We start from the raw sequence: 230686 nt of genomic DNA, 5'->3' as shown, positions 1-230686 counted from the left end.
GGTCCAGGGCCGGCACTGCCTGATCGTGGTCCGCGGCTACGACTACAAGGACGACCTGGACGTGCTGCGCCCGTACATCCGGGAGTTCAAGCCGGTGCTGATCGGCGTGGACGGCGGGGCGGACGCGCTGGTCGAGGCGGGGTACACCCCCGACATGATCATCGGCGACATGGACTCGGTCACCGACGACGTGCTGCGCTGCGGCGCCGAAGTGATCGTGCACGCCTACCCGGACGGGCGGGCGCCCGGCCTGGCCCGGGTCAACGGGCTCGGCGTGCCGGCGATCACCTTCCCCGCCGCCGCCACCAGCGAGGACCTCGCGATGCTGCTGGCCGACGAGAAGGGTGCCTCGCTGCTGGTCGCCGTCGGCACCCATGCCACGCTGGTGGAGTTCCTGGACAAGGGCCGCGGCGGCATGGCCTCGACCTTCCTCACCCGGCTCAAGGTCGGCGGCAAGCTGGTCGACGCCAAGGGCGTGAGCCGGCTCTACCGGCAGAGCATCTCGGGCTCGTCGCTGCTGCTGCTGGTCCTCTCGGCGGTCGCCGCGATGGCTTCCGCGGTGGCGGTCTCCACCGTCGGGAAGGCGTATTTGGGCGTGGTCTCGGAGTGGTGGGACAATTTCGTGTTCCAGCTCGGCCAGCTCTTCTAGCTCCCCGACCGATCAAGAGGCTGCAAGCGTGATCAACTTCCGGTACCACGTGGTGTCCCTGACCGCGGTCTTCCTGGCGTTGGCCATCGGCCTGGTGGTCGGCACGGCCGCCCTGAACGGCCCCGTGGCGGACTCGCTCAAGGAGAACGTCAACGCGCTGCGCAAGGACAACCAGCAGATGCGTCAATCGGTCAACAACATGCAGAAGGAGCTGGAGCTCGAGGAGGACTTCGCCGCCCAACTGGCGCAGGTCGTCCTGCCGGGCAAGCTCACCGGCAAGCGGGTGCTGGTGCTGAGCCTGCCCACCGGCCGGGACCACACCGAGGGCGTGCTGAAGATGCTCGAACTCGCCGGGGCCGACGTGACCGGCCGGGTGGACCTGCAGGACAAGTTCATCAACCCGGACAACAACACCAACCTGATGGAGCTGGCGGTGACCGCCGCGCGGCCCACCGCGCCCGCCTCCGCGCTGCCCGGCAACGGCAACGGGGTGGAGACGTCCAGCGCCCTGCTGGCCAGCGTGCTGCTCGACCGGGCCCAGGGCACCGCCGCCGTGACCGACGCCGACCGGCGGGCGGTGTTGAACTCGTACTCCAACGCCGGCTACCTGACCACGGAGCAGAAGGTCACCGGGTCGGCCGAGGCCGTGGTGCTGGTCAGCGGGCAGCCGTACGTGGACAAGGACTCCGCCAAGAAGGACGAGTCGGTGGTGAAGGTCGCCGAGCAGTTCGACCGGACCGGCTCGATCGTGGTCGGCGGCAACGGCTCGGCCGGCGGCAACCTGGTCGCGATCGTCCGGGGCGACCCGGTGCTCGCCCAGACCATCTCCACCGTCGACAACGCCAACACCGTGCAGGGTCAGCTGGTCACCAGCCTCGCGCTGGTGCAGCAGCTCACCGAAAAGAAGGCCGGCCAGTACGGCGTCGGCGACAACGCCGCGTCCCTGCTGCCTAGACTGCCCCAGTGAGCGAACGACGTACCCCGGTGACCGGAGTCCACCCGACCGTCGCATCCGGCAGGGCCGCGTGAACGGGCTGGGGCGGCTGCTGGCCGCCGCCGTCGGCGCCGCCACCGTCCGGTACGCGCTGCGCGAGATCCGTACCGCCCCGCCCGGCCCGGCGCTGGAGCGGACCAACTTCCGCGGCCGTACCGTCACCCTGGCGGCCGGCCCGGCCCTCGCGGTCGGCGCGGCGGGGGCCGGCGCGTTCGGCGCCACCAGCATCCCCGCCGGCGCGGCGGCCCTGGTGGCCGGCCTCGGCGCGGGCGCGGTCGGGCTCTACGACGACGTGGTGGGCGGGCGGCCCGAGCAGAAGACCGCGAAGGGCTTCGCCGGCCACCTGGCCGCGTTGCGCGAGGGTCGGGTCACCGCCGGCACGGTCAAGGTGCTCGGGGTGGGCGCCGCCGGGTTCGGCGCGGCCGTCCTGCTCGCCGCCGACCCCCGCGTCGCCGCCCGGCGCGCGGGCCAGCGCCCCCTCGCCCGCGCGGTCGACCTGCTCCTCGGCGCCGGGGTGGTGGCCGGCACCGCCAACCTGCTCAACCTGCTCGACCTGCGTCCCGGCCGGGCCCTCAAGTCCGGCCTGCTGCTCGGCGCCCCGCTGACCGGGGGCCCGCACGGTGGTATCGCCGCCGGCGCGGTCGGCGCCGCCGGTGGGCTGCTCGGCGAGGACCTCGACGAGCGGGTGATGGTCGGCGACAGCGGCGCCAACGCCCTCGGCGCGGTGCTCGGCGTGGCGCTGGCCGCCCGGACCGGGCCGGTCGGCCGGGCCGGGATCCTGGCCGTGCTCGCCGGGCTCACCGCGGCCAGCGAGAAGGTCAGCTTCACGGCTGTCATCCAGCGCACCCCCGGCCTGCGCGAACTCGACGCCCTGGGTCGGCGATCCGGCTGACGTGACCAGACCGGCACCCCTCGCCGGCGCCGGCCGTGTGGCCGGGGCGGCCGCCCTCATCGCCGTCCTCACCGTGGTCAGCCGCCTGGCCGGCTTCGGTCGTACCGCCGTGTTCACCTGGACGCTGGCCCCGACCGACCTCGGCGGCGCGTACGTGGTGGCCAACGCCGTACCCAACTTCATCTTCGAGATCGTCGCCGGTGGGGCGCTGGCCAGCCTGGTCGTACCGCTGCTGGCCGGCGCGGTCGCGGCCGGCGACCGGCGGGCGGTGGCCGCCACCACCGGCGCGCTGCTCACCTGGACGGTCACTCTGCTGGTGCCCCTCGCGGTGCTGGTGGCGCTGGCCGCCGGGCCGATCGTCGGACTGCTCGGCGACGGTCTGAGCGTCGCCCAGCAGCACAGCGGCGAGCGGATGCTGCGGTTGTTCGCGCCGCAGCTGCCGCTCTACGGCATCGGCATCGTGTTGACCGGCGTGCTCCAGGCGCACCGGCGGTTCGCCTGGCCGGTGATCGCTCCGCTGCTCAGCAGCGTCACCGTGATCACGGTCTACCTCGCGTTCACCGCCGTCGAGGGGCGGCTGGCCACCGTCGCCGAGGTCAGTAGCGCGGGGGAGCTGATCCTGGCCGGTGGCACCACCGCCGGGGTGGTGGTGCTGTCGCTGTCGCTGCTGGTCCCGCTGCGCCGCCTCGACCTGCGGCTGCGCCCCGGGTACGGCTTCCCGGCCGACGCCCGGGCCCGGGTCGGTGGGCTGGCGGTGGCCGGCGCGGTGACCGTCACCACCCAGCAGATCGCGCTGATCGTCAGCCTCAACCAGGTCACCTACGGCGCGGCGACCAACCCCGGCGTGTACAACCTCGCCCAGACCGTCTACCTGCTGCCCTGGGCGGTGCTCGCGGTGCCGCTGGCGGTCGCCGCGTACCCGACGCTGGCCGCGGCCCGGGCCGCCGCCGACGAGGACGCCTACCGGCGGACCCTCGCCCCCGCCGTGCGGGGCGTGCTGATCTTCAGCAGCCTCGGCGCCGCCGCCCTGGTCGGCGTGGCGACGCCCATCGGGTACTTCTTCTTCCCGGCGCAGACCGCGCCGGCCGCCGCCGCCGCGATCGCCGGGTTCGCCCCCGGGCTGCTCGGCTACGGCCTCTTCGCGGTGCTCACCCGCGCCCTCTACGCCCGGGGCGAGACCCGGACTGCGACCTGGGCCACCGCACTCGGCTGGCTGTCGGTGCCGGCCGCCGCGCTGCTGCTGGGGGCGGCGCTGCCGCTGCGCGACCGGGTGCTGGCCGTGACCCTGGCCAACTCGCTGGGAATGCTGCTCCTCGGCGGCCTGCTGCTGGCCGCGGTGGCCCGCTCGGCCGGCCGGGCGGCCCTGACCGGCGCGGGTCGCGCCGCCACCGCCGGCGTGCTCGCCGCCGCGCTCGCCGCGCCCGCCGGCGCGCTCACCGCCCGGTGGCTCGCCGACCTCGCCGACGGCACCCCGACGACACCGGAGGCACTCGTTCAGGGCATGCTGTCCGGGGCCGTGGTGGGCGTGGTGTTCCTCGGCGTCGCCTACCTGGCCGACCGGCCGGACGTCCGGCCGCTGCTCGGCGGCGTGGCCCGCCGGCTCCGCCCGCGACGGCGCGGCTCGGGGCCGCCCGGCCCGGCGCAGGAGGGCGGCCGGCCGGAACGGGATGACGGGAAGGAGACGGTGTCCCGGTGAGCGCGAGGAGTGAGCCGGGCCTGCGAGCCCCGCAGTCGCGAACGGAAGATGTCGCGGTGAGCGCGAGGAGTGAGCCGGGCCTGCGAGCCCCGCAGTCGCGAACGGAAGTCGTCGCGGTGAGCGCGAGGAGTGAGCCGGGCCTGCGAGCCCCGCAGTCGCGAACGGAAGGTGAGCACCGATGACCGACGCTTCCTCGGCGCCGCGCTGGCAGGGCACGGTCGTCCTGCTGCTCGCCTCCAGCACCGGCGGGGTCGGGCAGCACGTCCGCTCGGTGGCCCGCGGCCTCACCGAGGTCGGCGTCTCCGTGCTGGTGTGCGGGCCCGCCGCCACCCAGGACCAGTTCGACTTCACCGCCGTCGGGGCGCGCTTCGCCCCGGTGGAGATCCCGGCCAGCCCCACCCCGGCCGACGCGCGGGCCGTGTCCGCGCTGCGCCGGACCCTGGCCGCCGAGACGGTACGCGTCGTGCACGCCCACGGGCTGCGCGCCGGTCTGGTCGCCACGCTCGCCCGGCCGGCCGCGCCGGTCGTGGTCACCTGGCACAACGCGGTGCTCGCCGGCGGGGTGCGCGGGCAGCTCTCGCGGCTGGCCGAGCGGGCCGTGGCCCGCTCCGGCCGGGTCGCGCTCGGCGCCTCGGCCGACCTGGTCGAGCGGGCCGCCGCGCTGGGCGCCGCCGACGCCCGGCTCGCCCCGGTCGCCGCACCCACCCTGCCCGCCCCGCGTCGCCGGCGCGCCGCCGTGCGCGCCGAGTTCGGCGTCGTACCGGGCCAGTCGCTGGTGCTCTCCGTCGGCCGGCTGCACCCGCAGAAGCGGTACGACGTGCTGGTCGACGCCGCGGCCCGCTGGCGTACCCGGACCCCACCGCCGGCCGTCGTGATCGCCGGCAGCGGACCGGCGTACCTGCAACTGGCCGCCCGGATCTCCGCCGCCCGGGCGCCGGTGACCCTGCTCGGCCACCGCACCGACGTGGCGGACCTGCTCGCCGGCTGTGACCTGGCGGTGGTCACCAGCGACTGGGAGGCCCGGCAGCTGTTCGCGCAGGAGGCGCTGCGGGCCGGCGTACCGCTGGTGGCGACCGCCGTGGGCGGCCTGCCGGAGCTGGTCGGCGACGCCGCGGTGCTGGTGCCGGCGGGGGACGTCGACGCGGTCGACGCGGCGGTGCGCGCGCTGCTGGACGACGAGAGCCTCCGCGCCGACCTGGCCCGGCGCGGCGCCGCCCGCGCGGCGACCTGGCCGACCGAGGAGGACACCGTGGCCGCGCTGCTCGACCTCTACGCCGAGCTCGGTCCGGACGCCGCCGGGCCGGCCGCGCCCGGCGCGGACACCGGATCGACGGGACGCCGCTGATGCTGCGCAGACTCACCCCGGTCCTGCTCACCCTGCTCGTGGTGGTGCTCGGCGTGACCGCCCTGGCGGCCCGCCCGGAGACCGGCGCGCCCCGGCGCACCGCCGATTTCGTGGTGCTCGCCGGCGTGGCCGGGCTGCGCTGGGACGACGTCGACCCGCAGACCACCCCGACGCTGTGGCGGATGGCCCAGCAGGGCTCGATCGGCTCGCTCTCCACCCGCTCCGCGCACCGCCCCACCTGCCCGGTGGACGGTTGGCTCACCCTGGGCGCGGGCAGCTACGCGGCCTGGAACGGCAGCCGGCAGCAGGATGCCTGCCCGCCGGTCGGCGTGACCATCGAGCAGCCGGACCGGATCGGCGCGAACCTGCCCGACCAGGAAAGCGTCGTCCTGCACAACCAGGAACGGCTGCCCTGGGGGGCGGTGCCCGGCTCGCTGTCGGAGTCGGTGCGCTGCTCGGTGGCGATCGGTCCCGGCGCCGCCGTCGCCGCCGCCCGCCCCTTCGGCCGGGTCGACCGGTACGCGCCGAAGCTCCCCGACGACCCCGCCGGCCTGCTCGGCTCCTGCGTGCTGAGCATCGTCGACCTGGGCACGGTGGCCGGCGACGACCCGGCGACCCGGGCCGCCGAGGCCCGCCGGGTCGACGCGGCGCTGGCCAGGGTGCTCGCCGCCCGGCCGCCCCGCTCGCTGGTGATGGTGGCCGGGGTCTCCGACACCGAGACGCCGTCCCGGCTGCACGTGGCCGTGGCCGACGGCCCGGGCTGGGAGGGCGGCCTGCTCACCTCCGCCAGCACCGGCCGGGAGGGCTACCTGCAACTGGTCGACCTGGCCCCGACCGCGCTCGCCGCGCTCGGCCGGCCGATACCCGAGCGGCTCTTCCTCGGCCGCCCGGCGATCCGCGTCGACGGCCGGCCGGACGACCTGGCTGCCGCGATCGCCGCCCCGGCGGACGCCGACCGGGAGGCCGGCGTCCAGCGGAGGGTGGCCGGCTGGTTCTTCGCCCTGCTCGCCCTGGCGCAGGTGGCGCTCTACGTGACGGTGCTGCCGCTGCTGCGCCGGGCTCGCCGGCTCGCCGGCCCGCACAGCCCGCCGCCGATCTCCCGCCGGGTGGTGGCGACCGTGGAACTGCTGCTCATCGCCGCCGCGCTGGCGGTGCCGGCCGCGCTGCTCGCCGACGCGGTGCCCTGGTGGCGGGTGGACCACGCCGGCTGGTGGTTCGCCCTGGTGACCGTGGCCCTGATCGTCGCGGCCACCGCCCTGGTGCGCTTCACACCCGGCTACGACCGCACCCTCGGCCCGCTCGGCGCGGTCGCCGGGCTGGCCACCCTCGTGGTCGGCGCGGACGTGCTCAGCGGAGCCCGGTTGCAGCTCAACGGCGTGGTCGGCTACTCGGCGCTGGAGGGCGGCCGGTTCTCCGGGCTGGGCACGGTGGGCCTCGGGGTGTTCCTCGCCGGCGCGCTGCTCAGCGCCGGTTGGCTCGCCCAGCGGTTCCGCCGGGCGTGGCGGCCGATGGTGGTGGTGACGGTCGGTGGGACGGCCGCGGTGGTGGTCGGCAGCCCGTACCTCGGCTCCGACCCGATCGGCGCGGTCGCGCTGACCGCCGGGGTGGCGGTCGCCGCGGCGATCTCCACCGGCGGCTGGCTCACCGTCAGCCGGCTGGTCTGGGCCACCATGGCGGGCCTGGCGCTGACCATCGGGTACGCCGTGGTGGACCTGCGCCGGCCGGCGGAGGAGCGGGGCAGCGTCGGGCGGTTCCTCGCCGCCCTCGGCGACGGCACGGGCGGGTTGACGGTGCACCGCTCCAGCACCGCCAACTTCGAGACCCTGGTGAACAGCCCGCTGACCCTGCTCGCCGTGGTCGGCGCCCTGCTGGTCTGGTTCGCCCTGCTCCAGCCCTGGGGCGGGCTGATGCGGCTGTTCGGCATCTACCCGGCGATCCGGGCGGCGATGGCCGGCACCGCCGTGGCGGCGGTGATCGGCGGGCTGCTCGGCGGCTCGGCCCTGGACGTGGCCGGGGCGGCCGCCGCGCTGGTGGTGCCGATGGCGGCGCTGGCCTCGCTGCGGGTGCTCGACCACTCCACCGACCGTACCCAGCCGGGCACCGGCCGGCAGCGCGGCGACGGACCGGCCGGTCCGCCCGCCGGGGACGCGCCGGACGGCGGACCGGGCGGGGGCAGCACCACCGCGGCCGACGAGCACCCGCGCGCCAACCGCCCGCCGCCCGACGGCGCGGGTACCCAGGACGCGGCCCCGGCCGAGGACGCGGCCCCGGCCGGCGTCGAGGGCGGCCCCGGCGACCGGAGTGCGGCGCCCGGCGACACCGCCGGCACCGCCGACAGCGCGGCCGGTGACGGCGGCGACACCGCCGACAGCGAGGACGGTGACGGGGACGACGGCGACGACCGCGACGGCGGTGGTGTGCGGAACGCGGGCGAGCGGGCGGCGGGAGCGGGCGGTGCCCGCGGTGCCGGCGTGCCCGCCGCGCGGGCCCCGGAGTCGGCCACCCCGACATCGACCGAGGTCACGTCGGGTTGACCCGCTGCGGACTCCGACGCCGGCCGGGGTGGGTGCGACGCCCGCCCCGGGCCGGAGAGGTGTTACCGTGGAATCCCGTGGATCGCGTGATCACTTTGCTGATCGGCACGGCGGTTCGCACGACCGCTACGGACGACACGGGAGCAGGCCTTGGCCCCTTCAGCACGGACGACCAGGCACATTTTCGTCACCGGGGGCGTCGCCTCCTCGCTGGGTAAGGGCCTCACCGCCTCCAGCCTCGGCAATCTGCTCACCGCGCGCGGGCTGCGCGTGGTGATGCAGAAGCTCGACCCGTACCTCAACGTCGACCCGGGGACGATGAACCCGTTCCAGCACGGTGAGGTCTTCATCACCGAGGACGGCGCCGAGACCGACCTCGACGTCGGGCACTACGAGCGCTTCCTCGACCGGGACCTGTCCGGCAAGGCGAACGTCACCACCGGCCAGATCTACTCCGACGTGATCGCCAAGGAGCGGCGCGGCGAGTACCTGGGCGACACCGTCCAGGTGATCCCGCACATCACCAACGAGATCAAGTCCCGGATCCTCGGCATGGCCGACCCGAACGGCGACGGCCAGATCCCGGACGTGGTGATCACCGAGGTCGGCGGCACCGTGGGCGACATCGAGTCGCTGCCGTTCCTGGAGGCGATCCGCCAGGTCCGCCACGACCTGGGCCGGGACAACTGCTTCTACCTGCACGTCTCGCTGGTGCCGTACCTGGCGCCCTCGGGCGAGCTGAAGACGAAGCCGACCCAGCACTCGGTGGCCCAGCTGCGCAGCATCGGCATCCAGCCCGACGCGATCGTGCTGCGCTGCGACCGGGAGATCCCGGAGAAGCTCAAGGAGAAGCTCTCGCTCTACTGCGACGTGGACCGGGAGGCGGTCGTCGCCGCCCCGGACGCGCCGAGCATCTACGACATCCCGAAGGTGCTGCACCGCGAGGGCCTCGACGCGTACGTGGTGCGCCGGCTCGGCCTCTCCTTCCGCGACGTCGACTGGACCAGCTGGGACGACCTGCTGGACCGGGTGCACCAGCCGCGCCACACGGTGACCGTCGCGGTGGTCGGCAAGTACGTCGACCTGCCCGACGCGTACCTGTCGGTGAGCGAGGCGATCCGGGCCGCCGGGTTCGGCCACAAGGCCCGGGTACAGCTGCGCTGGGTGCCCAGCGACGACTGCGTCACCCCGGCCGGCGCCGCGGCGGCCCTGGCCGGCGCGGACGGCATCGTCATCCCGGGCGGCTTCGGCGTGCGCGGCATCGAGGGCAAGATCGGCACCGCCCGGTACGCCCGCGAGAACGGCATCCCGCTGCTCGGCCTCTGCCTCGGCCTGCAGTGCATGACCATCGAGGTGGCCCGGCACCTGGCCGGCCTGGACGGCGCCAACTCGCTGGAGTTCGACGAGGAGGCCACGCACCCGGTCATCGCCACCATGGCCGACCAGGAGGACATCGTCGCCGGCAAGGGCGACCTGGGCGGCACCATGCGGCTCGGGGCGTACCCGGCGACGCTGGCCGAGGGCTCGCTCGTCGCCGAGGCGTACGGCAGCACCGAGGTCAGCGAGCGGCACCGACACCGCTACGAGGTGAACAACGCCTACCGCGACCAGCTCACCAAGGCCGGCCTGCACATCTCCGGCACCTCGCCGGACGGCCGGCTGGTCGAGTTCATCGAGCTGGACCGCGGCCTGCACCCGTTCTTCGTGGCCACCCAGGCGCACCCCGAGGTGAAGAGCCGCCCGACCCGCCCGCACCCGCTGTTCGCGGCGTTCGTGAAGGCGGCCGTGGCGTACTCGGAGGCCGACCAGCTGCCGGTGGACCTGGACGCGGTGGCGGAGGCCCCGTCGGCGAAGAAGGCCTCCCGCAACGGCGCGACGGCGAAGGCGGCGTCCGCCTCGTGAGCGCCGTCGAGCACCGCTACGAGCTGCGGGACCGCCAGGAGCGCTTCCAGGGCCGGATCTTCTCGGTGGTCACCGACGAGGTGACCATGCCCGGCGGCGGCACCGCGAAGCGGGACTACGTCCGGCACGTCGGCGCGGTCGCCGTGGTGGCCCTCGACGACGCCGGCCAGGTGGTGCTCGTCCGGCAGTACCGGCAGCCGGTGGGGCGGCACCTCTGGGAGTTGCCCGCCGGGCTGATGGACGTCGACGGCGAGCCGCTGCCCGCGGCCGCCGCCCGCGAGCTGGCCGAGGAGGCCGACCTGACCGCCGGCACGCTCGACCTGCTGGTCGACGTGCACACCTCGCCGGGCTTCTCCGACGAGGTGGTCCGGGTCTTCCTCGCCCGCGACCTCGCCGACGTGCCGGCCGAGGCGCGGCACGAGCGCCGCGACGAGGAGGCCGACATCCAGATCGTCCGGCTCGACCTGGACGAGGCGGTCGGCATGGTGCTGGCCGGGGAGATCACCAACGGTCCGTGCGTGGCCGGGCTGCTCGCCGCTGCCCGGGCCCGCGACGCCGGCTGGTCGGTGCTGCGCCGGGCCGACGCCCCGCTGCCCCGCTGACGGCTACGCCCTCGAAGGGCCGCGCGGTTCGCCGCGCGGCCCTTCCGCGTCTCTGCCCCTCCTGCCGCTCTCCATCACGTCGCGCACCGGGTGCCTGCGTCGGGCCGTGGTGGCAGTCGGTCGGCCCCTCGGATCGTCGGCGTCCGGTTCCGGGGGTGACCGCTGTGACGGGCACCGGGGCGCAGGCCGGCGGGCACCGAGCGCGGCGGCGTGGACACCGGGCGTGTCGCCTGCGGGTTCCGCCCGGCGGTACCCGTCGCACGGTGCGACGATGAGGGCGAACGCCGAGCGGGGGAGCGGGCCCGCACGCCTGACACATCGTCAGGCGGATCGGGCACCGGATGTCACTGTGCTGGGCCCCGGAGGGTGCTCCCGCGCCTAGACTGCCGCCGGCGGGACCGGTCGACCGCGCCGGCAATGGGGCCGTCGCGGGGCCGAGCAGTCGGGGGTGAGCTGCCCCGAAGAGAGGTGTCTGCATCGTGAAGGTCGGAATCCCACGCGAGGTCAAGAACCACGAGTACCGCGTGGCGATCACGCCGGCGGGCGTCAACGAGTTCACCCGCCACGGTCACGAGGTCTTCGTCGAGTCCGGCGCCGGTGTCGGGTCGACCATCAGCGACGACGAGTTCGCCGCGGCCGGCGCCAAGATCCTGGGCACCGCCGACGAGGTGTGGGACACCGCGGATCTGGTGCTCAAGGTCAAGGAGCCGGTCGCGGAGGAGTACCACCGCATGCGCGAGGGGCAGGTGCTCTTCACCTACCTGCACCTGGCCGCCTCCAAGGAGTGCACCGACGCGCTGGTCGACCGGAAGGTCACCGGCATCGCGTACGAGACCGTCGAGATGCCCGACCGGTCGCTGCCGCTGCTCGCCCCGATGTCCGAGGTGGCCGGCCGGCTCGCCCCGCAGGTGGGCGCCTTCTACATGATGCGCACCGGCGGTGGCCGGGGCGTGCTTCCCGGCGGCGTCTCCGGCGTGTACGCGGCCAAGACCGTGGTCATCGGCGCCGGTGTCTCCGGCCTGAACGCCGCGGCGATCGCCCTGGGCCTGCAGTCCGAGGTGCTGCTGCTGGACAAGAACGTCGCCCGGCTGCGCCAGGCCGACGCCATCTACCGGGGCCACCTGCAGACCGTCGCCTCCAACGCGTACGAGATCGAGCGGGCCGTGGTCGACGCGGACCTGGTCATCGGCGCGGTCCTCGTCCCGGGCGCGAAGGCCCCGAAGCTGATCTCCAACGAGCTGGTCTCCCGGATGAAGCCGGGCAGCGTGCTCGTCGACATCGCCATCGACCAGGGCGGCTGCTTCGAGGACTCGCGTCCCACCACGCACGCCGACCCGGTCTACAAGGTGCACGAGTCGATCTTCTACTGCGTGGCGAACATGCCCGGCGCGGTGCCGAACACCAGCACCTACGCGCTGACCAACGTCACCCTGCCGTACGCGCTGGAGCTGGCCAACCAGGGCTGGCGCGAGGCGCTGCGCCGCGACCCGGCCCTGGCGCTGGGCCTGAACACCCACGACGGCCAGGTCGTCTACGGCCCGGTCGCCGAGGCGCACGGCATGGCGACCCTGCCGCTGGCCGAGGTGCTGGCCTGACCGCTGCACCGAACACCGCCGGCGCGGGCGTCACGCCCGCGCCGGCCCTGCGCCGTGCCGTCCGCGGCTACCTCGACCACCTGACCGTCGAACGTGGCCTGTCGGCGAACACGTTCGCCTCGTACCGTCGGGACCTGGAGCGGTACCTCGACACCCTGGCGGCCGCCGGCGTGACCGACCTGGCCGCCGTCGGCCCGGGGCAGGTCGAGGCGCACCTGGCCCGGCTGCGGGCCGGGGACGACGGCCACCCGCCGCTGGCGGTCTCCTCGGCGGCCCGGGCGGCCTCCGCCGTGCGCGGGCTGCACCGCTTCGCGCTGCGCGAGGGGTTGGCCGGCGCCGACCCCAGCCGGGACGTCCGGCCGCCCACGCCGCCCCGCCGGCTGCCCCGGGCGCTGCCGGTCGACGACGTGGTCCGGCTGCTGGAGACCGCCGGCGCGGTGACCGCCGCCGGCGACGGCGCGGCCCTCGCGCTGCGCGACCGGGCGCTGCTGGAGTTCCTCTACGGCACCGGCGCGCGGATCTCCGAGGCGGTCGGCGCGGCCGTGGACGACCTCGACGTCGACGAGGGCACCGCGCTGCTGCGCGGCAAGGGCGGGCGCACCCGGCTGGTCCCGATCGGCGGGTACGCCGTCGAGGCGCTGCGCGCCTGGCTGGTGCGGGCCCGGCCCGCGCTGGTCGCGGCCGGGCGGGGCACCCCGGCGGTCTTCGTCAACGCCCGCGGCGGCACGCTGACCCGGCAGGGCGCCTGGACGATTCTGCGCCGCGCTGCCGAGCGCGCCGCGCTGCCGGTGCACGGGCCGAACGCGGTGTCCCCGCACACCCTGCGCCACTCGTACGCCACCCACCTGCTCGACGGCGGCGCCGACGTGCGGGTGGTGCAGGAACTGCTCGGCCACGCCTCGGTGACGACCACCCAGGTGTACACGTTGGTCACCGTGGAGCGGCTGCGCGAGGTGTACGCCACCGCGCATCCCCGCGCCCGCGGCTGACCCGGGCCCCACGGGTCGGTCGGGCGGGACGCCGACACGCCGGACCGGTACCGAACGCGCTGCTGGTGAGTGGCGTACAGTCGGCATCGGCGCGGACCTCCTGGGGCGACATCCGGGGTGCGCAGCGGCGCCGCGCAGGACGTCGGACGGCTCCGACGCCGGGTGGTCGTCGGGAGGGGGCAACGAGGACATGGCTGGCAACGGTGACCGTGCCGACGCCTGGACGTCGGAGCTCCGCGAGCAGCAGGCGTCGCTCGGCGCGGGCCTGGGTCCGGCGGACCCGGCCGCCTACACGATGCGCAAGCCGATCCCGGAGCCGATGCCCACGGACCGGCACGGGCCGGCGCGGATCATCGCGATGGCCAACCAGAAGGGTGGCGTCGGGAAGACCACGACGACCATCAACCTGGGTGCCGCGCTCGCCGAGTACGGCCGCAAGGTGCTGCTGGTCGACTTCGACCCGCAGGGCGCGCTCTCGGTCGGGCTGGGGGTCAACCCGCACAACCTCGACCTGTCGGTCTACAACCTGCTGATGCAGGACGACGTCGCCGCCGAGGACGTCCTGATCAAGACCGACGTCGCCGGGCTGCACATCCTGCCCGCCAACATCGACCTCTCCGCCGCGGAGATCCAGCTGGTCAACGAGGTAGCCCGGGAGATGGCCCTGGCCCGGGTGCTGCGCAACGTGCGCAAGGAGTACGACTACATCCTGATCGACTGCCAGCCCTCGCTGGGCCTGCTGGCGATCAACGCGCTCACCGTGGCGCACGGCGTGCTCATCCCGCTGGAGTGCGAGTTCTTCAGCCTGCGCGGGGTGGCGCTGCTGCTGGACACCATCGACAAGGTGCGCGAGCGGCTCAACTTCGACCTGGAGCTCGAAGGCATCCTCGCCACCATGTACGACAGCCGCACCACCCACTGCCGGCAGGTGCTCCAGCGGGTGGTCGAGGCGTTCGGCGACAAGGTCTACCAGACGGTCATCACCAAGACGGTGAAGTTCCCGGAGTCCACGGTGGCCGGTGCGCCGATCACCACCCTCGACCCGGCCTCCTCCGGAGCGCGCAACTACCGGCAGCTGGCCCGTGAGGTGATCGCCGCCCAGGCCGACCGGTAGGTCGAGGTGCACCTTGCCGCCGGTGCACCCGAGGCGTGGACTACGGTCGTCCGGTGACCGCGCCGCCCCTGGACCCGCCGACGACCCCGGAGCAGCCGCCCGTGCTGGCCGCCGAGGCCGCCGCGGAGGTGGCCACGGACCCGGCCGGCGTGCCGCAGGCCGCGGAGAGCGCCGGCTTCACCGTCCGGCTGGCGAACTTCACCGGACCGTTCGACCTGCTGCTGCAACTGATCGGCAAGCACAAGCTCGACGTCACCGAGGTGGCGCTGCACAAGGTCACCGACGAGTTCATCGCGTACATCCGGGCGATGGGCGACCAGTGGGACCTGGACGAGGCGAGCGAGTTCCTGCTCATCGCGGCCACCCTGCTCGACCTGAAGGCGGCCCGGCTGCTGCCCGCCGCCGAGGTCGAGGACGAGGAGGACCTGGCCCTGCTGGAGGCGCGGGACCTGCTCTTCGCCCGGCTGTTGCAGTACAAGGCGTACAAGGAGGCGGCGGCGCACATCGCCGAGCTGGAGGCGGTGGGCGGCCGGCGCTATCCCCGCGCGGTCACCCTGGAGCCCCGGTACGCCGAGGCGCTGCCCGACCTGGTCCTCGGCATCGGCCCGGAGCGGCTGCTCAAGCTCGCGATCCGGGCGATGACTCCGAAGCCCACGCCCGAGGTCTCCATCGCGCACGTGCACATGGTGCGGGTCAGCGTCCGGGAGCACGCGGCGATCCTCACCGAGCGGCTGCGCCGCGCCGGAACCGCCACCTTCTCGCTGCTCTGCGCCGACTGCGAGATCACCCTGGAGGTGGTGGCCCGGTTCCTGGCGCTGCTGGAGCTGTACCGGGAGGGGCTGGTCTCCTTCGTGCAGGACCAGGCGCTGGAGGAGTTGACGGTGCGGTGGACCGGCCCCGCCGACGGCGACACCGAACTGCACATCGACGAGTACGCCGGCTCGGCGGAAGCGGCGGAACCCGACGGCGCCGCGCCGGAAGCGCCGGCCGAGCCGGCGGACGCGGACACCACGGGTACGACGGAGGAGTGAGCGGGATGAGCGACGAGGAGCGCCGGGACTCCCTGGCCGACCAGGCGGCGGCCTGGGTCCCACCCTGGGAGCGCCCCACCCCGCCGCGCCCCACCCCGCCGGCCGAGCCGTCGGAGCCGTCCGACGAGCCGGCCGCGCCGACCGCCGTCGCCGACGATGACGGGACCCGGTCGCCGGGGAAGCCGGACCTTCCCGAACCCCACGGCGAGGAGAACGCCGCGACGTCCGGCGCGGAGCCGACGGGACAGTCGCACCCGGCCGAGGAGACTGCTTCCACGGCCGACCCCGCGCCGACCGGCGGCACCGACGAGCCGGCGGGGGAGGGCGCGGCTGCCCGCGTACCCGGGAAACAGCCGGGACCCCGGCGGCGGGCGACGCCCGCGCCGGAGCCGGCGCCGGTGTTGGACGACGCGGAGCTGCGGGGCGCGCTGGAGGCCATCCTGCTGGTGGTGGACGAGCCGGTCAGCGAGTTGACCCTGGCCCAGGTGCTGGAGCAGCCCGCCGAGCGGGTCGGGCCGATGCTGGACGAGATCGCCGCCGGCTACACCGCGGCCGGGCACGGTTTCGAGCTGCGCCGGGCGGCCGGTGGCTGGCGTCTCTACACCCGGCCGGAATACGCCACCTACGTGGAACGGTTCGTACTTGACGGGCAGTCGGTACGGCTGACCCAGGCCGCGCTGGAGACGCTCGCGGTGATCGCCTACAAGCAGCCGGTCACCCGTTCGCGGATCTCGGCCATCCGGGGTGTGAACTGCGACGGGGTCATCCGTACGCTGGTCTCCCGCGGGCTGGTCGAGGAGTGCGGCACCGAACCGGACAGCGGGGCGTTCCTCTACCGGACCACCACGATGTTCCTGGAGAAACTGGGGCTGAACTCGGTGGACGACCTCCCGCCGCTCGCCCCGTTCCTCCCCGACGACGTAGAAGAGCTTGCCGATGCGACGCGATGACCGTGCCCCGAAGACCGACGCCCCCGTGTACGAGGGGGCCGAGCGCCTGCAGAAGGTGCTCGCCGCCGCCGGCGTGGGCTCCCGACGTGCCTGCGAGGACCTGATCTTCCGGCGCCGGGTGACCGTGAACGGCCGGGTCGCCCAGCTCGGCGACAAGGTCGACCCCGCCACCGCCGTGATCCACGTCGACGGCGAGCGCCTCCAGGCCAACAACCGCCTGGTCTACGTGGCGATGAACAAGCCGCGCGGGGTGGTTACCACCATGGCGGACGAGAAGGGACGCAACGAGCTCGCCGACTTCATCGGTAACCGGCTGGAGCAGCGGGTCTACCACGTCGGGCGGCTCGATGCCGACAGCGAGGGGCTGCTGCTGCTCACCAACGACGGCACCCTCGCCCACAAGCTCATGCACCCGTCGTACGAGGTGCTCAAGACCTACCTCGCCGAGGTGGCCGGGCCGATCCCGCGCAACCTGGGCAAGCGGCTGATGGCCGGGGTGGAGCTGGAGGACGGGCCGGTCAAGGTCGACTCGTTCAAGGTGGTGGACACCCTGGGCAAGACCGCCCAGGTGGAGCTCTCCCTGCACGAGGGGCGCAAGCACATCGTGCGGCGGTTGCTGGCCGAGGTGGGGCACCCGGTGTCCCGGCTGGTGCGTACCGCGATCGGGCCGATCCGGCTGGGGGACCTGCGTACCGGGCGGATCCGGCGGTTGACCAACGCCGAAGTCGCCGCCCTGTTCAAGGCCGTGGGTGACTGACCCGGCGAACCGGGTATCGGTGCCGGTAGGCTTCGTCGCGGCCGATGGGCCGGCGGGTGGCGCGGGTCGCCCCCGCCGGTGGCGCGCGCGGCCACCCGCGAGGCGCGGGCATGATTGACGATGGACAACCGCTCAACGGCGCCGGAGACACCGGCGACCCGCGAGGTACGGGCTATAGGAGGACAACGGTGGAGGAAAACGTACGGGCCGGGCGCTGCGTGGTCGCTGTGGACGGGCCGTCCGGTTCGGGTAAGTCCACCGTCTCGCGGCGGCTCGCCGCCGGCCTCGGTGCCCGCTACCTCGACACGGGGGCCATGTACCGGGCGATCACCTGGGCGGTGCTGCGCTCCGGGATCGACCTGACCGACGTCGAGTCGGTGGCCAAGGTCGCCGGCGAGGTCGACCTGCGCATCGGCACCGACCCCCAGGGGTACGGCGTGACCGCCGACGGCGTGAACGTCGACAAGGAGATCCGTGGCCCCGAGGTGACCGCTGCGGTCTCCGCCGTGGCCGCCGTGCCGGCGGTGCGGGAACTGCTCGTCGCCCGGCAGCGCCAGATGATCACCAACGCCGGCCGGATCGTGGTCGAGGGCCGCGACATCGGCTCGGTGGTGGCCCCCGACGCCGACCTGAAGGTCTACCTGACCGCCTCCGAGGCGGCCCGCGCCCACCGGCGCAGCGCCGAGGACGCGGTCGACGTCGCGGCGACCGCCGCCGACCTGGCCCGCCGGGACCAGCTCGACTCGACCCGCAAGGTCAACCCGCTGCAGCAGGCCCCGGACGCGGTGGTGCTGGACACCACCGAGCTGGGCATCGACGAGGTCGTCGCCCGGCTGCGCGACCTCCTCACCGAACGGGGGGTCGCATGAGCGAGGACAACGGCGGCTGGGTGGAGCTGCGCGAACCGGACCTCGACATCGAGGAGCCGTCGGGTCCGCAGCCGGTGGTGGCCGTGGTCGGCCGCCCCAACGTGGGCAAGTCGACGCTGGTCAACCGGATCATCGGCCGCCGCCAGGCGGTCGTGGAGGACGTCCCCGGGGTCACCCGGGACCGGGTGCCCTACGACGCGCAGTGGACCGGCCGGGCGTTCACCGTGGTGGACACCGGCGGCTGGGAGCCGGACGCCAAGGACCGGGCCGCGGCGATCGCCGCGCAGGCCGAGACGGCCGTGGCCACCGCCGACGTGGTGGTCTTCGTGGTCGACGCGATGGTCGGCTCGACCGATGTGGACGAGGCCGCGGTGAAGATGCTGCGGCGCAGCGCCAAGCCGGTCATCCTGGTGGCGAACAAGACCGACAACACCGCCATCGAGATGGAGGCGACCTCACTCTGGTCGCTCGGCCTCGGTGAGCCCTACCCGGTCTCCGCGCTGCACGGTCGGGGTTCCGGTGAGCTGCTCGACGCCATCATGGAGGCCCTGCCCGAGGCGCCGAAGATCATCGAGAACCGGCCCCGCGGCCCGCGCCGCGTGGCGCTCGTCGGCCGTCCCAACGTCGGCAAGTCCAGCCTGCTCAACCGGTTCTCCGGCGAGGAGCGGGCGGTGGTCGACGCGGTCGCCGGCACCACCGTCGACCCGGTCGACAGCCTGGTCGAGATCGGCGGCGACGTCTGGCAACTGGTGGACACCGCGGGCCTGCGCAAGCGGGTCGGCAAGGCCAGCGGCACCGAGTACTACGCCAGCCTGCGGACCGCCTCGGCCATCGAGGCGGCCGAGGTGGCGGTGGTGCTGCTCGACGCCAGCGAGCCGATCAGCGAGCAGGACCAGCGGATCCTGTCCATGGTCACCGAGGCCGGGCGGGCCCTGGTCATCGCCTTCAACAAGTGGGACCTGGTCGACGCCGACCGCCGGTACTACCTGGACAAGGAGATCGACCGGGAGCTGCGCCGCATCCCCTGGGCGATCCGGCTGAACCTGTCCGCCCAGACCGGCCGCGCGGTGGACAAGCTCGCGCCGGCGCTGCGCAAGGCGCTGGCGAGCTGGGAGACCCGGGTCCCGACCGCGCAGCTCAACCAGTGGCTGACCGCGCTGGTCCAGGCCACCCCGCACCCGGTGCGCGGTGGTCGGGCACCGAAGATCCTCTTCGCCACCCAGGCAGGCGTGGCGCCGCCGCGCTTCGTGCTCTTCACCACCGCGCCGCTGGACGCCGGCTACCAGCGCTTCGTCGAGCGCAAGCTGCGCGAGGAGTTCGGCTTCGAGGGCAGCCCGGTGGAGATCTCGGTACGCCCGCGCAAGAAGCTCGGCCCCGGCGGCCGCGGCAAGGCGCACGGCTGACCCGTACCGTCCCGATCGCCGGGTGGAGCCTCGCTGCTCCACCCGGCGTTCTCTTTCCTAGGACGCTCTAGGGGGAGTGGCGTGGGACGCCGCGACGCGGGAGGGGCCTGTGCGCGTGGTGCGAAGATCCTGCGCTAAGCTGTACCGGCTGCCGCGGGGGAGACCGCGCGGGGGCATCGGGACGTGGCGCAGCTTGGTAGCGCACTTGACTGGGGGTCAAGGGGTCGTCGGTTCGAATCCGGCCGTCCCGACAGTAAAACAGCAGGTCGGGGCCTTGATTCACTTCGGTGGGTCGAGGCCTTCTTGCTGTTCCGTCTCACAATTCATCACGTACGCGCGTACTGCTGAAATCTGGGCGTCAGAAGTCACCCGAACAGCCCTGATTCGAGGTGCTCGGCCGCCACCTTGAGGTGGCTGCTGTCCGGGTGGACGTAGACCCGCTTGGCGAGCGTGCCACCGTCTGCGTGACCGGCCCAAGCCGCCAGCACGACGTCGGGCACCCCGGCGCCGGCGAGGTAGGTGAGGCAGGCATGCCGCGCGTCGTAGGGCCGGACCTTGCGAACTCCTACCTTGGCCATGAGGTCGTACACCCGGCGGCGGAACCAGTCGGTACGCTGCGGCTGGCCGAGTTCGTTGACCAGGACGTAGCCGCTGTCGACGTAGGCATCGCCGGCCTTCAGGCGTTCCTTCTTCTGCAGCGTCTGGAATGCCTTCAGGGCCTTCGTGACTGTCGTGGGCATCGGTAGGCCGCGTTTGCCGGCCGCCGACTTGGCCTCCTTCTCCTCGATCTCACCGTCGACGAGCGTCCGGGTGTTGTCTCCGGCCGCGATCGTGCCGGCCTCGAAGTCGACATCGGACCAGCGCAGCCCACACACCTCGGCCGGCCGCAGGCCCATCAGCGACAGCAGGCAGGGTGCGTAGAGGCGCTCGCGCGTGATTCCCGTCAGGAAGGTCTTCACCTCCTCCTGTGTCCAGGGTTTGCGGTCCGCCCGCGCGTCTGCGGCGGCCTTCGCCGCCGCCCTGGGGATAGTCACGAACGCGGCGACGTTGCGGACCACGAGCTGACGCCGAACCGCGACGTTCAGCGCGGTCCGGAGCCGGCCGAGCGTCAGGCGCACCGATCGGACACCCAGCCCTGTTCCCGGCTTGCCGCCGCGTCGCCGGCCCTCCGTCAGCATCCAGTCGATCAGAGCCTCGATGTCGGCCTCGGTGACGTCCTGGAGTGGCTTGCTGCCAAGGCGGGCGCGGACCGGCAGCAGCGCATCGCGGTAGTTGGCGGCGGTGGCCTTCTCGACATCGCGGGTGGCGGACGTCAACCACTCGTCGAGGAACTCGTCAACGGTGATCTTGCCGGGTTTGACGTACTTGCCTCGGTCGCTCTCATGCTTGATCCGGGCGTACTCCGCCTTCGCTTCCTTCCTTGTGTCGAAGGTGTAGGTCCGCTGGTCCCGACGCCCGTCCGGCTTACGCCCGACGTCGATGACGAACCGGTAGCGGGTCTTGCCACTGCGAAGAGTGACCTTCTTGATCGGGTCCGAGGTGCTCACGTCGGTCCTGTTCCTTTCACGGAGGGATGGGCTAACGCCGTGGCTCCAGTGCCTGAAGCGGCGGTGAGCTTGATGCAATGGTACCTAAAATTGGTACCAAATTGCGGGCCCGAGGTAGCGCGTGCGTTGGCGGTTGGTGATAGGCGATGTGGAATGTGGGAACCTCAACTCGTCATCCAGCCGTTCGAGAGCTCGCCGAGGAGTTGAGGCATGCCGCGACAGCGTCCTGTCGCCGAGAACCTGCCGCCGTTGCCGGCGCGCGAGAAGCGGGATCAGCAGGTCAAGATCCGGCTCACACCTTCGGAGATGGAGAGGCTGGCGGTGATGCGGCCTGACCTCACGCCGTCCGGGATTGTCGCGTTGCTCGTCGACGACGTGCTCGCCGGGCGGTACCGTCCGGCGTGGGCGGCCGCTGCGCCCGACGAGGCCGGCGGTCAGCGAGAGGTGTAGTCACGTATCCGTCCGGGCTGGAGGGTCCTCGCTGCCGGGCTGCTGCCGTTCGATGCCGACGAGCCTGAGCAGGTCCGCCGTGCGTACGCGGTAGGTGGTTCCGATCCGAAGCACCGGGCAAGGGAAGGCGCCGCTCTTCGCCAGTTCATAAGCCTTCGTGCGGCCAACGCCGAGAGCGCGAGCGGCGGTCGCGAGATCGACCATCGCGGGTAGTTGGAGTAGCTCGTCCCGGTTGAGAGTGCTGACGGGCATCACCCTGCTCCTTAGGTCGAGGGGACCGGACGCCTGGGCGTCCGGCTGGATAGGCACGTTCTGGCATGCCTCGACACGACCATCCGGCCTGAGCGTTGCTTGTGGCGCTACCTGACCTTGGCTGCGTGACCGAGAGCGTTGGTAGCGCCTCGTTCATCTGGCACCGGCCGCCGCTGAAGGCGTTGACGGCAACGCAACCGACAGGACCGCAGATTCGCGGAGTGGGAGTGCGGCAGCTTGATCACGCGAGGTAGGTGAACCCGTGGCCGGTGAGGGTCACCGAGACTCTCTCGATCATGGGAGAGACCGTGCTGCTCGGCGAGGTGACGTGCCCGTCAGGAGAGCTCGTCCTGATGGATGGCGGTTACCTGGAGTTGTGGTCGGGAGACCGGTCGCCGGACGAGATTGACGGCGTCAAGGACATGCCGGCCTCCGACTTCGAGATCGTCGGCCCCGACGCGGATGCCGCGGCGAGGTCGTTCGATCGCCAGTCCGGCCGGATGCTGTACGACATTCCGCAGCACGGCACCGACGGGTTCTCGAGGCTGTTCGCCCAGCATTGCCGCGAGCACGCCAATGCCGCTTCGCTGCGCCCGTTCCCCCAGCGGATCTCGCATCGGGACAGAGTTCGACGGGCAATCACCGAGGGGGATCCCGACTTCTTGATCACGGCTGTGCCGGTCGTCCCCGTCGGAGGTGTGCCAACAGGCCGGCCGTTGCCGGTGACCGCGGTGCCGGGGGGCGTGGGGCCGGTCGCAGCTTCGGATCGGGTTGCGCGAGGACACTGCCGTCGCTACCCGCCGGCTCGGCAGTATCGGGGTGGACTACTTCTGGGAGCCGAGGTGACCGCACGGCCACTTCGCTCCGCGATCCTCCTGGTGGCCAACGATCGCGTCTTCGCGCTAGAATCCGTACTGCGGCAGCTGCGCTTGCCCGTGTCGATGTACCGGTCGCCCACGTCGAACGGTACGCCGAGACCAAGGTTCCCACCCGAATCGCGCACGATCCCGACGCACGGTCATCACGCTGACGGGACGGACGTGGGGCGTCTCGGCACAGGAGACCCGGTGACCAAGAACCGTCGCATCAAGGCCCGATTCCGGCTGCAGCAAGCCGCGACCGGTACCAACTACCTCGAAGCCCGCAGGCAGGTTGTCGTCCCCGCCCCGGCCGCTGCCGAGGTGATCGTTCAACCCCCGCTCGCCGACTGGCAGCGCGCCAACCACTGCTCCCTTTGGGAGAAGCTGCAGGACGAACACGGTCCACTGATCGCCCTGCGGATCAGTGGACAGCAACGGTGGTGGGAACTCGACGACCTGGCCCGCGCGGCGGCCGGCGCGCAGCAGAACCGCCGGCCGGAACGGCGCGGCCTGTGGCTCTCCGTCGAGGCGCGATACACCGTGACCCGCCGCGAGTACCTTTCCGGCATCGCCGCGAACCTGGATCGTGCCGGGGCCCTCGACCGGCTGGAGGTCCGCGAGATCCCCGCCGGTTGCAGCCACGCCACCTGCCGCCGCCGGCGCGGGCTCCCGGCGCTGCCACGCGCCGCCGCATCCCGGACACCGGCCTTCGAACCGCTGCCGCTACGGGCGCCGCTGCTCGGCTTCGCCCAGGTGATCGACCAGTACCCTGCGCTCAACGGCAACGGCTTTGGCTACGACTACGGCTACCTGCACCGCGACGAGCGGCGCCGACGGTTCGAAGAGCACCGCCAGCACCTGATCTCGCGGGAGGAGATCGTGGAGCAGGTCCACGACTGGCTGGTGGTCAACATCGCCCCGATCAAGACCCCCAACACGGGCAGCTACGGGCTCAAGCACCTCGCCGAGGACCTGCTCGGGTACTACATCGCCAACGGCGAGTTGATCACGGCGGCCCTGATGGCCGGCTACCCGATGCGCCGCGAGGACGGCCCCAACGCACTGTTCGCGATGAGCAGCCGCGATGTGAACCGCCTCCGCAAACAACGCGAGCAATCCCGCTAAGGGGCTTCGGCGCGCTGAGACGTCCGCCCAGATGAGCTGTACCCCCGCCTTGCCTCGCCGGGCGGGGGTACGCCATCGGGCTGAACCGGCCGGCTTCGCAGCGACAGCACGCTCATCACCCCGTGGCCGGGCGCTAGCTAAGGGATGTCTCGTAACCCCGGTGTCTGTCTGCTGAGGACGATCGGTCAGGATGCCTGGGTGCAGGTGATCACCGCGACCCACTCTGAGTGGATCTTCCCGTTCACGGGGCTGCAGCCCGCCCAGTTCCGCAGGCTGGTCCGCCTGGTCGCCGAGCGTGGCGGTGACGCCATCGCAGACGGCCGGCCGGGCCGGCAGTGGGCCCTCGACCTGCCGGATCGGGTGCTGCTGGTGGCCACCTATTGGCGCACGAACCTGACCATGCGGCAGATCGGCCCGCTGTTCGGTGTGTCCCACTCCGCAGCGCACCGGGTCATCGACACCCTCGGCCCGCTGCTCGCCCTCGCGCCGGTGCGCCGGCGGCCGGTCGACCAGATCGCCATCGTCGACGGCACTCTGATCCCCACCCGCGATCACCGCCTGGCCGCCAAGAGCAAGAACTACCGCTACTCGACCAACCTGCAGGTCGCCATCGACGCCAGCACCCGCCTGGTCATCGCCGTCGGCGACCCGCAGCCCGGCAACCGCAACGACACGATCGTCTACCGCACCAGCGGCATCGAGGAGAAGCTGGACGGGCGGCCCGTGATGGCCGACGGCGGCTACCGCGGCAACCCCGAGGTGATCATCCCGTACCGCAAGCCCGCCGACGGCAGCGCCCTGCCCGCCTGGAAAGAAGAGATGAACACCCACCACCGCACCGTCCGCGCCGGAGTCGAACACGCCCTGGCCAGGATGAAGTGCTTCAAGATCCTGCGCGACTACCGCCGCGCCGCCCACACATTGACCGACGCCGCTTCCGGCATCGCCAACCTCCACAACATCATCCTGGCCGGCTGACCGCCGGGCCGGCGCTGGACAACGCCTTCACCCAGTTACGAGACGTCCCTTAGGTACGAGCGAAGGTAAGTGTCCCGTCCGGCTTGAAGTGGCACCTGGTGGTGAGCGCTGGGCTGCGGTCGTTCCATGTGCGCCCGGACAAGATCGAGGTTAGTCGTCCGGATCTAAGTGGCACTTTCGGCGATGAGCGTGGCTGCCGTTGCTCGACCTGATCCCGGCCCGGCTGGATCAGAGGCGAATACGTAGGTAGGCACGGTCATCGAAGCTCACCTGTCCGGGCAAGATCCCCTTGGTGCCAGCAAGCTCCGCCACGCACCAGGGGTCTTTCTTCAGGAGCAAGGCAAGCTCTGACTCGGACGCGGCCAATGTCTCGCCGATGACCGGATAGCCATCGCTGGCAATCATCAGTTCGTCGATGCCATCGGGTACCGGATGCACTACCACCAACGACGGAGGAACGGGCCGCCCATCGATTGCGGCATATCCATATGGCCCGATGCTGTTGCGCATGGCACCCTGCCGCCCGGTCAGAGCTCGCGCCGCGAGTCGCCCTGGGTCCGCCTGCACCACTCGATCCATGCTGATCTTCCCGGCAGCGGCCTCCGCAGCGAGAACCGCAGCCCGGAACGACGCAGCGACGCGGTCGACCAGTTTGCGTGGCTGCCCGACCGACGCGGGGAGTCCTTGATACGCGAATCCGACGTCACCGATTTGCCAGATCTCCCGGCGCGCTCTCGAATAGACGGTAACCGCCGCGCTCGGCCGCTCGGATGCTGTCAACCCAGAGTCGAGGCGGGCCGCCAGTTCCGAGGTCATTGCCGCAACCGCCCGATGCGGGTCAACGCCGTGCGGCAGTTGCTGCACGGCGTCCCGACAAGCCGCCATAGCCCACCATCCACCCGCCGCGCTCCCGTAGCGCCGGCCACTCACATCCGTAGCGCCGTCGATGACGGCCGCATGCTCGGCGGTCACCACGATTGAGTCCTCGCACACCTGCGGATCTCCGGACTTACCCAGTACGAACTGCTCCACGATCTCCACAGATCTGATACTCGCCTACGACACTGGACCGCCTCGAGCCGGACGGTGCCAACTCGGTCAGGACGGCGCCACCTCACTCTGGAGGGGGCAGTCTCCCTTCCGCGACGAGGGGCGGCACGTCATCGCCTCTGATCGAACAGCCAGTGGTTGAAGCAAGATATGGCCATTGCTTATCGATCTGCGACCGGGCGCGGTCGCAGATCGGCAATGGGGGCGAGGCCGTGCCGCCGCGTCGGCCCGTGTCGGCGTACGGGTGAACGTGACCAGGTAGGTACGGATGAACGGGGCCAGCCTCCTACCCACCGCCAGACTCAGCCTGGCGTACGTCGTTGGCGTGAAGGCAGCCGAACTACCCCTACTACCGCACCGCTTCCGCTCCTCGCCGCTGCGCGGCTGCGGTGCGGGTCGGCTTGGTCTCGAATCACTACCGCAGCGCTCGCCGAGAATCGCATCGACGCCGGCGGGTCGGGCGAGCGCTAGCTTGGCCTCCCCGAGCCACGGCGGCAGGCCCCGCCTCGACTGATCCATGTCGAGGTCTTCCTGATCCTGTGAGGCGTGGGCGGGTACGGCGGACTGGGCACGCTGAGTCGTCCGCGGTTGGGCATGCGAACCCGTACGCCGACAGCTCTGCCCGGCACTGGTAGCCCCGGATGCTCACGTCGCCGGCAACGCCCGGGGCGCACAGTGGCGCCGATGGACAGCGATCATCCGGCCCGGCCCAGCAAGGTGCGACACCGTGCCCACCACCGGCCGGCCCGCCCGCATGCGGTGCTGCTCCGGCTCTCCGATGAGGAGAAGGCCGCGATCGAGGCTGCGGCCGCGGCCGCACAGCTGACTCCAACGGGCTACGCGGCGAAGGCCGCCGTCGCCGCCGCGTTTGCTGGCCACGCGCCCAGTGGCGTGAACGGTGACCTGCGCGAGCTGCAGCACGAGCTGTTCGCCGCCCGCCGCGCCGTGGCGATGTTCGGCAACAACGTCAACCAGGCTGCTGCGGCGTTCAATGCCACCGGCCAGCTGCCCGACTGGGCCGCCGACGCCGTCCGGCTGTGCGCGACGGCCGTGGCCCGGCTCGACGAGGTGATCTCGCGCATCGACAGGAAACTGCGGTGATCACCCGGGTGCACCGGCGCGGCTCGCGGGTCGGCGGGCTGCTGCGCTACCTCTGGGGCCCAGGCAAGGCGGAGGAACACACGAACCCCCGCCTGGTGGCTGCCTGGGACGGCGCGGGACCCCTAACGGACCTGGAGCCGAAGGTCACCGCCAGCGGCAAGCGGGACTTTCGCGCGCTGACGGCATTGCTGGAGCAACTGGTCCGCGCGGGATACCGGCCGCCGAACAAGTTCGTCTGGCACGCCAGCATGCGGCTCGCGCCCGAGGACCGGCGCCGCACCATCAGCGACTCGACCTGGGCGAACATGGCGGTGCAGATGCTCACCGAGGTCGGAGTCGCCACCACCGCCACCGACCCGGGTCTGCGGTGGATCGCCATGCGGCACGCCGACGACCATGTGCACATCGTCGCCACGCTGGTGCGCGAGGACGGACGCACGAACTGGTTGCGCAACGACTACCCGCGCTGCGTCAAGGCCACCTACAACGTCGCCCGCCGCTACAACCTGCACCGCCGTGTACCGCCGGCTGACCGGACCGCCCACCGCCGCCCCCACCCGGTCGAGGTCAGCAAGGCTCGCCGCACCGGCCGCGCCCAGACGCCCCGTGACGAGCTGCGCCGCCGCGTACGCGCGGCCGTCGCCGCGGCTGCCTCCGAGGAGGAGTTCTTCGCCCGGCTACGCGAGGCAGGGGTGCTGGTCCGACTCCGGCGCAGCAGCACCGATCCTCGCAACGTCACCGGGTACGCGGTGGCGCTTCCTGGCGCGCGCACCGCTGGCGGGCAGCCGGTGTATTTCGGCGGGGGTCGGTTGGCGCCCGACATGACCCTGCCGAAGCTGCGGCTGCGGTGGGGCACCCCGACGTCGCTGCCGACAGCGCCGACCGTAGGCCGGGCCGAGCGGGTCGAGGCGATGCACCAGGCCGCCAAGGTAGTTACGGCGGCCGCCAACGACATCCGTCGCGACGCCCGTACCGTGCCTGGGCGGGCGCAGGCCACCGCGGTCGCCGCGGCTGATCTGCTGACCAGCCTGGCCTACTCCGTCGAGGGTGACCGGCGCGGGCCACTGCACCGGGCAGCGGAAGCGTTCGACCGGGCGGCCCGGGACCTGTACGGGCGTGTCTCTCGCTCCACCAGCCGTTCCCAGGAGATGCGCGCCATGTCGCGGCTGGTAGCGCTCATGGGTCGCATCTCCGGCGACGACGACGCGATGGCCGCCCTTGCGCTGGTGATGGACCTGGCCCGGCTCGCCGACACTCTCGAGCAGCTGCGGCAGGCCCAGCAGCGCCTCCACCAGGCCGAGGCGGCCCGGGCCGCAGCCGCCGCGCTGCGGCTGGTAGCGGGTGGCCGGCAACCGGCGGTAGCGCTGCCGCTAACTGCCATGCCAACACCCGAACCGACAGTGGGAGGCGGCCGGCGTGCTGCGCGCGGCCGCTAATCAGGCAAGGGAGGTGCACGTGCCGCACCCGCAGCAACACGAGGACCCGATGGCCGAGACCCGCCAGCAGTTCCTGCAAGGGCTGGCGACGATGGCGACCGTCGGCGAGGCCGGCGCCCGCTGGGCCGCCGTCGGCATCCAGAACAAGGCCGCCGAACGGGAACGCCAGGCCCACCGTGACCAGGCCGCCGCGACGGCCCGCCGCGAAGCCGACCGACTGGCAGCCAAGGTACGCGCGGAGCGCGAACGGATGGCGGGGTCGCTCGACGGCGGCTGGCTGGTCAACAAGGCCACCTTCGCCGAGGCCGCTGCCGTCTGGCGTACCGCGACGATCCACGCCAGCAGCGACCCGGTAGCTCGGCGGGCTGCGGAGTTCGCCGAGCAACGATTGCGCCAGTTCCGCCCGGACCTGATGGCCGCCTATGAGCGCCACAGGCAGGCCGGAACTCCGATCGCTGAGGCCATGCGCGCGGCAGCCCGGGAGGTGTGGGAGCGCGATGCCCGCGCCGGCCGCCGCCAGCACGGCGCTCGCGCTCACGGCGGCACGCCTGACCGGCCGGGGATCACCCAGGATGGGCCAGCCGCGCTGCCACCGGGTGGCCGTACGTTGGTCGACGACTTCGACGCCGCTGTCCGGCAGGAGGCAATGAAACTGGCTGAGCACGTACGGCCCGAAGCCCTCGACGAGTTGCAGCGCCAGTGGCGCGCCACGGGCAGGCTTCCCGCAGGCGATCCGGTACAGCTACTTCGCGACCTCGCCGCGGAGATGAACCAGGCCATCAGGACCGGCGAAGGCGACGGGCGGCCGGTTGAAGCGATCCGTCTCGCGCAGGGTCACGTGGAGGAGGCCTTGGCCCGCGACCTGCAAAGCCGAGCGGCTGCCGAGCGCGGCGAGGGAGTCAGCGACAGTGGGGCAGTCGACAACCCCCGCACCCTGGTCGACGAGCACGCGGCCGGGCAGTCGGCGAGCGTGCTCCACGACGACAACGCTGATCACGTCGTCGCAACCGCAGCTGCGCTCGATCATGCTGACGCGCTCGCGACGCCGGCTTGGGCGCAGGCCTTCCCGAAGCTTCGCGTAGCCCGGATCAACCCCGCGGTCTCCGGGAAGCAACCCGTGGCAGCGGTCACCGCGGTGCCAATGCGAGGCAGAACACGATGACGGCCACCACGCCTCAGCGGACCCGCACTGACGCGGCTACCCAGCTCGACGAGCTCGCTGCCGAGGTGGCGAGACTGGCGGCGCAGGTAGCCGACCTGCAGCAGGCACAAGCTGAACGCGCCCACGCTGGCGACGGGGATGATCAGCCGCCGCTGTACTCGACGGTCGAGGAGTGGGTGACCAAATACCTGCTGCCGACCTTCCCACGCCCGGTCGGCGAGGTCGGGCTGACCCGATGGCATTGGTGCGAGCAGTGGTGGCGCCACGACGAAGCCGTGACCCGGCTGACGGCCCTGTGGTACGGCTGGGAACAGGCCCGCCTGCAGATGACCGGCATGCTGCCCTGGCTGAGGGAGCTCGACCACCAGCTGCCCATCCTGTACGGCGACGACGGCCCGTTCCGCAACTGCGCTGCGGGCGGCGACCTCGGAGAGACGCGACACCACTCGTCGCCGGAGATGCCAGCCGAGCCCGCGCCAGAGAACTGGTGGAGTTGGTGGGACTGACACCGGGCCGGCGATGCCGGCGTGCGTGCCCACGGACAGGGTGACGCTTCTCCGCCGATTGTCCCCACAGGTCGGACCGACGCCAGAGTTGCGGCGAGATGAGGGCACCGGCACCGACGTGCTGCGGCATCGTGGGCGTCGGTCCGTTGCGTGGCCGGTTGATCGACATGACTAGCATCCCCTCATGATCGAGGAGTTGATCAAGAAGGTGGCCGCCGAGGACGACGACGCCATCGAGGAGCTGTGCGTGATCGCGGACACCGATCCGGGGAGGCTGACTCCGCACCTCGGATCCCTGCTCGATCTCGACGTGCTGTGGCCAGCGAAGTTGTACCGGGCGGCGGACGCCGGCGTGGTCCGCCGGGTCATCGAGCGGATCGACGGCGGCCGGACGCCGGACCGTCTCAATCACCTGCTCCTGGTCTTGGCGCACAGTGCTAACCCGCTCGCCGAGAGCGCCATGCGTCGCTGGTCGACGCAACCGCCGGCCGGCGCGGACAAGCTGCACATCAGTGTGCTGAGCTACGCGCGTGAGGGTGACTGGACGGTCGGCTTGGACGGCAGCCGACGGGACTTGTGCGGCAGCACCGCGTACCGGTGGGTGATGCGCGAAACACCGCGACGCGCGGACGGCCCCACCTGTCCGTGGTGCGCGTCGCCGCTGTGGACTGCCGCGGACCTCGACACCACGGAACCTGCCGTCGGCGCCGCGATGTCACACACCGGCTGGTCCGGCCGGCTGGTCATCGAGACCTGCCACTTCTGCGCCTGCTATACGACGCTGTACAGCCAGGTCACGCCGGCCGGCGCCACCACCTGGTGGACCGGCAACACCGGCCCGAGCTACCTCCCGGATACCGCTGAACCGGAGGACCCGCCAGCGCTGACGCCGGTCCTCGGCCCGGCCCGGCCGAGCCCCTACCAGGCCAGCGCCTGGAATCGGGGCGGCTCGACCCTGGGCGGCCGGCCCGACTGGATCCAGGACGCTGAGCACGCCGACTGCCCCGGTTGCGGCCAACCGATGGACTATGTGGGTCTGATCGGCGGCGCGGACCTGGACGACTACGGCGAGGGCGCCTACTACCTGCACCTGCACCAGCCTTGCGGGTTCGCCGCGGTGAACTACCAGCAGAGCTGACCGCCGTAAGCGCTCCGCCGCGGGCCGTTGTGCACCGCTCGCGCGCACACCACGGCACTGCCGCGTTCGAGTCAGATCCACGCCCATGGGCGGATCGCGGTCCACACCCGTCGGCGCCACCGTGCGCGCCGCGGGTGGAGAAAGATCTGGATGTCCTCCAGCGCGTCGTCAGCGGTGCCGCTGGTGTGTGGCAGCGCCCGAGCTCGGCGCAGGGCGGCGACTACCCGACGTTCGTCCAGTCGGCGGTAGACCCTCGCGAGATGCCCCAGGCACGTTGCCGCGAGGGCGCTGACTTGGTGATCCTCGTGTTCGAGCAACCGAAGATGCAGTTCCTGCAGTTCTTTGAAGTCTCCGTCGCCGTACAGTGCGGTGCCGACCATGGCATCCAGCGCGGCAGACAGATCGCCGCGGTCGAGCGCGGCGTGTACCTGCGCCGGTGTCGACGACGGAGGGTTGTGAAAGACGTGATGCTCATGGCGCACCGTCACGTCCTCCGTCATCCGCCCGGAGGCAAGTGGCCCGAGTCGTCGCGCTCTGTCGGCGTTATGTCCGTGTACCCAATCGAGCGGTCCAGCCGACGGTCAGGCACTCGATCAGCGGCAGGTTCGGCCGTTCTTGTCGGCCCGTTCAGGCTGCGGGGTGGAAGTCGTTGAGGCTTGCGCGGTACCACGAGCCGTCGATGACGGCATGCAGTTCGGGGCCACGGCAGGTCCAGCGCGCGTTTCGTATCTCCATGCCGTCGGGCAGAACCAGACGGGACTGCGGGCCGGCCGCCTGAACACCCTGAGCGTCGATGCTGAGGGGTGTGGCCAGATCGTAGTCGGCGCCATAGCCTCCGATCAGCACCGCACGCTCGCCGTCGACGAGCACGGCAGCGGCTCCGCCGTGTGGTGTCTTGCCGTGGTCAACGCCGTGCGAACCGCGGACGCTGATGAGGTGCTGGGCGTTGTACACCGAGGCGTAGGCGGCTTCCTCATGGACGTTCAGCGCTTCGCAGTCATCGATGCGGGGCAGGTCGGCGTTGAAGGGGTAACGCCACCGAGGCTGCAGGTCGGCGCCGAAGCGAACCAGGCCGTGCCCGCCGAGACCGCGGCCCGATGCTGCGGCCTCGTCGAAGTAGCCGACCCAGAAGTCACCGCTCGGCGTGGCCAGGACATGCTCGACAGCATCACCGCAGTGCCCGCTACGCACCCAGGTGCCCGCGGCGTCCCATACCTCGGCGCTCTCGGCCGTGCCTCGGGTGCGGGCGTCAACGAGCAGCACCTGACCGTCCGGGAGGGGCTGAATGAAATTCGCCGGACGTGCGCCACCCAGAATGACCACGGCCCGGTCCTCAGCGCCTGCCCCATGGTGGGTCAGTAGACGCGCATGGGCGGCATGGTGATCCCATAATGCGACGGCTCGATCACCGACGCCGATCCCAACCGCACGCGGCTCGCGACGCCAACAATGTTCTGTCGACGGTGGATTCAGGTACGCATGGTGGCGGAGCGCGACCATGGGCAGCCCGATCACCGACCGACGGCGATGCAACTGCTCGAGGTGCCACTGGCGCTGTCGCTCGTCCACGGTCCCATGATCGCTTACTGTCCGATCGACCCGCTGACCGAATGCCATTCACCGCATCCACTCATCGGCAAAGTCGCGCGACCCTCGGCATGTGCGTGAGTCGCGGACGTCGCACTGGCGGGCGCCTCGACGCTCGGCTTCGCCGCACCCTGTCGGTGCAATGGACTTCGAAGCGGAGTTCGAGGGCGCCGAGGAGGATCCGGAACCTGACCTAAGGTTGTCGGACCCTTCTGGCAGGCTGAGCGCGTGGACCTTGAGGACCGTCGCGTGCTCGGTGCGAGCCTGGCGCAGCCGGGTGCGCTTGTCCCCGCCGATGCGAGCCGCGAGATCCCTCACCCGTGGCGGCTCCGGCCCGACCTGATGCACGCCCCTAGCGAGCCGCAGCTGGTGGCGGTGCTCGACACTAACGCCATCGCGACGGCGTGCTGCATGGAGGCGGGCTCCGGCCATCAGTCGCTGGCTACCCGGCTTGTGCTCACGGGCCGGGTGCCGTGCTTCATCGCGGAGCACGTGCCCGGCGAGATCGATGAGCACCTGGACCGCATCGCCCGGAAGATGGGCGTCGACATGGAGGCGGCGACGGCAGTCTGGAGAGAACGCGTTGCACCGATGTTCCGGATCGTCGATCTGCCCATCGGGGAGTATCTACGACCGGAGATCGAGGGCATCCGCCAGCCGGAGCCAGCAGGTGACCCGGATGACTGGCCGAGCTTGGCCGTGGCCGCCTTCCTCGGACCAGCCGCCATCATCACGCGGGACCGCGTGTTCTACCGGCTCGGGTACGCCAATAAGGCCAGAGACTGGACGGACACCGCTAAGGCACTCCGGCGGGCGGCGGCTCTGGAAGGCGAGCAGATCGACCGGGCAGCCTTCGCGATCATGAGCACCCAGCTGGCGAGTGCCGGCGTCGGAGGGCTCGTGAGGCTCGGGCGGCGCTTCCCGTGGACCGTGCCCGTCGCCATGATGGTTACTGCGCTGGTGGGGCGACGGCTTTGGCGGGCGCGTGCGGATCTGCGCGCTGGAGCGACCCAGATGCTCGACCGTGCCCGCCCGTACGTCAGTCAGATCTTGACTGACATGGCCGAGTACGCGGAGCTGCGCGCTGAGCTCGTGACGGTGCATGACCCGTCCTGGCGACACGAGTCGCCTACGGAGCGCTGCGCCCGTACGCTGGCCCGCAGCGGGGATGCTATGACGCCCGGCGAGCTGCGCGACGTCATGAACATGACCGGCGGCGAGCGAGCCACGGCGGCGGGGCTCAAGCGGATCATGCGGGAGCACCCGTCGTTCGTTCGGCTGCCCGGCGACCGGTATCAGCTCGGACGGCCGGTACCGGTCGGGCAGGGCGACGACATTGTCAGCTTCAAGCACTCATGAGAGCACGATCTTGATGCAAGGAACTTCGGTCCAACTTAAGAGGCTGTGGAAAATCGGGGAACGCCTCGGGGGCGGCGGCTTCGGCCAGGTGTATGCCGCCACTTGCGACGGCGAGGACGGGGCGATCAAGTTCGTCCGCAAGCTTCCCGGAGCGCAGCGCGAGCTGCTGTTTGTTGACCTGGGGGCCGCCCGCAACATCGTGCCCGTGATCGACCAGGGCGAGACCGACGACGCCTGGGTCATCGTCATGCCACGCGCGGAGAAGTCGCTCCGGGATCTGCTGGATGAGGCTGGCGGCGGAGGTATCGGGACAGGCGCGGGGGTGGGCGTGCTGACGGACATTGCCCAGGCGCTCGGCGACCTGTCGGGGCGCGTGGTGCACCGTGACCTCAAGCCAGAGAACGTGCTCCTGGTGGACGGCCGGTGGTGCCTCGCCGATTTCGGGATCTCCCGGTTCGCCGACGCCACCACGGCGCCGGATACCCGCAAGTTCGCCAAGACCCCGTCGTACGCCGCGCCTGAGCAGTGGCGTGATGAACGGGCCACGAGCGCCACCGACGCCTACGCCTTCGGGGTCATCGCATACGAACTGGTGACGGGACGGCGCCCCTTCGCCGGCCCCGACATCCCCGATCTGCGCGAGCAGCACCTTCACCAGACACCGGCTCTCCTGCAGAACCTGCCGGTCACCCTGGCGGCCATGATCATGGAGTGCCTGTACAAGCAGGCTGAGGCGCGCCCGGCCGGCACGGACCTTGAACGGCGCCTGGCGGGCGTCCTGGTCCCGGCGCCCACACCCGGGCTGTCCCGGCTGCAAGCGGCTCATCATCAGCACGTGGGCAAGCGGGCCGAGGACGAGCGCTCTGCCTCACAGGCGGTAAGTGAGTCGGAGCGACGAGCGCGGCTGCTCAATGCGGCCCGGCAGAACTACACGGGGATCTTCGGCTCAATCCGAGCAGCGTTGTCGGAGGCTGCGCCGTCCGCAGCCGTTCCCCCGACGGTGGCTTCCCGGGACGGCCAGTGGACGATGCGACTGGGTGAGGCAACCGTCCGGATGATCTCGCCGACGGCTACGTCCGCCGACCCGTGGGGCCGACCGGGTCATCCGCCCTTCGACGTGATCGCGGTGGCCGACATTAGCCTGCGGATCCCATGCAATCGCTACGGCTACGAGGGCCGGAGCCATGCTCTCTGGTACTGCGACGCCCTAGAAGAGGGACGGTTCGGTTGGTACGAGCTCGCGTTCATGCAGCACCCCCTGACGGCAAGAACGTCATCGTTGGCTCCGTTCGCACTCGGGCCGGGACCGGAGTCCGCCGGTGCGCTGTCGTCCGGCATGGATGTGCTGCAAGTGGCATGGCCGTTCACGAGGCTGACCGGTGAGGACCTGGATGAGGTCATTAGCCGGTGGGCGGGATGGCTGGCCGACGCGTCGTCGCCGGGCTGGAGTCAACCCGGCGTGATGCCGGAGGTCGAGGTCCCGCAGGTGTGGCGGCGATGAGGAAGCCCAGACCGTGACAGCGCAACCACCGCAGAACCAGGTATCTCCGGAGGCCACGGGCGGCGCCGGCACCGTCGAGGAGTACAGCCTTGGCGCCGTAGCGCTGGCTCGGCTGCTGACCGGTGATCTGCTTCCAGGGCTGAGCGCACCGCCAACGACCGTGGCTCTTCAGCGCCGCGTCGCCGGGAACGCGCTCGACGATCTCGTGCTGCGGTCGCGCACCGACACGGCTGAGACCGGCATCGACTTCCAGATCAAGCGAACGGCCTCGCCCAGCGCTTCTGACACCGCCTTCGTCGATGCGTTGGGCCAGTGCCTGGATACCATGCTGCAGCAGCGCGAAGCGCTCGCCGATGGGCGCTTGCAGCTTGGGTTCGCAGCCTCGGGCCCGCGGGGGCCGCTAGACCAACTTAAGCGACTAGTAGATCTGGCCCGATCCCACGCCACCGCTGAGACATTCCTTGGCGTACTGGTCCCCGGCGCCACAGGCAAGGAAGTGCGAACGCGGTACGGGCATGTCAAGGACGCGATGACCAATGTCCTGAGGGCGCGCGGCGGAAGCCTGGACGGCGCGGAGATCGACGAGCTGACCTACAAGCTGCTCAAGTACCTGCGGGTATGGATCTTCGAGGTGAGTGACGACGGCCGCGACGTGCTGGAAGCCCAGAGCCGATTGGCGACGATCCTGCCGTCTGGCGGGCAGGGGGCCCACGCCGTCTTCTCCGAGCTAAGAACGCTGGCGGAAACCTGGGGGCCGAGCGCAGGGGTCATTGAGGCCCCTATGGTCCGGGCGGCGCTCTTCACCCGTGGCATACCGCTGACGGCGGATCCGCGCCACCAGGTGGAGCTTGGACGCATCCTTGACGCCTCCCGCCAGGAACTTGCCCAGACCGTGGACCAGATGGGGGGGACTCTGCGGCTGGAGCGAGCGACGGCGGCCGAAGCGCTCGCCGAGGCCATTGGCGGTGGCATTGTGCTCGTGTCCGGAGCGGCCGGTGTCGGCAAGTCGGTCTTGGCCCGCCACGCAGTCCAAGGACTTCGTGACGACGCGACGGTCGTGGCCATCAACTTGACGACACGCAGTGGGGACACGCTGGCCACGGTCCAGCAGGAACTTGGGGTGTCCCATCTCGGTACGGTGCTTGCCTCTGCGCCCACGACTGGCCCCCGGGTACTGCTCATCGACGGGGCCGAGCACGCGCTGACCGATTCGGGACGGCTGCTGGAGTCACTGCTCGGAGCGGCGCCAACGGACGGGGTGACCTCGCCGCCGTGGACGGTTGTAATCACGAGCCGGGCCGACGCGACTGCGCCCCTCACCGAGCGGCTCGGGGATCGGCTGAAGACCCACATCAAGCTCGATGAGCTTTCGGACCTTGAAGTCGACGAGGTCAGCGTCGCTTTCCCCGCCCTGGCACCACTGCTGCGCCATCCTCGGAGCAAGCGGCTCCTACGCCGGCCATACCTGGTCGATCTCATGGTCCGTTCTCAGGCTTCGCCTGAGGAGGGTGAAGCGTTCGGGGAAGAGGACGTCATCGCCCTCGTGCACGAGAAGGTCGTACGACGGAGCGAGGGACTGGTGCCCGGGCAGGGTTCGGCGCATGACCGTGACGTCGCGTGGAGCACGCTGGCGGAAGCGGTCATCGCGGGCACGGGAACCAGCCGCCTGTCTGGGGTGGACGGCACCGCCGTGAGTGGACTTGTCAGCGACGACATCCTCAGGCGCAAGAGTTCCACGTACCGTTTCGCCCACGACGTCCTGGCGGACTACGCCGCAGCCATGCGGCTCGGCGATGACGACGCTTCCACCCTCTTGGCGGCGGCCAGCACCCCGCGGTCGCTCATTCGGGCGGTGAGACTGGCGATCCAGCGAAAACTCGCCGAGACCGAGGTGGGCGACGCCGCTGAGATCCGCCGGGTGTGGGCGGAGATCCTCGATCTCCGCCGAGACCTCTCCGCCCGGGACGGGAGCCGTTGGGATGAGGTCCCGTTTGAAGCGCTTGTCTCCATAGGGAGCCCGGGCGGCCTGCTGGCGGCGCTGGCACCTGAGCTGCTGGCAGGCGATGGCGCGGGCCTGAACAAGCTCGTCGACGTGACCGGCCGCTACGCCACCACGTCACGCCACGAGCCGGACGGCACGGGACTTCTGATTGATGACGTGCTTGCTGCACCAGTGGTGGCGCTCCTCGGCCTGCTGTCTGACCGCCTACCCGAGCGGCTGACGGTTGCCGCGACCCATCTGATTCAACGCTGGCTCGTGAGTGTTGAGGTCAACGAGCGCCGTGCGGCCACCTTCATCCCTGATCCCACGGTGTTGAGCGCAGCCGTCGCCACGTGGGCGCGCGAGGACTCGTACGGCGACCGATACGAGTCGGCTCTGGCGGTGGTGGGACTGCTCGGGGGGTATCTCTCTGCGGAAGGCCGCGCGCTGCTGGACCGCGCACGAGGGGACGACCTGGACGTGGTGGCCGAGGACCCGGAGGTGGCGTCAGCGCTGGCACGGGACAACCCCGACCTCCTGCTCGAGGTCGCCGGAACCTACTACCTTGATCTTCCCCTCACGCTCGATCCTGATGTCCCCGGGTGCCGGCCGGCGCGCCCACGCCCTAGGGCTAGACGGCGACGCTTGGAGCTGTCGGGGTACGAGGACGAGGAGGGCGTACGCGGCCATTCCCATCGCACGTCGTTCCGCTTGGGCTTCGGGCTGGCTGGGCCGAACTGGGGACCGTTTGCGGCGCTCTTGGCCAACTCGCCCAAGCACGGGCTGCTGCTGATCGGGGCGGTCGTCGATGCAGCCGCAGCCGCCCGCATCCGGGTTGAGGAATCATTTGACAGCCCGCCGAGTGTCATCCACCTGCAGCTGAAGCTGCCGCACTGGGACGAGGCCGTTACCTACGACGGGCCTGCAACCGCGTGGGCCTGGTACCGGCGGTCTGGGAACGGCGCCTACGTCGCGATGTCGGCTCTCTTGGCGCTGCGCGCGTGGGCGAAGGCGCAGATCCAGAGTCAACCCCTGGCCGACGTCCTCGACGACGTGCTGGAAGCTGGCACGAGCGTGGCCTTCCCCGCGGTGGCTTATTCCCTGCTTGTCTCGGACCTGGCGGCGGCCGGCGACATCATCGACGCGTTCCTCGAACACCCCGACGTGTGGGACCTGGAGATCGGCCGGGTCGTCGGCGAGAGCGGGCTCAGCCAGGCGGCTGACGACCAAGCGGCCCTACGGGTAACTCCGGACCGAATCGCTACATGGCTCGTGCTGACTGGTGACGCCGAGCGCAAGGCGGCGCTGAAGGCTCTGGGGGAACGGCTCTTGGCCAAATCGCGCGAAGCCTTAGGCAACCCACCGGGCGACGACCCTCGGCTGTCAGTTCCACGCCGTCGAGCACTCACCCTCGACGCTGAGGCGTACCGGACCACCCCATCCACCGAGCAGCCCGGCACAGTCGAGATATCGCTCGACGTACCAGCTGACGTGCAGGAGCAACTGGAACACGGCGGTGGCCGAGCAGCGACGCTAAGCCTCACCTTGAGCAACTACATGTTCGCTGCCATGAAGATTCGCGACGGGCAGGCAAGCGAGCCACGGGCCGCGCAGCTGTATACCCAGGTCCAGGAGACCCTGCAGTCGATTGCCGACACGCCTGGCGCCAGCCCGCTCTACACCATCGATGACGCGCAGGCGATCGTCGCCGCAGCGGTCGTGGTGCAGGCCGCTGCTGACGAGAACGATGAGCGAGTACTGCTTCCCGAGGCCGTCGGGGTGCTCACCCATGTCGCGACTGGCACCACTCCGGAACCAGAAAGCTACCGGTCTGGTCGCGACATGAGCTGGGATATGGGCGCCGACCGCTCAGCCGCCACCGCGCTGCCCATGATCCTCCTCAACGACGACCTGCTGGCTGCGAGCAGTGCCACGCGCGCAGAGGTAGCCACGGCAGTCGAACGGCTGGCGAGGACCACGTCACGGCAGGTGCGAAACCGTCTAACGCGGGGCCTTCAGGCCATGTGGACGGATACCTGCCGGGAGGACGAGGCGCGGCAGGCGAACCACGCCGCAGGCATGGCGGTGTACCACGAGATGCTCCTGGACGCTGGAACTGGGCCGTGGAATGGCTTCGAGCGGCCCCGCTTGCGGCTGACGGAACCGCTCGAAGCTGCACTTCAGCAGCCGGACGTCACGCTCGCTCTCGTCGAGGCGGCTGACGCTCTACCCGGCATGAAGGCTGCAGCCGCACGTGACTGCGAACATGGGAGAGCGGCTCGAGTCGCGCTGACCACGCTCGTGGGACACGACCTGAGGGCATGGCCGACAGAGTGGGTTCGCCACCAATACCACGGTTCCAGCGTCTGGCGCCGCGAGATGGACGCCTGGGTCGCGGGCAACGTCCTGGCAGGCGACGACGCGCTACTTGATCGATACCTGGACGGGTTCACTACTGTGCCGGAGCAGCTGACCGGGCTGGTGGCCGCCCTTGCAGAACAAGCCGTCTCGCCGGAGCAGGGCCAGCGGCTGTTCGCCGTCTGGCCCACGATCCTGGACTGTCTTCTTCCCGGAGCCCGGCACGTCCCAGGACCAGGTGAGGACCGGTCGTACCGGCGCGACGAGGCGGACCTCGACAAGGCGCTTCTACCCAAGCGGCCCGATGCGGCCCTTTGGCCAGGCCGGAAGTGGGCACACGCCCTGAGGCGGTGGATGGACGCGTACGCCCCACACCCCAGCCTCTGCGACCGACTCATCATCTGTCTGGGCTCCATGGGGCTGACTTTCACTCCCGCCGGGGTGCAGCTGATCATGCGGATACTCGGCGACGACGCGGCCCGGATCCTGCACGACAGTCGATACATCGCTGCCTGGCTGCGTGTCGCCGTCCTGGAACAGCACGAGAACCTGGAGGCCCAGCGGCTGATTCTCCGGCAGCTTGTTGACAACCTGGCGGCGCAGGGGTCAACCGAGGCGACCCAGATTCAGCGCGAACTGGAGGCGTAGCGCCCGCAAAGCTGAAGTCGTACCAGCCTCCGCGAGTCTTTGAGCGCTACCCGCTGAAGTCGAAAGCTTGGTCTGCGCGACGTCGTCAATAACGTCATCGAGATCGTCAAGCACGGCAGGCACTGCCTCGTCTGCGACCGTCCCCTGCTCGTACCAGGCTACGCAGCGGGCTCGGTACGCTGGCGGGGGCCGTGTAGCGCGTCTTCCAGGTGCGCGAGTGCAGCAATCGCGACTGTGTCGACCCCCGCCCCTGTGCCAGCGACAATGCGTTGGGCCACCCGGATCGCCTCGTCCGGACTCACCGCCTCAAATACCAGCGGCACCAGGACGCGTACCGCGGCACACCTGCCGTCGATGTCCTCCAATAATCGGGGGTGCCGCTCGATGAGCCGGGCGAGGCGGTGGTCAACCACCGCGTCGAGCATGGGCCGTTCCCGCCACTGCAGGGCGGCCCGCAGCTGAGCCCTGCCGTTCGGCCGGTGCAGCAGGTCCGCCGGGTCAGCGCCAGCACTGAACTCAGCCGCCAGCAACGGGCCGGGCAAGCGTTGCTGCCGGAGCAGTTGCCAGGCCCGGTCCACTGCGCCACGGCCGGCCGGGTCCGCATCGAATGCCGCCACAATGCCCCGCGCGGCACCAGGCAGGTCCCGCAGGATCGCGGCCTGGCCGTCGGTCAGCATGTTGCCGCACGGCGCGAGAGCCACCGCTCCTGCCCGGCGCGACCGGGAGTAGGACAGCCACACAGCGAGGACATCGGCCGGCCCTTCGACCAGGACCGGCGTCCACCGTTCGTTGAGGCGGTCCTGCTGCTCCGCAACACCGAACAACAGCCGTCCCTTGTCGTAGATCGCAGTCTCAGGGCTGTTGATGTATTTCGGCACACCATCCCCGGGACCAGGGCCGGCGCGGCCGAGGAACGCCACCGCATGACCGGCTGGGTCGCGCACGGGGAACATGATCCGGTCCCGGAACACGTCAAGCAGCCGGTCCGCGTCGCCTCGGGCGCGGGTCGCCAGGCCTGCGCCGACCAACTCCTCCGCCGTGAAGCCGGCAGCGCGCAGGTGGCGCGTCAGCGAACTCCAACCGGGTTGGGCATACCCGACCCGCCACGGCCACTCCCGCTGCACAACGACACCGAGACCGCGATCGACGAGATAGGCGCGAGGGCCGTCAGCGTATGCAAGCTGATTGCGGTAGTACGTTACCGCGGCCTCGACGGCCGCGAGTAGCCGCTGGGGATCGACCCCGAGACCGCGTATCGAGGGCGTCGGATGACTGAGTCGAGGTGCGCCCATGGCCTACCTCCGATATCCAAGCTAGCTTTGGCCCGCCCGTCCCCGCCAGGAGCGCTGCGCCATGCGGTCCCGACGCGCGGCGCGGGTGCGTTGCGCCCGACGGGTCATCTCAGCGGTGGAGGCGGCGACCGCGGCGGTCAGCCGCTCGGCGCTGGGCTCGTCGTACCAGGGGAGCAGGTTGAGCATGGCCACCTTGACGCCGGTGGCGAACAACAGCGCCGAGCCCTTCGGCAGCGCCCGGATCTGCGCGGGGTCGAGGATCCGCTGCCGGCGTACCGATGTCTGGTACGACGTACGGCCCTGACCGTCACGGGTGCGCGAGGCGACGGTGACGTCGTGTTCGCCGACGAGCCGGGACAGGTCTTCGGCGAACCGGGCGTCGTCGATGCCCGCGCCGACCAGCTTGATCGTGGCGGCGGACCAGAGCGCGTCCATGCCCTGCTCGCCCCAGACCCTGGTGCCTTGCCGGTAGGACTGCAGGATGGTCAGCGGGATGATGCCCCGGCTGCCGAAGTGGCTGTAAAGCTCCGGTAGGTCCGCGATCTTGCAGATGTTCGCGGCTTCGTCCAGGCAGGCGACCAGCGGCGGGTCGAGCCGGCCGCCGTGCGCTTCGGCGACGGTGACCGCTGCGCGGAGCACCTGGTCGGTCAGGCCGGCGACGAGCGGTGCGGCCGCACCCGCGCCGTCCTTGGACAGCAGGTACAGCGTGTCGGCGCTCTCGACTAACGCCTCGATATCCAGCGCCGGCAACGGTAGGTCCGGTGGGGTAACCCAGGACATGATGGTCGGGTTGGCCAAGCACGCCGCGGCGGTGCGGGCGGTCTCGTAGAGCCCTTCGCGGGTTTCCGGTGCGCCGGCCTGGCGGCCGGACATGGCTCGGGCGGAGGCTCCGAAGCCGTGGCTCTTGAGGATCGTGGCCGGCTCGCGGGAGGTGGAGTCCGACAGCCACGCCTGCACTGAGGTGAGCGTGCGGCCCTCGATCGCCGCAGCGAGGATCAGGGAGGTGAGCAGGTCCAGCGCGCCCTGGATCCAGAAGTCGTCGCTGCCCTGGGAGTTGCGGACCTGCTGGACGAAGTGGTTGGCCAACCGGTGGGCGTCCTCGACGTCCTCCACGGCGGCCAGTGGGTTCCACCACCAGCCTTGCGGCACGTGGGCGATGGACTGCGGGTCGAACACCCACACGGTGCCGTGCTCCGCCCGGGCGGCCGCCGTGGTGGCCCACAGGTCGGGCTTGTTGCTGGTTGCGAGGGCCGCCCCCGGTGCATTGAGAATCGACTGCACCGCCAGCGCGGTTGTCTTGCCTGCGCGGGGCGCCATCACCGCCAGTACGACGTCCTCCCAGGAGGAGTAGACGCGGGGACCCGAGCCACGCCGCCGCCGGTGCGCGCCGAGGACGACGCCGGCCGACTCGGCCGAGATCTCCTTCACCGGCACGTCTGCCAGGACCCGGCGCAGGCGTCGGGCCTTAGCGGCCATGGCGGGCAGCGTCATCGCCCGTACCTCGGCCGGGCCGGCCAGCGACGGCAGCGGGTCCTCGGCGTCGGGTTTGCGCTCCTGCCACCACACCGCCGCGAGGGTGCCCAGGCCGACCAGGACCAGAAGCAGCACGGCGTAGGCGACGCCCACCGCGGTGGGGGAGATCCCGGGCCACAGCGCGGCCCAGTCGGTATGCAGCAGGTGTTCCAGGTACGCGGACCCGAAGCCGGGTCCAGTGGCGGGATGCCTGGTCACAGTGGCGGCGATTCGTCCGGCTAGCCAGGACAGCCACATCAGGGCGATCACCGCCCACACCAGCCCGAGCATCACGAACGGGGTGAGCGGTCCGCCGGCGCTGCCGCGCGGCTCGACGGGCCTCGTGTTCATGGCTGCACCTGCCGGATCGCGGCGTCGGTGTCGTAGAGCTCCCATTCCTCGCCGACCAGGGTCAGCGACACCGGCAGTCCGTTGCGTTCGCCGGTCTTGATGAGGTACTTGCCCCGGCCGGGATGCACGGAGCCGGCGAACCAAGCTTCCGGCGCGGCCCAGGACGCCACCAGCTCCCGCTCGGGTCCCGACAGCTTGATCACCTCGTTGACCCGGTTCAGCTCGCGCGGCGGTAGCCCGGCGAGGATCTTGATGGCGGATCGTTCGATGAAGCCCTGCGCCTTGGCTCGGTCCTCAGGCGTGGGCAGGGCGTCGAGGTCGGCTAGGGAGTGGGTGACCATCACGCTGGCCATGCCTCGCTGCCGGTTGAGTCGAGTCAGCGCGTCGGCGTGCTCGACGAGCCCCGATGCGCCGCGCAGGGCCCGCCACAGCTCGTCCATCACGCCGAGATATTGCCGGCGCGGAGCCAGGCCCTGGTCGGCCAGCACGGATGCGGCGTCGACCATGCCGAAGCCGTACGCCCAGGTGCACAGCATCGCGGCGGCTACCAGTTGTTCGCCGGCGGCGGCGACCTGGGAGATGTCGACGCTGACGGCTGGGGCGTCCAGGTCCAGGGGCTTGGTCGTGGGGCCGTCGAACACCCCGTGCAGGCTGCCCTCGCACAGCAGCGCCAGGGTGGGCACGAGCTGGTCGACGCGGCGGCGGTACTCGCCGTCGGTCCGCGCCCGGGCCGCGGTGAGCAGCTCGTCGGCGCCGACTTCGACCAGGCTTAGCACGTCGGGCACCGTTGGGTCGCGCTCAAGACGTTCGGCGAGTAGGTCGATCGCCCGGCCGAGGATGATCTCCTCGGTGTTGTTCAGCGCCTGTCCGCGTACCAAGGCGCACAGCGCCAGCAGCAGCGACATCCGCCGGCCCCGGATCTCCAGCCGCAGCTGCCGGGCATCGGCGGTGCCCATACGGGCAAGGGCGCTGCCCAGCGGGCCGGAGTCCAGCGGGTTGAGCCGATCCAGGCCACGGCCGACCCGGATGACCTGCCCGCCGAGGTGTTCGACGAGCCGGGTGTAGTCGGGCTTGGTGTCGCCGAGGATCAGCGCGCTGGTGCCGAATCCGGTCATGCCGGTGATGAGCCGTTTGACCACCGTGGACTTGCCGACGCCGGGTTGGCCGAGCACGAACACGCCGGGGTTGGTGATCAGGCCCTCGCGCAGCCATTCGAGGGGGTCGAGGCAGACGACCTCGCCCCACAGCATGTGCCGCCCGATCGGCACCCCGATCGTGGGCGCGCCGGACCCGGCGACGAACGGGTAGAGGCCACACAGTTGCACGGTGGTGCCCTGGTATTCCATGCCGGGGGAGACGTGGCTGGCCCGGCCGGCGCCGGGGGCGCGTACACCCCATGCCGGCGCCAGTACGGCCGCGTCGATGGTGCTGCTCTTCATCGGATTCTCCAGATCGCGGGCTGTGTCAGCGGGGCCAGTGGCGGGCCAGCTGCGGCGGGCAGACGCCGCAGGGCAGGGTGGTGGCGAAGCCGGCGGCCTGGCTGGCGCGTAGCTGCCGTAGCCGAATCTTGGCCACGTCGGCGCGGGACTCGACGTCGGCGATGGCCCGGCCCAGGTCCTCGGCGGAGACGACGGTGGTGGTGACGAACAGCGACATCAGGCCCACCCCGGAGCCGGTCGCCTCTTCCCGCGCGGTCTGCAGGGCCCGTTCCCGGTCGGCGTGGTCCCGGGCGGACTCGTCGCGTTTTTGCGCCCGGTTGTACGCCGCCCGGAACGCCGCGGCGTTGACCTCACTCTCGACGATCCGCGCCGCCTCTCCAGCAGGGAAAGGCCGGTACAGCAGCGACACCCGCTTCGGGTACGGACCCGGGGCGAGCAGGCGAGCGAGGACGTCGGCATGCACGTGCTGGCGCGGCGCCTCGTGCCACGCCCACGACACCGACGTGCCGGAGTCGTGCACGTACCGGTCGAGGTGCTCCTCGGCCATCACCGGCCCGGCGGTGTCCCAGTCCACCCACCGACTCAGGTCAAGCCCGGGGGTCGCGGTCAGCCGGGCCACGTCGCCCCGGCTGGCCGGGTCGAAGGCCGTACGCACGATGGCCGAGATGTTCTCCGCGGTGGCCCGGCCGAGGACGGTCAGGCCGCAGCTGCCCAGGGAGTCCTGCAGGCCGGGCAGGGTTCGGCTGATCTCTTCCAGCGCCTCGTCGAGGTTCTTGGGCTTGCTGGGGGAGGCGCCGGGCTTGAAGGTCACCGACACCCGGGTCTCCACGTCGGCGGCGGCTGCCGGGGACACCTCCACCAGCCGTTGCAGCACCCGTCGAGCCGACGCAGGCCCGTGGGGCACGATCCGCCGGCTGACATGGTCGGCGAGTCGGGAGCCCGGATCCGGCGCGGTGTCCACGGTGACCGCGACGTGGTCGACGATCGGCAGGTAGCCCAGGTTCGCCAGCCATCCGCCCCAGTTGGCCACCCACGCCGCGCTGGCCTCGGGGTCGGCCAGCCAGGTCGAGGTGGCCGCGCAGCGCAGCGTCACCGTCATGGTTCCCAACCGCTTGTTGTAGACCACCGCGTACCCGCCACCGCTCTGATCGTCGACCGTCAGCAGGGTGGTGGGCGCCAGCACGCCCGGCAGCTGCCAGGCGTGCTGGCCGGCGACCATCACCCCGGAGCGGTACGAGGTGTAGCCGCGGCTGGTGCCGACCAACCACCGCACCCGCTGCGCGATCCCGGCCGATACCGGCACCCCGTCCCACCGCAGCACCAGCAGCGCCACGAGCAGCGTGCACGGTCCGGCGGAGATGGCCAGCGCCCGCAGCCCCATCGACCCCGAGATGATCAGCACGGTGATCGCCGCGAGGACGACGAAGGTCTGCATCGGTCCGAGGCCGAACAGGCCCATGCCCCGCGCCCGCCGCCAACCCCCGTAGGTGCGCACCTGCGCCTGGTCAATGCTCACGACGGTGAGCTCCCTTCCTGCATGGCGGAGCTGGCGGTGCTCGCGCCCGCCTTTGCTGCGGTCACACCGGCCTGGGCCACCACAGCGGCGCCGATGACGACCGGCGCCGCCGGTCCGGTGGCGGCTCCGGCCGCGCTGGCCGCCGCCATGCCACCCCCGGCGGCCGCGCCCCCGCCAGCGGCCGCGCCCCCGGCTGCTGCGCCTCCGCCGGCGGCCGCACCAGCGGATGCCGTGGCGCCGGTGCCAGCCGGCACGGTGGTGGTGGGCGTCACCGGGCCGGGCGCACCGCCGGTAGTGGCCGTGCCGTTGACCACCTTCGGGGCGCTACCGGTCCCGCCGCCGGAGCCGCCACCCGGTGACGGTGTCGAAGGGGTAGGCATGGCCCCGGTCGGTCCGCCACCACCGGTTCGGCCGCCGCTACCAGGTCCCTGGGAATCCATGTAGCGGGCGTGGTCGCCGGCGCTGTGACCACCGACTGCTCCGCGCACCGACGACGCGGCATGCAGACCCGCCGCCGCACCGGCTCCGACCATCCCCAGGCCACCGCCGCCTGAGGCGACATGACCGGTGAAGATCGTGAAGAACTTCATCAGGGCGGGCAGGGCCACCACTGACAGCACCAGCATGCCCAGGCCCATCAGCCAGTCCCGGCTGTTGCCGCGCATCATCATGAACGCGGTGGCGTACACCGACATCGCGGCCGGCTTGTACAGGGCCAAAGCCAGCGACCAGCCGAGGGTCTTGTGGAACATGCCGCTGGTACCGCGGGTCACCGTGCCCGCCGACGCGAGCTGGAACAGCCCCGCCAGGATCACCACCGATCCCTCGCGGAAGACCATCAGGATCGTCTGCAGGAGAGCGGCGGCCATGACGACCATACCGACGAGGATCATCACGAACGGGGCCACATTGGCCGCCGGAAGCATCAGCGCACCCAAGGCCTCGCTCATCGCCTCGTTGGGTGGCTTGTTGGAGTCGTCGAGGACGGCCTTGCTCAGCAGCCACATGGAGTAGCTGTCACCCGCCTTGAGCACCAGATGGGTGCCGGCGATGCCGATGCTGCCCCACAGCGCGGTGTTCCAGACGCCGCGTACCGCCTGCAGCAGTGGCTCGCCCTTACGGCTGACGGTGATGGCGATGCCCTGCCAGATCAGTCCGCCGGCCAGCAGCAGGATCGTGATGGGCAGCATGAACGAGCGCAGCTCCTGGGCGGGGCCGCTGCCGGCGTTGCACTGGGTGATCCAGTCGGCTGTCCACTGGCTCGGGTCGCTGCCGTTGGTGGAGCACAGATCGTTCGAGGGGATCAGCATCCAGCTGGTCAACAGGACCGTCACCCACTCAATGCCTTCCCGCACGGCTGCGGCCAGGCCGGACAGGACCGTGTTGACCATGGTGTTGCTGACTATGTCGGCGGGATTCGCCGAGCCGCCGGGGATGATCCCGGTGCAGGTCAGAGGGATGAAGGGGTTGCACGAAGGCATGACTCACCCGCCAGCGATGAAGGGTAGGAAGGTGGTCACCTCGGCGGGCGACGCCGCTGTGACCGCCTGATCGAAGGTGCCGCCCGCTGGGGCTACCAGGGCCCAGTCCGCGCCGGTCCAGCGCAGGCGCAGCTCCGTGCTGGCCGCCACCGGCGTCCCGGACACGTCCGGAGCCTCGGTCAACAGGAACAGGGTCACCTCGTCGTCCGTATAGCTGAGAATCCGGTAGCCCCGCAGGGTGGCGTACAGGTGCCCGATGGGCTGCCCGTACGCCACTCCCGACGGAGCGCGCAGCTCGTCGTACGCCTGGGCCACCTGGACCCGCATCGCGGCCGCGTCCGTTCCGACCACCTGGGTGCGCAACGTAGGGCCGAAGACGGTGGGACCGACCTGCGGGGTGACGCGTACGACGATGTGCACTGCGGCGAGGACCGCGCCGGCACGGTCGTGCGTGAACCCGCGCGCCTGGCCTTCGCTGGTGAGGCGAGGACCAGACTGGCTTGACACCGGTACGGAGACGCCCGCCACGTTGGCCCAACCCAGGTCGCTGGGCAGGTCTGCGGGTCCAGCGGTAGCGGCGCCAGCGTCGGGGCGGGCTGGCGTACCCGGACCCGCCGGTGAGATGACAGGTTGATTCGGGTCCGCGCCGACCACCACCGCGACGGTCACGGCACCGACCACCGCCGCTGCGGTCACGCAAGCGGCGATGACCCGGCGGCGCGTGATGCGGCGGGCGCGAGTGATGACGTCGTAGGTCACTGCTCAGCCCGGCAGGACCGCGCCGACCACGACGGCCGCGACCGCCCCGCACGTCAATCCGGCCAGCACCCAGGGGATGCCGGCCGCGCCGTCGGCGGCGAACGCAGAGCGGTTACGGCGACCGACGGCCATCATGATCCCGCAGACCAACAGGCCGCCGACGCCGGCGACGATGAGAATCCACTTCATCCAGCCGAGGAACAGGTTCCCGGTCGCCTCCAGGCCGGGTGGGGCCGCCGGCGGGGGAGTGGGGGCGGCCAGGACGTCCGCGGCGGCACCGATCTGCGCCTCCACAAGGACAGCGGCGGTGGTCAGGTAGTGAGCAAGCACAGCAGGTCTCCCGAAGGTCAGGACGCCCCAGTCGGGCATCTGCCATGGACCCTGACCAGGCGGGGCTGACGGCAGCGTTGATGCTGGAGTGGCCGCCTCCGTTACCACCGTTTCCAGCGGCGGCCGGCAGCGGTAACGGCCCCGGCGACCCGACACCGTCGTGGCCATGGACGCGCGAATCCGAGTAGCAGCGGCAGTGACACTGACGTTGGCCGTTACCGGCTGCGCCGCCGGCGCACAGCCGACGTCAGCCAAGCCGAGCAACAGCAGACCCGTGGCCAGCCTCGGACCGGTCGGCATGGCCGCCCCGGTGCCGCCGCCGACGCAGCCCGGCTTCTCGTACGCCGATGCGGGGCAGGTGTGCCCGCGGTTCGTGATGGCCCTCTACAGCGCCGACACCCGCCGCGACGCGGGCCCGGGCGACGCCTACCAGCGGGCCATGCGCTTCGCCAGCAGCACCCTGGCAGGCCAGAGCGCCGCCGCCGACCGCGACGGTCGCTGGGCGACCTGGGCCGGTCACCGCGTCCACCTCAACACCGTCGTGGAGCCCTTCGCCGACCTACCGCAGCCGGCGGACAACGCAATCACCGCCCGGCGCACGATCCGGGTGACCGCGACCCCCGTGGGCGAGGACGGCTGGCGCGGCTGGACCGAGCGCAGCGTCATCGACTGCGCCCTGCGCCGCGGCGGCCCAGACGGCCCAGGCTGGCGGGTCACCGGCTACGAGATCCGCCAAGCAGGCCTGCGATGAGCCGCCGGTCGCTGATCCTCGCCGGCGGGCTCGCCACCGTTCTCCTGGCACCGCTGACCCTGGTCGTATTCGTCACCCTGTCGGTACTCGGGGCGAGCCCTGCCACGGCCTGCACCATCAGTCCGCCCAGCGCCTCGCCCGGCGCGACAGCCTCGCCACGGGACTGGCCCACCCAGGGCTCCTGGACCTCCGAGCAGGTTGGCAACGCTGCCACCATCGTCGCCGTCGGCGCCGAGATGCACGTGCCGCGCTACGGCTGGGAGTTCGCCGTCGCCACCGCGATGCAGGAGTCCACCCTGCGCAACCTCGGCCACCTCGGCGCGGACAACGACCACGATTCGCTTGGCCTGTTTCAGCAGCGCCCCAGCCAGGGCTGGGGCACCCCCGAGCAGATCCTCGACCCCCGATACGCCGCCCGAAAGTTCTACGAGCACCTGGTCGAGGTCGACGGCTGGCAGACCATGCCGCTCACCCAGGCCGCGCAGGCAGTGCAGCGTTCGGCGTTCCCTGACGCGTACGCGAAGTGGCAGCCCGAGGCTGAGCAGCTGGTTGCGGTGATCAGCGACGGGCTGGACATCGTCTGTACCAGCGACGGCGGCGACGGGCTGCCGCCCCTGGACGACGAGGGCCTCCCCGAAGGCTTCGTACTGCCCACGGACCCGCAGCTTCGGGCCGTGCTCTCCTTCGCGCTGGCTCAGCGAGGCAAGCCCTACGTCTGGGGCGCCGAAGGACCCGACAGCTACGACTGCTCCGGCCTGATGATGGCCGCTTGGGCCGAAGGCGGCGTGCAGATTCCCCGGGTCACCGCCGACCAGGTGCACACCGGCGTCGCCGTTCCCTCTCTGGCGGCGATGCGACCCGGCGACCTGATCTTCATCCCCGGCTCCGACGGCACGATGTCCCGGCCGCGCCACGTCGGCATGTACATTGGCACCGACCGGAGCGGCCGACAGTACCTCGTTCAAGCACCCAAGACCGGCGATATCGTGAAGGTCGTCGCCGTCAGCAACTGGAGCCGGCAGGTCGCTGCCATCCGCAGGCCGCTGCCGCCATGAGGCTTCTACCGCTGTATGCGTTGCGTACTCGAAGAAAATGGCTCTGCCTGCCTCTTTGGGCCAACCATTGTGGCTGCAACTCGGTCTGCACGAAGACACGCCTTTCTCGTTCGCGGCCGCTTGGCCTCGAGGAAGCGGCCGTTTGGGGCCGGTCTTGGGCTACGCCAGGCGGGTGCGGGCCAAGGCGTCGCGGGCGGCGCGTTCGGGTCACACTTCACCCCGGCGCGCCGGTCGCACTGGTCGGTCTAGTTCGACGACCAGATGGTCAGGATGCTGCCGATCCAGTAGCCGATTCATCGCTGGCTCGGGAAGTCGACGGGAGATACACGAATTCGCGGTCCGGACGGATGCGGCAAATCACCCGAGGGCTGTCGATACGCTTCCCATACGGCCGGTGGTTGTAGATCATCGAAAGCTCGTCAAGCTGGGCAAGCGCTGCATCGCCGTAGATATGGCCAACGACTGTCCCGCGTACCTCGACCCAGGACCGCGACGACTCGAATATCATCAGCGCTACTGGGTCACCCACCTGCATGTTCCCGAACTTGTACCGTTCCACCTCAGTGTTTACGTAGAGAAAATCGTCGTCGCAGCCAACCCACATCATGTGACATGAGAGCGCGCCTTCTGGGGTGACCGTGGCCAAGGCGGCGTAGCTGCCCGCACGAACGAGCCGAAGCGTCTTGGGGTGCAGCATGCAGTCCACTCTAGGGGCTAGACACACGCCGACGAGCTGTCCACAGCAACATGTTGGGAACCCCTGCCCAGCGGCGGAACCGCGGGTGCGCGGCGACTTGCTCCGCGCCCGGCAGCGGCTCGACTACTGCCTCGAGCGTCAGGCCGGCGTCGATCGACCAGGACAGGTATGTACCGATCGGCCGGTGGAAGTGCTCGTACGTTAGCGGCACACGTCGCTGCACGCGACGGGGAGCAGGGAGTGAGCAATTCCCGTAGTCGCTCACCCTCAGGTCGCCGTCGTCGCCCATGCGCCCGCAGGTCACCAGTGGGTGCAGGACAGCGAAGACGGCGAGCCCACCGTCGCGCAGCACTCGTGCGGCCTCGCGCACCGCCGACATCGCATCGGCGATCGACATCAGCACCATCAGCGACACCACACAATCGACACTGCCCGGCCTTATCGGCAGGGCACAGGCATCGCCGTTCAGCGCGGCCCGATTACCGTCCTCAACCTGGAGTGCCCGTAGCATGCCGAGCGATCGCTCCACGGGGAACACGCTGTAACCGCGAGCAGTCATTGCCCGAGTCAGCCGTCCCTCACCGGCTCCGACGTCGAGCACTTGACATGGCGGCGGCGGAAGGAGTTCCATCACTGTTGGAAGGTTAACCTCCCAAAAGAATGGGTCGGATCCCGTGGACCGGGCATGCACCGTCCAGCTTTCTACCTGATCATCCCAGCCCGTCATTCGGTACTTTCCTCCAATCCACGGTAATTCGTCGCGGCCATGGAGTACTGCCCGGCGGCAACAGGATAACTCTCTGAGGCGGATAAATGTACACGCTGGGCATCGGCGGCGGGTTCGGACACGACGGGTCCTCCTGCCTGCTTAAGGACGGAGAATTGATTGCCTTCGCCGAGGAGGAACGCCTTATCCGCGTAAAGCTGGCGTACCGGGCGGCACCGGTGCGGTCGGTTCTGTATTGCGTGCGACGCGCCGGGATCTCCCTGGCCGACGTGGGTGCTGTAGCCTTCGGGTGGGACCCAGCGCTGGATCCCGACCTGGCTGTACTGCGGGAAACCGCCAAGGCGCTGCTGGACGCGCCGGCCCTGCGCCAGCTTCGGCCCAGTGAGATCGTTTACCTCCCACACCACGACTGCCATGCCGCGATGGCCGTGGTCGCTAGTGATTACGCCGCAGACGCGGTACTGGTCATGGACGGCCGAGGCGAAACGAGTTCGAGCACCATCTACCAGACCGTCGACCTCGATCTGAGCCCTGTCGCTAGTATGGACGTGCTGGAATCATTGGGAAGCTTTTACTCCTCTGCGACCCGCTTCGCCGGGTTCGGCCGAGGTGGTGAGGGCAAGCTGATGGGGTTGGCGGCGTACAGCGATCCGGCTGCTGCCAAGTCCATTCCTGCCTTCAATCTGGTGGACGACGGGGTCACCGCACTCCTGCCCGCCGACCGGTCCTCTGCCAGTCCCACCGAGCGGCACAGCCAGGCCCGCTCAGGTTGGTTCCAACTGTTCGCCAATACGATTGGCGGCGCCCGGGACACGCCTGTACCCGCGCCAGGCCCGTTTGACCTACTCGCTGCCGACGACCATCTGCCACCCTCGCCTTGGCCCGGCTTCGCTCTGGCCGTCCAGAACGAGCTGGAGCGAGTGGTCGACCACCTGGCTGGCCTGGCGATCGCGCTGACCGGCGCGAAGCATCTCGCGCTCTCCGGCGGGGTGGCGCTCAATTGCAGCGCGAACGGTTCACTACGACGCCGCCTGGGTCCGCGGCTGTCGGTACACGCCCTTGTCGGCGATGCGGGCACCGCCATCGGCGCGGCCGCCTTGCAGCAATATCGGCATGGCATCGACGTCCGCCCCGTACGGCATGCCTACCTGGGCCCGCAATGGTCCGACGACGAGCTTCGGGCCTGCCTGGAACAGCTCGGGTGCGGCTGGAGGGAACCCAGCGATCTGGCCGCCGCTGTCGCCGCCGAACTCGCCGACGGTCGCGTCGTGGGCTGGTTCCAGGACGCCGCCGAAGCCGGCCCTCGGGCCCTCGGGCACCGGTCGATCCTCGCTGCGCCCAACCGAACCGGAATCGCGCATAAAGTTAACCGCCTGAAGCGGCGCGAGCGATGGCGACCATTCGCTCCATCGGTCCGGCGCGAGGACGCGGTGGCCCTGTTCGGTGTCGCTGAAGCCCCGTACATGTTGGAGGCGACCGAGGCAAGCCCCGACGCCCGGCTGGCAGTGCCGGAGATCATCCACCACGATGGTACGAGCCGGCTACACGTCCCGCAGCCGCAGACCAGCGGCCGATTTAGGGATTTACTCGACCGGATGAAGGCATCCACTGGCCACGGGGTTGTGCTGAATACTTCTTTCAACATCGGGCCCGAACCGATCGTTTGTACTCCTGTAGACGCGATCCGCAGCTTCTTTGGTTCGCCGCTCGACGTGCTGGCGATGGGCCCGTTCGTCGTCACAAAGTCAGACAGCCGAAAGGGGCGGTGACCAGGACCTCACCGCCTGCGCATCTCGGGCGGCATGAAGGAGTCGTCCCCTAAACTGTGAAGGCTGAATGCAAAGCGGCAACCTACCTGCACGGGAGCGAGCCGAGTGATCGATGCGTTCGGAACCGGAAACCGTTGGCGTTCCCACGCCACGGGAGCCAACCCTAGGAGCATGGACACGATGGTGGCGAGGCTGCCCACGTGTCCGATCATCGCGATCCGACGTTGCGGACCGGTGAACTCCCACAGCGCCGGATCGGAAGGCGACCGGACCAGGCCGTGACTCCGCAGGAACGCTTCGGCTCCGCCACGGACCAGGGCGATGTGGTCCTGGGCGGACTCCCCGCCGGCAAGGCCCGCCCAGCGCTGTTCCACACTCTCCCGGTCGTGCTCTCGAAGGATGCTCTGCACGGTGGCCAGCCGCCAGCCGCGCCAATCCGGGTAGTGAATCTCCCGGAGCCACTCCTGGAAGTCGGTTGCATTCCCGGGACGTCCTGCGACTACCGCGTAGGTTGCAGCGGCCCGCCGCAACGGCGAGCTCACCAGGACGTCGACCGGCTCTCTCTGCAACGCTTTGGCCAGATAGGCCGCCTGAAGGCGGCCGTCGTCAGTAAGATCGGGGTCTCTGACTACCTCATCCACTGCGGCTTCGGTCCAGATGGCCTCGGCATGCCTGATCAGCAGGATCACGTCTGGTCCGCGATGATGCGGGCCAATGCGGCGCTGTCCACCCACGGAGCGGCGAGCCTGCTCCAGTCGATCTCAGCGAGATCCTTCACGAGCCCGTCCCACACCTGGTCATCGTAGACCACGCCTTGGTGCGCGCGGCGTCGTCGGCACATCTCTTCCGGTTCAGCGAATCGGATGACCAGCACAGCACGCCCCGCGGCCTGAGCCGCTGTAAAGGCATAGTTTCGATCGGCCGCGCGGATATTCGTCGCGTCAAAGTAGGTGCTCAAGCCGTTGCGCAACCGAGCGGCCAGGATCTCCCGGGCGTGGCGGAACACCAGATCCTCGTCACCAAGCCAGTCCCGCCGGCCGCCGAGCCACTCGCGTAGCCTGTCTGTGCTCAGAATCCCGTGCCGGTCCATCAAGCCATGGGCGATGAGCAGACCGCCCAGGGTGGACTTACCGGCACCGGGCAGCCCGACCGGCATAAGTAACCAGCCGGGGCTCGACAGTAATGCGTACACCTCGTCATCGCGCATCGTGCTGCACACCACCCAAGAACTTCGTGCGCAGGTAGTCACGAAACTCCGGTCCGATAGACAATCGCGGGTCGTTCAGGAACTGCGCGCCCACCTCGGCCAGGTTTGCGCGTAACTGGCTCCAAGATGACGTCCGCAGGCCCGTGAACGCTCGCACCTCGCCCGTCAGCAGGCGAACGACCGCGCGGTCGAGAGTCAAGTTCTCCCTCATCCGCAAGCCCAGCTTGGTCGCCAGTGCGTGCAGGCCGACCTGCCCTAAACGCGCCGCTGTGTCGGCATACGTCTCGGCCGGATCGGACCTGCTCAGCGCCAGAAATCCTTTGTGAAGGTGGTACCGGCAGAGTTCCGGGCCGCCCGGTCGAACTTTGGCGAGGTTGAGCACCGCAAGCACCTTTTGCGCCCGCAAGGATAGCGTTTGCTGGTAGTTGTATGGATGGATGGAAAGACGCAGCGACTGAGTCCAACGCTCGTCAGCGGCCGCGAGGAGCGTCGCCTCGCGATGCCGGGCGTCCAAGGCCGTCCAAGCGTCGACGTCGCTGAAGCTTGTGCCGTCAGCCCAGGAAAAATGGAATTGACCGGACCGCCACGAGCCCAGCGCCTGCATACCGGATGCTTCCAGCTGAGTCAGGACGCTATCCCACATCTGGCGCCGACGCGAGATATACGCCCGCCGGTCCGCCAGCCTAGTGCCTGTCAAACTGCGTAGAACCAAGCCGACTCCATCGCGCGCCTCCGGCTCAAAAGTCATCTTGAGTGGCCTTGTTCTTGCGCCGCAATGACCACCAGGCCGTGACGAGCAATAGTATGGCCGCCCCCATACCGATCCACATGTGCCTGGGGGGCACTCGTTGCAAGGGGGTCCACTGGGCAAGCTTCTGTTGGAACAGTGCGAGGTATAGGCCTAGCGGCACCGCTACGATCGACAAAAACTGCAGAAGCGTCTCGGTGCGACGGGCTACGATACTGTGATTCTTTGTGGCCCTAGCGTTAAGATGGTTGCGCAGCCGCTCTACATCCGAGAATACCTGCTCGTGCTGGTGTGCGAGACCCATCCGATCAGCTAGCAGTTCGTACAAGGGCTCACCGACAGGCGTCGTGGCGACTTGGTCGAACCATAACCTGGTGTTGAACCGGATTAGTTTCCCCTCGATGCTGTCCAACTGATCAATCGCTCGCCGCAGGTCGCCGGGGACGGCCGCTAGGTCGCTCGCGAGCAGGTCCAATATGGAGCGCTGGACGATAGCTAGGACGAACGTCGTCAAGTACTCGTACTCAAAGTTCTCGCAGTGGTTCAAGAACTCCTGTTCGAGACGTCTATCGTGCGCATCAACGGCGAAAACAAGATTGTCATAGTTGTAGACTGCCAGCCAGCTCTCCCATAGCTGGAGCTCGCTCCTTGCGCGCAGCCGCTGCAGATCCGAAGGTGCTGGGAGGTTTTCCAGTTCCTTTGGACCTCGGCCGACCGAGATGCAGAATGCCGCCTCCTCCAGACCGGATGTGAAACACTGCAGGCTGCTCTGCGGATCGGCCCGGACGATTACGGCGAGCCGCCAGTTCACCCGCCGGCTGCCGGCCCATTCCAGCTCCGAGAGCACGCTAACCGGGCCACGATCGAGGGTCAGGTCCTCTAGCAGCGACTCCAAGATCTTCGCCCAAGAGGTGACGCTGCCGTCCGGTCGCCGGATCGAGGGCACACCAACTGTGAGCCGACGGCGGTAGACGATCTTTTTGATGTGCCGAGTGACTGATGCGATGTCCTCCAAGTCTGCCGCTTCTAGGTCGACCCGAAGGACGACGGCGCCGATGTGACCCGGCATCATCAAGGCGTCAGCCCAGCGCACCTGAAAGGTGAATCGGCGCAGCGTGTTGCGCAGGTCGGTCTCGAGCACCAGCGGTTGCCGGATCCACAGGCTCGGCGCGTTCCAGGTTAGACGGACCGCTCGGTGCTTATAGGCCTCCCGCCAGTTGCCGCTTGCCGAGTAGTTAGCGGCCATTGCTTGGCGCACCTCCGTCACGCCGGTGGCCGTCGGAACGCCCTGTGCCACGAGCTGCTCACGCTCGCGGCCGAACATCTCCGGGTTCAGCATCGCCTTCACTGGAGGTATGAACGAGTACGAGTGGTCGACGGCGATGGCGAAATCCGTTACGGACAGACGGGTGAACCAGTGCTGCCAGCCTGACGAGGGGGACGGTTCGAACCGCGCGATGTCGCGATCGTCAAGATGGTGCCGAAAGGGATAGACCAGGTACATTGTCGCACTTGGCACGTTCATCCCATCCGTCAGAATGCCCAGCCGCGAACGATCGCAGAAAGGAGCCGCACACGCGCTGTTCATCCATGTGGTTCAGCACGGCGCACGGACCGCCGTCGATCAGGGTGCTAACAACCGACGACCCAGCACAACAGTGAGCGTATCAAAACTGTCAACACAGCATTCGGGGCGACGATCGGTCCTTGCATTGAGGACGAACGGCCGACCATGGATGGAGATCTTAGCGCGAGTCCTCGCTTAAGCCGTTCGGCCCAAGGTCGAAAAGGATGATGGAACGCGAGCCAGTGAGTGGTCAAGGCGGTATGCTGCGACGGCAAGAGGAGTGCCTTGACCCCTGCCCCCGCTGACCCGTCAACGATCTTGCAACCCCGTCCTGGCGTTGCAAGATCAGTCCAGACGCGCGCCGGGATTAGGGTCAGACCAGTCCCTGGTGCCGATGTTCACAGGGTGGAGGCTAGTTCTCTTTGGTCGGCCTGCTCTTGGGTCGGCGCATAGGTTCGCTGACGATCGCCCCGGGGCGGTGTTGTGGCTTCCCGCCGGGGCGCGCAGGATCGGACCCTGACGAATGCTTCCTCATCTTTCGACCGGAAGTCGCCGTTGTGCTCCAGGCGGTGGTCGAGAAGGTGCCGGATGGATCGCGTCGATCCAGTTACCCGGGCGGTGCCCCGACTGTGAGCGCGAGCATCCCCATCGCACCAGCTATGAAAAACGGACCCATCGGGATGTGGGTGCCTCGGCGCACTCGTCCGGCGGCCAACAGCATGGCACCCACGAGTCCTGCAGCCAGGAAGCCCAAGAACACCGCTCCGAACGCCGCGCCCCAGCCCCACCAGCCCAGCAGCGCGGTCACCGAGGTGATGAGCTTGGTGTCGCCCAAACCCATGCCGCGACTGCCCAGGACTAGCCCCATGCTGACGAACACCGTCGTGGTGACAGCCGCGCAGATCGTCGCGCTGACCAGGGGATCCCACCGATGGGTGAGTGCTGCATCGACGGAGAGCAGAGCGAAGACGCCGGCTGCCGCAGGCATGGTGATGGCGTTGGGTAGGCGGTGCACCTGAGCGTCGATGAAGACGATCGGGACTGCGCAGCCGACCCACCACAGGCCGGCCAGCAACACCGGGATGGTAGGAGCGGCGAGAACCACGATGGTCACTGCGATCGCAATGCAGGACTCCAGCACGTACGGAGGGGCGCCCACCCGCTGCCAACACCGGCCGCTTGGCAGCAGCGCGGCCCAGCCGGGCCCAACCGGACTCACCTCAAGGCCGCAGCACTCACAGGACCGCCGGCTGATCTGGCCCGCTGGGACGGCCAGGCGAACGACCAACTACCGCAACATCGGTGTGACAGAGAGACCGAGCATGATCAGCTCAGCCCTGCTGGGCGGGTGAGGAACCCCAAGGCGCTGTGGCGCCGATACCAGCGCTGGCCGGCTGCTCATGCGCTGGGTCGACCAGGCACCTGGTCTTGCTGCGGACCGAGCTGGCTGATCTCGTACCCGTCGGGATAGCTCTTTGCTTTGATGCCGTCGGCGAACAACGGCGTGGTCTGTGGCGCTCCGAACCACCGCTGAAGCCGCGACCGCATCTTCAATGCCGCGTGCAGGCCGGCCCGGACCGGCCAAGTCGGCGCGTCGACTCGCATCGCGTGCCGGAGCGGCGCGTCGTACATGGCGCTGACCAGCGCGTTGCCCAGCGGGGCGAAGGGCTTGGGGATGCGGGTGAGCATCAGCATGCGGGTGGCTCGCTCGATTGCCGCGGCGTCGCCGTTGGGCTGCAGGTGGGTGGCGTCGTGGGCGTCGAACCAGGTCTCGAACTCCTCGTAGGAGCCGGGGATGTCACTGATGCCCATGCGCCGGCCCAGCTCGCGATAGAACAGGTAGGTGGCCTGCCGCTCGTGGCAACAGGGTTGGCGCCAGCCGTACTGCTGCAGCCACCGGGTCGGAATGACCACGAGGCAGCCGAGGACGTAGAGGTAGTCGTCGTTGGGGATGCCGTACGGGCGGTGGATCTGGTTGACCCGCCGCAGAGCGTCGCGGCCGCGTGGCTGGTCGAAGCCGTTGAGCACCATCTCGTACATCAGGAGACCGGTGTCGTCGATGCGCTTCTGCGTACGCTCGGTCAGCTCGCCGGTGGCGGTGTGCACGGCGGCGATCGACGGGATCGAGAAGGACCGGTTGAATGCCAGGTTGAGCCCGAGCTTCATGTCCCACGGGAACTCGTAGCGCAGCATCGTCTGGTAGATGGCCAGGTAATCGCGCTCCGGGTCGAGTTCGCGGATGCGAGCGAGGTTGGCGTAACGAGCTCTCATCGTCGGGCATCTCCAAGCGGGGACTGCGAGGTACGGAGGTGGCGGGACGCGGTGAGCGTCCGGGCCACCACGACCGATCGGGCGTAGGCGGTGGAGACGAGCGTCAGCCAGGAGACCTCGCCGGCGTAGCCACCAGCGGGACGATGTAGGTCATCTGCGGGCTGGATGAGTTCGGCGGCAAGGCCGGCGCGGTGCGCGCGCAGAGCACAGGCGAGGTGGGCTGCTTCCACCGCAGCTCGCCGTTCGTCGTCGTTCACCTCAGCCTGCTCAGCGAACTGCTCGGCCAGCACCGTCACCCGGGCATCCATGTAGGGGCGCAGCGAGAGTCGTGCGTCCCGGATCTCGGCGACCCGGCGGGTCAGGGCGTAGTCGATGTCCCGCACGGCCGTGAGGGGCCGGCGCAGGCTCGCATCGAGCTCGAGTTCCGGCAGTTCAGCGATGAGGTTCCGCCAGAGTGGTTCCAGTTGGCGGTAGAAGCGGAAGTCGTCCCAGCGTCGCGTGATCGCGAAGATCGGGCCCCACGCCGGCATGGTGAGACCGACCATCATGAGCAGCGCGCTGATGGCCACCAGGACCGCGGCGATCTCCCGCTCGCCGGTGGGGCGGTAGCCGTTCCAGTAGGCCACCAGGTACACGATCTTGTTTGTGCTGTAGAGCAGGGCGAAGGCGGCGCCGACAGCCGTGACGCGGAGGCCCCGGCGCAGCCAGGGACGGCCGCAGATTCGGGCGAAGCGCCAGCACAGCCGGGCGATGTCGATGCAGTAGGCGAAGAAGCCCAGGGTCATGAAGATCAGCAGGTACGCGGTCACCGCCGGGTCGGTCGCGTACTCGACCGTGAGGAGCACGGGGCTGTCGTAGGTGAGCGTGTGGGCGAACAACCCGACCATGGCGAGGAAGGCGCCGCCGGTGACCAGCATCCAGAGCCGGACGCGGGCGGCGGCCGTCCTCGGCGGGAGCGCCAGGTGCAGGAGCATGCTCTCGGCGCTCACGGCGATCGTCATCGCGCACCCGTGGGAGAGGACCTTGGCCAGGTTCGGCAGTCCCGATGCGTGATCGATGGCGGTCGCGAGCGGCGGAACGGCGAGCGTGATGCCGACGGCGAACGCTCCGAGAGCAACGCAGATCGCGCCGCGCGCGTGGCTGGGCTGCCGACGCTGCAGGCGCAGCATGTACCCGAAGGCGATCCAGCCCGCGAGGGAGCAGCCGGCGTACAGGGTGGTGTCCATCCGCGCTACCAGTCGGGGTGTTCCAGCGACAGCCGCAGCCGGCCGTACAGCTCGGCCTGCCGCCTGTCCAACGGTAAGTCGTCCTCCTCGCTGGCGCCCCTGCGCGTCCGGCGAAGGAGCAGCGATCCGATCATCTCGGCTTCGCGCTCCTCGGCGGCGGCATAGTTGCTGCGACCGAGGCTGCGCTGGACCAACTGCGGGTCGAGGTCCGGCAGCAGCATCCGTGAGGCCTCCGGGTCCAGCACCTCGGTCGTCTGATGACCGGCGATCAGGTGTCCCAGCTCGTGTCCGATGATCAGCATCTGGTGCAACGGAGAAGTGTTCTGCTCGAAGAAGATGGCGTCGAAGTCTCCCGTCGGTACGAACATGCCGCACACCGTGCGTGCCGGCAGCTTGATCGGAACCAGGTGGATGGGCCGGCCGCGCCGCTGGCCGAGGACTTGGCACAGCGCGCGTATGTCGAACGGCTCCGGCACCTTCAGCGCGGTGAGCAGCTGCTCGCAGCGCTTGCGTAGTCGGTTCAACGTCACCTCAGCGTTCCCCCGTTCGTCGGCGTACTGCCACCGAAGGATCAGCACCGCTACCTGCGATCGTCAGGCGCATCGCTGGCTCCATCAGGGCCGGCGCCTTGGGCCACCGCCCGTAGACGCGCCACCATTTGCTCGATCAACTGAGTGTCCGTGGCGGACAGTCCACTGTCGGCGAGCACCTGACGTAGTGCCACCTGCTTGACGTCCATCCGACGGAGCTCGTTCAGCAGCCCGATCTGCTCCTGGATTCGTTGCGCTGCCGCCTCATCGACGAAGTAGCCGGAGTTGACACCGAATGCGGTTGCCAAGGCCCGTACGTGCGACATCCGAGGGTCGCTCGCCACGCCTCGGCGTAGCTCGCCGATGTAGGCGGCGCTGATGGTGACGCCGGTATCGCCCGCCAGTGCGTTGATTTTGTCGGCGATCTCTTTGTTGGTGTAGCGGCGGTCGGGTTCGTCGGATTCGCTGAGCTCCTCCGGCGTGGGGCGGATCTTGTCGAACAGGTACTCCACCCTGGCGGCCAGCGTATCGAGGGGTGGCAACTCCCGCTCAGCATGCCGATCTTCGACCATGTTCTTCACCCTCCAGCGACCTAAACAGCAGTGTCGCAGATGTAAGCGTCAGCAAAACAGATGTTGACACACGCACCGAATGTGAGCTTATGATCGCCTCTACGTTGAGCAACGCCTGTTGAGCGCAGCGACGATCTGCTCAACGCATGTGTTTCTGGTGGTGTGGGTGGCCGGCCCACTGATCCGAACGGGGGAGTTGCCGGTGGGAGGGATCAGCTCCACGAGGAGCGCAACGGGGGGATGCATCCCGCAGGACTCGCCGGCCTGTTCGGCGGAGAGTTCCGGACACATGGGAGCAGCAACTCGGTCCGGACGCCGTCGACCGGAGGGGGACGCTGGGCCGCTCGGGTAGGGAGACCTTCCGGCGGCCCAGCATCACCGGCTCTCAATCGGCGAATCCACTCGGCGGGTAATCAGCGAACCCCCGTACAGCCCGGGCAGGTCGGCGGCGGTGCGTCCACATCCGACGAATGGGCGACCCGCCAAGGCATCGTCGGCGGCAGGCCGAGGTCGTGCCAGCCAACAGAGGAGAGACGCCTTGATCAAGATCACCAGCAAGGCCGCGAACCCGAGCGTACGGTGGATCGCCGCCGGGCTCACCGGCGCAATGCTGGCCGGATTGATGGGGTGCGGCGAGGACAAGCCTGCCGTGACGCCGACTTCGGGCACCTCACCAGCGTCGGCATCGCCTTCACCGACCGCCGACGCCGAGAGCGCCGAAGCGGCGGCCGCTGCGCTGACCGCCTATCGGAACTACGTCCGGACCTACGTCGCCGCTTCCAACAACGGTGACTACAACGCCAAGCTTGACCGGTTCGTCGCGAACCCGGCGCTACTGACGGTGCGCCAGGACCTGCTGATCAAGTTTCAGCAGGGGCTCGTCACCACCGGGGAGCCAGAGACCACGCCCGCCGTGAGCAAGGTCGACACCACCCGGCGTCCCTTCACTGCGGAGATCGAGGACTGCTTCGACACCAGCGGGTGGGACGTGGTCTCCAAGAAGACCGGCAAGTCCGTCCGCACCAAGGGCCAGGCGACGAGGTACGTGGTGATTGCCCAGGCGGAGTTGTCCGGCGACGGCCAGTGGCGAATCCGGGAGGTCAGCGCCCAGCGGGAGAGGCCATGCTGAGCCGCAGAGCGGCAGGCGCCGCGGCTCTGGGCCTCGCGGTCGGCCTCGGCGCACTGCTAGCACCCGGCCCCGCGTACGCCGACTACGAGCACTGCGACGCGCTGGGCAACTGCTACTGGGTGGTGGAGAAGCCGGGCACGGGGGACGGCGGAAACGGCGGCGGGAGCAACAACGGCGGGGGCGGTGCCGGCCGGGGGTGCAGCTACGAAGGCCAGCCTGTGCCGTGCGTGGTCGACGAGCTCGGCGTCTGGGACGGGGCCTGCTACGTCAAGCGGGTCCCGCCGCCGACCGGCGGTCGTACCGACGGCTACTGGAGCATCCGCACCTGCGGCGTCTACGGCGGCATCGCTTCGCAGAGTCCGGCCACCTGGTCGCCCGACCCGCCCGCCGGAATCCTGCCCTCGTACCAGGAACTCGCCCAACGAGCCATCGCCGAGATGAACCTCGACGGGCCGCGCATCGGGATCGCACCGCGAACGAACGGCGCCGGCCTGGTCGGGCTACCGATCTGGCTCTGGAACAACGTCAGTCCCACCACCTGGGGGCCCATCACCCGGACTGCGGCGGTGCCCGGTCGCTCGGTCACCGCCACCGCCCGCGCCCAGAAGATCGTCTGGAGCATGGGGGACGGTAACTCCGTCACCTGCACCAAGCCCGGCACCCCCTACCAGCCGTCCTTCGGCAAGCAGCGGTCACCGGACTGCGGATACGACGGCTACTCGCAGCCAAGCAGCACCCAGCGCGGGGGGCGGTACACCGTCACGGCGACCACGTCCTGGCTGATCACGTGGAGCGGTGGGGGCGGAAACAGCGGCTCGCAATCCATCGACCTCTCGTCCACCGCGACGATCGACATCGACGAACTGCAGGTGATCACGTCATGACGAGCGCCCCCACCACATCCTCCCGGGCCACCCCACCGCTTGCGGCACCGTACGCCGTGCCCAGAGTCGCTCCGCAACGACGCTGGCGCCCGGCGCTCGTCTGGCTCGCGGTGGCACTGATCGCTGCCGGCGGGTTGATCGCCGCTGCCGTGCTGCGCAAAGTGGGCACCACAGCCGAGTATCTGGCAGTGGCCGCCACGGTGGAGGTCGGCTCCACGATCGATCGCTCCGACCTTCGCACCGTACGGATCACGGGCGACCCGGCCCTCAAGCCCATCCGGGTCAGCGCTGCCGACACCGTCGTTGGGAAGTTCGCCGCGGTCGCACTGGTGCCTGGCACCCTGCTGACCGAGGCGCAGCTCACCGACACCGCGGTGCCCGGCCCGGGCAGACAGCTGGTCGGGATCAGCCTGCCGCAGGAGCGCATGCCTGCCGAGCGGATCAAGCCCGGCGCGGAGGTCGTCCTCGTCCTTACCGCCGACGACGGCCCGGTAGCGACTCAGCAGGCGACGGCGGCACCGATCAGCATCAAAGCCAGCGTCGTGGACGTACGGGACGGGGCGAAGGAGGGGACGACGCTCCTCAACGTGGCCGTCGTCGAACGCGACGGCCCGCTCGTGGCCGCGCGCGCCGCTGCCGGTCGCATCGTCGTCGCCCTGACCACGGGGGACTGACGTGGCACTCATCGCGATGGTGTCGGCCAAGGGCTCACCCGGCGTCACCACCACAGCGGTCGCCTGCACGCTGACCTGGGGCGGACGTACGGTGCTGGCCGAATGCGACCCATCCGGCGGCAGCATCCTGAGCGGGTACCTCTCGAGTCTGGAGATCCCGCCGATCGGCCTGCTGCCGCTGGCGGCGGCCGCGCTGCGCGACCAGCTCGCCGACGCCTTTGCTCACCAACTGGTCGACCTCGACGCCAAGCATCGCGGTAGGCGGCTCCTGCTGCCCGGCATCAACGACCCGGTGCAGGCGGGGACGATCCGCCCGACCTGGGAGCCGCTGGCGGTGTTTCTCAGCGAGCTGGAGCGCGGCGACGACGGCTACGACGTCGTCGCCGACTGCGGCCGCCTGACCACCAACGCGCCGCCCTGGCCGCTGCTCTTCCGCGCCGACCTGGTGCTCCTCGTCGTACGAGCGGCAACTCTGCGCACCATCGCCCCGGCTGCAGCCGCGGCCGAACTGCTCCGTCGGGAGCTCACGCAGTACGGGCGAGGGGATGGCGCACTCGCCCTGGCTCTGATCGGTGACGGCCCCTACCGCCGGCGGGACATCGAACAGCGGCTGCAGCTTCCGACCTTGATGGAGCTGCCCGACGACCGACGTACCGCGGAGGTGCTCAGCGACGGTGGCGGCCGGCTTCGAGGAGGCCAACATCTGCTGCGGGCCGCCGCAGGTGCCGAACCTGCCGTACGGGAGGCGATCACACGCCGGCGGGCGCATCTCGCTACGACATCGTCGACCGGGAGCAGCCATGTCCGATAAGCGCGGGTACAGCGGTCCGACCCGGCCGGCGGCGGTTGACCGGATCGCCACGAACGGCCACCGCTGGCCGACCAACGGCACCCCGGACGCCTCCGCGCCGGATCTTGGACCGCCAGCCCCCGCTGATCGACCGCCGGTCAGCATCGACTACGCGGCAGTTCGGCTGCTGCGCGCCCGGGTCAGCGCCGAGCTGACGGCCGCTCTTCGAGAGACGCCGAACGTGTCCACCGATCATCGACAGGCGGAGGCGGAACGCATCGCCGCGCGGCTGGTACGCGATCACGTCGACACTCTGCACCAGGCGGGACAGCCGATATCGCAGGCGGAAGAGGATGCCCTGCTCGATGCCGTCGCCGCCGACATGTTCGGCCTGGGGCGCCTGCAACAGCTGCTGGATCGACCGGACATCGTCAACATCCACATCCTCGGCTGCGACAACGTACGGATCGAGCACACCGACGGGCGGATCACCACAGGCGATCCCGTCGCCGACAGCGACAAGGAACTGGCCGACATGTTCCAGGTCCTCGCGATGCGCGCCGGGGCGACCGAACGCTCGCTGTCGTCGACGAAGCCGTGGTTGGACATGCAGCTGCCGGACGGAAGCCGCCTCACCGTACTCATGCAGGTGTCGGTGCGGCCCTACGCCGCCATCCGCCGGCACACCCTCATGGACGTCAGCCTGGAGGACCTCCGCGACCGGTACGGCGCCCTGGACGAACTGATCTGCCAGTTCCTGAAGGCCGCCATGGCAGCCGGTCTCAACATCATGGTCGCCGGCCTCGCCGATGCCGGGAAGACCACCCTACTGCGCGGACTGGCTCGGGAGATCCCTGCCGGGGAGCAGTTCGTCACGCTGGAGGAGTCGCGCGAGCTCGGCCTGCACACCACCGGCCGGCATCGCTGGGCGATGAGCCTCGAATCCCGGGAAGGCCACGGATCCCGCGGCGTCGATGGCCGACCTGCCGGTGAGGTCACGATCATGGACATGATCCCGCTGACCCTCCGGATGTCGGTCCAGCGGATCATCGTCGGCGAGGTCCGGTCCCGAGAGATCGTGCCGATGCTGCAGGCCATGGCCACCAGCAAGGGTTCGCTCTGCACCATCCACGCTCGCGATCCCCGAGCCGTCATGGACCGGGTCGTCGAGCTCGCCCTGCAGCACGGGCCCGAGATGACCGCCGAGCTGGCGCGGCGGATGGCCGCCGGCGCCATCGACCTCATCGTGTACGTGAGCGTCGAGGACGAGACCAAGCTCGGCGGACGCAAGCACCGCTACGTCTCTGAGATCGTCGAGGTGGGCGGGATGAGCGGGGACCAGCTCGTCACCACGCAGATCTTCGGGCCGGGGCCGGACGGACGGGCCGTGCCGCGCCACCTCCCCGAACGGCTGCTCGACTCCCTCCTGCGGGTCGGCTACGACCCCCGTCAGCTCACCGGCTACATCCAGCAGGGCGAGCACAACCGCGGTGCCTGGACCACCCGCCTCGACACGCTGGGGAGGCGGCCGTGAGCCTGCTCGATCTCGCCGCTGTGCTGGCAGGTCTGCTCGCCGTCTCCGGGGCGGTTGTCGGTGTGGTCGGCGTCGTAGGAACCACCCGGCCGCCCCGTCCGCCGTCGGCTCTTCAGCAGCGGGCCCGCCGCTGGTGGGTCGGACCGGGGCGGACGCGGCGCGAGCAACGCAACCACCAGGTCAAGACGGTTGCCGCAGTCGTTGCCGGCGCACTGACCTGGCTCCTGACCGGCTGGCCCGCCGCCGGCGCCATCATCGGCATCGCCGTCCCCGGCATACCCTGGCTCTTCGCCGCCGGCCGCGCCGAGAAGCAGGCGATCGCCCGGCTGGAGGCGGTGGAAGCCTGGACCCGCCGGTTGGCGGACATCGTCGCCCGAGGGATCGGCCTGCAGCAGGCGGTCGTGGCGACCGCCGCGACGGCACCGCAACTCGTCGAGCAGGAGATCCGTGATCTGGCGGCGCGGCTACAGGCCGGCGGCGACCCGATCGTCGCACTGCAGCAGCTGGCCGACGACCTCGACGACTACACCGCCGATCAGGTCATCGCTCCGCTCATGCTCCACGTCACCGACCGGGGTGAGGGTCTGCACGAGGTGCTGACCGGCATCAGCCGATCCATCGCCGCTGAGATCGAGATGCGCTCGACGATCGACGCCAAGCGCGAAGGCTCCCGCTTCGCGGTCCGGTTCCTGACCGGCATGACCATCCTGCTCCTGGCGTACGGAATGCTCAACCCGCACTACCTGCAGCCCTACGGCAGCGCGTTGGGGCAACTTGTCCTGGTCTTCCTCGCCGGCCTGTACGTCGCGCTCATGACCTCGGTACGCCGACTCAGCCTCCCGCCCAGGCGGGAACGCCTGTTGCCGCCGGCGGACACCCAGACGCTGGGGGCAGCGGCATGAACAGCGGTCACCTCACCGCCATGGTCATCGCCGGCGCGATGATGGGCCTCGGGATGTTCTTGCTGGTCGTACAGCTGATTCCCGCGCCGCCAGCACTCGGGCCGGCGCTTCGCCGGCTGCATCCGATGAGCACCCCGAGCAGCACTCTGGCCAGCGTCGGCTGGCTCCGGCGCCGATTCTCGGTGCCGCACGCCGACCTGCGGCTCCTCGACCGCAGCACCGACCAGTACCTCCTCACTCTTGGCCTGTCTGCGCTGTTCTGCTTGCTCCTGCCCGCCCTGATCACCATTGCCGTCGCGGTCCTGGCCCTGCCGATACCCGTGTTCATCCCCGCCGGCGGGACGCTCGCCGCCGCGCTTGCCGGTGCGGTGCTGGCCCACCGGGAGCTCGTCGTCAAGGCCAACACCGCCCGCGCGGAATTCACCCGTGGCATGTGCACCTACCTCGACCTCGCGGCCCACCAGGTCCTCGGTGGCCACGGCCCGGTCGAATCGCTGGACCGCGCGGCCAGCGTCTGCCACGGCTGGGTCTTCGCTCGAATCCGGGACGCCCTGCTCAGCGCGCAGCTCCAGCTGCGGCCGCCGTGGGACGAGCTGAAGGTCCTCGCCCGGGACATCGAGGTCGTCGAGCTGGGCGACTTGGCGGACATCATGCGCACCGCCGGCAACGAGGGCGCCGACGTCCACCACACGCTCCGCGCTCGCGCCGACTCGATGCGGGATCGGATCCGCACCGAGGCCCTCGCCCAAGCCGAGCTGCGTACCAACAAGCTCGACATCCCCGCCGCGGCGCTGATCCTCGTCCTTCTCGTCCTCATCGGCTACCCGTTCATGGCCCGCTTGTTCGTCCACTGACGCGGCACAACCTTATTCACGGAGGGAACCGCCATGCACCCCATCCACGCTCTTGTCGCCTACCTCGCAGCCCGCTGGCAGGACATGACCGATCCGGCCGAGGCCGACCGGGGCGACAGCCCTGTCGGCACCGCCGTCATCACCGCCATCCTCGTCGCCGGCGCCGTGGTCGTCGCCGGAGCGATCGTCGCCGTTGCCAACGGTTGGGTCGCGCTCATCCCCACCCAGCCGTGAGGAAGAAGCCGACCGTCGTCCGCCCGCGCCCAACCCGGCGCGGGCGGGCCGACCCCTTTCTGCGCGACCGTGGCAGCTCACCGGTGGAGTTCGCCGTCATCGCGCTGCCGATGCTCCTGCTGACCTTCGCCGTCGTGCAGACCGGCTTGGTCTTCTTCGCCCAGTCCATCGCACTGGCTGCCGCCACCCAGGGTGTCAACGGCGCCCGTGGCTACCAGTCCACCGTCGCCGCCGGCGAGACCCGAGCCGAAGGCTTCCTGTCCACGGCTGGGGTCGGGCTGGACGACCGGCAGGTCGTCGTCACGCGTACGGGAACGGAGGTGCGCGCCACCGTCACCGGCCAGGCCGTCACCGTGCTCCCCGGATTCAGCTGGACGATCAGCAAATCCGCGCACGGCCCGGTAGAACGGCCGACCACGCCATGAGGACGCGGTGGGTCCGCGGTCAACGCGGATCGGCATCCATCGAGATGGCCGTGGTCGCGCCGGCGATCCTGGCGCTGTTCGCCGGCGCCGTCATCGGTGGCCGGGTCAACCTCGCCCGTCAGGCGCTGGAAGCGGCCGCCTACGACGCCGCCCGCACCGCCTCCTTGGCACGTACCCCGGGGGAGGCGAGGACTCAGGCACGGGAGGCCGCCAACACCACCCTTGATGCCCAGGGGCTGAGCTGCACCAACCTCGACATCACGGTCTCCACCGCAGGTTTCGACGTCCCCGTTGGGCAACCCGCCACCGTCACCGCCACGCTCAACTGCACCGCCACCTTCTCCGACGTCGCGCTACCCGGCATGCCCGGCACCGTGCCGATCCGAGCATCCTTCACCAGCCCCTTGGACACATACCGGGGAAGATCATGAGAGCGGCCATCCGCCGAATGGGCGACGACGACGGCCGGGTCACGATCTGGTTCGCCGTTCTCGCACCCGCCTTCCTCGCCCTGATCGGCCTCGTTGTCGACGGTGGCGCCAAGGTGCGCGCCTACCAGCGCGCGGACAACATCGCCACCGAGGCAGCCCGCGCCGGCGGACAGGCGATCAAGGCCGGACAGGCCATCGACGGCGGCGCCAAGGAGGTCGACGCCTCGCTCGCCGCCTCCGCGGTGCAGGCGTACCTCGACAATCTCGACGGGGTCACCGGCGCCGTCACTGTCAACGACGCCCAACAGCTCACGGTCACCGTCACCGTCACCTACAACCCGATCCTGCTCGATTTGTTCGCCGGAGGCGGAGGCACGACGGTGACCGGCCGAGCGACCGCGAACCTGATCGCTCAGTAGCAGCTCGCAAAGGAGCATCCGTGGCACGCACTGCACCCACCGCCGGTCGCGGCCAACAGGCACTGACCGGAGTCGGCGCTCTTGCCCTGATCGCGGTGATCGTCGCCCTTCCACCCGTGCTGCTCTGGGCTGCCGGCAACCCCCTCGCCGACCTCGGCGGCTGGTTCGCCACCCTCACCCACGATCCGGGCACCGCCGCCAGCCAGGTCTGGCAGGCACTCAGTACCCGTGACGACGGAGACCTGTTCCTGCAGACCCTGGCGCTGGTCGGCTGGGTGGCCGCCGTTCTGGCCGCGTGGACGTGGGCCACCTTCCTCGTCGCCGTCATAGCGGAGACCGCTGCTCAGGTGCAGGGTCGCCGGAAGGGACGCGCGCCACATCGCACGGCTCCCCGGCATGCGTCTCCAACAGCGGGCCGCCGCCGCGTTGGTCGCCGCCATCATCGGTGCGTTCGCTGCGCCGGTCCTGGCCTCGGCAGCCGTGCCCACCGCTGTCGCTCAGCCCGTCGCGGTCGGAGCGAACCAGGCGCCCTCCGAGAGGGCCATCTCGCCGGATACCGCCACGACCGCCGTAGCAGCGGATGGCTACCTGGAGCACTCCGTGGAGCGCGGAGAGAGCCTGCTCGCCGTCGCCGAGCGGTACCACGTCTCGTGGCAACGCCTGGCCGAGGCGAATCACGGGTTGCCGCAACCAGACGGCCGCAGCCTCCGGCCGGGAAACACCCGGATCTACGGCGGGTGGACCCTGCGGATCCCGATTGCCATCGCCCGGACTGCCACCACTACGTCGATGTTGGCCTCACCCGCCGCGACGGCTGACCCCCTGGCCTACTCGGTGGCGCGTGGCGACTGGTTGTCGGGCGTCGCTCAGCGCTTTCTCGGTGACGCCGACCGCTACGTCGACATCGTCGCGCTCAACCCGCAGCTCGAGCGGCGTGACGCTCGCTTCCCCGACCACATCGAGCCTGGATGGCGGATTCTCCTGCCCAGGGATGCGCGCGATCGCGGCCCGATCGAGCGAGCTCAAGGCCGGGTCGTGGATGGCGGTCGAGCGCAGGCGACCCCTCCAGAAGCTGGCGGCCCGTCGGCCGATCCCCGTCAGCAGGCCGGTGACGACATCCCCGGCCGTGCGGATACCGACGGTCCCGGGCAGGGTGATGCGAGCCCAGCGCCCACCGTCGCTCCCACAAGCCCACCGACTGCTACGCCTACGCCCTCTGCCTCGGTCAGCTCGCCTGCTGACGAACGAACGGCTACGGCAGGCCCCAGCGACGAGACCGGGGCCGAAGCAGACCAGGAACGCCCGCAGTCAGCTGAGGAGAGCGACGACAACGAGGACATTGTCCTGGGAGCACTCGCGGGCGCCGGTCTACTCTCCGCGCTGCTGCTCGCCGCTGGGGTACGTCAACGGAACCGCCAGCGCCAGCACCGCCGACCCGGTCGACGCCTACCGCACCCCCGCAAGGGAGCGACGGAGCGGGTGCTGCGGGTCGCCGAACAACCCGCCGATGTCGACCGGCTCGATCTCGCCCTGCGCAGCCTCGCCGCGGCGCTTGCCGAACGGGAACAGCCCCTGCCGGACATCGCCGCCGCGTGGATCGTCGACCAGAGCGTCACCGTTGTCCTCACCACGCCGGCACCTCAGCCGCCCGCCCCGTGGATCGACGACGGCAGCCGCTGGACCCTGCCCGGAGATGCCATCGTGCCGGCCGTCACCGAGCAGCTCGCGCCGCTACCCGCACTCGTCGCCGTCGGGTCCCAGCCGGGCCGGCACCTCCTTCTCGACCTCGAACGACTGGGCAGCCTCACCATCGCGGGCGACAGCGAGCGCACCTTGGCACTGCTCCGATACATCGCCTGCGAGCTGGCGTGCAATGCGTGGTCCGACGAGGTCGAGATCGTGGTCACCGGCTTCCCGGCGCACGAGACCGACCTGCTGATCGCACTCAACCCAGACCGGGTGCGGTCAGCCTCGTCCATCAGCGAAGCCGTCGCCCGCCTCCGGCGGCGGGCCGCCGCCGTCACCACCGCACTCCACGCTTCCGGAGCGGCGGACGCCCTCGCGGGGCGCATCCTCGACAACGGCGAGGCCTGGGCACCTCAGGTGCTGCTCGTCGCCGACCCGGACATCGACGACGTCGATCTCCTGGACGAGCTGGGCAAAGAGCTACGGGAGGCCGGCCGGTGCGCTGTCGCTCTTGCCAGCACCACCCGGGTCCACGCGGCGACCGGTCCGAACACCGCCGTCATCGACGAGGACGGGACGCTGCATCTCGCCCTGCCCTTCCTCCTCGTCGAGGGAGCGGCGGCGGGCTTACCCGTACGCGAGCTCGAGCCCCTTGTCGAGATCATGGCGCAGGCCCGAAACGCCAGCGACGAGCCGACGCCGCCCGCGACCGAACTGGAGGACTGGGCAGAGGGCACCGACGCAGCAGGCTCCGTGCTTGAGCTCCTCACCGCGACCGATGTTGCCGAGCCCGCGATGTCGCAGGTGCCCGAGAACGGCATACGGGACTTCCCGGATCCACCGGCGCCCGCGGACCCGATCGTCGCTGTGCCGCGAATCGACACCGGCCAGACACTGCCCGTCGGGCCCCGGCGGGAGGTCAGCGCCGCGATCCGGCAGCGCCGCCGCCAGTCCGATCCCGAGCTTGATTCGGACCTACGGGCCTGGCGGGAGCAGGACACCGCTCGTCCCCGGATCGGCGTGCTCGGCGCGGTGAGCGTCGAGGCGCCAGGCCCGGCACCTGCCCAGCGCCGTCGCTTCCACGCGGAGCTCATCGTCTACCTCGCCCAACGCGGCGCTCGCGGAGCCTCCGCCGAGCAACTGACCGACGCACTGTGGCCGGAGCAGCAGGTCAAGGACGCCAGCCGCCGGGTTGCCATCACGCGGGCCCGTCGCTGGCTGGGGGAGGGGCAGGACGGCTCCGCCTGGTTGCCGGAGATGGGATCCGATCGGCTGTACCGGCTCGCGCCGGGCTACCTGCTGGACTGGCATCTGTTCCGTCGGCTGCGGAGTCGCGGGCAGAGCCGCGGCCCGGCCGGGGTCAAGGATCTACGCGCCGCGCTGGAGTTCGTTCGGGGCGCACCCCTCGACGGAGCCGACCGGGCGTACGCCGTCGGCACCCGCAACCCCTTCACCTGGCTGCCCGAATCCGACATCTATCCCGGGCACATCACGTCCGCAGTCGTCGACACCGCCCACGACCTCGCGGAGCTGTACCTCGAGGCGGGGGACATCGCCGGAGCTCGGTGGGCCGTACAGCAGGCGTGGCTGGCCGACCCCGACCGCGCCGATGACGGGCCCTGGCGCGACATCATGCGGGCTGCTCACGCCGAGGGACACGCTGCGGAACTACGTAACCTGCTGGGGGAGCTGATGCGTGCCCGGGAGGCCGAGGTGCCCGAAGACCTGGCGCCGACAACGTACGCCCTGCTGCGGGAGCTTCTTCCCGATCTGCTCGCCGCCAGTACCGCGAGCGGAACGGGGTGAGGAGCCGCAGTTCGATGATCTTCGGCCGCAGGTATGAAGGACCGGAACCACTACTTGGCCAGCACGACGACCGATTCAGAACGGGTGGACTACGTTGCAGACTTCGAACCGAGGTGCCGTCATGAAGTACGTCGACGCGGCCAGGGAGATCAGCAGTCGCCTCCGCGCCGAACCCGACGATCTCGCTGTGGCCGGGGCAATGCATCTGGCCTGTGAAGTCTGGAAACAGCTGGCCGGCAATGACCTGGTCTGGGACCGCTTCGGATTGGAACTCCTGGACGTTCGAGCCCGGCTCTATGCGGATCACCAAGACGTCATCGTCGACGCTGAGGCCCCGGTACGCGACGACGCAGAGACCCGGCTGGCCGTGACGGACATGCTGGAGCAGCTCGCCCGCTACCACGAGCGGTGCGCCGTCGATGAGCGCTTCGATCTGGCTGGCCGACTCAGTCACGACGCCGGCGCCCAGCAGCTACGCCGAGCGGCGGCGGCTCTGGGATGAGCTTCGGCCAGTGGCACAGCGAGGCGTTGGAGGCGTTGAGTACCGCGAGTGCGGCGATCGGGCGGGATCGGCCAAGGACCGCAGCAGACGTCAACGCCACTGTCACGGCCCGGTCGGCGCTCTTCACCCAACTGGCCCGCGTGACCGAGCTCCTCGTCGGCGGCCGGCCCGCCGCAGAGGTGCCGGATCGAGCGGGAGCGGCGGCAATCCTGGCGAGGCGTGGGCAGGTGCTCACGCAGTTCTACGTCGGGCTCCGAGCGGCCGCGATCGTCGATCGGCGGTTTCCGCCCGCCTCCATAGCCGTCAGCACGGAGCCGGCTCGCTCGTTGCGGCGGGCTGCGGATGCTGTCGGCGTGATGGGAGACATCCTCGCCAGTCATGTTCCCCCAGGCCGAGGGCCGTGCACACCCGAGGGCCTCGCCATCCGGGCCGGCGGCGGCGTCCAGTCCGGCCTGGCCAAGATCGCCAGGCTGACCGTCCATGCGGCCACGATTGATATCGCGCTGCCCGGATGGCTCGATCATGGGCAAGGGCACTTGGCGGGAGATCTACCGGCCAGTGGTGGAGACCCCAAGATGGACTGCCGGCAGCCGACTGAGCGCGGTCGCCCGGGACCTCATCGCGGCGGGGCGTGGACAACCCCCGCTGGACGAGCTCAACGTCGCGCGATTTCCGCTGAATCCCGCACCACTGGTCAGCAGCGTAGAGGCGGCGATCACGGCCATCGCCGCCGCGAGAACATGGATGTGGCACAACCCGGCGCAGCTCACCGGCGCCCACCTGCAGCTCGGCACTCAACTTGGACTGGCCGTGCACGTCCTGACGAGCGCCGGCGACCCGCAGATGGTCGGCGGTTGGCGGCAGGCGGCCATCGCAGCCGGGGAGATCCGTGCCACCCCGCCCGTCGGTCCAGCTCGGGACGCTGCGGCAGAACTGGCGGAGGTCTTGCGCTGGCTGCGGCCACAGGCGTCCGCTGGCTGCAGCGATTCAGCGGTCCCGCCCGACCAGCGGATCGCACGCCTCAACGCAGAGCTCCCGTTCATGGCCGCCACGCTCCACAAGGGGCTGGCCGCCGCTCTACAGCGACGCGAGCTGTTCGTCCGGGCAGAATCGTCTCTGACCGGTCAGGCCGGATCGCTCGTCTTCCGCACCACCGAGCGATGGCGACCAGCCGTCAGCGATGACGACGTGGTTCAAGACCTCACGCGGGCGCTCCTGCCGCGGCAGGAGGCGAACGACGACGGAGGTCAGCGAGGCGCTGCGGCACGGGCCTTTCCCCGCCCCCCGCGACCGAGGCCTTCGATGCCTCAGCAGTCGTTGGCCGTGACAGTCGATCCCACGGCAGTGCGCGATCGGTATCGCTCACGATGACGCCCGGCAGCTAGCTGGACGCCGTCCTGGCTATGACGGACGAGATGGGCTCCACCGGAACGGCCATTACTGGCCCACCACGGGCCGGTCTCGCCGAGAGGCAGGTAACGGTGCGTAGAGCCAGGGCTGCTGGTGTTGCCGTGCGACAGTGCGCGGATCTGCCAATGAGCGGCTTGGGTGTGTGGGGCGCGCTGGAAGGTCCAGTCGTTCGGGTGGCGTTTGTCTGGCCGGCGTCAGATTCGCCGTGCGCGAGGTGCGTAAACGGCTCGTGGTGGGCGTCGACCTGGCCGAGCGGCTTTGCCCTCGACGGCGTGCACGGCGCCGGTGCCGGCGACCCACATCCGGCGCCGCCCAGATGCTCGTAGGTTAGTTAGACTTCCTGAGCCGACGAAGGAGGCACATGCCGCTGGACGAGGGTACGACCCTCCTACGAGGACGCTACGAGCTAGGAACCCGCAGGTCAGCCGCCGGGGACGCTGAGGCGTGGACCGCCTACGACGAGGACGGCCTGCAATACCTTGCCCGCACGTGGGCCTACGACGGCGACGAGCCCGACCCCGTCCAGCGGGCACTCTGGGATGCCGAGTTGCGCACTCTCTACAAGGTCGGCAGCAGCCCTGGCGCCGACGACACCCTGGCCGTTCTCAAGGACGCCGGTCTCGACCGCGACGCGAAGTCCTTCGTCATGGTCCTGCAGGCGACCGGCTACGACAGCGTCGCGGACGCCCTCGCTGCTCGGGCCGAGCACGGCTGGCTCTCCTCCCGCGACCCCGCCGACCGGCGGGAGCTTTGGCGAGCCGCCAGCCGCGTCGCCGCCGGCCTAGCCGTGCTGCACTCCCAGGACGTCCTGCACCGCGACGTCGGTGCGGCAGCCCTGCTGTACCTGCCCGACGAGCCCACCGAGTCCATCCGGCTCGGCGGCTTCGAGTGGTCGGTCCGGCTCGGCCGCCCGCTGGACGCCGACCCGCCCGTCAGTTGGTCCTCGCCGCCCGAGCGGCTCGCCGGCGACACCGCGGCCTGGCGCCCCGACGACGACTGGTTTGGCTTCGGCATGTTGTGCGCGCGCCTGGTGCTCAACCTCGAGCGGTACGCGAACAACGCTCCGGCCGAGCGGTACGCCCGTGTGGTCAAAGCCATCGAGGCCGCCACGACCACGCTCACCGAGCCCGAACGGGCACTGCTTCTCCGCCTGATCGACCCGATCCCGCTCGAGCGGATGACCCGCCCGCACGACGTCCAGCTCTCCATTCGTGGGATCGTTGCGCTGCTTGCGGCCCCACCGGCAGCCCGCGCGGACGACCGGCCTTTTACGCTCATCGTCGACCCAAAGCAGGCCCGGCTCTACGACTACCTGCTCGAGCGAGGGCTACGGGAGCACCTCGGCCTAGACGACGGCCAGCCGTACGACCCGCGTGACGTCGCCCAAACCGACGGCTTAGCGGTGTTTCTGCGCCGTGACCTTGACGGCGGATCCCTGTACGCCGTGCCGAAACAGGAAACAGTTCTACTAGTCGGCCGGCGCACCGTGGTCCGGCTCCGCAAATACTCCGACCGCGGTGAGGCGCCCACGTGGCAGATCGCGTTCTGTCTAGGCCCAGCCCAGCTCACGAACAGTGAGGGAGGGTCGGCCCGCGTGCGACTGCCGGCTGGCCGCCTCGCGGTCCGGTCGACAAGGTCTGCCCACAACGACCGCGGCCTGGCTCTGGCGTCCGCGACATGGGATACGGTGCTGCCCCGCATCGACCGCGGCGCCGAGATGGCGCGCGACCTCGCCCAATTCCACCAGTTCGTCCGCGCCACTCACCAGATCGAGCTGCTCATGCTCGACGCGACGATCTTCCCCATCGAGCTGGTCGCCGGGCCGGACCCCACCGACGACCCCGGCTTCGAGGTAATCACCGTTCGTGAGCGGCTACGCCCTGAGAACAGGCAGGTCCTCGCGTTCCTGCACAACGACGACCTCGCCGGTTTCCTGCAGCGCGAACTCGAGGCCGGCAAGCCTGACAGCGGCAGCGTCATCCTGTCCGGCGAGCATGGGGACGCCCTGGCACTACCCGCGGGCGGTAAAGACAACCAGTGGCGCGTCCACGCCGTGGACGACGCCGCGCGGACCGCGACACTCAGGCGCCCGACTTTCGACCTCGACCGTCCGCCGCCGCCCGACTGCGGATACCTGCGCGGCGCGGGCATGCCCGGTCAACTCAAGCTCATCCGACGCCGCAAGCAGGCCATCGACGCCCTCGACCGCCACAGCTATCTGCTGCGCAGCCTGGCCGCGCCCGGCCAGGTGTACATCGACACCGGCGCGGCCGACCTGCCTGTCCGGCTCGCTCCAGAGACTGTCGACGAAGCCAAACGCCGCGCGATCGAGGACATCCTGCGGGTCCGGCCCATCTACGCCCTGCAGGGCCCGCCCGGTACTGGGAAGACCACGCTGGTCGCCTGGCTTCTGCGCGAGATCCTCCACGACGACCCGGTCGCGCAGGTCCTGGTCACGGCCCAGGCACATGGCGCCGTCGACGTCCTCCGGGCACGGGTAACCGAGGCATTCGAGGGCGTCGCATCCGAGCGCAGGCCCCTCGCGGTCCGGCTCGGATCCCGCAGGGACGACGACACCGCCCAAGACACCGTCGAGGACGTCGCCCTACAGGTCCTGCGCGACAGCAGCAGTAGCCTCGCTAACCTGTCTGACCGCACGCCCGCCCAGCAGGGTTGGCTCGACCACGCCACGGCGATGGCCGACGAGCTGGCCAGCCACGAGGCACGAGGGACCGGCGCCGCAGACTTCGTCGAACTGGTCAAGCGCGGCGCGAACCTAACCTACTGCACGACCAGCGCCGGCGAGCTTGAGGCCATTGCCGGCGACCAGTCCTTCGACTGGTCCATTGTCGAGGAAGCCGGGAAGGCGCACGGCTTCGATCTCGCATTGCCCCTGCAGGCCGGCCACCGGTGGCTGCTGATCGGCGACCATAACCAGCTCCCGCCGTATCGGTACGAGGACTACCTGCGCGGCGTCGACGCCCTCGATGCGGTTGTTGAGGCACTGCAAGCGCTGCCCGATACCGGGCCTGGCGTCCTGGACTGGGAGTGGGTCTCGTCGTGGAAGGACAAGACCACCGAAGAACGCGCCGCCTTCCAGGGCTACGCCAAGGACTGGCTCAAGACCTTCAAGCGCACGTTCGAGCACTGCCAGGTCGCCGTCGGCCAAGGCGACGCCGGGCAGCGCTTGACCGACGACTCGGCGGGCGGCGCCGCCGCGGGCGTGCTCATCGAGCAGCACCGCATGCACCCCGACATCGGCGAGTTGATCTCGCGCGCGTACTACGGCGATCGGCTCGTAAACAGGACTGTCCATGAAGGTAGGCCCTTTGCCCGCGTGTTGCACGGCTTCACCGAGCCACTCGATATCCGCGGGAATGCGATCGTCTGGCTCGACGTCCCGTGGTGCCGCGACGACCCCAGGACCGCCGAGACCGGACCGGCCCAGGGCCGACCGCGCTTCACCAACGACGCCGAGGCCACGGCCCTGTCAAATTTCCTGGCGTCGCTGCGGCGAGAGGCGCCTGGCACCGCGGAGCTCGCCGTCCTGTCGCCGTACAACCAGCAGACGTCTCTGCTGCGACGCCGGATGAGGAAGGCCGCCCTTCCTGAGGGGATCGAGCTCAAGCCCACCCTCAACGCCCGCCCTGGCGCTCCCGGCGGCGCCAGCGGCGTCCACACCGTCGACTCCTTCCAGGGTAACCAAGCCGACGTCATCGCGGTGAGCCTAGTGCGCAACAACCTTCACGACCCGGGACACGGCCTGGGCTTCCTGGACGAAGCGAGCCGACTCAATGTGCTGCTGTCCCGTGCCGAGCGGCTGCTCGTGCTCGTCGGCTCCTGGGACTTCTTCCAGGAGCAGGTCCGCACCGTCGAGCTCGACGACACCGCAAACCCCCTATGGCACCTCAAGCGGATCGTCACCGACCTAAGCGATTGGTTCGCCTCTGGCCGCGCCGTTCGGCTCGGCGCCGACCTTGGTGGCCTTTCATGATCGTCCTGTTGCCAGTGAGCCGGTTTCGCGTCCCATACGACCTCGCCCGCGGCAAGCCGTACAGCCGGCTTGAGCACATGGTGCTCAACGCCGTCGCCGACGGCGGCGCGACCCTGCGGTCGCTGGCCGAGGCTTTCCGCGTGCACGACAGGCTTCTCGTTCAGGCCGTCGTGACGCTCGTCAACGCTGGCTGGGTCGCCGTCCAAGGAGGGCCGCAAGCGTCGTTCGTGCTCACCGGGGCTGGGCACGAGGCCGTCAGCGGGGACCGTGAGCCCGTGTCGGTGATTGTCGAGACCGCCCGTCCCGGCATCGTGGTGATGGAGCGTCACTCCGGCCAGGTCGCCCGGCAATCCGAGGCTCGGTCCTACCGCCGTGACGACCTGACCGAGGTCTGGGACACCGCCCCCAGGATTGGTACGAGGATCGTGCGCGACTCTGTGGACGAAGCACAGGTCCAGAAGCTCCTGCACCGCGAAGCCGGTGAATGGGTGCGCCGTATCGGCCGAATCGAGGAGATCAGCCGCGACGCGCACTGGCTCCCTCTCGACGTTGACATTGACGCCAAGCAGGTGCTCGGCCTGCCGCCGCCCTGGCGCCACGCCCTTACAGCCCCGGCCCTGGCCGCGGCCGCCACAGCGGCCGGCGGTTCCCCCCGCCCGCTTGCAACGCCTCGCAGCGCGGCACGTCCCGCGCGGCGCCGCTTCCTGCGTGTGACGGACGAAGACCGGGTACACCGGCGCGGCACCACCGTGCTGCTCGCCGCCGACGACGTACTGCGCGGCGAGCAGGCGCACGCCTCCGCTCTGGCCCAGGCGCTCCAGTCGGCACGCACCAGCGTCGCTCTGGCCATTCCCCGTCTCGACGGGCCGGATGTGTTCGAGGCATTGGCCGCTGGCTGCTCCGACGCCGTGACGCGGGGCGTCCGCGTGGACCTGCTGGTCGGCTCCACCGCCGGGGACCCTGCCGCCTTGACCGCCGTCGCGAACCGCATCGGTTACGGCGCCGACGCCCGCCGCGGCCGGGAGTTGCTACGGACCCGCGTCACGGGCAGCGGTGCCAGCCTGCTGTTGTGGGACAGAGGGCCCGGACAGCTCGTCGGCGTCGTCACCGGCCACGGGTGGGTCGGCGCGACAGCAGGTAGCCCTCACGCTGCGGGCGTGAAGGTCCTTTCGCCAGCATTATGTGCCGACCTCGCCCGCGCCGTCGCCTCACTGTGGACTGGTCGTAGCGGCGATGATTTCGCGGGCGAGCCGATTAGATGGCGGCATCTTGCCGACGGCGTCGAAGAGGAGGCCGCTCGCTCACAAGACGCCGCCGTGGACGGTACGGCCACCACAGCCGAGCTGCTCGTTGACGAGGAGTGCCTGGCCGAGGACGACGTCCTGGCCGACGACGCCGCCGTCGGCCTGTACGTCCCAGACCCGGCGGGCGGCGATGCCGGGCGCAGAGGCGTCCAGCTGATCGTGCGTGGCCCCGGCGCCCAGCTCGTCCGAGCAGCCCCGGGCGCGCCCGGATAGCGCCCGTCAGCGAGACTCGGACCGCCAGATCCCGGATGGGCACAACCTTTGATGGTCGTCCAACGGCGGCACGCACCGGCAGTCGCCGAGCGTCAAGCCATGAACTGGCGGGCCGCAGACGTCCGCTCACTGCGGATAGCGCGCGGGTCGGGCGTCAATCGCCACTCGGTAAGCACCAGCGCCAACTACTTTCGGTAGTCGAGCGCAGCGCCAGACGGCCCCTGATGGGGCCAGTTCTGGCAATCCCGGTGGAGCCCATCTGGTCCGCCATAGCCACCTTCCTGATGCACTTCGAGTTGGCGTGGTTACTGTAGGCTCGCAGCATCTCGGGGGAGGACGGTCAGTGGCGGAGTTTCGCGTCGAGCCGGAAGTGCTGGACAGGGCAGCGCGGGTGGCCGATGGCCTCCGCGACGAGCTGCGGAAGAGCGCGGCCGACGTGGGAGGCGAGACCGATGCTGCGGTGGCCGCGCTCGGTGGATGGCAGACGCGGTCGGCGCTCGAGCAGTTCCGATGGTCGTGGTCAGACGATCTGTCGAAGCTGACCGACTACCTCACTGAGCTTGGCGACGGGCTTCGCGGATGCGCGTGGGACTACCGCTCCACCGACGAAGCCAGCGCCGCGCGCTTCGACATCCGTGGACGCTGATTCACGATGGTCACCTTCGCCGACCTTCGTGACGTCCGGCTCGGCCCGATCAGGTTCGCCGCAGAGGCGTGGACGGACTTCTCCCGAGCGTGCGCCAAGCTGGAAGAGCGGTGCGGCGCGGAATTGACTGGTCCGCTCCGAGCGTCCGGGTGCAAGGACCCGCCGCCACGGAGGCAATGAGGCGACTCAACGACTTGGACGACGAGTTCGAGGTCGCCAGCATGCAGACCCGCACGGCTGCCAGCCTGCTTCGAGAGGCCGCTGAGAAGTTCGATCAACTGCAGCGACGGCTCGATGCCGCCGTTGACGCCGCGTCTGTTCTGGGCCTGCGTGTGGATGACACGGGCCGGGTGTCACCGCGGATCATGGAGGCGGGGGATTGGCACGATCCGGACGCTGAGCTCATCCACCGCCTCCCCGCCACCGACCGCGACTACGCCAACCAGCTCGCGCTGCGCACCTTCATCGGCGACAACGTCAACCACCGGACCGACGTCGACAACCCGCAGCAGGCCACCGCGCTGATGCTGCTCGACAAGCTGGAAGGTGCGGAGAACAACCCGCCGAACAAGCGCCTGTACCTGCTCTCCGTCGACCAGATCGGCGACGGAAAGGCAGCCGTGGCCATCGGCAACCCGGACACCGCCGGGCACACCGCGGTGCTCGTTCCCGGCGTCGGCACCGAACTGCACGGCATCCGCGGCCTGATCAACCGGGCAAGCCTGCTGCAGGACACCGCGATCCAGCATGACCCGACCGGACCACCGGTCGCCGTCGTGGCATGGCTTGGGTACGACACGCCATCGGTCGACACCGACATCGTCACCGCACCATTCGGCGGCAAGTCCGAAGCGGGCGCCCGCGCCCTTGATGGCTTCGTCGACGGGCTACGAACCGCGCACGACGGCAGCCCTTCCCACCTCACGGTCATCGGGCACAGCTACGGCTCGACCGGGGAAGCAGCCAGCACCGGTGATGGCCTTGCCGCCGACGACATGATCGCCGTCGGCAGCCCCGGCATGCGCGTCGACAGTGCCAGCGAGTTCAACGTCGACCCCCGCCACGTCTGGGCCGGCGCCGCCAGTGACGACACCCTCGTGGCCCGCCCCGAGGAGAACGCCCGCTGGCTCACCGGCGTCCCGCTCGTCGGCGGCTGGCTGGCCGAAGGGGCCGTCGGTATCCATGGGCCTGGTCCCCACAACCCGGAGTTCGGCGCCAACGTCCTCGCCGTCGACACCTCCGGGCACAGCGGCTACTGGACACCGAACAGCCAGGTCCTGGCCTCGCAGGCAGCGGTGATCGTAGGCGACTACGACGCCGTCGCGCTGGAACATGGAAAGGCGCCGTGACCATGCGAATCCAGATCCTCAGGCCTAGGCGTCGACTGCTCGCCGGCATCGCGCTCATCCTGGCCCTGGCAGCGTGTACCAGCAACGGCGACGACAACCGGCAGAGTAAGGACGAGCCCTTGCAGACCAAGCGTGTGGCCGAGGTGCTCCAACTCGTGCAGACCCGGGCCCAGGCGGTCGCTGACGCCGCTGCCAGCCCGCTCAATGACTGGAGCACCAACACCGTGCCGTGCGAGGGACGCCGGGGCGAGACCGCCGGTGACGGCCGTTGGTACCTCGGCGCTTCGGCCAACCTGCGGGTTGCTCCGGCTGACCAGCTCACCACGCTTGCACGGGTCCGGGAGACGCTGCGGCAGCAGGGCTACGAGATCACCGAGGACCGCACCTTCGCCGAGGGGACCCGCGGTTCGCTGTCGGCCCGGGATCCGGATACGGCGATCACGGTCACCCTCACGACCACCAAGAACCTCGATCACGTAGCTGTCGGTCTCCTCAGTGACTGCTACAAGCCTGTAGAGGGCGAAGACCCGGCCAACGCCTGACATTCGCATGCGCGTCGGGAAGGTCTCGATGTCATACAGGGTCTCGCTGCCGAGCCCCGTCGTCCGGCTTCGAGGGGTAGCGGCTGGATCAGCGAGGCGGCCACCGAACGTCAGACACCGCCCGCCCTCGGCAGCCCCTGCGTTCGACGCTGCGTCCGCGCCGCCACTGGAGTCGTACCCGTCGGGTTCCCGCGTTGGCTCAGCCGAGTGGCTGCGGAATGCCGGACCCGACGCGGTAATTGACCTTCCCCTCAAATTCCTCGAACCCGAGCCGCCGGTAGAAAGCGCGTGCACCGTCGTTGTCGCGGTCGGTCATCCATTCCACTCGACTGCACCCCGGCGCGGCGGCCGCAATTGCTTGCATCTCCCGCATGAGCCGCGTTCCAGTGCCCAGCCGCCGTCCGTCCGGCCGCACGTACAGCTCCTTGACGAACAGTGAGTGCGTCGATCCGGCCGCCGGCCACAGAAAGGAGTACGCCGCCAACCCCACCAGGTCGTCTTCGGCGATCGCGAGCACGCAGTACGCCAGCGGCGGCGTCCCGAACAGCGCGGCTTCGACCTGTGCCAGCCGCTCCCCGAACGGCTGGATCGATGTGGCGCCGTAGTACCGCTCGATCTCCTCGATCATCGCGGCGACGGTCTTGGCGTCACCGGGCTCGGCGTGGCGGACGACGAGGTGCTGCACTGTGCTTCTCCTTCAGGCCGGAAGCGTGGCTTGGACGTGCCGGATGAGGTGGGCGAGGTCCTGACAGTAGACGGACGGGTTGCGGTATCCGCGCTCGGCGCTCAACCGATGCGGCAGATATCCGCCGCCACAGACGGACACCAGTGGGCAGCGCTGGCACTCCTGCGCCAAGGCCGCCACGCCGGCCCGCCGTTGCCGAATCGCAGGGTGGTTGGCCACCTCGTCGAAGGTGTGGTCGAAGACGTTGAGGCCGAGATCTGCGGCGCCCGGGGCGGCGGCTTTGAGCGTGTCGACGTTCTCGATCGAGCCGTCGGACTCGACCACGACGATGTCGGCCGGTGCGAGTCCGAGCGATTCGACGGAGCCCTTCACGCCGAGGCTGAGAGCCACGATGTCTTCCAGTATGCGCACCGAGTGCGTGTAGGAACTGGCGCCGGTCCATGCGTCGTAGACGCGGCTCAACCACCTGCCGTACTCCGGCTCAGTGGGATCGGCGCGCTCCGGTGGGGCGTCGTGCGTGGCGTGGGGCAGGTTGAAGTCAATGACCGCCGGTCCCAGTGACGCGAGATAGTCGTGAACCTCGGCTGGGTCATTGTGGAGGTCGACCACGGCCAGGACGCCGGCGAACAGGTGGGGCCGGCTACCAGGGCTCCGGCAAAGTCGTGAGGGGTGTCCGGCTTGAGGTGGTTGGTGCAGACGCGCCCTGGGTGTGGGTAGCAAGGCGGGCATGACCGCTCCGGAAGATCATCGAGGTTCTCGAGGCCTGTTGATCTATCTGAAGTGAGTCATGCCCGCGTTGCCATCATCGCTGATCTCATCGTTGTCAACCGCACCGGCCGGGACCTCTGTGGAGGATGGTGCGGGTGGGCTGCTCACGGCGTTGGCGGATCTGCCCGATCCTCGCGCCCGCCGTGGAGTACGGCACCGTCTGGTGACCGTGGTCGCCGCGGCGGTCTGCGCGGTCGTGGCCGGTTACCGCTCCTACACGGCGATCGGGGAGTGGGTCGCTGACCTGCCCGCCGATACCGCCGTCCTGCTCGGGATCGACGCAAGCCGCCGGCCGTCCGAGGCCATGATCCGCCGACTGCTGCAGGCCCTGGACCCCGAGGTGCTCGCCGTCGTGATCGGGACCTGGCTGGCCGGATGCACTCCCGCAGCGCCGGCAGGGTCGAGCAGGGCGATCGCCGTGGATGGCAAGACGATCCGCGGTTCCCGCACCGGCGACACGACCGCCCGGCACGTCCTCGCCGCCGCCGACCAGGCCAGTGGTGTCGTGCTGGCCAGCACCGACGTCAACGGTAAGACCAACGAAATCACCCGCTTCGCACCCCTGCTCGACCAGATCCCAGACCTGCACGGCGTGGTCGTGACCGCCGACGCGTTGCATTGCCAACGTGAGCACGTCGCCTACCTCGCCGAGCGCGGCGCCCACTGGATCCTCACGGTGAAGGGCAACCAGCCCAGCCTGCACCACCAGTTGGCCGCTCTGCCCTGGCGGGCCGTGCCTGACGCCGACCGTGACACCTGCCGCGGCCATGGCCGCCGGGAGATCCGCACCCTGAAGATCCTGTCCGTCTCCACCGGGATCGATTTTCCCCACGCCGCCCAGGCGTTGCAGATCCGACGGCGTCGACGCCGGCTCGACCAGCCGAAACGCTTCACCACCGAGACCGTCTACGCGATCACCGACCTGCTCGTTCACCAGGCCAGGCCGGCGCAGCTCGCCTCGTGGATCCGCGGTCACTGGTCGATCGAGAACAGAGTCCACTGGGTCCGCGACGTGACCTACGACGAAGACCGATCCCAGATCCGTACCGGCACCGGACCCCAGGTCATGGCAGCCCTACGCAACGCCGCCATCGGCGCCCTACGCCAGGCCGGCGTCACCAACATCGCCGCCGGCAACCGCCACCACGCCCGCGACAGCAACCGACCACTGGCCCTACTCGGCATCACCTGACGACTTTGCCGGGGCCCTGGGCCGGCTACGGAGCAGTTCGATGCCGCGGACCGCGGCGTACGACGTTGACCGGCCGCGGTGGCTGACACGGTGGCGGTCATTCGCCACCGGCCGGCCGTCGAGGCTCACGCCGACCCGAACGCCGAACTGTTCAAAGAGATCCAGCCAGTCGTCGTTGAGCAGCATGCCGTTGGTCTGTAACTCGAAGCGGACGGACGGTACTCGGTCGTGAAGGATCTGCAGGATGGCGCCGAGGTGGCGCGGCCCGGCGAGGAGGGGCTCGCCACCATGCAGCACGGCGTCCACGTGGTCGAGGTCGTGCGCAGTGGCATGCTCGGAGATTCGCTGCGCGGCGGCGTGGGCCACCTCGGCGCTCATCCGTACGGGCAGGCCACGCCAGGACTGGTCTGGCCCGTTGAAGACATAGCAGTAGTCGCAGTTGATGTTGCAGCGGTTGACCACCTTGAGGATGAAGGTTCGCAGTGGTGGCATGCCCGCGCGCCGCGGCTGCTCAGGATTGCGCGGGAATCGACGCCGCGTGTGCGGCTCGAACGGCCTCGGGCTTGACCTGCTCGGCCGCGATCCGGGCGTGGACCCTCTTGACCACCGTCGCCAGCACGGGCTGCACGTTCGACGTCGTCGACTGCTGCATGGCCGCCTCCTTCATGTCTTACGGTGACGATACCGGGACGGAGTGAAGTTACGTATGCCGATTTCCGAGCCGTTCATGGAGCATCTTGGCGGCGCTGCGGAGGTCGGCCGCTTGCTCGGGTCGCCCCAGAGCAAGTTCGCAGCGGGCGAGGCCCTCCAGGGCATGCGCTTCCTGCAGCGGCACCCCCAGTTCGCGGGCCAGGGACAGTGCGAGCTCGTATCGGTTACTCGCCCGGTCGAGTTCAACGGCGTCGAGGTGCAACGCGCCGATGTGGTTATGCACTTCGAGCTGACCGGTGCGGTCTCCGAGCTCGGCGTACCACGCCGCAGCGCTGTCCAACGCGCTCCTGGCGCCGACGAGGTTGCCGTCGAGACGTCGCAGGACGCCCAGCTCGGCCGTGGCGGCGGCCATCCCGCCCCGGCTCTCCAATTCGGCATAGATGGTCACGGCCCGCTCCTGGGCCTCGACCGCCGCTGCCTGGTCTCCTCGAAGCCGGTGCAGCACCCCGAGGTGCCGGATGGCATTGGCCTCGCCGAATCGATCACCTAGCTCGATGTACTTGGCCAGCGCCTGTTCGTGCGATTCGGTCGCCCCTTCGAGGTCCCCCTGCAGACGACGGGCGACGCCCAGCTCGTTGAGCGCATACGCCTGGTGCACCGGGTCGCCGATGCTGGTGTAGATCGCCAGCGCCTCGCGGGCGTTGTGCTCGGACTCGGCGTAGTCACCGGTCAGGGACCGGACCAGTCCGAGGTCGCGGAGTGCGTTGGCCTCGCCGTAACGATCACCGAGCTGCCGGTAGATCTCCAGCGCTTCCGTCGAAGCTTCGGCGGAAGGCCCCAGGTCACCGGTCATCCGCCGCACCATGCCCAGGTCGGCGAGCGCGTTCGCCTGGCCGAGCAGGTCACCGTTCTCCCGGCAGATCCCCAACGCTTCCGTCTGAGCTCGGGCCGCCTCGTCGTACGTCGCGGTCAGGTAGTGCACAATGCCGAGCTGGTTGAGCACTAGGTCCCGTCTGGAGTTGTGATCACGGTGGTGTGGAGGCCGGCCGGTCGGCGCTCCATGCTGCCACCCAGTTACATGCGGAACTTCAGGCAGACTGCTTAGCCTGGGCGGCGTCCCCATGCCGAGATCAGCGGCGCGAGGGTGAGGTCGAGCTCGCCGGCATCGACGGCGGCCAGGTGCGCGTCGATCTCGACCTCGTTGGCCAGCCCTGCGGCGAGCAACTCGGCGCGGAGCATGCGCACCGTCGCGGTCTCCAGCCGGTCGCAGGCTACCCCGCCGACCGGGAAGCAGCCGGCCGCCGTGACATCGACTAGGCCCGCCGCACGCAACGCCCGCGGCAGCGTACGGCCGTAGCGCAGATCGGCGCCGCGGCGGGTCATCAACTCCCGGACGGCGCGCCGCAGCCGGTTGGCGCGCCGCTGCGCCGGGCCAACCTCATCGAGGCAGGCCAGCGGCTGCAGCTCGGTGTCGGCATCCTCCACCAATAGCCAACCGCCGGGCCGCAGCGCCGCCACCATCGTCGCCAACGCCCGGGCACGGTCGGGCACGTGAACGAGCACGAGCCGCGCGTGTACCAGGTCAAACGTGCCTGGCTGCGGCGGCGGGTCCCCGACGATGTCGTGCCGGAGCACCTCGTACCCGCCGTGCGGGTCCAACCAGGCCGGATTGATGTCCGTGGCCAGCACGTAACCGGTTGGTCCGACGGCCGTGGCGAGTGCCTCGGGAATGCTGGGGCCTCCGGCACCAACTTCCCAGCAGCGCCAGCCCGCCCTCACTCCGAGACGGTCGAAGTGCCCACGCGTGACACCGTCGAACAGCTCGGCCAGCCAGGTGAACCGCTCGCCCGCCTCCACCCGGGCGTTGTCGAGCAGGTAGCGGTGATCCGGGGAAGACTCGGGGGCGTCCGGCGATGGGGGCCTGGACCGCGCGTCAGCAGTATTCACCGGCCCGCCCGCGGTCGTGTCCGGCTCGGGCCCGGGGTCGACGACGGGCTGCGATGAACTCATGCCCACATCCTCACGCCCGACCGCGTGCTGTGTCAGCGCGACACGGGATGAAACCACACACAGCCTGGCTCCAGCCAACCAGGCCGACCCCTCACCCTCGACACGATCGCCCGCTCATCCGGGACCTCGGTGTCCCGACGCTCCCCGGCCGCCTGGCCGCGCTGCGCCAACTCGTACTCCAGGCCCCGGCGCCGATCGTCGCCTAGGTCCTATTTGGAGCTTGGTTCAGGTGATGGGTTGAAGGCTGCGGAGCCAGATCAGCGTCCCGCGTAGCTGGAGCCCTGCCATATAGCTGTCGGGCGTCTTGTCATAGCGGGTGGCCAGGCCCCGCCACGCCTTGATCTTGTTGATGCACCGCTCCACCGTGTTGCGCTCCCGGTACAGCTCGGCGTCGAAGGAAACCGGCCGCCCACCCCCGCTGCCGCGCTTGCGACGGTGGGCGATCTGGTCGGCCTTTTCCGGGATCACCGCCTTGATCCTGCGTCGACGCAGGTAGGCGCGGTTGGCGCGCGACGAGTACGCCTTATCGGCAGCCACCGCCTCCGGCCGGGTCCGTGGCCGTCCCACCGGTCGGCGCACCCGCACCCGTTCCAACACCGCCTCGAACCGGGGACTGTCGGCGGCCTGCCCCGGGGTGAGGACGAAGGCCAAGGGCCGACGGCGACGGTCGGCGGCCAGGTGCACCTTGCTGGTCAATCCACCACGTGAGCGCCCCAACCCGGCCGCCGCCAGCCGGGCACGATGGCGCCGTAGCAACCGGCGACGCTCGGCCCGTACCGCCGCCCGGGCCTGGTCCTCGACGGTCACTGGGGCGGTTTGCCCGCATCCAGGATCCCCCTTTTCGCCCCCGCGGCCTGCTCCAGGGCCGCCAGCACCGCCGTGTCAACGACCATCCCGGCCGCATCGTGATGCGCCCGCGCCACCGTGGAGTCCACGCTGACCAGCGACAGGTCGGCCTGGTCACGCCGGGCGGCCTCAGCGATCATCCCCTCCATCAAGGCGGCGAACACCCCAGCGTCGCGCCACTGGGTGAACCGGTCGTAGACCGTCTGCCAGGCCCCGAACTCCGTGGGCATCTCCCGCCATTGGCTGCCGGTACGAAACCGCCAGATCACGCCCTCGAACTGGTCCCGCAACCGCTGCGGATAGGGACCGTAGGCCTCGATCGGCAGGAACGGTTCAACCAACGCCCACTCGTCGTCACTCAGCTCGCGGCGTGTCACGCCACCGTTCTACCAGCATGGAGCGGCCGACCGGCCGGCCTCCACACCGCCGTGATCACAACTCCAGACGGGACCTAACGCCTGCCCATCCAGATCGCCGAGAGCCAGGTAGATCGCGAGCGACTCGTTCAGCGTCTCCACCGCCGCCCGGTACCGGGCCATGAGGCGGGATACCATGCCGAGGTTCGCCAACGCGTCGGCCTCTGCCTTCCGGTCACCCGTGCGGCGTGCCGCCACGACCGCGGTGCGGTGCAGTTCGGCGGCCTGGTCCCACGGACCCGCCTGGCGCAGGTACGGCGCCATCGCGGCGGCGAGTCCCACGACCAGGGCATGCTGCTCGCGACGCACACACTCCTCGACGCAGGCCAGAACGTTCGCGCGCTCAGCGTCAAGCCACGCCGAGGCCGTGGCCAGCGAATCGAATCGGGCCGTAGTGGTCGTGGATCCGCGGCTGATGTAGGTGTTCGCCGCGCCGATGGTCTCCAGGTAGTGTCCCGCGAGGTTCTTGATCGACATCGTCCCGTCCTGCCCGTCTTCCCCGAGGCTGCGTCCATAGTCCCTGACCAGGTCATGGAACCGGTATCGTCCGTGCTCGGTTTCATCCAGCAGGTGATCCCCGTACAGCGCCTCAAGCTCGGCTCGCGCCACCGCCCAGGAGACCGAAGCCAGCGCCGCCGCGGCCTCTTCATCGACGTCGAGCCCCGGGAACCGGCTGAGTCGACGGAAGAACCGCTGACGTTCAACTGGTAGGTCCTGGTACGACAGGTCGAATGCGGCCGCGACGGCGCGCTCGCCCGCCTGCATCTCCACCAGGCGGTGCTGCGTCGACAGCAGGCGATCCTTGAGGTTCTCGACGGTCCAGGACGGATGGTGCCGTAGCCTCGCCGCAAGTAAGGCAACCGCCAACGGAAGGTAACCGCAGACAGCGACGAGCTCACCGACCGATTCCTTGCTGAGCCGGCTACGACCGGCCAGACGCATGAACAATGCGGCGGCGTCCGTCGCGGACAATGCGCTCATCTGCAGACTCGTCGCGTCTGGTGCGGCTAGCCGGCGACGGCTGGTGACCAACACGAGACTGCCGGCCGCGCCCGGCAGTAGCTGCTCCACCTGCGCGTACGTGGCGGCGTTGTCGAGGATGAGCAGCATCCGCCGATCAGCAACCCGGGTGCGCCACATTGCGGCGCGAGCCTCGGTCATCGCCCACTGGTCGTCGCTGTTTGGGATCTTCTGCGGGGCGACGCCGTCGGCGAGCAGCAGCGACGCGAGCGCCTCGGCCGGCCCGACCGGCCCACGTCCGGGCGTGTGCCCGTTGAGGTTCAGGAACAGCTGACCGTCCGGGAACTTCGGCGCCAGCAGATGGCCGACGTGGATGGCAAAGGCGGTCTTGCCGACGCCAGCCATGCCGTCGATGGTCCGGACCGGCACGATTAACTGATCATGCGACGCATCGTTCAGGATCTGCTCGATCTCGTCCCGCCGGTTGGTGAAGCCGGCGACGTCGCGCGGCAGGGTACGCAAGACCGCGGCCGCTCCCACCGAGGGCGTGGGCTCATCGTCAGCTATCCGCATACCGACCTGGCCGGGGTCGGTCAGGCCCGGCAGCAATGCGGCGAGGACCACGGCAACGACCGCAAGCAACAGGAACGACTGCCACGGGTACCGCTGCACCAGAGACAACCAGCCGGGCCACCGCTGCTGATTGGAGGCGGCGTTGGTCACCAGGCCGATCATCAGGGTCACCGCAGCAACGCCGGCAGCAACCAGTCCCGCAACGGTTACCCGGCGCAACTTCACGATCAGCACCGTAAGGCATATCGACAAGAAGCACTATGGCAAGTCCTTCGCGGCGACGGCAGTCATCGCCCCCGCGCCAACCAACCGAATCGTGCGCCGGGGCGTCCCGGGGGGAGTGTCCTGGTCCGTGACAGACGTACGCTGGCGCTCGGCGAGCGGCTTGCCGAGCCTCCCGCTACATCGAAGCGATCGGGTAGATGGCGGCGATGTCCTCCCGGAGGTCGGCCACGGTGAGTCGAGGGTTCAGGGCCTGTATCACGGTGTCGGTCAGTGGCCGGTGGGCGACGACGTGCTCGACTGCCGCCCGGTCCACCTCGATCTCGTAGTAGTCGCTGGCGAACTCGACGAACCGGTCGACGATGTCGTCGAGCAGAATGTCGAGCATGCCGGACCCGTCCGGCCCGGTGTCGGCGTACGGCCCCTGCACCGGGGGGAAGGTGATGCCTTCGCCGGCGTGCCAGACGTCATCACCGGCCAGCCGCCACAGCACCGCGGTGGCGATGAACTGCCCGGCCTCATCGCAGAAAGCGGGTTCTTCCACCTGCGGACGCAACACCTTGGGGATGCCGTCCAGCAGGCCCGGCCACAGCTCGTGGTCTGGATCGCGGTAGGGCGACATCGCGGACTCATGATCGAAAACCCGGATGAACGCGCCGTCGGCGGTGAACACGGCGGCCCACTCGTCGCCGCTGCCGTTGCTCATCAGCGCCGCCTCGTCCGCGCCCCATGCCGAGGTGTAGCCGTAGTAGGGTTCGCCGCCGTCGATGATGCGTTCCAGCACGGCCAACGCCTTGCAGCGCCGCCGCAGCAGGTCGATGGTAGGCAGCCGGGCGGCGATCTCGTACGCGGTCACCGGTCGACCCTACTTGGGCAGGCAGCGACTCGATCATCTGCCTGACTCGGCGCTGGCGGCGCCCACGCGCCTGTGTTGGCCGAGTGGCAGCCGTTGGATCACCGCTCTGCTGACAGCCAGGGACTGGAACAGGCGCTCGTGAGCGACGCACGGCAACCGACGGCCTGCCGTCCCACCCGCATGCAGGATGGTGACGAGCTCAGCTTCGCCTTGCGCATCGACGACTGCACGTATGCCGCCGTGGTCCAGCAGGTCACGTGCAACGTGGGCGTCATCGAAGGCGACGGCCTGGTTGATCAGCTCCGCAGCCAGGTTTCGTACCCCGGGATGGGCTACTCCGCCAGCCGCGTCGATGATCGAGAGTCCGAGGCGGGTGTGGAAGACGGCAAGGCTGGGTGTGGGCGTTAGCCGTCGGTAGCTGTCGAGCAACGCGTCGAGGAAGGTCTCCTCGCCGGCCGCCTTGCCGCACAGGTAGTCCAGGCATGCGGTGACGCTCTGCTCCCACGGCTCGCCGCAGGCGGTCTCGGCGACGAGCGTACGGGCGTGCTCGATCTCGCCGGCGGTCGCGTGGGCGATGACCGCGACCTGGCGTCCGTCCAGCATCCGCCGGCCGATGCCGTTGTGCCGCTGGAGGTGGTCGTAGGCCTCTTTCCACCGGTCAGCGCTGGTGAGCGCGCGAGCACCCTCGGCGAGGAGCACGCTCCACAGCCATTGCCGTACCTCGCGATGGTCTTCCGCAGTCCGGGTCAGTCTGCTCGCCAGCAGAGAGTAGCCGTCGATCAGCGCGTCGGTGCGGGATGAGGCCGCCTGAAAGAGGTCGGTGAGGAGCCGAAGAGCGGCGTCTCCGTCGCCGCTTCTGATGTGCAGGCGGGCGAGGTTCACCAAGGGCTCCAGGGCATGACGCGCGGCCTGCGTGCCCAAGGGGAAGGCGCGCAGGTACGCGTCGGCATGCTCGTGGCACCACTGCCGGGCCAGCTCGGGCTGGCCGCAGTCCGAGGCGATCAGGGCCGCCCGGTTGTATACGGCTGACGCTGCGGTCATGTCGTCCTCCCGATCGGCGCGGTTGGCCAGGGTACGCAGGTCATCGATGCGAGCGGTCAGGGCTTTGGCGATGGGCCGTGGCCTGGCTACGAGGGGAAACCGCCGGAGGATCGGGCTGTTCGGGTCCACCGGTCACTCCCAGGTGACGGTGATGGGGTGGTGCGAGCTGGGGAGGACGAAGCGTCCGGCCGAAGGATCCGCCTCGACGGGCGCGTCCGAGATGTCGAAGCGGACGGTGCGGGAGCGGTAGTCCGCGTCCCAAGTGCGGATCTCCTCGCTGACGTGCTGGGCGAGGTCTTTTCCGCCGGGCCCGTGGCCGATGACGCCAACCTCGTACATCTTGCGGCCGTCGGCGGCCGGCGGCGCGGGTCGGATGGTGAGGTAGGCGAGGTCCGCGCCGCGGGTGGTGGCCATCGCGCCCCACGGAAACATCGGGGTGACGGTGCCGCGCTCGATGCTCGCGGGTCGGACGTTCATCCGCATGATGGCGTTGTCGAGGCGGCAGGCGAGCCAGAGGTCCATCCACTCGTAGGGCACCATCGGTGGGAAGAGGACGTCGGTCCACATCTCTTGCCGCTCGGTGTCCAGTACGCCGGCGAGTGCGGCCGCGTCGACCTCCTGGTCTTTGTGCACCTGCAGGGTCACGTCCTGCTCCGGGCTGAGGGCGACAAGGCGGCGGGCGTCGTCGCCGATGCCACGCAGCGGCATGAAGACCGCAAGCTCGCTGCCGTTGTCGCGCCAGCCGCCGGCGTGCCGTTCGAAGATGATCGAGCGGGATGCGGCGCCGCGGAGCCGAAGCGGTACGACCAGTCGCCCGTCCGGCGCAAGTTGCTCCAGCCATGCGGTCGGCGTTTCCCAGGCGCCGACGGTGGCGATGATCCGGTCGTAGGGTGCGCCGTCGGGGTGGCCGAGCGCACCATCGCCGTGGACGACCTCGACGTTGGCGACGCCGGCGGCGGCAAGGTGCTCGCGGGCTCCGGCGACGAGGTCGTCGTCGACGTCGATCGTGACGACGCGCCCGCTGTCACCGACGATGGCTGCCAGGAGGGCCGCGTTGTACCCGGTGCCCGCGCCGGCTTCGAGGACTCGATGGCCGGGCTGGGCGTCGAGTTGTTCGAGCATCATCGCCACAATCCGGGGCTGCGAGGCGGCGCTGATGGAGGTGCCGCTGCCGTCGGTCTTGGTGTAGACGGGACCGTCGACGTAAGCCTGCTGCAGAGGCACTCCAGGCAGGAACAGGTGCCGCGGGGTCCGGCGCATCGCGGCCTCGACCGCGGGCGTGCGGATGACGTTCTCAGCGCGCAGCCGGTCGGTGAGCTCGGTTCGCAGGTCGGTGGGTTCACGAAGCGTGGTCACCCGGTCGACGCTAGTGGTCGGGGGCGTGGGTGCTGAGGTCGACATGGTGCTCCTCGTGGTGGTGTGGAAGACGTTCCTCACCGCGAGCGCGGCGAGGGTGGACTGATCTCGTACGGACAGGCCCATGCGGTTGGCGTGGAAGATGACGTGGTGGGCGAGGACTGAGCGCAGCCCTCGTCGGAGGCGGCCCTGCCGCGCGAGGTCAGCCAAGGCTTGGCCGGCGTTCTCGAACGCGTCGAGCCAGGCGCCGTAGCCCATCAGTGGGCCGCCCGAGTCGGGCTGGCTCAGGCTTCGGGCGTCGACAGTCATGAGCCGGTTGATCGACCGGGTCAGGGAGGCGGCCTGGTCCTCTGCTGGTATGGCGGGGGAGGGACGCAGCTCGGTGACCTTCGCCCAGACGTCGCCCTGCTCGTACCAGTCGAGGCCGGCGCTGCGCATGAGGACGCTGCAGAGCAGCACGGCGGATTCGCGCCTGCCCAGCACAGTTGGAGCGGCAGCAGGTCGAAGCAGTAGGTGGTGGCTGTCCTGGTGGAACAGTTCGTGGGCCACGTGCATGCCGGCCGTACCGCCGAAGGCCAACATCTCGGGTTCGTAGACGCCGCGGGTCCAGTTGATGATGCCGTCCTCGATGGCGAGCGTCTCCAGCAGGTCTTCGACGAGGTGCGACGTCGGGTCGTCGGCGACGTACCGCCACCGCCAGGTGGGGTACTTCCGGACGTACCACCATCCGTGCAGGACGCCGTCGTTCTGCGCGGCGGTCAGGGCGGGCGCCAAAGCGGAGGCGGCGATGTCCTCGGCTGCGGATGGGGTGGGGAACTCGACGGTGTACTGCCGCCAGGCGGGTGTGGGCATGGGGCTCGACGTCCTCACGTCAGGGGATGGGCGGGTCGGTTGGTGAGCAGGCAGGCATCCCAGGAACTGCTCGCCGTCGCTGCGGTGCTGCAGCTCAGCGCGGCCAGGGCGACACCAGCAGCGCCTTCGAGTAGTCCTGGTCGTGCCGCGTCGGAAACCAGAGCGGCAGCCGTGCGCCGAGGGTCGGCGCCCGACGGACCGATCTGGTCGAGAAGGCGGGGGACCAGGGCACGGAGATGCTCCGCGACGTCGGGCAGTGCGTCGGCAGCGACGCGGTGAGCGATGTGGGCCAGGCCGGCATAGCCGTGGCAGAGAGAGGGGTCAGTGGTCGCAGCGAGCTGGTGCAGGTCGGCGAGGGCGCAGACGAGTGCGCCATCGGCAGCCGCACGACGGACGGGATCGTTCAGCGCGAGGGCAGCGAGCTGCTGGGCGCGTGCCAGGCCTGCCGTGCCGTAGCACCAGGACGGGCGCTGGGTGCGGAGAACCTGCGCGTGGTCCGCCCGCAGCTGCGGCCTGGTGATCCAGTACGGCCAGATGGGTCCGCCGTCGGTGTCGCTACGCCATCGGTCGAGCCAGGCGCAGATGGTCGAGATGGCGGTGAGCTGGCCGTCGACAACGACGCCGTGCAGAGCGGCGAGTGCCAGTAGCGCCATGGGCCCGGCGATGCCGTGCGCCATTCCGCTGTTGCCGTGACCGCCGGGGAACCGGGCGTCGGCGCGTCCGGAGGGGCTGCTACCGGTCCACCAGCCCGGTAAAACCTCGCCATCGGGGTGTAGGGGCTGGGTCAGCCGGACCAGGTACTGGAAGACCGCACGCAGTTCCGGCCCGTCGGGCGCTCGGCGGAGCAGGTACGCGCCGACTCCGGTGAGCCCTCGGATCGCGTCGAACTCAGCGAGAGCCGGTAGCTTGCGGGCGTCGATGCGGGCGTGCGCGGCGTGCACACGGCGTCGGGCGTCGGCTGCAATCGCCGTGTCGAGGCCGTCGAGTGCCCGGGCGTACGTGCCGGGTTGGTGGGCGGCGGCGCAGGCGAGGACATGGGCCAGCGCGGGCGCGCCATGGAAGGGGTGGCTGTCGGCGCCCGCTGTTACCGGGCCGCTGGTAGCGGCGGCCAGCCAGTGATGGGCGCGTTGCCACGGTCTTAGCCCCGCCGCTGCCAGCTCCACGTGCAGCAGCGCGATGCCGGGTACGCCGAGGGCGAGCGACTGCCGCCACCAGGGTTGGTGGATCGGCAGGCTGGGATCGTTGGGATGAGTGAGGAGGTCGGCGACCGCGACGGCCAGCTCGTGGCTTTCGTACGCGAGGCTCATGACCGACTCCGGGCGAAGTAGGCCAGGGCGGCGGCTCGGGCGAGGTAACGGCACTGGTCCTCGTCGTCGAAGTCGATACCGACCGCGCGAATGTAGTGCGCGTGCATCAGCGAGCCGAGGACGTCGTCGACGTCGATGCCGTCGGTGTGCGGGCCGGGCAGGTGAGTCCGGTAGACGGCGAGGGCTACGTCGCGGTTCTTCCAGGCGTCGACGATGGCGGTGCCGCCGGCGGCCGCGCGAAGCGTCGCCCAGTCGCCGCCGGGGTGGGCGAGGTGGACGGCTTCGCGGAACAGCGGCCGGGGGACCGGCTGGGGTGCCGTGGCGGGCACGTGGTCGACCAGCCAGCGCATGCCGGCGTCGACGCTGCCGGTGAAGGCGACGGCGATGGCCGCGGTGTGCGCGGCGACCAGCGCCTGTCGGCTGGGCCGAACGGGTTGGCGCAGTTGCGTCAGGACGGAGTGGGAGTCGGCGATGAAGACCGCCTCGGCGGCTTGCATGGCGGGGCCGGATCCCCACCGCCCGGTCTCCGGGTAGGAGGTGGCGTACTGCACCTCCCGCAGCAGCCCACGCCGGTGCAGGTCGTCGGCCCACGCGCTGATGCGCTCGGCTGCCGGTCCAAACGCGGATACGTCGGGTAGAGCGATGCGTAGACGCAGGTGCTGGTCGGGGTCGCGGAAACGGAGGAACCACCAGTCGGGCGGGGCGTCCCACTGGGCGATCAGCCGCGGGAGGTGTTCGGCCAGGAGGAGGTCTTGGCGGCGGATGTCTCCGTACAGCTTCGCGAGCAGGATCCGGGATGAGGCCGGAGCCTGCCCCTGGTCGCGTCCGATGACGCGGGCCGGGGTCGGCGTGGGCAGCGGCGGCCAGGGTGGTGGTTCGGTGGCGTGCAGCGCCACGATGACCTCATGCGGGCGGCCGCCGCACCAGCCGAGGTTCTCTGGGGCTGGTGCCTCCACGAGGACCGCTCGCGGTGCGGTGAGCAGGTGGGTACGCAGCAGGACGCGGTGCGCCGACTCATCGAGATCCAGGGGCAGGCGCCGGTCGGCCTCGACCAGGTGCACCAGGCGCGGTAAGCGCCGGCGAGCCCGCCATTCGTCGAGGGCGTCGTCCCAGGCGTACCAAGGTTGGTGTTGGTCGGGCAGCTCGGCGGCCTCGAGCCGCCAGGTCGCCGGGGCCAGGATCGCCCGCCCGTACCGCACCCGGGGAAGGAAGGGCAGCTTCGCGCGAGCGGCGGTGCCCCAGTCGAATGCCGTCACCTGGGCGCACTGGGCGCGCCCGAGTTCGATGAGGAACCGGGCCAGCGGCGGCGTGTGGGTTCGCAGGTTCAGCGCATGCAGGCCGACCGCCTCGATCCGGTGACCGCGGTCCGGGACCGCGAGGTACATGCGCCGGCCGTCGCACCCCACCGCCAGGTCGCCGACGGTGAGCACCGCGCGGCTCGGCCACCGGTGCTCAGCCAGGCTGATCACCGTCGGTAGCACCTGGACGGCGCGCGCGACGTGCGCGGTGCCGGGATCCAGCGGGGGGAACGACACCTGAGCGGCGACGGTGTCCCGGTCACTGGCGGGCAGGTCGGTTAGGCCGGCGCCCAACCTGCCCGCGTCGGTCAGGCGCAGCACACTGAGGAACCGGCCGGTCAGCCCGCCGGCGGCCCGGGACACGGAGGTGACCTCGAGGGTGAACCTGCCGCGCGCGAGGTCCTCCTCGTCGGCAGCCTGTACGCGTACGCATGCCTCCAGGTGCGGAGGTAGGCGCAGCCGCTGTGGGCCCAGCTCCAGCTGCGCGATCAGCGCCTCGTCGAGGACGACCTCCATCGTGCCGTCCAGTGCCGCACGCTGTGCCACGCTCAGCAGTACCTCGTCCCGCCGCGAGATCGGGGAGCGAGGCTCCGCGGCGGGGCTGCCCGGGTAGCCGTCCGGCAGACCAATGCCGCTGTCCGGGTCGACCACCTCCCGCACCGGCACTAGCGACCCGATCCCGTAACGCTCGTAGAATCGCTGATGGTAGGCCCGCCACGCGGCAGTGCCGTATGGGTACGCGCTCAACCGCGTCAGCACCAGCGCGGCGCGTTCCACCTCCGTCGCCACCTGGTCGGGGAGCGTCACCGAGGCGTCCAGTCGGAGATCCACCGCAAGCGGCTCGTGCGCGGAGAGCGCGAGGCTCCGCATCCGAGAGGCGACCAGCCGCCGGGCCGCTGGGGCATCCCCCGGCGGGGCGGAGTTGTGACGCTGCAGCCCGGCATGGACTTCCTGGAGCGAGCCCATGAAATCAGCGATGGGCGTAACTGTCCCGGCGCCGACCTCATCCAGCTGGCGCAGCAGGTGCCCGAGCGCGTCTGGCTCCGTACTGGGAGCGTGCAGGCTCGTGATGAGGGCGCCGTGCGCGATCAGCTGGGTGAGCATCGCCATGACGACTGCCGCCGACGCCTGTGGAAACGTCTCACGGACCTGCGAGGCGAGGACCTCCACGCGGATCGGGCTGTGCGCCGCGTCGATGGCGGCGCGTACCGGTGCTGAATGGCGCAGGGAGACCTCCACCGCGCCCAGCTGCCCGTCGATTCCAGGATGTGGCTGGTAGGGGACGATCAGCCGGTCGTCGCGGACCGTCAGCGTGCTGTTCGCGACCACTGAAAGGCGGGAGAGCAGCTCGGGGCAGCGTTCGAATTGGGCGATCACGTCGGTGAGCCAGCCAGCGCCCGCCCGGGCGATGGCCCGATGGGCGGTGCCCCAGCGGGTGGGTGCCCGCGAGCCGAACACAGCAGGTGCCACGCCGGCGAGAAGACCGAACGGCGTGGGGCGACCGAGCAGACGCTGGGCGTACCGGGCAACGGCGTGGACCGTTCGCCGCGCCTCCCGTACCGAAGGGGATTCCTCCGCGCAGAGCTTGCTGACCTGCTCCGCCAGCACCGGACTCGAGAGCGTCACCGCCTCGGCCACGGCATCGATTGCCCAGACCTGCCGTAGCCAGCTGACCCAGGACGTCACGAGCTCGGGGCGGGGTTCGGTCAGGTCCGGCCACGGGGGCAGCTCGATCGCCGGATGGGCGACGGCGCGGACAAGCGCCGTGCTCATCGATCTATAGGCGGGAGACTGCGCGGATCGGCTCACATGATCACCTCGGCGAGACAGGGGTTGCCCGGCCGGCACCGACATTCGTGGCGGCGCCGGCCGGCCTTGCGGAGCCCGTTGATCAGGCGACGTTGGTGGTGCAGGCGGTGCAGGTGCTGCCGCAGCCGTCGTCGGTCAGGTTGACCAGACCGGCGAGGTCCGCCACCTCCAGCAGGCTGACGTCGAGGTCGAACTCGTCGTCGCTGCCGGTCGCGCTCAGCTCCAGCGTTCCGATCGCCATGTGTTCCTCCTTCTCGGTTCCGCGGGTCGCCCTGACCCGCCATGAAGCTCGGCGTCCGTACCTCTGGGACGGTCGCCGCTACCGCCGATACAGGCGGAGATCGAGATGCCGACGTTCCTGGTGCTACTTCCGGTGGATGACCACCGTGTCGTCGGAAGCGGAGCCTGTTGCCGGCGGTACCAGCCGAAGGACTGGGGTGGGTCGAGGGTCACCAGGCCGACGTTCGCGAGCGGGCGCTCTGCCAGCCGAAGGCGCTGGCCTCCGGTAGGTGGCGAGCACTCGCGCTGCCCAGGAGTAGTACTCGCAGGGGAAAGGCTTGAGCTGACGGAAGTAGACGTAGCAGCCGAGGCAGAAGCCCCTGTCGTCTCGGTGGATGTCCAGGACCATGCGCGCGGTCGCAAGGAAGTCGCTGTCCGGAGGGGCCTGCGCGTACTGACTCTTGACCACACCGACGGCCTTCACGGCGTTCCCTCCAGCTCCACGTCACCGGTCGCGTCATCGATCCAGATCAGCTCCGCACTGTGGATGAGTTCGCAATGCGCAGCTCTGCTGCAGACGGCGACCGCCTCGTCGTTGATGCTCACCGAGACGGCGGATCCGTCGGGCAGCTCGATACCCCAGGCGACAATCACTCGGCTGTCATCGCCGTCCGGATAGCGCACCAACGCGAACCGGCGCGGAACCTTCAGGTGCTCCCTCGTCATGAATTGCTCCCGCAGAGAGGCGGTGCACAGCGATAGGGACCTGCTGCCCGTGAGAGCTGCTGCTGACGGAGCTGTCCGCGATGGCGTGCCGGCGCGCGAGGGCACCGGCACGCCACCACGGCACCGGCGGTCTGGCCCGGGAAGGCACGGGGGACGGCGATCCCGAGCGACTCGGACCTCCGGTGAGCGCGGGCGGGAGGGCGGCCGACGTCTCGGGTCAACGCCTGCGTGCTCTCCGACCGCGCACTGGTCCGAGGCGAGCGGGCCTCATGCTCAGCACTCACCCCGAACCCGTCCGGGCCAGCCTCCTGACGGCCGTTGCTACCTTCCGCCGGGGTCGGCACCGGAGCTTGCTCAGCCCCGGCTCCCGGGCCCTGCACGAGAACCTGGCGGTGGTAGTGGCGTCGAACTGGCATGCCAAGGACCCTGGCCGATGTTGCTGTCGCCCAGCTAGCCAGTGGTGAGCGCCTCATGGTGGGGCTCTCACGGTGAGACGGCGGGCCGTATCGGTACTTGTCAAGGCCGGTGAGACCAGTGGGTGTTACGCCGCTTGGGGTAGTGGTTGATCGGTTGCTGGTTTGGGCGGGTTGATCCAGACGGCGTCGGGCAGTTGCAGCGTTTTCGGTCTGGGTCGGCGGGAGAAGCGTTCGGGGTGGGCGGTCCAGGCGGTGTCGAGGGCCTGCTCGCGTTGCTTTTGTTGGGTCGCGGCGTGGCCGTAGTGGACGTCGGCGGGGGTGTGCAGACCGATGCCGGTGTGGTGGTGTTCGTGGTTGTACCAGCCGAAGAACGTGTCGCAGTACGCGCGGGCGTCGGCCAGGGATCCGAAGCGTTCGGGGAACGTGGGGTGGTACTTCACGGTCTTGAACGCGGCTTCGGAGAATGGGTTGTCGTTGCTCACGCGGGGGCGGGAGTGCGATCGGGTGACGTGGAGGTCGGCCAGCAGCGTCGCGACGCGTTTGGAGGTCATCGAGGTGCCGCGGTCGGCGTGCACGACCTGCGGGACGCCGTGCACGGCGATGACCTCGGTGATGAAGTCGTGGGCGGTCTCGGCGCTCTCTCTGGCAGCGACGTGGTGCCCGACGATGTACCGCGACCAGATATCGATCATGACGTAGGCGTCGTAGTACGCGCCCTTGGTCGGGCCAGGCAGTTTCGTGATGTCCCAGGTGAACACCTGCCCCGGGCCGGTGGCCGTCAACTCCGGGCGGGCCCGGGTGGGGTGGCGGGCTTGGCGGCGCCGGTCGACGACCTGATCGTTGGTGCGCAGGATGCGGTAGAGGGTGGAGATCGAGGCCAGGTAGACGCCTTCGTCGAGCAGCGTCGCGAACGCCTCGGTCGGGGTGGTGTCGACGAACCGGTCGCTGTCGAGCACCGCCAAAACGTGAGCGCGTTCAGCGTCGGACAGTCGGTTCACCGGCGCCGGCCGCGACGCTGGCGCACACCCACCAGGGGTGCGGGCGCGTCGGTGGGCGGTGCTGCGGGCGATCCCGGTCAGCCGGGCCGCACTGCGGGTCGACGTCGCAGCGGCGAGCAACTGGGTGTGGGCGTCGGTCAGGGCTTGGTCGGCTTGGTGTCGGTGTCCGCGCTCTCGGAGATCTCGGCCAAGAGCGCGTGTGCTGATCCGAAAATGAACCGTGAGTGGGCAGGCGTCAGCGTCCCGGCGGAGCCGGGATGGATCACGAGATGGCTGGTCAGGCGGCTGACGCGAGCGTGACGGTGTAACCGAGTGCTTCGAGTTGGCGGACGTGGTTGCGTTTGCGGCGTTCGGGGTTGACGCGGGTGTCGTAGAAGGCTGAACCGAGGTCGGTGAATCTGGTCGTCGGGTCGGCCAGCAGGTGCCAGACGACGGTCAGGATGGATCGGCCGACAGCGACGATGGCGCGCCGGTTGCCACGGCGTCTGGCGATGCGCCGGTAGCGTTCGCCGAGGAAGGTGTCGGTTTTGCCGGCGGCGACTGCGGCCTCGCCCAGTACCCGGGCCAGGTAGGGATTACCGTGCCCGGTGAATCCGGCGCCCTTCTTCTTGCCAGCGGATTCCTTCACACCCGGGGCGAAGCGGGCCCACGACGCCAAGTGGGCGGGAGTCGGGAACCTGCTCATGTCCACGCCGATCTCGGAGATGATCACGTGGGCGGTGGCCGGACCGACGCCGGGGATCTCGTCCAGCCGCCGACCGGCATCGATGAACGGGCCGATCTGTTCCTCGATCCGCTGGTCCACGTCGGCGATATCCGCGGTGATCGCGTCGACACGGGCCAGCATCTTGGCGAGCAGGAACCCGTGGTGGTCGGTGAAGCGCCCAACGAACGCCTCTTCCAACTGTGTGATCTTCGTGCGGAGCCGGCTACGGGCCATCTGGGCCAGGGCCTTCGGATCTCGCTGTCCGGCGATCAACGCGGCCATCATGTCTCGGCCGGACAACCCGAAAATGTCGCTGGCCACCACGCTCAACTTGATCTGCGCGTCTTCGAGTAGTTTCTCGACCCGGTTGCGTTCCGCGGTGCGCGTGGAGATCAGATCGACCCGGTACCGGGTCAGGTCCCGCAGTTCCCGGATGGGTGCCGGGGGAACGAAACTCGGCCGGATCATCTGCCGTTCGGCGACCTTGCACAGCCAGACCGCGTCCAGCCGGTCCGTCTTCGGACGCCCCGGCAGATGTTTGACGTCCTTGGCGTTGACCAGCCACGTGTCGAACCCGGCCGCCTCGAGCAGGTAGAACGCCGGCTTCCAGTAGTCCGAGGTCGACTCCATCACGACCCTGGTGACACCCAGTTCGTGAAGCCGGTCCGCCATCACCAGCAACGACCGGGTCATCGTGGAGTGTGTAGACACTTCCTGCCGCCGTCGGCCCCCCGGCCCTTGGCCAGGCACCCTCACGCAACACACCAACTCTGCCTTGCCGATGTCCAGCGCCGCGATCCGCTCGATGATCTCCTCGTTGTTCTGAGTCGACTCCAACACCCGGTCCTCCCCACCCTCGACGTTCACGAGAGGCCGCCCGCAGGAGCTGCTGAAGACGAAGGCGAAGCTGATCCGCGTGCTCGAAGCAACAGTGAAGGGCCCATGGCGCAGCTCCCCGCACCCGACTTTTCCACGGCCTCAAAGACCAAGCGCACACGGAGTCGGCGGGCGACCACACCCATTTTCAGCCCGGAACGGGCCCGCCCACAGGGCAGGAAGCAACTTTTCCCATGATGTCCAACGCCGCCTCGGTCCGGGCGATCTTCCGGTTCGCCAGCTCCAACTCCCGGCGCAGCCGAGCGATCTCGGCCTGTTCCCCACTCGGCCGCCCGACGCTCTGACCGGGCTTCTTCCCCTCCAGCAGACCAGCGTCACGGGCGCGGCGCCACTCACTCATCAGCGACGAGTACAAGCCGTTACGGCGCAGATACCCGTTGCCGTCACCCTCGGCGACGGCCTGCTCGTATCCGGCGAGCAGCCGCAGCTTCTCCGCCGGAGGAAACGACCGCCGCCGTGGCCGATCTGCGCGAGGTCCCTCACTCGTCATGGCCCCATCGTGCCCGACGGACAGTTGCGCGCTGGAAATCGTCATCGAGAGAAGATCCATCCTCGCCCCGGGAGGGCTACTTGCTCTGAACCCCTGGTCTCACCCAACCCTGACACCCAGGGTATGGCTGCGGTAGGGCGGACATCTCGCACACGGCCGACTACTGTGCGCAGTAACCGCGGTGGGAAGGAGTGACAATCCATGCAGCGGGTCGTCAGGCCGCAGTGGTGGCACGAGGGCACCTACCGCGACGTCGCCATACGGGTACACCTTGCTCGCCACGACATCGGCGCGGTCTTCGGCTTCCTCAAGGAACGCGGCTTCAGCTGGTCCGCCATCGCGAGCGCAACCGGTCTGGGTGCCAGTCGAGTCTCGGAGATTGCTGCGGGCCGCCGCATAGTCACCGACTACGCCGTGCTGGAGCGCATCGTCGAGGGACTGTGCATTCCGCGCCACTACATGGGGCTCGCCCTCGACGAGCAGGCGCTTCACCACCGGCAAGGGGCATCGCTCAACCCAGCCTGCGTCGCCGCGCCCCTCGATCCCCGCGAGCTGCTCGGCGTCGTCGCAAGCATCGCGGTAGGCGCCATACCCGCCGGCGTAGAGCGGTGGCTACCCAACTCGCACGAGGTTGCCGTTCCGGCCGCCGTCGGCCAGGACGAAGTGGCCACCGTCCGTGCCGTGACCGCCTTCCACCGCCGGCTCGATGCGGCAGCCGGAGGAGGCCGCTGCCTGCAATCCGCACGTGGGTACGTGGCCTGGGCGACGCAGCTCCTGCAGATGAAGTGCACCGATCTGGTTGCTAACGAGCTGCGGGCCTCCCTCGCGGAGCTACACAACCTCGTTGGCTGGGTGGCGCACGACCTCGACGATCACGACATGGCGCGCCGGCACCTCACCCAAAGCCTCGTCCTGGCGCGGCAGACCGACGCGCTGCCGCTGCTGGCCAACTCGCTGTATCGCCTGGGGCGGGTCAGTCTGCACCAGGAACAGCCGGCCGAAGCGCTGCAACTGTTCGGTCTCGGCCAGCTCGCAGCACAGCAAGCCGGCTGCCATGCCAGCGTCGGCATGCTCCACGCCAACTCCGCGTGGGCCTACGCGCTCCTGGGCGCCGACCATCAGGTCGTGGATAGCCTGACCCGGGCACGACGTGAGCTTGATCAGGCAGATCTGGACAGCGCGCCGGCCTGGACCCACTTCGCCCTGACCGAGGCAGAGGTACACGGAATCTCCGCCGTCGTCTATTCCGCCCTGGCCCGGCACCCGGAGCACGTCCGCTACGTAGACCGAGCCGCTGAGCATTCCCACCAGGCGGTGCGTCTTCGCCGCCCGCAAGATCGCCGGTCCTTCATCTTCGACACCATCTCGGTCGCCACCGCGAGTATCCTGGCCGGTGATCTCGCTACCGCTGGCGAGTACGGGATGAAGGCGGTCGGGCTGGTGGCGGACGGCATGCGATCGGCTCGCGTCAACGATCGTCTGAACGCACTGTGGGAGCTTGCCGCGCCGCAGGCCGAGCGGGAACCGGCGCTCGCTGCTCTCGGCAGCCGGATCGCGGAGCTTCAGGCGGTCTGATGACCACCGCACTTAGCGATGCTGTCGCCTCGGAGATCCGTGGGCACTTGAACGAGGTCTGTGCTCAGATCGGCGTCGACCCGGAGAGTGCCAGCCTCGTCAAGTACACGATGAACGCGGTGTTCGTGGCGCCGCCGTTCGTGATCAGACTTGCCGCCGGTCCCCATGCTGCGACGCTCGCCCGCCGGGTGGTGTCGGTCGCGGCGTCTCTGGAGCAGGTTGGCATGCCTACCGTGCGGCTGGCCTCCGGGGTGACGTCTCAGCCGGTCTTCAGCGGGGACTGGGTCGCCACCGCATGGCAGTACGTCCCGACCGCCAACGACGAGCCCATGCCGGTCGACCTCGCTGCGCCACTCCGTGCGCTCCACAGCCTTGACGGGCTCGATGTACCGTTGCCCCGCTGGTCGCCGATCGAGAAGTTTCGCCGGCGCCTCGATGCTGCCGCAGCGCTACCACCCAAGGAAGCCGGCGAGCTTGAACAATGGTCGAGGACAGAACTGGGGATCCCGGTTGCTGACCTGCTGCGTGATCTTCACCTGCGCTGCGACGAGGTAGAAGAGGATCTCGATCGGGTCGTGTGGCGGCTGCCGCCGGGCGTCATCCACGGGGACGCGCACACCGGGAACATCCTCCTGCCGGCACCAGGTGATGGTGCGGCCGCTCGCCCGGAGCCTCTGCTCTGCGACTTGGACGGGATGTGCATCGGTCCGAGGGAGTGGGACCTCGTACCGACCGCCCACGGAGCTACCCGCTTCGGGCGCTCAGCCGCCGACTATCGGAACTTCGTTGATGCCTACGGGGCCGACATCACCAAGTGGGCGGGCTGGCCGATCCTTCGCCGAGTACGGGAGCTGCAGTTAGTTACCAGTACCATCGACGCGCTCGCTGGCCGTCCCGACGTAGCCCACGAGCTGGCCCATAGGCTTCGGTCACTCTTCTCGGAAGACCTCAAGGCCACATGGCGTCGCTACCGGTAGTGACTGGGGTGACGAGGCGGAATCAGCCATCGCCAGAGGGCGGCCCAGGAGCTGTGCGAGCGTGCCCGGCGCAGCCTCCCCAACGATGCGGCATCAACCGAACGTCACCCTATCGGTGGGACGTACGTTGAGCTGGCTCTCTGGTGCGCAGCGTCGATGGCTGGTGGCGTTCCCTGCTGTCCGACGGCGACCGGCTAGCCTGACGCCATGCAGGAGGGGCGCTGGACCACGGTTACTCCGTCGCAGTTCGAGCATGAGCGGGAAGCGCTCGAACACATTCGCGGCTTGCTACCGGACTCTGAGCCCTATCGTGCCTGGTCAAACTTTACCTTTACGGCCGAGACCGGTCACGTGCACGAGGTGGATCTCCTCGTTGTGGCGCCGGGTGGCATCTACCTCATCGAGGTCAAGAGTCTGCACGGCCGGCTCTGGAACAGCGGTTCCACCTGGATGCTCAACAACCAATCGGTGCGTACGTTCGACAACCCTCTGCATCTGGCTGACAGCAAGGCGAAGCGCCTGCGCTCGCTGCTGACCGCACAGGTCCACCGATCCGGCGGTAAGGAACGTATTCCCTTCATCCAGGGTGCGGTCTTCCTCTCGGTTCCCAGTCTGCAAGTGGCGCTGGACGCGCACCAACTGCACTGGGTTTTCGGTCCGGAGCAGGCATCGGCTGAATCGGCAGCCTTGCCGGGAGTCTGGTCGGGTCTACTCGGCCGCACACCGCGTGACGAGCCGCAACGTCAGCTCACCGCGGCAGCATCGCGTGCACTCGGCAAGCTGTTGGACGGGGTGGGCGTCGGCCGCAGCCGCCGGTACTACCAAGTCGGTTCCTGGAAACTCGATGGCAAGCCGTGGGACGTCGGCCCGACCTGGCAGGACCACCTGGCCAGGCACACGCAGTTTCCGAAGGAGCAGCGGCGCGTCCGGATCTACCTCGTAGAGCGCAACTCCGCGAAGACGGTGCGGGCCAGCATCGAGCGCGCCGCCCGTCGCGAGATGCTGGCGCTGCACGGCATCAGCCATCCTGGCATCGTGCAGGTCGACGGTATGGAACCGCACGAGGGCGGACCCGCGCTGATCTTCCGGCACGACCATCAGGCGATGCGTCTGGACCATTTCATGGCCCAGTACGGCGAGAAGCTGGAGATTGGCACCCGGCTCGACATGATCCGTCAGCTCGCCGAGGCGATGGCGTACGCGCACGGGCGCAAGCTTTACCACCGAGCGCTTGCGGCGCGCAGCGTTCTGGTCAAGCCTGGACGGGCACGTACGGCGGGCGAGAATCCGTGGGCCGACCCGCAGTTGCAGATCAGTGACTGGCAGGCGGCCGTCCGGGAGAGCGAGTCGACCAGCGGGGGGTCGGGGATCGCGGCGACCGCGACCCGTGAGGGGGCCCACCTGGAGCGATCGGCCGAAGCCTATCTCGCGCCCGAGTTGAACTTGGCCGAGACGGACCCGATCGCTCTCGACGTCTTCGGCCTCGGAACCCTCTCCTATCTGCTGCTTTCCGGCAAAGCGCCAGCGACCAGCCGGGCTGAGCTGATGACGCGACTGGCGAAGGAGAACGGCCTGCGTCCGTCGGCCGATGCCGACTCGGTCTCCGAATTCATGGACGAGCTGGTCCAAGCCGCGACGGCCCCTGTTCCAGCTCGGCGGCTGGCCACTGTCGCCGAGGTGCTCGACCTGCTCGTATGCGTCGAGGAGGAGCTGACTGCACCGGCCGTCGAGCCGGTGCAGGCAATCGACCTGCTCGAGGCACGCCCCGGTGACGTGGTGTCCGACTGGAAGATCAAGCAGAAGCTCGGCACTGGCTCGACCTCGCGTGCCTTCCTGGCGGAGAACCTGCAGACCGGAGCCGAGGAGGTCCTCAAGGTCGCGCTCTCCGACGAAAAGCGCACTCGGCTGGAACACGAGGCCCGGGTGCTGCGAGGAATTAGCCAGGATTCCGGTGTCATCCGCCTCGCTCGCGAGGAGCCGATCGAGATTCCCCCGCGAACGATGATCGTCCTCGAACACGCCGGATCGGTCACGGTTGCCCGCAAACTGCGTGAGGACGGCCGGCTCACCGTTGACGAGCTGGAGACATACTCCGACTACCTCTTCCACGCCGTGGACCATCTGCAGGGCGAGGGCGTCTACCACCGCGACATCAAACCGGACAACATCGCCATCCGAGTCCGCAAGAATCGCACCCGGCAACTAGTGCTCTTCGACTTCTCGTTGTCAGCAGCTGCGGTGACGGAGGTCGAGGCCGGCACTCCTGGCTACCTCGACCCCTTTCTCGGCACGCCGAACCGGCCCGTGTACGACGACCACGCCGAGTGGTACGCGGTCGCGGTCACTCTGCACGAGATGGCCTCCGGTGAACTGCCTATGTGGGGAGACGGCAGCACCGAGGTCCGATTCACCGAAGGGCCACCGACGCTGGCGGTCGAAGCGTTCGACTCAGCAATTCGTGAAGGCCTCGTCGCCTTCTTCTCCCGTGCGCTCGACCGCGACGCAAAGCGCCGCTTCCCCACGTTGCGCGAAATGCGCGCCGAGTGGCAGCAGGTCTTCCGCCGTTCCGACCGGACCGCGCCCGTCGGATCCGTGCACCCCGAAGATGAAGATACGGCGCAAGAGCGCGACGCAGCCGCCGGGCGGGCGACGCGTGTCACCGTGCTCGAGGCCTCCGGCTTGACTCTCCGTGCAGTCTCCGCTGCGCACCGGCTCAATGCACATACCGTCGGTGAACTCTTGGCACTGGGCTCCAAGGACCTGTTCACCCTGCCCGGGCTCGGCGCCAAGACCCGCGGCGAGCTGCAGCAGCGTCTCAAGCAGTGGCGAACCAGGCTGCACGAGCAGGAGCTGACGCCGGTCCCCACAGTCGAGGCTGAGCCCAAGCCCGCCAGCGGGACGAACGAGCCCAACAGGAGGGAACTCGCCCGCATCGGTCTGGACGGAGTCGTGGCCCGCCTGGCTCCGCGAGCCCGCGGGCGAAACCATACGGAGGTGGAAGCCGTCCGGTTGCTGTTGCGCCTGCCGGACGCGGCTGGCGTGCTTCCCGGCCTGCCGTCGTGGCCGCAGCAGCCGGCTGTCGCCGCACGCCTCGAGGTGACACCGGGCCGGATCGCGCAGATCCTCATGGACCAGCGCAAGCGGTGGCGTTCCGATCCCTTGATCCGCAGCGTCTACGACGAACTCGTGGACCTGCTCGCGGCCAACGGCAGGGTGGCGAGCGTTGCCGAACTCGCGGCGCATCTGCTGGCTCGGCGTGGCTCCTCCGCATCGGACGAGGGGCTGCGTGCGGCGATGAGCCTGGCAGTGGTGCGCGCCGCGATCGAGATCGACCCGGCGGAGGAGCCCCGTTTCCTCACCCGGCGCCACGGCGAGCTGCTGCTGGTCGCCTTGGAGGTCGGTCCGGACGATCCGACCGACACGCCGGCGGCTCCGGCCCTGCTCGACCACGCCGATGCCCTCGGCAAGGTCGCCCAGCGGCTGGCCGGGCAGGAAGTGCTGCCGAGCCCTGCGACAGTCCTGCGCGAGCTGAGCGCGGTGGGCACCAAGGGCACCAAGGTGGGCATCAATCTGGGTGATCGGCGTACGGTCCACCTCGCCGCCGCCGCATCTGGAGTCGCCGCGGCCTCGCCTCGCCTTGAGATTTACCCGCGCGACCTCGACCCGGTGCGCGCGCTGCGGCTTTCGCAGGCAGGTGTCGTTCCCGCCCAGTTCGGCGAAGGTGATGACCCGGGGCTGACTCCGCTTCAGATCCAGGAGCGTGTCCGCGCCCGCTTTCCGGAGCTGCCGCCGCTGCCCGAACACCCCGCCCTTCATCACCTGCTCACCGCGGCCGGGTTCGATCTGACCTGGCGGGGCAGCGGATACCGGCGGCGCAAGACCGAGGGCTCGTCGGTGCTCGCGACCTCAGTGCGCAGGCGTTCAACGGCCACGTCGGCGTCGCCGTGGACGGTGGACGAGCCGACCCTCGCCGAGGCGATCCGCGCCGAGCAGCGGTTGGGTTCAGCCGGTCAGGAGACCGGCTTCCGGGCCTTGACGGTACGCACGGACCGGGTGCGCCCAGCCGTTGATGCGCTCGTCGGCCGTTTCGCTGCGCAGCATGTCTCGGTAACGGCACGCTTCCTCGTGCACCTGCGCCGACTTGTCAGCGCGCGGTCGAAGCCGACCTGGCGAAAGGTGCTTTCCGCGGATGCCGCAGACCCGAACTCGCGCGATGCCCTCAAGCTTGCCGAGTTCACCCAGCGGGCGTGGCAGAGCCTGCGCCCGGAACTGCTCGGTGCGATCGAGCGCGGCCGGCCGCTTCTGCTGGACGATGGCGCGACGCTGGCCCGCTATCGTGCGATGGGCCTTCTCGAGGAAATCGCGCAGGCCGCGCGCGACGGTGCCGGGCCGGTCTGGGTGCTTTGCCCGGCCGAGGACCCGAGCCAGTTGCCGCGGCTGGATCACACGGTCGTCGCCGTCCCGCCTGACGAGTGGATCACCCTTACCGACGAGTGGGCCGACAACAAGCACCGCAGCCGTCAGGCCTCGTAGTCGACGCCTGAGGGATGAACGGGCGGCACCTTCACTCCCATGCTGTGCATGAAGGCCCGTTCACTGGCGGCGAGGAAGGCCCGGCGCTCATTGACGAACCCCTCAGCGTCGCCGGCCAGCAGGCGAGTCAGCGCCGAGATGGGGATGCCGTGACTCGTCACCACCTCACGAAGGGTTCGAGGGGGCAGGTCAACCAAGTCCTGCACCAGCGACACAGACTTGGCGCCGGGCAGCAGAAGGTGATTGGCGGGGCTGTCCGAGCCGCTGGCCATGATCCGACGGTACGCCGCGTGCCCAGACCGGACGTAGAGGTCGACCGCATCGATCACCGAGCCGTCGAGATCCAGGCGACGGCCGAATTCCCTGAGCTCCCACAGCAGGTAGGCGCGAACCCTGGGGGAATCACGAGAGAAGCGGTCCGGCAAAGGCTGGATCGGTGGAGCGACCGCCCGATCCGCTCTCGCGGAGGCGAAGCTCGGGGTAGACATCTCCGCGACGATCGACTCATGGCGTTTGCCGAACGGTAGCCACATCTCGCCGGTCCACGAGGTCAGCCAGAACCAGCGGACGAGGGATTCCGTCGTCTCACGACTCGGCTCCGGAGTGCGGTCATAGGCGGTTGCCAGCGACACCAGCTGTCCGCCGTCCGGAAGTAGAAGGCAATGGGGAACCCCGGCTTCGTACCGTAGGAACTGAACCACGCGCGCCAGAGCCAGGTTCGTCCGTTCGGCGATCTCGTCGAGTCGCCCCTCCAGCAGCGTGGCGATCTCCTGCCATCTGGTGAGCCCCGCCGCCTGGGGACCGCCTCCGATCTGGAGGAAGGTCCGAAACAGCAGGCGGGAGTCTACGGTGCCGAATCCACTGGCTGCGATGTTGTGCCGAAGGGCGTCAATGCGGTCGGTCAGGCTCTCGTCGGTGGATCGGTAGGTCAGCGCTGACACGAACTCGTGCGGTTCAATGCGCCGACCGCCGCTGTTTAGCCGGGTGAACGCCTCAACAGCATGGGTGAGGTCGCCGCCGATCAGACGGATCACTGCAATCTTGTAGGACTTGATGCGTTGCGCAAGCCACTCAGCTTCGTCGATCAGAGCGTCAGCCTCGTCCGCGATCTTCGGATTGCGTGTCACTGCTCGCGCATACGCAAGGAAATCCATGGTGCGCAAGAGCGCCTGCAATGGCAGAAGGTCCCCGTTGGCCGTCGCGACACTTTGGCCGGCATGCGAAGCGTGCCGGAAACGGAGACGTCGTGTTTCGGCACTCTCGCCCAGCTGGCGGAAGATGTGCCACTGCAGGTCGTCCGGGCCGGCCGGTGCGGGGCGCTTGATCAGGGTCCCGAAGAGTGTGGACAGGCGTTGGTGGCCGTCGAGCAGGTAGGAGACAGTGCGGTCGGTCGGAGGCGGGGGGATGTCGATCCCGGCGACAGTATCGAGGCTCGGTACCTCTGTGGTGGTCTCCCAGATCAGGATGCTGCCGATCGGGTACCCGCGCTCGATGCTGTCGAACAACTCCAGCATCTGATGTGGTTCCCAAACGAAGGGGCGCTGGAAGCGGGGGACGCGTAGGCGACCGGCGGCGATGTCATCGAGCAGCGTCTCCAGCAGCACAACCTCGGGCCGGACTACGCCCTGCTCGTCGAAATCGGTCACTGTAGCACTCCTAGATCAGGCTTTCGATGAGCGCCAGCAGCTTCCGCAGATCCTCTGCCGCGTCGGGGTCCATCGCCTCGAAGTCCGCCGCGCAGAGGTCGTGCCGCATCTCGAACATCTGCTCCAGCACCTTGCCGCCGAACCCGGGATGCAGAACGCGCCGGGTGTCAGCGTCGAGGTCGTCAAAGAAGCCCTTCTGTTCGGCCTTCTCCGGTCTAGTGAAGCCCTTCTTCATGTCGAAGTGGGCGCGCTGGCGGGGGACGAGCCGCTCAAGGTGTTGCACCCGAAGCTCGGCTTCGCCCCTTTTGCCGATGTTGGCGAGCACGAGGTTGGGCGCGTAGTTCTCTGCCTCCCGCAGAAGTAGCACGTGCGCCGGTATGCCCTTCTCGATGAGGTCGCTGGCCTTCGGGCGGTTGGGGCCCTCATGGTCCGGTGTCAGCGAGTCGCTGTCGAAGATCGCGACCACTCGAACGGTGTGGTGAAAGTGGCCGGCCTCCTCCTCCGCGACAGCCGGCATCGACCCGGAGCCGCCGCTGTGCCGGAACTCGGCCCACCTGCTTTCGAGGGCCTGCTGAATGCGGTGGGCACGGAACGCGTGGATGACCGTCTGAAGGAAGGACTTGTCGCCCGGGATGTTTTCGATGACCACAACGGCGGCGCGGGTCAGGTCGGACGCGTGCTCGGGAAGTTGCTCGCGCTCGACGAAGAGCACCCCGCCTCGCTGCGCGGTGCCGGTCCACGCCAGGCTCTTGACGGAGGCTTTCTGGGCCAGGTCGAAGTAGATTTCGGCCAGGGTCGGGTGGTGCTTGTGGAGATACTCGGCGATGTTGTCGACGATCTCGATGTCGACTATCCAGTCGTGTCGGCGCTCGTCGAAGGCGGCCAGCAGCTTGCTGGCGGCGGCGATGTGATGAGGCTCGGGATCAGCGGCGGTGAAGATCTCCGGGGCTAGTTCAACCCGCATCGGCGGCCCTCCTCGTCCGCTGTGCCCGGGCCAACTCCCGGGTTTCCTCGAAGTCCTCGGCGAAGACGCCCTCCGGCCAGTAATCGAGGTTGCCGCTCTCGTCGATGTTGATCCGGCGGGCAGAGGACACACCGTCCTCCTGCTCGACGAAGTAGACAGCGACTGTCGCCGGGTCCAGTCCTTGCGCGATGTGCCGACGCAGTCGGAGCAGGAATGTTTCGCTGTGCGTTTCGATGAGGAACTGGGTGGACTTGCGTTTGCGGACTGCGGCAAGGAACAACTCCGCCAGGTCTGCGTGCGCGGCGGGATGCAGGTGCAACTCCGGCTGCTCGATGATCTCGAGAACCGGCCGGTTCGGTGGCGTGACGTCGTCCAGGGCCCGCTGAACCAGAATAGGAAGCATCTGCGCCACCCCGGTCCCGGTGTCGGCCAGATTCACCCGAATCGAGTCGTCCCGGGTCGAGACCAGAACCACGGATCGCATTCCACCTTCCGGCACCACGTCCACGCGCCAGCCCGGTAGGTGATCCTTCACGTAGGTGTTGACCTGATCCAGCAGGCGGCCCTCACGCCGTAATTGATCATCGGCCAGGATGCCGGCGGTGTTCTCGCCGGTGATGCCCACCTCGGAGGTCCACCGGCCGGGCAGCCGATAGCGGCGTCGGGGCCGTTCTCGGAACGGTCCGAGATACCTAACAGCCGGAAAGGCGCCGAAAAACGCGACAGTCGCGTCGTGCACCGCACGCGAGACTTCAGGCGGAACGCCGGGCCAATTCTCGGGGCGGCGTGGCAGAAGCCCGTGGAATGCTATCGGGACCCTGGTCCACGCCTCGTCACCGGCCGCGACCGTGTAGGTGAGCGGATGCTTCGGGGGATCGTCGAGCTCCCACTCCAACTGGCAGATATTTGATCCGCCGACGCTCAATTCGAGGCTTTCCACGACTTCGGTGTGGTGGTCGCTCAGGTGTAACACTGTCGCCGTGACCCTGATGGCCCCGAGCTGGGTGCCTACCTCCAGTTCGACCTCGATCGACCCTCGATGGACTCGAGATCCGTTCACCAGATCGGTGAAGGAATCGATCATCTCCTCGCCGAGCGGATCCAGGTTGAGCGGCTCCGATGCTGCCGTGAGGATGCCGGTGCTCAGGATGAGCGGAGCGCGGACCAAGGCGCTCTTGCCGGAGTTGTTGCGGCCGAGGATCACCGTGAGCGGGGCGAGAGCGATGACCTGGCGCTTGGCGAAGCCGCGATACCGGCCCAGAGCCATCTGGACGAGAGCCATGGCGGTCACCATAGTGGACTTTCTCGGGCGGCGGGCACGGGCTGGTGGCGTGGCGTAATCGCATCACCGCGTCGGGGTGGCCGGGCCTCCGCAGGGCGGCCAGAGCGCGAAGTACCTCGGCCAGGGGATCGAAGCTGTTGCAAACGGTACGGTGATCCGGGTTCGCGCCGGATCGGGCGGTGCACGGGGTAGGCGAGGGGAACGGCGTGATCGTTGCGGAGGCGTTGCGGAAGGACCTTCAGGGCCAGGTAAGACTCCTGGAGAAGGACTTGGTCGAGCAGGTGGGCACGACCGGGCCGATCTACAGCAAGCTCCGGGCAGAGTATGACGCCGCGTTCGAACTCAAGCGCACCGCGGCGACTTGGACCGTCTGGCGGGACGAGCGGATCACCCAGGCCGCCGTCGCCTGGATCCTGGGTACGGTTTTCGTCCGCTTTTGCGAGGACAACGGACTGTTCGGGCGGTCCTGCTTCCTGGCCGGGCCCACTAAGGAACGGGCAATCTGGGCCGAGGAATCTCAGGAAGAATACTTCCGGGTGAATCCGGCGGAGAACGATCGGCACTGGCTGCTGACTGCCTTCGACCACATCGGGCGTACTCAGGCCGGCAAGACGCTCTTCGATCCACAGCACAACGCCGCCTACCACTTGCCGGTCAGCCCCGATGCAGCCAAGGACCTGATCGCCTTCTGGCGCCGCACCAACGCCGAAGGCGTCCTGATCCACGACTTCACCGACGCGGAGTGGGGAACCCGCTTCCTCGGTGACCTGTATCAGAACCTCTCGGAGGCCACCCGCAAAACGTACGCCTTGCTGCAGACGCCCGAGTTCGTCGAGGAGTTCATCCTTGACCTGACTTTGACTCCGGCGGTCGGCGAATTCGGTCTGGACGCCGTCAAGATGATTGATCCGGCCTGCGGATCCGGTCACTTCGTCCTGGGCGCCTTCCACCGGCTCGTTGAGCAGTGGCGCGACACGACGACACGCGACGCTCACGAGATCGTCAAGCTCGCTCTCGAAGCGGTTCATGGCGTCGACATCAACCCGTTCGCGGTCGCCATTGCTCGCTTCCGCCTGCTGATCGCTGCCCTCAGGGAAGCCGGCTTCGTCGCCTTCGACGAGGTCACTCAGGTCGCCTTCCCCCTTAACCTTGCCATCGGCGATTCTCTGATTCGGGTCCGGCAACTGACGCTAACTGGAGCCACCGATGTAGAGAAGATGGCAGCCTTCAAGTATCTCGTTGAAGACCTGGACGAGCACCCTGAAATATTGCGCGATGGCCGCTATCACGTTGTTGTCGGCAATCCTCCCTACATTGCGCCGAAAGACAAGCGTCTGGCAAAGCTTTACGGTGAAACCTACCCCGATGTGTGCTCCGGCAGCTTCGCCTTATCTGTTCCCTTTGCTCAGTTGCTCTTCGAGTTGTCCAGGCGACCTGATTCTGATGGTCGTGGTTCTGGTTATGTTGGTCAGATTACGGCTAACTCTTTTATGAAGCGTGAGTTCGGTGAAGCGCTTGTCAAGAAGTTCCTGGCACGGCGAGTGGATTTGACGCATGTAATTGATACGTCTGGTGCGTTCATCCCTGGCCACGGGACGCCGACCATCATTCTTGTCGGTCGGTCGCGTCCTGCGAGGCTGGAGGCGACCGTTAGGACGGTCCGCAGTGTACGAGGGGAGCCAGGAGAGCCCTCGAATGCTCGCGACGGCTTCGTCTGGAAGGCCATCGAGGAACAGTACAACAGGCCGGGTTCGAGAAGTGCTTGGGTTAGCGTCGACGACCTTGAGAGGGCGCGCTACTTCGGCAGATTCCCATGGATCCTCCAAGATGGCGGTTTGGAGTTGGTAGAAGAGCTGGAATCGCGACGCGCGAAGCGCTTGTCTGCAGTAGCGAAGCGCGTCGGGTTCTACGGTGACACGCATGCTGATGATGTATTTACTTTGCCCACGCGTGGGCCGCTAGCTAAGGCTGTAGATGATCTCCGCGGCAAGATTTCTTATCGGGGAGATCACGTAAGGGACTGGTCTCGTACGGGGCAGGACTTCGTTGTGTTTCCGTACACTGAAGACAAGGAGTTGCTCGACTACGATCAGATTGGCTCATCACTCCTGCGCTATCTGTGGCCTTTCAGATGGGAGCTCTGGTGTCGGAGTGCGGGCAATGGTACTTATTTGCAGCGAGGGCGAAAGTGGTGGCAGTGGCACCAATTGCCCAGGGACCTCGGCTTGAGTCGAGATGCAATCGCCTTTGCTTTTGTGACAACTCATAACCATTTTATACTGGGCCGACCCGAGGAAGTGTTCAATAGGTCTGCGCCGATTGTGAGGTTGTCCGAGTCGGCTACCGTTGAAGAGCATTTGCAACTTTTGGGAATTCTAAATAGTTCGGCGGCATGTTTCTGGCTTAAGCAAGTCAGTCATGACAAGGGTATTCGTGGTGAGGGTGGCGGATTCACTCCTGATGACTGGGAGCGATTCTATGAGTTCACCGGGACGAAGCTGCAGGAGTTGCCGCTACCTCCGGCGTACCCATTGGGGCTGGCGACGGCGTTGGAGGAGAGCGCGAGGCGCCTGACAGCCCTGAGCCCCGCTGAGATCGCGAAAGAGGCGGTGCCAACCCGGGAGCGGCTGGCGGAAGCGCGTGAAGAATGGCTGGGGATCCGGGGGCGGATGATTGCGCTGCAGGAAGAGTTGGACTGGGAGGTCTACCGGCTCTATGGCCTGCTTGATGAGGCGCTGACCTGCGACGACGTGCCAGAGATCGAGCTAGGCGAGCGTGCCTTCGAGATCGTTCTGGCCCGCAAGATGGCCGCCGGCGAGGCGGAGACGCACTGGTTCGCGCGGCACGGGTCCAAGTCGATCACCCAGCTCCCCGAGCGCTGGTCGCCCGCCTACCGCGCTATTGTCGAGAAGCGGATTCACGTCATTGAGACGAATCGCTACCTGGCGCTGATCGAACGGCCAGAGTGCAAGCGGCGCTGGGGTCCTGAGGGCTGGGACAAGATGCAGGAGCACGCCCTGCGCGACTGGCTTCTCGACAAGTGTGAGCAGCGGGAACTCTGGTTCGAGTTCGACGAAAACGGCTTCGAGCAGCCGCGTCCGCTCTCCACCGCGCAGCTCGCCGACGAACTGCGCCGCGACACCGACTTCGTGTCCGTGGCGGAGATCTACGCGCCGGGCGTTGACCTTGCCAAGGTTGTTGCCGACCTGGTCGATACCGAGCACGTCCCATGCCTTGCAGCGCTGCGCTACAAGGACTCCGGCCTGGCCAAGCGGGCCGACTGGGAGGACGTTTGGGACCTCCAGCGGAAAGAGGATGCGGCTGAGGACGAGGAGGCGAAGCAGCGGATCCGCAAGATGATTCCACTGCTGCCGAAGTACGCACCGGCCGATTTCCGCAAACCGAGCTACTGGTCGAATCGCGGCAAGCTGGACGTGCCGAAGGAGCGGTTCATCTCCTACCCTCTCGCCGGGCGCGACGGTGACTCCTCAATGTTGATCGGTTGGGGCGGCTGGAATCACCTGCAGCAGACGCACGCACTGTCCCTGCTGGTGGTCCAGCGCGGCGACCACGACGGCTGGCCAGCCGACCGGCTCACCCCGCTGCTCGCCGGTCTTCGCGAGATCCTGCCTTGGGTGCGCCAGTGGCACGACGAGATTGATCCGTTGACCGGGGACCTGCCCGCCGACGAGTACGAGGGGTTCCTCGTCGAGCGGCTCGCCCGCTGGCACCTCACTGTGGAGGACCTGGCGGGTTGGCGTCCGCCGGCCGCCGTGCGGGGCCGGCGGAACACGCGTGGGTGAGCAGTCGCCGCCGGGGATCGAGTTCGTTCGCTGGACCGAGCGCCACGCGGTGGGGGACCTGCACGCTGTGCTGCGGCTGTGGGACTCGAATCGGCTGAAGCGCAGCGAGACGACGAGGCGGCCGGCGGCGGCCACGGTGGTCGCGGTGGCACGGGTGCTGTCCGCCGGTGACTTCTATTCCGACGAGCCAATCGGGGCGTTCGCCTAGCAGTTGCTGGTTCAGGCCGGCGACCTCGCCGAGCCGGGAGAGCCTGCTGCGGCGGCTGCCGACCTCGGCCAGGCGTGGCTCGTCGAGTGTGCGGACGCGGCGCTGACCAAGTTGATCAGCCACGACGGTAAGCTGCGAGGCTTTGTACACCGGTCGCGGAGCGGCATCTCGCCGCGCCCCTCGATCAGGAGCCGGCGTTCCGTCCGGCATTGGCCGCGCTCGCTTACGCTCGCCCGGCTTCAGCGTCACACTGACGGCGACCGGTACGGTGTCACCATGCCAGCGCAGAGCCAACCTCCCCTGCTCAAGGACTACATCGAGATCCCCGAGCCCTCTGCGACCAGTGATAGCGATTTTGTCCTGAAACTGTCCGACGGCGTGGAGAACGCCGAGCGGACTCTGGCGGAGTACGTCCTCCCGCCGTCGCTGGTGGCGAACTTCGACGAGGCGCTCAACCTGATCTCCAGTGCGCTGACGAGCGGCACCTCCCGGGCCGCCTATCTGCACGGTTCCTTCGGTGCCGGTAAGTCGCACTTCATGGCCGTGCTGCACGCGCTGCTGCGCAACGACCGCGCGGCCCGCAGCCGGCCGGAGTTCGCGCCGCTGCTGACCAAGCACGACTGGCTGGGCAAGCGAGACTTCCTGCTGGTGCCGTACCACATGCTCGGGGCACGTTCACTCGAGCAGAAGGTGCTCGGTGAGTACGTGCTGCGGGTACGGGAGTTGCGTCCTGACTGCGATCTTCCGGCTGTGCACCGCACCGATGCGCTGTTGGAGCAGAGCCGGCATCTGCGTGAGCAGATCGGTGATACGGCGTTCATCGCCGGCTTGCCCGGCGAGGGGGAGGAGGACGACTGGGAGGACGATCCGGTCAGTTCCTGGACACCTGCGGCGCTCGATGCAGCCTTCGCGGCGGCCCATGACGACGAGGCCCGGCGCAAGCTGGTCAGTGACCTGCTGAGCAGCTGGCAAAAGGGTTTCTTCCGCAACGCGTTGGAGGACGCGGAGGGCTTCGTCGCCCTGGACCGGGGCCTGACGGAGATCGCCCGCCATGCGAAAAGCCTTGGGTACGACGCCCTTGTGCTCTTCCTCGACGAACTGATCCTCTGGTTGGCCAACTCGATCGGCGACGAGCGGTTCGTGGCCCGCGAGGTACAGAAGATCACGAACTTCGTGGAGGGTTCGGATGCCCGCCGTCCGATCCCCGTGATCACGTTCATCGCCCGCCAGCGGGATTTGCGGGAACTCGTCGGTGAGGGGGTCACCGGGGCAACCGAGTTGGGTTTTCAGGATGCTCTGGACCTTGCCAAGGGCCGGTTCGACCGGATCACGCTGGAGGACCGCAATCTGCCGGAGATCACCCGCAAGCGGCTGTTGAAGCGGGTCGGCGGCGACGGCGGCCCGGCGGATCATGAGATCAACCGCAAGTTCGAGGAGGTGCAGCGGGTCCGGGCGGACGTCTGGGACACACTGCTCGGCGTCGACACCGGCAGCGGCGCCGACCTCGAGTCGTTCCGGCAGTCGTACCCGTTCAGCCCGGCCTTTCTTTCCACCCTCGTCTATGTCTCCAGCGCGCTGCAGCGGTCGCGGACGGCGCTTAAGCTGATGCGGCAGTTGCTGATGGAGCGCCGCGAGGAGTTGCGGCTCGGCCAGCTCATCCCGCTCGGTGACCTCTATGACGTGCTCAGCCGCGGCGGCGACCAGCCGTTCACAGAGAAGCTGAAGGCCGAGTTCGAGACCGCGCAGAAGCTGTACCAGGGCAAGCTGCGGCCCTACCTGCTGGAGACCAGCGGCGTTACCGACGAGGATCTGGAAGTGGTGCGGCTGGGCGGCCAGCTGCCACCGGACAAGAGCGTACGGATGCGAGCCTTTCAAGCCGACGACCGGCTGATCAAGACTCTCCTGCTATCTGCGCTCGCGCCGTCCGTCCCTGCCTTGCGGGACCTGACACCGCGCAAGCTATCGGCGCTCAACCACGGCAGCTTCGTCACTCGGATCTCCGGCAATGAGGTCGGCGTGGTCCAGGCCAAGTTGCAGCGCTGGGCCGAGCGATTCGGCGAGATCAAGGTCAGCGACGGTGACAACCCGTCGGTCCGCCTTGAACTGGTCGGCATCGACGTCGACAGCGTGATCAGCTCTGCCCGGCACTTCGACAGCCAGGGCTTCGGCGCCCGCAAGGCGATGGTGAAGCGGTTGCTCTGGGAAGAGCTCGGCGTCACTGTCACCGACCAGTACGTCGATCTGGCTCATGTCGTGTGGCGGGGCAGCAAGCGCTCGCTCGAGGTCGTCTTCGGCAACATCCGTGACAAGGCTGAGTTGCGCGATGAGAGCTTCCACCCGTTCACCGCGGACGCCTGGCGGCTGGTGATCGACTATCCGTTCGACGACAAGCTGTACCAGCCCACCGACGACCGGGCCCGGGTGGGCGAGATCGACTTTGCCGACCAGACGGTGTGCTGGATTCCGGCCACCCTGACCGGAAGCCGGCAGACCGACCTGGGCCGCCTGGTGATCCTGGATTCGCTGCTCAGCGGGCAACGCTTCGAGTCGCACGCCAAGCACCTGAGCGAGGACGACCGGCGACGTGCGCACGCGGCACTGACCAGCCAGCGTGACGCGCTCATGCTCGCGATGCGGGGCGTGCTGCGGCAGGCGTACGGTCTGGCCGCCAAGAAGTCGGCGGATGTGCTCACCACGTACGATGAACATCTGATCAACCTGGCTGGCGGCCCGCCGCTGACCTTGCCGGTCGGTGCCCGCTTGAACGACGCTCTGCGTAGCATCGCCGATCAGGTCCTGCAGCGGCAGTTCCCCGCGCATCCCGACTTCGACCCGGACCGCAAGGGCGAGGCGCTGAAGTCCGCTGAACTCCGCACCGTGTTTGACTGGGTGCGCCGAGCGGTCGAGGACAGCGACAACCGGGTCGAGGTGGAGCGCAAGGACCGGCAGGTCATGCGCCGGATCGCCAACCCGCTCCGGCTCGGCGAGATGCATGAGGCACCCTTTGTCCTTGGCCGGCACTGGGTCGAGCATTTCCACCGCAAAGCCGGACAGGAGGGCATCACCGGCGACCTGCCTGCCAAGCGACTCTTCGAGTGGCTCGACGACCCGCAACCGCAAGGCCTCGACCCGCTTGTCGCCCGGCTGGTGCTGGCCGTCTTTGCGGAGCAGACGGATCGGACCTGGATGCGGCACGGTGCCGTGCTCACCCCGCAGCCGGAGCTGAGTGCGATCACCGAGGACATGACCCTGCGCACCCCGGAGCGCCCGGAGGAGGAGGATTGGAAGAACGCTCGGGATCGGGCTATGCACCTGTTCGGGTTCATGCCGCCGGTGCTGCCCCGGGGCCGCCTCGTCGCGCTCTTCGTGCAGGACCTGTCGAAGCAGTCCCGCAACTATCGCAGCGCGGCACGTGACCTGGTCGACCTGCTGGAACGCCACCAGGAGCGGCTGGGGCTCGACACGCGCGCCACTACCGGGCGCCTGCACACCGCCCAGGTGGCCGCCGACCTACTCGACGGCCTCGATTCCCGACACAACAATGTGGAGATCGTGCGCCAGCTCGCCCACGCCGACCTGGGTGGCCCGGCCGAGCGGGTTGGCACGAGCATCCGCAGCGCCCGGGAGGTAAGCGGGGCGCTGAGCTTGACCGACTGGGACACCCTCGACCTGATCGCCGATCTGGATGAGCAGTGGCGCGCGGAAGCCGAGGAGATCTTCGCAGACCTTCGGCGGGCCGCGCAGGACGACGAGCTCACCACGCCGTTGATCCCGGTGCTGCGCCGGTGCCGCAGTCGGGCGACCGACCTGCTGCGCCGGACCACCAAACGCCAGAAGCCCATAGACCCGCCGCCGCTGCCTCCGCAGAAGTCGCTTCCCGCAGGTCGGGACCTGGTGCCGGCAGCAGACCTAGAGGACGCACTCGCCGAACTGCGCGCGGCCGTCCAGCAACACCCCAGGCAGCGGGTGGAGATCAACTGGCGGATTCTGCCGTGATGATCACCGACGGTGCTCCGCTGACGCTAACGGTCAATCCGGCCGCGCTGGCACAGCGGATTACCAAAATCTTGCAGGATCGGCCGTTGACGCCCGCGCCGATCATCCTAGTGGCAGCGGCTGCGCACTGGCCTTATGAACCGGTAATGGTCACCCGGACCGGCATCGAGTTCGAGGTGGTCGGGGCGGAGTCCGTACTGGCGATCTGGGAGCAGCTCGTCGCAAAGCGCACGATGCCCGCGGTGATCCTCACGCCGGTGCCGGAAGAGATGCTCGGCACCGGCCTGCTCAGCCGAGTCGTGCACCGGTCGGTGTTCCGGATGGAGCCGTGGGCCATCATCGCGGATTCCTTCGGCGCCCAGCGGATCGATCCTCGCTTGGCGGAGCTGCGCTGGGCCGGCCCGGCCCTCTTGGAGGCCACACCGGCGAAAGGTTGGCCGCCGCTGGCCGGGACGGTGCTGCAGCGCGACCTGGCGTTGCGTCATCTCACCGTCGAACGGCTCGGTCTGCGCCGCCTCAACGTCGAGCCGGATGATCTCGATGACGCGGTGCTGTTGCGGTGGAGCGCCCTGCCAACAGCTCGTCAGGACCTCGATCGGCTCACCGACGCCGAACGGTTCGGCCTACTGACCTGGCTCGGCGAGACGTTCGGTCCCACCGGCCGGATGCTCGGCCTGCTGGCCGAGACCGATCACATCGCCGATCTGCTGCCGCTCGGCCTGCTCTGTGCCACGCTCTGGGCTGACCCGAATAACGCGGACCAACGAGCTCAAGGACGTGTCGAACAGTACGCGGGTGCCGCGCACCTCGACCCGGCCGCGATGCGCGCCTACGGGGCGGCCGCGCAGGACATCACGATCGGCCTGTTCAACGGCAGCGACCGACCGCTCGCTGAGCGCGAGCTGACCCCGCAGCAGGTGCTGGAACGCGCCGAGGACCTGCTGACAATGTTCTCCGCGCATGCCGCCGCGGAGCACAGCAGCGTCCTCCCGACCGGCTTCGATCGCGCACTTGCCGCCGTCGCACATGCGTTGGATCAGGCACTGGGCGGTACGCAGGCCGCAGTGTCAACTGCCGAGGCAGCCGCTCAGCGGCTTGCCGGGCACATGTTGGCCGGACGCTACCGGCACCGCGTGCAACGGGCCGAGATGGCGGTCCGGCTCCTGCGGTGGCTCAACACCCCGCCGCGCTCCTTTGCCGACACCGGCGAGGCGATCGATGCGCAGATCGCCGAATGGTCTTGGGTCGACACTGCGCTTGAGCACGTATGGGCCGGCGACGACGCGCACACCGACCTTGCCCGGACCTACCGGGTGCTGGACGAGCGGGTGCGCGTACGGCGGAAAGCGTTGGACAGCGCCTTCGCTGAGGTTCTGGCGCGCTGGGTAAGACACCCTGCCGGGGCTTGGACCGTAGAGTCGATCCTCGGCAAGGTCGTCGAACCCGTGGTTCGTGACGGGGACCGCGGCGTGCTCCTGGTTGTCCTGGACGGGATGACTGCCGCAGCGGCCAACGAACTTACTGCGGAACTGACCGGCAACGGCTGGCAGGAGTACGACCCGGCAGGTGCACGGGCGGCCGGCGGAGCCCGTCGGCGCGGGGTGGTCTCCGGCATCCCGTCGGTTACGGCGGTTTCGCGTACCTCGCTGTTCACCGGATTGCTGCGGCGCGGCAACCAGGACGACGAGCGCGCCGCTTTCGAACAGCATCAGCTCTGGAATGGACGCACGGCTCGCCTCTTCCACAAGAACAACCTGTACGGGGACGCAGGGGGAGTGCTGAACGCCGACCTGGTCGCTGCGCTCAGCGAACCCGACACCATCGTCGGCGTCGTGATCAATACCATCGACGACGCTCTGGACCACGGCCGGGAGAGTGCTGACGCAGGCTGGCGGCTCAATCAACTGGGTGTCCTGCGTACGCTGCTCGAGCACGCGAGCTATCAAGGACGGGCGGTCATTCTGACCAGCGACCACGGGCACGTGCTGGAACGCGGCGGGCAGTTGCGCGCGTCAACGGACCCGGCCTCGGCCCGGCACCGGCTCGACGCCGCAGTTGCGAGCGACGGTGAGGTTGAGCTGAGCGGTCCCCGGGTGCTCGACGGCGACAATCGGATCGTGGCAATCTGGGACGAAGGTTTGCGGTACCTTCCCCGCCGGGCCGGCTATCACGGCGGCGCCTCGCTTGCCGAGGTGACCGTGCCAGTCATCGCACTGTTGCCGCTCGGAGCGACTGCGCCACCGGCCTGGCGTCCGCTCGGCACCCAGGAGCCGACCTGGTGGAACGCGTCTACCTCGCCGTCGCCGTCAGCCGAGCTGCCGCTCGCCGCGGTACCGGAAAAGGCACGTAAGCCAAGCCGCCGGGCGCACGAGCAGGGTGAGGCCCTCTTCGACCTCACCGCTTCCGAGCCCACGCAGGCGGCCCCCGACCTGGTGGAAGCGGTGCTTGCCTCGGAGATGTTCCGCGCCCAGCACGCACTCACCCCTCGCAAGGTGCCGATCGCCAAGGTTCGTGGTGCGCTTTCCGCGCTGTTGCGGGCGAACGGAACACTGCCGGTAGTCCTGGTGGCACAGGGTGCCGGCGAGACCGCCACACGGGCGGGCGGGTTCGTGACCACCCTGCAGCGGATCTTCAACGTGGACAACTTCGCCGTGCTGTCGATCATCGATGACGGGCGGACCGCTCGGCTCGACCTCGCCCTGCTGCGACAGCAGTTCGGTGTGTCGGGGAGCATCCGATGATTGCGGCGATCAGCACGGTACGCCGTCGCCAGGTAATCGACGCGCTGCGCCGTGGCGTCGTACCGGAGGCAGGTCTCGACCTGCTGGCGGTGGGCCTGGACCGGTTCGGCCCGGCGTTGCGCGAGGAGATCGACGCGGCCGCCGTCGGGGGCGCCGTCTTCAAGGCCGTTCGTGGTGAATACGGATCCGGCAAGACCTTCTTCGCACGCTGGCTTGCCGAACAGGCCAAAAGTGCCAACTTTGCCACGGCCGAGGTCCAGATCTCGGAAAACGAAACCCCGCTGCACCGGCTCGAGACCGTCTACCGCAGGGTCATCGAGCGGCTGTCCACTGCGACGTTCCCAGCCAGCGCCCTGCGCTCGATCATCGACGCCTGGTTCTACGCGCTGGAAGACGACGCGGCCGCCGCAGGCGACGTCGACCTGGAGGACCAGTCAGCCGTGGACACGGCCGTTGACCGGCTGCTGACCCAACGGCTTGCGGTGGTCGGCCGTACCGCTCCGATGTTCGCCACCGCCCTGCGCGGGTACCGGGCCGCGCTCGCCGCAGGTGACGCGGCCGGCGCCGATGCCGTGCTGGCCTGGCTCGGCGGTCAGCCACATGTGTCCGCCGTTGCCCGTAAGCATGCGGGCGTCCGTGGCGACCTCGATCATTTCGGCGCACTCGGCTTCCTGCAGGGCATGCTCGTTGTGCTGCGTGACTGCGGCTATCCGGGACTGCTGCTCGTGCTCGACGAGGTCGAGACGTTGCAACGAGTACGGTCTGACGCTCGCGACAAGGCACTCAACTCGCTGCGCCAACTCGTCGACGAGGTGCACTCGGGCCGTTTTCCCGGGCTGTACCTGGTCATCACGGGAACGCCAGCGTTTTTTGACGGACCGCAGGGGATCTCCCGACTCGCGCCTCTGGCCCAGCGGCTCGCCACCGACTTCCCGGACGACCCTCGCTTCGACAACCCCCGAGCGGTTCAGCTGCGCCTACCGGGATTCACGCTCGACTCGCTCACCGAACTCGGCGCTCGCGTACGTGACCTCTATGCAGACGGCTCGGAAGCCAAGGACCGGGTACTGCGGCTGGTGGACGACACGTACCTGGCCGACCTCGGCCGGGCCCTTGCCGGGGAGCTCGGCGGCAAGGTCGGCATCGTCCCGCGGCTCTTCCTGAAGAAGCTGGTCGCCGGTGTCCTCGACCCGGTGGAATTGCACCCCGACTTCGACCCGCGTCAGCACTTCAAACTCACCGTTTCAGGAACCGAGCTCACCGACATTGAACGCAATGCCATGCGCGCCAACGAGATCGAGCTTGACCTTTGACGACCGAACAGCTGCATCCGGTGCTGGTTCACCACATCGTCAACACGCTCGGTTGGCCCCGGCTCCGCGATCTGCAACGGCAGGCCATCGAACCACTGCTCACCGGGCAGGATGCGATCCTGCTGGCCGCAACGGCGAGCGGGAAAACCGAAGCAGCGATGTTCCCGCTGCTATCGCGGATGGCGGCTGAAGGCTGGACCGGCACCACCGTGCTCTACGTGTGCCCGCTCAAGGCGCTGCTCAACAATCTCACCCCGCGCCTGCACCGGTACGCCGAGTGGCTAGGGCGTCGTGCCGAACTCTGGCACGGCGACGTCACCGCCGCTACCCGCCGCCGGATCCTGGCGGACCGGCCGGACATCCTGCTGACCACACCGGAATCCCTCGAAGCAATGCTGGTTAGCGCGAACGTCGACCATCACATGTTCTTCCGCGACGTGCGCGCCCTCGTCGTCGACGAGGTGCATGCTTTCGCCGGCGACGATCGGGGCTGGCATCTGCTCGCAGTCACCGAACGACTGACCCGCATCACCGGCCGCCCGATCCAGCGGATCGGGTTGTCGGCCACCGTCGGAAACCCCGATGAGCTGCTGAGCTGGTTGCAGGGCTCGGGCTGGGGAACGCGTACCGGAGTGGTGGTCGCCCCATCGCCGGACATCTCGACTTCACGGAAAGTGCCACCCGGGGACATCGAGCTGGATTACGTCGGATCCCTACACAATGCTGCCAAGGTCATCGCGAGCCTGCACCGCGGCGAGAAACGACTGGTGTTCTGCGAGTCGAGGCAGCAGGTCGAGGAACTGGGTGCCCTGCTGCGCTCCGCCGGCGTCACCACGTTCCTGTCTCACGCTTCGTTGTCAACAGCGGAACGGCGGCGATCCGAGTTAGCGTTTGCTGAGGGCCGCGACTGTGTCGTCGTCTCCACCAGCACCCTGGAACTCGGCATCGACGTCGGCGACTTGGACCGGGTGATTCAGATCGACGCGCCGCAGACAGTCGCTGCCTTCCTGCAACGGCTAGGAAGAACCGGCCGCCGCGCCGACACGACACGCAACTGCCTGTTCCTCACTCTTGACGGCGCTTCACTGTTGCATGCTGCGGGACTGCTCACCTTGTGGTCTCGCGGTTGGGTTGAGCCGATCGTCGTGCCGCCCGAGCCGCGGCACATCGTCGCTCAACAGGTCCTCGCCTTGGCACTGCAAGAACACCGGGTCGGCGGCCAGACCTGGCCCGATTCGTGGAACGGTCTGGAACCGTTCACCGGGCGCTCCGCCGTCATCGTCCGGCACTTGGTGGAGCACGGCTACCTCGAGTCCGATGACGGGATGCTCTTCATCGGTGCGGAAGCGGAACTGCGCTTCGGCCGCCGGCATTTCATGGGAATGACCTCCGTGTTCACTGCGGCACCGGAATTCACAGTTCTGGCGGGGCGTACCGAATTGGGCAGGATCGACCCAAGCCTCCTCGTCGAGAAAGTCACCGGTCCCCGGCGGTTGCTTCTCGGCGGCCGCAGCTGGCAGGTGACCTACATCGACTGGACTCGCCGGCGCTGCTTCGTCGAACCGGTCGACAGCGGCGGTAAAGCACGTTGGACGGCTGGTGAGATCTCTGGCCTGTCGTTCACGCTGACGCAGGCCATGAGGCAGGTGCTACTCGGCGAACAGCCATCGGTGCAGATGACACGGCGAGCCGAAAGTCGTCTTGCTGAGCTTCGCGAAAGAGACGCTCATACTGTTGCCCGAAAGGGCACCGTCGTCACGCAAACGCCGTCCGGTGACCTGCGGTGGTGGACCTGGGCCGGATACCGGGCCAACGCCACGCTGGCCAGCACGCTGAGCCGCGTCGCGGATCCGGTACAGGACCATCGCGACACCTATCTACGGCTGCGCAGGGACGTCACACGCCAGGAATGGCTAGAAGGGCTTGCGGACGCCGCCGAGCATCCGAGCCTTCCGGATGTAAGTCCGAAGGCGCTAGCCGGCCTGAAGTTCAACAGCGCCCTGCCCGAGCGGCTGGCCATCGCAACTCTGGCGGCCCGGCTCGCGGATCTTCACGGTGCCGGGGCTTTAGTTAACGAGCCTTCGACTTTCACTTACATTCAGTGACCTACTCGTAGGGCGTTTAACCGGCGACCGACGGGACGACGCCCTCGGCGGGTAGGGCCTCCTGTCCTACGACCCAGACCCGCCTCCGGCAGCGGCCGGGGGCTATCCACCCCTGGACCCGGACCGCTCTGGATGGCCGATGAAGCACGGACACCTACCGCTCACCGACGACCGGCGAACTGCGCCCGCCAACTCAGGAAAAAGGTGGTGGTTCTCGCAGGCCCGGCGGTCGCGATGTCCGGGCTCCGGACAAGGTCTCCACAGAACCCAGGGCGGTTCACTCACCCCGGCCGTGCACCAGTTGGCACGCTTGGCCCGATCATACGACCAGGAATGGAACCTGCCGCGAGTGCAAGTGTCGAGCGAGGGCATCGACATGGTCCTGCTGGATGCCCACCGCGATCAGCCGCTGCGCCCGGGTGACCGCCACGTACCAGTTACGCAGCAGTTCGTCCGCAGCCGGGTCTCCGCTGATCCAACGGAGGTTCGCGTCGTCGTCGGGTACCAGCAGCAACACGCCTGGGTGCTCATCACCTTTGACCTGATGGATGTTGTCGGACCGGAACGACACGGGCGTAGCGACCGCGGCGCGCATGTTTTCCGGTGTGCCGCGTAACTGGCCGACCACGCTCCGCGGTATCGCCCCGGGCGGCCGGGCCCGGCTCTTGAGCGTTGCGTTCACGTCCTTCGACCAGGCTGCGTGCGGCTGCGTCAACGCGGAAAGGAACCCGTACGCGCGCCGGACGATGTCGCCGAACTCCACCCCTGCCGCCGTGCAGCGTGCTTCCAGGCTTCCCTGAGCCGGGGCGTCCGGATACCAGTACCGCAGCAATAGCCTGGCCCCGATCCGGCAGGCGTCGTCGACGAGAGCCGGGTCGGCTGCCGCCGAGTGTACGACGCGCCAGGCATGGGCGAGCATGGTCGCGGCATTCCCGTCTGGGCGTCGGTTTTTGGTCGGCAGGTGCGTCCGGCTGTACGCGGTGATCAGGCAGTCCGCCGGCTCGACTTCATAGGTACCTGCGTGATCGAGGAACACGTCGACGACGGACCGGCCGGTGGGCACGTGCCGCGCCGTGCCTCCTCTCGGGAACGCGGTGGGCAGCAGAAGCACGGGTGCCTCAATCCGCGGCGGGCGGACTGAGGAGTCGGGCGGCCGATTGCTTGACCGGAGGGTGGCAGCGAGCAGGCAGACCGTCCGGGAGCTGCGCCAGTTGCCGTTGAGCTCGAGGGTCTGCCCGAGCTGGGCTTTCAGCGCGTGCAGCCGTACCAGGTCGGCGTCGCGCCACCCGTAGATCATCTGGTCGGGGTCGGCGACGACCACCAGGGGAATGCCGATACGGCGTAGCCTTTCCAGGATCTCCAGATCGGTCACCGAGCAGTCCTGTGCCTCGTCGACGACGATCTCCGCGAACCGTGAACGCAGCGGGCCGGCGACGCTCTCCCCGGCACCGAGGTACTTCAGCGCAAGCAGCCGGCTTTCATGGCCGGTGACGTAGCCAGCCTGATACTGAGCCTTTCGGACGTCTAGCGCCACCTTTACCCAGGTGTCCCACGGATAGTTGCTGCCGCTGATCAGGCGGCTGTGTTCCCGCGACAGCAGATCCTGCCGGATCGAGTCCTGGTCGGCTCCCGGATCACGCTGAAACGTGAACCCGCTCAGCGGCACTGTGCGGTCGAGTTTCACCTCGGCCTGGACTCTGTCCCATGAGTCGAGTAGTCGCAGCGGCGTGCCTGCCGACAGGTGCGGTACCACCAGGACGTCCCAGATGAAGGCGTCCAGGGTGCCGATGTAGTGGGGGAAGGCGGCTGCCTCGGGACGGCCTTCCCGGTGACAGCGGCGGCGCATCTGCGCGGCGGCTGCCCGGGTGAAGGAGAGCAGCGCCCGGCCATGGCGCAGCGATGCGGACGGGCCGCGCAGATGCCGGGAGACGATGACGTGGGTCTTGCCAGCGCCCGGGCAGGCCCGGACGAACAACGGCGCCGCGGCGGTGATCGCTCGTTCCTGCGCCGCGACGGCCTGCTCGATCGCGGCAGTCATAGGCCTGCCGTCGCCGCAGTCGGCTGCGGCGCGTCGGCGATGTAGCGGATCGCCTGCACCAGGTTCTCGGGCACGACGAAGCCGCACCCGGGGACCAGTCGATCCGCGAGGGCGTGCGCGAACTCGGGCTTGGAGATTGGTGTGCCGCTGGCCGCTGGATCCTTGTCCTTAGGGATGAACAGCAAACGGAACAGTTCCGGCCGCTGGTCGACCGGGGCCCCAGCGACCCGCTGCCACCGGTGTCCGGAGAGCGGCGCGCACTCCAGGAAAGCCTGGTGCAGCAGTTCCTCGTTCTCGGGGCGCATCAGGGTCGGTTCGAGGGTGTGCGGCGCCAAGAACCAATCGATGACGTCTGTTCCAGCACCGAGCTGCGTGGCGAGCATGCGGGCCTCCTCAACCCGGGACGGCTCCTCGCCCTTCGTCTTGGTGTCGGTGTCGGTGATTACCGCGATCCGCTGGCCGATCCGGACGCCGTTGACGGTGGTCAGCAGCACTTTGAGGTAGGAGCCGAAGCCCACGCCGTCGACCAGGATCATCGTCGAGCCGTGAAACCGGTCGATCGCCTCCTGCGCCGCCTGCCGTTGCGGCTGGTCGGCGTCTGCCGGTGCGGCGAGCACCAGGTCGGCCAACGCGGGCAGCAGTAATGCCTCGGACAGTCCTTCAACCAGGAGGGTCCGAGCCGCGTATAGCATCGCGCTCTTGGTGACGTCGAGGTACCGGTCGAGCTGCTTAATCTGCTTGGGCCTCAGCCCCATGTCGGCGATCGCCACAGCCCGGGCGTGCCATCCGGTGGTCTCCGCGCGGGGGCCCCGGCTCATCACGACCAGATCCTCGACACTGACCGCTGCGGACAGCACCGGCGAGTGCGTCGTCAGCACCACCTGAATGTGTCCGGCCGGCTGTGCCGGGTCGTCCCCGACACGTTGCCGGGAGGCCGCCGCCCGCCGATTGAGATAGCGCAGCAGCAAGGTCTGCAACTGCGGATGCAGGTGGGCTTCCGGCTCCTCGATCAGCAGCAGGGTCAGATCGGACTCGCGTGCGGTCTCGAGTTCAGCCAGCACCGTGGCAATGTAGAGAGCGTTCGCGTACCCCAGTCCCGAGTTGTCGATCGAGGCGGTTAGCGGCAGCTCCGCGTCGCCGAGGAGCATCCGCAGCGCCCGGGAGATCGAGGCCAGGCTGGCGTCAGTCACCGTCAGGCCGGCCTGCTGGCGGTGCGCTCCGGAGGTGATTGCCCCGAGCGGTCCGCTGACTGCGGACCCGACGGCTTCGACCGCCGCGTCCTGGGCGAGTGCGGTGAAGTGTCCGCCGGCGCGCTCCACGAACGCGTCAACCTGCTCCTTGCCGCCCAGCAGCGCCTCCAGCATCACTCGGATCCGGGCTCCGCCGGCGACACCGAGGTCACGGACCGCGTCACGCAGAGCCGGCAGGTGCACATGCCGGATCGCGGTGCGCAGGACGGGCTCGCCGGCGGCTTCCTTGTCCTGGCCGACGAGCCAAGTCGTGGTACCCCGACGGCGCCCCAGCGGCGGCCGGGTGTAAGTGAGCGACCACGAGGCGGACCGTTTGCCGTTGGCAGTGGCACCGGGAAGGAACGCATCGCGGTAGGTGCCGGCGTGATCGGGGTCGATGTCAGCGAGGACGGCCTGCAGCTGAAGTTGCTCGTCGGGTGTACAGCCGTCGAACAGGTCGCCTTCGGTCAGGGCTGCGCCGCGCCGTCCGTCGAGGGCGTCCGTGAGCTGGCGCAGGCTGTCGATCACCGTGGTCTTGCCGGCATTGTTCTCGCCGGCGAGGACGGTCACCTCCGGACGCAGCGGGACCCGGACCTGCCGGCACGACCGATGATTCCGGATCGTGATCTCGGAAACGAACATAGAAGACTCCCACGAGGATGGACGCCCATGATCGCAGCAAATCCGATCATGGACGTCGGACATCAGGTCCGATTCCGGCTCTCGGGCGTATAGGTTTCCGCCACCCGCAGGCAGCGGTGTCTGCGGCGCTCAGCGCTGCCCGCCGTCGAACCGCCGCGCGCGCAGCGGGATGCCGTGGGATGTTCCCAGGCGTCGCAGACCGAACCGGCGAAGGGCGTCGTCGGCAGCCTTGTACCGGCGGCGCAGCTCGAACAACCGGGCTCCGGTGTCGACGCTGCGGTAGCCGCTGTGGACCTCGGCGGTCAGCAGTCCCGCCGCCAGTGCGGCCACGACGGAGGCGCCCAGGTCGATCGGATCGGGCGCCCACACGCCGTACCGAGCGGAGATTTGCGCATTGTCCGCAAGCCGCCAGGGCATGGCATGGGTGGTCCCGGAAAGTAGGGCGTAGACGGCGGGCAACCGGGCGAACGCCGTCTGGACCACAGTGGATGCCTGCACGAGGATCGGCATCGGTTCGGTGCCGGGCTCCACGACGACAGCCTTGGGGCCACGCTTCCCCTCGACAATCTCGATCATTGCGCGGGCCATGTCGTCGCACAGCTTCTGATACTCGGCGGTCATGGCGGGGCCCGGCGCCGGCATTGCGGGCATGGCCGGCACTTGCATGGCGGCGCGGCGGGCTGCGTCGCCGTCCTCGAGCAGCCGCGCCATCGCCCGGGCGAACCGTTCCTTCGGCGTCACGGACGCATCCAACAGGTACGCCTGGAAACCGGCCGACTCCACTGCGGCCCTGGCGATCGTCGCGTGCGTGTAGATCGGTGCCGCGTCCGGTTGCTCTAGGGCGAGGCCCAGGGTGCGTAGGTGGTCGGCCACCCTGACCGCCATGTGCATGACACCGACGCCGGCCCGGCTCCACAGCTGGTGACGGTCCTGGTTGCGTGGCCATGTCAGCACGCGCCGGTGGTCCAGCGTCGCTGGGGAGTGTGGCGCCGCCGTCCCGTCGTAGGCCTGCTCGAGCACGTCCCGTAACTCGTCCGCCTGCTCCCGGCACCACCGGCTTAACCGCCCGATGAACGCGGCGCTCCCGTCGAACGTCACCAGCCGCTCACCTCCTCGTACTTGTCCGCGCCGGACACATGGTGCGCTGGTGTCAGCGCCGCCGCACCATGTTTTCAGCACCGGCATTCGCATCGACCCGCACTGCTGTCGGCGAGCCGGGGCACGGGTGCGGCCGCGGGGTCATCGAACACCGCCCCAGTTCGTCCGCCGCCACTGTCGTGCGCCGAGGACCGGGTTCCCCGGCGGTACCGTCATGGGTCGCGCAGCGGCACTTCGCCGTGCCCGTGCAGCGCTGCTGGAGATGCGCCGCTGGTCATGTCCGAGCCACAAGGCCCTTGCCGAACTGATCGACATCGAACTGTTCAGTGGGGCGTCGAGGCATTCGGCGCTCGCTTGGCCGCCCACTCGGGCGGAGGGACAACGTGTTCTACAGCGAAGGCGTTGACGTCCAGAGGCGTAACATGTCGGCCGTCGATGCCCCGTACCGGGTGGGCACGCCCTCGGTGTGTGCCTCCAGCGCAACCAGGCCGCATGCTTCGAAGAAGGCGGCCGGGTCGTTGTTGGCTCCGTCGCCATCCTGCGGTACCAGGACAAGGAAGCCAGCGTTCGCCTCGGCAGCGGCCGCGGTGATGCCGCCGAGCAGACGCCGGCCGATCCCGCGCAGGCGGCGGTCCCGGTCGACCACGATCGCCGAGACGTAGGTGTGCGGAGGTTTGACGCCTCGGTTGAAGAGGAGGTCACCGTAGTCGATGGTCAGGTCAGCGTGAACAACGCCGACCACGGCAGTTCCGGCTTCGGCGACGGCCACGAGCCAGCACCCATTTAGCGTGTAGCCGCCATCGAGCGCCTGCGAGCATTCGCGGGCATGAGCGCCGAAGTCCTCCGCTTCGAGGAGCTCGGTCATGGCCGGGTAGTCGGCCGGAACAGCCGGCCGGACAGTGAACACAGAGAGGAGCTTACCTGGCACTGCGCCGGCCACCCCGGGTGGCAGACGGAGCCCGTCAGACTGGCGACGTAGCTCGGGACAACGCCGCCGTGGAGTCGACACACGTCCGCCTGGGAGCCAACGGGGAGGATGTCCCCGGTTGGGCGCAGGCGGCCGCCAGGTCATCCCCTGCACGCACGGGGGTAACGCTTCGACGTCACGCTGCTGCAGTCCGGCCGGGGCGCCGTCCTCGTATGCGGGGATTACCCGTCCGTGCAGACCATGATCGACAGCGCGCTCGGGTTGTCCCCGTAAGAGGGGAGGTCACCCAGACGGGTTCTGCTGGTGGGAGCCCTACAACACGTGCGCCTTCGGGTCGGGCGGTGGTGCTACGAGGCAGGACCAGTCGCGATGTAGGGGAGGATATCGCCTGCGTCAGCGCGCTGACTCGCCGCGGGCTCGAGTTACGGCGCCTCCGGCGGGGGCGCTCCGGCTCCAGCGATGGTCGTGGGCCGTCTGCGGCCGCCGGCTCCGTGGGTGGTGGCGGTGTGGGATCCTGCCTGCCATCGACCCGGGCAAGCCGAGCAGGCCGCCGCCCGGCCCACCAGTGTACGTGCGGGGCGCCGAGGTTCGCGGGCCGTGGCGGACGGGGCGCCGGCCTGCTTCCCAGAGGCGGGTCGATGGCAGACAGGATGGCAGAAAATGCGTTATGAGGTCGTCCCCGCAGCCCACGCATCCTGGCATCAGCTGGACGTCACCGCGGGCGAATTCGCCGCCGCGCGCTCGGCGTTGGTGGAGCTCGCCTACGGCACTACGCGTGTCATGCCGGCCGGCACCAGCCGACTGGAGATCATCGACGTGCTCGAGGAGCTCGATCGACAGCTTGGCCGCTAACGCCAGTGCTGGTCATCGGGGGGCGGAGGCATAGGCGGCGGAACCAAGCCGTACGGGCTGCTGAAGGGGCTTTCCGATCTGAGCGCTCGATCGACGGAGAGGCGCTGGCGCTGATCTCCAGCGCCTCTCCCAGGTCGGACCGCCGTTATGTCTCACAGCCGTCTCACGGACGGTCCGGGAAGGCTCGATAGAGCCCGGCCTGCCTCGGACCGCCACCTGGCCGTTGGCCTGCATCTTCGGCACGGGCCGGTACCGCCCGGCAGACCCCGGCAGGCGCGCTAGTTCTCTGGGGGTCAAGGGGTCGTCGGTTCGAATCCGGCCGTCCCGACAGCACATAGAGAGGCCGCTAACCGGAGCGTATGCCCTGGTGAGCGGCCTCTGTTGGTTCTTGAACCAGACGTGGTGGGCGAGCTAGACAACGCGGAGCTGGGGACCTGTACCGCTCGGAAACCCGGTTCTGGCCTCTGAGGTGCGGTTTGGTGCGGCCCAGCCAGCCGACTGCGGGGCATGGTGGCGGGCATGTTCCTGTCCTTCGGGTACCTGGTCTTGTGTCTGATCCTGCGGCTGGTGGTGCAGGGCATGCGTGGCGAGCGGTCCAAGGACGTCGAGATTGTCGTGCTACGTCATCAGGTCGCGGTTCTGCGCCGCCAGGTCGAACGCCCGGATCTGGCGCCCGCCGACCGGGTGGTGCTGTCAGCCCTGTCGCGGCTGCTGCCGCGTACCCGGTGGTCGACGTTCTTCGTCACCCCGGCCACCCTGCTGCGGTGGCATCGTGATTTGGTCGCCCGGAAGTGGACCTATCCGAAACGGCGGCCCGGGCGCCCGCCGATACGGGCGGAGATCGGCGCTCTGGTGCTGCGCCTGGCCCGGGAGAACCCGACCTGGGGTCACCGCCGGGTGCAGGGTGAACTCCTCCGGCTGGGTTTCCGGGTCGCGGCCAGCACGGTGTGGACGATCCTGACCGCCGCCGGTGTTGACCCGGCTCCGCGTCGCGGCGGTCTGACCTGGACCCAGTTCCTGACCGCCCAGGCCAGGGGCATCCTGGCCTGCGATTTCCTGCACGTGGACACGATCGGGCTGACCCGCATCTACGTCCTGTTCCTGATGGAGGTCGGCAACCGGCGGGTTCACCTTCTCGGCGCCACCGAGCATCCGACGGGGGAGTGGGTCACCCAGCAGGCCCGGAACCTGTTGATGGACCTCGGCGAACGGGTCGCCCAGTTCAGGTCGGCTCCGCCTCGGGCAACGCCCTCATCCGGCTCCCGAAGCAGCTGCCGTGACGGGCCGGTGCCGGTGACATGAGTGCGTCGGGCGCCCCGGAGAGCTTCGGGGCGCCCGACGCACTCATCGGATCCGCGCGACCGCGGTTACCCGCAGCGCAGTTCGTCGGCCGTGATGGTGCCGTTGAGCTGGGCGATCCGGTGGTCGTAGCAGGTGCCGTGCGGGCCCGTCAGGCGGTACCGCTGCTCGGACTCACCAACGGCGTGCCGCTCGGAGCGTGGTACGCCGAGCGTCCAGGATGCCGAACCGGTGAACGTGTTCGCCAGCCGGCTCCAGGGTGCCTGCCCGGTGTCGGTGGTGGTCTCGTCGGCGTAGTCGCCGAGCGTCAGGCGCGTGGTGAGCCGGTCGCCCGCGATGGTGATCTCACCGTCCATCGTGAACCGCTTCTCGGTGCGGTTGACGCGGGGCGCGGACCCCTGCCCCGACACCGTCACCGTGGACGTGTCCGTCCAGACCGCGTGCTGACCGTCCGGGCTCTCACCCGGGCCCCAGTAGTGCTCGTTGTGGTTGGCGAGCGCCTGCTCGACGGTGGTCACCACCCGGCCGTGCGAGGTCTCGAGGTAGCCGACCGCGCGGAACCGGTGCGCCGCCTCGACGGTGACGTGGTGGGTGTCGCCCTCGACGGAACTGGTCAGGTCGTTGCGCAGCGTACCCAGGTCGTGGCTGAGCGGCCCGCCGGTGGTGCGGGTGCTGCCGTGGTCCCGCCACGCCAGGAAGTTGGTCGGGGTGTCCCAGCCCGACTGCCCGGCTGGCACGCCGATGGCGCGTACCCGCACCCGGTGTGGCTGACCGTCGGTGAGCAGCCCCACGAACGGGGTCAGGTCGTACCGGATGGCCTGGATGTTGAAGGCGCGCGGCGCGGGGAGGACGTACCAGAGGAACGGGTTGGACCAGCCGCCGGTGTAGATGTACGGGTACGGGGCCGCGATGCCGGCCACCTGGTCGTCGATCAACACCTGCACCTCCCGGTACGGCCCGTCGGCGGCGGTGCCGCAGGAGTAGCCGGTGTCGGGGGGCGTGGTGCTGTACCAGAACTCCTCGCAGCCGCCGCCGGAACCGGTGGCGTACACCTCGGCCACCAGGCGCTCGGTGTTGCGGGCCACCGTGAGAGAGCCGTGCAACTCGCCGCCGGACTGCCTCGGGTCGGCGAGCGGCAACACGTCGTCGGAGGTTTCCGCCGCCGGGTGGTCCGCGGTGGCCTGGTAGAAGGTCAGCTCGACCGTGGTGTCCAGGATTCCGGTGTACGTCTCGTTCACCACGTTGCCGATCAGCATCCAGACCGGCTGCTGGCGGCTGAGGAGCGGGGCGTATCGGGTGACGTCAGACTCCACCGTCCACCGGATGCCGTCGACGGACGGCTCCGCGGTGGAGGTCTTGAAGATCGTCACCCCGCCCAGGCTGAGCGAGCCGAGGCGGTCGTACTGCCGTCCGGCGATCGAGGTCTCCATCCGCAGCACGACCTTGTTCCACGGCCCCGTGCAGTCGGCCGGCGGGGTGTACGTGCCGGTGTAGGGCGTGAAGTCCCGGAACTCGTGGTCGACGATCGTCACGGTGCAGGACGGGGTGGGCGGCTTCGATATGGGCTGATCCGCGGTACGCGGGTCGTCCCAGTCCGAGCCGAACTCGGCGGGTGGCTCCGCGGCGTGGGCCGCGGTGCCGGTGAAGAGGGCGAAGCCGAGCATGGCGGCTCCGACCGCGACGAGACGTCTCATCCGTTCTCCCAGTGCGATCCTTGTCGATGCACATACATGCAGCCCGCGATGCTCGGCGGCACCGTCCGGACATTACGGGAATGACGGCGACCGCGGAACATTCCCTGTGGACAGTGCTGGCGCCCGCCAGGCGGAGGGTGTCGACACACCCGACGCCCGGATGGCCCTACGGACCAGCGGGCATGTCCTCATCAGGCAGGTCGGTATGACCACGCTGGTGAATCCGGCGGCTTAGAGCCTCTGGTCTTCCAACAGCTCGTTGAGGGCTATCGCGGCGTTGGTGAGGGAGAGGTGGCTGAGGGCTTGGGGGAAGTGCCGACTGGACCCCGCAGGCGCAGCGCGACTACGCCGACTTCACCACGCGGCTGGCTGAGGTGGGCGGCCGGCTGACGGTCCAAGGGACGAACTTCTTCCCCACGGCCAACGTGGCCTGGCAGATGCGCGTGCTCGGTACCTCGAGCACCGTCCGGGCCGGCGAGCCGACCGCGGCGACCTGGACGATCACCGCCCCGGGACTCGCCTCCGCCGACCTCCCGGCGACCATCATGTGGAGCGACTGCGTGCAGGAGCCGGTCTCGCTGACCGCCACGCGTGAGCCGAGCATCCCCGGTATGCGGATCAACGACGCGTTCACCGCGACGTCCAGCCGTACCTTCACCAGGCCAGGGATCCAAACCGCGATGCTGTCGGTGCAAGCCCCCGGGCCGCGCGCCGGCGGAGGGATCGCTGAAGCTCACCGTCTACGCGGCGCAGCCGCTGCTCCCTGCCCCCACCGGCGCCTGACAACCGACCCGCCGCCCCGCCATCCCGCCACCGTCCGGGGTGGCGGGGCCCCAACCACCGCCACACCCAGCGCGATCACCCGACTGGGCGCCGAATTCCCCCGACCGTGCGGTATCGACACGCCTTCCCGTTCCTCTCTCCGGAACCTGCACCCGAAAAGCCGGCGATCCGGTGAAGCGTAGCGGCGGCATTGTCGTAACGGCACCCGTGGCGCGAAAGGTCCACACACGAGAGAGACCCTTGCGTGTGGATGGCAATGCCGAAAGTACCCATCGGCCAATTCTGTCCTGCCGAAGGATTTTCGTGGGATTGATTACGGCGGAACTCGCGGCGCGCCTCGACGTGGGATTTCGTCACCCTCGCCAGCGCCGCCAAGGCGGCGTGACGTTCCTCCGCCGGCTGCCTGGCTCATCGCGGTGGCGGGTTTGTGTCATGGGAGAAGTCCGCCACCGTCAATCAGTTGCCTCGATTCGTGTCGAGCCTGAGTATCTGCCTGATGCGGCAAGGCTTCTTTGTCGCGACGAGCAGGAGGCGCCCATGCATCCCCCCACACCATATTTACGAACCCGAAAGGACGGCATGTCAGGAGGCCTGGCGATGAGGCGTTTCGGGCGACGGTTAGCCGCTGCGGTTGCCGGCGTCACCGTCCTCGGGATGGTCATGTCGACCACCTCGGCGAGTGCGGCCAGCCCACCCCCGGCTCCGGCTGCCCCTAGCGTCCTCGACCTGAGCCTGCCCGCGTCGGTCCGTGACAACCTTCTCCGGGCTGCCGCCGGAACTGGGGCGAACCTGTCGCTGACGCTGGTGACCGGCGACAAGGTGCAGGTCGGTGTCACCGCGGACGGGCAGCCGGTCGTCCGCGAGATCGAGCCGGCGACGCGGCCCGGACAGGAGTCAGTGCTCTTCCACACCATCACCAGGAACAGTCAGGTCTACGTCGTGCCGGACGACGTGTTGTCGCTGCTCCGTGCCGACCTGCTGGACTGGGAGCTCTTCAACCTCGCCAAGCTGGCCGACTGGGCGGCCGAGGGCACGACCGGTGAGGTCCCGGCGATCACCGCGTACACCGAGCAGACCAACGCGCAAACGGCGCCGATCGTCGCCGGTACCACCGCCAAGGCCGTGCTGCCGGGCATCAACGCCCGCTCGATGAGGATCAAGGGCGACGGCCGGTGGTGGCGGGAGGTCCAGCAGAAGAACGCTGGCAAGTCCGCCTCCGCCGCCCGGGCCACCGGCCCGCTGGCCGGGGTGGCGAAGGTGTGGCTGAACGAGCTGACGAGGATCGAACTCGACAAGTCCGTGCCGCAGATCGGCGCGCCCGCCGCCTGGAGCCGCGGCTACGACGGTGCAAACGTGAAGGTCGCCGTGCTGGACAGCGGCATCGATGCGACCCACCCCGACCTCGCCGGCCAGATCGCCGAGGCGGTGGACTTCACCAGCAGCCCGGACGGTCCGGTCGACGGACACGGACACGGCACCCATGTGGCGTCCACGATCGCCGGCACCGGCAAGGCCTCCGGCGGGCTGCGTCGCGGCGTGGCGCCCGGTGCGAAGCTGCTCATCGGCAGGGTCTGCGGCGGGGACGGCACATGTGCCGGCGACGCGGTCATGGCCGGCATGGAGTGGGCCGCCAAGTCCGGTGCCGACGTGGTGAACATGAGCCTCGGCGGCCAGCCCACGGACGGCACGGACCTGCTGAGCAAGACGGTCAACAAGCTCAGCGGCACCTACGGCACCCTGTTCGTCATCGCTGCAGGCAACAACGGCCCGGCCTCCCGGACGGTCGGGGCGCCGGGCGCCGCCGACGAGGCACTGACCGTCGCGGCCGTAGACAAGAGCGACCAGATGGCCGTCTTCTCCAGCCGCGGACCTCGGGTCGGGGACGGCGGGGCGAAGCCGGACATCGCGGCTCCGGGCGTCGCCATCGTCGCGGCCCGCGCGAAGGGCACTGGGATGGGTAAGCCGGTGGACGACTACTACACGTCCGCCAGTGGCACCTCCATGGCCACCCCCCACATGGCCGGTGCCGCGGCGATCATCGCCCAGCAGCACCCGGACTTCACCGGGCGGCAGATCAAGGCGCTGCTGATGGCCACCGCCAAGGACCTCGGACATGACCTGTACGCGCAGGGCGCCGGCCGGGTGGACCTGGCCCGCGCGATCGATCCGAAGATCATCCCGGACGGAAACCTGAACTTCGGCCGATTCGAATACCCGCACTCACCGGTGTCCAGGACGGTCACCTACAGCAACTGGACCGACCAGCCGATCACGCTCACGCTCACCGCCTCGGCCTCCTCCTCGGGCAAGCCGGCGCCGGCGGGGCTGTTCACCCTCAGCGCCAACCAGGTGACCGTGCCCGCCAAGGACTCGGCTGACGTGACGGTGACCATGGACGGCAGGGTGCTGGACAGCGCCGGGCAGTACGGCGGATACACCGGCGTCCTGACCGCCGAGGACAGCGCAGGGACGACGCTGGGAACGTCGCGGATCTCCGCGTTCCTGGAGCCGATCCGCTACGACCTGACCATCAAGGTCATTCCTCCGGCCGGCGCCACCGCAATCTCGTACGGCAACGCGCTGATCGTCCCGATGGACGAGGACAAGCTGAACCTGTACGAGGACCCGGTGGTGGCACCGGGTGGCGAGACGATCAAGGCGCGGATCTTCGCCGGCACCGTCGCGGCGGCCGTCGCGGTGACGTGGCGGGACGCTGCCGGTGACCTGCACCGGGCCGCACCGATGGCACCACAGGTGGCGATCACCGGGCCGACCACGGTGGAGCTGGATCTGCGGAAGGCCAAGCCGGTCAAGGTGAACGCCCCGGAACCGACGGAGACATACCGCGCAGCCTTCAAGATCCAGCGAGTCTCTGCGAACGGCGCTTGGGGGATCACCGCACAGCTGGCCACCGACTACGGTCCCGGTGAGCCGAACTGGTGGGTACTGCCGACCGGTGAGGTGAGCCTCGGCACGCTCGCCTTCAACAGTCAGCATGTTCTGACACCGCCGTCCGTGACGATGAAGGTCACCGGGAACGCTGACTCCTTCGACCTGGACGCCCGCTACGCGACGCCGGACGCCTCTATCCACGGTGGGGTCCAGCAATGGAAGGAGGACGGGAAGATCGTGACCCGTCTTGTGCGGTTGACGATCCCCCGACTGCCCAGCAACGGGCAGAAGCCGGTGGTCTACGCGGGCACCGGAACGGCCGGGGAGCTCGCCAGGGTCGACGCGACGGGCGCGCTCGTGCTGTTGAGGCCAACCGACATCTGCGCGACGACCTGCAACTTCGCCGCACTTCGCGAGCGAGTGGCGGCGGCTGCCGCCGCGGGTGCGGTCGGGGTGCTGGTGGCTGGCGAAACCGGTCGGATCGCCCTGCTGACGTACGAGCCCCGAACCTACAAATGCGAAAACGGTCCGGACAGCTGCCCGCCGGTCGACCCGTACGCGGCGCTGCCGATCGTGACCGTGCCCCCGGCCGAGGCCGCCACGCTGATCCGGCGGATCGGGGGTGGGGCAAAGCCCGGCGTCCAGGTCGGACTCGGCGGCACCAGCGAAGTGTCGAAGGCATACGCGCTGGCGTTCAACACCAACGGCCGGGTCCCCGCCAACCTGCCGTACCAGGTCCTGCCAGAGGAGCTCGACCGCGTCGATCACCGTATCCACGCTGACCGGCCCGGCCACATTCCCTACTTCAGCTGGAGCCGGACCACCGACGCCGGCCCGGCCGCAGTGGACGTGAACCTGCCCAAGCCGGCCAGCCAACGGCAGCTCACCACGTTGGTCGGGCCGCGGGACGACAACGCGATCGACCACTTCGAGCTGTCCATCAGGGATCAGCTCGCGCCGTCCGTGGCGAGTTCATCGGGCCTATCCGAAGCTCAGGACCTGGCGCTCGACAGAAAGAACACGATCGACTGGAACGCAGGCCCGTCCCTTCCCGGCGCAGTGCCCCAGGTCCGCACCAAGTCGGGCTTCACCGTCAACACCGGTCTGCCGTGCGCCGGCTGCCGGGAGGCCGACCACTTCTGGCCCACCCTGCACCTGACCGGTAGCGGGGGCGGTCGCCAGGCCATGATCGGCATCCTGAACGACACGGGGGCTGTCCCATGGCTTTATGGGATGGAGACCTGTAGGCCCCCCGCCTGCCACGTCAGCCTCTTCGACGACGGCGGCCACGAAATCCCGCAACGGCTCGTCCCGATCAAGTTCGTCTTCCAGCTCGGCGAGCCCGGCAACGTGCCGGACCTGGTGTCGGGGGGCCAGCGGTGATGACCGAAGCGAGTAAGGAGACTGGTCCGATGAACGCGACCGCGCCATCGAGGTGGCGCCGGACGATGAACCTGGCGGCGCTGGCAGCCCTCGGGCTGCTCGCGCTGGCGGGTTGCATGGCTAGTGCCGACGTCGTCACATACGACCTGCCTGCGCAATCAGCCCGCTACTCGTTCGAGGCGGAGACCAACGGGGTCAAGACCGTGTGGGAGTACACCTCCGACCGGCCAACCACGCCTGACGCGTCGACGTCGCAGCCGTGCATCGCGGACATCCTGGTCAAGGAGCCAGGTCCGTGCCGTCCGGAGCCGTTGATCTTCCTGCGGTACGACCTGGGCCTGGACCTGGACAACACCGCCAGGGCCGACGGGCTCCACCTCATCACCGTCACCGGCTACTACCAGGAACGGCTCAGCACGCCACCGACCGTGATCGAGCTGCGGGTCGAGGCCAGCTTCGACGGCGGCAAGACCTGGCAGCCGGCCATCACCCAGGCCGGCGGGCAGAACACGTTCACCGCGCAGATCAAGCACCCGAAGCGTGACGAAGCCCCCGGAGGAGCCGGACTGCGCATCACCGCGACCGACAGTGCGGGGAACACCGTCACGCAGACGATTCCCAAGGCCTACCAACTGCGCTGAGGCGAACCGATGAAGCGGTGAACCGAACCGGAGGGCTGCGGCCGGGGCGAGACGTGAGTTTCGCCCCGGCCGTCCCTCGCGTCTCGGTGAAGCCGTCGCCGAACGCGGGCAGGGCCAAATGCCCGTGCAAATAGCCGCTCGGCGCACCGTTCAGGCCCGTTGGCCCCGTCCCTGCACGGGCCGGAAGCACCGAGAAAACAAGAGGAGGAGCAGCTTGCTGTCAGACGTGCTGGGACTGACCCCCGAAGAAGCAGACACCTACCACGCGCTGATCTCGGTAGCCTCTGCCACCCCCGCTGAACTCGCCGAGTCCGTGGGCTGCGACGCCCGCCAGGTGGTGCGCATCCTCGGCATGCTCGAAGGCCGGGGGCTCGCCGTGCGCAGCCTCGGCGACACCGCCCGGTTCGTGGCCTCCCCACCGGCGGCGCTGCGGGCGCTCCTGGTCCAGCGACAGAACGAGCTCAAGCTGGCGGAACTCGAACTCGACTCCCTCGACGAAATCTACCGCACGGCCACCCTCGGGCGCGGCGCCGCGGACGTCGTCGACGTGATCCGCGGCACCGGGGCCATCCGCGAGCGCATCCGACAAATACAACTCGGCGCACGAACGGAGGTCATGAACTTTGCCAAGGCTCCGGTCTTTTCGGCTGGCAACATGACCGACGGCGCGGTCATCGCCCGCGGCGTCCGCTACCGCGCGATACTCGAACGCGCGATGCTCGACGAGGGAGCCACCTCGTTCGACGAAATCGTCGATGCGCGGGCGGCGGGGGAGGAGGTCCGAATAGCTGAGACGCTGCCGTTGAAACTCTTCATCGTGGACCGCGAGTTCGCCATTGTTCCACTCCTCGGTGCGGCCACTGCCGGGAAGGCGGGAGCCCTGCTCGTGCACGAGAGCAGCCTGCTCGACGCGCTGATAGCGCTGTTCGAATCCGAATGGGAGAGAGCGACGCAGATTGTCACCTCTGCGGGCGCCGTGCAGAACGGGTCCGCCATCGAAGATCTGGATGCACAAATCCTCAGCCTGTCGCTGACCGGCCTCACCGATCAAGCGATCGCCGCCCAGCTGCGCACATCCCTGCGGACGGTGCAGCGCCGGGTCCGGCACCTGATGAACGTCGCGCGGGTGCAGACTCGCATGCAGCTGGGCTTCCAGGCGGCACGGCTGGGCTGGCTCGACGCCGAGCGAGACCGCAACCGGACCGCATGAGGGACTCCTCGGCGCGGTCGACCTTCGTCGCCCGCCGACCACGATCTGCGCCTTCCCCTGCTCGCGGGTTCCCCGGCAGGCATGCAATTGGCGGGCCGGTGCTCGCCGGCCACCGTAAACTCCTCACAGGTGAGGAAATGGTCGTTGTTGCGACCGACGAGATACCCGGTTAGCGCGACGACCGCGACCGTAGATGCGGCCCCGACCTTCAGCCGCAGGCCGGGAAGCGCGAAGTAGCGAGGTTCGGCACGGACATGGTCAGATGGCGTTTCCTTCACCGCGTGGACGCAACGCGACGCTGACCTGGCCGCAGTCCGCGCGCTCGGCGGTAGCCGCGGTTACCTGCTGCGCGGCGGCCTCGCCCAAGCCGGGATCGTCCTGCCACTGGGTGCGGCCCCTGCCCGCACGTCCAGCGCCGGCTTCTTCGTGTGGCGGAGTGGCGCCTTGGCGGAACTCCGCCAGCATCAGCTGTTCATCCGGTCGAACTCCAACGGTAGAACCGTCGCATGTCATCCCCCACAGGACCCATCGCGTCCGGCGCTGCGATGCGGCGGCTGATCGCTGCCGCATCAGCAGCCGGACTGATCGCGGCCGGTTTCACCGCGATCCAGCTGCCCGCGGCGGCCAGTCCATCCACGGCCGCCAAGGCCGCGGCCATGTACAAGCACACCGTCACCCTGATCACCGGCGACGTCGTCACGGTGACCACCTCCACCGACGGCGCGGAGACGGTCGATGTCGACCGGCCCGACAATGCCACCGGCGGAGTGCACCTCCAGGAGAGCGGCGATGATCTGTTCGTCCTGCCCGACGAGGCGCTGCCCCTGCTGACCAGCAACAAGCTGGACCGGCGTTTGTTCAACGTCACCGATCTCATCGAGATGGGGTACGACGACGCGAAGGCCACGAGCGTGGCCGTGATCAGCACCTACGCGCCGGCAAAGACGCGCACGGCCAAACTGGCCGCGCCGCGGGGCGCGAAGCTGGTTCGCGACCTGCGGCGAGTCGGTGCCGCGGCGCTGGCAGTGGACAAGAGGCAGACCCGCTCCTTCTGGACCACCATTGCGCCGGGCGCCTCCGGGTCCAACCCGGCGCTCGGAGGTGGGATAGCGAAGCTCTGGCTGGACGGCCGGGTCACCGCCAACCTCAAGGAGAGCGTGCCGCAGATCGGCGCTCCCGAGGCGTGGGCCGCCGGTTACGACGGTCGCGGGGCGAAGGTCGCGGTGCTGGACACCGGGATCGACGCCAGCCATCCCGACCTGGTCAACCAGATCGACGCCAAGGTGAGCTTCGTGCCGGGGGAGGACACCTCCGACGTCAACGGGCACGGCACCCACGTCGCCTCGACGATCGTGGGTACCGGCGCGGCCTCCGACGGCGTGTACAAGGGTGTCGCGCCCGGCGCGGATCTCGTCGTCGGCAAGGTCCTCGGCAACCAGGGCTACGGCCAGGACTCCTGGGTGCTCGCCGGCATGCAGTGGGCGGCCGAGTCCGGGGCGGACGTGGTCAGCATGAGTCTGAGCGACCCGACGCTCTCCGACGGGACCGACCCGATGGCGGTCGCGGTCGACACGCTGTCCGCGCAGTACGGCACGCTGTTCGTCATCGCCGCCGGCAACGCCGGGCCGCAGAGCATCGGCACGCCCAGCTCGGCCGCCAGCGCCCTGACCGTCGGCGCGGTCGACAAGCAGGACCGCCTGGCACCCTTCTCCAGCACCGGCCCGCTGGTGCGCAGCGGCGCGCTCAAGCCGGACATCACCGCCCCGGGGGTCAACATCACGGCCGCCCGCTCGCAGCAGATGACCACCGGCACCGGCCTGTACCGGACCATCAGCGGCACCTCGATGGCCACTCCGCACGTGTCGGGCGCTGCGGCGATCCTGGCCCAGCGCCACCCGGACTGGTCCGGCGCGCAGCTCAAGGAGGCGCTGATGAGCAGCGCGAAGGGCCTGGCCGCCGGGTACACGCCGTACCAGGTCGGCACGGGTCGGGTCGACGTCGCCGCCGCCGTCCGCACGGGCGTCCGGGCCACCGGCTCGGTCTACTTCGGCTTCTTCGACTGGCCGCACGAGCCGACCGACGCCCCGGTGACCAAGCCGGTGACGTTCACCAACTCGGGCAGCACCGGCGTGACCCTGAACCTCGCCATCACCGGTAACGGTCCGTTCTCGCTGGGTGCCTCCTCGGTGACGGTGCCCGCGGGCGGCAGCGTGGCCGTTCCCGTCACCGGCGACCCGACCAAGCCCGGCACCGGCCAGTTCACCGGCTACCTCGTCGGCACCGACGCCGCCACGGGTGGCGCGGTCACGCGTACCTCGCTCGGCCTGCTCAAGGAGGACGAGCGTTACGACCTGAAGGTCAAGCTCATCGGCCGGGACGGCAAGCCCGCAACCTCGACGGTAGTGCTCAAGAAGGCCGGCGAGCCCTACCCGTGGCTGTACACCGTCAACGGTGAGCAGACGCTGCGGATGTCGCCGGGCACCTACACCGTCGAGTCGTCGCTGGCCGTTCCAGGGGAGCAGGCCGACTCGCTCGGCCTCGCCCTGCTGGTGGACCCGGAGACCGTGCTCAACGGCTCCGGAGCCGAGGTGGTGCTGAACGCGAGCAAGGCGCGCCTGCTGGACACCGTCGCGCCGCAGCGGAGCCAGGACCGCCAGCGCAAGCTCGACTACACCGTGAAGTACGCCGACGGCGACAGCCTCCGTGCCGGCTACCTGGTGCCGGCGAAGTACGACGACCTCTACGTCACGCCGACCGACCAGGTCACCCAGGGGTCGTTCACGATGGTCACCCGGTGGCGCAAGGGCGAGCCGCAGCTGAGCGTGGACGTCCCTGGCCTGCCGCCCGTGGACGTCACGGTCCAGCCGGGCAGCACGCTCACCGCCGGCCAGGAGACGCTGTCCACGGTCTACGCGGGCACCGGTGCGGCCGCCGAGTACGCCCCGCTCGACGTGAAGGGCAAGGCGGTGGTGGTGACCCGCAGCGGCGCGGTCAGCGCCAAGGATCGTGCCGCCGCCGCGGTGGCCGCCGGGGCGAAGCTGCTGCTGGTCGTCAACGACGGCGTCGGCGTGCTCGACGAGTCGGTCGGCCCGTCGCCGATCCCCGTCGCCACCGTGCACCGCGACGCCGGAGCGCAACTGATCCGTCTGGCCAAGACCGGCACGCTGCAGCTGATCACCAACCAGGTGCCGTACGCGAGCTATGTCTACGACCTGACCCGCAACTACACCGGCCAGGTGCCGGACCGGCCCCTCAGCTACCACCCGGCCCGCGAGGATCTCGCCCGGATCGACGCGCGCTACCACAACATCACGGAGGCGAGGGAGGGCTTCGGACTCCGGAACGACCTGACCTTCACCCCGTCGCTGGGCATCGTCGAGCGGGAGTGGCACCCCGGCACCCGCACCGAGTGGGTCACCCCGGACCAGGTCTGGGGGGAGTCGCACGTTCAGGGCGGCTGGACGGACGCGACCAACCGCCACGCGTACGCCAAGGGCACCACCACCCGGCTGGACTGGTTCGCCCCGGCGATCCGTCCGGCGTTCAACCGGACCTTCGCGGTGCAGAACAGCCGCTGGCGTGACTTCATGACCATCAACGTGCAGGCCTGGAGCCCGTCGGCTGACGTGCTGGAGCACGGCGGCAACCTGACGTGGGGTTCGGTGCCGACCAACATGAAGCTCTACCAGGGCGACCGGCTGCTGTACGAGAACAAGCATGGGGCCGACCTGCAGTGGAAGTCGGTGGCGGCCGGGACGCTGCCCTACCACCTGGTGCTGGTCGCGTCCCGCCCGGCCGAACAGTGGCGGCTGTCGACCCGTACGCACACCGAGTGGGACTTCATCTCCAGCTCCACCGAGTCGGACAACATTGAACCGATGGCGTTGCTGCAGATGGAGTACCGTCTCGACACCGACCTGCACGGTGACGTGAAGGCGGGCGAAACCGAGAAGATCCGCCTCAAGCCCATTCCCCAGGCGGGCGGCGGCCCCAGCACGGGCAACGTCACCTCGGTGACCCTGGAGGTGTCGTACGACGACGGCGCCACCTGGCAGCCGGTGACCCTGAGCAAGAACGCCGGCGACTGGTGGAACGGCGAGCTCAAGCTGGCGAAGCAGCCGGGCGGGTTCGTGTCGCTGCGGGCCACCGGCACGACCGACGCCGGCTTCAGCATCAAGCAGGAGATCATCCGGGCGTACGGCCTGCGGTGAGGCAGTTCGAAGGGCCCTGGGGCGGCGACGTCCCGGGGCCCGTTCCCTCTTTCCCCCCGCTACCTGGGGCTGGGCAAGATCCATCATCGTGGCACATACTCTTTCCGCAGCAATGGGTGGAGGGGAGGCGGCCGCCGATGCTGGGTGCGTTGGGCCTGAGCCCCGAACAAGAATCGGTTTACACCGTGCTCACCGGTCGTGCCCAAGCCACCCCGGCCGAGCTGGGCGACGCCCTGCACCTGCCCACGCCCGCGGTCGAGGCGGCGCTGTCACATCTGATGGCGTCCGGCCTGGTGAAGACCACTCCCGGCGGCGGATTCGCGGCAGCGCCGCCCGCGGTCGCGCTCGGGTCGTTGATCAGCGAACGGCAGGCGGCGCTGCGCAGCGCCGAGTTGGCGCTCGTCACCCTCGCCGAGGAACACCGCAAGGCGATGGCGGGCCGCAGCATCAGCGAGCTGATCGAGGTGGTCACGGGCGTCGAGGCGGTCCGGCACCGGTTCGCGCAGGTGCAGCACGCCGCCCGCACCGAGGTCCGCTTCTTCATCACCACACCGTTCGTTGCCGTACCGCCCGGCGCCAATCCGGTGGAGTCGCAGATGGTGGCCCAAGGCGTGCGCTACCGGGTTGTGGTCGACCGGGCGGCGCTCGCCGAACCTGGCGTGGTCGCCGAGACCATCGTGTCGCTGCGCGACGGTGTCGAGGTGCGGGTGGCCGAGTCGCTGCCGACCAAACTCGTGCTGGCCGACACCGAGCTGGGCCTGGTGCCGTTGACCGTTTCGCCAGGGGACGAGCCCGGTGCGGTGCTGCTGCACCGTGCCGGGCTGCTCACCGCGATGGACGCGCTGTTCGAGTTGGTGTGGCGCCACGCCTATCCGCTCAGCATTTCCGCATTCGGCGATCTGACCAGCACTGAGGATGCTCACGGCGAAGGCGGCAACATCCCCACCGGGCTGGACCGGAGGATCCTGGCTCTGCTGTTGGCCGGACTCACCGATCAGGCGGTCGCCACCCAGCTCGACCTCTCCCTGCGAACCCTGCAACGCCGCCTGCGCCACCTGATGGATCTGGCCGGAGCTCAAAGTCGGATGCAACTCGCTTGCTACGCCGTACGTCACGACTGGACGTGACGGGGACAGTAGCCCTCGGACACGAACCGAATCCCACGATGCGTGGCAAGATCCACATCTGCCCTGCACCGTTTGTGTTTCCGGGTCATAGGTCAGGTGCAGCCCGAGGCTGCGGCTGCTTGCCGACTAGCCCGAGGTTTTGACGCTGCTTCAGGCGCTAGGACCGACTGAGGTCATCCGTCGCGTCTGGGAGGCGGAGACAAGCGGCCTGAGTGAGGTGGCCGTGTCGGCTCATGGCCATGAGCGTGACGGCTGCGCAGGGCTCGAGCTCGCACAGAACCGCACTTCAGACAGCCGAACCGAGTATTCGAGCCCCACAGGTATGAGGCGGAGCCTCACTGGGACTGCTCCCATGATCATTTGGGACCCGAACTCGGCGGGCCTTTCTTCGTTTGCAGGTCGGACCTGGTGTGCGGACGCGGCTGCCCGCCAGCGGACGGCTTCCGCGCGGCGGACCTGCTGCGCGAGCTGGTTGATCGTTTCCCCGCTGATCTCTGCCTTGAAGGTGGCCCGGCCGGTCCGGATGTCGTAGTGGATCTCGCCACCGTCGAGGTCGGTCCAGGACGCCGGGATCAGCGACTTGCTCTTCAGGAGTCGAAGGAGCGACGAGTGACCCAACCGCGTTCGGACGCCTCCCAGCCGAGCTGCATGCGCGACGTCGACCCGGTGAAGTCCATGAGCGCCCTGAGGCGGCGCTGGACGGTGCGGCCGCTCATCCCCAACTGCTTGCCGACCACCTCGTCGGTGAAACCACTGAGCATGAGCGAGAGGAGCGCGAGGTCGTCCGGGTCCGGCCCAGCAGCGGGGCCGTCCACGAGACCCTTTTCCAGGTCGAGGACCACGGGGATGCCCGCTGCCCAGACGGACTCGAACAGGGTCACCAGCGAGTGGACGAGGCTCGGGGCCCTGATGACCACGGCGGCCGCTGCGTAGCCCCGGACCGAGAGCGGGGCCATGGCCACGACCCCGTCGGTCACGAGCAACTTGGTGGGCACCTTGGGGACGGCTCGGACCAGGGCGTTCGCACCGAGCGCCTCCCGTGCCTCAGCGACCGTCGCGTCATCCTCGAAGGCCGCGCGTTCGATGACGACGCGAAACGTCACGCCGCGGTCGAGCGCCTGCGCTTCCGCCGTGTTCTCCTCGGGACTCACCGCAACAGGGCGGGCGTCGACGAAGGTGCAGACCTCCTCACGAGCGCTGAGCTCGAGCTGGAGGAACCGCCGACGGACCGCGTCAGCTCCCAGCACGACCTCGACCAGGTCGCCGACGTCGGCATGGTTGAGATCGCGGCGGAACATCTCGGTCAGCGCCGCCACCGACATCTCCGCCACCGACAAGGCGTGCCGACGCGAGTTGAGCAACCCCTGCAGCGCGACATCCGGGGCTGTCGGGAACCATCTGCGCACGTCGCCCTCGAACGTCGCCACCTCCACGAGCCCGAGGTCACGCAGCGAGCCGAGGACCCTGCGCACCTCGTGGACGGGGCGTTGCCACCGTGCCGCGAGCATGTCCACGGTGCCGCCCCCGTCGACGACGAGGGAGTGGTACTCCCGCTCCTGTGCGGCTGTCAGGCCAAGAGCGCTGAGATCGAGCTCCAGGGCCACCGACCACTCCCTTCAGACCTCCGCTCGGGTGCGACCGTCGCGCATGCCGGGCTGTCGAGAACACGACATGTCGATTCTCCGCCTGCCCGCCCAGGTTCCCCGAGGCGGGCCTCGGTTGGCACCCTGGCGCTGGCCCCACCACCACCCTGAGGGCCGGCGGCGGCGTGGACGCCCTACCGGTGCTGCGTCGTCCCACATCCGGGTCTCGTGCCCGCTTCGTCCCCACGGAGGTCCTATGCGCCGCACTTGGCGTCGTCGTACCCTCGCTTCCGCTGGCGTTCTCGCCATCGCGGCGGCCGCACTCTCCCCATTAGTTCCCGGAGCATCGGCCGCGGGCGAGCCCCGGCCCATCGTCGGGTCGGCCGAGCACGCTCAGGCCCAGCAGTCGGCGACGGTGACGCTCATCTCGGGCGACCGGGTCCGGCTCACCCGCACAGCGGACGGCCAGCCCATCGCCCAGATGCTGCCCGGAGACGACGGTACGGTCCCCGACCACGAGACACTCCGCGACGGTGACAATCTCTACGTCTTCCCCGCCACGGCGGCGCAGGCTCTCGCGGCAAACCTCGTCGACCGCGAGCTCTTCAACGTGACCGGCCTCGTCGACCAGGGCTTCGACGACGCCCACGCCGACGCGATCCGGGTCATCGCCGAGTACGACGACGGCAGCCGGACGGTCACCGACTCGACGCCCACGCCGACCGGGGCCAGCGACAGCAGCGCTCTGACCTCGGTCAACTCGCTGTCGTACGCCGTCGACAAGTCGGACGTCGAGGCGGCCTGGGCGGAGTTCACCGACGCGAGCTCGGGCGCTGGCAACGGTCTGGCCAAGCTCTGGCTCGACCGCGCGTTGCGTGCGACACTCGCCGACTCGACCGCGCAGGTCGGCGCGCCCGTCGCCTGGCAGGCCGGCCTCCACGGTGCGGGCAGCACCGTGGCCGTCCTCGACACCGGGGTCGACGCGGGTCACTCCGACCTCATCGGCCGCATCAAGGCGAGCAAGGACTTCACCGGGTCCGCGACCGGCACCGACGACCGCGTCGGGCACGGCACGCATGTCGCGTCCACGGTCGCCGGCACCGGAACTGCGAGCGGTGGCAAGGAGCGTGGTGTCGCCCCGGGTGCGGACCTGCTCATCGGCAAGGTCCTCAACGACTCGGGCGCCGGCTTCGAGTCCCAGATCATCGCTGGCATGCAGTGGGCCGTGGCGAACAACGCCGACGTCGTCTCCATGAGCCTGGGCAGCGCCGAGCCGACCACGACCTGTGACGACCCCATTTCCCAGGCCGTCAACGAGCTCTCCGGCTCCAGCCGCAGCCTGTTCGTCATCGCGGCCGGCAACATCGGCTCGCGCCAGAACACGGTCTCGAGCCCGGGCTGTGCCACGTCCGCGCTCACCGTCGGCGCCGTGGACTCCACCAACGCGACCGCGCAGTTCTCCAGCCGCGGCCCGGTGGGCGGCACCCACGTCCTGAAGCCGGAGATCGCCGCGCCCGGCGTGAGGATCCTCGCAGCCGCCGCCGGCGGTCGCGGCCTGTACGCCTACCAGACTATGTCCGGCACGTCGATGGCCACGCCGCACGTCGCCGGCGCCGCCGCCATCGCCAAGGAGGCGAACCCCACCCTCACCGGTGCGCAGCTGAAGGACCTGCTCACCTCCTCGGCGGACCCGGCCGTCGCCGGAGCCGCACAGGAGGTCGGCGCGGGTCGTCTCGACATCGCGCGGATGCTCTCCCAGAAGGTCACCGGGCAGTCCAGCGTCTACGGAGGGGCCTTCGCCTACCCGCAGACCAAGGCCTACGAGGCGAAGAGCCTGACGTACACCAACCGTGGGGACGCTTCCGTCGACCTGCGGCTCTCCGTCGAGCGGGTCACCGGTAACGACGGTCGCCCGGTCAACACGCCCCTGCTCAAGCTCCCGCAGCACGTCGTCGTCCCGGCGCGGGCGAGCGTCGTGGTCCCGGTGACGGTCCAGCTCGGCGCGAACATTTCCGACAGCGCGCTCGGCGACATCACCGCCCGCATCGTCGCGACCGACGACAGTCAGCGGGTCTCGACCGCGTTCAACCTCTACGCCAGCGCCCCATCGGTGACGGTCACGGTGTCCGTCGTCGACCGCAACGGCAACCTCGCCGCCGGCTCGTCGTCGGTCGACCTGGTCAACACCGACACGTCCAAGGGGGAGCGGCGCTTCATCAGCGGAAAGGTGCAGACCTACACCGTCCGCCCGGGTCGTTACTTTCTCACGTCGTTCGCGGCGACGCCTACTCCTGGGACGGCGAACCCGTCGGCTCCGGCGTCGGTGGCGTACCTCGCCCGTCCGGACGTGACGATCGACAAGGACACCTCGTTCGTCCTCGACGCCCGCCAGGCGTACCCGCTCACGGTCTCGACCGAGCAGCCCAGCGAGCTTCGCTCGACGACGCTCACCTTCGAGCGGCAGTGGCCGAACAACTGGCTGCACGTGGGGACGCTGAACATCGGTCCTGGGACGCGCGAGATCTACGCTCAGATCACCGGCAAGGTGGCCAACGGTGACGGATCGTTCGAGTTCGGGCACTGGAGCCGGAGGATCACCCCGCTCGTCTCGTCCATGACGACGTCCGACGGGCTGGCCCTGCACCCGCTCTCGCCGCGCCCCGGAGTCGGCAACCTCGACGGGCAGGGCACTGCGGAGGCCGTCTCGGTCGGGGCAGGCACCGCTGCCGACTTCGCAGCCGTGAGCGTCGCGGGCAAGGTGGCCGTGGCTCACATTCCGGGCGGCAGCGACTTCCCAATCCAGACGAGGGCTGCGGCCGTAGGCGCCAAGGCACTGCTCGTCTACCGCGACGACCCGGGCACGTGGCTCCCGGCCGCCGGCTTCAGCGCCACGCCACTGCCCGTCTACAGCCTGTCCGCCAGCGAGGGTGCCGCGCTCGGCGCTGAGCTCGCGGCAGGTCCGGTGACCATCACATGGTCGGCGCAGGCGAAGAGCCCGTACGCCTACACGCTGGGCTTCTTCTCCGACGGCCAGCTCGTCACGGCCCAGAAGCACGTCGTGGCCGACTCCTCCCTCGGTCGGATCAACGCGACGTACTCGAGCATGGGTGCCACGACCGACTTCGGTGACATGACGGTGGCCAGGCGTCCGAGCACTGTCGCCTTCGCCCCCGGTGGAATCGACCCCCTCGCCATGCCGAACACCCGGACGGAGTACCTCAACGCCGATGGCACCCAGTGGCTCAAGTCCGTCATCTCGAGCTTCCCGTTCGGCGAGGTCATGGGCGACCGCTTCCGGACCTTCACGCCCGGCCAGGAGGTCACCGACTCGTGGTACGGGGGGATCCTCGCACCGGGTGTCCGGAACAACAGCGACGGCGTGCCGCAGATGATCGGTGAGCGGCAGGGTGAGCTCATCGGTGTCGCTCCGACGATCTGGGCCGACAGCGCAGGGCACTGGGCCGACGCCGGCGGCTTCGGCGACCTGGGCAAGCTCGAGCTCAAGCGCAACGGTGTCACCGTGGGTAAGAGCACCTACCCCTACGACGTCTTCAAGGTCCCGTCCGAGGACTCGACCTACGAGCTGACGCTGACCACGGAGAAGATCGGGGCGCCGGCGAAGTTCTGGAAGCGCTCGACGTTGATCGAGACGTCGTGGACGTTCGACTCGCACGAGGAGCCCGACGTCTACAGCCGCCCGCTGCCGATGCTCCTTCCGCGTCTCGACCTGCCCGGCGACGGGCTCAAGACGGTCGCCGCTGGATCGGTGACGATCCCGGCCAGGGTCCAGGCGAATCCGGGCTACCCGGCGAGTGCCATCGAGTCCGCCAGGGTGTGGACCTCGACGGACGGCGGCATCACCTGGGTCCAGGGCACGACGCGCCTGACGTCCTCCGGGGCGGACCTCGTCGTGGACCACTCCGGTGACTCCGGCAAGCAGGTCAGCCTGCGCGTCGAGCTCACCGACGCGAAGGGAGCCAAGGTCTCCCAGACCATCACGCGCGCGTACGACGTGCGCTGACATGTCGGGTGATCGGGAGCCGCTGACGATGCCGAATCCGTCAGCGGCCCCGATCACCCGACTCCAGCGAGCGGGTGAGTCGGGCTGAGCGTGCTGCTGTACTGGCGGCCGATCGTGCCCGGCTGGAATGACCAGCCCGAGACGATGGCCGGTGTGCTCGACCTCGGCGAGGTCGTGGACGCGATCGTGTTCACCGGCCTGTACCACAAGCAGGAGAACTGGGCCTGACCCGCTTTGACGGACATCTGCGATCAGGAGCCGGTGGGCTCCGGGAGGATGTCCAGCATCATGGAGAGCATGGGTAGGAAGCGGCCTCGGCCTCGTCGGTCGTTCACGGCGCAGTTCAAGGCCGAGATCGTGGAACTGTGTCGGCGGGGAGATCGGACGATCGGTCAGGTCGCGAAGGAACGACCTGACCGAGACCGCCGCGCGGGAGTGGGTCAAGCAGGCTGAGCTCGACGCGGGCGCGCGGTCCGACGGGTTGTCCGGTGATGAGCGGGCCGAGTTGGCGCAGTTGCGGCGGGAGAATCGGCGGTTGCGCGAGGACGTCGAGATCTTGAACCGGGCGACGGCTTTCTTCGCGAAGGAGACCCGTGGACGTGTACCCGTTCATCGAGGCGGAGCAGGCCGGCTCGCGCAACGTGAAGCGTGCGTGTGAGCTGATGAAGGTCTCCCGGTCCGCCTACTACCAGCACGCCCGTGGCGAGCGGTCCGAGCGTTAGCGCGTCGACCAGGCCCTGACCGAAAAGATCACCACAGTGCACGCGATGTCGAAGGGCACCTACGGGGCGCCGCGGGTGCACGTGGCGGCTGTCGACCCGTACGCACACCGAGTGGGACTTCATCTCCAGCTGGTCCAGCGCCACCGACCGGCGGCTGGCCGCGGACTTCGGCGGGCCTTCGTGCACGTCGTAGCCGGCGGTCGTGCGCTGCCGTACCACGGACAGCTGGCCGGCGTGCAGGTCGACGTCGGTCCAGCGCAGGCCGGCAGCCTCACCGCGGCGTAGTCCGCGCAGGGCGATCAGCCACCACAGGGCAAACAGGTTGTCGTCGCGGACGTAGTCGAGGAAACTGCCCAGCTGCGTCGGTGTCCACACCGCGATGGTGGGCCGCTCGCCGCTAGCTTCCCATTCGGCGACCCGGGCTTCCGTCCATACTTGGGCCTGCGGGCGCGGGCGAGCGGGTAGCTCCACGCGCCGGGCCGGGTTGTCCTTGATCAGCCCTTCACGGACCGCGCCGGTCAGCGCTGCCCGCAGTGTGGTGTGAACATGCTGCAGCGTGCAGGCGGACTGGAGTCGTCCGGCACGGTTGCGGGTGGACGCCATCGCCGTGAACGCGACGTTGAGCTGCCGCGAGGTCAGATCCCCGAGGATCAGCTGCCCGATGTGCGGGATGAGGAACTGCTCGACATCGCGGGTGTGGTGCATTTTCGTCGTCGGCCGGATCCGGGTCCTGGTTGACAACCAGTACCCCAACCACCGAGTGACCGTCCAGGAACGGCCGGCCTGCTCCTCGCGGGACAACGCCAGCAACTCGTCCCGCGCCCGCCGGGCCGCCGCCTGCGACGGGTAACCGCCCCGGCGCACCCGCTCCGCCTGGCCGAGCAGGTTCCGAGTCGACGGGCCGGTAGCGTCACGGCACCAGTAACACCGCGGCCTGTTTCTCGAGGCGCACGACGCCTTCGCTGACGCTGCCGGCGACCCAGCCGGCCAGGCCCCGGCGGTGATGTGGGCCGACAATGATCAGGTCGGCACTCTGGTCGGCGGCGGCCGTCACGATGACGGTGGCGATGTCGCAGTCGGGGGCCTTTGCCACCGAAGCGAGGGCGGTCACCCCGCTGGCGGTTAGCCGGGCCACCGCCGCTTGGGCGATCTGGTGGGCGGACTCGTCGTCCTCGGTGTCGCCGCTGGCGTCGAAGGCGGCCTCCGCCGGCTCGATGTGGAGCACCCGGACGGTGCCTCCGGACGCCTGCGCCAGGTGCATGGCCGCGTCCAGGACGTGTGCGGTGCGGTGGGTGCCGTCGATGGCGGCCAGGATGCGGGTGTACATGAGGGTGACTCCCTAGCGGTTGGCAATTGCGCCGGGCGGGGTTGTCGCCGCGGGCGGTAGGGCGGGGCGGTCGCGCTGGAGCAGCGCCACGACGGCGGCGACGCCGAGCAGGATCACCGACAGCCACAATCCCTTGGTGATGCCGCCGCTGGTGTCGGACAAGAGCCCCGACACCAGGGGGCCGATCGCCTGACCGACGCTGAACGCGACGGTGAGCAGCGCGATGCCGGCGGTCCAGTTGTGCGCGGGCAGCAGGCGCCGGGCGAGCACGGTAGCGGCGGTGGGGCCGGCCATGAAGGTGGCGCCGAAGATGATCGCGGAGAGCAGGGCGGCGGCGAGGCCTTGCCAGATGAGCACGGGTAGCACACCGATAAGCACGATCACGCTGACCAGCGCGGGCGCGTGGCCGTGCCGCAGCCGCCCGGTGATCCGACTCCAGATGGTCAGGGTGCCGATCACCGACGCAATTCCCAGCACGATGAAGAACGCCGCCTGTGCGCCGAGGTGCAGGCCTTCGGAATGCAACAGGGCGATGATGAACGTCATGTAGGAGACGTAGCCGGCGCCGAAGAGCACGTACCAGACGAAGGTTGGCGCCAGTGGGCCCAAACGGATTCTTTCGTGGCCGCCGGCCCCAGCGACGGCTGGCGCGGGTGTCCGGCGGGCGGCCCAGATGGCCGGCAGCAGCGCCAGCGCCGCCAGGATGCCCATGGCCAGCCAGCCGAACCGCCACCCGGCGGTGCCGAGTCCGGCGATCGTGGCCGGAATGACCACGCCGGAGAGCACGATGCCGATGCCGACGCCCGCCATGTAGATCGCAACGAGCATGGCTGGACGGTGGCGTCGATTCCCCGTGTGGATGCGGGCGGCCAGCGCCGAGCCGACGACGAAGGTAATCGCGGTGGAGGCGCCGCCGATGAAGCGGATGGCGGCGAGCGCGGCGTAGTTTCCGGTGACGGCGGTGGCCAGCAGCATGACCGCGCTGATCAGAAGGCTCCAGATGAAGGCTGTGCTGCCGCCCAAGCGGCGCGCCCACCAGGCGGAGGTCGCCGCGCCGAGGATGTAGCCGATGGCGTTGGCGGTGTTCATACCGCCGGCGGCGGCAAAGGTCCAGTGCAGCTGATCATGCATCGCTGGCAGCAACAGCGCGTACGCGAAGCGGGTGAAGCCGAGCGCCACGACGGGCCCGGCGGCCAGTCCCAGCGCAATCAGCGGCTCGCTGGTCCGGTGGCCGGACGTCATCGCGGCGGGGGTAGCGGTCATCGCCGCGGCTCGATCGATGGCTCCATCGGAGTACCCCGTTTCTCAGGTCGGGTTTCGCGGCAGTTCAAGCGGGCAGGGCGGCGCAAAATGCTATCCTTTCCCCACGTACCCCATGAATCAGGACATATGCCGGCACGTGTGGGCGCCCGCCGGAGGGGTGCGCCACGAGTTGCTGCCGAGCTAATCGACGACATCGCCTCGGACCCGCTTGACCAATGGCTGGCCGGGATCGTCGGCCGGCGGTTCGGCGGATCAAACTCGCCGAGGCACCTACCGCTGACGAGTTGACAGACAGCTAGGGGAGAGTCGACGCTCCGGCGGGAGGCCTTTCTTCGCCGCCTTGATCCCGCTCGGCCCCGCCTCAGCGATCGCGTCCCGCCGGGTGGTGTAGAAGCTGACCGCCTTCGGCGTGCCGCCGGCATCGAAGGGGGTCATCGCGTGAGTCTCTGTGTGTGAACGACCAAGAACACGCACACGATCACTCACGTCGGCTGCCTTGAGTGCATCCAGCACTTCCAACAAGGCAGGCTGGTCCAGGGGCATCGCGTACTCCGTCCTCTCCGGCAGGCAGCCGAGACGATCTATCAGGCGTTGATCGAGGCGGAGCTGACCGCGGTGATCGGCGCCGCCCCGCATCAGCGCAGCGAGGCCCGGGTGGCGCAGCGCAACGGCCACCGCCCGCGCACCCTGAGCACGACGGCCGGGAACCTCGATTTGCCGATCCCGAAGCTTCGCACGGGTCGTTCTTCCTGAGCGTGCTCGAGCGGCGCCGCCGGGTCGACCAGGCGTTGTTCGCCGTGGTGATGGAGGCCTACCTGCACGGGGTGTCCACCCGCAAGGCCGACGACCTGGTCAAAGCCCTCGGTGCGGACGGTGGGATCTCCAAGTCCGAGGTGTCGCGAATCTGCGCCGACCCCGACGAGGAAGTCCGGATCATTCCCGACGACGCGGACCACAACATTCGCCCAGTTCGGTGGCTATGGCCCAGTTCAGGCGCCAACAGGCTCAGGTGCGCCTGGTCGGCGTAACCGGTCTCGGCCGCCAGCCGACCTCAGTCGGACCCGGTCGAGGCCGCCGCGCGCAGCCGTCCGAAGCGCAGTACCTCGTCCTCTCGTTCTGACCGGCGAGCGCCCCTGCCGCGGTGGCAGCCGCCGATGCGTCGGCGGCGGAGTTGGATCGGTTACATGCGCGGATCGCTGGGCGGTTCCGGCGGGTGAGCCGCGCGCTCGGGTTCGGCAGTACCTGTGTGGGCTGGCCGCTGGTCTGCAGCGCAAGAACGGCTGGACCCTCGCGGAGCGGGCGGTGAGGTGTCACCGGATGGCATGCAGCGGTTGCTGCGCTCTCCGATTGGGACATCGAGGCAGTCCGCGATGACGTGCGGGACTACCTGCTCGAACACCTCGGCGATCCGGCGGTTGTACCTGCCTGCGGCATGGACCGACGATCGTGAACGCTGCCGCGCTCTGGGCATCGGCAACGAGGTGGATTCGCAGCCAAGCCGCAGATCGCCAAGAGGCACGTCCTTCTGGTGGTGAGGGGAGGTCCCGATGGGGGAGTGGGGCACGGTGGAACCTGGTGACGTCCTCTCGGCCTGCCCCCGTTTACCCCCCGAAAACCCCGCCTGCGGTTGACAACCAGTGACAAGAAGCGATCATTGCTTGATCGTGTCTGTGCAGCTCAACGCCTATCTCTGACAGTCAATGACAAGGTCGGGGTGGCTACGGTTGGTAACAAGGGGTCGTCGGTTCGAATCCGGCCGTCCCGACACAGGTGAGGGGCCATCTCGGAAGTTCGAGACGGCCCCTTTGTCGTACTTGGGTGACTAACTGAGTGACTACGCCTTAGCGTCGAAGGTCACGTCCGCGCAGGTGGTGTAGGAGACGGCCATCGCGGGATCCGGTTTGATGTTATGCGGCGATCGGGGTCGGCTCGGTGTTGTCGGTGTCGTGTTGGTCGGTGTCGAGGGTGATCAGGCGGGCTTTGGCCAGTAGTTCCAGGCCCATGTAGCGGCGGCCTTCGGTCCATTCGTCGGTCTGCTCGGCGAGGACTGCGCCGACGAGTCGGATGATCGCGGGCCGATTCGGGAAGATCCCGACGACGTCGGTGCGGCGGCGGATCTCCTTGTTCAACCGCTCCTGCGGGTTGTTCGACCAGATCTGCCGCCAGATCTCGCGCGGGAAGCCGGTGAACGCGAGGAGGTCGTCGCGGGCGGCATCGAGGTGCTCGGCCGCGGCCGGGAACCTGGCTTCGATGGTCGCCACGACCCGGGCGAACTGGGCTCGGACGGCCTCGGCGTCGGGCTGGTCGAAGATTGTGCGCACCAGGGTGGCGATCCACGGCTGCGCGGACTTGGGCACCTTCGTCAGCAGGTTCCGCAGGTAGTGGGTGCGGCAACGCTGCCATGCGGCCCCGGGCAGGGCGGCGCCGATGGCCTGGACGAGACCGGCGTGGGCGTCGGAGATCACCAGACGGACACCGGCCAAGCCGCGGGCGGTCAACGACCGCAGGAACGCCAACCAGCCGGCCCCGTCTTCGTCGGAGGCGACATCGAGGCCGAGGACTTCGCGTTGGCCGTCGGCGTTGACGCCGACGGCGATCAGAGCGTGGACGTTGACCGTCCGACCGGCTTCGCGGACCTTCATCGTCAGCGCGTCCATCCACACGAACGTGTAGTGCCCGGCATCGAGGGGCCGGTTGCGGAACGCCTCGACCTGCGCGTCCAGGTGCGCGGCCATCTCCGACACCTGCGACTTCGACAGCTGCCGGATCCCGAGCTGCTCGACCAGCTTCTCCACCCGCCGCGTCGACACTCCCAGCAGGTAAGAGGTGGCCACGACCGACACGAGGGCCTGCTCGGCCCGCCGGCGGTGCGTCAGCAGCCAGTCGGGGAAGTACGAACCCTGACGCAGCTTGGGGATGGCCAGGTCGATCGTGCCGGTACGGGTATCCCACTCCCGATGCCGGTAACCGTTGCGGGAGTTCACCCGCTCGTCGCTGCGCTGCCCATACGCCGCGCCGCAGATCGCATCCGCCTCGGCGGACATCAACGCCTGCGCGAACGTCTTGACCATCGCCTGCAACACGTCCGGCGACGCACCCTCGATCTGCTCGCGCAGCAGCTCAACAGGGTTCACACTCTCAGATGCGGCCATCGCGTTCCTCTCCTTCATGACTTGGTCGTCTCGAAGGATCACGCGGTGGCCGTCTCCTATCTACGCAACACGCCCATCACGGGCAAGTCGTACACCACTCCAGTGGACGCAACCGCGTCGAAGATCCGGTCCATGGCGACTGCGCCGCTCAGAAGCACCGGCCGGAGTTGGTGCCGGACGCTCTCGGTGACAGTCGTGCCGGAGTGGCCGCAGAGGTCAGCGATTTGTTCAAGGCTCATGCCGCTGTCGGACAGCAGGGACGCGGAGCTGTGCCGCAGCTCGCGGGGAGTCCAGTCGCCCGGGTCAAGGCCCGCTTTGGCGACGACGGGGCGGAAGGCCCGAAGCACGTTGTGCCGATCAAGGGCCGTGCCGGCGGCAGAGGCGAAGACGAGGCCGGTCATCCGACGGAACGGCGGCGGCGGCGACGGTCAGGGCCTTGGCGGCGACCGACTGGACGTGGCTCCATCGGCGAGGTAGCGCCTCTTCTAGCTTGCGACGCCGGGGAGTGCGGACATGCGGTCAGCGTACGGAGGTATCGAGGACCCTGCACTCACCCGTGGGCCGGAGATCGGGCAGGCGGCGATCTCGCACATATGCACGATCGGCCAGTGGCGCGGGAGCTGATGGGGCGGTGGTGGAACGAGGTGTGGGGCCGACTCACGCGCCGTGACGTGTGGCTCGCCCGCGAGGTCCGCTGGCATGTCGTCGCCAGAGCCGGTGACTCCGAGACGGGCAAGGTGCTCCGGTTCAACGAGGCCCGCGCGATGGTCCGGCGTCTCGTCCAAGCCGACGGCGGCGCGGTCGATCCGGCGCACGGTTCGGCGTGGTCCGAATTCAATTGACAGGATGATCGAGCGGGTTCTACGGTCGCGCCGATGCGCCCTGGAGAGATCGTCGTCGCTGTCGAGCAGGTACGCGCCCTGATCGACGAGCAGTTCCCAGAATGGTCGGACCTGCCGCTCGTTCCGCAGCCGTTGAACGGCACCGACAACGCGCTGTTCCGGCTGGGTGATTTCCTGACGGCACGGCTGCCGCGGGCGCGGTGGGCGGTCGACCAGGTGGCGACCGACGCGACCTGGCTGCCGCGGCTGGCGCCGCATCTTCCGGTGCCCGTGCCGGCGCCGGTCGCGGTCGGCCGGCCGGGCGGGGACTATCCGTGGCCGTGGACGGTCGTCCCGTGGCTGGACGGGCGCAATCCGGAAGCCGGGCAGGACCTCGTCGACCTCGCCGTCGACCTCGCCGGCTTCGTGCGCGCGATGATCGCGATCGACCCGATGGGCGGGCCGGTCAAGGAGGGGATTCAGCGCGGCGTACCTCTGGTGCAGCGGGACGAGCTGACCCGCCGGTCGATCGCGGCGTTGGGCGACCAGATCGACGGGCGGGCGGTGACCGCGGCCTGGGACGAGGCGATGGCGGCGGACGAGTGGCCCGGACCGCCGGTATGGCTGCACGGTGATCTCCTGGAAGGCAACCTGCTGGTCGACCGGGGCAGGCTCACCGGGGTGATCGACTTCGGCGGTCTCGGCCGCGGTGATCCGGCGGTCGAGTTGCGGCCGGGCTGGAGCCTGTTCGATGCCCGCGCGCGGGCCGCCTACCGGGAGGCGCTCGGGTTCGACGAGGCGACCTGGGTGCGCGGGTGGGCCTGGATGCTGTCGGGCTCGCTCTACTGGCTGGCGGACCTGTGGGACTCGATCAGCGAGGACGACCGCGAGGACACGATCCACTACATCGACTACATCGTGCGTCACCGCCACGACTGAACCTGCGGTGCCCACGCGATCACCGTCGGGCGACGGCCCGGACGGCAGCGTCGAGAGCCCGGCCGCCAAGCTGGGCCGGCTGACGCTGGGCGAGCAGCGCGCCGGGGCAGGATGACCTCGCCGCCGGCGTCGGCGAGGAGATCGAACAGCACGTAGTGCGCGGGGCGGTGGTGGACCAGGCGCTGCAGTCCGCGGCCGGCGGTGATCCGCTGCTGGAGGAGCGCGAAGTTCGTCCGGCCGCGCTCCCAGACGATCAACTCCCCGTCGAGCACTACCCTGGGCGGGATCGCCGCCCGGATCGCCCGGGTGATGTCCGGGAAGTAGGTGGTGAGGTTCCGGCTCGGGCACCGCGTCGATGGGCGCAGCCAGCATCGGCGCGACCGGCCGGCGCAGCACGGGCTCGGCGGCAGCCCCTGCACGACATCTCACCGCCCGCGCCGGCTGTGAAGACTCCTCATCTCTCCCCCCACGTCATAGTGGGGAGACGCCGCCCGGGAGGGGCGAAGATCCGTGACAACGAACGACCACCGGCAGTTATCGATCAAGCGAGGGGGCCGGCTTGACATCAGCAGTTGACATCAACCATGGCGGCCATGGCCGGACGCGCTCGCACGGGATTCCCCTCCTGCCCGGACGCAGCAGTTGTCGGCGGACACTGCGACTCTTGCCGAGATCGCCTTACAAGCGAGTGGTCGTCCGTCGAGAGTTGACTGCTGAGTAGGCCATGCCGCTCGTGCCCGGGTGGTGCGTGGCAAGCGGTCCCTGAGGAGCAGCCGATCGGCAACGCCGAGGCGCTGCTCACTGGTCGTAGACCGATCCCGATCGCTTCCGAGAGCAAGCGGAAGTAGAGAGTGGACCCCAGTGCAGATGTGAAGTTCAGTGCGGGCAAGAAACCCGTCCAGTTGACCGACCTCGGATGTCACCGACAGCACAGACGCGGCCCCGCTCCGGCGGGATCCTGAAGCGGGCTCCTACGGCCCGGTTTGACGCGCGCCTCGGTAGGGAAATTTCGCGGACACCTCAATGAAGGAGGCTGTATGGAGACGTCCGCTAGCGTCGGGCGCAGTTACCGACAGCCGACACACCCATGCGCGGCGGCGCGTGTTGCAGCGCCGACCGCGAGGGGGCGAGCCTAATGGCTCGCGTCGGTCGCTACGGGATCCCAGGGTTCGTGTGGTTCCTGATCTGGCTCGTTGTCTGCATCTTGATCGTCATCCTGTTGGCGCTGCTCATTCACCACTTCGGAGGCGCCTCGCTATCACTCAAGCTCGGCCACTTCTACCTGAACATCGGGGTCACCTGACCTGCCAGATCGTTGACACTCCGGCGCCGGTATTGCACCAGGCGTGTTAGCCGTCACCTTCGGTGAGGGCTAACACGGCTTGGAAGCGAGCAAGCGTGGAGTGCCAGCCCGGTGGGTAAGCGCTTGCCGAGGGGCTGGATAGCCCATCGTTGCGGGAACTCGCTGGGCTCTCGCGAGGCGAGTACCGCGAGGCACGCGAGCTGCTGGACCAGGTGGTCGACGAGTTGGGCTTGCCTGAGCTGCCAGACGACGACCAGGCCGTCTGGGAGGTGGTGGTCTCGTTGCGCGACGTTTGGTGTCCGGGGCCATCGCGCCGGTGGATGGCGCGCATGCCATCGCCGCCTATGCCGGATCTCTAGGGTTCCCGGAGCCCTTTACCACGTTCGCCTTCCTGGCCGACCTGTGGGAGGACAACGCGGCTGAGCGCGCCCAACTTGAACAGGACATGGTGCGCGAGGCGGAAGCCATGCTGCGGGGCATGGGTGACTAACTGGGTGACGATCGGGTCGGACACCACTGGACGAGCACGGACGAGCGTGGACCATGCCAGCAGCCCGGAGCCGACAGAGCAGCAGGTAAGCGCGCTGTGATTGTTGCCTGGGGGTCAAGGGGTCGTCGGTTCGAATCCGGCCGTCCGACGCAGGTCAGAGGGCTGATCCGGAAATCGGATCGGCCCTTCTTGGCGTTCTTGGGACCAAGATCGGTCACTGACCGTCGGGGCTGGTGCTGGGCTCGCCTCGCCAACACGAAGTCCGCTAACTGAGTGACGATCGGGTCGGACACCAGCGGACGAGCATGGACGGCCCTGGATGCTCTGGCAGCTCAGACCTGGTGGAGCAGCAGGTAGGAGCCGCGTGATCGTTACCTGGGGGTCGAGCAGTCGGGCGTCGGCCCTCACCTCTCACACGTAGTCACGCCAGAAGGTCACAGTCACCCTGGGCTCTCGGAACTCCTGATCGATGTAGTGGGCGAGGTCGTGGCCATACACGATGGTGTCGGTCAGTCGGTGGATGGAGAGCACGGGATGCCCGAAGGAGCCGCGGCCGGTTGGCAGGTAGCGGTGGGCGTATACGGGAACCATCCGGGGAACGTTGGCGAGAAGGCGCTTCGCCTTGGCCATGCGCCGGACGAGGTCGTGAGGGCGGCTGCTCCACCCAGGTGGCCACTCGCCGTGCTGGATGTCGTCGAGCGCGGTTGCGAGCGGCCAGTCAACCTGCTCTTGCAGGGTGGTGGAGTCGAGCTGGCGCCAGTTCGGCCAGCCCCAACTTGCCTTGGCGGGGTGGTCATCGTGGCCAGGTGTCCAGACTGGCAGCCCGGCCGCGAGGAAGGCGCGGTGGTCGTCGGCGAACTCGAAGCCGAACCGTCGCTCGATGCTGACGAACTCGGCGTCGGTGAGCCCCGGTTGGATGTCCACCAGGTCCAGCTGGGCTAGCCGCCGAGCGGCCTCGATACCCAATGCAACACCGGCACCATTCGTCACCGGAGAAGCGTAGCGACCTGGCCGCCGTACGCGTGCGAGGTGAGGGAAGCGCGGGAGCAGCAGAGAGGCAGCGCTCTGGCGTGCCGTATTCGCCTACCGCACGGACCCAGCGGCTCTGCAAGCGCTTCTGGCGGCAGGTGCCGATCCCGAACGCGAGAACAGCCATGGCGTTAGCCCGCGCGCCCTTGCCGAACGCGTCGCTAATACTGACGTCCGCCGCCACCTGCCAGCGCAGACCTAAGTCGGGGACTATCGAGCGCGGGCAGACCGTCAAGCAGCCGACCGAGCAGCCAAGCCGGCGAGCGTGGGCGGACGATCACGGACGAGGGCAGCCAGTCAACCAACGGAAGCGCCCAGGGGAGCAGGGGCCGGAGCCGACTCGTAATGCGCGAGTCAGTTGTCCACGTCGTACTCCGATTCGTTGACGAGCCCCGTCACGAAGTTCTCGAAGTCGGGACGGCCGGCTCACCGGCCGAGCGGTAGTCGAAGGCGATCATGTCGTGACCCGCCGACGGGCGGTCGGCGATGTAGATGCCGATGTCGGGGTAGCCCCATTCCGCTACCCAGAACGCGCTGCCGAGCTCGCCGCAGAGGCTGAACCGAGCAGTTCGACCGATCGCCGCCAGTATGTACAGACCGACGTGGTCCTCAGCCCAGGAGGTTCGGCTGGGTGCAGAGTCGGCGTCACGGGCGAGGGAGCCGCCGTCGTGTCGCCGGTACAGGTCGTCGTACGCGGCGGACAGCTGGTGCCCAAGCTCCGCCTCCACAGCCCGCAGAACCTCGTCGGTGAGGGGTCTGAACCGCCCCGGGTTCTGTGGAGACCTCAGCTGTTGGCTCCAACCACCTCACGGGGCTGGGGTTGAGCGTAGAACATCGATTCGTACTCGGTCGGCGGGACGTGCCCGATGGCGGAGTGCACGCGCTGGTTGTTGTACCAGTCGACCCACTCGGCGGTGGCCAGTTCGACCTGGGCGAGGCTTCGCCACGGGCCCCGGGGTTTGATCAGCTCGGTCTTGTAGAGGCCGATGGTGGACTCCATCAGCGCGTTGTCCAGGGCGTCACCGACGCTGCCGATCGAGGCGTCGATACCGGCATCGAGCAGGTGGGTGGTGAACCGGAACGACGTGTACTGACTGCCCGCATCGCTGTGATGTACCAGGCCCGCCCCGACCGGCTGGCCGGCGCGGTCACGGCGCCACAGCCCCATGTCCAGGGCGGCCAGGACCAGCGGGGTTCGTTTGTTCGTCGCCGCGGACCAACCCACGATCGCCCTCGAGTAGACGTCAACGACGAACGCGACGTAGACCACGCCGGACCAGGCGGCGACGTGGGTGAAGTCCGCGACCCAGCACCGGTTCGGCCGGGCGGCGGTGAAGTCCCGGTTGAGCAGGTCGGCGGCCCGTTCATGCCCCGGATCGGCGGTGGTGGTGCGGATCTTCTTGCCCCGCACGACACCGGCCAGGCCAGCATCACGCATCAACCGCTCGACCGTGCACCGGGCCGTCGGATGCCCTTGGCGGCGCAGCTCGTGCCAGATCTTGCGGGCTCCGTAGACGCCGTAGTTCGCCGAGTGGATCTCCCGCATGAGTTCTGTCAGCTGCGCATCACGCACCTGCCGCTTCGACGGCGGACGCTTCTTGGCCGCCCAGTAACCGCTCGGGGTGATCTGCAGCCCGTGCTGACGCAGCACGCGACAGATCGGCTCGACTCCACCGAAGCGGTCCCGATGCTCGTCGACGAAACTCACGAGCGTGTCGTAGGCCGGTCGAGCTCGGCCGCGAAGAAAGCCGACGCGGCCTTCAAGATCTCATTCGCCCGACGCAGCTCGGCGTTCTCCCGACGCAGCCGCTTCAGCTCCGCCGACTCCTCCGACGTCACCCCCGGCCGCCAGCCATCATCGACCTGTGCCTGCCGGACCCACTTACGCAACGTCTCGGCCGTGCCGATCCCCAGCCGGGCCGCCACCGCCGTGATCGCCGCCCAGTCCGACTCGTAGTTCGGCCGCACCTCCGCGACCATCCGCACCGCCCGCTCCCGCAGCTCCTGCGGATACGGCTTCGTTCCTGCCACCTCTCGATCCTTCCCAAGCGGGGAAGTCTCTACAAGATCCGGGGCGGTTCAGTCCTCGTCGGGCACAAGGCGGACACAAGTGACGCCGACAAGGGCTGTCAACCGCTGTAAGGCAGCGGAAGAGCTCGCCGAGGTCAGGCTGCCGATCCACTCGATTGGAGTTAATCAGGAGCACGCCCGAGGGGTTCAGGGCTCAAGTCGCAGGCCCCAACCGGGCGGGGCCAGCCGAACGGCCATTGACCGCCCGCCGGCCGTCTGCTTGGCTGCGTCGCAGTTGACCTTACAGGTCTCAATCTCTCACTTCGCTGGAGCATGTATGTCCCCCATTGATGCCACCAAATCCGTCCTCTCCCAGTACGCCGGCTTTGGCGGTCGAGCTCGCCGGTCCGAGTACTGGTGGTTCTTCCTCTTCACTCTGATCCTCGGCATCGTCGCCGGAATTCTGGACGGCGCGCTGGGGACCAAGATCGGGTCGGATCCGAGCTCTACCGGCGTCATCGGGCTGATCGTCAGCTTGGCCCTGCTGCTGCCGACCCTGGCCGTTGCCGCGCGGCGACTTCACGACACCGACCGCTCGGGCTGGTGGCTGTTGATCGGACTCGTGCCTCTCGTGGGGGCCATCGTCCTGCTCGTGTTCTTCGTCAAGGACGGCACTCGGGGAAGCAACCGGTACGGTGCCGACCCGAAGGACGCTCCGCACGCCGCCGCCCCCAGCATGGCCTGACAGGGCCCATTGAGTGGCTGCTTGCTAGAGCTGAGCCAGCCCAGGAAGCCGGCGGTTGACAGCGCACGACTGTCGCCGCCGGCGCCACTCAACGGTCTTTGGCCAGCGCGAGCAACTGTGGTCACGCCAGGGCCAGAGGCTGCAAGAGAGCAGCAAGCCCTTTGGTGCGGGCCGCTAGAAGCCAGTCTGAAGCAGCTTCAACACCGTCGGCGGACTGCCGTCGGCGGTCGCCTCCATTGGCATCAGTCTCCCGTCCACCGGTCCGCCCAGAAACCATGCCTCTACTACCGCCACCGGCCCATCATGCCGTCGGCCGTGTCAGGTGGTCTCAGTTGTCGTCTCGTTCGGCCACATTCGAGGTCATCCGACTAGGTCCCGCCTAGTGCCAGCGCCACTGCGCGGTACGGCTACAGACCTCGGCGAACGCGCGGCGACAGACTTGGAAAGCATGCCTGGCGATCACGGTCGACGAAGATTGGGGGCGGGCTGACGATTCGGGGGCAATTGGCAGTGGGGCCGGGGTGGCCATGGTCGGCCGATGCGCCGGGCACCGAGGAGGCGAGCAGCCAATCGAGCAGCCGAGCCGGCGGGCATGGGCGGACGACCACGGCCTCCGGCATCCAGGCAACCCGCGTAAGCGCCCCGGGGAGCAGGGCTGGCGACCGACTCGTAATGTGCAGGTCCAACGCATTCGTTCTGCCTGATCTGCGCCCGAGCCCCGCTCCCGCTGCCCCACGATGACGGGGGGAGGGGCGAATATGAGCGGCGCTCGTGGCCTGGGCGGACGGGGCTAGACGGGGTGAGTCCAGCCTGGCGTTGGGACGCCTCACTGGGTGGGTCTGTGCTGCGGAGGCCCGTCGCCCCGATGCTCGCTGCACCGGTAGATGCGGTGCTTGAGGGCCCGGACTTGGTCTATGAACCGAAGTGGGATGGATGGCGCACGTTGGCCTTCCGTGGAGATTCCGACGTCTACCTCCAGTCGCGCGCCGGCCGGAACCTGACGTCGTACTTCCCGGACATCACGCGCGCGGTGCGGGCCTTCGTGCCGCCCGGGGTGGTGCTCGACGGGGAGTTGGTCGTCTGGGAGGGCGGGCGGACGAACTTCGCCCAGTTGCAGCGGCGGGTCACCGCCGGCCGGGGCCTGCTGCGCGTCGCCCGTGAGCATCCGGCCTACTACGTCACCTTCGACCTCCTCGTGGACGCTGGTGGGGAGCCTGTGCTCGATGCTCCTCTGATCGAGCGCAGGTCCCGGCTGGTCCGGTTGCTCGCCGGCGCCCCGCCGCAGCTGGCGGTCACCCCGCAGAGCACCGACGTCGCCGAGGTCAGCGAATGGCTGACCAGATGGACGGCGGCGGGTGTGGAAGGTGTGGTGATCAAGCGGCTCGACAGCCGCTATGAGCCTGGTCGGCGAGGATGGGCGAAGTTCCGAGTCCGGGCCACCACGGAGGCGATCATCGGCGGCGTCACCGGCAGCATCCGCAATCCCGAGACCGTTCTTATCGGCCGATTCGACCGGCGCGGTCGGCTGCGATACACCGGCCGCACGCATCCGCTGGCCACGCCCCAGCGCCCGGAGCTGGCAACGCTGCTGTCCCCGCGACGTCCGACGGATCGCAGGCTTGTTACCCACCCCTGGCCCGAGCCGCTACCCGCCGCATGGTCCGGCCAGTTCGACCGGCCCGAGCCGCTCCACTACGTCCAGGTCGAGCCGACCGTCGTGGCGGACATCGAGGTCGACACGGCGTTCGAGCACCACCGGTGGCGTCATCGCGTCCGGTACGCCCGCCCCAGGCCGGACCTGTCGGTGTACGACGTGCCGCTGCTGCTCGGTGAAGGCGAAGACCCGTTCCCCGACTACGCGAGCAGCGCCTGATCCGACCTCCGCTGGCGATCGAGGTGAGGCGACGCCGGACGCGGCAGTGAGCGTGTACGTGCTCCAGATGAGCAGCGGGGAGGAGATTGGCCTGTCGCGGGTCCTGGCTCCCAGGCGGCATGACGAGCTGCTGCGGCAGTGGCGTCAGTACCGCGGCGAGATGGAACGCGGCAAGGCTCCAGCAAAGCTTGAGACCGTCGGACCAATCGACGTCGAGGACCAGGACGACGACGGCGCGACGGTGACCGTCCAGGTCCACTGGTGGAACGAACACACCAACCGAGACGCCGGCGGCTGGCGGGTGTGGGCAGCCCACCTGCCGGCATGGTGCGGCGTACACGTCCGGGCAGACGCCTGCCGCTGAGCAACTGCCGCCACGCGTCGGCTGGTCCAGCCTGGACCGAAGCGCAACGCGCCTCGTCCTCGTTATGGGCAATGAGGTCGCGGGAACCCAGCCGCCCGCTCGCCCCTTGGGCTGTGTTGCCGCTGGCCCGGGAGACGCCAAACCACGGCTGGGAGGTGAGCACGATAGGCGGAGGCATGAACGGGGAAGGTCCGGCCGAGCGAGCGGCCGAGAAGTCGCGGAAGCTTACCGAGGAGGACGACCTTCTACGAGGGACGGCGGAGCAGAAGCTAGGGCCCTTCTACGCGATCGCGTTCGGCGCCTCATTGTGGGCCTGGGATGGAGCGTTCGCGTTGGGTACGCACCGGACCATCTTCTACTACCGGCGATATGAACTGTTCGTGCTGGCCCTCGTTGTCCTCCTGAGCGCTCTCCTCCTGCGCCGCCGGGTGCATACCCACCCTTGGGTGCTGGTCCTGTTCCTGCCCCCGATAGGGCTCCTGCTGCTAAGACTCGTCGTGGGGCACCCTCACAGCGCCTTGGAACAGACCGCTGCCCGTGTGGTGAACGTCGCGACCATCGCCGTCGTGCCGTTCATAGCGGCCATCGTCGTCCGGTTACTCGCGCCCAAATACTTCACCCTGCCGGGCCGCCGCCTGAAGGTCACCCTGGTGGTGGTCGTCGCCATCGTGGCGCTGACCGGCTTCCTCGTCGGCCATTTCAATAACCGCTTCCTCGCGTGCCAAGACTTCATCGTGGCCGGCGATGATCCTCCCCCGAACTGCCACAAAGACAAGTGGTAAGCCGCTGTCCGTCACGTCAACCGGCCAGGGCGACCACGTGATCTGCGCCGCCGGCGCCGCCCATCCGTCACGGTGCGACCGCGGCCCAGCAATTCAACGCACCTGGTGGTTGGGCCTCCTGCCGATCGTCTCAGTTGGGTCGCGCGACGTATCAGCCGAGGTCTTCAGCATCCGGTCGGCCATCGACCAGGCGGATGCTTCGTCCACGAAGTCGTGCTCAAACACGCGTTCGAACGGCCGGCTGCCAGCGATGTCGGGTCTCAGGACCTGCGTGACAGATCAGTCTCGGGACGTGGGTGACACCTCCAGCTAGACGATCTCCTCACACGATGTCGGGGTGCGGCATGGAGTGAGAGCTACGTACGGGTGAATGTGCGTAGCCGGACCGAACTCGCCCGGCCCTCGGTGTGACCTTCGGCGGTCTATGGTGTGGCGATGTCCGAGCAGTGGTCCTTGACCGTCGACTGCGCGCGCCCGCGCGAACTGGCCGCGTTCTGGTGCCTCGCGCTGGGGTACGTCCCGGCCGCCCCACCAGAAGGGTTCGCTACCTGGGAGGCATGGCAGACCCATTTCAAGGTTCCGGAGGACGAGTGGGACGACGGCGCCTTCATCGATGACCCGGACGGCGTCCGGCCCGGTGTTTCGTTCCTGAAGGTGGCGGAGCCGAAGGTAGTCAAGAACCGCATGCACTTCGACATCCACGTGGGCGGCGGCCGGCACGAGCCGTTCGAGGTGCGCTGGCCGCGGGTCCAGGCGGTGGTCGACAAAGTGGTAACGGCGGGCGGGGCCGTACTTCGGGTGGACGAACCGGACGATACGCCTGACCACGTGACGATGGCCGACCCAGAGGGAAACGAGTTCGACGTCCTTGAGGCCCGTTCGGCCGGGCAGTTGGCCCAAGCCGTAGCCCTCGATTCGTCTGGCTGGCCCGTCAGCCCTCAAGATCGCCTTCGAATCACGGTGCCCTCCTGGGCCGGCAACTGCTGTATGGTCCCGGCTCGACTGTTGGTGGATACAGGAGCCGGGCATGCGCGTGGGAAAAAGGCCATCACGGGGACAGCTGCTTCGGGCGTCCCTCCGCGGGGTGTTCTCCGTGATGGCCGTGGGCGCGGTGCTCGGCTGCACGCCTCAGTCCGGGCAACCGGCCGCAGCACCCTCACCCTTTGCATCGACGCAGCCCGCCACGAGCCCGTCCACCATACGAGCCCGGCTGGAGACGCCGATGCGGCTCGGCAATCGCTCTGGGTTCTTCAGCCGGCCGCTGATGTTCCTCACGGCGGACAACGCCAGGCAACTGGGTCGGCTAGTCGAAGACCAGCGGGACGTTGTCGGACGCGTCTACAACGGCGAGACTGACGCCGACTATGCGGTGCTGGTCAGCGCAGCGGCAGGCACCGTGAGAGACGAGGAAGCGACGCTGGATCAGGTTTTCAGGTTGTTCCCCCGGGTGCGTTCGATCCGAGCGGTGGACCCTGGCCCGTTGGGCGGCGTGGCCCGCTGCGGTAGCGGCCGCGACGACCAGTAGCACGTCACGATGTGCGCCTGGGCCGATCAGATCAGCGTCGGCACTGTCACCTTCCTCAGCCCAGGAAAGCGCCTGGGCCCTCCTGGTAATGACTTCGTCGAGATCCGCAGCGAGTTGGAATTTCCCATCCCGGGCCTGCCCTCCGGCCAGTAGGTCCCGCTCGGCCGAGCGCCGATAGTGCTAGAGGACGACCGGCGCCCCTTCCTGGCCGGCCCGGAGCTGCCGTGGTCACCCGACGACGGTGTCACGGGGGTCCTGATACTGAACTGTCAGGCGGCTCCCGGGACGGGACAGAGCGCCCGTGCAGTCGTTGCGACGGCCGGCGTCGTTCCAGTCCGGGAACCTGCGCCAGCAGGTCATCCCGCAGCCGAACCTCAACTCCTGGGGTAGGTACTCCCACGGGATCGCGTTGTGGAGCACGAACAAGATCCCGCAGAACACCCTGCGCTCATTCAGAGACTTACGGCCGGGGAACGGTGCGACGGGGTGGCAGGAACGGCTCGACCTCAGCCCACAGCTCGTGAGTGCTAGGTCACTGCTGAGCTACCGAAGGGCGCATCCGCGAGGTAATGCTTCGACCACCGTCAACGCGCTGGTCAGGCTCGCATTGCCTCACTCAGCCCGTGACATGATTGCGCCCATGGGGAAGCAGCAGGACGTCGGCGGGCCCGACGGTCACCAAGGGTCAGGTACCACCGCTCACCGTGCGAGCGACGGCAGCGCCGATGCGCGGCTTGCCCTCGCGCAGGACCCCGCAACGCCACAGATGACCCTCTTCGACTTGGCGTCCGACCCGTCGGCCATGGTCCGTAAGGCGGTCGCGGCCCGGACCGACGCACCCGCGCAGGCACTGCGACCGCTGACCCGGGACCATGATCGTCACGTCCGGGAGGCTGTGGCGAGAAACCCTTCGGCCTCGGTCGCCAATCTCTTGCGTCTCGTCAAGGACCCCGACCGGTGGGTCCGCTGGGCGGTCGCCGGCAACCCGGCTTGCGACGAGTCGGTTCGCCGGGTGATGGCAGAGGCACCCGACAAGGAGCTTCGTGGTCTCCTCGCGGAGATGCGGGAGTTGGAGCCCGAACTGGCCGTCAGGCTGATCGACGACGTCTCACCCGAGGTACGGGAACGACTCGCCACCCACACCCACGATCCCGACGTGATCACCGCGCTGATGGCCGATCGCACCGTACGCGTACGCAAGGGGCTCGCCCGCAACCCGCGGACCACCGCCGAGCAGCGCACGGCGCTTGCCCAGGACCCCGCGGTCGACGTCCGTGCCGCGCTGGTCCGGGCGGTCCAGCTGGACGAGGCGGATCTGGAACGCCTGGTTCACGACCGTTCGGTGCAGGTCCGACTGGCAATGGCAACATCCGAGGTCATCCCGCCGCACATCCGGCGGGCCCTCGGCGGCGATCCCGACGATATGGTGGCCGGCGCGGCGCGGGATTTCCGCCCGGCGTCTGGCAACTCCCCGGTGATAAGGGCTCCACGCGTCGGTCACCGGCGCTCCGGGAGCGGCCCAGGTCGACTGGGCGGCGCTGCGCGCTGAGGCCGGCGGCATGCCTGCCACGGCCAGACAGGGCGGGCAGGCGCGGGACGCCGCCTGTTGAGTCCGGAACCGGATCAGGCAGCAGCGGCGCGCGGCGGTGAGAGCGGCACCACGTCGTACCGCTCATTGGTGTCGACAACACGCTGTACCCGCTGCTCGGTTTGAGCATGATCGCCCGAGGGCTGCTGCTCATCCGCGAGGCCCGCCGACCGTCGGTGATGACCCCGGGACGCGGTGGCGCCGCGGCCTTCTTGTCACGGCGCCGATCGGCTGTCCGGAACGACTCCCCGCGACCGGCGCGCGGACACCAGACAGAGCCGTCGCAGAAGGGAGTGGACGCAGACGCACGCCCTCTCGTTTCTGGTCTCAGGGGTACGGAAGGGCACTCGCTCGGTGGGGATCGGCGCCGGCCGTGGTGGAGCGGTTGTCGCCGTGGTCGCCGTGCCAGTCGAGGACGAGCATGCAGGCGTCGTCTGGCAGGGTGGGCCCGGCGACGTCGAGGATGGCGTCGCCGAGTACACGGACGACCTCCCTGGGGTGCAGGTCGGTGAGGCCCGGCAGCCGTGCGGGCAGGTCAAGGCCGGCCGCGCCGCGTTCCAGCATGCCGTCGGTGAGCAGAATGAGCCGGTCGTCGGGGCGCAGCGGGACGTCGGTTGTGCGGTAGGTCCCGTGGCGCAGTACGCCGAACGGCGGATCGACCGGTAGCGCGAGGGGCTGGACGGTTCCGTTGCGCACCAGCAGTGGGGAGGGGTGGCCGGCGTTGACCATGGCCAGGACGCCGGTGCGCAGATCGAGCCGGCCGAGAAGCCCGGTGGAGAAGGTGAACCCCCCGGGCGGGTTCTCGATCAGCGCCGAGTTCGCGGCCTGAGCCTGGTCGAGCAGCGTGTGACCCCGACGGCGGGTGTGGCGCAGGCTGCCGACGCAGAGCGTTGCGGTCAGGGCGCTGTGTACGCCGTGGCCCACGGCGTCGGTGATGCTCAGGTGCAGCAGGTTCCGGGCGAGGCTGTAGTCGAAGGTGTCTCCGCCGATGCTGGCCGCCGGCTCCAGCCACGCCGAGAGGGTGAACGAGCCGGCCTCGCAGGTGAATGAGGAGGGCAGGAGCCGGCGCTGGATCTCCGCCGCGAGGGTGAACGGAGTGGTCCGCTGGCCCCATTCGAAGAGGTCGGTGTGCCGCCGGGCGGCGATCACCACGAACGCCAGCGCGTGCGCGGCCCGGGAGATCTCGGCCAGGGCCGCGTCGTCCGGCTCGACCGGCAGGGAGATCTCCAACAGTCCGATCGCCTCGCCCCGTTGCGTGACGGGCGCCATCACGACGTGATGATCTCCGCTCGGACGGACCTGCACGCGTTGGGAGCGCAGCGCCTGTTCCTGTGGCCCGCCGTCGAAAGGCAGCACGGTGGCGACGTCCTCGTCCTGCTGGCGTCTGCCGGGCCGGTCTCGGAAGGGAGCGTCGTGGGCCAGCCGAACGAGAGCCCGGCCGCTCATGTCCGCGACGAGGAACGACACCCACAGCGCCCCGAGGTCGACGCCGATGCCTCGGGTCACCGCCTCCACCGCGTCGACCGGGGCGGCGTCCTCGACAGCGTGCAGCACGTTGCCGAGGTCCACGCCGCTCCACCGATTCTTGTTCACGCGCCAGAGCATAGGCCGAGAGAGCCGACAACCCGTCCAGCACCGGTGCCGGTCGGCCCGGGCCGGCGCCCCGGGCTCAGCCGAGCGCTGCCGCGGCGACCGGGTGGTGCGGACGGACACCCGCCCGCCGTGGGTGGGCCTTCGACTGCCGCGCGGATTCCACCGGGTTGCAACGCCAGATACCTGGGACCGCCAGGGGACTCCTGTTCGGGTTCTCCCTCGCGACGGCGGGGTGGTCAAGGGCCGTCAGGAGTGGGAGGGCGAGGGCGCCGGCGAGGACTTCAGATGCATGATTCGATCGTCCAGCGCGTTCCGCATCGACGGGTCATGTTCGGAGAAGGCGGCAGCTTGTAAGGGTTTCGGGAAGATCCGCCGGATGCTGTCCGGGTATACCCCCTCTCCGCTTTCCGGCGTCTGATAAGTGACAGGCGGCCCCAGCCGCACGGCCATCGGCATCGACACGCCGGGGAGCGCGGTGAGGTCGGAGTCAGGTCCCTTCGCGAGATCTGCCGCGCTCAGCCACTGGCAGTCCAGCTGCGTGTAGATCGTGCGGACCTCGTCGACGGTGTCAGCCGAGTCCGGCGCCACCCCGAACACCGAGGCGACGCAGACCGGCCATAGATCTGGGTGGCCGGGTTCCGCGCGAAAGGTCGGGTCGCGCTCGAGTGCGTCCACCACCCGCGCTGCGAGCTGCTCCCGGAACGGCTCGGGCAGCTTCCGCGGGTCGGGCACCGACAGCCACCGCAGCACGAAGGCGCCGGACGCCGCCAGGAGCAGCGGTACGAGCACCAGCGCCCACCGGCGGGCAAGTTTCCCATTCACGGGCGGCACGCTAACCGACTGTTGGGGGTTCGGGAGCCCCGCTCGGCCGGCTGCCGGCTGCCCGGCTGCTCTTGATGGGCGATCCATCGGCTCCACTTGAAGCGTGACGGGTCGGAAGGCTTGGCTCGCGCATTAGCCTGTCGACGTGGACGCGACTGACGCTGCCGAGGCCGCGACTCCAGCGGAAGAGTTTCCTCTAGTTCCTGGTGTAGGCGTCGGTTTCGTGCTCGGGCTGTTCGGCTATCTCGTTGCGGTCGTCGCCTTCGGATACGTGGGGATCTTCACGGGCGGAGCCGACGCGGGAGACCAACTCGCGTCCGGACTCGCGGCGGCATACGTCGTGGCCCTGTTCGCATCAGCGGCTGTGCTGGTAGCGGCCCGTCGTGCGCGTCGGCAGCAGCGCCCAAAGATGGCCACGGGTCTGCTCAGCGGGATGGTCGTAGGCATCCTGCTGCTGGTCCTGCTGAGCGCTCGGATCTTCGGGCTCATGAACGAGGTTGCCGCGACATGTCCCTGCGAGCCGATCATCGACCAGGTGCGCTTCGCACGGGACTGAACATCACCAGGCCACCCTGTCGGCCATCAAGTGAAGCCGCCGTGTCCGGCATCAACCGGAGTCGGACAGCCGGCTGCCGTTGTCGGTCTCAGGACGTCCCTGACAGACCAGTTTCGGGACGTGGGTGACACGTCCGGCTAGACGATCATCAATTGAGGCAATGGACAAGGGTTTGCCGTAACGGCCGTCGTTCTCAGGCTTCGCCTCGTGCGGGCATCAGCAGGTCGATCCGGTCGTGGCGGCGGTAGTACTCGATGCTGGGGCGAGTGCCATCTCGCTCACCCGAGCGCCGCAACTGTTGGAACGTCGGGGTGAGCAGGGCGTAGGCCGCGGGTTGCGGACCACGCACGGTTGCGCACAGGTACTGGCCTCCTGGAACGACGCCTGATTCCAGGCCGAGTTGGTCAGCGTCGTCACCGGCTCGGACCTGCACACAGCAGCGGTAGATGCCGGAGTCGTTGAACACGCCGAGGAATTTGCGCCCGCGCAGCGACCCGAGCACCGTCTCCAGGTGGTCCCAGGCTGACCCGATCTCGTCGGACCCGTCTTTGGCGGCCACGAACATGACCGGCGTCTCGATGCGCTCGACCCGCCTGACCGGTAGTTGCATTTCGGCCTTCCTTCGACGTGTGGTCCGTGTTGCATAGAAGCTACTCAAGTCCTCTGGCAGTGAGGATGTTGAGCGGGTCACCCGGCCGGTCTGGCTGACCTTGGGTGTCTTCTAGGGGATTCGTCGGCTTGTCCGGGTGACCCGCTGCTGCGCTCACCGACCGGCCTCCTCGAAGATCCGATCCGTGGCGGCGGCCCGGCTAGGCGTACCGGCTGGAGTTGGTGCAGGTGACGCTCTCGCTCGGTTGCCTGACCGGGACGTCTAGCGAGCAGGCGCCGCGTTGCCGCCGCAGCGGGACAGCGGCTAACCAGTTCCGCCTCGATCTGTGATCGCGCAGGCCGGTAGGCGTCGCGCTTTTCACCAGCCGCCGCGTTCGGCGTCGGTCCGCGGGTCAGGAGGCGCCCAGGTGTGTCCCGCCCGCCCAGGGGTAGTCGCGCACATCGCCGGGCTGAGCGGGGGAGGACAGGTGGAGTCATATCCTGCGCTGGAGAACCATGGTCTGATCGGTGATCTCCAGACGGCGGCGCTGGTGACGAGGGACGGGACGATCGACTGGTTCTGCGCTCCGCGGTTCGATTCGCCGAGCGTGTTCGGCGGCCTGCTCGATCGCCACAAGGGCGGCTACTTCCAGATCTCGCCGGACGGTGTCGACTACGTGAGCAAGCAGCTCTACCTGCCCGGCACGCCGATCCTGATCACCCGCTTCCTCAGCGCGGACGGGGTGGGCGAGCTGATCGACTTCATGCCGGTCGCGGGTGATCGGGCGACCGACCGGCACCGTCTGGTCCGGATGCTGCGGGTGGTACGCGGCAGCATGCGGTTCCGCTTCGACTGCCGGCCCCGATTCAACTACGGCCGGGACCCGCACGAGCTGCAGGCGTACCCGGAGGGCGGCGTCTTCCACAGTCCGACGCTGTCGCTCACCGTGAATGTGGTCCGGTACGCCGAGCGCTTGACCGGGGAGCACGAACGGCGGCAAAGCACGGAGGGCATCTGTGTGCTGGCCACGCTGCGCGAGGGCGAGGCCGGCGGGGTGGTACTGGAGACCGGCTCGGCCGACCCGCCTCGCGCCTACGCCCCCGGCGAGGTCCGTGAGCTGCTGGAGGAGACCCGGGACTACTGGCGGCGTTGGCTCGACCGCTCCTGCTACACCGGGCGGTGGCGGGAGATGGTCGAACGATCCGCGATCACCCTGAAACTCATGACCTACGCGCCCACCGGGGCCCTGATCGCCGCCCCCACCGCCGGACTGCCGGAGCAGATCGGCGGGCAGCGCAACTGGGACTACCGCTACACCTGGATCCGCGACGCCTCGTTCTCGGTGCACGCTCTGCTCGGCCTCGGCTTCACCGAGGAAGCCACTGAGTACATGCGCTGGGTGAACGACCGGATCCAGGACGCCGAGGAAGGCGGCGTGCCACTGCAGATCATGTACCGGGTCGACGGATCACCCGATCTCACCGAGGAGACGCTTCACCATCTGGAGGGCTATCGCCGATCGGCACCCGTGCGGGTCGGCAACGATGCCGCCAACCAGCTGCAACTCGACATCTACGGCGAGGCGCTCAACGCCCTCCACCTCGGCGACAGTTACGGACTCCAGGCCTCCCACCAGGGGTGGCTGAACACGGTGCGGCTCATGGACTGGCTCTGCGACAACTGGGACCAGCCCGAAGACGGAATCTGGGAGACCCGCGGCGGCCGCCAGGACTTCACCTACGGCCGCCTGATGTCCTGGGTTGCCCTCGACCGGGCGGTCCGACTCGCGCACCGACACGGACGACCGGGCGACACGACCCGCTGGGTGAGTACGCGCAATCAGATCTACGACCAGATCATGAGCCGAGGTTTCCACCCCGGGCGCCGTGCCTTCGTGCAGCACTACGCGACCGATGTGCTGGACGCGGCACTGCTCGCGATGCCGTCCATCGGATTCGTGACCCCGACCGATCCGATGTGGCAGTCGACGTTGCGGGCCATGGACGACGAACTCGTCTCCGACAGCCTCGTCTACCGCTACGACCCGGCCGCCTCGCCCGACGGCCTGCCCGGCAACGAGAGCACCTTCACCATGTGCAGCTTCTGGTACGTCGAAGCACTCGCACAGTCCGGCCGGCTCGACGAGGCCCGGCTCACGTTCGAGAAGATGCTCACCTACAGCACCCACCTGGGCCTCTACTCGGAGGAGATCGCGCCGACCGGCGAGCAGACCGGCAACTTCCCGCAGGCGTTCAGCCACCTCTCACTGATCAGCACCGCCGTCAACCTCGACCGACTCCTCGACGCCCGCCCTAGCCCGCTGGGCGGCTGAACGCTCAGCGATCCTCGCGTCGCGGCATTCGGCGCCCGGGGCCGGCGCTGGTGATCAGGCGGATGCCTGGGTGGCCGCCGGTTCCATTCGCTCGACCCACTGCGCCCGCCAGGCCGGCGGCTCCCAAGGCCCCCCGAAGTAGATCCGCTCGCGGGCCACCTTGCCGTCGCGGAACTCCATGATCCCGACGGCCATCATCGGCCGGTCGTCGTACCGGATGGTGTACTCGTTGACCCACAGGTCCCCGCAGCCGACGGTCCGGTGCAGCTCGAACTCCTGCCGGGCGGGGTAGCTGGACCTGACGGCGGTGATGTTGGCCTTGCCGCGAACGCGCTCGCCGCCCTGGGGCCACTCCAGCACCGCGTCGTCGGCGTAGATCTCCGAAGCGCGAGCGATGTCGTCGCCCGGCCCGCCGCCGGGTGCGCTGACGTTCGAGGCCTCGAAGTGAGCTTTGATCATCGCCCGCGCGACGGTCTCGTCCATGGCTCAACCTTCCGTCCGAACGGAGGTCTGCGTGTTGGCCTGCGCGTATGGACGCTACCACCGGCACCGAGTCGCCCGGTGCCGTACGTCGCGGATGCCCCTCCCGGCGGACCGCGCGCCGCCGGCGTACCGGCCGAGGGGCAGGGGCGTTCGTTGTCGAGGGCGGACGTACGGTCGGTGCGGCAGGCGGAGCAGAGGCAGGTGGAGCGGGAACTGGAGGCTGCCTTGGTCGTGCAGCACAGCAGTCATCGACGAGCAGCGGCTGCGGGTCGGGGGAGCAGGACCGTCGCCGCCGCCCCGGCGACCAGTCCGAGCGCCAGCGCCCCGATCAGCCGGGCCCCGGTGGTGTGCGGCAGGAACGCGCCCGGCAGGCGCGATGCGACCAGCGCCCCGGCGGCGGTGACCGACGCGGCGACGGTCCAGAACAGGCGCGGCCGCGCCGGAGCGCCGGGCGGCTCGCCGTGCCACTTCCGCAGCAGCCGACGGTGCCCGACGTGTACGGCGAGGGCGAGCGCCGCGAAGGCACCGAGCACGGTGGAGGCCCAGTCCCACGCCATTGTGTGCTCCGTGAGCCGGTCCCATGCCTGATGGGTCGCGGCCGCGAGTACCGCCGAGACGGCGCTGACCGCGATGCCGGGTCGAGCGACGCCGAGCACGCCGTAGTCGCGCAGGGCCAGCGCGGCCGGCCGGTGCGGCAGGTGCACGGCGACGGTCGGCGCGACCGCGCGCACGATGGCCGCGCACAGCAGCGTCACGGGCAGGCAGAACAGGATCAGCCCGGCTGGCTGGTGCGACAGCGGGAAGACGGGCAGTCCGGAACCGTCGAGCGCGTAGGCCAGGTCCGGTGCGGCCGAGCCGACGATCAGGGCCACGCCGTCGAACCAGCGGGGGCGCCAGAGCTTCAGCGGCAGCGGCAGCGCGGCGTGTGAGGGGAAGGTCAGCGGCACCGCCGTACGCTACCGACGCGCGGCCCCACCCGGCTGCCCCGCACGGCACCGGGTCAAACCGTGGCTGTCAGGGCCAGGTTCGGGCCTGGGCGTCGAAGACCTCGGGCGGGCTCTCCACCGGCAGGACGCAGACCAGGTGCCCGCCCGGCACCCGCAGGATGCGACAGTCCAGCCACCGGGCCACCTCGGTGGCGCCGAGAGCGACCAGCCGTGCCGTCTCGGCCTCGACGTCGTCCGTCTCGAAGTCGAGGTGGAAGCGGGGCTCGTCGTCGACGGCCTGCACGGCGGTGACCAGCCCGGGCAGGGCGCCGTGCAGACCGACGAACTGCGGGTGCTCCGGGTCCGCCTCGGCGGGGACGCCGAGGGCGGCCGACCAGAAGGCCGCCGCCCGGGCGGCCTGCGCGTGCGGGGCGTCGATCAGAAGAGCGTAGACGCGGCTGCGATGCATGCCGCGCAGGGTAGTGCCTGCCGCGGGTTCGCGCGTCCCGAGCGGAGCCGGCGCGATGGGGGAGTGGCCCGGTGCGTGGACCACTCCCGTGGCGGCCTCGCCTAGGCCGCGGCGGCGGCCGGGACCCAGAGTTCGTCGACGGCGCGCTCGGCCGCCGCGAGGCTCTCCTGGGCCAGCGGGACCAGGCCGGCCATGGCCGGGTTAACGCCGGCGAGGGTCAGCTCCACCGTGATGAAGCGCGGCTGGAGGCCGGTCATCGCCAGGCCGTGCGGCAGCCACGGCTCGGCGTGGTCCCAGCCCTCGCGGGGCGTGCCGGGGGCGTACCCACCGCCGCGCGTGGCCAGCACGATCAACTCGCGGTCGTTCAGGAGGCCGGCCTGGGTCTCCGGGTCGTAGGCCAGGCCGGGCGCGATCAGGTGGTCGACCCACGCCTTGACGCTGCTGGGCGCGGCGAAGTTGTACAGCGGCAGCCCCAGCAGGACCGTGTCGGCCCGCCTCACCTCCTCGACCAGCTGCTCGGTCAGCGCCCAGGACTCCCGCTGGGCGGGGGTGTGCTGCTCCGGCGGTGTCATTCGCGCCAGGCCGCCGGCCTGGTCCAGATGCGGGAGGGGATCGATGCCCAGGTCCCGGTAGTGGACCGTGCCGTCGGGGTGCGCGGCGCGCCAGGCCCTGGCCGCACGGTCGGTGAGCCGGCGGCTCACCGACCGGTCCCCCTGGATGCTGGAGTCGATGTGCAACAGGTGTGCCATTGGTTTACCCTTCACGATTCATTGATGTTGCGCAAACCATTTGTAGCACGTGGGTCGTGGGCGGCGACGGTAGGCTTGGTCACATGCCCGCCGTACCGGTCGACCAGCCCGAGCACCGCTCGGCGCCCCTGCTCGACCACCTCGCGCGGCGGATGCGGCTGCGCGCCGAGACGGTGCTGGCGCCGCTGGGGCTGCGGCCCCGGCACCTGGTCGCGCTCACGGTGCTGCGGGCGCAGGGCGGCAGCAGCCAGCAGGCCCTCGCCGGCACCCTGGAGATGGACGGCACCAACATCGTCGGGCTGCTCAACGAGTTGGAGGCGGAGCGGCTGATCGAACGGCGCCGTTCTCCCGAGGACCGCCGTCGGCACGTCGTCGAGCTCACCCCCGCCGGAGAGAAGCGCCTCGGGGAGGCCGAGTGCGCTCTCGCGGCGGTGGAGGACGAGGTGCTCGGCGCGCTGGACGCGCGGCAGCGCGAGACGCTCTACGAGCTGCTGGAGCGGGCGGTCGGTGGCGGTCCGGCGTCCTGCGCCGGGGCGGCGGAGGGTCCGTCGTGCTCGGCCGCGGGCGGGCCGGCCTGCTGACGGCACCCGCCTGCCGGCGGCCGCCCGGGCGGGGCCTGGTTCCTGGCTGATCTTCGGCCACGCTGAGGCCGTATCCGTCCTCGGCCGAGGGTGCCGGTCCGGCGGTGCGGGCCGCCCCACGAACGAGCGTCGCACCGGGACGAGGCTAACCCTCAGGAGATTGCCGTACCGATTGACTTTCGATAGGTTACAAGCGATAGTCGATGTATGTTCACTGAGCATCGAGCGGTGGCCCCGCTCAGAGTCTTCCTCGTGCTGCTGTTCGGGATCCTGGTCATGTTTCAGACCTTCTCCCTGCCCGGGCAGTTCGCGCACATGGCCCAGGAGTCCCCGGACCAGGCCTACCTCCGGTGGCCGATGACTGCCGTCTCGGTGTTCTGGCTGCTGTGTATCCAGGTGGTGATCGTGTCCACCTGGAAGTTGCTCACCCTGGTCAAGAACGACCGCATCTTCAGTGACGCCTCGCTGGCGTGGGTGGACGCGATCGTCTGGGCGATCGTCGCCGCCTGGGTGGTGCTGCTGGGCGTATTTCTCTATGTCGGCTTCAACGCGTCCGACCCCGGACTGCCGCTCCTGCTCTTCCTGATGTTGGTGGGCGTCGCCGTGCTGGGGCTGCTGATGGTGGTGATGCGGGCACTGCTGCGGCAGGCCACGACACTGCGCACCGACATGGAAGCGGTGATCTGATGCCCATCGTCGTCCGCATCGATGTCGAGCTGGCCAAACGCAAGATGAGCGTCGGTGAGTTCGCCGAACGCGTCGGGCTCACGCCGGCGAACGTGGCGGTGCTGAAGAACGGTCGTGCCAAAGCCGTCCGTTTCAGCACCCTGGAAGCCATGTGCCGGGTGCTCGACTGCCAGCCCGGTGACCTGCTCGAGTGGGTCGAGGACTGACTCGGCGCACCGCGCGCCAACCACTGCACACCTCAGCCACGTCGACCCGCTCACCGGCCGGATCCGGCCTCGGAAGGAAAACTTATGAAGTACGTCCTCGCCATCGTCGCCCTCCTCGCCGTCGCGATCGGCGTCGCCGGCATCGTGTACGGGGAGGCCGACGACTCGCCGGGCCTCCAGTTCCTGGGCGTCGTGCTCGTCCTCGGCGCCGTGGTGTTCGGCGTGCGGGCCGTCCGACGCGGCAGGTAGCAGTAAGCCGCGGTGGCTGCGTACCCGCCCGGTGGCGTCAGGTCCGGCGCTCGGCCCGGAGCCGGTCGGCCAGCTCACGGACCGCGGCGGCGAAGCGTTCGTCGGATTCGCACGGCCAGTGCCCCTTGACCGGGGGCGGGACGCTGTCGCTCGGGGGCGCCACCACGTCCTCGGGGTCCCGCAGCCGCCGGTCGACCCGGTCGCTCGGGCCGGCCCGGGTCGGTGGGTCACCGGGCCGGTGTGCGGCGAACACCCAGCCGCCGATGGGATCGGTCTCCCGCCACAGGTTCAACCAGCGCCAGCCGACCCGCTCGCCCACCTCGTGCAGCACGTCCCGGCCCAGGTACGCGGGGAAGAGTCGGGCGTACAGGCGGTCGAGCGGGGACCCGTGGGTCAGCAGCGCGACCCGCCGGCGTACCTGCGGCGGCAGTTGCAGCACCGTGGCCGCCAGCAGCACCGACCCGTGGCTGTGGCCGCTGAGCAGCACGCCGGTGTGCCGCTCCGCCAGGTAGCAGATCCGCTTCGCCAGCTCGGGTACGGCCCGTTCGGCGTAGCACGGCGGCGCGAAGGGGTGGGCCGCCCGGGGCCAGAACGTGCCCAGGTCCCACACCACGCCGACGTACCGGCGGAACTCCGCCGTCCGGTAGGCGAACAGTCCGCCCATCACCAGGGCGAGCACGAGCCCGGCGATGAGATAGCTGCCCACGGTCAGCCCGAAGTTCACGAACCCGGACGGCACCCCGAGCAGCCGTTCCGCCAGCGGGCTCGGCTGCAGCCCGAACAGTGCGAGCAAGCTCGTGGCCAGGCCGACCGTGGCGAGGCAGGCGCACGCGACGGCCAGCGGGCCGAGCCACTCGGTGAACCGCGCCCGCGCGATCGTCTTCTCCACCCGTCGCATCCGGTCGGCGGCCTCGGGTGGGGCTGCCGGGAAGTCCCTGGCGACGATGGCGGCCGCCGCCCGTCGGCGACTCCGGCGGGAGAGCAGGGTCAGCCCGGCGGCGACCAGCACCGCCACGATCATGCTCAGGAAGAAGGTGAACAACGCCCACTTGTAGGCCAGTGGCGGGGCCGCCAGATCCTCCGGGCGTCCGGTGATCGCCCGGCGGTTGAGGAAGTACGCCGTCCGGTAGACCAGCTCGGCGGAGAACGCGCTCGACAGGCCGACCGCGAAGGCCGCGATCACCGGCGCGCCCAGGCCGTGCAGCAGCGCCGGGCCGCCGTCCCGGCGGCTGCGCCACGGGGCCAGCACGGCGAGGGCCGCCAGCAGTGCCATCTGCGCGAGGAAGGCCCAACCGACGATCAGGCCGTACCCGGGCAGCGCGCCCGAGACCGGCCACGGGGTCTGGTCCAGTGCGACCACCCCGAGGGTCGCCACGGTCAGGCCGCAGGCCACCGTGCGCAGCGCCACGGTCAGCCGGTCGGTGGTGCGCGCCGTGCCCGGCCGTTCCAGCAGCTCGGGCGTGCAGAGCAGCGCCGCGCCGGCCGCCAGCACCAGCACGGCCAGGACGGCCAGGCCGACCGTCGCGACCGAGGGGTGGCCGGCACCGCGCGCGGTGAGCAGGGTCAGGTCGAGCACCGCGAGCGCGACGGCGATGTGGATCGCCCGCAGCCGACCCACCATCGGCATGGCGTCCCACTGGCCGACGGCGCTGAGCCGGTCGCCCTCCGGGTCGCCGGTCGGCACCCGGAAGCCCTCGTAGGAGCGGCCGGGGCGGGCGCCCAGCAGCCAGACCAGCCCGACCGCGCCGATCGGCACCGCGGCCAGCACCGCCAGCCGCAGGCCGACCGGGTGCCCGCCGAGCCAGGACAGCCAGGTGCGGCCCATCAGGCATCGGGACGAGCCCATGCACTTCCAGGCGATCAGGTCCAGGGCGACGCCGGCGGCGGACAGGGCGTACAGCACGGTGAGGCTGAGCGCGAGGAGCCGGCACAGCACCTTGACGCCCGTGCCGGGCCCCCGCCGGGCCGGGCGCATCCAGATCACCACGTTGCTCAGCATGAACGGGAGCAGGAAGACCAGGGACAGCGTCCGGGCGGCGGTGCCGGAGGGCAGGTCGCTCCACCGGTACACCTCCAGCACCACGCCTCCCGGTCCGGTGCTGTCCGGGTAGCCCGGCCTCGGTCGGAAGAAGCCGCCGCTGCGGTCGCCGGCGACCTGGTGGGTGTGCGGCCGGTCGAGCACCTGGTCGGCGCGGGCGCCCGAGACCCCGTGTACCCGCAGTTCGACGACGTCGTCCGGCGCGTGCTGCTCTCCGGACGGCGGTGCGGTGTCCGTCATCGGCCTGCGACCCCCGGCGGCGCGGCCAGCAGTTCGGGACGGCTGCCGAGGGACGAGCCACCCGGCAGCCGGCTGGCGGGGGTGACTACCCGCGCAGGCGGGCGCCAACCGGGAAGGTCACGCGGAGGGATGGACATCCCGGCCGGGCATCGACCGGCGCCGCTCACCTCCCGCGTCCCGTCGCCCGCCGGGACACCCGATCGGCAGCTGGTAATGTCGGCGGCGAGTGATCGGGACAGGGAGACCAGACATGGCGGGTGACGACGACATCTCCGGGTGAGACCGGACATGGTCGGCCACCGGCAGGCGCGTGGGAAGCGCCCCGCCGCCGGTGGGCCGTGCCGTCGTCGACCAATCCCTGTTGCCCGCCGGGCTGCTGTGGCACGCCCGCATCACACCCGAGGTCCTTCGCATGTCCGATGCGTACGTCATCTGCTCCAACCTCTCCTTCTCCTGGCCCGACGACACTCCCGTCTTCGAGGACCTGTCGTTCACCGTCGGCGGTGGTCGCACGGGTCTGGTCGCCCCCAACGGCGCCGGCAAGAGCACCCTGCTCAAGCTGATCGCCGGGGAGTGCCGGCCCACCGGCGGATCGGTGACCGTCGAGGGGGTGCTCGGCTACCTCCCGCAGAGCCTGCCCCTGGCCGGCGACCTGACCGTCTCCGAGGTGCTGGGGGTCGCCCCCGTCCTCCGGGCGCTGCACGCCATCGAGGCCGGCGACGCGAGCGAGGAGCACTTCACCACGATCGGCAACGACTGGGACGTCGAGGAGCGCAGCCAGGCCCAGCTGGACCGGCTGGGCCTCGCCGGGGTCGCGCTGACCCGTCGCCTGGACACCCTCAGCGGCGGTCAGGTCGTCTCGCTCGGCCTCGCCGCGCAGCTGCTGAAGCGGCCCGACGTCCTGCTGCTCGACGAACCCACCAACAACCTCGACCTCGACGCGCGGCGCACGCTCTACCACCTGCTCGACGACTGGCCCGGCTGCCTGCTGCTGGTCAGCCACGACCGGGCGCTGCTCGACCGGATGGACCGCATCCTCGAACTCGACCGGGGCGAGGTCCGCTCCTACGGCGGCAACTTCACCGCGTACCAGGAGGCCGTGCGGGCCGAGCAGGAGGTCGCCGAGCGCAACGTCCGCAACGCCGAGCAGGAGGTCAAGCGGGAGAAGCGGGAGATGCAGCAGGCCCGCGAGCGGGCCGAGCGGCGGGCCAGCAACGCCAGCCGCAACCTCAAGAGCGCCGGTCTGCCGAAGATCTTCGCCGGGACGATGAAGCGCGGCGCCCAGGAGTCGGCCGGCCGGGCCGGCGAGACCCACGCGGCCCGGGTCAGCCAGGCGCGGGCCCGGCTCGACGAGGCCGGTCGCGCCCTGCGCGACGAGCAGCGGATCGTGCTGGACCTGCCCGGCACCAACGTTCCCGCCGGGCGCACCGTCTTCCTCGGCGAGCGGATGCAGGTCCGCTACGGCGACCGGGCGCTCTTCGCCGCCGACGGTGTCGACCTGGCGATCCGGGGGCCCGAACGGATCGCGTTGACCGGGCCCAACGGCGCCGGCAAGTCCACCCTGCTCCGCCTGGTCCACGGTGACCTGGCCGCCGACGGCGGCCAGGTGCGGCGGGCCGACGGGCGGATCGCGTACCTGTCGCAGCGGCTGGACCTGCTGGACCTCGATCGCACGGTGGCGGAGAACCTGGCCGCGTTCGCGCCCGGGACGCCGGAGGCGGAGCGGATGAACCTGCTCGCCCGCTTCCTGTTCCGGGGCTCCCGCAGCCACCTGCCGGTCGGGGTGCTCTCCGGCGGGGAGCGGCTGCGCGCCACCCTGGTCTGCGTGCTCTGCGCCGAGCCGGCACCTCAGCTGCTGCTGCTGGACGAGCCGACCAACAACCTCGACCTGGTCAGCGTCGCCCAGTTGGAGAGCGCGCTCGGCGCGTACCAGGGCGCGTTCGTGGTGGTCAGCCACGACCAGCGGTTCCTCACCGAGATCGGGGTGAACCGCTGGCTGCGGCTCGCCGGGGGCGAGCTGCGGGAGACCGGCGCGCCCGAGCTCGACTGACGCCCCGGGATCACCAGGGGACGGGCTGGCCGTCGCGGAAGGTGCGGTCGTCGGTCACACCGGCAGTTTCCGCCGCTGCACCGCCGTACGCACTGCCCGCCGGTGGAACCGGGACGCGCGTACGGCGGCGGCGGGGTCAGCCGGTGCCCTGCCGGTGCACCCGCCCCTCGTGCGCGACCTTGGACCGGCCGTGGTCGCGCTCACTGCCCGAGGGGCCGGTCGCGGTCCGCTCGTGCCGGCGCTTGGGCGAGCGTTCGACCTCGGAGCCCTGCCGCCCCGGCGCGCCGCTGCCCGGGTGCCGGTGGGCCCGAGCCGATTGGCCACCGCTGTCGTGTTTGTTGTGCTTCTGGCTACCCATGGGCAGCGCGTACCCGCCGAGCGGGCGGCTAGTCGCCCCTCCCGTCGGGGCCGCCCGCTCGGGCCCGGTGGCCCTTGCGGCGCCGCCACCGGGAGGCCAATCCGGTGATGGCGGCCCTGGGCCGGCGGGCGGTCGAGGCGCTGCCGGCCGACCTGGCGTGACGGGACCCGCGCGCCAGTGCGCCGCCCCACCATTGGCCGGCACCCGGAAAAGTGGTTGAAACGCGCCCACCCGGCCGGCCTACCCTCGGCGGCGTGACCACCCGACCCGGGCGCGAGCCCGTCGACTCCTACCTGGTCTGCGCCACGCCCCGCACCGGTAGTTCGCTGCTGCTCGGGCTGCTCGCCTCCACCGGGGTCGCCGGCCGCCCGCAGGCGTACTTCCGGGTGCCGGACGAGCCGCTGTGGGCCGAGCGCTGGGGGATCGCCCGGCATCCCGACGGGAACGTCGACTACCGGGAGTACCTGGCGGCGGCGCTGGCGACCGGGCGTACCGACAACGGCGTCTTCGGCGCGAAGCTGATGTGGGGGACGCTGGACGAGCTGGTCGACCGGCTGGCCACGGTGTACCCGGACCTCGCCGGCGGGGACCTGTCGCTGCTGGAACGCGCCTTCGGGCGTACCCGATTCGTGTACCTGCGGCGCGACGACGTCGTCGCGCAGGCGGTGTCCTGGCTGCGGGCCGAACAGACCGGCGCCTGGTACCTGGGTGGCGACGGTGAGATCAGCGGCGGCGACGGCGGCGGGGGCGCGCCGGCCTTCGACGCGGACGCCATCGGCCGGCTGGTCGAGGTGATCGGCCGGCACGACGCGGCGTGGCGGGCGTGGTTCGCCGCGTCCGGCGTCCGGCCGTACGTGGTGTCCTACGAGGACCTCGACGCGGACCTGGTCGGCGTCACCCACGCCGTCCTCGACTTCCTCGGGCTCACGCTGCCCGCCGGGGCCGCCGTCGTACCCCGGCACCGGCGGCAGGCCGACCAGCTCAACCGGGAGTGGGTCCGCCGCTACCGGGCGGTCTCGACGGGTGCCGGCACCCGCGTGGTCCGGCCGAGGTAGGTGACCGGACCGGGGTCGGGCACCGGGATCTCGTGGAAGCCCAGCCAGTCGTAGAAGCCGCGGGCCCGCACGTTGGCGGTGACCATGCCGACGTGCAGCCCGGGCGCTCCGGCGCGGGCGGCGGCGCGCAGGAACGTCTCGACGAGCCGGCGGCCGTGACCCCGGCCCTGGTGTTCGGGCAGCAGGTCGATGTGCAGGTGGGCGGGGTAGCCGGCGAGTTCCGGCAGCAGCATCCGCTCCGGCCGGTGGTGCAGCGCGATCATCTCGTCGTCCGGGGTGGCCGGCGGCCGGGTCGGCACCGGGTACCTGTCGGCCAGCCGGGGTACCCACACCCGCCGGTAGGCCCGCACGAACGCGGGCGTGTCCGCCGTGCCGATCACGTAGCCGACGACGACGTCCCGGTGCGTGAGCACGAACGCCAGCTCCGGCTCCAGGTGCAGGTACGGCCCGGCGAAGAGATCGGGCATCAGGTCGTCGCTGGCGTACCGGCCGCGGGCGTCGCCGCCGGCGTCGGCCGTGCGGACGCAGATGTCGTAGACCGCGTCGTGGTCGCGGTCCCGGTAGCGGCGGATGGCGGTGGCGCTGCTGTCCATGCCAGGACGGTACGGGGTGGAACCGCTTGCACCGCAAGCCGTTCAGGCGCTGCGCCCCCGGCCGACTGTGCGACGGTGTCGGGGCCGGCCCGCCGGGCGGCGGGCCGGCCGGGGGCGTCACCAGGCGTAGGTGACCGAGACGGTGGTGGCGGGGCAGTTGTTCGCCCAGCTGGTCAGGGTGCTCTTCTCGGCGCTGTCCACGGTGAGCCGCCAGCGGATCTTGGTGGCGACCCACTCCTTGACGTAGCGGCAGCGGGCCGAGGCGTACGGGGGCAGCCAGGTGGCCGGGTCCTGGTCGCCCTTGGCCTGGTTGACGTTGTCGGTGACGGCGGCCAGCGGGCGGCTGTCGCCCAGGTCGTTGGCGTACGCCTGACGGCGGCTGGTGGTCCAGCTGCGCGCCCCGGAGTCCCAGGCCTCGGCGAGCGGCACCATGTGGTCGATGTCGAGGTCGCCGGTCAGGGTCCAGTACGCGTTGTCGTAGTAGGAGTACCAGCGCCCGCCGGACAGCGTGCAGCTCCCGCCGACCGTCGGCGCGGAGACGGCCTCGGCGATCAGCACCTCGTTGCGGGTGTTGCAGCCGTCGCCGTCGGCGTCGACCCAGTGGGGGAATAGGTCGCGGCTGTAGCCGGTGCGGACCTCGGTGGCGACCGGAAGGCCGGCGACCGCGGTGGTCAGCGAGGCGGAGTAGCTGGCGGCCCAGGCGGGGTGGGCGAGGCCGAGGGTGGCGGCCAGGGCGGCGGCGAGGATGGTGGCCGTCGCGCGCAGGGTACGGGTCATGGTGCTCCGTCCGATGAGGATGGGCGGGATCGCCTGCGTACATATGGACAGAGAAGACGGCCAATATCCAGATCAACTTTGTGAACGATGGGCGACGCAGCGTCGCCGAACTGATGACAAGCTCGGTGTGTGTGCCGGCCCGCGCGTGACGGTGGTCTGACCGCGGCGTCGACGGGCCCGGCGGCGGGGCGGCGGAAGCCGGCGGGCTCCACTGAGGTGGGCCGGCCGAATCACCGACCCGGCCGGCTCACTCCGCCGGCAGGAAGGCCAGCGCCAGGGTCAGCTCCAGCACCGTCGCCGGGTCGTTGAGGCGCTCGCCGTACAGCTCGCGCAGCTGACCCATCCGGTAGCGCACGGTCTGCGGGTGGACGAAGAGGTCGCCGGCGACGTCGTCGCGCCGGCCCTGGTGCAGCAGCCAGGAGCGCAGCGTCTCGGCCAGCCGCCGGGCGGTCGCCGGGGGCAGCGCCGACAGCGGTTGCAGCACCTGCGCGCGCAGGTCCGCCAGGGCCTCCGGGTCGGTGCTGAGCACCAGCCGGGCCAGGTGCTGCTCGGTGTCCAGCGGCGCGCCGTCCGCCGGCCGGTCCAACCCGAGCGCCAGCGCCCGCAGCACCCGCTGGTACGACTCGGCGACCCGGGTCCACGGCCGTGCCGGCCCCACCACCGCCCGGTGCCCCTGCACCGCGCCGGTGAGCCGCCGCCGGCGCCCACCGTGCACGTCGGGGACGAGCAGCACGGCGGACTCCTCGGCCAGCTCCACCCCGGGCAGGTCCTCGCCGCTCTCCAGGGTGTGCGGGCTGAGCATCGCGAGCACCGCGCGCAGGTTGCTGCGGGGGAGCACCGCGACGGTGAGGGTCTGCGGGGGCGGCCACTCCGCCCGCTCGGCGCTGCGGCGCAGCACCTCCTCCAGCTCGCCGGCGAGCAGTTGCTGGACCAGCCGTTCCAGGTAGCGCCGGTGCACCCGGCCGGCGCTGGCCAGCTCGTCGGTGTGCCCGGCCACGCTGGCGGCGGAGAGCTCGTCGATGTAGGCGAACATCAGCTCGGCGAACTCGGCCACCCGCTCGGCGGAGAGCCCGTCGCGCACGGTGGTGGCGGAGACCTCCCGCCAGGCGACCCGGGCCCCCACCCGGTACGCGGCCAGCAGCGCGTCCATGCTCCGCCCCGACCGGGCCTCGCCGCTGCCGAGGGCGTACGCCGCCTCCAGCGCCCGGCTCAGCGGGGTGCTCGGGTCGGCGGCGTCGGCCCGCTCGATGAGCTGGAGGAACGTGCCCAGCGCGATGCGGACGGCGTTCTCGATCTTCTCGCGCATCTGCCCGGTGAGGGTGCCCGAGTAGTCGGGGACCTCGGCGGTGATCGCGGTGACCGTCCGCTCGGCCACCGCGGGGAGCTGGCCGCGCAGCCGGTCGGCCACCCGCCCGTCCAGCTCCAGGTGCGCCGCCCGGCGGCTGGTGGCCCCGGAAGGATCGGTCATGTTGTTCTCCCCGAACAAGAACCCGTGGTCAATTCACCTTTGCTGGCCAAGATGTTATCCGAACGGGCGACGATCCTGGACATATGACCACCACCGTCCCGCGTCCCCCGACGAGGCTCTCCGTCCGGGACCGGCTCCTCCGGCTCGCCGAGACGGTCACCACCCCGCTCCTCCCCGAGGACTATCTCGACCTGGTCGCGCCGCTGCGCGCCGGGGCCGCGCTGCGCGGTCGCGTGGTCGCCGTCGACGCCGAGACCCGCGACGCCGCCACGCTGACCATCCAGCCCGGTCGCGCCTGGCGCGGCCACACCGCCGGGCAGTACGTGCGCCTCGGCGTGGACGTCGACGGGGTCCGGCAGTGGCGGGCGTACTCGGTCACCTCGGCTCCCGGTCGTCCCGACGGCCGTATCTGCGTCACCGTGAAGGCGATCCCCGACGGGACGGTCAGCAACCACCTGGTCCGGCGCATCCGCCCGGGCGCCATCGTCCAGCTCGACCAGGCGCAGGGGGACTTCGTCCTGCCCGACCCCGCGCCGGCCCGGGTCCTGTTCCTCACCGCCGGCAGCGGCGTCACCCCGGTCATGGGGATGCTGCGCGCCGGCGCGCACACCCACTCGGACGTGGTGGTCGTGCACTCCGCACCCACCCCGGCCGACGTGGTCTTCGGCGCCGAGCTGCGGGCGCTCGCCGCGCAGGGCGCGATCCGGCTGGTCGAGCGGCACACCGACACCGACGGGCTGCTCGGCGTCGACGAACTGGCCGGGCTGGTCCCCGACCACCTGGAGCGCGAGACCTGGGCCTGCGGCCCGATCGGGATGCTCGACGCGGTGGAGGAGCACTGGCGGGCGGCCGGCGCGGCGCAGCGGCTGCACACCGAGCGGTTCCGGCCGACCGTGATCTCACCGGGGGAGGGCGGCACCGTCACCTTCACCAGGGCCGGTCTCAGCGTGCGGGCCGACGGCGCGACCCCCATCCTGGATGCCGGGGAGGCCGCCGGTGCGCTGATGCCGTCGGGCTGCCGGATGGGCATCTGCTACGGCTGCGTCCTCCCGCTGCGCCAGGGGGCGGTCCGCGACCTGCGTACCGGGGACCTCACCACGGCCGTCCCCGGTGACGGCGTACTCATCCAGACCTGCGTGTCGGCGGCGGCCGGTACCTGCGACATCGACCTGTAGACAGGAGGCCGGACGTGACCGCGATCCAGAAGAAGCCGGACAACCCGATCGCCCACCTCAGTGCGGAGGACATCGAGATCCTGGGCAAGGAGCTCGACGCCATCCGGGACCGGGTGATCGCCGAGCGCGGTGAGTCCGACGCCCGGTACATCCGCAAGGTCATCAAGACCCAGCGGACGCTGGAGATCAGCAGTCGCGCGGTGCTGCTCTTCTCGCTCTTCCCGCCGGCGTGGGTGGTCGGCACCGCCGGCCTGGCGGTGGCCAAGATCCTGGAGAACATGGAGATCGGCCACAACATCCTGCACGGCCAGTACGACTTCATGCGGGACCCGAAGATCCACTCCACCACCTGGGAGTGGGACCACGTCTCCCCGGCCGATCAGTGGAAGCACTCGCACAACCAGCTGCACCACACGTACACCAACGTGCTCGGCAAGGACAACGACCTCGGGTACGGCATCATGCGCGTCGACGAGGACCAGAAGTGGCACCCGATGCACCTCGGCCAGCCGCTGTGGAACTTCGTCAACGCCTGCTTCTTCGAGTACGGCATCGCCGCGTACGACCTGGAGCTCGGCCGCAACCTGCAGAAGGACCGGCGCAAGGCCCCGGAGTTCCGGGCCCGGGCCCGCGCCGTCGGCCGCAAGATCCGCCGCCAGGTGCTCAAGGACTACGTCGTGCACCCGCTGCTGTCCGGCCCGTCCTTCCTCAGCACCCTGGCCGCCACCTTCACCGCGAACCTGATCCGCAACGTGTGGAGCCACTCGGTGATCATGTGCGGGCACTTCCCGAACGGCGTGGAGACCTTCGAGAAGACCAGCATCGAGGGCGAGACGCGCGGCGAGTGGTACCTGCGGCAGATGCTCGGCTCGGCCAACATCAGCGGCAGCCGGCTGATGCACATCATGACCGGCAACCTGTCCTTCCAGATCGAGCACCACCTCTTCCCAGACCTGCCGAGCAAGCGCTACCAGGAGATCGCCCCGCAGGTCCGGGCGCTGTTCGACCGGTACGGGCTGAAGTACACCACCGGCCCGCTGCCCAGGCAGGTCGCCTCGGCCTGGTGGAAGGTCATCCGGCTGTCGCTGCCCAACCGGACCCCGGCCGCGCCGAAGCCCGCCGACGACCTGTCGACGCGTACCCTCGCTCCCTCGGGGGCCTGAGCACCCACGACGGCGCCGCCGACCCACCCGGAATGCGGTGGTCGGCGGCGCCGTCGTCGCGGTACGGTCGGGCCATGCAGATCAGGCGCACCACCGCCGCGGCCGCGCGAGCTTCCCGCTCGCCGGTTGCCGCCGCCTGATCACCTGACCCCACGCCGGCGACCGGAAACGGTCCGCCGGCGTTCGCGCGTCAGCACCCCCGCGTCCGCGCGGCGGGCCGTACCGGTCGCACCCTCACCGGAAGGCCCTACGCCATGACACCCGAGCAGATCGTCCGCACCTTCGTCGACCACTTCCACCGGCGGGGCCACCGGTCCGCGCCGGAGAGCCCGCTGATCCCACCGCCGGGCGATCCGGTCCTCTTCACCACCTCCGGGATGCACCCGCTGACGCCGTACCTCGCGGGCCGTCCCCATCCGTCCGGCCGGCGCCTGGTCAACGTGCAGCGCTGCCTGCGCACCACCGACCTGGACGAGGTCGGCGACCCGACCCACCTGACCGTCTTCGACATGCTCGGCACCTGGTCGCTCGGCGACTACGGCATCGGGCCGAGCCTGCGCTGGGGCTACGAGCTGCTCACCGACGGTTTCGGCGTCGACCCGGGCCGGCTGCACGCCACCGTCTTCGGCGGCGACGACCAGGTCGGCCCCGACGAGACCGCGCTGGCGACGTGGACCGAGCTCGGCGTGCCGGTGGAGCTGACCCGCGCGGAGAACTGGTGGTCCAACGGCCCCACCGGGCCGTGCGGGCCGGACTCGGAGATCTTCGTCTGGACCGGCGACGGGCCGCCGACCGGCACCCCGGGCGGCGACGACCGGTGGATGGAGGTCTGGAACCACGTGCGGATGCGGTACCACCGGCACGACGACGGCCGGCTGGAGCCGCTGCCGCAGCCCAACATCGACACCGGGATGGGCCTGGAGCGGCTGGAGATGGTGCTGCGCGGCGGCCGCTCGGTCTTCGAGTGCGCCGGCCTGACCCCCTGGGTCGAGGCGGTCCGCGACCGGTGGCCGCTGGACGAGACGGCGCACCGGATCGTCTGCGACCACCTGCGCTCGGCGGTCGTGGTGCTCGGCGACGGCGTCCGGCCCGCCAACACCGGCCGGGGCTACGTGCTGCGCCGGCTGGTCCGGCGGGCGCTGACCACGCTGTGGCGCGACGATGAGTCCCGGACCCTCGCCGAGCTGCCCGACCAGCCGTACGCGGACACGCTGCGCCGGTTCCGCCAGCGCGGCGACGTCGGGCCGCTGCGCCAGGTGCTGGTCGACGAGGAACGGCGGTTCCGGGCCCTGCTCCGCCGGGGGCGGCCGGTGGTCGAGCGGTGCCGGTCCCGGGGGCCGCTGACCGACACCGACTACGCGTGGCTGCACGACACCCACGGGCTGCCCCGCGAGCTGGTCGACGGGCCGCTCGGCGCGGCGGGCTGACCCGGGCGCGGGCCCGAGGGGGAGGATTGCGGACGCCACCACCTGGGTATCCGCTGTGGACCGCCGTCGGACGGCCGGCGGCGGTCCGCCCTCGGGGAGGTGTCCGGTGACCGTCCGTGCCTCGGCGAGCGTGCTCGCCCTCCTGCTCACCCTGACCGGCTGCGGCGTGGCGCGGGACCTCGCCCGCGGCGACGCCGCGACCCCGTCCGGGCCGTCCGCGCCCGACGAGCTGCGCCAGGCGGCGCAGGCGTTGGACCGGGGCCCCTACAGCTTCCAGTTCCGCACGCCCACCACCATCGGCGCCGGCGCGGTCGACGGACGCGACGGCTGGCTGCGGATCAGGGTGGTGGGCGGCGAGATCGCCAAGGCCCGGGTGACCTTCGAGGTGCTGCACCGGGACGGCCAGCACCTGGTCCGCAGCAACCCGCTGACCGAGGACCGGTGGACCCGGCTGGACATGACGAAGGTGAGCCCGGCGCGCCGGGCCACGCTGGAGCGGTTCGGCGACCCGGCCCACGCCGAGGACCTGCTCGCCGGGGTCGGCACCGCCGAACGCAACGGCGAGCGCGGCTATCGGGGCACGTTGGACCTGACCCGGGCGAGAGAACCGGGCGCCAGCCGCCTCATCGACGACGCGTACCTGCGGTCGCTCACCCCCGAGCAGACCAGGGCGGTGCCGTTCGAGGCGACCGTGGACTCCCAGCGGCGGCTGCTGGGCCTGCGGTTCACCCTGCCGGCCGCCGCGGGCCGACCGGAGCAGCCGTCCGAGATCAGCTACTCCGGGCACGGCTTCAAGCCCGACCTGAGCGCGCCGTTCGACGGGAAGATCGGCCCGGCCCCGGCGGAGGTCTACGAGTTCGTCAACAGCTGACCCGTCACTCGTCGACCTCGATCACCTCGGCGCTGCGGCGGCGCGGTGCCGCCGGCAGGTCACCGGCCGGCGGCCCCCAGCCCACCCGGACCACCAGGTAGGGCTCGCCGACGCCGGCCAGCAGGTCCCGCATCATCTGCCGGGGCCAGGTCAGCTCGATGGTGTCGCTGATCGGCGCGGTCGCCAGCCCGTCGGCGGTCGCGGTCAGCAGCAGCGCCGACAGCGCCTCACCGCCGCGCAGCCAACCCGCCGGGTCGTCCCGCTCACCGAAGAGGATCACGTACGCGGCGCCCCGGTCGAAGCCGGCGCCGGCCCGTAGCCCGGCCGCACCACCGGGGGCGTGATCGCGCACCGGCACCCGGCGGGGCGCCGGGCGGACGGCGGTCGCGGCCGGCACGCCGTCCCCGGTGGACTCGGGGCGGTGCGTCCAGTGGTGCAGCTCCGCCCGGTACGCCGGATCGGCCAGCTCGGCGTCGCCGGCCCGGGCGACGGACACGGCCAGCATCGGCATCTGGTCGGTGCGCACCACGTGCAGGTACGCGCCCTGGGCCTCGACCGCCGCGCGCAGTCGCGCCACCTGCTCCGGCAGCACCGGCCGGTCCCCGTACGCGCGCCGGTCCGTGCGCCGTACCGGGATGGCGTCCATCAGCCGGGCGGCGGCCAGGTCGAGCCGCTCCGGGCCGCTGGCCCGCAGCCGGGCCAGCAGCCCCGGCTCGGCCCGGTCGGGGAACCGCTCGACGGTCACCGCCCAGCCGCCCGCGGCCAGCGTCACCCGGGCGTGGTGCAGCGCGGCGCCGCAGCTCAGGGTCAGCAGCCGCCCGTCCGGGTCGGTAATGGCCAACTGCCGGGCCGGGTCGGCGTGCAGCTCCAGCGCCTGCCGGGTGACCCGCCAGCGCCACGGCTGGGTGTTGAACACCGAGGGGGCGTACAGCGACAGCCGGGCGGCGGCTTCGAGTTCGCGGACGGTCGGCAGCTGCGTCATGCCGGTGGACGGCTGGGTCATCGGGACACCTCCTGGCTGATGCCACCACCCTGCCCGCCCGGATCTCGGCGCGGACAGGGCCGAAAGGGCCCCACCGGCGGGACCGGTGGCCTAGCCGAGCAGCAGGTACGTCGGCACCCCGACCAGCACGCCGGCCACGCCGCCGGCGAGCACCTGGGCGGTGGTGTGGTCACCCAGCCGCACCCGGGACCAGCCGATCAGGGCCACCAGGCCGAACGCCACCAGCAGCGCCGGCCCGAAGACGACCACCAGCACCCCGACCGCCCCGGCGGCGACGGCCGCGTGCGCGCTGAGCTTCCAGACCTGGTTGACCGCGGTGACCACGAGCAGCACCGCGAACATCACCACCACCATCGCCACCAGCGCCCGGGGCGCCCCGAGCAGGACCAGTGCCGCGATACCCGCCAGCACCGAGAGCAGGCCGCCGACCAGCGGCCCGCGCCGCTGCTCGCGTACCCCGATGTGGTGGTCGGTGAGCCGGCCCCGCCGCACCCCGAGCCAGATGATCCCGTACGGCACCACCGCGCTGAACAGCATCGCCAGCAGCGCCCAGCCGAGGCCGGTCAGCCAGGCCGGCGCGGTGGCGTGCAGCGCCACGACCACCGGCATCGCCGCCGCCCACACGGCCGGGGCGAACACCTCGGTGACGATCCGCGCGGCGCCGGGGTCGGCGGGCGCGATGACCCTGGTCTCACTGGACACGGTGTTCCCTCTCGCTGTCGTCGGCGCCGGTCGCCGGGCCCAGCCCGGCCCGTAACCGGGTGACCTCCGGGGAACGGTAGGCCCTCGCCACCCGGGCGAGCCAGGCGACCTGCTCCGCGGCCTCCCCGCCGTCGGCGCCCCCGGCGGGCAGGTCGGGCAGCTCCTCGTGGTCGGCGGCCGGCGGCGCCCCGGCGGCCCGTGCCTCCAGCGCGGCGGCCAGCACCGTCGCCTCGGTGGCGGCGGCGAGCCGTGCACCGCTCCAGCCGGCCCGGCGGCCGGCCGCCTCGGCGGCGCGCAGCAGCGCGGCGGACATCCAGGGGCGCAGGGTGGCGTACCCGTCGAGGACCTCCACGGTGGCGCGGACCCGGCGCAGGTACGGGTCGCGCAGCACCGCCAGCAGCCCGGCGGGTCCGCGCGGCTCGGGCAGCAGCGCGATCTCCGGCAGCACCCGGTGCACCGCCGCCTGGAGCGGGCGCAGCCGGTGATGGTCGACGACGGCCCCCAGCCGCGCGCCGAGCCGGTCGAGACCGACCAGCGGCCCCCAGGACGGCAGCGTCGAGCCGATCAGGATGAGCAGGATGGAGACGGTGAAGCTGAACACCACCACCGCGTCGGAGACGAGCGCGGAGCCGGGCCAGAGCGCGCCGGCGGCGACCGCGGTCAGCTTGCCCAGCACGTAGACCAGGCCCCAGGCGGCGCCCGCCACGATCAGTCGCAGGCCGAGGCGGAGCAGCGGCCGGCCGGCCTGCCGCGCGTACCGGTGGGCCAGGGCCACCACCTGCGTCATCGACCAGCCCAGGTAGGTCAGGTAGACGTAGAGGAAGGGGGCGTCGAACGGGTCGCCGTAGTAGCGGCCGCTGGCCACCCGGGGGTCGTCCAGGGCCGTCCGCGCCGGGGTCAGCGCGAAGAGCACCGCGATCGCGGCGATGCTGACCAGCAGCGCGACGGTGCGGCGGCGGACCCGGCGCCGGGTCCGCTCGTCGTCCCCGGTCATGTGCAGCAGGAAGGCCTGCGCGGCGGTGGCCGAGACCAGGGTGAGGCAGTTGGACAGCAGCCGGGCCAGGTCGAGCACGCCGAGCGCCCGGTCCAGGGCCGGCATGAACGGCTGGATGGTCAGCGACACCGTGATGCCGACCAGGGCCAGGCAGAGCGCCCGCAGCGGCCGGTAGCGCGGGTTGCGGGCCAGGTCGCGCAGCTTGTAGAGGCTCATCACCCAGCAGGTCAGCGTCACGCCGATCATCAGGTCACGGACGAGGCTGATCACGGGTGGCGGCGTCCTTCGAGGGTGGCGGCGAGCCGGTCGGCGAGGGCGATGTCGGCCGGGGCGGTCACCGGTGGCTCCGACCAGCTCTCCGCGCGCTGCACGGCGAGGCTGCCGAAGATCTCCGCCCGCCGCTCCTGCGGCACGTCGTACGAGCTGCGGGCCAGCGGCGCCGGCGCGGCGGCGGCCCGGTCCAGCTCGGACGCGGGGGAGACGTCGTCGAAGAGGGCGTGGCCGTACTCGTGCCCGATGATCAGGCGCTGGCGCACCGGGCTGGCGTTGGCGGCGTAGAAGATGTAGTCGGCGTGCTCGCCGGCGACCCAGAGCCCGTGCGGGGCCAGTGCGGGCAGCTCGCGGGGAATGAGGTGCACCGGCCGGCCGCGTCGGCGTTCCACCCGCTCGTGCAGCTCGCCGAAGGTGAAGCCGCCGGTCAGTCCGAGCGCGTCCAGGGCCTGCTCGGACTGGCGGCGCAGCAGCCGCAGCTGCTCCTCGCCCGCCGCGCGTCGTCGCCGGATCATCGGACCCGCGCCGGATGGTGGGCGTACCCGTCCCGCGGCGCCCGCGGCGGGGAACCGGCGCCGGGCCGGCGGTGGTCGGCCGCGGCCGCCAGCTGCACCCGGGTGGCGAACAGTTCGGCCTCGCGTTCCTGCTCGTCGGTGCAGGTCAGCCGGGTGAGCTGGGCCCGCAGCCGGTCGAGCGTGCCGGCACCGAGGAACTCGACGATCGCTCCGGCCACCGCCGGCACGCCCTGATGGCCGAGGAGCAGGTGGCCGATGCCGTGCAGGGCGAGGTGGTCGCGGTGGTGCCGGGAGGGGGTAGCGCCGACGAGCACGTGGTCGGTGTCGCCGCGGCGGCACCACATCGCCCGCGGCTCGGGCAGCCGGGTGGGCACGCTGCTGACCACCAGCCGCCGCCCCCGGGCGCGGGCCACCTCCAACACGAACCGGCGCAGGTCGAACGGGCGGGGCACGGTGATTTCGCGCAGCAGCCGGTCGTGCTCGCCGGGCCCGTCGGCCGGGTCGGCCGGCAGCCACCAGCGGCGCAGCCGGACGCAGCCGCCGCCGGTGGCCCGCTCCGTCCTCACCTCGCCTCCGCCGGACGCTCGCCGGAGCGGCGGGCGCGGGCGGCGGCCTCCAGGCGCTCCACCTGCTCGATCATGGCCACCACGGCGGCGTGGCCCTCGGGGGAGAGCCGGGCGTCGGCCAGCCGCATGGCCACCTGCTTGATGTGCGGGTTGGCCAGGGCGTGCGCGAGGTCGCGCCCACCGTCCACGTCGTCCTGACCGGGGGCGAAGAAGCTCGACGGCTGGCCGAAGAAGGCGGCGATGGCGTCCACCACCGACTGCCGCGGGTCCGGCGCGCGCCCCTGCCGCAGGTTGCTCAGGTGGGTGTGCGAGATGCGGCAGCCGCGCCGGGTCAGCTCCTGGGCCACGTGCCGGACGCTGTACGGCCGGCCCTGCGGGTCGGTCACCGTCCGGAAGAGCCAGTCCAGGCGGGCGGCGAAGGAGTCGTCGTGCGGCTCGGTGACCTGGGGCAAGGGGACTCCTCCGCACACGCGCGATGACACCGGCCGGGGACGGTGGCACCGACCGTTGACGCCACTACCGGGAGTATGTATAGCATTACCACCGCTGGCATGGGGAGTGGACACTTTGGTGTGATCATGGCACCGCCCAATGCCAGGGGCGTCCTGGCAGGTTCGACGGGAGCGCGCAGCCATGCGCCATCGGGGGTCCGTCGGAATCACCACGGGACGCGGGCGGGGGGGCTGGGGCCCGGCCCGCCGCAGGGGTGCGGTACGCCGTGCCGCACCCCTGCCCACGACGTCCGCCCGGTGGCAGCCGGGGTGGCCGGGTGTCAGACTTGCCGGCGGGGGACCCCAGCGGCGAGGGACGTGGACGCATGACGGGACACGGGTACGCACTCCGGCCGGACACCGAGACCGTGACGCTGCTCGGCGCCCGGGTGACCCTCGTCGACCCGGCCGCCCTGCTCGCGGCGGCCGCCGCCGGCCCCGTCGCGCTGCTGGCCGACGCCACCTTCCCCGACCCGGTGCGCCGGGTGCGGTTCACCGTGCGGGTCGAGGCGGGGGAGCACCGGTTCGACGCCTCGGTGCGCGCCGGCGTGCCGGCCACGGCGATGGGGCTGCTCGCGCTCGGCCTGGCCGGCCCGGCCGGGATGCTGTTGGCCCAGCGGCTGGCCGCCGGCGATCCCCGCGCCGACCGGGTGGCCGCCGCCACCGGCCGGGTGGCCGCCGGGGCGTCCCGCCGGCTCGGGTTCCGGCCGCCCGCGCCCGCGCCACCAGCCGACGCCGCCGGGACGGCCGTGCTCGACCGCGCCCGCGAGCTGGGGCTCCGCCCCGAGATCAGCCACCACGCCGAGCCCGGCGGGCGGCTGGTCACCGTGCGCGGCGCGACGCCCAGCGCCGACGTCACCCCGGCGCACCTGGCGGCGATGGTCGCCCTGGTGCTCCAGGCCGTCCGTGAGCTGGCCGGCGACACTCCGGAACCGGCGGTGCTGCGTGGCCGGGCGTACACCCTCGGGGTTCGGCCGGAACCGGCCGCGACGCCGTCGGGCAGCGCGGCGGTGACCCTCGACCAGGTCGGCGGCCTCGACGAGGTGGTGGCCCGGTTCCGGGAGATCGCCGTGTCGTTCCGGCACCCCCAGGTGATGGCCCGCTGGGGCGCGCGCCGCCCCCAGGGCATCCTGCTGTACGGCCCGCCCGGCACCGGCAAGACCATGCTGGCCCGCGCGCTGGCCAACGAGATCGGCGCCGACTTCCGGGAGATCCGCACCCCGGAGATCCTCGACAAGTACCTCGGTGGCTCCGAGCGCAACATCAAGCAGATCTTCCGCGAGGCGCGCGGCTACCGGCAACCCACGGTGATGCTCTTCGACGAGTTCGACAGCATCATCAGCTACGCCGGCGCGGGCGGCGACGCCGCCAGCCAGGCCGTCAACGCGGTCGCCGGCATCTTCAAGCAGGAGATGAACACCCTCATCGAGGAGAACCCGAACGTCATCGTGGTGGCCACCACCAACTTCCCGCACCGGGTGGACGCCTCGCTGACCCGCTCCGGGCGCTTCGACGTCAAGCTGGCCATCCCGGCGCCCGACGAGAGCGGCCGCGCCGAGATCATCGCCAAGATGGTCCGCGAGCTGATCGACCGGCACGAGCGCCCCGGCTTCCGGATGTTCGCCGACGACGTCGACCCGCGTGGGCTGGCCGCGCTCACCGCGGGACTCACCGGCGCGGACCTCCGCGAGGTGCTGCGCCGGGTGCAACTCGCCAAGGCGATGCGTGAGGTATCTGACGGTGCGCCGGCCGGCCCGATCAGTCAGGATGACCTGCGTGACGCCATCGGCGGGCTGCGGCTCGGCTGAGGCGTACGACGGAAGGAGATCCGTGTCGTCCAGCCTGCTGTCCCGTCGTGACCTGCGCTTCCTGCTGTACGAGTGGCTGGACGCGCCCCGGCTGACCGAGCGCCCCCGCTACGCGGAGCACTCCCGGGAGACCTTCGACGACGTGCTCGACCTCGCCGAACGGGTGGCCGCCGAGCACTTCGCCCCGCACAACCGGGCCGCGGACACCAGCGAGCCCGTCGTCGACGGCGGACGGGTCCGCATGATCCCGCAGGTCAAGGCCGCCCTGGACGTCTTCGCCGGCACCGGGCTGCTCGGCGCGAGCATGGACGAGAGCGTCGGCGGGTTGCAGCTGCCGCACGTCGTCTCCGCCGCCGCGTTCGGCTTCCTCCAGGCCGCGAACGTGAGCACCGCGGCGTACCCGTTCCTGACCCTGGGCAACGCCAACCTGCTGCTCGCCCACGGCAGCGCCGACCAGATCGACACCTTCGTCCGGCCGATGGTCGAGGGCCGGTTCTTCGGCACCATGTGCCTGTCCGAGCCGCAGGCCGGCAGCTCGCTGGCCGACATCACCACCCGCGCCGAACCACAGGACGACGGCAGCCACCGGCTCTTCGGCACCAAGATGTGGATCTCCGGGGGAGACCACGAACTCGCCGAGAACATCGTCCACCTGGTGCTCGCCCGGATCCCCGGCGGGCCGCCCGGGGTGAAGGGCATCTCGCTGTTCATCGTGCCGAAGGTGCTGGTCGGCGCCGACGGCACGCTCGGCGCCCGCAACGACGTGGTGCTGGTCGGCCTCAACCACAAGATGGGGTACCGGGGGACCACCAACACCCTGCTCAACTTCGGCGAGGGCGTGCACCGGCCGGACGGCCGCCCCGGGGCGGTCGGCTACCTGGTGGGCGAGCCCCACCAGGGCCTGACCCAGATGTTCCACATGATGAACGAGGCGCGCATCGGCGTCGGGGCCGGCGCGACCGCGCTCGGCTACACCGGCTACCTGAAGTCCCTGGCGTACGCCCGCCAGCGCCCCCAGGGCCGGCCGATCGCCGACAAGGACCCGACGGTGCCGCAGGTGCCGATCGTCGCGCACCCCGACGTGCGCCGGATGCTGCTGGCCCAGAAGAGCTACGTGGAGGGCGCCCTCGCGCTGGTGCTCTACTGCGGGCGGCTGCTGGACGAGGAGAAGACCGCCCCCGACCCGGCCGACCGGGCCCGGGCGCATCTGCTGCTGGACATGCTCACGCCGATCACCAAGAGCTGGCCGTCGCAGTGGTGCCTGACCGCCAACGACCTGGCCATCCAGGTGCACGGCGGCTACGGCTACACCCGCGACTACGACGTCGAGCAGCACTGGCGGGACAACCGGCTCAACCCGATCCACGAGGGTACGCACGGCATCCAGGCGCTGGACCTGCTCGGGCGCAAGGCGACCATGGACGGCGGAGCGGGCCTGTCCCTGCTGTTGGAGACGATCTCCGCGACGGTGAGCCGGGCCTGGAAGGCCGACGGGGAGGCCGCCGAGCTGGCCGCCCAGCTCGGCGCCGCGGTGGACCGGATCGCCGGCACCACCCGCCGGCTGTGGGCCAAAGGTGATCCTGCGCTCGCCCTGGCCAACGCCAGCCTCTACCTGGAGGCCGTCGGGCATGTGGTGGTCGCCTGGATGTGGCTGGAGCAGCTCCTAGTCGTGGACGCCGCGCCCCCGAGCGTCGACCCGGACTTCTACGCCGGCAAGCGGCAGGCGGCCCGGTACTTCTTCCGGTACGAGCTGCCCCGGACGGCGGCGCAGTTCGACCTGCTGGACAGCCTGGACCGCACCACCTCGGACATGCAGGAGAGCTGGTTCTGACATCGGCACATGCCAGACGTCACCTCACCTGACTGGCCGACCTGGTGCCTCAGTCGATGGGGATCCGGTAGACGAGGTCGTACCGGCCGCCCGGCAGCACGATGTCCGCTGTCTCGACCGGCACGCTGCTGGCGAGGTAGGTCCGCTCGATGGTGTGCACGAACGTCCGCGCGGGCAGCTGGAGTGCTTCGACCTCGCCGGCCGCCGCTGCCCGTAGGCTCACGCGCTCCACGACCTCATCCACGCGGACGCCAATCGCGTCCATGCGGGCGACCACGCCCACCGCGGCACCGTCCTCCGGCCACTCCACGGGCGTGCCCTGCGTGATGGCCAGCGGTTCGTACGAGGTGGAGAGCTGGATCGGCTCGCCGCCGGCGAGGAAGCGGTACGCCGTGCGCATCACCGGCGCGCCCGGCTCGACGCCGAGCCGGGCAGCGATCCGTTCATCCGCCTGGTCGTGGCGGCTGTCGTGCTCCCAGGTGCCCGGCTGCCCGGCGCGAGCTGCGTCACGGGCGAACGGCGAGGTAGGGCCCTTGCCGGCGCGTACGTCCCGGCCCAAGGCGTGGCGGACCAGCCGGCGGGTATCGCGGACGTAGACGCCGGACCCGGCGCGGCCCTCCACGATGCCCTCGCCCTTGAGTACGGCGATGGCCCATTTGGCCACGGTCCGGCTTATGCCGTACTGGCGCATCAGGGCGGTCTCGGATGGCAGCTTGGCTCCGGCGGGAAGGTCGTCGGACATGATCGCGGCGCGTAGGTCGGCAGCGATCTTCAGGTAGGCGGGCGGCGTCGGCATGTAGGCAGTACCTCCGGTCAGCCCACCCAGTCGATCACAGACAACCTAGTGCGCCAAGTTTGCGTGCCTCCCTTGCCCGAGCATACCTAGTGCACTAGGCTTCGATGGCGTCCCGTTACCGGTCGGCTCCGGTCAGCAACCATGCCTCCGGTAGCGGGACGCCCCGCCGTAAACAGTGCTCGTCCCCAGAGGACGGCCTGCGCCCGCCGAGGCAGGGGAGGTCCCTTGGCAACGTCGATCCGCGACGTGATCCGCAAGCTGATACGTCAGCCTGAACCCACGCGGCCCGCCATCGGGCAGGTCATTCAGGAACGCGCGCAAGCGGAGGCCCAGCGGCGGCTCCTCGACCAGGCGAAGCGGCTGCGGGAAACGCGGTGGTACAGCGAGCCGACACAGATTCTGCCGGCTGTGCCGATGACGCTGGGCCAGCGGACCGGCTACGGGACGAGGGGCCTCGGGTGAGCGAAGCGGAAGCAGGCTCTCCTGGCACGTCGACTCCCGACCAGCGGCGCGTCTCGTACAACGACTTCCTATTCGCGACCGCGCTGACGCTCGCCCGGCGACACCGGCCGGTCTGGTCCTGGCGCAAATGGCAACGGGTCTGTCGCTGCGGTGCCGACCTGCCCTGCCGTGCCCGCCACCGGATTCCGATCAATCGGGGTCACTGGCCGGACGGAGAAGCCGAGTGAGCAGCGACCACGATCAGGCGATTCTCGCGGTGCACGTGCCAGGGCTCGACGGGATGTGCGTCGGCTGCCGGGCGTGGTGGTCGCGGCTGACTCCGTACCCGTGCTGGCAGGTGGAGTGGGTGACCAGCCGGCAGGCCCGGGCGATCACCACGCGGTTCCTGGGAGGTGGCGCGTGACCACCCACGGGCCGGTGCTGCCGATTTGGAGCTGCGGCGGCTGCGGCGCGCCGTGGCCGTGCCCGACCCGGCGGCGGGAGCTGCGGGCGGAGTTCGCGGATGCCCCCGTCTCGTTGGCGCTCTACATGGGGGCGCAGCTCGTCCGCGCCACTGAGGATCTGACCTGGGCGCCGGCCGGCACGCTGCACCGGCGTTTCCTCGGTTGGCTGCGGTGAGCATTCTTCGGGTCGGCGACGAGAAGTTCCACTACAGCGACGGCTCGCACCGGTGGATCCCCCCCGGACCCGGACTACGACCAGGCGGTCTGGGACGAGCAGGTCCGCCAGCACAAGCTGGGTCACCTGCGCGCCGAGCGTCCCAAGGTACGCATCCGGCGGCTCGTCTGAGACGGGCCTGGACGGCGTGGCCGAGGTTGTCCTGCCGCCTGGTGCGCCGGAGCCCGGACGGGCGCGCCACCTCCTCAGCGCCCTCGGATTCTGGACCGAGGTCCTGGTAGACCTCTGGTCGCGGAGACCACGCCGAACGACCCGCCGGCTCCGCACTGGCTCGACCGGCGGCGGGCCCGCCGCATCCTGCGCTGGGGCCGCCCGTCCGCTGACGGCGCGTCCCTGCCTCGCCCGGCTCAGTCCTGCGCGAGCAGCCGCTCGCGGACCTCGCGGCGCAGGACCTTGCCGATCTGCGAACGGGGCAGCTCCTCGACCACCACCACCCGGCGCGGCACCTTGTACGCCGTCAGGTGCTGCCGGCAGGACGTGCGCAGGCTCTCCGGATCGGCCGTGCAGTCCTCGTTCAGCACCACGGCCGCGACGACCTCCTCGCCGCCGTGCTCGCCGGGCAGCCCCACCGCGGCGGCGTCGGCCACCCCGGGCACCCGGCGCAGCGCGTCCTCCACCTCGGACGGGTAGACGTTGAAGCCGCCGGTGATGATCAGTTCCTTGATCCGGTCGACCACGGTGACGAACCCGGCCGGGTCCATCACCACCACGTCCCCGGTACGCAGCCAGCCGCCCGGCAGCAGCACCACCGCGGTCTCCTCCGGGCGGTTCCAGTAGCCGGAGAACACCTGCGGGCCGCGGATCAGCAGCTCTCCGGCCTCGCCGGGGCCCCGGTCGACCGACGGGTCCTCGGGGTCGACGATGCGGACCTCGGTGGACGGGAACGGCACCCCGACGGTGCCCGGCCGGCGGGCGGGCGAGACCGGGTTGCCCAGCGCCACCGGGGAGGTCTCGGTCATGCCGTACCCCTCGACCAGCAGCCCGCCGGTGACCGACTCCCAGAGCTGGACCGTGGACGGCGGCAGGGCCATCGCGCCGGAAATGGCGTACCGGACGGAGGTGAGGTCGACGCCGCGCTCGCGGGCGGCGGTGGCCACCTTCTCGTAGATCGGCGGGACGGCGGGCAGGAACGTCGGCGGGCGGCGGCGGACCGCGTCGAGCACCTGGTCGACGTCGAAGCGGGGCAGCAGCACCAGGGTGGCGCCGATGCTCACCGCGAAGGTCAGGCAGAGCGTCAGCCCGTACGCGTGGAACAGCGGCAGGACGGCGTACACCGTCTCCTCGCCGTCGCGTAGCCCCGGCACCCAGGCGCGGCCCTGCGCGGCGTTGGCACGCAGGTTGCGGTGGGTCAGCACGGCGCCCTTGGGGATGCCGGTGGTGCCGCCGGTGTACTGCAGCAGCGCGGTGTCGTCCGGACGGGGCGAGGGGTGCCCGGCGGCCAGCGGCGGCGCGGCGGCCAGCAGCGCGTCCCAGCTCAGCGCGTCCGGCGCCGGAGCGGTCATCGCCGCCCGGGCGGCCCGCGCCTTCGCCAGCGGCAGCCGCAGCGCCCAGCGCTTGGACCGGGGCAGCGCGCGGGTGAGGTCCACCGCGACCACTGTCTCCACCGCGCCCGCGCCCCGCACCCGCGACACCGCCCGGTCCCAGACGACGGCGACCCGGGCGCCGTGGTCGGCGAGCTGGTGGGCCAGCTCCTGCGGCGTGTAGAGCGGGTTGTGCTCGACCACCACCGCGCCGAGGCGCAGCGCCGCGTAGAAGGCGATCACGTGCTGCGGGCAGTTCGGCAGCACCAGGGCCACCCGGTCGCCCGCGCCGACGCCGAGCCGGCGCAGCGCCTCCGCCGCCCGCGCCACCTGGGCGTCCAGCTCGGCGTAGGTGGTGGTGGACCCGAAGAAGTCGAGCGCGACCCGGGAGCCGAACCGGCCGGCCGCCGCGCGCAGCAGGTCGACCAGGGACTCCTCCGACGGCGCGATGGTCGCCGGCACGTCGGGGGCGTAGCTGCGCAGCCAGGGCCGCTCGGCGGTCAGGTCCATCGGGTCTCCCCTCGCTGGGCACGACGGTCCGCCCGCCGGTCGCGACCGGGCGCACCACCCCCCAGCCTAACCTACCTACCGGTAACCTACGCCTGCGTAGGTCTCGGTCAGCAGCCGGTCCAGCGCACCGGACGCAACGTGGAGCCGTTCAGGGAACCGACGATGGTGCCGTTGTCCGCGATCGCCCAGGCGTTGACGGTCACCGCGCCCGGGACCGCACCGGGGAGCGGGACGAGCCGGCCGTCGCGGTCGACCGCCCGGTCGCCGAGCACCGCGCCCCGCGCGTTGACGTCCCGCACCGCCAGCAGCCCCGGGTGCACCGGCAACGGCGCGCCGGTGCGCAGGTTCCAGCGTATCGGCGCCTGGTCCTCCGCCGGGCCGGCGCCGCCGACCGCCCAGTCCCCCTGAGCGGCCCGTAGCCAGGTCCGCGTCGTGCCCGGCGCGGTGAGCGGGTCGATCCGTCCGTCGGGCCGGCGGACCCAGGCGGTCAGGGTGGTCGCGCCGGCCGAGGTGCCGACGATGGTGCCGTCGTCGAAGATCTCCTGCGCGGCCCCGGTCGCCACCCCGCCGACCGCCTCCACGGTGCCCGGCCGGTCCACCGGCCAGAGCAGCGGCAGGGCGGACTCGCTCTCTTCCACCGAGCCGTGACCCACCACGTCCCCGCGGGCGTTGATGCCCGCCGGCCAGGCCTGGGAGACGGTCGCCGGCACCGGCAACCACTCCCACCGGCCGCCCCGGTAGCGCCAGGGACGGTACGCGCCGTCGACGAACGCGCTGCCGACCACCACGCCGTACCGGTTGACGGCGGCGACGCGGCGGGACGGGTCGGCCGGCAGGACGCTGACCCGCGGCCCGTCCCAGAGCAGCAGCAGCTCCTCCGACCCGTTCCCGGTAACCCGCAGGCCCCGGCCGGCGACGAACCGGCCGACCGGGTCGATCGCCCACGCCTCGCCGTGCGTCACGTCGGCCGGCATGGGCAGTGGGCGGCTCGTGCAGAGCGTCGCGCTCCGCGGCCTCGTCGCCGCCGTGGCGACGCCGGGCGCGCCCAGCGTCGCGGTGAGGACGCCGGCGGTGAGGCTGGCGAGGAGGCTGTTCGGGATGGTCCGCGTCATGGCTGCCTCCGGCACGGGCGCCCGGGTTTCCGGGCGTCCATGCCCTGTTCACGGATGAGGGACGATCCCGGTTGCACCGCCGGGGCCGCCGAGCGTGCCGCGGCGGGCGGATCGGACCGGCGTGGCGGCGACCGGGCCCCTCGGCGGTCAGGTCGCTGCGGTCCGCCGGTCGTCGGCGGTGCGGGCGGACACCCGCACCGTCGACGACGCGACTGACGCCGCCGCTGCCGGCGGCGCAGTCGCTGGAGTCAGCAGCCGGTCCAGCGCACCGGGGTGAGTCGGCCGTCGTCGTTGCGGAAGCCGACCACCGTGCCGGTGTCCGCGATGGCCCGCGCCCCGACGCCCACTTGTGCTCCACCGCCGGGCAGCAGCCGGGAGGTGTCGCCGCGGGCGATGCGGTCGCCGCCGACCACCGTCCCGCGGCTGTTGACGTCGGTCAGCAACGGCAGCTCGTCGGCGAGCCGCGACCAGGAGCCGTCGCGCAGGTCCCAGCGCACCTTCACCTGGTTGCCGTCACCGAGGTTGACCCGACCGATCGCCCAGTGGCCCTGCGCCGCGAAGACGATCGTGGTGAGGGCCCCCGGCACGGTGAGTGCCTCGACACGACCGTCCGGGTACCGCACCCAGCCGGTCCACGCTGCGAACTCGCCGGCGGTGCCGACGATGGTCCCGTCCTCGGTGATGCCCGCCGGCTCGGCGAAGGCCGGGAGGTCGAGCACCTCGAACGTGCCGGGCCGGGCGGCCGGCCACCGCACCGGGAAGGGGTCGCCGGTGTCCGGGTCCACCCCGCTGCCGACGACGTCTCCCGTCGTGTTGATGGCTGTCGCCCCCGCGCCGCCCGGGGGTGTCGGAAGGGGCGCGACGGCGCCGTCGCGCAGCACCCACGGCCGCAGCCTGCCGTCGGCCCAGCCGCTGCCGACCACCGTGCCCGCGGTGTTGACGTCCGCCACGTTCTCGGCGAGCGAGGACTCGATGGTGGTGAGCCGCCTTCGGTCCCAGACCAGCAGGAAGTTCTGGTTGCCCTCCTCGCGAACCCGCAGGGCCTTGCCGGCGATGAACCGGCCGGTCGGGTCGACGGCGTTCGCCTCGGCCCGGTAGACCCCGGCGGGATACGTCAGGGTGGTCAGCTTGCAGGCGCTGGCGGTGGCCGTCCGCGGTGCGGCGGTCGCCGGCGCGGTGGCGACGCCGAGCGCGGCGGACAGCAGCCCGGCGGTGGCCGCCGCCAGCATCCTGCGTCGAGCGAGGTGGGTCATCGGTATCTCCCCGTGGTCGGTCCGGGTGCTCCGGACGATGTGACGGTGAAACCCTCGACGACCACGTCGGGTTGCGATCTGTCCGATACCTGACAACCCGTTCGCGTTCCGGCCCGCGCCCGCGGCCGGCCCAGGCGTTCGCCTATCGGCGACCGGGGGAGTGCTGTCGCATCAGTTGCCGGCCCCGCACGAACGCCAGCACGATCACCACGACCAGCGCGACCGCCCCGATGAGGACCAGCCAGCGGACCGCCTCGAGGAGCAGCCCCAGCAGGACGAGCGCGCCGCCGACAATGCCGACGATCCAGAGCACGGTCCGCATCTTCGCCTCCCTGATCGACTGTCCGCGCGCCTTCCCCCTGGATGGCCGGACATGCCGCCCGGGCGCAGGAAGGTCGGTCAGCGTCGGGCGACGTAGACGGTGTTGGCGCTCTCGCCGCCGGTCAACGGATTGGCGAAGCGGACGACGTGGGCCTGCGAGGTCGGGAACACCTCGGCCAGTACCCGGCCGAACTCCTCGTCCGGCGGGTCGTCCGACCAGAGGGCGAACACCCCGTCCGGGTGCAGCAGGTCGGCCAGCCGGCGCAGCCCGTCCGGCCGGTAGAAGGGGGCGTGGCTGGGGTGCAGGACGTGCCGCGGCGAGTGGTCCACGTCCAGCAGCACGGCGTGGAAGCGGCGGTCCGGATCCGCCGGGTCGAGGCCGGTGCCGCCCGCGACGGCGGCGAAGAAGTCGGCCCGCACGAACCGGGTACGCGGGTCGGGCGCCAGCCCGGCGGCGAAGGGGAACAGCTGCCGGCGGTGCCAGTCGATGACGTCCTCGATCGCCTCGACCACCACCAGCGAGCGCACCCGGGGATCCTCCAGCGCGGTCCGCGCGGTGTACCCGAGGCCGAGGCCGCCGACCGCCACGTCCAGGGTGTCCCCGGTCAGCGGGGCCAGGCCCAACCGGGCCAGCTCGATCTCCGCCACCGGGAAGAGGCTGGACATCAGGAACTCGTCGTCGAGCTTCACCTCGTACACGTCGACGTCGAGCGCCGGGTCGCGGCGCCGGCGCAGGCTGATCTCGCCGATCGGGGTCTCCCGCCAGGCCAGTTCCTCGAATCGCGCGCCCACCCGGCCTCCTCGCCGCCACCGTCGTGCGGGATGCTACCGGTCGGATCCGGCTCATCCCGCGACCCTGACCGGTCGGCGCGCTCTCCGGCGCCCCCACCCGGCAGTCACGCCGGTCGGGTCGCCACCACCACCGTGTCGAGCGCGTCCACGGCGTCGCCGTCGATGGTCACCGGGCGGCGGGCCGTCTCCGCCCGCCACACCCGGAGCCCGTCGAGACCGGCGGTCACCTCCTCCGGGGTGAGCAGGATCGTCGGCTCGCGCGGGCCGCCCACCCCGCCCTCCAGGTTGGCCCGGTCGTGCCCGACCACCACGACCGTGCCGCCGGGCCGCAGCGCGTCGCCCGCCCCGGCCAGCACCGTCGCTCGCGCGGCCGGGGGCAGGTGCAGGTAGGCGACCAGCACCAGGTCGTACCGGCCGGGCTCGGGCGCGTCGGCGGTGACGTCCGCGACCCGCCAGTCCACCGGTACGCCCCGGCGCGCGGCCAGTTCCCGGCCGCGGGCCACCGCCACCGGTGAGAAGTCGACCGCGGTCACCCGCCAGCCCCGCCCGGCCAGCCAGACCGCGTTGCGCCCCTCCCCGGCGGCGAGGTCGAGCGCGTCACCCGGGGGCAGGTCGGCGGCCGCCTCCACCACGAAACGGTTCGGCTCGGCGGTCCACACCAGCTCCGTCGAGGCGGCGTACCGCGCGTCCCATTCACTGCTGTCCACCGTCCGGTTATACGCCAACCGGCGACCGGAGGCGCGAAATCGCGTGCGGTGTCGACCCCCGGCCGGGATGCTGCCCCGGTGACCAGGAGCCGGACTGTGACGATGACGCCCGTGCTGGAGCGGTGGTCCGGCGACTGTCCGTTCTGGCCGGTGGCCCCGGGGCCGCACCTCGTCGCGGTGCCTTGCCGTGCCGCGCCGGAGCAGGTCGGCGCGGTGCTGTGGGCGCTCGTGGCACCCGCCGTCACCGACGACGACCTGTCGGCCATCGCGACGAGCGCGGCGGAGGCGATCGAGGCGTACCTGGCCGCCGGGGACAATGGCTACGCCGCCGGCGGTCTGCGGGTCAGCGACGGGAACGTGGTGATCGACCCGGGCTGCTGCGTGGGGCTCGACGAGTGGCGGGAGTGGGGGAGCGTGCTGCACGGACAGCCGCCCTACCTCGGGCACGATCCCGACGTGTTCCTGGAGGACCGCGGGGCGGTACTGCGGCTGTGGCAGCACGTAGCGGCCGTCCCGCCCGGCGATGCCGACCTGGCCGGGCCGCACGTCGACATCCCGCGCGCGCAGTTCCCCGGCCTGCTCCGGGGGGTGCGGCGGGACCTCACCGGTCTGCTGGCCGAACTGGACGGCTGGGCCCGCGCTGCCGTACCCGGGCTGGCCGGTCCGCTGGTGGCCGCCGTGGACGCCCGGCTGGCCGTAACGGCACCGCTGGAGCCGTGACGACGCAGGGTCGCCGGGACATCGACGCAGCGCATATCCTGTCCGCCGACGACTCGCCGGAAGGGACGCCATGCCGTCGCGGCAGGACCAGCTCCACTCGTACCAGTTCACCGTGCAGCGGGCGGTCGCCGCGCTGGTGATGCGCGAGACCGACCCGGCGCGGTCGCCGTTCCGGCGGCTCGCCGGCGCCGGTCTGGCGAGCGTGCTGGTGGCTGCGATCGGGCTCGGGGGCTTCGCCCTGTACGGCCTCTTCGCCGGTGGCGGCAGCAAGTGGCGCGACCCGGGCGCGGTGATCGTGGAGAAGGAGTCCGGCGCCCGGTTCGTCTACCGGGACGGCAAGCTGCACCCGGTGCTCAACTACGCCTCCGCGCTGCTCATCATCGGCGCCGAGCGGTCCAGCACGGTGCTGGTCTCCCGCCGGTCCATCGACGGGGTGCCCCGGGGCCTGCCGCTGGGCATCGCCGACGCGCCGGACTCGCTGCCCGCCCCTGGGCGGCTCTCGACCGCCGCGTGGACGGTCTGCTCGGTCGGGCCGGCCGAGACCGGGCGTCCGACGCCCCGCTCGGCCCTGCTCATCGGCCGGGAGGCCACCGGCGGGCGGCCGACCGGCGAGGAGGGGGTGCTGGTCCGGCACCCGGACGGCACACTGCATCTCGTCTGGCGTCAGCGGCGCTTCCTGCTGCGCGACACCAGCCGGGTGCTGGCGGCCCTGGCCGCCACCCGGGAGCGGGCCGTGCCGGTCGCGCCCGCCCTGCTCAACGCCCTGCCCGCGGGCGCCGACCTGGCCCCGCCGGCCCTGCCCGAGCTGGGTCAGCCCGCCGCGCGGGTCGCCGGCGCCGCGGTCGGCGACGTCTACCTGGTCCGCAACTCCGGCGGCGGCCGGCAGTACGCGGTCGCCGAGTCCGACGGCCTCGCCGGCATCACCGAGCTGCAGGCGGCCCTGCTGATGGCCCGCACCGGTCAGGGCGACCCGAAGCCGATCACCCTCGGCCGGTTCGCCGCCCTGCCCAAGCTGCCGGACCTGGTGCCCAGCGGCCCCACCGCCCCACCCGCGTCGCCGCCCCGGCTGGCCGCCGTGGACGGTGGCGGGCTCTGCGCGCGCGTCGGCGACGACGGCGACGTCCGTGACGTCCGTGTCGGCGCCACCCTGCCCGACCTGACCGCCGTGGCCCGCACCGGCGCCGCCACCGGGCGGGGCGCGGTGCTCGCCGACCACGTGGTGGTCGAACCCGGCCGGGGCGCGGTGGTGGAGTCCGTCGCCGCGCCCGGGGCGACCGGCGGCGCGGTCTCCGTCGTCACCGACCTGGGCCGGCGGTACGTGCTGGCCGGCACCGAGGTGCTGGGCATGCTCGGCTACCGCGACGTGCGCCCGGTGCGGCTACCCGCCGGCCTGGTCAGCCTGGTGCCTGCCGGCAGCCCGCTCGACCCGGCCGCCGCGCGCGCGGTGGCCGCCCCCGCCTGACCCGGGCCCGGCGATGGTCGGCCCCAGGGGCGCCCGCCGCGAGTGGGTCAGGGCGCGGGGCGCCGGAGCACGCTGACCGCGAAGTCGGCGTCGTCGCGCCACGGACGCAGGTCCCAGGTGGCGAAGCGGTGCTCGGGGCGCAGCCCGGCGGAGACCGCGTCGCCGTCGAAGTCCGCCAGCCGGTAGCCCCGGTCGGTGCCGAAGCCGACCAGCACCATCCCGTCGGGGCGCAGGTGCGCGGCGATCCGGGCCAGCACGTCCCGTTCGGTGCCCGGAGCGACGAACGCCATCACGTTGCCCGCCACCACGGCCGCGTCGAAGGGCTCCGGCTCGCCGGCCGCGGCCAGGTCCAGTTCGGCGAGGTCGCCGACCAGCCAGCGCGGGCCGGGATGGTCGGCCCGGGCGGCCTCGACCAGCGCGGGGTCGGCGTCCACCCCGACCACCTGGTGACCGCGGGCGGCCAGCGCGGCGCCGACCCGGCCGGTGCCGCAGCCGGCGTCCAGGATCCGTGAGCCGGGCGCGACCGTGGCGTCCACCAGGCGCGCCTCGCCGGCGAGGTCGGCGCCCTCGGCGGCGAGCTTGCGGAACCGGTCGATGTACCACTGCGAGTGCCCGGGACCGGTCTCGGTCGCCCAGCGGGTCGGGTTGCTCATGCCGCCACGGTAACCGGGCGCCCGGTCGGGCGGGCCGGCGGTCAGGGCAGCCGGGCGACGGTGACGAACTCGTTGTAGGGGAAGAGCTTGCCGAGTGCCCGAGGGAAGGGGAACGAGTACTGCCGCACCACGGTCATGCCGAGGTCGCGGGCCGCCTCCGCCGCCTCGGCGAACCCGACGAACCGGACGTGGCTGGCGTCGCTGCCGTAGCCGCGCTCCTGTGGGGTGATGAAGACGGCGGTGCCGCCGGGGCGGACGAACGGCAGGTACGAGGAGACCACCTCCAGCGCCTGGCCGGCCGGGAGGTGCTCCAGCAGATGGGCGGCGAGCAGCGAGTCGAAGGCGTCCGGCCGGGCGTGTTCGGAGCGGAAGAACTCCTCGACCGTGTACGCCTCGTGCCCGGCGGCCCGGGCGTGCGCGATCGACGTGGCGTTGTGGTCGACCCCGACCGCCCCGCCGCCGAGGTTGGCGAGGTTGCGGCCGAGCCCGCAGCCCACGTCGAGGGTGCGGCCCAGGCCGAGCCGCCGCAGGTTCCACCGGTACGGCGCCTGCACGTCGAGCAGCTGCTTCCAGCGCGCGCCACCCAGGCGTTGCAAGCGACGGGTGTAGTCCTCACCCTGGGTGCCCGTTGGAGCTTCCTGCCGTGCTCGACCCATCGCCGGCCCCTTTGCCCGTTGCGGATACGGATGGGGTGCTTGCGCACCTGCCGGCGGCACGCGCAGGGCGTTCCACCGGCCTCCCCCGTACCCGCCGGGGCGGGTTTTCGAACGATGCTACGGATGACGGGGCCGGTCGGCACGATGATCTACCAGGCGTGTCGAGGCGTGATCGCGGCGTCCACGGACGGTGACCGGAGGTCGGCCACCGTCCGTGGGAGGGCGGTCAGCCCTTCTCCGCACCGGCGGTGAGACCCTCGGTGAGCAGCCGCTCACTGGCGAAGAAGAGGATCACGATGGGCAGGGTGAGGATCACCGACCCGGCCATCAGCACGGTCTTCGGCACCTCGACGCCGTCGGCGAGCAGGGAGAGCCCCAGCGACACCGTCCACCGGTCGGGCTTGTCGACCAGGAAGAGCAGCGCGAAGAGGAACTCGTTCCAGGCGATCATGAAGTCGTAGAGCGCGACCGCCATGATCGACGGGGCGGCCAGGGGCAGGCTGATCCGGCGGATGATGCCGAGCCGGCCGGCCCCGTCGATCGCCGCGGACTCCTCCAGGCTGATCGGGATGGTCTCGAAGTAGTTCTTCAGCATGTAGACCGAGACCGGCAGGGTCTGCGAGATGTAGACCAGCACCAGCCCGAACAGGGACCCGCGCAGCCCGGCCCGGGTGAAGATCACGAAGAGCGGGATGGCGATGACGATCGACGGGAACAGGTAGACGGCCAGGAACAGGGCGTTGACCTGGCGGCGGCCGAAGAACCGCAGCCGGGAGACGGCGTACGCGCCGGGGATCGCCACCAGCAGCGTCAGCAGCGTCGCGGCCAGGGCGACCAGGCCGCTGTTGCGGATGAAGGTGAGGAAACCCTGGCCGCCGTCCTCGGCGGCCTTCAACACCTCGGTGTACGTGGCCACGGTGAGCTCACCCAGCGGCACCCACAGCGAGCCGGGGTCGAGCAAAAGCCGTTCGATGGGGCGCACCGAGAGCACCAGCATGTACCAGAACGGCAGCACGGTGACCAGCAGGAACGCGGCGATCACCAGCCGGCGCAGCCAGCGCAGCGAGACGGTCTCGACCTGGTCGCGGTCCATCACGCCTCCCTGCGTCCGGCGAAGAAGCGCAGGTAGATCGCGACGAAGACGATCAGCACCACCGCCAGCACGACGGCCTGCGCCGCCGCCGCCCCGATGTCGGTCCGCGCGGTGAGGAACTGGTAGACCCGGACGCTGACCACCTCGGTGCCGGCGGAGCCGCCGGTGAGCAGGTAGACGTCGTCGAACTTGTTGAACGTCATGATGAATCGCAGCACCCCCAGCAGGGCGATCACCGGCATCAGCTGGGGCAGCAGGATGTGCCGGAACCGCTGGGTCGGGGTGGCTCCGTCCACCCGGGCGGCCTCCTCCAGCTCGCCGGGGACCGCCTGGAGCCGGGCCAGCAGGAACAGGAAGGCGAACGGGAAGTAGCGCCACGCCTCGAACGCGATCACCGTGGCCAGGGCGGTCGAGTCCTGGGACAGGAAGGGGATCGGGGCGTCCCAACCGAGGAAGCGCTGCCCCCAGTCGTTGACGATGCCGAGCTGGGGGTCGAGCATCACCTGCCAGACGAAGGCCACCGCGACCACCGGCGCCACGTACGGCAGCAGCATCGAGGCCCGGACCAGCGTTCGGCCCCGGAACGGCCGGCGGACCACCAGCGCCGCCGCGAGACCGAGCGCGATCGACCCGAGGGTGCCGCCGAGGCTGTAGAGAACGGTGGTCCAGAGGGTGTCGGCGAAGCCCGGCGTATTCAGCACCCGGTCGAAGTTGCTCAGCGTCAGCTCACCGAAGAGCCCGGTCTTGCGCAGGGTGGCCAGGCGTACCCGTTGGAAGGCCAGCACCACCGTCCAGACGATCGGGATGCCGATCACCGCGACCACGACGAGCAGGGTCGGCGTAACCAGTGCGAGCCCGGCGCGCGACTCCCGGCGGCGCAGCGTGAGCGGGCGTCGGCGGCCGGGGCCGGGCCGCTCCCGGGTGGGGGAGCGGCCGGTCTCCGGCGGCGCGGTGGTCAATTGACGCCCGCCTTGATGGCCTCCACGTCCTTCTTCGCCCGGGCGGCCGCCGCGCCGGCGTCGCTCTTGCCGCCGACGACGTCCGCGAGGGCCCTGGGTACGGGCAGTTCGCCCAGGATCGCGCCAACCAGCTTGCCCTGGCCCTGGGTCAGGCCCCAGCGCTGGAAGGTGTCCGGGCTCGTGCGCAGGCCGGTCAGCACCTCGTCGCCGTACACCTCGGAGAGTGGCTTCTTCGCGTCCACCCCGGCCTGGCTGGTGTTCCAGGCGGTGAGGAACTTCTCCCGGTCGTCGGCGGTGCCCTTGCGGACCGGGAAGCGCCCCTCGGGGGACATGCCGAACCAGCGCGGGTAGCCGTCGGAGAGCAGGTACTCCACGAAGGACTTCGCCGGGTCGGCGGCGGCGCCGTCGAGCACCGCCCAGGAGCTGATCTCGCCGTACTGGGCCGGCTCGGCGCCGTTCGGGCCTTTGATGGCGGTGACGAAGCCGCTGTTCTTCGCCAGCCAGCTCGGATCCTTCGCGCACTGGGGACAGGTCGGCTTGGCGTCGTTGCGCAGCCCGGCCAGCTCATCGAGGATGAACGGCGACCAGATCAGCATGGCGGCCTTGCCGGCGAAGTAGGTGGCCCGGGTGGTGTCGACGTCTTGCGCGCCCTTGACGGAGTGGTTGCGCATCAGGTCGCCGTAGAACCGGAACGCCTCCACGCACTCCGGTGAGTCGAGTTTGACCGCGCCGGAGTCGTCGGTGAGCTGGCAGTTGTTGGCCAGCGCCAGGTGTTCGAAGGTCTGCTGGGTGAAGACGTCGCCCGGGGCGGTCGCCGCGGTGATGCCGGCGACCCCGCCGGTGTTCAGCTTCGCCGCGGCGGCGGCGATCTTCTCGTACGTGTCGGGGGCGGGCAGGCCGGCGGCGTCGAACAGGTCCTTGCGGTAGACCAGCAGCTGCCCCCACCCGTCGCTGGGTACCGAGAGCTGCTTCCCGTCGTCGGAGGTCAGCTCCAGGGCCCGTGGCGAGAAGGTGTCCCGCCCCAGCTTGTCGACGATCTCCTTGTTGGCGTCGGGATGCAGCAGCTCGTTGCCGGCGAGGGTGCGGATGCCGGCGAGCGACACCGACCCGACGACGTCGGGCAGTTCCCCGGCGGCGGCGCTGGAGGCGATGAGCGAGGGGAACTGGTCCTCGTTGACGGTGACCAGCTTGACCTTCACGCCGGTCTTGGCCGTGTAGTCGGCGATGATCGCCTTGGTGGCGGTGACCCGGTCGGCCACGTCCTCCAGGCTCCAGACGGTTATTTCGGAACTGTCGCTTTTCGACTCGTCGTCGCTGCAGGCCAGCAGGCTCGCCCCGGTTACTGCGAGGATCAGGGTGGCGGCCAGCATCCGCATCGGAGGGGATGACATCTGTGGCACTCCTCTCGAAGGGTACATGAGGGATTCAACGTGCTGGATTGATCAATCACAAGACATATAACGATTTTTTGTTAAGATTGAGCCCGGTACGTCCCGGGAGTAGCGCCATGGGCAACTGGGTTGTCTCGCTGGCCGGGCCGCGGCGCGTGAGCCTCGAGCCCTGCCCCACCGATCCGCTCGGCCCGGGCCAGGTCCGGGTCCGCACCTGCTATTCCGGCATCTCGGCTGGCACCGAGCTCACCCTGTTCCGCGGGAGCAACCCCCGGCTCAGCAAGGACTGGGACGACACCAGCCGGATGTTCGTCCCCCGGCAGACCCCCGTGCCGTACCCGCTGGTCGGGTTCGGCTACGAAGAGGTCGGCGAGATCGTCGAGGTCGCCGACGACGTGGCCGACCGACATCCGGGCCAGCTCGTCTGGGGCATCTGGGGGCACCGGGCCGAGGCCGTCCTGCCGGCCGGCGCGGTCAACCCGCTCGCCCCCGGGCTCGACCCGCTCGCCGCCGTCTTCGCCCGCCCCGGCGCCATCGCGCTGACCGCCGTGCTCGCCGGGGACCTGCACCTCGGCGACTGGGTCGGGATCTTCGGGCAGGGCGTCATCGGGCTGCTCGCCACCCGGCTGGCCAGCCTCTCCGGGGCCCGGGTGGTCGCCGTCGACCAGGTGCCCGCCCGGCTGGAACGGGCCGCCCGCCTCGGGGCCCGGCGCACCGTCGACGCCGGTGTCGACTCCGCCGCCGCGGTGCTGCGCGAGGCCACCGCCGGCCGGGGCGCGGACGTCTGCCTGGAGCTGTCCGGGGCGTACCCGGCGCTGCACGAGGCGATCCGCGCCACCACCCACGCCGGCCGCGTCGTGGCCGGCGGCTTCTACCAGGGCCAGGCCGACGGGCTCGGCCTCGGCGAGGAGTTCCACCACAACCGGATCCAGCTGGTGGCGGCCCAGGTCTCCGGACCCGCCCCGGCGCCCGGCCTGGCCGGCCGGTGGTCCGGTACCCGCATCGCCCACACCTTCATGGACCTGGTGGCCGAGGGCAGCGTCGACCCGCTGCCGCTGGTGAGCCACGTCGTGGACGCCCGCGCGGTGGCCGACGCGCTCGCGTTGCTCGACCACGGTGCCGGTGACGTCCTACAAGTCGTGCTGGAGTTCTGATGTCCATCCCGCTCGCCTGCCAGGAGCAACTGCTCCCCGGCACCAGCCTGCCCCAGAAGTTCGCCCTCGCCACCGCCCTCGGCTACCAGGGCATCGAGCTGCGCGGCCGGGGCGACCTCGCCCTCGCCCGCCGGCTGCCGGAGCTGCGCCGGGCCCGCGCCGAGGGGGTGGTCATGCCCACCGTCTGCGTGGAGATGGACCACTTCATCGGCGACTTCGACCCGGCGCGCTCCCGTGACGCGGTCGCCAACCTGCGCTCCCAGCTCACCGTGATCGCCGAACTCGGCGGGATCGGCGCGATGACCCCCGCCGCGTGGGGGATGTTCTCCCGCCGGCTGCCCCCGTTCGAGCCGCCCCGCCCGCCCGGCGGCGACCGGCAGGTGCTCGTCGACGCCCTCGGTGACCTCGGCGAGCACGCCCGCGCCGAGGGCGTCACCCTCTTCCTGGAACCGCTCAACCGGTACGAGGACCACATGGTCAACCGGCTCGACGAGGCGGTCACGCTCTGCGCCGCCGTCGGCCTGCCCTCGGTGCGGGTGGTCGCCGACACCTTCCACATGAACATCGAGGAGGACGACGTGCACGCCGCCCTGCGTGCCGCCGCGCCGTACCTGGGGCACGTGCAGGTCAGCGACTCCAACCGGTTCCAGCCCGGCGCCGGGCACCTGGACTGGCCGGCGCTGCTGCGCACGCTGCGCGACATCGGCTACCCGGGCTGGCTGGCGCTGGAGTGCCGGCTGCGCGGCGACCCGGTCCGGGCGCTGCAACAGGCGGCGACCGTGCTCCGGCACGCCCAGCCCCGGCAGGCGGCGGCGTGAGCACCGGCGCCGCCGGCCCGTCCGGCCTCGGCGCGCCCCCCGCCGACGACCCGGACGGCGGCCCCGCCCCGAGGGCCGGCGCGCCGGCCCGTCCGGCGCCCGCCGGGCACCTCGCCGACCTGCGCCGGCTGGCCATCGCCACCCTCGACGCCAACTGGGAGCACGACCACACGGTGCCCTCGCGCACCCTCTACCCGCACCAGTGGAGCTGGGACTCGGCGTTCATCGCGATCGGGCTGGCCCACGTCCGCCCCGACCGGGCCTGGCGGGAGCTGCGTACCCTGTTCGCCGCCCAGTGGGCCGACGGGCGGGTGCCGCACATCGTCTTCAACCCGGCGCTGCGGGTCGGCTCGTACTTCCCCGGGCCGGAGTTCTGGGGCTCCGCCGGCGCCGAGGGCGCCCCGGCCGCCGCCACCTCCGGCATCGTCCAGCCGCCGGTGCACGCCCAGGCGGCCTGGCTGGTGCACCGCCGTGCCCCCTCCGAGGCGTCGGCCCAGGCGCTGCGCTGGCTGTACCCGAGGCTGGTCGCCCAGCAGCGTTACCTCACCGGCCGGCGGGACGTCGGCGGGGCCGGGCTGGCGGCCATCGTGCACCCCTGGGAGTCCGGCCTGGACAACAGCCCGGCCTGGGATGCGCCGATGGCGGCGGTACCGGCCGACGCCGCCGTCATGCGGGCGTACCGTCGGCACGACACGGCGCACGCCGACGCCGCGCACCGCCCCACGGACCTGGACTACGCGCGGTACGTCGCGATCGTCGCCTCCTACCGCGACCGTCGCTACACGGACCAGGCGCTGGCCGGGTGGCATCCGTTCCTGGTGGAGTGTCCGCTGTTCAACGCGGCGCTGGGCGCGGCCGAGCAGGCCCTGGCTCGGATCGCCGCCGTGGTCGGGGCCGATCCCGGCCCGCACCGGGACCGCGCGGCCCGGATCACCGAGGCCGTGGTCCGCCGGCTCTACGACCCGGTCACCGGCACCTTCCACCCGCGCGACCTGCGCACCGACCGGCTGGTCCCGACCCGTACCGTGCTCGGGCTGATGCCGCTGATCCTGCCCGACCTGCCGGCGCGCCAGGTGCGGGCGGTGCTGACCGAGGCGTGCTCGGCGCGGTTCGGCCTGGCCCCGCGCATGCCGCGTCCGCTGCCCACCCACGACCGGAGCGCGCCGGACTTCGAGCCGCTGCGCTACTGGCGCGGTCCCAGTTGGATGAACACCAACTGGCTGCTCTGGCGGGGGCTGCGGGCGCACCACCGGCCGGACCTGGCCGCCGGGCTGCGCCAGTCGATGCTGGCGCTGGTCGCCACCGGCGGCTGCCACGAGTACTTCCACCCGGACACCGCGGCGGGGCTCGGCTCGGCGGCGTTCAGTTGGACCGCCTCGCTGCTGCTCGACACCCTCGCTGAGGGGTGAGCGGCGCCCGACCCGGCCGGCGCGGGTCGACCACCGATCCGAGCCGGCCGGAGTCGGGCGCGACGGTTCGCAGCGCCGTCAGGCGATGCCGGCCGGGGTGGCGCCGCCGGCACGCAGGGCGGCGAACGGCGCGTCGTCGACCGCGTACCCGAGCGCGTCGACCACCTCGATTACCCCGCTGACCTGCGCGGTGAGCCGCAGCGCCAGGTGCACCGTCGACCAGCGGTCGAGCTGACCGGTGAGGGTGACCACGCCACCGTGCACGGTCACCTCCACCACGTCGTCGCCGACGCCCAGCACCCGGCGCAGCACGTCGTCGACCACGTCGCGGCGGATGTCCGCGTCCGGGCGCAGGTGCACCTTGAGCAGGTCGCCCCGGGTCACGATGCCGACCAGCCGACCCAGGTCGTCGGTCACCGGCAGCCGCTTCACCTGCCGCTTGTCCATGATGCTCGCCGCCTCCACCAGGGACAGTTCGGCGGGGACGGTGACCGCGGGGGTGGTCATCAGGTCGGCGGCCAGGGTGGCGCCGGCCTTGATCCGCGCCTCGCGGTGCCGGCGGCCGGGAAGGATCCGCCGCTCGTGCGGCTGCCCGAGCAGCTCCACCTTGTGCAGCAGGTCGGCCTCGGAGACCACGCCGAGCACCCGCCGGGCGCCGTCCACCACGGGGACCGCGGTGACGTGCCGGCCGGTCAGCACGTCCACGATCTCCCGGTACGCGGTGCCCTCCCGAACCGCCGCGACGTCCGTCGTCATCACGTCCTGCACCTGCCACGTCCGCATGGCGACCTCCTCGTGTCCGCCCTCGACGCTAGGCGCGGCGGGTCGGACCGGGCAGGGGCGCAGGGACCGGCCGCACGGGCCGGAAGTCCCGCCCTCGGCTGCCAGCTCCCAGGCGGTGCGGGCCGGTGCGGGGCGGTGCGGGGCGGTGGGAGGTCCATCGCGGGGAGGCCGCGGCCGTCAGTCCAGCCGCCGCCAGTCGGGGCCGGCCGGAGGCCCGTCCGAGGTGAGCGCCGCCAGCATCACCGACTCGACCTGCTCGGGTGTGAGGTGTTCGCGGTGGTCCGCGCCGGGGACGTAGGCGGCCCACGGACGTCCCTCGGCATCCGACATCACCACGGCCACCGGATCGCGGTGGTCGCTGACCGCGGCGACCGTGCCCCAAGGGCGGTGCACGAAGACCTGCTGCCCCAGGTCCGGATCGAGCTCGCGCAGCCACCGACGGACGGTCTCCCAGTCGCCGATCTCCACCTGTTCGCTGGCGACCCGGAACGGCCCGCTGCTGGACAGGAGTTCGGCCACGTTCTCCGGCGGCGTCCGCCGCCGCCGGTTGCGCCACCAGCCCATTCGTGTCCCTCCCTCCGGGAGCATGCCGTGCGCTCCGATTGCCCCGCCGGTCCCCGCCGCCAAACCCGGCCCGTCCGGGACGCCGTCTATGGTGGGTGCCCGCCCGCACCGGAGGACCGCCCGTGGACCCCATCGACAAGATCGCCTGGATCCGGATCGAGCACGGCCGGATTCTCAGCACCCGGTCCCGGGGCAGGGACCTCTGGTACCTGCCCGGCGGCAAGCGCGAGCCCGGCGAGACCGACCGGGAGACGCTGACCCGCGAGATCGCCGAGGAGTTGGGTGTGGTGATCGACGCGGAGACGGCCGTGCACGTCGGCACGTTCACCGCCCAGGCGCACGGCCACCCGGCGGGCACGCTGGTGCGGATGACCTGCTACACCGCCGAGCACCACGGCGAGCCCCGGCCGGACCACGAGATCGAGGAGGTGGCCTGGCTCGGGTACGCCGACCGGGACCAGGTCTCCCCGGTCGACCGGATCATCTTCGACGACCTGCGCCGGCGGGCCCTGCTGGCGTGAGCGACTCGCGGGTGCTGCGCCACGAGTCGATGCCGACGCGGCGGTTCCCCGCTCCTCCGGCGGGCGTGAGCCGGGCCGGAACCGGTCGGGTGCGGCGGTCGTTTGCGCCCCGCCGGGGCGGGTAACCGCGGTCGGATTCCCGACTGGGCGGGACGGCCGCCGAGGGTCGGACTTCCGACGGACGACCCGCGGACGCCGGGTCGGAGGTGCGGCCGATCGGCGGAGCGAGAGGAGGACCGGGTGCGCTTTCCCCTCTTCGTCGACGCGGTCGCCCGGCGGGCAGAGTTGCCGCCGGAGCGGGCCGCCGCGATCGCCCGTGCCGTGCTGGTGACGGTGGCCGAGCGGGTCCAGGCCGGGGAGGTCGACGACCTGAGCGCCCAGCTCCCGGACGAGCTCAGCGCATACCTGGCCGGGCCGCCGCCGGAGACCACGCCGGGCGCGGCGGAGACCTTCGGGCCGGTCGAGTTCCTGCGCCGGGTGGCCGACCGGGCCGGCGTCGAGCCGGCCACCGCCCAGGTCGGAGTCCGGGCGGTCTTCGCCACCCTGCGCGAGGCGGTCACGGTCGGCGAGTTCCAGGACCTGGTGGCGCAGTTGCCGAAAAGTTTCACCAGGGACGTCGATCCAGCGCCGCCGCGGCCGTACGATGAGTGACGTCGCCGCCACTGCGCACCCCGTCTGAGCTGCCGTTACGGGAGCCGTCTGGGTGGAAGATCCCCGGCCTGCGACCCCTTTCGCCGGAAATTTGCTCGCTGAAATCCCCTTAGGCTGAAACTCCTCTCCGCGCTAGGGGGATGATCGGCCGAATTTCGACGCCCGATCACCGAG

190 protein-coding genes, 1 tRNA gene and 9 pseudogenes (1 of these 200 only partly in view) are annotated in these 230686 nt (G+C 70.2%); 106 read left to right on the top strand and 94 right to left on the bottom strand.

The window, feature by feature from the left end; all coding sequences use genetic code 11:
* The 17 genes from steA to GA0074696_RS20770 all read left to right on the top strand — a co-directional run.
* Positions 1-649 carry the 3' portion of a putative cytokinetic ring protein SteA gene (gene steA / locus GA0074696_RS20850; protein ID WP_088962657.1) on the top strand. The gene continues 530 nt to the left of window position 1, outside the view, so only the last 649 of its 1179 coding nucleotides appear in the window; the start codon falls outside the window, past its left edge; it ends in the stop codon at positions 647-649.
* Positions 650-677: 28 nt separating this feature from the next.
* Positions 678-1616, top strand: coding sequence for a copper transporter (locus GA0074696_RS20845; RefSeq protein ID WP_088962656.1), 939 nt, complete (start codon positions 678-680; stop codon positions 1614-1616).
* Between the two features lie 58 nt (positions 1617-1674).
* A complete protein-coding gene (locus GA0074696_RS20840; RefSeq protein ID WP_088962655.1) occupies positions 1675-2535 on the top strand; it encodes a hypothetical protein in 861 nt (286 codons plus the stop codon).
* A 1-nt stretch (position 2536) separates the two neighbouring features.
* Positions 2537-4231 (top strand): murein biosynthesis integral membrane protein MurJ, encoded by a 1695-nt coding sequence (gene murJ, locus GA0074696_RS20835; RefSeq protein ID WP_088962654.1) that lies wholly within the window; start codon positions 2537-2539, stop codon positions 4229-4231.
* Between the two features lie 178 nt (positions 4232-4409).
* A complete protein-coding gene (locus GA0074696_RS20830; RefSeq protein ID WP_088962653.1) occupies positions 4410-5576 on the top strand; it encodes a glycosyltransferase family 4 protein in 1167 nt (388 codons plus the stop codon).
* Positions 5576-8110 (top strand): hypothetical protein, encoded by a 2535-nt coding sequence (locus GA0074696_RS20825; RefSeq protein ID WP_231925103.1) that lies wholly within the window; start codon positions 5576-5578, stop codon positions 8108-8110. The genes GA0074696_RS20830 and GA0074696_RS20825 overlap by 1 nt, the downstream gene beginning before the upstream one ends.
* Before the next feature lie 150 nt (positions 8111-8260).
* A complete protein-coding gene (locus GA0074696_RS20820; RefSeq protein ID WP_088962652.1) occupies positions 8261-10012 on the top strand; it encodes a CTP synthase in 1752 nt (583 codons plus the stop codon).
* Positions 10009-10614: an NUDIX domain-containing protein gene (locus GA0074696_RS20815; RefSeq protein WP_088962651.1), complete on the top strand. Its 606-nt coding sequence runs from the start codon at positions 10009-10011 to the stop codon at positions 10612-10614. Before GA0074696_RS20820 ends, GA0074696_RS20815 begins: the two co-directional genes overlap by 4 nt.
* 479 nt (positions 10615-11093) lie before the next feature.
* Positions 11094-12209: an alanine dehydrogenase gene (ald, locus tag GA0074696_RS20810; RefSeq protein WP_088962650.1), complete on the top strand. Its 1116-nt coding sequence runs from the start codon at positions 11094-11096 to the stop codon at positions 12207-12209.
* The gene (locus GA0074696_RS20805; protein ID WP_088964698.1) at positions 12206-13198 is read left to right on the top strand and encodes a site-specific tyrosine recombinase XerD; all 993 of its coding nucleotides are present in this window, start codon (positions 12206-12208) and stop codon (positions 13196-13198) included. The genes ald and GA0074696_RS20805 overlap by 4 nt, the downstream gene beginning before the upstream one ends.
* A gap of 190 nt (positions 13199-13388) precedes the next feature.
* The gene (locus tag GA0074696_RS20800) at positions 13389-14312 is read left to right on the top strand and encodes a ParA family protein (RefSeq protein WP_088962649.1); all 924 of its coding nucleotides are present in this window, start codon (positions 13389-13391) and stop codon (positions 14310-14312) included.
* Positions 14313-14365: 53 nt separating this feature from the next.
* On the top strand, positions 14366-15343 hold the full coding sequence (locus tag GA0074696_RS20795; protein ID WP_088964697.1) for a segregation and condensation protein A: 978 nt from the start codon (positions 14366-14368) through the stop codon (positions 15341-15343).
* A gap of 5 nt (positions 15344-15348) precedes the next feature.
* Entirely contained in the window at positions 15349-16293 is a 945-nt protein-coding gene (gene scpB, locus GA0074696_RS20790) for an SMC-Scp complex subunit ScpB (protein ID WP_088962648.1), read from the top strand.
* Positions 16280-17050: a pseudouridine synthase gene (locus GA0074696_RS20785; protein ID WP_088962647.1), complete on the top strand. Its 771-nt coding sequence runs from the start codon at positions 16280-16282 to the stop codon at positions 17048-17050. The genes scpB and GA0074696_RS20785 overlap by 14 nt, the downstream gene beginning before the upstream one ends.
* Positions 17051-17238: 188 nt before the next feature.
* A complete protein-coding gene (cmk, locus tag GA0074696_RS20780; RefSeq protein ID WP_088962646.1) occupies positions 17239-17919 on the top strand; it encodes a (d)CMP kinase in 681 nt (226 codons plus the stop codon).
* Complete coding sequence (gene der, locus GA0074696_RS20775; protein ID WP_088962645.1) at positions 17916-19322, top strand: ribosome biogenesis GTPase Der; 1407 nt, start codon at positions 17916-17918, stop codon at positions 19320-19322. Before cmk ends, der begins: the two co-directional genes overlap by 4 nt.
* Before the next feature lie 177 nt (positions 19323-19499).
* A tRNA-Pro gene (locus GA0074696_RS20770) sits at positions 19500-19573 on the top strand.
* A gap of 114 nt (positions 19574-19687) precedes the next feature.
* Here GA0074696_RS20770 and GA0074696_RS20765 read toward each other — a convergent pair.
* The gene (locus GA0074696_RS20765; RefSeq protein WP_088962644.1) at positions 19688-20869 is read right to left on the bottom strand and encodes a tyrosine-type recombinase/integrase; all 1182 of its coding nucleotides are present in this window, start codon (positions 20867-20869) and stop codon (positions 19688-19690) included.
* A 210-nt stretch (positions 20870-21079) separates the two neighbouring features.
* Here GA0074696_RS20765 and GA0074696_RS20760 point away from each other — a divergent pair, with 210 nt between their 5' ends.
* Positions 21080-21319, top strand: a complete 240-nt coding sequence (locus tag GA0074696_RS20760) for a hypothetical protein (RefSeq protein WP_088962643.1) — start codon at positions 21080-21082, stop codon at positions 21317-21319.
* Here the strand turns inward: GA0074696_RS20760 and GA0074696_RS20755 are convergent, their stop codons facing one another.
* Positions 21320-21571, bottom strand: coding sequence for a helix-turn-helix domain-containing protein (locus tag GA0074696_RS20755; RefSeq protein ID WP_088964696.1), 252 nt, complete (start codon positions 21569-21571; stop codon positions 21320-21322). It lies immediately after the preceding gene.
* Positions 21572-21867: 296 nt separating this feature from the next.
* Here GA0074696_RS20755 and GA0074696_RS20745 point away from each other — a divergent pair, with 296 nt between their 5' ends.
* Both GA0074696_RS20745 and GA0074696_RS20740 read left to right on the top strand, forming a co-directional pair.
* Positions 21868-23556 carry a hypothetical protein gene (locus tag GA0074696_RS20745; RefSeq protein WP_197700761.1) on the top strand — a complete coding sequence of 563 codons (1689 nt, stop codon included), beginning with the start codon at positions 21868-21870 and terminating at the stop codon, positions 23554-23556.
* 198 nt (positions 23557-23754) lie between these two features.
* Positions 23755-24534, top strand: coding sequence for a transposase family protein (locus GA0074696_RS20740; RefSeq protein ID WP_088962641.1), 780 nt, complete (start codon positions 23755-23757; stop codon positions 24532-24534).
* 228 nt (positions 24535-24762) lie between these two features.
* On the opposite strand, the gene GA0074696_RS20730 is transcribed toward GA0074696_RS20740, so the two are convergent.
* Positions 24763-25575 carry a hypothetical protein gene (locus tag GA0074696_RS20730; protein ID WP_088962640.1) on the bottom strand — a complete coding sequence of 271 codons (813 nt, stop codon included), beginning with the start codon at positions 25573-25575 and terminating at the stop codon, positions 24763-24765.
* 693 nt (positions 25576-26268) lie between these two features.
* On the opposite strand from GA0074696_RS20730, the gene GA0074696_RS20725 reads away from it, so the two are divergent.
* The 5 genes from GA0074696_RS20725 to GA0074696_RS20705 all read left to right on the top strand — a co-directional run bounded on the left by GA0074696_RS20725 (position 26269) and on the right by GA0074696_RS20705 (position 30927).
* The gene (locus tag GA0074696_RS20725; RefSeq protein WP_157746077.1) at positions 26269-26685 is read left to right on the top strand and encodes a hypothetical protein; all 417 of its coding nucleotides are present in this window, start codon (positions 26269-26271) and stop codon (positions 26683-26685) included.
* Complete coding sequence (locus GA0074696_RS20720) at positions 26682-28121, top strand: relaxase (RefSeq protein ID WP_088962638.1); 1440 nt, start codon at positions 26682-26684, stop codon at positions 28119-28121. Before GA0074696_RS20725 ends, GA0074696_RS20720 begins: the two co-directional genes overlap by 4 nt.
* A gap of 19 nt (positions 28122-28140) precedes the next feature.
* A complete protein-coding gene (locus GA0074696_RS20715) occupies positions 28141-29283 on the top strand; it encodes a hypothetical protein (RefSeq protein ID WP_157746076.1) in 1143 nt (380 codons plus the stop codon).
* On the top strand, positions 29280-29789 hold the full coding sequence (locus tag GA0074696_RS20710) for a DUF4913 domain-containing protein (protein ID WP_088962636.1): 510 nt from the start codon (positions 29280-29282) through the stop codon (positions 29787-29789). Before GA0074696_RS20715 ends, GA0074696_RS20710 begins: the two co-directional genes overlap by 4 nt.
* A gap of 208 nt (positions 29790-29997) precedes the next feature.
* Positions 29998-30927, top strand: a complete 930-nt coding sequence (locus GA0074696_RS20705) for a hypothetical protein (RefSeq protein WP_231925102.1) — start codon at positions 29998-30000, stop codon at positions 30925-30927.
* 71 nt (positions 30928-30998) lie between these two features.
* On the opposite strand, the gene GA0074696_RS20700 is transcribed toward GA0074696_RS20705, so the two are convergent.
* Positions 30999-31427, bottom strand: coding sequence for a hypothetical protein (locus GA0074696_RS20700; RefSeq protein WP_231925101.1), 429 nt, complete (start codon positions 31425-31427; stop codon positions 30999-31001).
* A 127-nt stretch (positions 31428-31554) separates the two neighbouring features.
* Positions 31555-32496 (bottom strand): hypothetical protein, encoded by a 942-nt coding sequence (locus tag GA0074696_RS20695; RefSeq protein WP_157746075.1) that lies wholly within the window; start codon positions 32494-32496, stop codon positions 31555-31557.
* A gap of 246 nt (positions 32497-32742) precedes the next feature.
* On the opposite strand from GA0074696_RS20695, the gene GA0074696_RS20690 reads away from it, so the two are divergent.
* From GA0074696_RS20690 to GA0074696_RS20680, 3 genes are read left to right on the top strand one after another with little or no spacing between them, the layout of a single operon-like run.
* The gene (locus tag GA0074696_RS20690) at positions 32743-33873 is read left to right on the top strand and encodes a PIN domain-containing protein (RefSeq protein ID WP_088962633.1); all 1131 of its coding nucleotides are present in this window, start codon (positions 32743-32745) and stop codon (positions 33871-33873) included.
* A gap of 13 nt (positions 33874-33886) precedes the next feature.
* On the top strand, positions 33887-35374 hold the full coding sequence (locus GA0074696_RS20685; RefSeq protein ID WP_088962632.1) for a protein kinase domain-containing protein: 1488 nt from the start codon (positions 33887-33889) through the stop codon (positions 35372-35374).
* A gap of 13 nt (positions 35375-35387) precedes the next feature.
* Positions 35388-40361: a P-loop NTPase family protein gene (locus GA0074696_RS20680; protein ID WP_157746074.1), complete on the top strand. Its 4974-nt coding sequence runs from the start codon at positions 35388-35390 to the stop codon at positions 40359-40361.
* 158 nt (positions 40362-40519) lie between these two features.
* Here GA0074696_RS20680 and GA0074696_RS20675 read toward each other — a convergent pair whose 3' ends face one another.
* The 7 genes from GA0074696_RS20675 to GA0074696_RS20645 all read right to left on the bottom strand — a co-directional run bounded on the left by GA0074696_RS20675 (position 40520) and on the right by GA0074696_RS20645 (position 49041).
* Positions 40520-41653, bottom strand: coding sequence for a toprim domain-containing protein (locus tag GA0074696_RS20675; RefSeq protein WP_088962630.1), 1134 nt, complete (start codon positions 41651-41653; stop codon positions 40520-40522).
* Between the two features lie 21 nt (positions 41654-41674).
* Positions 41675-43516, bottom strand: a complete 1842-nt coding sequence (locus tag GA0074696_RS20670) for a TraM recognition domain-containing protein (protein WP_088962629.1) — start codon at positions 43514-43516, stop codon at positions 41675-41677.
* Positions 43513-44955, bottom strand: a complete 1443-nt coding sequence (locus GA0074696_RS20665; RefSeq protein ID WP_088962628.1) for a hypothetical protein — start codon at positions 44953-44955, stop codon at positions 43513-43515. The genes GA0074696_RS20670 and GA0074696_RS20665 overlap by 4 nt, the downstream gene beginning before the upstream one ends.
* A 25-nt stretch (positions 44956-44980) precedes the next feature.
* On the bottom strand, positions 44981-46471 hold the full coding sequence (locus tag GA0074696_RS20660) for an SCO6880 family protein (RefSeq protein WP_088962627.1): 1491 nt from the start codon (positions 46469-46471) through the stop codon (positions 44981-44983).
* Positions 46468-47952, bottom strand: a complete 1485-nt coding sequence (locus GA0074696_RS20655) for a hypothetical protein (protein ID WP_157746073.1) — start codon at positions 47950-47952, stop codon at positions 46468-46470. The genes GA0074696_RS20660 and GA0074696_RS20655 overlap by 4 nt, the downstream gene beginning before the upstream one ends.
* A gap of 3 nt (positions 47953-47955) precedes the next feature.
* Positions 47956-48648 (bottom strand): hypothetical protein, encoded by a 693-nt coding sequence (locus GA0074696_RS20650; RefSeq protein ID WP_157746072.1) that lies wholly within the window; start codon positions 48646-48648, stop codon positions 47956-47958.
* 66 nt (positions 48649-48714) lie between these two features.
* Complete coding sequence (locus GA0074696_RS20645; RefSeq protein WP_231925100.1) at positions 48715-49041, bottom strand: hypothetical protein; 327 nt, start codon at positions 49039-49041, stop codon at positions 48715-48717.
* Positions 49042-49315: 274 nt separating this feature from the next.
* Between GA0074696_RS20645 and GA0074696_RS20640 the strand changes: the two genes are divergently transcribed.
* Both GA0074696_RS20640 and GA0074696_RS20635 read left to right on the top strand, forming a co-directional pair.
* On the top strand, positions 49316-49792 hold the full coding sequence (locus GA0074696_RS20640) for a hypothetical protein (RefSeq protein ID WP_088962623.1): 477 nt from the start codon (positions 49316-49318) through the stop codon (positions 49790-49792).
* Entirely contained in the window at positions 49789-50847 is a 1059-nt protein-coding gene (locus GA0074696_RS20635; RefSeq protein WP_088962622.1) for a C40 family peptidase, read from the top strand. Before GA0074696_RS20640 ends, GA0074696_RS20635 begins: the two co-directional genes overlap by 4 nt.
* A 265-nt stretch (positions 50848-51112) precedes the next feature.
* Here GA0074696_RS20635 and GA0074696_RS20630 read toward each other — a convergent pair whose 3' ends face one another.
* Together GA0074696_RS20630 and GA0074696_RS20625 are read right to left on the bottom strand one after the other, a co-directional pair.
* Positions 51113-51544, bottom strand: coding sequence for a pyridoxamine 5'-phosphate oxidase family protein (locus GA0074696_RS20630; protein WP_157746071.1), 432 nt, complete (start codon positions 51542-51544; stop codon positions 51113-51115).
* Between the two features lie 10 nt (positions 51545-51554).
* Positions 51555-52175, bottom strand: coding sequence for a class I SAM-dependent methyltransferase (locus tag GA0074696_RS20625; protein ID WP_231925464.1), 621 nt, complete (start codon positions 52173-52175; stop codon positions 51555-51557).
* Positions 52176-52357: 182 nt separating this feature from the next.
* On the opposite strand from GA0074696_RS20625, the gene GA0074696_RS20620 reads away from it, so the two are divergent.
* On the top strand, positions 52358-54040 hold the full coding sequence (locus GA0074696_RS20620; protein ID WP_088962619.1) for a carbamoyltransferase C-terminal domain-containing protein: 1683 nt from the start codon (positions 52358-52360) through the stop codon (positions 54038-54040).
* Positions 54041-54048: 8 nt separating this feature from the next.
* Here the strand turns inward: GA0074696_RS20620 and GA0074696_RS20615 are convergent, their stop codons facing one another.
* The 9 genes from GA0074696_RS20615 to GA0074696_RS20575 form a co-directional block, all read right to left on the bottom strand.
* Positions 54049-54729, bottom strand: coding sequence for a histidine phosphatase family protein (locus GA0074696_RS20615; protein ID WP_088962618.1), 681 nt, complete (start codon positions 54727-54729; stop codon positions 54049-54051).
* On the bottom strand, positions 54726-55247 hold the full coding sequence (locus GA0074696_RS20610; protein ID WP_157746069.1) for an ATP-binding protein: 522 nt from the start codon (positions 55245-55247) through the stop codon (positions 54726-54728). The genes GA0074696_RS20615 and GA0074696_RS20610 overlap by 4 nt, the downstream gene beginning before the upstream one ends.
* Complete coding sequence (locus GA0074696_RS20605) at positions 55237-55851, bottom strand: hypothetical protein (RefSeq protein ID WP_157746068.1); 615 nt, start codon at positions 55849-55851, stop codon at positions 55237-55239. The genes GA0074696_RS20610 and GA0074696_RS20605 overlap by 11 nt, the downstream gene beginning before the upstream one ends.
* A 133-nt stretch (positions 55852-55984) precedes the next feature.
* Positions 55985-57499 (bottom strand): hypothetical protein, encoded by a 1515-nt coding sequence (locus tag GA0074696_RS20600; protein WP_088962615.1) that lies wholly within the window; start codon positions 57497-57499, stop codon positions 55985-55987.
* Positions 57500-58169: 670 nt separating this feature from the next.
* Positions 58170-58703, bottom strand: a complete 534-nt coding sequence (locus tag GA0074696_RS20595) for a prepilin peptidase (RefSeq protein WP_157746067.1) — start codon at positions 58701-58703, stop codon at positions 58170-58172.
* Between the two features lie 257 nt (positions 58704-58960).
* Positions 58961-59833, bottom strand: a complete 873-nt coding sequence (locus GA0074696_RS20590) for an oxygenase MpaB family protein (protein WP_088962613.1) — start codon at positions 59831-59833, stop codon at positions 58961-58963.
* Complete coding sequence (locus GA0074696_RS20585) at positions 59830-61059, bottom strand: MAB_1171c family putative transporter (protein WP_088962612.1); 1230 nt, start codon at positions 61057-61059, stop codon at positions 59830-59832. Before GA0074696_RS20585 ends, GA0074696_RS20590 begins: the two co-directional genes overlap by 4 nt.
* 5 nt (positions 61060-61064) lie before the next feature.
* A complete protein-coding gene (locus GA0074696_RS20580) occupies positions 61065-61589 on the bottom strand; it encodes an ImmA/IrrE family metallo-endopeptidase (RefSeq protein WP_088964694.1) in 525 nt (174 codons plus the stop codon).
* Between the two features lie 50 nt (positions 61590-61639).
* Positions 61640-62161: a hypothetical protein gene (locus GA0074696_RS20575; RefSeq protein WP_088962611.1), complete on the bottom strand. Its 522-nt coding sequence runs from the start codon at positions 62159-62161 to the stop codon at positions 61640-61642.
* A 538-nt stretch (positions 62162-62699) separates the two neighbouring features.
* On the opposite strand from GA0074696_RS20575, the gene GA0074696_RS20570 reads away from it, so the two are divergent.
* The 19 genes from GA0074696_RS20570 (at position 62700) to GA0074696_RS31965 (ending at position 83889) form a co-directional block, all read left to right on the top strand.
* Positions 62700-63290, top strand: a complete 591-nt coding sequence (locus GA0074696_RS20570; protein WP_088962610.1) for a hypothetical protein — start codon at positions 62700-62702, stop codon at positions 63288-63290.
* Entirely contained in the window at positions 63284-64174 is an 891-nt protein-coding gene (locus GA0074696_RS20565) for a hypothetical protein (protein ID WP_088962609.1), read from the top strand. The genes GA0074696_RS20570 and GA0074696_RS20565 overlap by 7 nt, the downstream gene beginning before the upstream one ends.
* A 110-nt stretch (positions 64175-64284) precedes the next feature.
* Complete coding sequence (locus GA0074696_RS20560) at positions 64285-64848, top strand: SAF domain-containing protein (RefSeq protein ID WP_157746066.1); 564 nt, start codon at positions 64285-64287, stop codon at positions 64846-64848.
* A gap of 1 nt (position 64849) precedes the next feature.
* Entirely contained in the window at positions 64850-65659 is an 810-nt protein-coding gene (locus tag GA0074696_RS20555) for a hypothetical protein (RefSeq protein ID WP_088962607.1), read from the top strand.
* Positions 65649-67172, top strand: coding sequence for a CpaF family protein (locus GA0074696_RS31970; RefSeq protein WP_088962606.1), 1524 nt, complete (start codon positions 65649-65651; stop codon positions 67170-67172). Before GA0074696_RS20555 ends, GA0074696_RS31970 begins: the two co-directional genes overlap by 11 nt.
* Positions 67169-68074, top strand: coding sequence for a type II secretion system F family protein (locus GA0074696_RS20545; RefSeq protein WP_088962605.1), 906 nt, complete (start codon positions 67169-67171; stop codon positions 68072-68074). Before GA0074696_RS31970 ends, GA0074696_RS20545 begins: the two co-directional genes overlap by 4 nt.
* Positions 68071-68928, top strand: coding sequence for a type II secretion system F family protein (locus GA0074696_RS20540; protein WP_088962604.1), 858 nt, complete (start codon positions 68071-68073; stop codon positions 68926-68928). Before GA0074696_RS20545 ends, GA0074696_RS20540 begins: the two co-directional genes overlap by 4 nt.
* A gap of 33 nt (positions 68929-68961) precedes the next feature.
* On the top strand, positions 68962-69162 hold the full coding sequence (locus GA0074696_RS30910) for a hypothetical protein (RefSeq protein WP_157746064.1): 201 nt from the start codon (positions 68962-68964) through the stop codon (positions 69160-69162).
* Complete coding sequence (locus tag GA0074696_RS20535) at positions 69159-69587, top strand: TadE family protein (protein ID WP_157746063.1); 429 nt, start codon at positions 69159-69161, stop codon at positions 69585-69587. Before GA0074696_RS30910 ends, GA0074696_RS20535 begins: the two co-directional genes overlap by 4 nt.
* Positions 69584-70018, top strand: a complete 435-nt coding sequence (locus tag GA0074696_RS20530) for a TadE family protein (protein WP_088962602.1) — start codon at positions 69584-69586, stop codon at positions 70016-70018. Before GA0074696_RS20535 ends, GA0074696_RS20530 begins: the two co-directional genes overlap by 4 nt.
* Positions 70015-70437, top strand: a complete 423-nt coding sequence (locus GA0074696_RS20525) for a TadE/TadG family type IV pilus assembly protein (protein ID WP_088962601.1) — start codon at positions 70015-70017, stop codon at positions 70435-70437. The genes GA0074696_RS20530 and GA0074696_RS20525 overlap by 4 nt, the downstream gene beginning before the upstream one ends.
* Before the next feature lie 396 nt (positions 70438-70833).
* Positions 70834-73929, top strand: coding sequence for a LysM peptidoglycan-binding domain-containing protein (locus GA0074696_RS20515; RefSeq protein WP_088962599.1), 3096 nt, complete (start codon positions 70834-70836; stop codon positions 73927-73929).
* 121 nt (positions 73930-74050) lie between these two features.
* The gene (locus GA0074696_RS20510) at positions 74051-74431 is read left to right on the top strand and encodes a hypothetical protein (protein ID WP_088962598.1); all 381 of its coding nucleotides are present in this window, start codon (positions 74051-74053) and stop codon (positions 74429-74431) included.
* 480 nt (positions 74432-74911) lie between these two features.
* Positions 74912-75802 carry a hypothetical protein gene (locus tag GA0074696_RS20505; RefSeq protein WP_157746062.1) on the top strand — a complete coding sequence of 297 codons (891 nt, stop codon included), beginning with the start codon at positions 74912-74914 and terminating at the stop codon, positions 75800-75802.
* A 400-nt stretch (positions 75803-76202) separates the two neighbouring features.
* Positions 76203-79835: an AAA domain-containing protein gene (locus GA0074696_RS20500; RefSeq protein WP_088962596.1), complete on the top strand. Its 3633-nt coding sequence runs from the start codon at positions 76203-76205 to the stop codon at positions 79833-79835.
* Complete coding sequence (locus tag GA0074696_RS20495) at positions 79832-81352, top strand: phospholipase D-like domain-containing protein (protein ID WP_088962595.1); 1521 nt, start codon at positions 79832-79834, stop codon at positions 81350-81352. The genes GA0074696_RS20500 and GA0074696_RS20495 overlap by 4 nt, the downstream gene beginning before the upstream one ends.
* Before the next feature lie 343 nt (positions 81353-81695).
* Positions 81696-81998, top strand: coding sequence for a WXG100 family type VII secretion target (locus tag GA0074696_RS20490; RefSeq protein ID WP_088962594.1), 303 nt, complete (start codon positions 81696-81698; stop codon positions 81996-81998).
* A 194-nt stretch (positions 81999-82192) separates the two neighbouring features.
* A complete protein-coding gene (locus tag GA0074696_RS20485; protein ID WP_231925098.1) occupies positions 82193-83347 on the top strand; it encodes an alpha/beta hydrolase in 1155 nt (384 codons plus the stop codon).
* Positions 83348-83349: 2 nt separating this feature from the next.
* Positions 83350-83889: a hypothetical protein gene (locus tag GA0074696_RS31965; RefSeq protein ID WP_407940615.1), complete on the top strand. Its 540-nt coding sequence runs from the start codon at positions 83350-83352 to the stop codon at positions 83887-83889.
* Positions 83890-84088: 199 nt separating this feature from the next.
* Here the strand turns inward: GA0074696_RS31965 and GA0074696_RS20475 are convergent, their stop codons facing one another.
* Positions 84089-84574: a GNAT family N-acetyltransferase gene (locus tag GA0074696_RS20475; protein ID WP_231925096.1), complete on the bottom strand. Its 486-nt coding sequence runs from the start codon at positions 84572-84574 to the stop codon at positions 84089-84091.
* 12 nt (positions 84575-84586) lie between these two features.
* On the bottom strand, positions 84587-85183 hold the full coding sequence (locus GA0074696_RS20470; protein WP_088962593.1) for a hypothetical protein: 597 nt from the start codon (positions 85181-85183) through the stop codon (positions 84587-84589).
* A 238-nt stretch (positions 85184-85421) separates the two neighbouring features.
* On the opposite strand from GA0074696_RS20470, the gene GA0074696_RS20465 reads away from it, so the two are divergent.
* Positions 85422-86534 (top strand): ISAs1 family transposase, encoded by a 1113-nt coding sequence (locus GA0074696_RS20465; RefSeq protein ID WP_172894136.1) that lies wholly within the window; start codon positions 85422-85424, stop codon positions 86532-86534.
* Here the strand turns inward: GA0074696_RS20465 and GA0074696_RS20460 are convergent.
* The 16 genes and pseudogenes from GA0074696_RS20460 to GA0074696_RS20385 all read right to left on the bottom strand — a co-directional run.
* Positions 86517-87026, bottom strand: a complete 510-nt coding sequence (locus GA0074696_RS20460; RefSeq protein WP_088962592.1) for a radical SAM protein — start codon at positions 87024-87026, stop codon at positions 86517-86519. The genes GA0074696_RS20465 and GA0074696_RS20460 overlap by 18 nt on opposite strands.
* A 19-nt stretch (positions 87027-87045) precedes the next feature.
* On the bottom strand, positions 87046-87186 hold the full coding sequence (locus GA0074696_RS30905) for a hypothetical protein (protein WP_157746061.1): 141 nt from the start codon (positions 87184-87186) through the stop codon (positions 87046-87048).
* Positions 87187-87234: 48 nt separating this feature from the next.
* Complete coding sequence (locus GA0074696_RS20450) at positions 87235-88188, bottom strand: tetratricopeptide repeat protein (RefSeq protein WP_172894360.1); 954 nt, start codon at positions 88186-88188, stop codon at positions 87235-87237.
* A gap of 98 nt (positions 88189-88286) precedes the next feature.
* Positions 88287-89195: a methyltransferase domain-containing protein gene (locus GA0074696_RS20445; RefSeq protein ID WP_231925094.1), complete on the bottom strand. Its 909-nt coding sequence runs from the start codon at positions 89193-89195 to the stop codon at positions 88287-88289.
* Between the two features lie 225 nt (positions 89196-89420).
* A pseudogene (locus GA0074696_RS20440) lies at positions 89421-90418 on the bottom strand (IS5 family transposase).
* A 9-nt stretch (positions 90419-90427) separates the two neighbouring features.
* Entirely contained in the window at positions 90428-92224 is a 1797-nt protein-coding gene (locus GA0074696_RS20435; RefSeq protein ID WP_088962589.1) for a tetratricopeptide repeat protein, read from the bottom strand.
* 166 nt (positions 92225-92390) lie between these two features.
* Positions 92391-93068 (bottom strand): hypothetical protein, encoded by a 678-nt coding sequence (locus GA0074696_RS20430; RefSeq protein ID WP_088962588.1) that lies wholly within the window; start codon positions 93066-93068, stop codon positions 92391-92393.
* Positions 93069-93101: 33 nt separating this feature from the next.
* A complete protein-coding gene (locus tag GA0074696_RS20425; RefSeq protein ID WP_088962587.1) occupies positions 93102-94238 on the bottom strand; it encodes a hypothetical protein in 1137 nt (378 codons plus the stop codon).
* Between the two features lie 3 nt (positions 94239-94241).
* Positions 94242-96317, bottom strand: a complete 2076-nt coding sequence (gene fxlM / locus GA0074696_RS20420; RefSeq protein ID WP_088962586.1) for a methyltransferase, FxLD system — start codon at positions 96315-96317, stop codon at positions 94242-94244.
* A gap of 14 nt (positions 96318-96331) precedes the next feature.
* On the bottom strand, positions 96332-97624 hold the full coding sequence (locus GA0074696_RS20415; RefSeq protein ID WP_088962585.1) for a lanthionine synthetase C family protein: 1293 nt from the start codon (positions 97622-97624) through the stop codon (positions 96332-96334).
* Positions 97621-100695 (bottom strand): lantibiotic dehydratase, encoded by a 3075-nt coding sequence (locus GA0074696_RS20410; RefSeq protein ID WP_088962584.1) that lies wholly within the window; start codon positions 100693-100695, stop codon positions 97621-97623. Before GA0074696_RS20410 ends, GA0074696_RS20415 begins: the two co-directional genes overlap by 4 nt.
* Positions 100696-100813: 118 nt before the next feature.
* Positions 100814-100972, bottom strand: coding sequence for an FxLD family lanthipeptide (locus tag GA0074696_RS20405; protein ID WP_088962583.1), 159 nt, complete (start codon positions 100970-100972; stop codon positions 100814-100816).
* A gap of 458 nt (positions 100973-101430) precedes the next feature.
* Positions 101431-101676 (bottom strand): hypothetical protein, encoded by a 246-nt coding sequence (locus GA0074696_RS20400; RefSeq protein WP_088962582.1) that lies wholly within the window; start codon positions 101674-101676, stop codon positions 101431-101433.
* Between the two features lie 541 nt (positions 101677-102217).
* Positions 102218-103294 (bottom strand): annotated as a pseudogene (locus GA0074696_RS20395) (transposase); the annotation flags it as partial.
* Between the two features lie 73 nt (positions 103295-103367).
* Positions 103368-104636, bottom strand: a complete 1269-nt coding sequence (locus GA0074696_RS20390; RefSeq protein WP_088962580.1) for an IS110 family RNA-guided transposase — start codon at positions 104634-104636, stop codon at positions 103368-103370.
* Positions 104637-104859: 223 nt separating this feature from the next.
* Positions 104860-105183, bottom strand: a pseudogene (locus GA0074696_RS20385) (IS3-like element ISAar46 family transposase); the annotation flags it as partial.
* A 201-nt stretch (positions 105184-105384) separates the two neighbouring features.
* On the opposite strand from GA0074696_RS20385, the gene GA0074696_RS20380 reads away from it, so the two are divergent.
* The 3 genes from GA0074696_RS20380 (at position 105385) to pglW (ending at position 112268) form a co-directional block, all read left to right on the top strand.
* The gene (locus GA0074696_RS20380; RefSeq protein WP_088962578.1) at positions 105385-106758 is read left to right on the top strand and encodes a tetratricopeptide repeat protein; all 1374 of its coding nucleotides are present in this window, start codon (positions 105385-105387) and stop codon (positions 106756-106758) included.
* On the top strand, positions 106758-107735 hold the full coding sequence (locus tag GA0074696_RS20375; protein ID WP_088962577.1) for a phosphotransferase: 978 nt from the start codon (positions 106758-106760) through the stop codon (positions 107733-107735). Before GA0074696_RS20380 ends, GA0074696_RS20375 begins: the two co-directional genes overlap by 1 nt.
* 207 nt (positions 107736-107942) lie before the next feature.
* Positions 107943-112268 (top strand): BREX system serine/threonine kinase PglW, encoded by a 4326-nt coding sequence (pglW, locus tag GA0074696_RS20370; protein WP_088962576.1) that lies wholly within the window; start codon positions 107943-107945, stop codon positions 112266-112268.
* Here pglW and GA0074696_RS20365 read toward each other — a convergent pair.
* From GA0074696_RS20365 to GA0074696_RS20355, 3 genes are read right to left on the bottom strand one after another with little or no spacing between them, the layout of a single operon-like run.
* A complete protein-coding gene (locus GA0074696_RS20365; RefSeq protein ID WP_088962575.1) occupies positions 112256-113914 on the bottom strand; it encodes a DUF262 domain-containing protein in 1659 nt (552 codons plus the stop codon). The genes pglW and GA0074696_RS20365 overlap by 13 nt on opposite strands.
* A gap of 10 nt (positions 113915-113924) precedes the next feature.
* Positions 113925-114878: a hypothetical protein gene (locus GA0074696_RS20360; RefSeq protein WP_088962574.1), complete on the bottom strand. Its 954-nt coding sequence runs from the start codon at positions 114876-114878 to the stop codon at positions 113925-113927.
* Positions 114868-116160 carry an AAA family ATPase gene (locus GA0074696_RS20355; RefSeq protein ID WP_172894358.1) on the bottom strand — a complete coding sequence of 431 codons (1293 nt, stop codon included), beginning with the start codon at positions 116158-116160 and terminating at the stop codon, positions 114868-114870. Before GA0074696_RS20355 ends, GA0074696_RS20360 begins: the two co-directional genes overlap by 11 nt.
* Positions 116161-116366: 206 nt before the next feature.
* On the opposite strand from GA0074696_RS20355, the gene pglX reads away from it, so the two are divergent.
* The 6 genes from pglX to GA0074696_RS20325 all read left to right on the top strand — a co-directional run bounded on the left by pglX (position 116367) and on the right by GA0074696_RS20325 (position 130326).
* On the top strand, positions 116367-119963 hold the full coding sequence (gene pglX, locus GA0074696_RS20350; RefSeq protein WP_088964690.1) for a BREX-2 system adenine-specific DNA-methyltransferase PglX: 3597 nt from the start codon (positions 116367-116369) through the stop codon (positions 119961-119963).
* Complete coding sequence (locus GA0074696_RS20345; RefSeq protein WP_088962572.1) at positions 119956-120171, top strand: hypothetical protein; 216 nt, start codon at positions 119956-119958, stop codon at positions 120169-120171. Before pglX ends, GA0074696_RS20345 begins: the two co-directional genes overlap by 8 nt.
* A 276-nt stretch (positions 120172-120447) precedes the next feature.
* Positions 120448-124167, top strand: a complete 3720-nt coding sequence (locus GA0074696_RS20340; protein WP_088962571.1) for a phage resistance protein — start codon at positions 120448-120450, stop codon at positions 124165-124167.
* Positions 124167-126908: a BREX-2 system phosphatase PglZ gene (gene pglZ / locus GA0074696_RS20335; protein WP_157746059.1), complete on the top strand. Its 2742-nt coding sequence runs from the start codon at positions 124167-124169 to the stop codon at positions 126906-126908. The genes GA0074696_RS20340 and pglZ overlap by 1 nt, the downstream gene beginning before the upstream one ends.
* Entirely contained in the window at positions 126905-128221 is a 1317-nt protein-coding gene (brxD, locus tag GA0074696_RS20330; RefSeq protein WP_088962569.1) for a BREX system ATP-binding protein BrxD, read from the top strand. The genes pglZ and brxD overlap by 4 nt, the downstream gene beginning before the upstream one ends.
* The gene (locus tag GA0074696_RS20325) at positions 128218-130326 is read left to right on the top strand and encodes a DEAD/DEAH box helicase (RefSeq protein WP_088962568.1); all 2109 of its coding nucleotides are present in this window, start codon (positions 128218-128220) and stop codon (positions 130324-130326) included. Before brxD ends, GA0074696_RS20325 begins: the two co-directional genes overlap by 4 nt.
* A 319-nt stretch (positions 130327-130645) precedes the next feature.
* Here the strand turns inward: GA0074696_RS20325 and GA0074696_RS20320 are convergent, their stop codons facing one another.
* The 4 genes from GA0074696_RS20320 to GA0074696_RS20305 all read right to left on the bottom strand — a co-directional run bounded on the left by GA0074696_RS20320 (position 130646) and on the right by GA0074696_RS20305 (position 136240).
* Positions 130646-132364 carry a UvrD-helicase domain-containing protein gene (locus GA0074696_RS20320; RefSeq protein ID WP_088962567.1) on the bottom strand — a complete coding sequence of 573 codons (1719 nt, stop codon included), beginning with the start codon at positions 132362-132364 and terminating at the stop codon, positions 130646-130648.
* On the bottom strand, positions 132361-134235 hold the full coding sequence (locus GA0074696_RS20315; RefSeq protein ID WP_172894356.1) for an ATP-dependent nuclease: 1875 nt from the start codon (positions 134233-134235) through the stop codon (positions 132361-132363). The genes GA0074696_RS20320 and GA0074696_RS20315 overlap by 4 nt, the downstream gene beginning before the upstream one ends.
* 129 nt (positions 134236-134364) lie before the next feature.
* The gene (locus tag GA0074696_RS20310; protein ID WP_088962565.1) at positions 134365-135333 is read right to left on the bottom strand and encodes a hypothetical protein; all 969 of its coding nucleotides are present in this window, start codon (positions 135331-135333) and stop codon (positions 134365-134367) included.
* A gap of 388 nt (positions 135334-135721) precedes the next feature.
* Positions 135722-136240: a GNAT family N-acetyltransferase gene (locus tag GA0074696_RS20305; RefSeq protein ID WP_157746058.1), complete on the bottom strand. Its 519-nt coding sequence runs from the start codon at positions 136238-136240 to the stop codon at positions 135722-135724.
* Between the two features lie 681 nt (positions 136241-136921).
* On the opposite strand from GA0074696_RS20305, the gene GA0074696_RS20300 reads away from it, so the two are divergent.
* Positions 136922-137113: a hypothetical protein gene (locus GA0074696_RS20300; RefSeq protein WP_088962563.1), complete on the top strand. Its 192-nt coding sequence runs from the start codon at positions 136922-136924 to the stop codon at positions 137111-137113.
* 519 nt (positions 137114-137632) lie between these two features.
* Complete coding sequence (locus tag GA0074696_RS20295; protein ID WP_157746057.1) at positions 137633-138415, top strand: helix-turn-helix domain-containing protein; 783 nt, start codon at positions 137633-137635, stop codon at positions 138413-138415.
* A gap of 65 nt (positions 138416-138480) precedes the next feature.
* On the opposite strand, the gene GA0074696_RS20290 is transcribed toward GA0074696_RS20295, so the two are convergent.
* Both GA0074696_RS20290 and GA0074696_RS20285 read right to left on the bottom strand, forming a co-directional pair.
* A complete protein-coding gene (locus GA0074696_RS20290) occupies positions 138481-140106 on the bottom strand; it encodes a peptide-N4-asparagine amidase (protein ID WP_088962561.1) in 1626 nt (541 codons plus the stop codon).
* A gap of 343 nt (positions 140107-140449) precedes the next feature.
* The gene (locus GA0074696_RS20285; protein WP_088962560.1) at positions 140450-140764 is read right to left on the bottom strand and encodes a hypothetical protein; all 315 of its coding nucleotides are present in this window, start codon (positions 140762-140764) and stop codon (positions 140450-140452) included.
* Positions 140765-141543: 779 nt separating this feature from the next.
* On the opposite strand from GA0074696_RS20285, the gene GA0074696_RS20280 reads away from it, so the two are divergent.
* The 5 genes from GA0074696_RS20280 (at position 141544) to GA0074696_RS20260 (ending at position 152353) form a co-directional block, all read left to right on the top strand.
* On the top strand, positions 141544-145164 hold the full coding sequence (locus GA0074696_RS20280; RefSeq protein ID WP_157746056.1) for a S8 family peptidase: 3621 nt from the start codon (positions 141544-141546) through the stop codon (positions 145162-145164).
* 29 nt (positions 145165-145193) lie between these two features.
* Positions 145194-145805: a hypothetical protein gene (locus GA0074696_RS20275; protein WP_157746055.1), complete on the top strand. Its 612-nt coding sequence runs from the start codon at positions 145194-145196 to the stop codon at positions 145803-145805.
* 214 nt (positions 145806-146019) lie between these two features.
* Entirely contained in the window at positions 146020-147015 is a 996-nt protein-coding gene (locus GA0074696_RS20270) for a helix-turn-helix domain-containing protein (protein WP_088962557.1), read from the top strand.
* 506 nt (positions 147016-147521) lie between these two features.
* Entirely contained in the window at positions 147522-151226 is a 3705-nt protein-coding gene (locus GA0074696_RS20265) for a S8 family peptidase (RefSeq protein WP_088962556.1), read from the top strand.
* Positions 151227-151363: 137 nt separating this feature from the next.
* Complete coding sequence (locus GA0074696_RS20260; protein WP_088962555.1) at positions 151364-152353, top strand: LuxR C-terminal-related transcriptional regulator; 990 nt, start codon at positions 151364-151366, stop codon at positions 152351-152353.
* Positions 152354-152940: 587 nt separating this feature from the next.
* Here GA0074696_RS20260 and GA0074696_RS30900 read toward each other — a convergent pair.
* Complete coding sequence (locus GA0074696_RS30900; protein WP_157746053.1) at positions 152941-153957, bottom strand: helix-turn-helix domain-containing protein; 1017 nt, start codon at positions 153955-153957, stop codon at positions 152941-152943.
* 235 nt (positions 153958-154192) lie between these two features.
* Here GA0074696_RS30900 and GA0074696_RS20250 point away from each other — a divergent pair, with 235 nt between their 5' ends.
* Together GA0074696_RS20250 and GA0074696_RS30895 are read left to right on the top strand one after the other, a co-directional pair.
* Positions 154193-157957, top strand: coding sequence for a S8 family serine peptidase (locus GA0074696_RS20250; RefSeq protein WP_157746051.1), 3765 nt, complete (start codon positions 154193-154195; stop codon positions 157955-157957).
* A 90-nt stretch (positions 157958-158047) separates the two neighbouring features.
* Positions 158048-158185: a hypothetical protein gene (locus GA0074696_RS30895; RefSeq protein ID WP_157746049.1), complete on the top strand. Its 138-nt coding sequence runs from the start codon at positions 158048-158050 to the stop codon at positions 158183-158185.
* A 212-nt stretch (positions 158186-158397) separates the two neighbouring features.
* Here the strand turns inward: GA0074696_RS30895 and GA0074696_RS31960 are convergent, their stop codons facing one another.
* From GA0074696_RS31960 to GA0074696_RS31450, 4 genes are all read right to left on the bottom strand, one after another.
* The gene (locus GA0074696_RS31960) at positions 158398-159384 is read right to left on the bottom strand and encodes a site-specific integrase (RefSeq protein ID WP_231925093.1); all 987 of its coding nucleotides are present in this window, start codon (positions 159382-159384) and stop codon (positions 158398-158400) included.
* Positions 159385-159589: 205 nt separating this feature from the next.
* Positions 159590-160006 (bottom strand): universal stress protein, encoded by a 417-nt coding sequence (locus GA0074696_RS20240; protein WP_088962552.1) that lies wholly within the window; start codon positions 160004-160006, stop codon positions 159590-159592.
* A 12-nt stretch (positions 160007-160018) separates the two neighbouring features.
* Positions 160019-161269 (bottom strand): YbfB/YjiJ family MFS transporter, encoded by a 1251-nt coding sequence (locus tag GA0074696_RS20235; RefSeq protein WP_088962551.1) that lies wholly within the window; start codon positions 161267-161269, stop codon positions 160019-160021.
* Positions 161270-161539: 270 nt separating this feature from the next.
* Positions 161540-161944 carry a hypothetical protein gene (locus GA0074696_RS31450; protein ID WP_197700916.1) on the bottom strand — a complete coding sequence of 135 codons (405 nt, stop codon included), beginning with the start codon at positions 161942-161944 and terminating at the stop codon, positions 161540-161542.
* Here GA0074696_RS31450 and GA0074696_RS20230 point away from each other — a divergent pair.
* Both GA0074696_RS20230 and GA0074696_RS20225 read left to right on the top strand, forming a co-directional pair.
* A pseudogene (locus tag GA0074696_RS20230) lies at positions 161855-162198 on the top strand (transposase); the annotation flags it as partial. The gene GA0074696_RS31450 and the pseudogene GA0074696_RS20230 sit on opposite strands and share 90 nt — an antisense overlap.
* Positions 162199-162410: 212 nt before the next feature.
* Positions 162411-162809: pseudogene (locus tag GA0074696_RS20225) on the top strand (IS701 family transposase); the annotation flags it as partial.
* A 367-nt stretch (positions 162810-163176) separates the two neighbouring features.
* On the opposite strand, the gene GA0074696_RS20220 reads toward GA0074696_RS20225, so the two are convergent.
* Both GA0074696_RS20220 and GA0074696_RS20215 read right to left on the bottom strand, forming a co-directional pair.
* Positions 163177-164421 carry an IS256 family transposase gene (locus tag GA0074696_RS20220; protein ID WP_088962550.1) on the bottom strand — a complete coding sequence of 415 codons (1245 nt, stop codon included), beginning with the start codon at positions 164419-164421 and terminating at the stop codon, positions 163177-163179.
* Between the two features lie 56 nt (positions 164422-164477).
* Positions 164478-164813, bottom strand: a pseudogene (locus GA0074696_RS20215) (tyrosine-type recombinase/integrase); the annotation flags it as partial.
* Positions 164814-165029: 216 nt separating this feature from the next.
* On the opposite strand from GA0074696_RS20215, the gene GA0074696_RS20210 reads away from it, so the two are divergent.
* The gene (locus tag GA0074696_RS20210; RefSeq protein WP_088962549.1) at positions 165030-165263 is read left to right on the top strand and encodes a hypothetical protein; all 234 of its coding nucleotides are present in this window, start codon (positions 165030-165032) and stop codon (positions 165261-165263) included.
* A 33-nt stretch (positions 165264-165296) separates the two neighbouring features.
* A complete protein-coding gene (locus GA0074696_RS20205) occupies positions 165297-166181 on the top strand; it encodes an aminoglycoside phosphotransferase family protein (RefSeq protein WP_088962548.1) in 885 nt (294 codons plus the stop codon).
* Between the two features lie 185 nt (positions 166182-166366).
* On the opposite strand, the pseudogene GA0074696_RS31955 reads toward GA0074696_RS20205, so the two are convergent.
* Positions 166367-166600 (bottom strand): annotated as a pseudogene (locus GA0074696_RS31955) (hypothetical protein); the annotation flags it as partial.
* 752 nt (positions 166601-167352) lie between these two features.
* Between GA0074696_RS31955 and GA0074696_RS32305 the strand changes: the two are divergent.
* Both GA0074696_RS32305 and GA0074696_RS20190 read left to right on the top strand, forming a co-directional pair.
* A complete protein-coding gene (locus tag GA0074696_RS32305) occupies positions 167353-167484 on the top strand; it encodes a hypothetical protein (RefSeq protein ID WP_260428364.1) in 132 nt (43 codons plus the stop codon).
* 295 nt (positions 167485-167779) lie between these two features.
* Positions 167780-167974, top strand: a complete 195-nt coding sequence (locus GA0074696_RS20190) for a hypothetical protein (protein ID WP_088962546.1) — start codon at positions 167780-167782, stop codon at positions 167972-167974.
* Positions 167975-168385: 411 nt separating this feature from the next.
* Here the strand turns inward: GA0074696_RS20190 and GA0074696_RS20185 are convergent, their stop codons facing one another.
* The 3 genes and pseudogenes from GA0074696_RS20185 to GA0074696_RS20175 all read right to left on the bottom strand — a co-directional run bounded on the left by GA0074696_RS20185 (position 168386) and on the right by GA0074696_RS20175 (position 171034).
* Positions 168386-168964, bottom strand: coding sequence for a hypothetical protein (locus GA0074696_RS20185; protein ID WP_231925092.1), 579 nt, complete (start codon positions 168962-168964; stop codon positions 168386-168388).
* 393 nt (positions 168965-169357) lie between these two features.
* Positions 169358-169791: pseudogene (locus tag GA0074696_RS20180) on the bottom strand (SMI1/KNR4 family protein).
* Positions 169788-171034 (bottom strand): IS3 family transposase gene (locus tag GA0074696_RS20175; protein WP_456238168.1). Its coding sequence is split into 2 segments (ribosomal slippage): positions 169788-170752 and positions 170752-171034, totalling 1248 coding nucleotides; the frame shifts between segments, so codons are not numbered across the junction. The pseudogene GA0074696_RS20180 and the gene GA0074696_RS20175 overlap by 4 nt, the downstream one beginning before the upstream one ends.
* Before the next feature lie 316 nt (positions 171035-171350).
* Here GA0074696_RS20175 and GA0074696_RS20170 point away from each other — a divergent pair.
* From GA0074696_RS20170 to GA0074696_RS30885, 6 genes and pseudogenes are all read left to right on the top strand, one after another.
* Positions 171351-171758, top strand: a complete 408-nt coding sequence (locus tag GA0074696_RS20170) for a DUF805 domain-containing protein (protein ID WP_088962544.1) — start codon at positions 171351-171353, stop codon at positions 171756-171758.
* Between the two features lie 865 nt (positions 171759-172623).
* The gene (locus GA0074696_RS20165) at positions 172624-173631 is read left to right on the top strand and encodes an ATP-dependent DNA ligase (RefSeq protein WP_088962543.1); all 1008 of its coding nucleotides are present in this window, start codon (positions 172624-172626) and stop codon (positions 173629-173631) included.
* A gap of 46 nt (positions 173632-173677) precedes the next feature.
* The gene (locus tag GA0074696_RS20160; protein WP_088962542.1) at positions 173678-173995 is read left to right on the top strand and encodes a hypothetical protein; all 318 of its coding nucleotides are present in this window, start codon (positions 173678-173680) and stop codon (positions 173993-173995) included.
* Positions 173996-174171: 176 nt separating this feature from the next.
* A complete protein-coding gene (locus tag GA0074696_RS20155; RefSeq protein WP_157746045.1) occupies positions 174172-174777 on the top strand; it encodes a hypothetical protein in 606 nt (201 codons plus the stop codon).
* A 435-nt stretch (positions 174778-175212) separates the two neighbouring features.
* Positions 175213-175635: pseudogene (locus GA0074696_RS31215) on the top strand (VOC family protein); the annotation flags it as partial.
* Positions 175636-175870: 235 nt separating this feature from the next.
* Positions 175871-176302, top strand: a complete 432-nt coding sequence (locus tag GA0074696_RS30885) for a hypothetical protein (RefSeq protein ID WP_157746043.1) — start codon at positions 175871-175873, stop codon at positions 176300-176302.
* Between the two features lie 228 nt (positions 176303-176530).
* Here GA0074696_RS30885 and GA0074696_RS32660 read toward each other — a convergent pair whose 3' ends face one another.
* Positions 176531-176758, bottom strand: coding sequence for a transposase (locus tag GA0074696_RS32660; protein WP_407940614.1), 228 nt, complete (start codon positions 176756-176758; stop codon positions 176531-176533).
* A 184-nt stretch (positions 176759-176942) separates the two neighbouring features.
* Here GA0074696_RS32660 and GA0074696_RS20140 point away from each other — a divergent pair, with 184 nt between their 5' ends.
* Positions 176943-177851 (top strand): hypothetical protein, encoded by a 909-nt coding sequence (locus GA0074696_RS20140; protein ID WP_088962539.1) that lies wholly within the window; start codon positions 176943-176945, stop codon positions 177849-177851.
* A gap of 366 nt (positions 177852-178217) precedes the next feature.
* Here GA0074696_RS20140 and GA0074696_RS20135 read toward each other — a convergent pair whose 3' ends face one another.
* The gene (locus GA0074696_RS20135) at positions 178218-179483 is read right to left on the bottom strand and encodes a PP2C family protein-serine/threonine phosphatase (protein WP_231925091.1); all 1266 of its coding nucleotides are present in this window, start codon (positions 179481-179483) and stop codon (positions 178218-178220) included.
* A gap of 246 nt (positions 179484-179729) precedes the next feature.
* Positions 179730-180305, bottom strand: coding sequence for a hypothetical protein (locus GA0074696_RS20130; RefSeq protein ID WP_172894354.1), 576 nt, complete (start codon positions 180303-180305; stop codon positions 179730-179732).
* Positions 180306-180450: 145 nt separating this feature from the next.
* On the opposite strand from GA0074696_RS20130, the gene GA0074696_RS20125 reads away from it, so the two are divergent.
* Positions 180451-180861, top strand: a complete 411-nt coding sequence (locus tag GA0074696_RS20125) for a hypothetical protein (protein ID WP_157746037.1) — start codon at positions 180451-180453, stop codon at positions 180859-180861.
* Between the two features lie 193 nt (positions 180862-181054).
* Here the strand turns inward: GA0074696_RS20125 and GA0074696_RS20120 are convergent, their stop codons facing one another.
* Complete coding sequence (locus tag GA0074696_RS20120) at positions 181055-181471, bottom strand: AraC family transcriptional regulator (RefSeq protein WP_088962535.1); 417 nt, start codon at positions 181469-181471, stop codon at positions 181055-181057.
* Between the two features lie 466 nt (positions 181472-181937).
* Between GA0074696_RS20120 and GA0074696_RS20115 the strand changes: the two genes are divergently transcribed.
* A complete protein-coding gene (locus tag GA0074696_RS20115) occupies positions 181938-183782 on the top strand; it encodes a glycoside hydrolase family 15 protein (protein ID WP_088962534.1) in 1845 nt (614 codons plus the stop codon).
* A 54-nt stretch (positions 183783-183836) separates the two neighbouring features.
* Here the strand turns inward: GA0074696_RS20115 and GA0074696_RS20110 are convergent, their stop codons facing one another.
* From GA0074696_RS20110 to GA0074696_RS20095, 4 genes are all read right to left on the bottom strand, one after another.
* Positions 183837-184265: a nuclear transport factor 2 family protein gene (locus GA0074696_RS20110; protein ID WP_088962533.1), complete on the bottom strand. Its 429-nt coding sequence runs from the start codon at positions 184263-184265 to the stop codon at positions 183837-183839.
* 245 nt (positions 184266-184510) lie between these two features.
* Positions 184511-185212: a DUF4184 family protein gene (locus GA0074696_RS20105; protein ID WP_088962532.1), complete on the bottom strand. Its 702-nt coding sequence runs from the start codon at positions 185210-185212 to the stop codon at positions 184511-184513.
* A gap of 67 nt (positions 185213-185279) precedes the next feature.
* Complete coding sequence (locus GA0074696_RS20100) at positions 185280-185660, bottom strand: VOC family protein (protein WP_088962531.1); 381 nt, start codon at positions 185658-185660, stop codon at positions 185280-185282.
* Positions 185661-185761: 101 nt separating this feature from the next.
* Positions 185762-186409 carry an FMN-dependent NADH-azoreductase gene (locus GA0074696_RS20095; RefSeq protein ID WP_088962530.1) on the bottom strand — a complete coding sequence of 216 codons (648 nt, stop codon included), beginning with the start codon at positions 186407-186409 and terminating at the stop codon, positions 185762-185764.
* 83 nt (positions 186410-186492) lie between these two features.
* Between GA0074696_RS20095 and GA0074696_RS20090 the strand changes: the two genes are divergently transcribed.
* The 4 genes from GA0074696_RS20090 to GA0074696_RS31210 all read left to right on the top strand — a co-directional run bounded on the left by GA0074696_RS20090 (position 186493) and on the right by GA0074696_RS31210 (position 188132).
* Positions 186493-186990 carry a MarR family winged helix-turn-helix transcriptional regulator gene (locus GA0074696_RS20090; RefSeq protein WP_088962529.1) on the top strand — a complete coding sequence of 166 codons (498 nt, stop codon included), beginning with the start codon at positions 186493-186495 and terminating at the stop codon, positions 186988-186990.
* 228 nt (positions 186991-187218) lie between these two features.
* Positions 187219-187677, top strand: a complete 459-nt coding sequence (locus tag GA0074696_RS20085; protein ID WP_231925090.1) for a DUF2975 domain-containing protein — start codon at positions 187219-187221, stop codon at positions 187675-187677.
* Positions 187677-187883, top strand: coding sequence for a helix-turn-helix domain-containing protein (locus tag GA0074696_RS20080; RefSeq protein ID WP_088962527.1), 207 nt, complete (start codon positions 187677-187679; stop codon positions 187881-187883). The genes GA0074696_RS20085 and GA0074696_RS20080 overlap by 1 nt, the downstream gene beginning before the upstream one ends.
* Positions 187884-187967: 84 nt before the next feature.
* On the top strand, positions 187968-188132 hold the full coding sequence (locus GA0074696_RS31210) for a hypothetical protein (RefSeq protein WP_172894352.1): 165 nt from the start codon (positions 187968-187970) through the stop codon (positions 188130-188132).
* A gap of 37 nt (positions 188133-188169) precedes the next feature.
* Here GA0074696_RS31210 and GA0074696_RS20075 read toward each other — a convergent pair whose 3' ends face one another.
* Positions 188170-190410 (bottom strand): hypothetical protein, encoded by a 2241-nt coding sequence (locus GA0074696_RS20075; protein WP_088962526.1) that lies wholly within the window; start codon positions 190408-190410, stop codon positions 188170-188172.
* 412 nt (positions 190411-190822) lie between these two features.
* On the opposite strand from GA0074696_RS20075, the gene abc-f reads away from it, so the two are divergent.
* A complete protein-coding gene (gene abc-f / locus GA0074696_RS20070; RefSeq protein WP_088962525.1) occupies positions 190823-192460 on the top strand; it encodes a ribosomal protection-like ABC-F family protein in 1638 nt (545 codons plus the stop codon).
* Positions 192461-192596: 136 nt separating this feature from the next.
* Here abc-f and GA0074696_RS20065 read toward each other — a convergent pair whose 3' ends face one another.
* The gene (locus GA0074696_RS20065; RefSeq protein WP_088962524.1) at positions 192597-192818 is read right to left on the bottom strand and encodes a hypothetical protein; all 222 of its coding nucleotides are present in this window, start codon (positions 192816-192818) and stop codon (positions 192597-192599) included.
* 254 nt (positions 192819-193072) lie between these two features.
* Between GA0074696_RS20065 and GA0074696_RS20060 the strand changes: the two genes are divergently transcribed.
* Positions 193073-193873 (top strand): Stf0 family sulfotransferase, encoded by an 801-nt coding sequence (locus GA0074696_RS20060; protein ID WP_157746035.1) that lies wholly within the window; start codon positions 193073-193075, stop codon positions 193871-193873.
* Here the strand turns inward: GA0074696_RS20060 and GA0074696_RS20055 are convergent.
* The 3 genes from GA0074696_RS20055 to GA0074696_RS20045 form a co-directional block, all read right to left on the bottom strand.
* Entirely contained in the window at positions 193822-194466 is a 645-nt protein-coding gene (locus tag GA0074696_RS20055) for a GNAT family N-acetyltransferase (RefSeq protein WP_088962522.1), read from the bottom strand. The genes GA0074696_RS20060 and GA0074696_RS20055 overlap by 52 nt on opposite strands.
* Before the next feature lie 117 nt (positions 194467-194583).
* Positions 194584-195243 carry an HNH endonuclease family protein gene (locus GA0074696_RS20050; RefSeq protein ID WP_088962521.1) on the bottom strand — a complete coding sequence of 220 codons (660 nt, stop codon included), beginning with the start codon at positions 195241-195243 and terminating at the stop codon, positions 194584-194586.
* Positions 195244-195490: 247 nt separating this feature from the next.
* Positions 195491-196711 (bottom strand): PucR family transcriptional regulator, encoded by a 1221-nt coding sequence (locus GA0074696_RS20045; RefSeq protein WP_088962520.1) that lies wholly within the window; start codon positions 196709-196711, stop codon positions 195491-195493.
* Positions 196712-196794: 83 nt separating this feature from the next.
* On the opposite strand from GA0074696_RS20045, the gene GA0074696_RS20040 reads away from it, so the two are divergent.
* The 4 genes from GA0074696_RS20040 (at position 196795) to GA0074696_RS20025 (ending at position 201347) form a co-directional block, all read left to right on the top strand.
* The gene (locus GA0074696_RS20040; protein WP_088962519.1) at positions 196795-197886 is read left to right on the top strand and encodes a ferredoxin reductase; all 1092 of its coding nucleotides are present in this window, start codon (positions 196795-196797) and stop codon (positions 197884-197886) included.
* Between the two features lie 14 nt (positions 197887-197900).
* Complete coding sequence (locus tag GA0074696_RS20035; RefSeq protein ID WP_088962518.1) at positions 197901-199049, top strand: fatty acid desaturase family protein; 1149 nt, start codon at positions 197901-197903, stop codon at positions 199047-199049.
* 254 nt (positions 199050-199303) lie between these two features.
* On the top strand, positions 199304-200476 hold the full coding sequence (locus GA0074696_RS20030) for an alanine--tRNA ligase-related protein (protein ID WP_088962517.1): 1173 nt from the start codon (positions 199304-199306) through the stop codon (positions 200474-200476).
* A 106-nt stretch (positions 200477-200582) separates the two neighbouring features.
* Entirely contained in the window at positions 200583-201347 is a 765-nt protein-coding gene (locus GA0074696_RS20025; protein ID WP_088962516.1) for a hypothetical protein, read from the top strand.
* Positions 201348-201351: 4 nt separating this feature from the next.
* On the opposite strand, the gene GA0074696_RS20020 is transcribed toward GA0074696_RS20025, so the two are convergent.
* The 6 genes from GA0074696_RS20020 to GA0074696_RS19995 form a co-directional block, all read right to left on the bottom strand.
* Entirely contained in the window at positions 201352-202350 is a 999-nt protein-coding gene (locus GA0074696_RS20020; protein ID WP_088962515.1) for an Acg family FMN-binding oxidoreductase, read from the bottom strand.
* A 90-nt stretch (positions 202351-202440) separates the two neighbouring features.
* The gene (locus GA0074696_RS20015) at positions 202441-202959 is read right to left on the bottom strand and encodes a hypothetical protein (RefSeq protein WP_231925460.1); all 519 of its coding nucleotides are present in this window, start codon (positions 202957-202959) and stop codon (positions 202441-202443) included.
* Positions 202960-203041: 82 nt separating this feature from the next.
* Complete coding sequence (locus GA0074696_RS20010; protein WP_088962513.1) at positions 203042-204316, bottom strand: MAB_1171c family putative transporter; 1275 nt, start codon at positions 204314-204316, stop codon at positions 203042-203044.
* The gene (locus tag GA0074696_RS20005; protein WP_088962512.1) at positions 204313-204831 is read right to left on the bottom strand and encodes a M78 family metallopeptidase domain-containing protein; all 519 of its coding nucleotides are present in this window, start codon (positions 204829-204831) and stop codon (positions 204313-204315) included. Before GA0074696_RS20005 ends, GA0074696_RS20010 begins: the two co-directional genes overlap by 4 nt.
* The gene (locus GA0074696_RS20000) at positions 204828-205397 is read right to left on the bottom strand and encodes a hypothetical protein (RefSeq protein WP_088962511.1); all 570 of its coding nucleotides are present in this window, start codon (positions 205395-205397) and stop codon (positions 204828-204830) included. The genes GA0074696_RS20005 and GA0074696_RS20000 overlap by 4 nt, the downstream gene beginning before the upstream one ends.
* Positions 205394-205849 carry a hypothetical protein gene (locus GA0074696_RS19995; protein ID WP_088962510.1) on the bottom strand — a complete coding sequence of 152 codons (456 nt, stop codon included), beginning with the start codon at positions 205847-205849 and terminating at the stop codon, positions 205394-205396. The genes GA0074696_RS20000 and GA0074696_RS19995 overlap by 4 nt, the downstream gene beginning before the upstream one ends.
* A gap of 365 nt (positions 205850-206214) precedes the next feature.
* Between GA0074696_RS19995 and GA0074696_RS19990 the strand changes: the two genes are divergently transcribed.
* On the top strand, positions 206215-207696 hold the full coding sequence (locus GA0074696_RS19990; RefSeq protein WP_088962509.1) for an ATP-binding protein: 1482 nt from the start codon (positions 206215-206217) through the stop codon (positions 207694-207696).
* On the top strand, positions 207656-209527 hold the full coding sequence (locus tag GA0074696_RS19985) for an acyl-CoA dehydrogenase (RefSeq protein WP_197700759.1): 1872 nt from the start codon (positions 207656-207658) through the stop codon (positions 209525-209527). Before GA0074696_RS19990 ends, GA0074696_RS19985 begins: the two co-directional genes overlap by 41 nt.
* A gap of 49 nt (positions 209528-209576) precedes the next feature.
* Here the strand turns inward: GA0074696_RS19985 and GA0074696_RS19980 are convergent, their stop codons facing one another.
* Complete coding sequence (locus GA0074696_RS19980) at positions 209577-210323, bottom strand: GntR family transcriptional regulator (RefSeq protein WP_088962507.1); 747 nt, start codon at positions 210321-210323, stop codon at positions 209577-209579.
* Positions 210324-210548: 225 nt separating this feature from the next.
* On the opposite strand from GA0074696_RS19980, the gene GA0074696_RS19975 reads away from it, so the two are divergent.
* The 3 genes from GA0074696_RS19975 to GA0074696_RS19965 all read left to right on the top strand — a co-directional run bounded on the left by GA0074696_RS19975 (position 210549) and on the right by GA0074696_RS19965 (position 211403).
* On the top strand, positions 210549-210785 hold the full coding sequence (locus GA0074696_RS19975; protein ID WP_088962506.1) for a hypothetical protein: 237 nt from the start codon (positions 210549-210551) through the stop codon (positions 210783-210785).
* Positions 210786-210855: 70 nt separating this feature from the next.
* Entirely contained in the window at positions 210856-211188 is a 333-nt protein-coding gene (locus tag GA0074696_RS19970; protein WP_088962505.1) for a hypothetical protein, read from the top strand.
* On the top strand, positions 211185-211403 hold the full coding sequence (locus GA0074696_RS19965) for a hypothetical protein (protein WP_088962504.1): 219 nt from the start codon (positions 211185-211187) through the stop codon (positions 211401-211403). Before GA0074696_RS19970 ends, GA0074696_RS19965 begins: the two co-directional genes overlap by 4 nt.
* 407 nt (positions 211404-211810) lie before the next feature.
* Here the strand turns inward: GA0074696_RS19965 and GA0074696_RS19960 are convergent, their stop codons facing one another.
* The 6 genes from GA0074696_RS19960 to GA0074696_RS19935 form a co-directional block, all read right to left on the bottom strand.
* Complete coding sequence (locus GA0074696_RS19960; RefSeq protein ID WP_088962503.1) at positions 211811-213493, bottom strand: long-chain-fatty-acid--CoA ligase; 1683 nt, start codon at positions 213491-213493, stop codon at positions 211811-211813.
* Positions 213494-213600: 107 nt separating this feature from the next.
* The gene (locus tag GA0074696_RS19955) at positions 213601-214605 is read right to left on the bottom strand and encodes a hypothetical protein (protein ID WP_088962502.1); all 1005 of its coding nucleotides are present in this window, start codon (positions 214603-214605) and stop codon (positions 213601-213603) included.
* 248 nt (positions 214606-214853) lie between these two features.
* A complete protein-coding gene (locus GA0074696_RS19950; RefSeq protein WP_157746033.1) occupies positions 214854-215858 on the bottom strand; it encodes a hypothetical protein in 1005 nt (334 codons plus the stop codon).
* A 142-nt stretch (positions 215859-216000) separates the two neighbouring features.
* Positions 216001-216180, bottom strand: a complete 180-nt coding sequence (locus GA0074696_RS19945; protein ID WP_088962500.1) for a hypothetical protein — start codon at positions 216178-216180, stop codon at positions 216001-216003.
* A gap of 77 nt (positions 216181-216257) precedes the next feature.
* Complete coding sequence (locus GA0074696_RS19940) at positions 216258-216971, bottom strand: polyamine aminopropyltransferase (protein WP_088962499.1); 714 nt, start codon at positions 216969-216971, stop codon at positions 216258-216260.
* A gap of 104 nt (positions 216972-217075) precedes the next feature.
* Positions 217076-217678 carry a class I SAM-dependent methyltransferase gene (locus tag GA0074696_RS19935; protein ID WP_088962498.1) on the bottom strand — a complete coding sequence of 201 codons (603 nt, stop codon included), beginning with the start codon at positions 217676-217678 and terminating at the stop codon, positions 217076-217078.
* 96 nt (positions 217679-217774) lie between these two features.
* Here GA0074696_RS19935 and GA0074696_RS19930 point away from each other — a divergent pair, with 96 nt between their 5' ends.
* Complete coding sequence (locus tag GA0074696_RS19930; protein ID WP_157746031.1) at positions 217775-218398, top strand: hypothetical protein; 624 nt, start codon at positions 217775-217777, stop codon at positions 218396-218398.
* A 70-nt stretch (positions 218399-218468) separates the two neighbouring features.
* A complete protein-coding gene (gene eccB, locus GA0074696_RS19925) occupies positions 218469-219860 on the top strand; it encodes a type VII secretion protein EccB (protein ID WP_088962496.1) in 1392 nt (463 codons plus the stop codon).
* A gap of 47 nt (positions 219861-219907) precedes the next feature.
* Here the strand turns inward: eccB and GA0074696_RS19920 are convergent, their stop codons facing one another.
* From GA0074696_RS19920 to GA0074696_RS19900, 5 genes are all read right to left on the bottom strand, one after another.
* Positions 219908-220513, bottom strand: a complete 606-nt coding sequence (locus tag GA0074696_RS19920; protein ID WP_088962495.1) for a class I SAM-dependent methyltransferase — start codon at positions 220511-220513, stop codon at positions 219908-219910.
* A gap of 41 nt (positions 220514-220554) precedes the next feature.
* The gene (locus GA0074696_RS19915; protein WP_231925089.1) at positions 220555-221109 is read right to left on the bottom strand and encodes a methyltransferase domain-containing protein; all 555 of its coding nucleotides are present in this window, start codon (positions 221107-221109) and stop codon (positions 220555-220557) included.
* A gap of 286 nt (positions 221110-221395) precedes the next feature.
* Positions 221396-222262 (bottom strand): carbohydrate ABC transporter permease, encoded by an 867-nt coding sequence (locus tag GA0074696_RS19910; protein WP_088962493.1) that lies wholly within the window; start codon positions 222260-222262, stop codon positions 221396-221398.
* On the bottom strand, positions 222262-223221 hold the full coding sequence (locus GA0074696_RS19905) for a carbohydrate ABC transporter permease (RefSeq protein ID WP_088962492.1): 960 nt from the start codon (positions 223219-223221) through the stop codon (positions 222262-222264). Before GA0074696_RS19905 ends, GA0074696_RS19910 begins: the two co-directional genes overlap by 1 nt.
* Complete coding sequence (locus tag GA0074696_RS19900) at positions 223218-224612, bottom strand: ABC transporter substrate-binding protein (RefSeq protein ID WP_088962491.1); 1395 nt, start codon at positions 224610-224612, stop codon at positions 223218-223220. The genes GA0074696_RS19905 and GA0074696_RS19900 overlap by 4 nt, the downstream gene beginning before the upstream one ends.
* Positions 224613-224728: 116 nt before the next feature.
* Here GA0074696_RS19900 and GA0074696_RS19895 point away from each other — a divergent pair, with 116 nt between their 5' ends.
* The 3 genes from GA0074696_RS19895 (at position 224729) to GA0074696_RS19885 (ending at position 227993) form a co-directional block, all read left to right on the top strand.
* A complete protein-coding gene (locus GA0074696_RS19895; protein ID WP_088962490.1) occupies positions 224729-225766 on the top strand; it encodes a zinc-binding dehydrogenase in 1038 nt (345 codons plus the stop codon).
* Positions 225766-226584, top strand: coding sequence for a sugar phosphate isomerase/epimerase family protein (locus GA0074696_RS19890; RefSeq protein WP_088962489.1), 819 nt, complete (start codon positions 225766-225768; stop codon positions 226582-226584). Before GA0074696_RS19895 ends, GA0074696_RS19890 begins: the two co-directional genes overlap by 1 nt.
* 119 nt (positions 226585-226703) lie before the next feature.
* The gene (locus GA0074696_RS19885; protein WP_088964689.1) at positions 226704-227993 is read left to right on the top strand and encodes an MGH1-like glycoside hydrolase domain-containing protein; all 1290 of its coding nucleotides are present in this window, start codon (positions 226704-226706) and stop codon (positions 227991-227993) included.
* 78 nt (positions 227994-228071) lie between these two features.
* Here GA0074696_RS19885 and GA0074696_RS19880 read toward each other — a convergent pair whose 3' ends face one another.
* Positions 228072-228776, bottom strand: coding sequence for a CBS domain-containing protein (locus GA0074696_RS19880; protein WP_088962488.1), 705 nt, complete (start codon positions 228774-228776; stop codon positions 228072-228074).
* 177 nt (positions 228777-228953) lie between these two features.
* Positions 228954-229340 carry a hypothetical protein gene (locus tag GA0074696_RS19875; protein WP_088962487.1) on the bottom strand — a complete coding sequence of 129 codons (387 nt, stop codon included), beginning with the start codon at positions 229338-229340 and terminating at the stop codon, positions 228954-228956.
* Between the two features lie 122 nt (positions 229341-229462).
* Between GA0074696_RS19875 and GA0074696_RS19870 the strand changes: the two genes are divergently transcribed.
* A complete protein-coding gene (locus tag GA0074696_RS19870; RefSeq protein ID WP_088962486.1) occupies positions 229463-229861 on the top strand; it encodes an NUDIX hydrolase in 399 nt (132 codons plus the stop codon).
* A gap of 240 nt (positions 229862-230101) precedes the next feature.
* Complete coding sequence (locus GA0074696_RS19865) at positions 230102-230512, top strand: DUF2267 domain-containing protein (RefSeq protein ID WP_088962485.1); 411 nt, start codon at positions 230102-230104, stop codon at positions 230510-230512.
* Positions 230513-230686: the final 174 nt, after the last annotated feature.

It is taken from the genome of Micromonospora purpureochromogenes, assembly GCF_900091515.1.
GTDB classification, from domain to species: domain Bacteria; phylum Actinomycetota; class Actinomycetes; order Mycobacteriales; family Micromonosporaceae; genus Micromonospora; species Micromonospora purpureochromogenes.
The sequence above is the reverse complement of the archived record's forward strand: the minus strand, read 5'-3'. Positions and strand labels throughout refer to the sequence as shown.

Bases quoted from the DNA above. Each gene is read 5' to 3' on its own strand.
- GA0074696_RS20830 (WP_088962653.1), top strand. From the start codon at position 4,410: ATGACCGACGCTTCCTCGGCGCCGCGCTGGCAGGGCACGGTCGTCCTG.
- GA0074696_RS20825 (WP_231925103.1), top strand. From the start codon at position 5,576: ATGCTGCGCAGACTCACCCCGGTCCTGCTCACCCTGCTCGTGGTGGTG.
- GA0074696_RS20800 (WP_088962649.1), top strand. From the start codon at position 13,389: ATGGCTGGCAACGGTGACCGTGCCGACGCCTGGACGTCGGAGCTCCGC.
- scpB (WP_088962648.1), top strand. From the start codon at position 15,349: ATGAGCGACGAGGAGCGCCGGGACTCCCTGGCCGACCAGGCGGCGGCC.
- GA0074696_RS20785 (WP_088962647.1), top strand. From the start codon at position 16,280: ATGCGACGCGATGACCGTGCCCCGAAGACCGACGCCCCCGTGTACGAG.
- der (WP_088962645.1), top strand. From the start codon at position 17,916: ATGAGCGAGGACAACGGCGGCTGGGTGGAGCTGCGCGAACCGGACCTC.
- GA0074696_RS20760 (WP_088962643.1), top strand. From the start codon at position 21,080: ATGCCGCGACAGCGTCCTGTCGCCGAGAACCTGCCGCCGTTGCCGGCG.
- GA0074696_RS20755 (WP_088964696.1), bottom strand. From the start codon at position 21,571: ATGCCCGTCAGCACTCTCAACCGGGACGAGCTACTCCAACTACCCGCG.
- GA0074696_RS20745 (WP_197700761.1), top strand. From the start codon at position 21,868: ATGGGAGAGACCGTGCTGCTCGGCGAGGTGACGTGCCCGTCAGGAGAG.
- GA0074696_RS20725 (WP_157746077.1), top strand. From the start codon at position 26,269: ATGGACAGCGATCATCCGGCCCGGCCCAGCAAGGTGCGACACCGTGCC.
- GA0074696_RS20710 (WP_088962636.1), top strand. From the start codon at position 29,280: ATGACGGCCACCACGCCTCAGCGGACCCGCACTGACGCGGCTACCCAG.
- GA0074696_RS20700 (WP_231925101.1), bottom strand. From the start codon at position 31,427: ATGACGGAGGACGTGACGGTGCGCCATGAGCATCACGTCTTTCACAAC.
- GA0074696_RS20685 (WP_088962632.1), top strand. From the start codon at position 33,887: ATGCAAGGAACTTCGGTCCAACTTAAGAGGCTGTGGAAAATCGGGGAA.
- GA0074696_RS20675 (WP_088962630.1), bottom strand. From the start codon at position 41,653: ATGGGCGCACCTCGACTCAGTCATCCGACGCCCTCGATACGCGGTCTC.
- GA0074696_RS20670 (WP_088962629.1), bottom strand. From the start codon at position 43,516: ATGAACACGAGGCCCGTCGAGCCGCGCGGCAGCGCCGGCGGACCGCTC.
- GA0074696_RS20665 (WP_088962628.1), bottom strand. From the start codon at position 44,955: ATGAAGAGCAGCACCATCGACGCGGCCGTACTGGCGCCGGCATGGGGT.
- GA0074696_RS20655 (WP_157746073.1), bottom strand. From the start codon at position 47,952: ATGCCTTCGTGCAACCCCTTCATCCCTCTGACCTGCACCGGGATCATC.
- GA0074696_RS20635 (WP_088962622.1), top strand. From the start codon at position 49,789: ATGAGCCGCCGGTCGCTGATCCTCGCCGGCGGGCTCGCCACCGTTCTC.
- GA0074696_RS20630 (WP_157746071.1), bottom strand. From the start codon at position 51,544: ATGCTGCACCCCAAGACGCTTCGGCTCGTTCGTGCGGGCAGCTACGCC.
- GA0074696_RS20625 (WP_231925464.1), bottom strand. From the start codon at position 52,175: ATGGAACTCCTTCCGCCGCCGCCATGTCAAGTGCTCGACGTCGGAGCC.
- GA0074696_RS20620 (WP_088962619.1), top strand. From the start codon at position 52,358: ATGTACACGCTGGGCATCGGCGGCGGGTTCGGACACGACGGGTCCTCC.
- GA0074696_RS20610 (WP_157746069.1), bottom strand. From the start codon at position 55,247: ATGCGCGATGACGAGGTGTACGCATTACTGTCGAGCCCCGGCTGGTTA.
- GA0074696_RS20605 (WP_157746068.1), bottom strand. From the start codon at position 55,851: ATGCAGGCGCTGGGCTCGTGGCGGTCCGGTCAATTCCATTTTTCCTGG.
- GA0074696_RS20600 (WP_088962615.1), bottom strand. From the start codon at position 57,499: ATGTACCTGGTCTATCCCTTTCGGCACCATCTTGACGATCGCGACATC.
- GA0074696_RS20590 (WP_088962613.1), bottom strand. From the start codon at position 59,833: ATGAGAGCTCGTTACGCCAACCTCGCTCGCATCCGCGAACTCGACCCG.
- GA0074696_RS20585 (WP_088962612.1), bottom strand. From the start codon at position 61,059: ATGGACACCACCCTGTACGCCGGCTGCTCCCTCGCGGGCTGGATCGCC.
- GA0074696_RS20575 (WP_088962611.1), bottom strand. From the start codon at position 62,161: ATGGTCGAAGATCGGCATGCTGAGCGGGAGTTGCCACCCCTCGATACG.
- GA0074696_RS20565 (WP_088962609.1), top strand. From the start codon at position 63,284: ATGCTGAGCCGCAGAGCGGCAGGCGCCGCGGCTCTGGGCCTCGCGGTC.
- GA0074696_RS31970 (WP_088962606.1), top strand. From the start codon at position 65,649: ATGTCCGATAAGCGCGGGTACAGCGGTCCGACCCGGCCGGCGGCGGTT.
- GA0074696_RS20540 (WP_088962604.1), top strand. From the start codon at position 68,071: ATGAACAGCGGTCACCTCACCGCCATGGTCATCGCCGGCGCGATGATG.
- GA0074696_RS30910 (WP_157746064.1), top strand. From the start codon at position 68,962: ATGCACCCCATCCACGCTCTTGTCGCCTACCTCGCAGCCCGCTGGCAG.
- GA0074696_RS20530 (WP_088962602.1), top strand. From the start codon at position 69,584: ATGAGGACGCGGTGGGTCCGCGGTCAACGCGGATCGGCATCCATCGAG.
- GA0074696_RS20525 (WP_088962601.1), top strand. From the start codon at position 70,015: ATGAGAGCGGCCATCCGCCGAATGGGCGACGACGACGGCCGGGTCACG.
- GA0074696_RS20515 (WP_088962599.1), top strand. From the start codon at position 70,834: ATGCGTCTCCAACAGCGGGCCGCCGCCGCGTTGGTCGCCGCCATCATC.
- GA0074696_RS20510 (WP_088962598.1), top strand. From the start codon at position 74,051: ATGAAGTACGTCGACGCGGCCAGGGAGATCAGCAGTCGCCTCCGCGCC.
- GA0074696_RS20505 (WP_157746062.1), top strand. From the start codon at position 74,912: ATGCGGCCACGATTGATATCGCGCTGCCCGGATGGCTCGATCATGGGC.
- GA0074696_RS20500 (WP_088962596.1), top strand. From the start codon at position 76,203: ATGCCGCTGGACGAGGGTACGACCCTCCTACGAGGACGCTACGAGCTA.
- GA0074696_RS20495 (WP_088962595.1), top strand. From the start codon at position 79,832: ATGATCGTCCTGTTGCCAGTGAGCCGGTTTCGCGTCCCATACGACCTC.
- GA0074696_RS31965 (WP_407940615.1), top strand. From the start codon at position 83,350: ATGCGAATCCAGATCCTCAGGCCTAGGCGTCGACTGCTCGCCGGCATC.
- GA0074696_RS20460 (WP_088962592.1), bottom strand. From the start codon at position 87,026: ATGCCACCACTGCGAACCTTCATCCTCAAGGTGGTCAACCGCTGCAAC.
- GA0074696_RS30905 (WP_157746061.1), bottom strand. From the start codon at position 87,186: ATGCAGCAGTCGACGACGTCGAACGTGCAGCCCGTGCTGGCGACGGTG.
- GA0074696_RS20445 (WP_231925094.1), bottom strand. From the start codon at position 89,195: ATGAGTTCATCGCAGCCCGTCGTCGACCCCGGGCCCGAGCCGGACACG.
- fxlM (WP_088962586.1), bottom strand. From the start codon at position 96,317: ATGCCCACACCCGCCTGGCGGCAGTACACCGTCGAGTTCCCCACCCCA.
- GA0074696_RS20415 (WP_088962585.1), bottom strand. From the start codon at position 97,624: ATGAGCCTCGCGTACGAAAGCCACGAGCTGGCCGTCGCGGTCGCCGAC.
- GA0074696_RS20410 (WP_088962584.1), bottom strand. From the start codon at position 100,695: ATGAGCACGGCGCTTGTCCGCGCCGTCGCCCATCCGGCGATCGAGCTG.
- GA0074696_RS20405 (WP_088962583.1), bottom strand. From the start codon at position 100,972: ATGGCGATCGGAACGCTGGAGCTGAGCGCGACCGGCAGCGACGACGAG.
- GA0074696_RS20400 (WP_088962582.1), bottom strand. From the start codon at position 101,676: ATGACGAGGGAGCACCTGAAGGTTCCGCGCCGGTTCGCGTTGGTGCGC.
- GA0074696_RS20380 (WP_088962578.1), top strand. From the start codon at position 105,385: ATGCAGCGGGTCGTCAGGCCGCAGTGGTGGCACGAGGGCACCTACCGC.
- GA0074696_RS20375 (WP_088962577.1), top strand. From the start codon at position 106,758: ATGACCACCGCACTTAGCGATGCTGTCGCCTCGGAGATCCGTGGGCAC.
- pglW (WP_088962576.1), top strand. From the start codon at position 107,943: ATGCAGGAGGGGCGCTGGACCACGGTTACTCCGTCGCAGTTCGAGCAT.
- GA0074696_RS20360 (WP_088962574.1), bottom strand. From the start codon at position 114,878: ATGCGGGTTGAACTAGCCCCGGAGATCTTCACCGCCGCTGATCCCGAG.
- GA0074696_RS20355 (WP_172894358.1), bottom strand. From the start codon at position 116,160: ATGGCTCTCGTCCAGATGGCTCTGGGCCGGTATCGCGGCTTCGCCAAG.
- GA0074696_RS20340 (WP_088962571.1), top strand. From the start codon at position 120,448: ATGCCAGCGCAGAGCCAACCTCCCCTGCTCAAGGACTACATCGAGATC.
- pglZ (WP_157746059.1), top strand. From the start codon at position 124,167: ATGATCACCGACGGTGCTCCGCTGACGCTAACGGTCAATCCGGCCGCG.
- brxD (WP_088962569.1), top strand. From the start codon at position 126,905: ATGATTGCGGCGATCAGCACGGTACGCCGTCGCCAGGTAATCGACGCG.
- GA0074696_RS20320 (WP_088962567.1), bottom strand. From the start codon at position 132,364: ATGACTGCCGCGATCGAGCAGGCCGTCGCGGCGCAGGAACGAGCGATC.
- GA0074696_RS20315 (WP_172894356.1), bottom strand. From the start codon at position 134,235: ATGTTCGTTTCCGAGATCACGATCCGGAATCATCGGTCGTGCCGGCAG.
- GA0074696_RS20300 (WP_088962563.1), top strand. From the start codon at position 136,922: ATGCGTTATGAGGTCGTCCCCGCAGCCCACGCATCCTGGCATCAGCTG.
- GA0074696_RS20295 (WP_157746057.1), top strand. From the start codon at position 137,633: ATGTTCCTGTCCTTCGGGTACCTGGTCTTGTGTCTGATCCTGCGGCTG.
- GA0074696_RS20290 (WP_088962561.1), bottom strand. From the start codon at position 140,106: ATGAGACGTCTCGTCGCGGTCGGAGCCGCCATGCTCGGCTTCGCCCTC.
- GA0074696_RS20280 (WP_157746056.1), top strand. From the start codon at position 141,544: ATGGTCATGTCGACCACCTCGGCGAGTGCGGCCAGCCCACCCCCGGCT.
- GA0074696_RS20275 (WP_157746055.1), top strand. From the start codon at position 145,194: ATGAACGCGACCGCGCCATCGAGGTGGCGCCGGACGATGAACCTGGCG.
- GA0074696_RS20265 (WP_088962556.1), top strand. From the start codon at position 147,522: ATGTCATCCCCCACAGGACCCATCGCGTCCGGCGCTGCGATGCGGCGG.
- GA0074696_RS20260 (WP_088962555.1), top strand. From the start codon at position 151,364: ATGCTGGGTGCGTTGGGCCTGAGCCCCGAACAAGAATCGGTTTACACC.
- GA0074696_RS20250 (WP_157746051.1), top strand. From the start codon at position 154,193: ATGCGCCGCACTTGGCGTCGTCGTACCCTCGCTTCCGCTGGCGTTCTC.
- GA0074696_RS31960 (WP_231925093.1), bottom strand. From the start codon at position 159,384: ATGCACCACACCCGCGATGTCGAGCAGTTCCTCATCCCGCACATCGGG.
- GA0074696_RS20240 (WP_088962552.1), bottom strand. From the start codon at position 160,006: ATGTACACCCGCATCCTGGCCGCCATCGACGGCACCCACCGCACCGCA.
- GA0074696_RS20235 (WP_088962551.1), bottom strand. From the start codon at position 161,269: ATGACCGCTACCCCCGCCGCGATGACGTCCGGCCACCGGACCAGCGAG.
- GA0074696_RS20220 (WP_088962550.1), bottom strand. From the start codon at position 164,421: ATGGCCGCATCTGAGAGTGTGAACCCTGTTGAGCTGCTGCGCGAGCAG.
- GA0074696_RS20205 (WP_088962548.1), top strand. From the start codon at position 165,297: ATGCGCCCTGGAGAGATCGTCGTCGCTGTCGAGCAGGTACGCGCCCTG.
- GA0074696_RS20170 (WP_088962544.1), top strand. From the start codon at position 171,351: ATGTCCCCCATTGATGCCACCAAATCCGTCCTCTCCCAGTACGCCGGC.
- GA0074696_RS20165 (WP_088962543.1), top strand. From the start codon at position 172,624: ATGCTCGCTGCACCGGTAGATGCGGTGCTTGAGGGCCCGGACTTGGTC.
- GA0074696_RS20155 (WP_157746045.1), top strand. From the start codon at position 174,172: ATGAACGGGGAAGGTCCGGCCGAGCGAGCGGCCGAGAAGTCGCGGAAG.
- GA0074696_RS20140 (WP_088962539.1), top strand. From the start codon at position 176,943: ATGGGGAAGCAGCAGGACGTCGGCGGGCCCGACGGTCACCAAGGGTCA.
- GA0074696_RS20120 (WP_088962535.1), bottom strand. From the start codon at position 181,471: ATGCAACTACCGGTCAGGCGGGTCGAGCGCATCGAGACGCCGGTCATG.
- GA0074696_RS20110 (WP_088962533.1), bottom strand. From the start codon at position 184,265: ATGGACGAGACCGTCGCGCGGGCGATGATCAAAGCTCACTTCGAGGCC.
- GA0074696_RS20100 (WP_088962531.1), bottom strand. From the start codon at position 185,660: ATGCATCGCAGCCGCGTCTACGCTCTTCTGATCGACGCCCCGCACGCG.
- GA0074696_RS20095 (WP_088962530.1), bottom strand. From the start codon at position 186,409: ATGGCACACCTGTTGCACATCGACTCCAGCATCCAGGGGGACCGGTCG.
- GA0074696_RS20090 (WP_088962529.1), top strand. From the start codon at position 186,493: ATGCCCGCCGTACCGGTCGACCAGCCCGAGCACCGCTCGGCGCCCCTG.
- GA0074696_RS20080 (WP_088962527.1), top strand. From the start codon at position 187,677: ATGCCCATCGTCGTCCGCATCGATGTCGAGCTGGCCAAACGCAAGATG.
- GA0074696_RS31210 (WP_172894352.1), top strand. From the start codon at position 187,968: ATGAAGTACGTCCTCGCCATCGTCGCCCTCCTCGCCGTCGCGATCGGC.
- GA0074696_RS20075 (WP_088962526.1), bottom strand. From the start codon at position 190,410: ATGACGGACACCGCACCGCCGTCCGGAGAGCAGCACGCGCCGGACGAC.
- abc-f (WP_088962525.1), top strand. From the start codon at position 190,823: ATGTCCGATGCGTACGTCATCTGCTCCAACCTCTCCTTCTCCTGGCCC.
- GA0074696_RS20065 (WP_088962524.1), bottom strand. From the start codon at position 192,818: ATGGGTAGCCAGAAGCACAACAAACACGACAGCGGTGGCCAATCGGCT.
- GA0074696_RS20055 (WP_088962522.1), bottom strand. From the start codon at position 194,466: ATGGACAGCAGCGCCACCGCCATCCGCCGCTACCGGGACCGCGACCAC.
- GA0074696_RS20050 (WP_088962521.1), bottom strand. From the start codon at position 195,243: ATGACCCGTACCCTGCGCGCGACGGCCACCATCCTCGCCGCCGCCCTG.
- GA0074696_RS20045 (WP_088962520.1), bottom strand. From the start codon at position 196,711: ATGACCGATCCTTCCGGGGCCACCAGCCGCCGGGCGGCGCACCTGGAG.
- GA0074696_RS20040 (WP_088962519.1), top strand. From the start codon at position 196,795: ATGACCACCACCGTCCCGCGTCCCCCGACGAGGCTCTCCGTCCGGGAC.
- GA0074696_RS20030 (WP_088962517.1), top strand. From the start codon at position 199,304: ATGACACCCGAGCAGATCGTCCGCACCTTCGTCGACCACTTCCACCGG.
- GA0074696_RS20020 (WP_088962515.1), bottom strand. From the start codon at position 202,350: ATGACCCAGCCGTCCACCGGCATGACGCAGCTGCCGACCGTCCGCGAA.
- GA0074696_RS20015 (WP_231925460.1), bottom strand. From the start codon at position 202,959: ATGCCGGTGGTCGTGGCGCTGCACGCCACCGCGCCGGCCTGGCTGACC.
- GA0074696_RS20005 (WP_088962512.1), bottom strand. From the start codon at position 204,831: ATGATCCGGCGACGACGCGCGGCGGGCGAGGAGCAGCTGCGGCTGCTG.
- GA0074696_RS19990 (WP_088962509.1), top strand. From the start codon at position 206,215: ATGACGGGACACGGGTACGCACTCCGGCCGGACACCGAGACCGTGACG.
- GA0074696_RS19985 (WP_197700759.1), top strand. From the start codon at position 207,656: ATGACCTGCGTGACGCCATCGGCGGGCTGCGGCTCGGCTGAGGCGTAC.
- GA0074696_RS19980 (WP_088962507.1), bottom strand. From the start codon at position 210,323: ATGCCGACGCCGCCCGCCTACCTGAAGATCGCTGCCGACCTACGCGCC.
- GA0074696_RS19960 (WP_088962503.1), bottom strand. From the start codon at position 213,493: ATGGACCTGACCGCCGAGCGGCCCTGGCTGCGCAGCTACGCCCCCGAC.
- GA0074696_RS19955 (WP_088962502.1), bottom strand. From the start codon at position 214,605: ATGACGCGGACCATCCCGAACAGCCTCCTCGCCAGCCTCACCGCCGGC.
- GA0074696_RS19950 (WP_157746033.1), bottom strand. From the start codon at position 215,858: ATGACCCACCTCGCTCGACGCAGGATGCTGGCGGCGGCCACCGCCGGG.
- GA0074696_RS19945 (WP_088962500.1), bottom strand. From the start codon at position 216,180: ATGCGGACCGTGCTCTGGATCGTCGGCATTGTCGGCGGCGCGCTCGTC.
- eccB (WP_088962496.1), top strand. From the start codon at position 218,469: ATGCCGTCGCGGCAGGACCAGCTCCACTCGTACCAGTTCACCGTGCAG.
- GA0074696_RS19920 (WP_088962495.1), bottom strand. From the start codon at position 220,513: ATGAGCAACCCGACCCGCTGGGCGACCGAGACCGGTCCCGGGCACTCG.
- GA0074696_RS19910 (WP_088962493.1), bottom strand. From the start codon at position 222,262: ATGGACCGCGACCAGGTCGAGACCGTCTCGCTGCGCTGGCTGCGCCGG.
- GA0074696_RS19900 (WP_088962491.1), bottom strand. From the start codon at position 224,612: ATGTCATCCCCTCCGATGCGGATGCTGGCCGCCACCCTGATCCTCGCA.
- GA0074696_RS19895 (WP_088962490.1), top strand. From the start codon at position 224,729: ATGGGCAACTGGGTTGTCTCGCTGGCCGGGCCGCGGCGCGTGAGCCTC.
- GA0074696_RS19890 (WP_088962489.1), top strand. From the start codon at position 225,766: ATGTCCATCCCGCTCGCCTGCCAGGAGCAACTGCTCCCCGGCACCAGC.
- GA0074696_RS19880 (WP_088962488.1), bottom strand. From the start codon at position 228,776: ATGCGGACGTGGCAGGTGCAGGACGTGATGACGACGGACGTCGCGGCG.
- GA0074696_RS19875 (WP_088962487.1), bottom strand. From the start codon at position 229,340: ATGGGCTGGTGGCGCAACCGGCGGCGGCGGACGCCGCCGGAGAACGTG.